Annotated in this window: 185 protein-coding genes, 2 tRNA genes and 1 pseudogene (1 of these 188 running past the window's edge); 77 read left to right on the top strand and 111 right to left on the bottom strand. The window is 34.3% G+C overall.

Features of this window, described 5'->3' with window-relative positions; translation table 11 throughout:
* Positions 1 to 286, top strand: partial view of an Lrp/AsnC ligand binding domain-containing protein gene (locus tag ACP7AQ_RS08410; RefSeq protein ID WP_426062846.1) — the 3' portion only. 185 nt of this gene lie to the left of the window's left edge; 286 of the gene's 471 nt are visible here — the last part of the coding sequence; its start codon lies off the left edge, out of view; it ends in the stop codon at positions 284 to 286.
* 93 nt (positions 287 to 379) lie between these two features.
* Here ACP7AQ_RS08410 and ACP7AQ_RS08415 read toward each other — a convergent pair whose 3' ends face one another.
* The 5 genes from ACP7AQ_RS08415 to ACP7AQ_RS08435 all read right to left on the bottom strand — a co-directional run bounded on the left by ACP7AQ_RS08415 (position 380) and on the right by ACP7AQ_RS08435 (position 6,304).
* Positions 380 to 1,066: a zinc metallopeptidase gene (locus ACP7AQ_RS08415; protein ID WP_426095125.1), complete on the bottom strand. Its 687-nt coding sequence runs from the start codon at positions 1,064 to 1,066 to the stop codon at positions 380 to 382.
* A gap of 94 nt (positions 1,067 to 1,160) precedes the next feature.
* On the bottom strand, positions 1,161 to 1,757 hold the full coding sequence (locus tag ACP7AQ_RS08420) for a hypothetical protein (protein WP_426095126.1): 597 nt from the start codon (positions 1,755 to 1,757) through the stop codon (positions 1,161 to 1,163).
* Entirely contained in the window at positions 1,747 to 2,217 is a 471-nt protein-coding gene (locus ACP7AQ_RS08425; protein WP_426095127.1) for an RNA polymerase sigma factor, read from the bottom strand. Before ACP7AQ_RS08425 ends, ACP7AQ_RS08420 begins: the two co-directional genes overlap by 11 nt.
* Before the next feature lie 2 nt (positions 2,218 to 2,219).
* Positions 2,220 to 3,068, bottom strand: coding sequence for an alpha/beta fold hydrolase (locus tag ACP7AQ_RS08430; RefSeq protein ID WP_426095128.1), 849 nt, complete (start codon positions 3,066 to 3,068; stop codon positions 2,220 to 2,222).
* Positions 3,069 to 3,247: 179 nt separating this feature from the next.
* Positions 3,248 to 6,304, bottom strand: coding sequence for a leucine--tRNA ligase (locus ACP7AQ_RS08435; RefSeq protein WP_426095129.1), 3,057 nt, complete (start codon positions 6,302 to 6,304; stop codon positions 3,248 to 3,250).
* A 270-nt stretch (positions 6,305 to 6,574) separates the two neighbouring features.
* Here ACP7AQ_RS08435 and ACP7AQ_RS08440 point away from each other — a divergent pair, with 270 nt between their 5' ends.
* The 4 genes from ACP7AQ_RS08440 to truB all read left to right on the top strand — a co-directional run bounded on the left by ACP7AQ_RS08440 (position 6,575) and on the right by truB (position 9,317).
* Positions 6,575 to 7,450: a cell division protein FtsX gene (locus ACP7AQ_RS08440; RefSeq protein ID WP_426095130.1), complete on the top strand. Its 876-nt coding sequence runs from the start codon at positions 6,575 to 6,577 to the stop codon at positions 7,448 to 7,450.
* A gap of 73 nt (positions 7,451 to 7,523) precedes the next feature.
* Positions 7,524 to 7,766 (top strand): DUF3098 domain-containing protein, encoded by a 243-nt coding sequence (locus tag ACP7AQ_RS08445; RefSeq protein ID WP_426062839.1) that lies wholly within the window; start codon positions 7,524 to 7,526, stop codon positions 7,764 to 7,766.
* Positions 7,767 to 8,588 carry an undecaprenyl-diphosphate phosphatase gene (locus ACP7AQ_RS08450; protein WP_426095131.1) on the top strand — a complete coding sequence of 274 codons (822 nt, stop codon included), beginning with the start codon at positions 7,767 to 7,769 and terminating at the stop codon, positions 8,586 to 8,588.
* Between the two features lie 6 nt (positions 8,589 to 8,594).
* On the top strand, positions 8,595 to 9,317 hold the full coding sequence (gene truB, locus ACP7AQ_RS08455) for a tRNA pseudouridine(55) synthase TruB (protein ID WP_426095132.1): 723 nt from the start codon (positions 8,595 to 8,597) through the stop codon (positions 9,315 to 9,317).
* A gap of 350 nt (positions 9,318 to 9,667) precedes the next feature.
* Here the strand turns inward: truB and ACP7AQ_RS08460 are convergent, their stop codons facing one another.
* Positions 9,668 to 10,267: a thioredoxin family protein gene (locus ACP7AQ_RS08460; RefSeq protein WP_426095133.1), complete on the bottom strand. Its 600-nt coding sequence runs from the start codon at positions 10,265 to 10,267 to the stop codon at positions 9,668 to 9,670.
* Between the two features lie 105 nt (positions 10,268 to 10,372).
* Between ACP7AQ_RS08460 and ACP7AQ_RS08465 the strand changes: the two genes are divergently transcribed.
* The 3 genes from ACP7AQ_RS08465 (at position 10,373) to frr (ending at position 12,566) form a co-directional block, all read left to right on the top strand.
* Positions 10,373 to 11,152, top strand: a complete 780-nt coding sequence (locus ACP7AQ_RS08465; protein ID WP_426095134.1) for a patatin-like phospholipase family protein — start codon at positions 10,373 to 10,375, stop codon at positions 11,150 to 11,152.
* A gap of 68 nt (positions 11,153 to 11,220) precedes the next feature.
* Positions 11,221 to 11,928: a UMP kinase gene (gene pyrH / locus ACP7AQ_RS08470; RefSeq protein WP_426062834.1), complete on the top strand. Its 708-nt coding sequence runs from the start codon at positions 11,221 to 11,223 to the stop codon at positions 11,926 to 11,928.
* A gap of 74 nt (positions 11,929 to 12,002) precedes the next feature.
* Positions 12,003 to 12,566, top strand: coding sequence for a ribosome recycling factor (gene frr, locus ACP7AQ_RS08475; RefSeq protein WP_426095135.1), 564 nt, complete (start codon positions 12,003 to 12,005; stop codon positions 12,564 to 12,566).
* Between the two features lie 84 nt (positions 12,567 to 12,650).
* On the opposite strand, the gene ACP7AQ_RS08480 is transcribed toward frr, so the two are convergent.
* Both ACP7AQ_RS08480 and ACP7AQ_RS08485 read right to left on the bottom strand, forming a co-directional pair.
* Positions 12,651 to 12,980, bottom strand: a complete 330-nt coding sequence (locus tag ACP7AQ_RS08480) for a DMT family transporter (protein ID WP_091207029.1) — start codon at positions 12,978 to 12,980, stop codon at positions 12,651 to 12,653.
* Position 12,981: 1 nt separating this feature from the next.
* Complete coding sequence (locus tag ACP7AQ_RS08485; protein ID WP_426095136.1) at positions 12,982 to 15,252, bottom strand: cation:proton antiporter; 2,271 nt, start codon at positions 15,250 to 15,252, stop codon at positions 12,982 to 12,984.
* Positions 15,253 to 15,449: 197 nt separating this feature from the next.
* On the opposite strand from ACP7AQ_RS08485, the gene ACP7AQ_RS08490 reads away from it, so the two are divergent.
* The 4 genes from ACP7AQ_RS08490 (at position 15,450) to rpoN (ending at position 25,541) form a co-directional block, all read left to right on the top strand.
* A complete protein-coding gene (locus ACP7AQ_RS08490; RefSeq protein WP_426095137.1) occupies positions 15,450 to 17,867 on the top strand; it encodes an efflux RND transporter permease subunit in 2,418 nt (805 codons plus the stop codon).
* A 539-nt stretch (positions 17,868 to 18,406) separates the two neighbouring features.
* Positions 18,407 to 22,237 (top strand): T9SS type B sorting domain-containing protein, encoded by a 3,831-nt coding sequence (locus ACP7AQ_RS08495; protein WP_426095138.1) that lies wholly within the window; start codon positions 18,407 to 18,409, stop codon positions 22,235 to 22,237.
* 320 nt (positions 22,238 to 22,557) lie between these two features.
* Complete coding sequence (gene asnS / locus ACP7AQ_RS08500; RefSeq protein ID WP_426062829.1) at positions 22,558 to 23,994, top strand: asparagine--tRNA ligase; 1,437 nt, start codon at positions 22,558 to 22,560, stop codon at positions 23,992 to 23,994.
* Positions 23,995 to 24,074: 80 nt separating this feature from the next.
* A complete protein-coding gene (rpoN, locus tag ACP7AQ_RS08505) occupies positions 24,075 to 25,541 on the top strand; it encodes an RNA polymerase factor sigma-54 (protein ID WP_426095139.1) in 1,467 nt (488 codons plus the stop codon).
* Positions 25,542 to 25,750: 209 nt separating this feature from the next.
* Here the strand turns inward: rpoN and ACP7AQ_RS08510 are convergent, their stop codons facing one another.
* Entirely contained in the window at positions 25,751 to 25,894 is a 144-nt protein-coding gene (locus ACP7AQ_RS08510) for a hypothetical protein (RefSeq protein ID WP_426095140.1), read from the bottom strand.
* Positions 25,895 to 25,935: 41 nt separating this feature from the next.
* On the opposite strand from ACP7AQ_RS08510, the gene ACP7AQ_RS08515 reads away from it, so the two are divergent.
* Positions 25,936 to 26,523 carry a Uma2 family endonuclease gene (locus ACP7AQ_RS08515; RefSeq protein WP_426095141.1) on the top strand — a complete coding sequence of 196 codons (588 nt, stop codon included), beginning with the start codon at positions 25,936 to 25,938 and terminating at the stop codon, positions 26,521 to 26,523.
* 115 nt (positions 26,524 to 26,638) lie between these two features.
* Here ACP7AQ_RS08515 and ACP7AQ_RS08520 read toward each other — a convergent pair whose 3' ends face one another.
* Positions 26,639 to 27,229 carry a thymidine kinase gene (locus ACP7AQ_RS08520; RefSeq protein ID WP_039108599.1) on the bottom strand — a complete coding sequence of 197 codons (591 nt, stop codon included), beginning with the start codon at positions 27,227 to 27,229 and terminating at the stop codon, positions 26,639 to 26,641.
* Between the two features lie 248 nt (positions 27,230 to 27,477).
* Here ACP7AQ_RS08520 and ACP7AQ_RS08525 point away from each other — a divergent pair, with 248 nt between their 5' ends.
* The 7 genes from ACP7AQ_RS08525 (at position 27,478) to ACP7AQ_RS08555 (ending at position 34,346) form a co-directional block, all read left to right on the top strand.
* On the top strand, positions 27,478 to 28,557 hold the full coding sequence (locus tag ACP7AQ_RS08525) for a hypothetical protein (RefSeq protein WP_426095142.1): 1,080 nt from the start codon (positions 27,478 to 27,480) through the stop codon (positions 28,555 to 28,557).
* 76 nt (positions 28,558 to 28,633) lie between these two features.
* Positions 28,634 to 29,347, top strand: coding sequence for a 16S rRNA (cytidine(1402)-2'-O)-methyltransferase (gene rsmI / locus ACP7AQ_RS08530; protein ID WP_426095143.1), 714 nt, complete (start codon positions 28,634 to 28,636; stop codon positions 29,345 to 29,347).
* Between the two features lie 2 nt (positions 29,348 to 29,349).
* On the top strand, positions 29,350 to 30,402 hold the full coding sequence (locus ACP7AQ_RS08535; protein ID WP_426095144.1) for a flavin monoamine oxidase family protein: 1,053 nt from the start codon (positions 29,350 to 29,352) through the stop codon (positions 30,400 to 30,402).
* Positions 30,403 to 30,415: 13 nt separating this feature from the next.
* The gene (locus tag ACP7AQ_RS08540) at positions 30,416 to 30,760 is read left to right on the top strand and encodes a HopJ type III effector protein (RefSeq protein WP_426095145.1); all 345 of its coding nucleotides are present in this window, start codon (positions 30,416 to 30,418) and stop codon (positions 30,758 to 30,760) included.
* A gap of 116 nt (positions 30,761 to 30,876) precedes the next feature.
* On the top strand, positions 30,877 to 32,568 hold the full coding sequence (gene recJ / locus ACP7AQ_RS08545) for a single-stranded-DNA-specific exonuclease RecJ (protein ID WP_426095146.1): 1,692 nt from the start codon (positions 30,877 to 30,879) through the stop codon (positions 32,566 to 32,568).
* Positions 32,569 to 32,577: 9 nt separating this feature from the next.
* Positions 32,578 to 33,846, top strand: coding sequence for an MFS transporter (locus tag ACP7AQ_RS08550; RefSeq protein ID WP_426095147.1), 1,269 nt, complete (start codon positions 32,578 to 32,580; stop codon positions 33,844 to 33,846).
* 353 nt (positions 33,847 to 34,199) lie between these two features.
* A complete protein-coding gene (locus ACP7AQ_RS08555) occupies positions 34,200 to 34,346 on the top strand; it encodes a hypothetical protein (RefSeq protein ID WP_426095148.1) in 147 nt (48 codons plus the stop codon).
* Between the two features lie 56 nt (positions 34,347 to 34,402).
* Here ACP7AQ_RS08555 and ACP7AQ_RS08560 read toward each other — a convergent pair whose 3' ends face one another.
* From ACP7AQ_RS08560 to ACP7AQ_RS08580, 5 genes are all read right to left on the bottom strand, one after another.
* On the bottom strand, positions 34,403 to 35,134 hold the full coding sequence (locus ACP7AQ_RS08560; RefSeq protein ID WP_426095149.1) for a hypothetical protein: 732 nt from the start codon (positions 35,132 to 35,134) through the stop codon (positions 34,403 to 34,405).
* Positions 35,135 to 35,297: 163 nt separating this feature from the next.
* Positions 35,298 to 36,050, bottom strand: a complete 753-nt coding sequence (locus tag ACP7AQ_RS08565) for a UDP-2,3-diacylglucosamine diphosphatase (RefSeq protein ID WP_426095150.1) — start codon at positions 36,048 to 36,050, stop codon at positions 35,298 to 35,300.
* 4 nt (positions 36,051 to 36,054) lie between these two features.
* Positions 36,055 to 36,519 carry a 6-pyruvoyl trahydropterin synthase family protein gene (locus tag ACP7AQ_RS08570; RefSeq protein ID WP_426095151.1) on the bottom strand — a complete coding sequence of 155 codons (465 nt, stop codon included), beginning with the start codon at positions 36,517 to 36,519 and terminating at the stop codon, positions 36,055 to 36,057.
* 33 nt (positions 36,520 to 36,552) lie between these two features.
* Positions 36,553 to 36,726, bottom strand: coding sequence for a hypothetical protein (locus ACP7AQ_RS08575; protein WP_426095152.1), 174 nt, complete (start codon positions 36,724 to 36,726; stop codon positions 36,553 to 36,555).
* A gap of 6 nt (positions 36,727 to 36,732) precedes the next feature.
* Positions 36,733 to 37,500, bottom strand: coding sequence for an enoyl-CoA hydratase/isomerase family protein (locus ACP7AQ_RS08580; RefSeq protein WP_426095153.1), 768 nt, complete (start codon positions 37,498 to 37,500; stop codon positions 36,733 to 36,735).
* A gap of 125 nt (positions 37,501 to 37,625) precedes the next feature.
* Between ACP7AQ_RS08580 and ACP7AQ_RS08585 the strand changes: the two genes are divergently transcribed.
* Positions 37,626 to 37,702: transfer RNA gene (locus ACP7AQ_RS08585), tRNA-Ala, on the top strand.
* Positions 37,703 to 37,809: 107 nt separating this feature from the next.
* On the opposite strand, the gene ACP7AQ_RS08590 is transcribed toward ACP7AQ_RS08585, so the two are convergent.
* From ACP7AQ_RS08590 to ACP7AQ_RS08650, 13 genes are all read right to left on the bottom strand, one after another.
* Positions 37,810 to 38,493, bottom strand: coding sequence for a restriction endonuclease (locus ACP7AQ_RS08590; protein WP_426095154.1), 684 nt, complete (start codon positions 38,491 to 38,493; stop codon positions 37,810 to 37,812).
* Positions 38,494 to 38,581: 88 nt separating this feature from the next.
* The gene (locus tag ACP7AQ_RS08595; protein ID WP_426095155.1) at positions 38,582 to 39,226 is read right to left on the bottom strand and encodes a hypothetical protein; all 645 of its coding nucleotides are present in this window, start codon (positions 39,224 to 39,226) and stop codon (positions 38,582 to 38,584) included.
* Positions 39,223 to 40,071 (bottom strand): HNH endonuclease, encoded by an 849-nt coding sequence (locus ACP7AQ_RS08600; RefSeq protein ID WP_426095156.1) that lies wholly within the window; start codon positions 40,069 to 40,071, stop codon positions 39,223 to 39,225. The genes ACP7AQ_RS08595 and ACP7AQ_RS08600 overlap by 4 nt, the downstream gene beginning before the upstream one ends.
* 73 nt (positions 40,072 to 40,144) lie before the next feature.
* Positions 40,145 to 41,971 carry an ATP-dependent helicase gene (locus ACP7AQ_RS08605; protein WP_426095157.1) on the bottom strand — a complete coding sequence of 609 codons (1,827 nt, stop codon included), beginning with the start codon at positions 41,969 to 41,971 and terminating at the stop codon, positions 40,145 to 40,147.
* Complete coding sequence (locus tag ACP7AQ_RS08610; protein ID WP_426095158.1) at positions 41,958 to 43,709, bottom strand: AAA family ATPase; 1,752 nt, start codon at positions 43,707 to 43,709, stop codon at positions 41,958 to 41,960. The genes ACP7AQ_RS08605 and ACP7AQ_RS08610 overlap by 14 nt, the downstream gene beginning before the upstream one ends.
* Before the next feature lie 240 nt (positions 43,710 to 43,949).
* Positions 43,950 to 45,227, bottom strand: a complete 1,278-nt coding sequence (locus tag ACP7AQ_RS08615) for a tyrosine-type recombinase/integrase (RefSeq protein ID WP_426095159.1) — start codon at positions 45,225 to 45,227, stop codon at positions 43,950 to 43,952.
* A 32-nt stretch (positions 45,228 to 45,259) separates the two neighbouring features.
* A complete protein-coding gene (locus ACP7AQ_RS08620) occupies positions 45,260 to 45,613 on the bottom strand; it encodes a hypothetical protein (protein ID WP_426095160.1) in 354 nt (117 codons plus the stop codon).
* 74 nt (positions 45,614 to 45,687) lie between these two features.
* Entirely contained in the window at positions 45,688 to 46,584 is an 897-nt protein-coding gene (locus tag ACP7AQ_RS08625) for a hypothetical protein (protein ID WP_426095161.1), read from the bottom strand.
* 635 nt (positions 46,585 to 47,219) lie between these two features.
* A complete protein-coding gene (locus tag ACP7AQ_RS08630; RefSeq protein ID WP_426095162.1) occupies positions 47,220 to 47,465 on the bottom strand; it encodes a hypothetical protein in 246 nt (81 codons plus the stop codon).
* A gap of 211 nt (positions 47,466 to 47,676) precedes the next feature.
* The gene (locus ACP7AQ_RS08635; RefSeq protein WP_426095163.1) at positions 47,677 to 47,985 is read right to left on the bottom strand and encodes a hypothetical protein; all 309 of its coding nucleotides are present in this window, start codon (positions 47,983 to 47,985) and stop codon (positions 47,677 to 47,679) included.
* A gap of 21 nt (positions 47,986 to 48,006) precedes the next feature.
* Positions 48,007 to 48,819: a DUF5131 family protein gene (locus tag ACP7AQ_RS08640; protein ID WP_426095164.1), complete on the bottom strand. Its 813-nt coding sequence runs from the start codon at positions 48,817 to 48,819 to the stop codon at positions 48,007 to 48,009.
* A 120-nt stretch (positions 48,820 to 48,939) separates the two neighbouring features.
* Positions 48,940 to 49,257: a hypothetical protein gene (locus tag ACP7AQ_RS08645; RefSeq protein WP_426095165.1), complete on the bottom strand. Its 318-nt coding sequence runs from the start codon at positions 49,255 to 49,257 to the stop codon at positions 48,940 to 48,942.
* Positions 49,258 to 49,596: 339 nt separating this feature from the next.
* On the bottom strand, positions 49,597 to 50,325 hold the full coding sequence (locus ACP7AQ_RS08650; RefSeq protein ID WP_426095166.1) for a hypothetical protein: 729 nt from the start codon (positions 50,323 to 50,325) through the stop codon (positions 49,597 to 49,599).
* Between the two features lie 113 nt (positions 50,326 to 50,438).
* Here ACP7AQ_RS08650 and ACP7AQ_RS08655 point away from each other — a divergent pair, with 113 nt between their 5' ends.
* Positions 50,439 to 52,274 (top strand): WG repeat-containing protein, encoded by a 1,836-nt coding sequence (locus ACP7AQ_RS08655; RefSeq protein WP_426095167.1) that lies wholly within the window; start codon positions 50,439 to 50,441, stop codon positions 52,272 to 52,274.
* A gap of 21 nt (positions 52,275 to 52,295) precedes the next feature.
* On the opposite strand, the gene ACP7AQ_RS08660 is transcribed toward ACP7AQ_RS08655, so the two are convergent.
* Together ACP7AQ_RS08660 and ACP7AQ_RS08665 are read right to left on the bottom strand one after the other, a co-directional pair.
* Entirely contained in the window at positions 52,296 to 52,925 is a 630-nt protein-coding gene (locus ACP7AQ_RS08660) for a recombinase family protein (RefSeq protein ID WP_426095168.1), read from the bottom strand.
* A gap of 152 nt (positions 52,926 to 53,077) precedes the next feature.
* Positions 53,078 to 53,389, bottom strand: coding sequence for a hypothetical protein (locus ACP7AQ_RS08665; protein ID WP_426095169.1), 312 nt, complete (start codon positions 53,387 to 53,389; stop codon positions 53,078 to 53,080).
* Positions 53,390 to 53,502: 113 nt separating this feature from the next.
* Between ACP7AQ_RS08665 and ACP7AQ_RS08670 the strand changes: the two genes are divergently transcribed.
* The 3 genes from ACP7AQ_RS08670 to ACP7AQ_RS08680 all read left to right on the top strand — a co-directional run bounded on the left by ACP7AQ_RS08670 (position 53,503) and on the right by ACP7AQ_RS08680 (position 56,438).
* A complete protein-coding gene (locus ACP7AQ_RS08670) occupies positions 53,503 to 54,603 on the top strand; it encodes a DNA cytosine methyltransferase (protein WP_426095170.1) in 1,101 nt (366 codons plus the stop codon).
* 259 nt (positions 54,604 to 54,862) lie between these two features.
* On the top strand, positions 54,863 to 56,290 hold the full coding sequence (locus ACP7AQ_RS08675; protein ID WP_426095171.1) for a hypothetical protein: 1,428 nt from the start codon (positions 54,863 to 54,865) through the stop codon (positions 56,288 to 56,290).
* The gene (locus tag ACP7AQ_RS08680; RefSeq protein WP_426095172.1) at positions 56,283 to 56,438 is read left to right on the top strand and encodes a hypothetical protein; all 156 of its coding nucleotides are present in this window, start codon (positions 56,283 to 56,285) and stop codon (positions 56,436 to 56,438) included. Before ACP7AQ_RS08675 ends, ACP7AQ_RS08680 begins: the two co-directional genes overlap by 8 nt.
* Positions 56,439 to 56,467: 29 nt before the next feature.
* Here the strand turns inward: ACP7AQ_RS08680 and ACP7AQ_RS08685 are convergent, their stop codons facing one another.
* Positions 56,468 to 57,232, bottom strand: coding sequence for a hypothetical protein (locus ACP7AQ_RS08685; RefSeq protein WP_426095173.1), 765 nt, complete (start codon positions 57,230 to 57,232; stop codon positions 56,468 to 56,470).
* 890 nt (positions 57,233 to 58,122) lie between these two features.
* On the opposite strand from ACP7AQ_RS08685, the gene ACP7AQ_RS08690 reads away from it, so the two are divergent.
* Positions 58,123 to 58,542: a very short patch repair endonuclease gene (locus tag ACP7AQ_RS08690; protein ID WP_426095174.1), complete on the top strand. Its 420-nt coding sequence runs from the start codon at positions 58,123 to 58,125 to the stop codon at positions 58,540 to 58,542.
* 20 nt (positions 58,543 to 58,562) lie between these two features.
* Here the strand turns inward: ACP7AQ_RS08690 and ACP7AQ_RS08695 are convergent, their stop codons facing one another.
* The 5 genes from ACP7AQ_RS08695 to ACP7AQ_RS08715 all read right to left on the bottom strand — a co-directional run bounded on the left by ACP7AQ_RS08695 (position 58,563) and on the right by ACP7AQ_RS08715 (position 61,813).
* On the bottom strand, positions 58,563 to 58,826 hold the full coding sequence (locus ACP7AQ_RS08695) for a helix-turn-helix domain-containing protein (protein WP_426095175.1): 264 nt from the start codon (positions 58,824 to 58,826) through the stop codon (positions 58,563 to 58,565).
* Between the two features lie 3 nt (positions 58,827 to 58,829).
* Positions 58,830 to 59,072, bottom strand: a complete 243-nt coding sequence (locus tag ACP7AQ_RS08700; protein WP_426095176.1) for a hypothetical protein — start codon at positions 59,070 to 59,072, stop codon at positions 58,830 to 58,832.
* A gap of 36 nt (positions 59,073 to 59,108) precedes the next feature.
* On the bottom strand, positions 59,109 to 59,513 hold the full coding sequence (locus ACP7AQ_RS08705) for a hypothetical protein (protein ID WP_426095177.1): 405 nt from the start codon (positions 59,511 to 59,513) through the stop codon (positions 59,109 to 59,111).
* A 240-nt stretch (positions 59,514 to 59,753) separates the two neighbouring features.
* A complete protein-coding gene (locus tag ACP7AQ_RS08710; RefSeq protein WP_426095178.1) occupies positions 59,754 to 60,725 on the bottom strand; it encodes a HaeIII family restriction endonuclease in 972 nt (323 codons plus the stop codon).
* Entirely contained in the window at positions 60,725 to 61,813 is a 1,089-nt protein-coding gene (locus tag ACP7AQ_RS08715; RefSeq protein ID WP_426095179.1) for a DNA cytosine methyltransferase, read from the bottom strand. The genes ACP7AQ_RS08710 and ACP7AQ_RS08715 overlap by 1 nt, the downstream gene beginning before the upstream one ends.
* Before the next feature lie 253 nt (positions 61,814 to 62,066).
* On the opposite strand from ACP7AQ_RS08715, the gene ACP7AQ_RS08720 reads away from it, so the two are divergent.
* The 3 genes from ACP7AQ_RS08720 to ACP7AQ_RS08730 are packed head-to-tail and all read left to right on the top strand — an operon-like array spanning position 62,067 to position 64,959.
* On the top strand, positions 62,067 to 63,317 hold the full coding sequence (locus ACP7AQ_RS08720; RefSeq protein ID WP_426095180.1) for a hypothetical protein: 1,251 nt from the start codon (positions 62,067 to 62,069) through the stop codon (positions 63,315 to 63,317).
* Entirely contained in the window at positions 63,317 to 64,498 is a 1,182-nt protein-coding gene (locus ACP7AQ_RS08725; RefSeq protein WP_426095181.1) for a hypothetical protein, read from the top strand. The genes ACP7AQ_RS08720 and ACP7AQ_RS08725 overlap by 1 nt, the downstream gene beginning before the upstream one ends.
* Positions 64,499 to 64,539: 41 nt before the next feature.
* Positions 64,540 to 64,959 carry a GIY-YIG nuclease family protein gene (locus ACP7AQ_RS08730; RefSeq protein ID WP_426095182.1) on the top strand — a complete coding sequence of 140 codons (420 nt, stop codon included), beginning with the start codon at positions 64,540 to 64,542 and terminating at the stop codon, positions 64,957 to 64,959.
* 133 nt (positions 64,960 to 65,092) lie between these two features.
* Here ACP7AQ_RS08730 and mtgA read toward each other — a convergent pair whose 3' ends face one another.
* Positions 65,093 to 65,839, bottom strand: coding sequence for a monofunctional biosynthetic peptidoglycan transglycosylase (mtgA, locus tag ACP7AQ_RS08735; RefSeq protein ID WP_426095183.1), 747 nt, complete (start codon positions 65,837 to 65,839; stop codon positions 65,093 to 65,095).
* A complete protein-coding gene (locus ACP7AQ_RS08740) occupies positions 65,839 to 66,951 on the bottom strand; it encodes an NAD(P)/FAD-dependent oxidoreductase (protein WP_426095184.1) in 1,113 nt (370 codons plus the stop codon). Before ACP7AQ_RS08740 ends, mtgA begins: the two co-directional genes overlap by 1 nt.
* Positions 66,952 to 67,186: 235 nt before the next feature.
* Between ACP7AQ_RS08740 and ACP7AQ_RS08745 the strand changes: the two genes are divergently transcribed.
* Positions 67,187 to 69,088, top strand: a complete 1,902-nt coding sequence (locus ACP7AQ_RS08745) for an alpha/beta fold hydrolase (RefSeq protein ID WP_426095185.1) — start codon at positions 67,187 to 67,189, stop codon at positions 69,086 to 69,088.
* A 61-nt stretch (positions 69,089 to 69,149) separates the two neighbouring features.
* On the opposite strand, the gene accC is transcribed toward ACP7AQ_RS08745, so the two are convergent.
* The 6 genes from accC to pdxA form a co-directional block, all read right to left on the bottom strand.
* Positions 69,150 to 70,496, bottom strand: coding sequence for an acetyl-CoA carboxylase biotin carboxylase subunit (gene accC / locus ACP7AQ_RS08750; protein ID WP_426062805.1), 1,347 nt, complete (start codon positions 70,494 to 70,496; stop codon positions 69,150 to 69,152).
* Between the two features lie 84 nt (positions 70,497 to 70,580).
* Positions 70,581 to 71,060: an acetyl-CoA carboxylase biotin carboxyl carrier protein gene (accB, locus tag ACP7AQ_RS08755; protein ID WP_426095186.1), complete on the bottom strand. Its 480-nt coding sequence runs from the start codon at positions 71,058 to 71,060 to the stop codon at positions 70,581 to 70,583.
* Positions 71,061 to 71,083: 23 nt separating this feature from the next.
* On the bottom strand, positions 71,084 to 72,082 hold the full coding sequence (locus ACP7AQ_RS08760) for a beta-ketoacyl-ACP synthase III (protein WP_426095187.1): 999 nt from the start codon (positions 72,080 to 72,082) through the stop codon (positions 71,084 to 71,086).
* A 170-nt stretch (positions 72,083 to 72,252) separates the two neighbouring features.
* Entirely contained in the window at positions 72,253 to 72,447 is a 195-nt protein-coding gene (gene rpmF / locus ACP7AQ_RS08765; protein WP_007137315.1) for a 50S ribosomal protein L32, read from the bottom strand.
* Positions 72,448 to 72,456: 9 nt separating this feature from the next.
* Positions 72,457 to 72,999, bottom strand: coding sequence for a YceD family protein (locus ACP7AQ_RS08770; protein WP_426095188.1), 543 nt, complete (start codon positions 72,997 to 72,999; stop codon positions 72,457 to 72,459).
* An 85-nt stretch (positions 73,000 to 73,084) separates the two neighbouring features.
* Complete coding sequence (gene pdxA / locus ACP7AQ_RS08775) at positions 73,085 to 74,134, bottom strand: 4-hydroxythreonine-4-phosphate dehydrogenase PdxA (RefSeq protein WP_426095189.1); 1,050 nt, start codon at positions 74,132 to 74,134, stop codon at positions 73,085 to 73,087.
* Positions 74,135 to 74,192: 58 nt separating this feature from the next.
* Between pdxA and ACP7AQ_RS08780 the strand changes: the two genes are divergently transcribed.
* Positions 74,193 to 74,780 carry a riboflavin synthase gene (locus ACP7AQ_RS08780; RefSeq protein WP_426095190.1) on the top strand — a complete coding sequence of 196 codons (588 nt, stop codon included), beginning with the start codon at positions 74,193 to 74,195 and terminating at the stop codon, positions 74,778 to 74,780.
* A 33-nt stretch (positions 74,781 to 74,813) separates the two neighbouring features.
* Here the strand turns inward: ACP7AQ_RS08780 and ACP7AQ_RS08785 are convergent, their stop codons facing one another.
* From ACP7AQ_RS08785 to mce, 3 genes are all read right to left on the bottom strand, one after another.
* Positions 74,814 to 75,041: a hypothetical protein gene (locus ACP7AQ_RS08785; RefSeq protein WP_426095191.1), complete on the bottom strand. Its 228-nt coding sequence runs from the start codon at positions 75,039 to 75,041 to the stop codon at positions 74,814 to 74,816.
* A 195-nt stretch (positions 75,042 to 75,236) separates the two neighbouring features.
* A tRNA-Ile gene (locus ACP7AQ_RS08790) sits at positions 75,237 to 75,310 on the bottom strand.
* A gap of 142 nt (positions 75,311 to 75,452) precedes the next feature.
* A complete protein-coding gene (gene mce / locus ACP7AQ_RS08795) occupies positions 75,453 to 75,854 on the bottom strand; it encodes a methylmalonyl-CoA epimerase (RefSeq protein WP_426095271.1) in 402 nt (133 codons plus the stop codon).
* Between the two features lie 209 nt (positions 75,855 to 76,063).
* Here mce and ACP7AQ_RS08800 point away from each other — a divergent pair, with 209 nt between their 5' ends.
* Positions 76,064 to 77,716: an Ig-like domain-containing protein gene (locus tag ACP7AQ_RS08800; RefSeq protein ID WP_426095192.1), complete on the top strand. Its 1,653-nt coding sequence runs from the start codon at positions 76,064 to 76,066 to the stop codon at positions 77,714 to 77,716.
* 3 nt (positions 77,717 to 77,719) lie between these two features.
* On the opposite strand, the gene ACP7AQ_RS08805 is transcribed toward ACP7AQ_RS08800, so the two are convergent.
* Entirely contained in the window at positions 77,720 to 78,490 is a 771-nt protein-coding gene (locus ACP7AQ_RS08805) for a nitrilase family protein (protein WP_426095193.1), read from the bottom strand.
* Between the two features lie 73 nt (positions 78,491 to 78,563).
* Here ACP7AQ_RS08805 and ACP7AQ_RS08810 point away from each other — a divergent pair, with 73 nt between their 5' ends.
* On the top strand, positions 78,564 to 79,127 hold the full coding sequence (locus tag ACP7AQ_RS08810; protein ID WP_426095194.1) for a hypothetical protein: 564 nt from the start codon (positions 78,564 to 78,566) through the stop codon (positions 79,125 to 79,127).
* Between the two features lie 117 nt (positions 79,128 to 79,244).
* On the opposite strand, the gene ACP7AQ_RS08815 is transcribed toward ACP7AQ_RS08810, so the two are convergent.
* From ACP7AQ_RS08815 to ACP7AQ_RS08830, 4 genes are all read right to left on the bottom strand, one after another.
* Complete coding sequence (locus tag ACP7AQ_RS08815) at positions 79,245 to 79,991, bottom strand: succinate dehydrogenase/fumarate reductase iron-sulfur subunit (protein ID WP_426062795.1); 747 nt, start codon at positions 79,989 to 79,991, stop codon at positions 79,245 to 79,247.
* 88 nt (positions 79,992 to 80,079) lie between these two features.
* Positions 80,080 to 82,080 (bottom strand): fumarate reductase/succinate dehydrogenase flavoprotein subunit, encoded by a 2,001-nt coding sequence (locus tag ACP7AQ_RS08820; protein WP_426095195.1) that lies wholly within the window; start codon positions 82,078 to 82,080, stop codon positions 80,080 to 80,082.
* Positions 82,081 to 82,093: 13 nt separating this feature from the next.
* A complete protein-coding gene (locus ACP7AQ_RS08825; RefSeq protein ID WP_426095196.1) occupies positions 82,094 to 82,759 on the bottom strand; it encodes a succinate dehydrogenase cytochrome b subunit in 666 nt (221 codons plus the stop codon).
* A gap of 464 nt (positions 82,760 to 83,223) precedes the next feature.
* The gene (locus ACP7AQ_RS08830; RefSeq protein WP_426095197.1) at positions 83,224 to 84,705 is read right to left on the bottom strand and encodes a helix-turn-helix domain-containing protein; all 1,482 of its coding nucleotides are present in this window, start codon (positions 84,703 to 84,705) and stop codon (positions 83,224 to 83,226) included.
* A gap of 160 nt (positions 84,706 to 84,865) precedes the next feature.
* Between ACP7AQ_RS08830 and aceB the strand changes: the two genes are divergently transcribed.
* Positions 84,866 to 86,467 (top strand): malate synthase A, encoded by a 1,602-nt coding sequence (aceB, locus tag ACP7AQ_RS08835; protein ID WP_426095198.1) that lies wholly within the window; start codon positions 84,866 to 84,868, stop codon positions 86,465 to 86,467.
* A gap of 68 nt (positions 86,468 to 86,535) precedes the next feature.
* Positions 86,536 to 87,816, top strand: a complete 1,281-nt coding sequence (aceA, locus tag ACP7AQ_RS08840) for an isocitrate lyase (protein ID WP_426062790.1) — start codon at positions 86,536 to 86,538, stop codon at positions 87,814 to 87,816.
* Between the two features lie 73 nt (positions 87,817 to 87,889).
* Here the strand turns inward: aceA and ACP7AQ_RS08845 are convergent, their stop codons facing one another.
* Positions 87,890 to 90,727, bottom strand: a complete 2,838-nt coding sequence (locus ACP7AQ_RS08845; protein ID WP_426095199.1) for a glycosyl hydrolase — start codon at positions 90,725 to 90,727, stop codon at positions 87,890 to 87,892.
* Positions 90,728 to 90,942: 215 nt separating this feature from the next.
* Between ACP7AQ_RS08845 and ACP7AQ_RS08850 the strand changes: the two genes are divergently transcribed.
* From ACP7AQ_RS08850 to ACP7AQ_RS08860, 3 genes are all read left to right on the top strand, one after another.
* The gene (locus ACP7AQ_RS08850) at positions 90,943 to 92,235 is read left to right on the top strand and encodes an aminopeptidase P family protein (RefSeq protein ID WP_426095200.1); all 1,293 of its coding nucleotides are present in this window, start codon (positions 90,943 to 90,945) and stop codon (positions 92,233 to 92,235) included.
* A 396-nt stretch (positions 92,236 to 92,631) separates the two neighbouring features.
* Entirely contained in the window at positions 92,632 to 93,432 is an 801-nt protein-coding gene (locus ACP7AQ_RS08855) for a TIGR00266 family protein (protein ID WP_426095201.1), read from the top strand.
* A 462-nt stretch (positions 93,433 to 93,894) separates the two neighbouring features.
* Positions 93,895 to 94,677 (top strand): alpha/beta fold hydrolase, encoded by a 783-nt coding sequence (locus tag ACP7AQ_RS08860; protein WP_426095202.1) that lies wholly within the window; start codon positions 93,895 to 93,897, stop codon positions 94,675 to 94,677.
* Here the strand turns inward: ACP7AQ_RS08860 and ACP7AQ_RS08865 are convergent.
* The 5 genes from ACP7AQ_RS08865 to ACP7AQ_RS08885 form a co-directional block, all read right to left on the bottom strand.
* Positions 94,674 to 95,345 (bottom strand): ATP-binding cassette domain-containing protein, encoded by a 672-nt coding sequence (locus ACP7AQ_RS08865; RefSeq protein ID WP_426095203.1) that lies wholly within the window; start codon positions 95,343 to 95,345, stop codon positions 94,674 to 94,676. The genes ACP7AQ_RS08860 and ACP7AQ_RS08865 overlap by 4 nt on opposite strands.
* Positions 95,346 to 95,647: 302 nt before the next feature.
* Entirely contained in the window at positions 95,648 to 98,413 is a 2,766-nt protein-coding gene (locus tag ACP7AQ_RS08870; RefSeq protein WP_426095204.1) for a PD-(D/E)XK nuclease family protein, read from the bottom strand.
* A 64-nt stretch (positions 98,414 to 98,477) separates the two neighbouring features.
* Positions 98,478 to 99,911: an OmpA family protein gene (locus ACP7AQ_RS08875; RefSeq protein ID WP_426095205.1), complete on the bottom strand. Its 1,434-nt coding sequence runs from the start codon at positions 99,909 to 99,911 to the stop codon at positions 98,478 to 98,480.
* A 112-nt stretch (positions 99,912 to 100,023) separates the two neighbouring features.
* Complete coding sequence (kbl, locus tag ACP7AQ_RS08880) at positions 100,024 to 101,217, bottom strand: glycine C-acetyltransferase (RefSeq protein WP_426095206.1); 1,194 nt, start codon at positions 101,215 to 101,217, stop codon at positions 100,024 to 100,026.
* Positions 101,218 to 101,265: 48 nt separating this feature from the next.
* On the bottom strand, positions 101,266 to 105,000 hold the full coding sequence (locus tag ACP7AQ_RS08885) for a UvrD-helicase domain-containing protein (RefSeq protein WP_426095272.1): 3,735 nt from the start codon (positions 104,998 to 105,000) through the stop codon (positions 101,266 to 101,268).
* Positions 105,001 to 105,253: 253 nt separating this feature from the next.
* On the opposite strand from ACP7AQ_RS08885, the gene rbfA reads away from it, so the two are divergent.
* Together rbfA and ACP7AQ_RS08895 are read left to right on the top strand one after the other, a co-directional pair.
* Positions 105,254 to 105,646, top strand: a complete 393-nt coding sequence (gene rbfA / locus ACP7AQ_RS08890; RefSeq protein WP_035669309.1) for a 30S ribosome-binding factor RbfA — start codon at positions 105,254 to 105,256, stop codon at positions 105,644 to 105,646.
* 3 nt (positions 105,647 to 105,649) lie between these two features.
* Positions 105,650 to 106,849: an ABC transporter permease gene (locus ACP7AQ_RS08895; RefSeq protein WP_426095207.1), complete on the top strand. Its 1,200-nt coding sequence runs from the start codon at positions 105,650 to 105,652 to the stop codon at positions 106,847 to 106,849.
* 89 nt (positions 106,850 to 106,938) lie between these two features.
* On the opposite strand, the gene dusB is transcribed toward ACP7AQ_RS08895, so the two are convergent.
* The 3 genes from dusB to ACP7AQ_RS08910 are packed head-to-tail and all read right to left on the bottom strand — an operon-like array spanning position 106,939 to position 109,996.
* The gene (gene dusB / locus ACP7AQ_RS08900; protein ID WP_426095208.1) at positions 106,939 to 107,931 is read right to left on the bottom strand and encodes a tRNA dihydrouridine synthase DusB; all 993 of its coding nucleotides are present in this window, start codon (positions 107,929 to 107,931) and stop codon (positions 106,939 to 106,941) included.
* 39 nt (positions 107,932 to 107,970) lie between these two features.
* Positions 107,971 to 108,738 carry a TIGR03915 family putative DNA repair protein gene (locus ACP7AQ_RS08905; protein ID WP_426095209.1) on the bottom strand — a complete coding sequence of 256 codons (768 nt, stop codon included), beginning with the start codon at positions 108,736 to 108,738 and terminating at the stop codon, positions 107,971 to 107,973.
* Positions 108,716 to 109,996, bottom strand: coding sequence for a putative DNA modification/repair radical SAM protein (locus ACP7AQ_RS08910; protein ID WP_426095210.1), 1,281 nt, complete (start codon positions 109,994 to 109,996; stop codon positions 108,716 to 108,718). The genes ACP7AQ_RS08905 and ACP7AQ_RS08910 overlap by 23 nt, the downstream gene beginning before the upstream one ends.
* Positions 109,997 to 110,239: 243 nt before the next feature.
* Between ACP7AQ_RS08910 and lepA the strand changes: the two genes are divergently transcribed.
* Positions 110,240 to 112,036 carry a translation elongation factor 4 gene (gene lepA, locus ACP7AQ_RS08915; protein WP_417959202.1) on the top strand — a complete coding sequence of 599 codons (1,797 nt, stop codon included), beginning with the start codon at positions 110,240 to 110,242 and terminating at the stop codon, positions 112,034 to 112,036.
* A gap of 101 nt (positions 112,037 to 112,137) precedes the next feature.
* On the opposite strand, the gene ACP7AQ_RS08920 is transcribed toward lepA, so the two are convergent.
* Positions 112,138 to 113,070, bottom strand: coding sequence for a 1-phosphofructokinase family hexose kinase (locus ACP7AQ_RS08920; protein ID WP_426095211.1), 933 nt, complete (start codon positions 113,068 to 113,070; stop codon positions 112,138 to 112,140).
* 106 nt (positions 113,071 to 113,176) lie between these two features.
* Here ACP7AQ_RS08920 and thiL point away from each other — a divergent pair, with 106 nt between their 5' ends.
* Entirely contained in the window at positions 113,177 to 114,223 is a 1,047-nt protein-coding gene (gene thiL, locus ACP7AQ_RS08925; protein WP_426095212.1) for a thiamine-phosphate kinase, read from the top strand.
* A gap of 61 nt (positions 114,224 to 114,284) precedes the next feature.
* On the opposite strand, the gene ACP7AQ_RS08930 is transcribed toward thiL, so the two are convergent.
* The 4 genes from ACP7AQ_RS08930 to ACP7AQ_RS08945 form a co-directional block, all read right to left on the bottom strand.
* The gene (locus ACP7AQ_RS08930; protein WP_426095213.1) at positions 114,285 to 114,980 is read right to left on the bottom strand and encodes a response regulator; all 696 of its coding nucleotides are present in this window, start codon (positions 114,978 to 114,980) and stop codon (positions 114,285 to 114,287) included.
* Positions 114,981 to 115,007: 27 nt separating this feature from the next.
* Complete coding sequence (locus tag ACP7AQ_RS08935) at positions 115,008 to 117,029, bottom strand: tetratricopeptide repeat-containing sensor histidine kinase (RefSeq protein ID WP_426095214.1); 2,022 nt, start codon at positions 117,027 to 117,029, stop codon at positions 115,008 to 115,010.
* A 103-nt stretch (positions 117,030 to 117,132) separates the two neighbouring features.
* Entirely contained in the window at positions 117,133 to 117,321 is a 189-nt protein-coding gene (locus ACP7AQ_RS08940; protein WP_426090707.1) for a hypothetical protein, read from the bottom strand.
* A 176-nt stretch (positions 117,322 to 117,497) separates the two neighbouring features.
* Positions 117,498 to 118,310, bottom strand: coding sequence for a LytR/AlgR family response regulator transcription factor (locus ACP7AQ_RS08945; RefSeq protein WP_426095215.1), 813 nt, complete (start codon positions 118,308 to 118,310; stop codon positions 117,498 to 117,500).
* A 483-nt stretch (positions 118,311 to 118,793) separates the two neighbouring features.
* Between ACP7AQ_RS08945 and ACP7AQ_RS08950 the strand changes: the two genes are divergently transcribed.
* Complete coding sequence (locus ACP7AQ_RS08950) at positions 118,794 to 119,321, top strand: DUF3575 domain-containing protein (protein ID WP_426062772.1); 528 nt, start codon at positions 118,794 to 118,796, stop codon at positions 119,319 to 119,321.
* Between the two features lie 52 nt (positions 119,322 to 119,373).
* Here the strand turns inward: ACP7AQ_RS08950 and ACP7AQ_RS08955 are convergent, their stop codons facing one another.
* On the bottom strand, positions 119,374 to 120,915 hold the full coding sequence (locus ACP7AQ_RS08955; RefSeq protein WP_426062771.1) for a glycine--tRNA ligase: 1,542 nt from the start codon (positions 120,913 to 120,915) through the stop codon (positions 119,374 to 119,376).
* 97 nt (positions 120,916 to 121,012) lie between these two features.
* Between ACP7AQ_RS08955 and ACP7AQ_RS08960 the strand changes: the two genes are divergently transcribed.
* Together ACP7AQ_RS08960 and ACP7AQ_RS08965 are read left to right on the top strand one after the other, a co-directional pair.
* Positions 121,013 to 121,696 (top strand): ComF family protein, encoded by a 684-nt coding sequence (locus ACP7AQ_RS08960; protein WP_426095216.1) that lies wholly within the window; start codon positions 121,013 to 121,015, stop codon positions 121,694 to 121,696.
* Positions 121,697 to 122,102: 406 nt separating this feature from the next.
* Positions 122,103 to 122,711, top strand: coding sequence for a superoxide dismutase (locus ACP7AQ_RS08965; protein ID WP_426095217.1), 609 nt, complete (start codon positions 122,103 to 122,105; stop codon positions 122,709 to 122,711).
* Between the two features lie 298 nt (positions 122,712 to 123,009).
* Here ACP7AQ_RS08965 and ACP7AQ_RS08970 read toward each other — a convergent pair whose 3' ends face one another.
* From ACP7AQ_RS08970 to purN, 4 genes are all read right to left on the bottom strand, one after another.
* Positions 123,010 to 124,908: an amidophosphoribosyltransferase gene (locus ACP7AQ_RS08970; RefSeq protein WP_426095218.1), complete on the bottom strand. Its 1,899-nt coding sequence runs from the start codon at positions 124,906 to 124,908 to the stop codon at positions 123,010 to 123,012.
* Positions 124,909 to 125,037: 129 nt separating this feature from the next.
* Positions 125,038 to 125,961: a PfkB family carbohydrate kinase gene (locus ACP7AQ_RS08975; protein WP_426095219.1), complete on the bottom strand. Its 924-nt coding sequence runs from the start codon at positions 125,959 to 125,961 to the stop codon at positions 125,038 to 125,040.
* A 95-nt stretch (positions 125,962 to 126,056) separates the two neighbouring features.
* Positions 126,057 to 126,536 carry a ribonuclease HI gene (rnhA, locus tag ACP7AQ_RS08980; protein WP_426095220.1) on the bottom strand — a complete coding sequence of 160 codons (480 nt, stop codon included), beginning with the start codon at positions 126,534 to 126,536 and terminating at the stop codon, positions 126,057 to 126,059.
* 7 nt (positions 126,537 to 126,543) lie between these two features.
* The gene (gene purN / locus ACP7AQ_RS08985) at positions 126,544 to 127,113 is read right to left on the bottom strand and encodes a phosphoribosylglycinamide formyltransferase (protein WP_426095221.1); all 570 of its coding nucleotides are present in this window, start codon (positions 127,111 to 127,113) and stop codon (positions 126,544 to 126,546) included.
* A 176-nt stretch (positions 127,114 to 127,289) separates the two neighbouring features.
* On the opposite strand from purN, the gene ACP7AQ_RS08990 reads away from it, so the two are divergent.
* From ACP7AQ_RS08990 to ACP7AQ_RS09015, 6 genes are all read left to right on the top strand, one after another.
* Positions 127,290 to 127,526: an acyl carrier protein gene (locus ACP7AQ_RS08990; protein ID WP_007137004.1), complete on the top strand. Its 237-nt coding sequence runs from the start codon at positions 127,290 to 127,292 to the stop codon at positions 127,524 to 127,526.
* A gap of 181 nt (positions 127,527 to 127,707) precedes the next feature.
* Positions 127,708 to 128,961 (top strand): beta-ketoacyl-ACP synthase II, encoded by a 1,254-nt coding sequence (gene fabF / locus ACP7AQ_RS08995; protein WP_426095222.1) that lies wholly within the window; start codon positions 127,708 to 127,710, stop codon positions 128,959 to 128,961.
* Positions 128,962 to 128,967: 6 nt separating this feature from the next.
* Positions 128,968 to 129,708, top strand: coding sequence for a ribonuclease III family protein (locus ACP7AQ_RS09000; RefSeq protein WP_426095223.1), 741 nt, complete (start codon positions 128,968 to 128,970; stop codon positions 129,706 to 129,708).
* A 114-nt stretch (positions 129,709 to 129,822) separates the two neighbouring features.
* Positions 129,823 to 130,311, top strand: coding sequence for an IPExxxVDY family protein (locus ACP7AQ_RS09005; RefSeq protein WP_426062762.1), 489 nt, complete (start codon positions 129,823 to 129,825; stop codon positions 130,309 to 130,311).
* 5 nt (positions 130,312 to 130,316) lie between these two features.
* Positions 130,317 to 131,747: a pyruvate kinase gene (gene pyk / locus ACP7AQ_RS09010; RefSeq protein ID WP_426062761.1), complete on the top strand. Its 1,431-nt coding sequence runs from the start codon at positions 130,317 to 130,319 to the stop codon at positions 131,745 to 131,747.
* A gap of 173 nt (positions 131,748 to 131,920) precedes the next feature.
* Positions 131,921 to 132,694, top strand: a complete 774-nt coding sequence (locus tag ACP7AQ_RS09015) for a Bax inhibitor-1/YccA family protein (protein ID WP_426062760.1) — start codon at positions 131,921 to 131,923, stop codon at positions 132,692 to 132,694.
* 55 nt (positions 132,695 to 132,749) lie between these two features.
* On the opposite strand, the gene ACP7AQ_RS09020 is transcribed toward ACP7AQ_RS09015, so the two are convergent.
* The 3 genes from ACP7AQ_RS09020 to ACP7AQ_RS09030 all read right to left on the bottom strand — a co-directional run bounded on the left by ACP7AQ_RS09020 (position 132,750) and on the right by ACP7AQ_RS09030 (position 136,576).
* Entirely contained in the window at positions 132,750 to 133,265 is a 516-nt protein-coding gene (locus ACP7AQ_RS09020; RefSeq protein ID WP_426095224.1) for a PAS domain-containing protein, read from the bottom strand.
* Between the two features lie 94 nt (positions 133,266 to 133,359).
* A complete protein-coding gene (dinB, locus tag ACP7AQ_RS09025; protein WP_426095225.1) occupies positions 133,360 to 134,442 on the bottom strand; it encodes a DNA polymerase IV in 1,083 nt (360 codons plus the stop codon).
* A gap of 46 nt (positions 134,443 to 134,488) precedes the next feature.
* Entirely contained in the window at positions 134,489 to 136,576 is a 2,088-nt protein-coding gene (locus tag ACP7AQ_RS09030; protein WP_426095226.1) for a recombinase, read from the bottom strand.
* A gap of 309 nt (positions 136,577 to 136,885) precedes the next feature.
* Here ACP7AQ_RS09030 and ACP7AQ_RS09035 point away from each other — a divergent pair, with 309 nt between their 5' ends.
* On the top strand, positions 136,886 to 137,353 hold the full coding sequence (locus ACP7AQ_RS09035) for a CYTH domain-containing protein (protein WP_426095227.1): 468 nt from the start codon (positions 136,886 to 136,888) through the stop codon (positions 137,351 to 137,353).
* Here the strand turns inward: ACP7AQ_RS09035 and ACP7AQ_RS09040 are convergent, their stop codons facing one another.
* The 12 genes from ACP7AQ_RS09040 to uvrC form a co-directional block, all read right to left on the bottom strand.
* Complete coding sequence (locus ACP7AQ_RS09040) at positions 137,354 to 137,830, bottom strand: septal ring lytic transglycosylase RlpA family protein (RefSeq protein WP_426095228.1); 477 nt, start codon at positions 137,828 to 137,830, stop codon at positions 137,354 to 137,356. It lies immediately after the preceding gene.
* A gap of 84 nt (positions 137,831 to 137,914) precedes the next feature.
* Entirely contained in the window at positions 137,915 to 138,337 is a 423-nt protein-coding gene (locus ACP7AQ_RS09045) for a hypothetical protein (RefSeq protein ID WP_426062754.1), read from the bottom strand.
* Positions 138,338 to 138,485: 148 nt separating this feature from the next.
* Positions 138,486 to 139,523: a fasciclin domain-containing protein gene (locus tag ACP7AQ_RS09050; RefSeq protein WP_426095229.1), complete on the bottom strand. Its 1,038-nt coding sequence runs from the start codon at positions 139,521 to 139,523 to the stop codon at positions 138,486 to 138,488.
* 62 nt (positions 139,524 to 139,585) lie between these two features.
* On the bottom strand, positions 139,586 to 142,942 hold the full coding sequence (locus ACP7AQ_RS09055) for a carboxypeptidase regulatory-like domain-containing protein (RefSeq protein ID WP_426095230.1): 3,357 nt from the start codon (positions 142,940 to 142,942) through the stop codon (positions 139,586 to 139,588).
* A gap of 387 nt (positions 142,943 to 143,329) precedes the next feature.
* Positions 143,330 to 144,982, bottom strand: a complete 1,653-nt coding sequence (gene pgi, locus ACP7AQ_RS09060; protein ID WP_426095231.1) for a glucose-6-phosphate isomerase — start codon at positions 144,980 to 144,982, stop codon at positions 143,330 to 143,332.
* 185 nt (positions 144,983 to 145,167) lie between these two features.
* A complete protein-coding gene (locus ACP7AQ_RS09065) occupies positions 145,168 to 146,382 on the bottom strand; it encodes a peptidoglycan DD-metalloendopeptidase family protein (RefSeq protein WP_426095232.1) in 1,215 nt (404 codons plus the stop codon).
* A 20-nt stretch (positions 146,383 to 146,402) separates the two neighbouring features.
* Positions 146,403 to 147,338 carry a tryptophan 2,3-dioxygenase family protein gene (locus ACP7AQ_RS09070; RefSeq protein ID WP_426095233.1) on the bottom strand — a complete coding sequence of 312 codons (936 nt, stop codon included), beginning with the start codon at positions 147,336 to 147,338 and terminating at the stop codon, positions 146,403 to 146,405.
* Positions 147,338 to 148,108 (bottom strand): DUF3108 domain-containing protein, encoded by a 771-nt coding sequence (locus ACP7AQ_RS09075; protein WP_426095234.1) that lies wholly within the window; start codon positions 148,106 to 148,108, stop codon positions 147,338 to 147,340. Before ACP7AQ_RS09075 ends, ACP7AQ_RS09070 begins: the two co-directional genes overlap by 1 nt.
* Before the next feature lie 292 nt (positions 148,109 to 148,400).
* Positions 148,401 to 149,561: a 4-hydroxyphenylpyruvate dioxygenase gene (gene hppD / locus ACP7AQ_RS09080; RefSeq protein ID WP_426095235.1), complete on the bottom strand. Its 1,161-nt coding sequence runs from the start codon at positions 149,559 to 149,561 to the stop codon at positions 148,401 to 148,403.
* 206 nt (positions 149,562 to 149,767) lie between these two features.
* Positions 149,768 to 150,925 (bottom strand): homogentisate 1,2-dioxygenase, encoded by a 1,158-nt coding sequence (locus tag ACP7AQ_RS09085; RefSeq protein WP_426090683.1) that lies wholly within the window; start codon positions 150,923 to 150,925, stop codon positions 149,768 to 149,770.
* Positions 150,926 to 151,109: 184 nt separating this feature from the next.
* Positions 151,110 to 153,308 carry a patatin-like phospholipase family protein gene (locus ACP7AQ_RS09090; protein ID WP_426095236.1) on the bottom strand — a complete coding sequence of 733 codons (2,199 nt, stop codon included), beginning with the start codon at positions 153,306 to 153,308 and terminating at the stop codon, positions 151,110 to 151,112.
* A gap of 36 nt (positions 153,309 to 153,344) precedes the next feature.
* Complete coding sequence (gene uvrC / locus ACP7AQ_RS09095; RefSeq protein ID WP_426062333.1) at positions 153,345 to 155,147, bottom strand: excinuclease ABC subunit UvrC; 1,803 nt, start codon at positions 155,145 to 155,147, stop codon at positions 153,345 to 153,347.
* Positions 155,148 to 155,277: 130 nt separating this feature from the next.
* Between uvrC and ACP7AQ_RS09100 the strand changes: the two genes are divergently transcribed.
* From ACP7AQ_RS09100 to ACP7AQ_RS09110, 3 genes are read left to right on the top strand one after another with little or no spacing between them, the layout of a single operon-like run.
* Complete coding sequence (locus ACP7AQ_RS09100; protein WP_426095273.1) at positions 155,278 to 156,258, top strand: succinylglutamate desuccinylase/aspartoacylase family protein; 981 nt, start codon at positions 155,278 to 155,280, stop codon at positions 156,256 to 156,258.
* 10 nt (positions 156,259 to 156,268) lie between these two features.
* Positions 156,269 to 156,832, top strand: a complete 564-nt coding sequence (locus ACP7AQ_RS09105) for a 5-formyltetrahydrofolate cyclo-ligase (RefSeq protein WP_426095237.1) — start codon at positions 156,269 to 156,271, stop codon at positions 156,830 to 156,832.
* A gap of 42 nt (positions 156,833 to 156,874) precedes the next feature.
* On the top strand, positions 156,875 to 157,072 hold the full coding sequence (locus ACP7AQ_RS09110) for a hypothetical protein (RefSeq protein WP_091203470.1): 198 nt from the start codon (positions 156,875 to 156,877) through the stop codon (positions 157,070 to 157,072).
* Positions 157,073 to 157,136: 64 nt separating this feature from the next.
* On the opposite strand, the gene ACP7AQ_RS09115 is transcribed toward ACP7AQ_RS09110, so the two are convergent.
* The 9 genes from ACP7AQ_RS09115 to gdhA all read right to left on the bottom strand — a co-directional run bounded on the left by ACP7AQ_RS09115 (position 157,137) and on the right by gdhA (position 168,622).
* Positions 157,137 to 157,736, bottom strand: coding sequence for a lipoprotein signal peptidase (locus ACP7AQ_RS09115; protein WP_426095238.1), 600 nt, complete (start codon positions 157,734 to 157,736; stop codon positions 157,137 to 157,139).
* Positions 157,737 to 157,821: 85 nt separating this feature from the next.
* Positions 157,822 to 158,202 carry a TraR/DksA family transcriptional regulator gene (locus ACP7AQ_RS09120; protein WP_426062336.1) on the bottom strand — a complete coding sequence of 127 codons (381 nt, stop codon included), beginning with the start codon at positions 158,200 to 158,202 and terminating at the stop codon, positions 157,822 to 157,824.
* Positions 158,203 to 158,209: 7 nt separating this feature from the next.
* Complete coding sequence (ileS, locus tag ACP7AQ_RS09125) at positions 158,210 to 161,668, bottom strand: isoleucine--tRNA ligase (RefSeq protein ID WP_426095239.1); 3,459 nt, start codon at positions 161,666 to 161,668, stop codon at positions 158,210 to 158,212.
* Positions 161,669 to 161,904: 236 nt separating this feature from the next.
* The gene (locus ACP7AQ_RS09130) at positions 161,905 to 162,942 is read right to left on the bottom strand and encodes an alpha/beta hydrolase (protein WP_426095240.1); all 1,038 of its coding nucleotides are present in this window, start codon (positions 162,940 to 162,942) and stop codon (positions 161,905 to 161,907) included.
* A gap of 355 nt (positions 162,943 to 163,297) precedes the next feature.
* Positions 163,298 to 163,501, bottom strand: a complete 204-nt coding sequence (locus ACP7AQ_RS09135) for a helix-turn-helix transcriptional regulator (protein ID WP_426095241.1) — start codon at positions 163,499 to 163,501, stop codon at positions 163,298 to 163,300.
* Positions 163,491 to 163,952 (bottom strand): hypothetical protein, encoded by a 462-nt coding sequence (locus tag ACP7AQ_RS09140; RefSeq protein WP_426095242.1) that lies wholly within the window; start codon positions 163,950 to 163,952, stop codon positions 163,491 to 163,493. The genes ACP7AQ_RS09135 and ACP7AQ_RS09140 overlap by 11 nt, the downstream gene beginning before the upstream one ends.
* Positions 163,953 to 164,062: 110 nt before the next feature.
* Positions 164,063 to 164,776 (bottom strand): DNA repair protein RecO, encoded by a 714-nt coding sequence (gene recO / locus ACP7AQ_RS09145; RefSeq protein WP_426095243.1) that lies wholly within the window; start codon positions 164,774 to 164,776, stop codon positions 164,063 to 164,065.
* 90 nt (positions 164,777 to 164,866) lie between these two features.
* Positions 164,867 to 167,155 (bottom strand): T9SS type A sorting domain-containing protein, encoded by a 2,289-nt coding sequence (locus ACP7AQ_RS09150; RefSeq protein WP_426095244.1) that lies wholly within the window; start codon positions 167,153 to 167,155, stop codon positions 164,867 to 164,869.
* 123 nt (positions 167,156 to 167,278) lie between these two features.
* Complete coding sequence (gdhA, locus tag ACP7AQ_RS09155) at positions 167,279 to 168,622, bottom strand: NADP-specific glutamate dehydrogenase (RefSeq protein ID WP_426062343.1); 1,344 nt, start codon at positions 168,620 to 168,622, stop codon at positions 167,279 to 167,281.
* 278 nt (positions 168,623 to 168,900) lie between these two features.
* Here gdhA and ACP7AQ_RS09160 point away from each other — a divergent pair, with 278 nt between their 5' ends.
* Positions 168,901 to 169,704: a THC0290_0291 family protein gene (locus ACP7AQ_RS09160; RefSeq protein ID WP_426090674.1), complete on the top strand. Its 804-nt coding sequence runs from the start codon at positions 168,901 to 168,903 to the stop codon at positions 169,702 to 169,704.
* Positions 169,705 to 169,783: 79 nt separating this feature from the next.
* Here ACP7AQ_RS09160 and ACP7AQ_RS09165 read toward each other — a convergent pair whose 3' ends face one another.
* Positions 169,784 to 170,929, bottom strand: coding sequence for a cystathionine gamma-synthase (locus tag ACP7AQ_RS09165; RefSeq protein WP_426095245.1), 1,146 nt, complete (start codon positions 170,927 to 170,929; stop codon positions 169,784 to 169,786).
* Positions 170,930 to 171,030: 101 nt separating this feature from the next.
* Here ACP7AQ_RS09165 and ACP7AQ_RS09170 point away from each other — a divergent pair, with 101 nt between their 5' ends.
* From ACP7AQ_RS09170 to ACP7AQ_RS09180, 3 genes and pseudogenes are all read left to right on the top strand, one after another.
* Positions 171,031 to 171,333, top strand: a complete 303-nt coding sequence (locus tag ACP7AQ_RS09170) for a hypothetical protein (protein WP_426095246.1) — start codon at positions 171,031 to 171,033, stop codon at positions 171,331 to 171,333.
* Positions 171,334 to 171,360: 27 nt separating this feature from the next.
* A pseudogene (locus ACP7AQ_RS09175) lies at positions 171,361 to 171,438 on the top strand (DUF3298 and DUF4163 domain-containing protein); the annotation flags it as partial.
* 21 nt (positions 171,439 to 171,459) lie between these two features.
* The gene (locus ACP7AQ_RS09180) at positions 171,460 to 171,774 is read left to right on the top strand and encodes an RsiV family protein (RefSeq protein WP_426095247.1); all 315 of its coding nucleotides are present in this window, start codon (positions 171,460 to 171,462) and stop codon (positions 171,772 to 171,774) included.
* A 165-nt stretch (positions 171,775 to 171,939) separates the two neighbouring features.
* Here the strand turns inward: ACP7AQ_RS09180 and ACP7AQ_RS09185 are convergent, their stop codons facing one another.
* Positions 171,940 to 172,395 carry a DinB family protein gene (locus ACP7AQ_RS09185; RefSeq protein WP_426090671.1) on the bottom strand — a complete coding sequence of 152 codons (456 nt, stop codon included), beginning with the start codon at positions 172,393 to 172,395 and terminating at the stop codon, positions 171,940 to 171,942.
* A 75-nt stretch (positions 172,396 to 172,470) separates the two neighbouring features.
* Between ACP7AQ_RS09185 and ACP7AQ_RS09190 the strand changes: the two genes are divergently transcribed.
* The 5 genes from ACP7AQ_RS09190 to nadD all read left to right on the top strand — a co-directional run bounded on the left by ACP7AQ_RS09190 (position 172,471) and on the right by nadD (position 176,058).
* Complete coding sequence (locus ACP7AQ_RS09190) at positions 172,471 to 172,821, top strand: arsenate reductase family protein (protein WP_426062348.1); 351 nt, start codon at positions 172,471 to 172,473, stop codon at positions 172,819 to 172,821.
* Positions 172,821 to 173,708, top strand: coding sequence for a DMT family transporter (locus ACP7AQ_RS09195; RefSeq protein WP_426095248.1), 888 nt, complete (start codon positions 172,821 to 172,823; stop codon positions 173,706 to 173,708). The genes ACP7AQ_RS09190 and ACP7AQ_RS09195 overlap by 1 nt, the downstream gene beginning before the upstream one ends.
* 184 nt (positions 173,709 to 173,892) lie before the next feature.
* Positions 173,893 to 174,753 (top strand): YicC/YloC family endoribonuclease, encoded by an 861-nt coding sequence (locus ACP7AQ_RS09200; protein WP_426095249.1) that lies wholly within the window; start codon positions 173,893 to 173,895, stop codon positions 174,751 to 174,753.
* Positions 174,754 to 174,781: 28 nt separating this feature from the next.
* The gene (gene gmk, locus ACP7AQ_RS09205; protein WP_426095250.1) at positions 174,782 to 175,357 is read left to right on the top strand and encodes a guanylate kinase; all 576 of its coding nucleotides are present in this window, start codon (positions 174,782 to 174,784) and stop codon (positions 175,355 to 175,357) included.
* 77 nt (positions 175,358 to 175,434) lie between these two features.
* Complete coding sequence (gene nadD / locus ACP7AQ_RS09210; RefSeq protein ID WP_426095251.1) at positions 175,435 to 176,058, top strand: nicotinate (nicotinamide) nucleotide adenylyltransferase; 624 nt, start codon at positions 175,435 to 175,437, stop codon at positions 176,056 to 176,058.
* 195 nt (positions 176,059 to 176,253) lie between these two features.
* On the opposite strand, the gene ACP7AQ_RS09215 is transcribed toward nadD, so the two are convergent.
* The gene (locus tag ACP7AQ_RS09215) at positions 176,254 to 177,150 is read right to left on the bottom strand and encodes a LysR family transcriptional regulator (protein WP_426095252.1); all 897 of its coding nucleotides are present in this window, start codon (positions 177,148 to 177,150) and stop codon (positions 176,254 to 176,256) included.
* Positions 177,151 to 177,236: 86 nt separating this feature from the next.
* Here ACP7AQ_RS09215 and ACP7AQ_RS09220 point away from each other — a divergent pair, with 86 nt between their 5' ends.
* The 4 genes from ACP7AQ_RS09220 (at position 177,237) to ACP7AQ_RS09235 (ending at position 180,728) form a co-directional block, all read left to right on the top strand.
* Positions 177,237 to 178,001, top strand: a complete 765-nt coding sequence (locus ACP7AQ_RS09220; protein WP_426095253.1) for a type 1 glutamine amidotransferase domain-containing protein — start codon at positions 177,237 to 177,239, stop codon at positions 177,999 to 178,001.
* Between the two features lie 4 nt (positions 178,002 to 178,005).
* Positions 178,006 to 179,169 carry an iron-containing alcohol dehydrogenase gene (locus tag ACP7AQ_RS09225; RefSeq protein ID WP_426095254.1) on the top strand — a complete coding sequence of 388 codons (1,164 nt, stop codon included), beginning with the start codon at positions 178,006 to 178,008 and terminating at the stop codon, positions 179,167 to 179,169.
* Between the two features lie 307 nt (positions 179,170 to 179,476).
* On the top strand, positions 179,477 to 180,472 hold the full coding sequence (locus ACP7AQ_RS09230; protein ID WP_426090663.1) for an NAD(P)H-dependent glycerol-3-phosphate dehydrogenase: 996 nt from the start codon (positions 179,477 to 179,479) through the stop codon (positions 180,470 to 180,472).
* Positions 180,473 to 180,509: 37 nt separating this feature from the next.
* Positions 180,510 to 180,728, top strand: coding sequence for a hypothetical protein (locus ACP7AQ_RS09235; protein ID WP_426095255.1), 219 nt, complete (start codon positions 180,510 to 180,512; stop codon positions 180,726 to 180,728).
* 224 nt (positions 180,729 to 180,952) lie between these two features.
* On the opposite strand, the gene ACP7AQ_RS09240 is transcribed toward ACP7AQ_RS09235, so the two are convergent.
* From ACP7AQ_RS09240 to ACP7AQ_RS09250, 3 genes are all read right to left on the bottom strand, one after another.
* A complete protein-coding gene (locus tag ACP7AQ_RS09240; RefSeq protein WP_426062738.1) occupies positions 180,953 to 181,360 on the bottom strand; it encodes a hypothetical protein in 408 nt (135 codons plus the stop codon).
* Positions 181,361 to 181,578: 218 nt separating this feature from the next.
* The gene (pheS, locus tag ACP7AQ_RS09245) at positions 181,579 to 182,598 is read right to left on the bottom strand and encodes a phenylalanine--tRNA ligase subunit alpha (RefSeq protein ID WP_426095256.1); all 1,020 of its coding nucleotides are present in this window, start codon (positions 182,596 to 182,598) and stop codon (positions 181,579 to 181,581) included.
* 101 nt (positions 182,599 to 182,699) lie between these two features.
* Positions 182,700 to 183,056 carry a hypothetical protein gene (locus ACP7AQ_RS09250; protein ID WP_426062360.1) on the bottom strand — a complete coding sequence of 119 codons (357 nt, stop codon included), beginning with the start codon at positions 183,054 to 183,056 and terminating at the stop codon, positions 182,700 to 182,702.
* 134 nt (positions 183,057 to 183,190) lie between these two features.
* On the opposite strand from ACP7AQ_RS09250, the gene ACP7AQ_RS09255 reads away from it, so the two are divergent.
* Positions 183,191 to 183,694 (top strand): CvpA family protein, encoded by a 504-nt coding sequence (locus ACP7AQ_RS09255; RefSeq protein ID WP_426062361.1) that lies wholly within the window; start codon positions 183,191 to 183,193, stop codon positions 183,692 to 183,694.
* 69 nt (positions 183,695 to 183,763) lie between these two features.
* On the opposite strand, the gene ACP7AQ_RS09260 is transcribed toward ACP7AQ_RS09255, so the two are convergent.
* Positions 183,764 to 184,108: a helix-turn-helix transcriptional regulator gene (locus ACP7AQ_RS09260; RefSeq protein WP_426095257.1), complete on the bottom strand. Its 345-nt coding sequence runs from the start codon at positions 184,106 to 184,108 to the stop codon at positions 183,764 to 183,766.
* A gap of 154 nt (positions 184,109 to 184,262) precedes the next feature.
* Between ACP7AQ_RS09260 and ACP7AQ_RS09265 the strand changes: the two genes are divergently transcribed.
* The 3 genes from ACP7AQ_RS09265 to ACP7AQ_RS09275 all read left to right on the top strand — a co-directional run bounded on the left by ACP7AQ_RS09265 (position 184,263) and on the right by ACP7AQ_RS09275 (position 185,952).
* Positions 184,263 to 184,643 carry a hypothetical protein gene (locus ACP7AQ_RS09265; protein ID WP_426095258.1) on the top strand — a complete coding sequence of 127 codons (381 nt, stop codon included), beginning with the start codon at positions 184,263 to 184,265 and terminating at the stop codon, positions 184,641 to 184,643.
* Between the two features lie 60 nt (positions 184,644 to 184,703).
* A complete protein-coding gene (locus ACP7AQ_RS09270; protein WP_426095274.1) occupies positions 184,704 to 184,913 on the top strand; it encodes a bacteriocin fulvocin C-related protein in 210 nt (69 codons plus the stop codon).
* Between the two features lie 187 nt (positions 184,914 to 185,100).
* Positions 185,101 to 185,952, top strand: coding sequence for a TlpA family protein disulfide reductase (locus ACP7AQ_RS09275; RefSeq protein WP_426095259.1), 852 nt, complete (start codon positions 185,101 to 185,103; stop codon positions 185,950 to 185,952).
* Positions 185,953 to 186,032: 80 nt separating this feature from the next.
* On the opposite strand, the gene ACP7AQ_RS09280 is transcribed toward ACP7AQ_RS09275, so the two are convergent.
* The 8 genes from ACP7AQ_RS09280 to ACP7AQ_RS09315 all read right to left on the bottom strand — a co-directional run bounded on the left by ACP7AQ_RS09280 (position 186,033) and on the right by ACP7AQ_RS09315 (position 195,249).
* On the bottom strand, positions 186,033 to 186,776 hold the full coding sequence (locus tag ACP7AQ_RS09280; RefSeq protein WP_426095260.1) for a tetratricopeptide repeat protein: 744 nt from the start codon (positions 186,774 to 186,776) through the stop codon (positions 186,033 to 186,035).
* A 72-nt stretch (positions 186,777 to 186,848) separates the two neighbouring features.
* On the bottom strand, positions 186,849 to 188,594 hold the full coding sequence (locus tag ACP7AQ_RS09285; protein WP_426095261.1) for a BatD family protein: 1,746 nt from the start codon (positions 188,592 to 188,594) through the stop codon (positions 186,849 to 186,851).
* A 20-nt stretch (positions 188,595 to 188,614) separates the two neighbouring features.
* The gene (locus ACP7AQ_RS09290) at positions 188,615 to 189,382 is read right to left on the bottom strand and encodes a tetratricopeptide repeat protein (protein WP_426095262.1); all 768 of its coding nucleotides are present in this window, start codon (positions 189,380 to 189,382) and stop codon (positions 188,615 to 188,617) included.
* 47 nt (positions 189,383 to 189,429) lie between these two features.
* On the bottom strand, positions 189,430 to 190,461 hold the full coding sequence (locus ACP7AQ_RS09295; RefSeq protein WP_426095263.1) for a VWA domain-containing protein: 1,032 nt from the start codon (positions 190,459 to 190,461) through the stop codon (positions 189,430 to 189,432).
* Between the two features lie 128 nt (positions 190,462 to 190,589).
* Positions 190,590 to 191,591, bottom strand: a complete 1,002-nt coding sequence (locus ACP7AQ_RS09300) for a vWA domain-containing protein (protein WP_426095264.1) — start codon at positions 191,589 to 191,591, stop codon at positions 190,590 to 190,592.
* Entirely contained in the window at positions 191,591 to 193,222 is a 1,632-nt protein-coding gene (locus ACP7AQ_RS09305; RefSeq protein WP_426095265.1) for a hypothetical protein, read from the bottom strand. Before ACP7AQ_RS09305 ends, ACP7AQ_RS09300 begins: the two co-directional genes overlap by 1 nt.
* A gap of 56 nt (positions 193,223 to 193,278) precedes the next feature.
* Positions 193,279 to 194,142, bottom strand: coding sequence for a DUF58 domain-containing protein (locus tag ACP7AQ_RS09310; RefSeq protein WP_091203440.1), 864 nt, complete (start codon positions 194,140 to 194,142; stop codon positions 193,279 to 193,281).
* Between the two features lie 102 nt (positions 194,143 to 194,244).
* Positions 194,245 to 195,249, bottom strand: coding sequence for an AAA family ATPase (locus ACP7AQ_RS09315; protein ID WP_131908066.1), 1,005 nt, complete (start codon positions 195,247 to 195,249; stop codon positions 194,245 to 194,247).
* 212 nt (positions 195,250 to 195,461) lie between these two features.
* Between ACP7AQ_RS09315 and ACP7AQ_RS09320 the strand changes: the two genes are divergently transcribed.
* The 4 genes from ACP7AQ_RS09320 to ACP7AQ_RS09335 are packed head-to-tail and all read left to right on the top strand — an operon-like array spanning position 195,462 to position 198,770.
* On the top strand, positions 195,462 to 196,334 hold the full coding sequence (locus ACP7AQ_RS09320; protein ID WP_426062366.1) for an aldo/keto reductase: 873 nt from the start codon (positions 195,462 to 195,464) through the stop codon (positions 196,332 to 196,334).
* A 47-nt stretch (positions 196,335 to 196,381) separates the two neighbouring features.
* The gene (locus tag ACP7AQ_RS09325; RefSeq protein WP_426095266.1) at positions 196,382 to 197,134 is read left to right on the top strand and encodes an SDR family NAD(P)-dependent oxidoreductase; all 753 of its coding nucleotides are present in this window, start codon (positions 196,382 to 196,384) and stop codon (positions 197,132 to 197,134) included.
* A gap of 53 nt (positions 197,135 to 197,187) precedes the next feature.
* Positions 197,188 to 197,577: a four helix bundle protein gene (locus ACP7AQ_RS09330; RefSeq protein WP_426062368.1), complete on the top strand. Its 390-nt coding sequence runs from the start codon at positions 197,188 to 197,190 to the stop codon at positions 197,575 to 197,577.
* Between the two features lie 53 nt (positions 197,578 to 197,630).
* The gene (locus ACP7AQ_RS09335; protein ID WP_426095267.1) at positions 197,631 to 198,770 is read left to right on the top strand and encodes an ATP-binding protein; all 1,140 of its coding nucleotides are present in this window, start codon (positions 197,631 to 197,633) and stop codon (positions 198,768 to 198,770) included.
* A gap of 19 nt (positions 198,771 to 198,789) precedes the next feature.
* Here ACP7AQ_RS09335 and ACP7AQ_RS09340 read toward each other — a convergent pair whose 3' ends face one another.
* Positions 198,790 to 199,566, bottom strand: coding sequence for an alpha/beta fold hydrolase (locus tag ACP7AQ_RS09340; protein WP_426095268.1), 777 nt, complete (start codon positions 199,564 to 199,566; stop codon positions 198,790 to 198,792).
* Positions 199,567 to 199,933: 367 nt separating this feature from the next.
* Between ACP7AQ_RS09340 and ACP7AQ_RS09345 the strand changes: the two genes are divergently transcribed.
* A complete protein-coding gene (locus ACP7AQ_RS09345) occupies positions 199,934 to 200,659 on the top strand; it encodes a metallophosphoesterase family protein (RefSeq protein WP_426062371.1) in 726 nt (241 codons plus the stop codon).
* Positions 200,660 to 201,061 lie beyond the last annotated feature (402 nt).

The raw sequence follows: 201,061 nt of genomic DNA on the forward strand, positions 1-201,061 counted from the left end.
CGTAAACAATAAAATTCTGGGTTACAATACGATGGCTTTTGTTGGAATTTATTTGGACAAAGCAGCCCGAAATCCAGAAGCGGTGCGTGAATTAAAGAAAATCCCTGAAGTATTAGAATGCCATTACACCACAGGAAACTGGTCGATTCTGATAAAAATTATTTGTCGGGACAACGAACATTTAATGCATTTACTCAACACCAAAATCCAAGCGATAGAAGGTGTTTCCAGAACAGAAACCTTTATTTCCCTAAATCAGCAAATCGACAGGCAGATTCAATTATAGTTCCGTTTAATCGAATACCTGTTGCGTTGCTTATTGAACAAAAAAAACGTCTTGTTTTTGAACAAGACGTTTTTTTATTTTTAAACGAAGAATCTAATTTCTTCTTCCACCCATATAAATCGAAACATAATACAACAAGGTTGCAATAGATCCTAAAGCAGCCACAACATACGTTCTTGCAGCCCATTTCAAGGAATCTTTAGCGCCAGCATGTTCTTGTGGTGTCAACATTCTTTTGTTTTCTAACCAAGCCAATGCTCGATTGCTTGCGTCATATTCTACCGGTAAAGTAACTATGGAGAACAACGTCGTCGCTGCAAAAATAATAATGCCTACCAATAGTAACTGTGGAAAAGTTTTCATCATCAAGATTCCTCCAAGCAAAATCCATTGCATGTAAGTGGAAGCCACATTCACTACCGGCACTAACTTAGAACGCATCGTCAACCATTGATATCCCACAGCATGTTGCACGGCGTGACCACATTCGTGAGCCGCCACAGCCGCCGCGGCCGCATTTCGTTGGTTGTAAACCGCTTCACTCAAATTCACTGTTTTATCTGCTGGATTGTAATGGTCCGTCAAACGACCCGGCGTAGAGATAACTCTTACATCGCGAATCCCATTATCGGCAAGCATTTTTTCGGCAATTTCAACGCCTGACATTCCGTTTTGTAATTGTAATTTAGAATAATGTTCAAATTTGCTTTTTAGTCTTGAACTAACTAACCAGCTGAAAAGCATAATAGCTCCGGCAAGAATCAAATAACCCATTCCCATATTTTTGTTTTTTATTTAAATGTTTAAAATAAAACATCAAATTTTGAACCATTTTTTTACAATGTCAAAATGGCACAAGAAAACAGCAATAACATTATTCATTAACACTCAACTGCTTATGCACAGCTTCAAATTTAGCGATCAAACCGTTGACTTTAGCCTGCTCTTTTTTGATTTCTTTTGGTCTTAAATAAAACCAAGTAAACCCAATCCATTCCAACATTACTACATAAGTAAAAATTCCCCAAAATATTGTCATACGGGATGTGTATTCATACATGTACAAACATAACCCGGATCCAAGCAGTATAAAATACAAACTCAACATGGTAGATTGCAAAAAATGCTGTTTTGTTTTAATCGAAATTAATTTTTGCAGGTATTCACTATTACTTTGAGTACGATCAACTGTTTTATAAAATCCAACTAATTTATTGTAGACGAACAAATACATCAGCATTGCGGAAATAGTCAAAATAATTCCGATTTTGGTTGAAATAAACTCAGGCTGATAAAAATACCAGATAAAAATAATAAATGCACTTGTCGCGATTAGTAAAACATTTGTTATAACTAATTTTCTAAGGCTTACTCTCTTGAAATATTTCAGTTTAGAAAGCAATTCCTCAATATTTGGCGGGCTTACGGCCTGTTGTTTCCATAAATCTTTAAAGTCTATATTATTGTCCATTTTCTTTAAACTTTTGAGTTAATTTTTCTTTTATTCTATGAATTTTTACTCTTGTATTGGCTTCTGAGAGTCCGACGATATTGGCAATTTCAGCTTGTTTTACATCTTCCAGTTCGAGTGAAATAATAATGCGATCGATTTCTGGCAATTCGGCAACGCATTTATACAAAAATAGAATTTGAGGATCAAGCGAATAGTCCCTTTCTTCGGCAATATAAATCGGCAGTTCTGACTTGGGAAATCGTTTTTCTTTGTCAATCTGCCTCAAGCAATTGTTGGATGCAATTCGGAAAATCCAAGTTCCGACACCCGATTCATTTCTAAATGTGTCAAGTTTTTGCCAAACAATAATAAACGTTTCCTGCGCCATATCCTGTGCAATGTCATAATCATTTACGTAACCCATGCACAATCGAAAAACTTTTTGCCAATAGGATTTGTATAGTTGTTCAAACTCCATTATTATGCTTTTATAAAGTTGTTTAGTTGTGCTAAATACCATTCTTTATCATCATACATAATAAAGTGTAAACCTTTGTTCGAATATTGAAAACTAGCCGTTTTTAAGTTTTTGTATTGTGCTTCTATAGGCCCTTTGTAATTTGAAAAACCAAATTCCAATAATATCAAAGCAGGACATTTTATTGCCGTAATTTTATCTCTCAAATCCGTATTGGAAAAATCACAATACATTTTGCCAAAAATTTTTCGGTCTGATTTCATGTTCCAACTAATTGCTTCCTCTTGTTTTGAGGCATCTGCCAAAAGCATGGCCATATTTCTTTTTTGCATTTGATAAAATTCATCTTCAGACATAGTCGTTATTTGATTAACCATTGAAGAACAGTCGTTATTTTCTAGCGATTTAAAAGATGGATTTCTAAAAGCGGCCAAACAAGGAAGCGCATCAACGACTACAATTTTGCTTATTAATTCAGGATAATCTGAAGCAATAGCCAACGCAAGCCCTCCGCCCATACTGTGACCAACTATAATTGGTTTTTCTATTTTGTTTGCTTTAATGTAGTTCACGATTTCTGTTTCCCAATTTATAAACGAAGCATCTGGTTGTGGTTTAATCCCAGCAAAACCCGCCATTGTAAATGTGTAACACGTAAACTCTTTTTCGAAATTAGATTTTGTTTCATTCCAGACATCTCCAGAACTGGCAAATCCGGGCAGGAAGATTATAGATTGTTTTCCCTTTCCTGTTTTGCTTATTTCAAACGGATACGATTTTATTTGTCCGAATACATTTAAATATAATGCTGAAAACAATAGAACTATAACCAAGAAGGAATACTTTTTCATTTTTAATAGATTTAAGTTGTTAAATGACCCAATTTTTCTTTTAGATACAGAATCTATTAAAATGTTACAAAAAGTTAAAAATAACACTTAATATATTATTTATTAGTTGTTTGAAAAACAAAAAAAATCCCGATTCTAAATGTTAGAATTGGGATTTTTTTATATAATAACACTATTTTTTACCCCACCAAATTGATGATTTTCCCCGGAACGATAATCACCTTGTTTGGCAATCTTCCTTCTAATTGCTTGATGGTTCTTTCGTCTTTCATTACGATTTCCTCGATTTGTTCTTTGGTTAAATCCAAAGGTAAAACCATCGTGAAACGCATTTTCCCATTGAAAGAAACTGGATATTCCTTTTCGCTCTCAACTAAATATTTAGCTTCAAAAACAGGAAAGGCAACCGTTGCAATAGATTCTGTATTTCCTAACAGCAACCATAATTCTTCGGCGATGTGCGGCGCATACGGTGAAATGACGATTGCTAATGGTTCCAGAATAGCACGTGAATGACAGTTTTGAGTGGATAATTCATTCACACAAATCATAAACTGAGAAACCGATGTATTAAAAGAGAATCCTTCAATATCTTCCGCCACTTTCTTAATAGTTTTGTGCAATGATTTTAAGTTCTCTTTAGTTGGTTTTTCATTGGTAACAATCAAACCATTATCATCAAAATACAAACGACACAGTTTTTTCAAGAAACCAAAAACGCCCGAAATTCCTGCCGTGTTCCAAGGTTTTGCTTGTTCCAAAGGTCCTAAGAACATTTCATACAAACGCAACGTATCGGCACCGTATTCATTACAAATATCATCCGGCGTCACCACATTGTATTTGGATTTCGACATTTTTTCGATTTCGCGACCTACAATGTATTTTCCGTTGTCGTCAGTGATAAAAATTGCATTAATATATTCTTCTCTTGATTTTTTAAATTTTTCAACATCTAATTCGTCAGAAGAATTAACTAAAGAAACATCAACGTGAATAGGATTAATATGTTCAATTATGTAAGTTACTTCTTCATTAATAACATTATATTTTTCAAACAAAAGAGCATCTAATAAACTTTGATTTTCTGCACTATTAATTTTAAATTCTTGATCGAAACCAGTCTGCTTAGAAATAAAATTTTTAGTCCAAAATACTATTTCATTATAATTTTCAACATTATATTTTCCTTCATCTGTCTTACTTCTTTTCGAACAAAATATTGAAGCCTTGTAAACAAACGCACTCATCCCCAAAATCATTCCCTGATTAATCAGTTTTTTGAATGGTTCTTCGGTTGGTGCGAAACCTTTGTCTTTTAGGAATTTGTTCCAAAAACGAGAATACAATAAATGTCCGGTGGCGTGTTCGCTACCGCCAATGTATAAATCGACGTTTTCCCAATACGCCAATGCGTCTTCGCTTGCAAACTCCTTTTCATTGTGTGCATCCATATATCGCATCCAATACCAGGAACTTCCTGCCCAACCTGGCATCGTGTTTAATTCCAAAGGGAAAATGGCTACATCATCAACTAACTGATTACTAACCACTGAACACTGAACACTGTCCCAAGCCCAAACCAAAGCGTTTCCTAAAGGCGGTTGTCCATCTTCAGTTGGTAAATATTTCTCTACTTCCGGCAAGATGATTGGCAGATGTTTTGCGTCAATCATTTGTGGCAAGCCATTCACATAATATACTGGAAACGGTTCGCCCCAATACCGCTGGCGAGAGAAAACCGCATCACGCAAACGGTAATTGATTTTTCCTTTTCCTTGGTTTAGTTTTTCTAATTCTTCTATGGCTTTTTTAGTCGCTTCTTTGTACGTCAGTCCGTTTAGGAAATCCGAATTGGCGATAATTACATTGTCTTTCGAACCGTATGCAACCTCAGAAATATCCACATTTGCAAAAATGTTTTTGATTTCTGTCATCCCATTTTGACCCTTGAAGAAATTCGCAAACGCATAATCTCTTTCATCGCCACAAGGGACGGCCATAACCGCGCCTGTTCCATAACCTGCCAAAACATAATCTCCAATCCAAACCGGAATGGATTCTTTGGTAAACGGATGTTCCGCATACGCTCCGGTGAATACTCCCGAAATAGTTTTTACATCAGCCATACGTTCTCTTTCGGAACGTTTTGATGTTTTTTCTATATAAGCATCCACTTCCGCTTTTTGTTCTGCTGTTGTAATTTGAGAAACCAATTCATGTTCTGGAGCCAAGGTCATAAACGTTACTCCAAAAATGGTATCGGGTCTTGTAGTAAACACATCGATATATCGCTGCTCGCTTTCAACTTTTGACTTTTGACTTTCGACTTGAAAAGAAACAGTCGCCCCAACTGATTTCCCAATCCAGTTTCTCTGGCTTTCTTTGATGCTTTCACTCCAATCAATATCATTTAATCCTTGCAACAAACGTTCTGCATAAGCCGAAATTCGCATGCTCCATTGGGTCATTTTCTTACGGACAACCGTAAAACCGCCACGCTCTGAAACACCATTTACGATTTCGTCATTTGCCAAAACAGTTCCTAATCCCGGACACCAATTCACTTCAGTCTCGGCTAAATAAGTCAACCTATATTGCAACAAAATTCTCTCCTGCTGTTCTTTTGCGAAAGCGTTCCATTCATTTGCTGAAAAAGCTTCAATATTTTCATCGCAAACCGCATTGATATTCGCATTTCCTTCTGTTGAAAAAATGGAAACCAAAGTCGAAATATCTTCGGCTTTGTCGCTGTTTTTGTTGTACCAAGAATTGAATAATTGGATGAAAATCCATTGCGTATGCTTGTAATAATCAGGATTTGAAGTGCGGACTTCTCTACTCCAATCGAAAGAGAATCCAATTTTGTCCAATTGCTTTCTATATCCAGCAATTTTATTTCCTTCCTTGTCCGTTCCTCCGTCAATATTGACCGAAGTCGTATCCTCGGGACGCTGCCCAGTTTGAATCGCATACTGTTCCGCAGGCAATCCAAAACTATCGTAACCCATTGGGTGCAACACATTAAAACCTTGGTGTCTTTTGTACCTTGAATACACGTCAGAAGCGATATATCCCAACGGATGTCCTACGTGCAATCCCGCTCCAGATGGATAAGGAAACATGTCGAGTACGTAATATTTAGGTTTTTCTGAGTTATTTTCGGCTTTGAACGTTTCGTTTTCTAACCAATATTTCTGCCATTTGGCTTCTATTTCGTTTGGATTGTATTTCATTCCCTTTTTTTATTGTTTTTTTAATGGAGTCATGCTGTCGCGCTCTCAAGTCATTCCTCTTTTTTATTGTTTTTTAATGGAGTCATGCTGTCGCGCACTCAAGTCCTCTTTATAAAAGTTGCAAAAGAACAAAGCCTCACAGGGCTTTCTCACGATGACTATTTTTAGGTAGCAAATTTACATTTTATGCACGAAAATCGAAACTTTGAGCGTTATTAACTTCGAATAAAGAAATTCTTTATTATTTTTACCCAATAATTTCATTAAACTATGAGTTCTTCCTTTGATAATTTTCAAAAACGCCGTTTAATTTCCTCTTATTTTTCAGTAGTGCTAAGTGTATTCTTGGTTTTATTTCTATTGGGAATATTGGGACTTTTTATAATAAATTCTAAAAAATTAGCCAACGATTTCAAAGAAAATATCGCTATGACGGTTTTTTTCAAGAATGAAGCCAATGACAGTATTGTAAAAGCTTTTGGAACCCAAATAAAAGCAAGTCCATTCGTAAAATCATACACTTATGTCACCAAAGAAGCGGCCGCTAAAGAACATACCGATATTATTGGTGAGGATTTTATGGAATTTCTAGGTGAAAATCCACTGCAAAACTCCTACGACATTCATTTAAAAGGAGATTATGTAATTAAGGACAGTATCACAAAAATTGAAGCTGGCTTGCGCAAAAACGCAATGATTTCGGATATTGTGTATGACAAACAATTAGTGAATTTAGTGAACGACAATATTAAAAAAGTCAGTATGTGGATTTTAGTAATCAGCGTATTCTTAGCTTTTATTGCCGTATTGTTAATCAATAGTTCATTGCGTTTGTCCATTCATTCCAACCGATTTATCATTAAAACCATGCAAATGGTAGGCGCAACAAAAGCTTTTATCAGAAAACCTTTTGTGATGCGAAGCATAAAACTGGGAATGATTGGAGCAGTTTTGGCCGTTCTGGCGTTAATAGGAGTTTTGATTTATGTTGAAACCAGTTTTCCAAATCTTGGGATTTTGGAAGACAAAGCTATGATTGGCTTGGTATTATTGGCCGTTTTAGGAATTGGCGTTTTAATAACATGGTTAAGCACTTATTTTGCAACACAACGTTTCTTGAACTTGAGAACTGACGATCTTTATTAATTTTAGATTGAAGATTAAAAAAAACAGCATTATCATTCAGCATTCTTAGTTGCTGAAATAAAATTTAGCACATATGGAAAACAATGAACAGCAACCAGAATTTCTTTTTGACAAAATAAATTACAAAATCTTATTAATTGGTATTGGAGTAATTGCCCTGGGATTCATTCTAATGTCAGGCGGCGGAAGCGAGGATCCTAATGTCTTTAGCGAAGATATCTTCAATTTTAGAAGAATTCGATTAGCACCAACAACTGTTTTAATCGGTTTCGGAATTACTATTTATGCCATTCTTAAGAATCCCAAAAAAGCATAAATGAATACATTACAAGCATTTTTAATTGCTGTTATCGAAGGATTAACCGAATATCTTCCCGTTTCCTCGACCGCTCACATGATTTTTATGAGTTCTTATTTTGGAATTCAAGAAGATGATTTCGTAAAGCTTTTTCAGGTTTCTATCCAATTTGGAGCCATTTTGGCGGTCGTCGCTTTGTATTGGAAGAAATTTTTCGATTTCTCTTCAAAAAGTGTTGCAATCAGATTTTATCTCAAACTTATTTATGCCGTAATTCCAGCGTTAGTGTTAGGGAAATTATTCGATGATAAAATTGAAGCCATTCTGGGAGACCCTATTCCCATTGCGATTGTATTAATTTTGGGCGGCGTAATTTTACTTTTTATCGACAGTCGTTTTCAAAGTCCAACTGTTATTAGAGAAGAAGATATTACAGTAAAGAAAGCTGTAATCATTGGTTTTTGGCAATGTTTAGCAATGATGCCGGGGACAAGTCGATCTGCTGCTTCAATCATTGGAGGAATGCAACAAGGATTAACGCGTCATGCCGCAGCGGAATTCTCTTTTTTCTTGGCAGTTCCTACCATGATGGCCGTTACTTGTTATTCTGTATTTTTGAAAACCTATGAGTCTTCGCAAATGAAAGGCTATGAATTGATTTTAAAATCAAACGAAAACATACAATTGTTCTTGATAGGAAACGTAGTTGCTTTTATCGTTGCTATTCTAGCGATTAAATTTTTCATAGAAATTATCAAAAAATACGGTTTTAAACCTTGGGGTTGGTACCGAATAATCGTAGGAATCTTTTTATTGTTCTACTTTTCATACTTTAAATAAATTCCTTTGAAAACAGCCGAAGATTTCCAAGACGGACAAATTTTACTGATTGATAAACCCTTGAATTGGACTTCATTTCAGGCGGTGAATAAATTAAAATGGGCTTTAATAACCAAACTGAATCTGCCAAAAAAATTCAAGATTGGTCACGCCGGAACTTTAGATCCGTTGGCAACGGGATTGTTGTTAGTTTGTACCGGAAAATTTACTAAAAGAATTACCGAACTTCAGGGTCAAGCCAAAGAATATACCGGAACTTTTTATATAGGAGCCACAACGCCTTCGTATGATTTAGAAACGGAAATCGACCAAACTTTCCCAACGGAACATATTGACGAAAATTTAATTCATGAAACCGTCAAACAATTTCTGGGCGAAATCGATCAAAAACCCCCTATTTATTCTGCTATAAAAAAAGATGGTGTTCGCTTATACGAACATGCCAGAGCAGGAGAAACCATTGAAATCGCCACTAGAAAGACAACTATTCACGAATTTGAAATCACCAGAATTGCACTTCCAGAAATCGATTTTAGGGTCGTTTGCAGCAAAGGAACCTACATTCGTTCCCTAGCTTTTGATTTTGGAAAGGAGATGAATTCCGGTTCGCATTTAACCGCTTTGCGTAGAACAAAAATTGGAGATTACGACGTAAATAAAGCGATGGATTTGACTTTATTCGAACAAAATCTAATCTCTGAATTGCATTCAACAAGCAAAAACACATGACAAATACATAATTATATTTGCGATGTGTTTTTTCTAAAATTAAAAGTAATTTTAATTCATGATTTTTTGTCTACTTTTTTATGAGATGTTTTAATAATGACTTACGTCCTTACCTCCAAATAACAAATAGGACAAATAATCATAAATTCGATTGAATAGCTTCTTCATAACGATGTTTTTTTAAATTGTTAAACAATGTTTAAACACCAATAAAAAGTAAAGTAATGTACAATAGAGTTGGTTCAAGCGGTTAATTTACGCTTTTTATTTGATAATAAATAAATAAAACGATAAAAAATATATCTAACTATTTGAAATATAGAGATTTATGAATAAAAGTAATTGTTCGCTTAAAGATTCATCATCAAGTTGATCAATTCATTTTGAGTGGAAATTCCTTTATCATGCAAATACCAAAGTTGTAAATTGGTTTTAAGAGTTTCGTCAATAACTCCGAATTCTTTTCTGTAATCTGTTACTAAATCAGCTGCGGCTTGTGGTCGAGGCCCCCAATTTCCAAGCACACTTCCAGTTTCTTTATCGACAAGAATCAAAATAGGAATCGCTTTCTTTTTATTGGTTAAAAACAACTTCATCAATTCTTCATTTTCATCACGCAATACAATTCTCAAGTCAATTTTACCGGATTCAATTGCCATTTTATTGATAATTGGCAACAATTGCGCGGCATCACCGCACCAACCTTCAGAAATTACTAACCAAATGTATTCACGCGGTAAAGACTTTAATTTCAGACTGATTTGTTCGGTAATTTTAATCGTTTTATCCAAACGATTCATGCGCGTTTCATTCAGTTCACTGTAATGCGTTAAATCTTCCGATTGTTCGTCCCCAGTTGATTTTTTTTCAAATAGTAAATCTGAAATAAGTTTTCTGTATTCTAAATATGAATGGCTATTAAACAATGCTTTGGCTATTGGAATTTTCATAATGAATTATTTGTTTTCACAAAGTTACCATAAAATTGGAGCATAAATATGATATCTGTCACTTTCAATTCCACAAAAAGAGTAATTTTATAACAAATAGTTATAATGGATTTAAAAACAAAATCTATAGGATTAGTACTTTCCGGTGGCGGATCTAAAGGTTTGGCGCATGCTGGTGTCATTAAATTTTTGGAAGAAGAAAACATCAAACCCTCTCAAATCGCAGGAACGAGTGCCGGATCGATTGTTGGCGCGTTATATGCTTGGGGAAAAACACCCGAAGAAATTTTGGAGTTTTTTAAATCCATTTACCTTTTTCACTGGAAACACCTCACGTTTAAGAAAGCGGGATTAATTGATTCAGAATCCTTCCGAAGTTATTTTCACAGTATCTTTAAAGACGCCGTATTAAGTGATTTGAATATTCCAGTTCAGATTACAGCCACCGACATGATTCGGGGAAAATTGAAAATATTTTCTCCCAATACAAAAATCGTTGATGCCATTTTAGCATCTTCAGCGTTTCCCGGGATTTTGTCTCCTTATCAAATAGATGGCAATATCTATAGTGATGGCGGGATATTGAATCATTTTCCAACCGATATTTTACAAGGACAATGCGACACTGTGATAGGTGTTTATGTAAGTCCGATTCAGAAAATTGAAGCCAAAGATTTGCGTTCCATTAAGGCAGTGACCACTCGGGCTTTTGATATTCTTTCGGCAAATTCAAATATGCATAAATTTAATATTTGCGATTGGGTTATAGAACCTAAGGATTTATGCCTGTACAGTACATTTGAAACCAGCAAAGTAAAGATGAATGCCGTTTTCAACATTGGCTATGAAGCCGCAAAAAAATCGCATGAAAAACTTAATTTATAAAATTTAAGCAACACTTTTTTTAAAAATCATAATATGTCTATATTTGCACCAATCAACTCAACACACACATGAAATACAAAAGAATTCTTCTGAAACTAAGTGGCGAAGCTTTAATGGGCGACTTGCAATATGGAATTGACCCAAAAAGACTCGCTGAGTACGCTGACGAAATCAAGCAAATTCATGATAAAGGAGTAGAAATAGCCATTGTAATAGGTGGTGGAAATATTTTTAGAGGAGTTGCAGGAGCAAGCGCAGGAATGGACAGAGTACAAGGTGACTATATGGGAATGCTGGCAACGGTGATTAACGGAATGGCATTACAAGGAGCACTGGAAGAAAAGGGCATGAAAACCCGTTTGCAAACGGCGTTAAAAATGGAATCCATAGCAGAACCATATATCAAAAGAAGAGCGGACCGTCACCTTGAAAAAGGAAGAATTGTAATTTTTGGAGCCGGAACTGGGAATCCATATTTTACAACCGATACCGCAGCGGTTTTACGTGGTATTGAAATCAATGCCAATGTGATTCTAAAAGGAACTCGTGTGGATGGGGTGTATGACTGTGATCCGGAAAAAAACGCATCTGCCATCAAATTCGATTTCATTTCCTTTGACGATGTCCTTAAAAAAGGATTGAATGTGATGGATACGACAGCATTTACGCTAAGTCAGGAAAATAAATTACCAATCGTAGTTTTCGATATGAATAAAGTAGGAAACTTATTGAAAATCTGCGAAGGAGAAAATATAGGAACTGTAGTAAACATATAGTATTCAGTCACAGTTTAGAGTCGCAGAGGCGGCTAAAACTGAAAACTGAGACTGAAAACTGAAAACTAAAATTTATGACTGAAGAAATTGAATTTATATTAGATAGTACCAAAGAATCCATGACGGGTTCTATTGCGCATTTAGAAAAAGAATTTTTGAATATTCGTGCTGGAAAAGCTTCTCCGGCCATGCTTGGAAGTGTTTATGTAGATTATTACGGATCGGCAACGCCACTTTCGCAGGTATCAAAAATTAGTGTTCCTGATGCCAGAACCATTACGTTGCAACCTTTTGAAAAAAACATGTTGCACGTAATTGAAAAAGCAATTATGGTAGCTAATATTGGTTTTAATCCAATGAATAACGGTGATGTAATTATCATCAGCGTTCCCGCATTGACCGAAGAAAGAAGACGCGATCTCGCTAAACAAGCCAAAGTTGAAGCTGAAGACGCTAAAGTAGGTATTAGAAATGCTCGTAAAGATGCTAACACCGAGATCAAAAAATTAGAAAAAGAAGGAACCTCCGAAGACATTTGCAAAACTGCCGAAGATGAAGTGCAAAACTTAACCAACTCTTTCATCCGTAAAATAGACGAACTTTTAGTGGTGAAAGAAGCAGAAATCATGAAGGTGTAATTCCCTTTTCAATTATATTAAAAATGCGTCGTGTTAGTTGAACACGACGCATTTTCTATTTAAAAAAATATTGAAAATTTCCTTTTAATGACTCGAAACGAATTTCAAACCAATAATAGAACTGATTAAAGTGGTGATGAAAAATATTCTCCAAAAATCAGCTGGTTCTTTAAAAACAAAAATTCCAACTAAAACCGTTCCCACTGCTCCAATTCCGGTCCAAACCGCGTATGCCGTTCCTATAGGCAGTGTTTGTGTTGCTTTATAAAGCAAGACCATACTTATTGTCAAACAAACCAAAAATCCGCCCAACCATAATGTTGCTGTCATTCCGGTATTTTCTTTGGCTTTGCCCAAACAAGTGGCAAAACCAACTTCAAATAAACCACCGATAATTAATAAAATCCAATTCATGTTATTGTTTTAAAATTAACACAGAAGGAACACCGCTCAACCAAATACTTCGGGAATCTACGAGTTCTTTCCAACTTTCGAGACTAATTAGCATTAAATCCTGCTGCGCCAAAAATTCCTCTTTAATTATTTTATCGGTTATCAAACCAATGTTGTTTGGATATTTTTGTTCCAAAGAATCAATAGCGCTGTTCATTACAAAATTAGTCGTAAGATGTCCATTTACATCCAAAATAACAATTTTTGAGTTGTTGTTGAACACTAATTTTTGAATATAATCAATCACAAAAGAATCTTCAGGACTGAAAATAGGGATAAAAACATGATTGACTTGCTGCAGATCTTTGTCTATCAAAATTCCGATTGGCATTTTGGTTTTAGAAATAATCTGTCTCGTTCTTTCATCAAAAGGCGAATTTTCGAACAACCCTTCTTTCCCTGTAAACTTATCAATCAAACGATCCGGATTAATGATACGTGTGGTAAAACCAATTACTTTCCCAAGAATTGTACCTTCAAATATTGATTTTCCCAAGCCTATTAACAACAAATCATAATCGCCTTGATTGGCTATATCAGCAATCTCGGTTTCTATGTCCATCGTTGCTTTAAAAATAGTGGTAATATCCTGTTTCAATAGTTGGGATTCTTCAACAATTGGATAAAAACTATTTTTTTCTTTGTCTTCCAAGTTAAAAGTATGCACCTCATCACTCAAAGACAAATGCATCACGGTAATACTGGAGCTGTTTTTCTGTTTTTTTATAAAACTATTCGCCAGTCGCAACAAGGATTTACCCTTTTCATTGTTGCCAAACGAAATTAAAATTCGGTATTTATTATGGTTTGTTTGTTCAATAACTTCAACACCATCTTTCGTTTTGAAGATATAATTGATTAAATCCAAAGCCGGCCCCGTCATAAAAGTAGTGACCAATGCCATGATGACCATCATGGTAAACACTTCGGGTGTCAAAACTTTAAGTTCCAACCCGATGTTTAAAACAATCAATTCCATTAAACCTCTGGTATTCATCAAGGCGCCAATCGTCAAACTGTCACGCCAACTCTGCCCAACAAATTTGGCTGCCAAAGCACTTCCTACAAACTTGCCCACTACGGCCACTAAAATAATAAAACCAGTAACTTTCCATAAATACGGATCATTAAGTAGACCAATTTCTGTTTTTAAACCCGTGAATACAAAAAACAAAGGGAGTAAAAGGATCAACGACACATCCTCCACTTTTTCTATGAATATTGTTCTTAATTTTGGGACATCCGGCATAATTGCACCCGCCATAAATGCACCAAACAACGCATGAATACCAATAACCTCCGTTGCATAAGACGAAAGAATCAATACTAGAAAAAAGATTGCCACAACCGGTTTTACAATACTGTCTTTAGAACCATATAAATCTCCAATTCGTTTCAAAAATGGTTTTACAATGTAAATCATCGCAACAACATAAAGTACTGCCAGCATAATAATGTACAACGAACTCACGAAAGTCCCTGCTTTTACAATCGCAATCACTACCGCCAAAATACACCAAGCAGTAATATCATCGGCAGCGGCACATGTAATCACTATAGAACCTAATTTAGTTTTATGAATACCTCTTTCCTGAACGATTCTGGCTAACACGGGGAAAGCCGTAATACTCAACGCAATTCCCATAAACAAACTAAAAGCTAAAAACGTAACTCCCTCAGGAGCAAACCGATTGTAAACAAAATAAGCCAGACCGATCCCGAGTGCAAAAGGGATTACTATACTGGCGTGACTGATTACTACCGCTTCATTGGCTTTGTTCTTCAGCACTTTCAAATCAAGTTCCATTCCTATAACAAACATAAAAAAAATTAATCCTATCTGACTCAAAAACTTTAAATTTCCTAATGATTCAACAGGAAATAAAGCTACTGAAAATTCAGGAAAATACAATCCCAATAAGGATGGTCCTAGAACAATTCCCGCAATAATTTCCCCAATTACTGATGGCTGTCCTATCTTCTTAAAAATCCAGCCAAAAACTCGGGAAACAAGTATGATTGTTATTATTTGAGCCAAGAGAATAGCCAAAGGATCTTGAAAATTATGTTGCATAGCAGCTAAAAAATCATTCCAAGAACCATTGCCACTCTCTGGTGAAACTATTGTTTCTGTTGCCTCTAAGTTTTTCCCTTTTGTTATAATCCAGTACATTAATGCAATAAAACCGCCCGTAACACTCAAATAAAATATTGTATTTTTATAATTCTTCATAAACTTTTTTTTGTCATTACCAACATCCCCAAATAACGAAGATGAGAATTCAAATGTATCATTTATATCTTAAAAATTTATTTAATTACAAATAAAAAAAAGAACCTAAAATTAGACTTTAAACCTATAAAAAGTTTACGCTGAAACAAATGATTTATATCGGTTTTAACTACCTTTACAGCCGTTAAACAGGAAATATGGTCAAGTGGTTTAGTTTGGGATTTTGGGAATTGATAGCCCGAATTGTCCTTAGAAATAGGATTTTAATGTTGTCCATTATTGTTGCGATAACGGCGCTTTTAGCACTACAATGGAAGAATATTCACTTCGCTTTTACCGAAGCCAATTTATTACCGGATGACAATATTGTAAATATTGAGTACAATGCCTTTTTAAATAAATTTGGGGAAGAAGGAAATCTAGTCATCATCGGGGTAAAAGACAACGCCATATATACCCCAAAAGCCTTTGCTTCCTGGAGTAAAATGATGAATACGTTAAAAGGCGACAAAGCGGTTGATTTAGTTATTTCGTTAAATGACTTAAAGAAATTACAAAAAAATGATTCGCTGGCAACCTTTGAACTGGTTCCTTTTGTGGACCAAAGCAAAACTCTTGACCCGGCATATCTTCAAAAAATTAAAAAAGAGCTTTTCAATGATTTGCCTTTTTACGAAGGATTACTTTTTAACAAAAGATCGGGAAGCATTCGCTCCGCCGTTTACTTGGATAAGAATATTGTAAACACGGCGGCCCGAAAAGATTTTATTCTGGATAAATTAGTTCCCGCAGTCGAAAAATTCGAAAAAGAAACCGGAATTGATATTCGTGTTTCAGGAATGCCTTACATCCGAACGCTGAATGCAAAAACCGTTACTGATGAGATCAGCATCTTTATTGGAGCCTCTTTATTAATCACCTCATTGCTTTTCTTTTTCTTTTTTAGAAGTTTTAGGGCAACGCTAATATCAATGATTATTGTTATTATTGGCGTGATGTGGTCTTTTGGATTTTTAGGATTATTAAACTACGAAATTACGGTTTTAACGGCTTTAGTTCCTTCATTAATCATTGTTATCGGAATTCCGAATTGTATTTTCCTGACCAATAAATACCATCAGGAATACAAAATTCACCACAATAAAGCCAAAGCATTACAGCGTGTTACGACCAAAGTAGGAATGGCAACCTTGATGACAAACCTTACCACAGCAATTGGTTTTGCTACGTTTGTCGCTTCAAATAATCAATTGTTATTGGAATTTGGGGTCGTGACTTCCATCAATATTATGGCACTTTTCTTTTTGTGTATCATTGTCATCCCTATTTTTCACAGTTATATTCCGGCTCCAAAAGAGCGCCACATCAAGCATTTAGACCGTAATTATGTGAAGGTTTTCATGGATTGGATTCTGAGAAACGTAAAATACAATCGCTTTTCAATTTATGTTGTTTCTATTATTCTATTAGTAATTAGTATTGTAGGAATTTATGAAATGCGCATTTCAGGCAGTTTGATTGAAGACATGCCTAAAAAAGAAGCTTTTTTTGAAGACATTGTTTTCTTTGAGAAAGAATTTGACGGAGTGATGCCGCTTGAAATCATGATTGACACCAAACGAAAAAAAGGAGTCATGAACTTGTCTACGCTAAGGCGAATGGAAGAACTGGAGGAAACCATTGATGAAATACCGGAATTGTCAAAACCCATTTCGATTGTCAACCTGATTAAATATTCCAAACAAGCGTATTACAACGGAAATCCGGAATATTATGAATTGCCTACTTCGCAAGAACAGTCGTTTATTTTGTCGTATGCCAAAAATGCCACAAAAAACTCAAAAGACAATCTGATGAAAAGTTATGTTGATTCGACAGGACAATTTGCTCGAATCACGACTTTTATGCGCGACGAAAACGGCGATAATATTGCCAAAATTGAAGCTGAAATTCGTAAAGAAGCAGCTAAAATTTTCCCTGCTGATCAGTACAAAGTCACCATCACCGGAAAAGCACTGGTTTTCCAGAAAGGAACCGGTTACCTGCTGGATAATTTACTTTCGTCGCTGGCTTTCGCCTTTTTCCTGACCGCTCTTTTGATTGGTTTTATGTTCCGTTCGTTCAAAATGGTATTGGTTTCTATCATCCCAAATTTATTACCATTAATGCTAACAGCAGGAATTATGGGCTTTTTAGACATTCCGCTGAAACCGTCTACGATATTGGTTTTCGGAATTGCATTTGGTCTTTCGGTGGATGACACCGTGAGATTTCTGTCCCAATACCGCGAAGAATTAAAGAAAAACAACTGGAAAATCCGAAAATCTGTTTACGCCACATTTACGGATGCCGGCTTAAGCATGTTCTATACTTCTATCGTGTTGTTCTTCGGGTTTTCGGTGTTTATGTTGTCAAGTTTTGGAGGTACAATTGCACTTGGCGGATTGATCTCATTAACATTATTGTTTGGGATGCTGTCAAATTTAATGTTGCTGCCGGCATTGGTTCTGACCTTGAATAAAACGCTTGCCAATGAACAGGATTTTATCGAACCCAAAATAGACATCATTGAACCAAGTGATGCCGAAATTGACGATTTAGAAAAAAATAAATAATCGTTGCGAGAAACATCGTAATCAGGAGCTAATTCCCGCTATTCGTTACAATTTTTTTCAATCCTGTCAGGGTTTTGAACCCTGACAGGATTTGGAAAAGATTTCATTTCTCTATTTTATCTCGAAAGATTACAAAACGGCGAAGGAAATTCATCCGAATGTTTCTAAAAAATCCTAAAAAACTCCATATGCTTAGCCCCGATAGTAGCGGCATCCTTTTACTTTTTCCTTTAAAAAGTAAAAGATATAGCGAATAGCGGGAAATAGCTCCTGATTGACTTAATTATATTTTAAAATTGAACTGGTCAATACTTTAAGTATTCATGGAACAACTTTACTCTATAATTCCTTACCAGGAAAAATGCTAAGAAGTAAAATAGTAACGTCAACACTTTTAACATGAAAAAAACTAATTTTAAAATTAATACCTGATGTCTATATTTCAGCATTATTGCAAATTAATACAGCAAATATTCTTATAAATTTTATGCTAACTCTTAAATTAAATGTACTTTTATTTACTATTCTAGGTTCATGGTATGAATAAATTTTTTACATTTTTGATATTCTCGTTATCTCTATCAACATATGGTCAGGGCGAGGCTAATATTTGGTATTTTGGTGAACGTGCAGGATTGGACTTTAACAACGGCACCCCAGTTGCATTAACTAATGGAAAATTAAACACTTACGAAGGTTGCGCAACAATATCTAACAGTGCTGGTCAATTGTTATTTTATACTGATGGTGTATCTGTTTATAATAAAAATCATCTTTTGATGGAAAATGGAATCGATCTAAGGGGCAATAATACCACCACACAATCTGCTACAATAGTAAAAAAGCCTAACTCTTTAACGATTTATTATATTTTTACTTGTGCTGCACAAGGGAGTGACGAAGGACTGAAGTATTCTGAAGTAGATTTATCTTTCAATGGTGGTTTAGGAGCGGTTACTTCCAATAAAAATATTTTATTATTTACGCCAACTACTGAAAAATTAACAGCAACTTTAAATAGAACGGGAGAGGGAGTATGGGTCATTACTCATGGATCTGGAAATAATAATTTCTACTCATTCTTTGTGGATAACTCAGGTGTAAATTCCATCCCAGTTATTAGCAGTGCTGGTGTAGAAGTAGCAGGAGATCAAGATTCCATTGGTAGCATGAAAGTTTCTCAAACAGGAGATAAATTAATTTGTGCTAATAATTCAAGTTTAACCGAACTATTTAATTTTAATAACGAAACTGGTGTCGTAAGTAATCCACGATTGATTACGGATAAACCAACTACTTATGGTGTAGAATTTTCACAATCTGGAAAAATTGCATATTTAACAACCGGTAGTAACGTTCCTGAGAAATATGAACTGAATCAATATGATTTAACAGCTACTAATATCCCCGTTTCTGAAATCAATTTACTAACTATAATCCATAGGGAATCTAACCCACTTGCCTTGCAGTTAGCTCCTGACGGGAAAATCTATGTAGCCCGTGACCTCGTCCCTTATTTAAGCGCCATTACTAATCCTAATGTTTTGGGTATTGGGTGTAATCTTCAATTAAAAGCTGTTGACTTAAACGGTAGACTCTCGTATGCTGGTCTTCCTCAATTTACACCATCTAATCTTCAAGTCACCATAAAAACGCAAAATAACTGTTTGGGCGAAATGACTTCTTTTTCATTAGATAGCAATCGAGAAATTATTGCTGCGCAATGGGATTTTGGTGATAGCAATTCCTCCACTAATCTCAATCCTAATCATTTTTATTCGTCAATAGGAAATTACACAGTTTCCGTAAAAGCAACATCAAATACAGGTGTAACAACAGAAACTAAAAACATTGTTATTTACGAAGTTCCTACAGCCTTTCAACCACAAAATATCTCAATATGTGATAACAATAATGATGGTTTTCGTACTTTTGATTTGACATCTCAAAATACTGCAATACTTAACGGTCAAGATCCCACTTTGAATAAGGTTGACTTTTATGTTAACGCTGCTGACTACAATGATAATTTAGCGATTAATAGCCCAACCACATATACAAACACAACAGCCTACTTGCCACAAACGATAATTGCTTTAGTAACAAACAAAGCTAATCCGTCTTGTAAAAGCAGTACTTCATTTTCAATTTCTGTTAATGAAAGTCCTATTCCAGAAATTTACACTTCTATATCAAACTATTTAGTTTGCGATAATACGAGTATTGGCAATGATACCGATGGACATGTTTTATTTGATTTAACTCAAAAATCTTCAACAATTTTAAAGGGACAGTCAGCGACTCAGTTTTTACTTACCTATTACAAAGACATCGCTTTGACACAAAATATTGCAGCGCCATCAGCTTACGCGAATACCAACGCAACTGAAACTATTTATGTAAAAATGTATAATAAAGATAATCCAATTTGTTTTGCAACAACATCATTCAAAATACAAGTGAGTGCGTTACCTACTATCAATCAAAATGTTGATTTAAAACAATGTGACGATGATATTAATGGATTTACTATTTTTAATTTAGAGGAAGCAATCCCAAAAATAACAGCTAATGCTACAAACGAAAGCATCACTTTTTATACCACTCAAATTGATGCACAAAATAATCGTAACCCAATAACTAATCCCATTAGTTATAGCAATCAAATAATAAGTAACGACATTGTTTATACGCGAATTACAAACTCCAATGGCTGTTTTAAAATTGCTACAATACACTTAATAATTTCTACAACGCAAATTCCGATTAATTTCGTTAGAAATTTTATAGTTTGCGATGATGCCGTTTTGGGCACCTATACAGACGGTATTTCTAGTTTTGATTTTAGTAGTATAAACAATGAAATAAAAGCTATTTTTCCTGTAGGACAACAACTAGACATTACCTACTATCGCAATCTTAATGATGCTTTAACAGAAAAAAATACAATTTTAGATATTGTAAATTATAGAAATATAGGGTATCCAAATTCACAAAAAATTTATGTTCGTATTGACAGTAAACTTAACAATGATTGTTTGGGTTTAGGTTCTCCTATTCAGTTAACTGTTGAACCGATACCGGTTATGCAACCTATTAAGGAAATACAATGTGATGACAACCACGACGGATTATTTGCTTTTGACACCTCTACAATTCAAACACGATTATTGAATGGTTCAACTAACGTCACTTTGAAATACTTTGATGAAAATAATAATTCTTTATCAAGTCCGCTGCCTAATCCTTTTGTAACTCGTTCACAAATACTAAAAGTAGAGGCAACCAATACTGCAATGACTGCTTGTTCCTATGAAACAACATTAGAATTCGTGGTTTCTGATTTACCAGAAGCCTCTCCTATTCCGTCCAATTTATTAATTGTTTGTGATGATGAAATCGATCCTACTAAGCAAAACGGAAAATATGCTTTTGACACTTCAACCTTTCACAATACCATCTTAGGAGGTCAAACCGGAATAATAGTCAAGTATTATGATGCTAATAACAATTTACTTTCAAGTCCATTGCCCAACCCGTTTGTAACCATTTCACAAAATATTCGAGTGGAGGTAATTAATCCAAATAATGCTAACTGTAAAGCAACAATGTCAATACCATTCGTAGTTCATCTATTACCACCAATAACCTTGAATGGTGAGGAACGACTTTGCAGTAATATTAGTAATTTTACCAAAGTAATCAATGCAGCCCTTGTTGATGAATTATTAATAGATAATTATAAATATGAGTGGACTTATAACGGAAATCTAACTAGTGGCGAAACAGAATACACTTTAACAATTGACAAAACGGGAACCTATACCGTGAAAGCAACTACTGATGGGGGATGTTCTAGAACTAGAGTAATTATAGTTTCTGCATCTAATATTGCTAAAATAGAAAACATAAAAATTGAAGATCTTACTTCTATTAATAGTATTCAGGTTTCCGCAACTGGTACAGGTGACTATGTATATGCGTTGGATGACGAAAATAGCCACTATCAATCAGAAAATCTTTTTACTAATGTTAGTGCAGGAATCCATACAGTTTATGTAAAAGACTTGAATGGGTGTGGTATTACCTTAAAAGAAGTAGCAATACTTGGAATACCGAATTTCTTTACTCCAAATCAAGATGGGTTTAATGATTATTGGAATATAAAAGGGGTCAACAATGCCTTTAATGCTAAAATAATTATTAATGTTTTTGATCGATATGGTAAATTAATAAGCAAGTTAAATCCTTTAAATCATGGTTGGGATGGAAACTTTAACGGGCGACCTTTGCCTTCTGACGACTATTGGTATACCATAGCACTAGAGGATGGTAGAATTTTGAAAGGACATTTTACCTTGAAAAGATAAAACAAAAAGCACAATAGGCTAAAATTAAACATTAATTTCCATTACCTTTAATAAGTCCAACTTTTAATTAATTAGAGATTCCTCAATTCCAATACTCTCTAGCCCTTGATTACTCCACTGTGCTCTTATTACATCGGAGTTCAGTGAACTGCGTTAGCAGAGACATCCTTTTACTTTTTTTCTTTAAAAAAGTAAAAGATATAGCGAATAGCGGGAAATAGCTCCTCATTCCCAAATTTTACGCAAGGACTTTTCAAACAAATCATTTATATTTGCAGTTCAGTCACAAGACACTATTTAATATCAATTATATACATAAAATGAGACATACAAAAGTTAAAGACTTACTAAACAGCACAAAAACGCTTCACGAAGTAAATGCAAAAGGATGGGTGAGAACTTTTAGAAACAATCAATTTATTGCTTTAAACGATGGCTCAACCATTGACAATATACAATGTGTTGTCGATTTTGAGAATACGCCAGATGAAACGTTGAAGCGAATTACGACTGGAGCAGCCATATCAGTTACGGGAACTTTGGTGGAAAGTAAAGGTGCTGGACAAAAATTTGAAATTCAGGTGGTTAAACTGGAAATACTTGGAGACTCGGATGCCGAGAAATTCCCGATACAACCTAAAAATAAACCGAGCTTGGATTTCTTGCGTGAAAATGCACATTTAAGAGTGCGTACCAATATGTTTGGAGCCATAATGAGAGTGCGGTCGGTATTATCGTATGCGGTGCACAGTTATTTTCAAGAGAAAGGTTTTGTATATGTGAATACGCCAATCATTACGGGATCAGATGCTGAAGGTGCCGGTGAAATGTTTAAAGTTACCGCTTTGCCATTTGACGCAACACCAAGAACTGAAGACGGGAAAGTAGATTACAAGGAAGATTTCTTTGGAAAAGAAACGAACTTAACGGTTTCGGGACAGTTAGAAGGAGAAACTTTTGCAATGGCTTTGGGACAGATTTACACTTTTGGACCAACATTCAGAGCTGAAAACTCTAATACTTCGCGTCACCTTGCGGAATTTTGGATGATTGAGCCAGAAGTGGCGTTCAATGATTTGAATGACAACATGGATTTGGCCGAAGATTTTATTCAGCATGTAATCAAATACACTTTGGAAAAATGTCCTGAGGATTTGAAATTTTTAGAAGGAAGATTATTGGATGAAGAAAAATCGAAACCAGTTGCGGAGAGAAGCGAAATGCCGCTTTTGGAAAAATTAAACTTTGTTTTGGAAAACAATTTCAAACGTGTTTCATACACCGAAGCAATTGACATTTTAAGAGAATGTACGCCTAATAAAAAGAAGAAATTCAACTATATCATCAATGAATGGGGAGCGGATTTACAATCAGAGCACGAGCGTTATTTGGTGGAAAAACACTTTAAATGTCCGGTAATCTTATTTGATTACCCAGCAAATATCAAAGCATTTTATATGCGTTTAAACGAAGACGGAAAGACGGTTCGTGCGATGGATATCCTTTTCCCTGGAATTGGAGAAATCGTGGGCGGCTCTCAAAGAGAAGAACGTTTTGATGTTTTGGTTGAAAAAATGAAAGCCTTAGGAATCGATGAAGAAGAATTGTGGTGGTACCTTGATACAAGACGATTCGGTTCAGCAGTTCACTCTGGTTTTGGACTTGGATTTGAAAGATTGGTGTTATTTGTAACAGGAATGACAAATATTCGTGACGTAATTCCTTTTCCAAGAACACCAATGAATGCGGAATTTTAATTAAAAGTTGATTTGTGCATTTGGTTTTTTGTGGATTTGATTCCAAATAACCAAATAACCGAATAACCAAATAAACTAATATGCTAAAGCAATTTCTAAATTTAAAATTATCACAGAAATTATCTCCTCAACAAATTCAGTTGATGAAGTTAATTCAATTGCCTACGCAAGCTTTCGAACAGCGTTTATTGGAAGAAATGAACGAAAATCCAGCATTGGAAGCCGGAAAAGAAGAAGATGAGTTCGAGAAAGACGAGTTCGAAAATGAAGATTATGACGATTATGATGACTCGGAATCGGATAGAATTGAAGCCGAAGACATCAATATTGATGAATATTTGAGCAACGACGAAACTCCGGACTATAAAACACAGGCCAACAATTATAGTGATGACGATGAAGATCGCGAAACACCTTTTGCTGCGCCAGTGAGTTTTCATCAGGATTTAATCAATCAATTAAACACTTTTATCCTGAACGATGAAGAGCGTGAAATTGCAGAATTTCTCGTAGGAAGTATCGATGATATGGGTTATATCCGTCGCAGCGTTCCTGATATGGTGGACGATATGGCGTTTACGCAAGGCATTTACACCGATGAAAAAATGGTGGAAAAAATGTTACAGGTAATTCATGAATTAGAACCGTCCGGTGTAGGAGCGCGGGATTTGCAGGAATGTTTGTTGTTACAATTGAAACACAAAACACCAACGGAATACATAGAATTAGCCACTGATATAATCGAAAATCAGTTTGATGCGTTTACCAAAAAACATTACGACAAGTTATTACAAAAATACAATGTTTCGAACGAGCAACTGAAAAAAGCCATTCACGAAATAGAAAAACTAAATCCAAAACCAGGCGGATCCTTTACCGGTAACAATAAAGTAACGGAAAATGTGGTTCCTGATTTTGCGATCCGAATTGTGGACGGCGAACTGGAACTAACCTTAAATGGACGTAATGCACCTTCGCTGCACGTTTCAAAGGATTATCAGGAAATGATGCAAACATACAAGGATTCCCGAGATAAATCAGCACAGCAAAAAGATGCGGTTCAGTTCATCAAACAAAAACTGGATTCGGCTAAATGGTTTATCGACGCGATTCGCCAACGCCAAGAGACGCTTTTTGTAACCATGAACGCGATTATGCATTATCAGCAGGAATATTTTCTGGAGGGTGATGAAACCAAGTTGAAACCGATGATTCTAAAAGACATTGCGGACATGGTGGGTCTGGATATTTCGACGATTTCACGTGTGGCCAACAGCAAATATGTTGAAACGCCTTACGGTACGAAACTGATTAAGGAATTTTTCTCAGAGTCAATGAAAAATGACCAAGGTGAGGATGTTTCTACACTGGAAATTAAAAAAATTCTTCAGAATACGATTGAGGAAGAAGACAAGAAAAAACCACTTCCAGATGATCAATTAGCTGAAATTCTGAAAGATAAAGGCTATCCAATCGCAAGAAGAACAATTGCAAAATACAGAGAACAACTTGATATTCCGGTGGCGAGAATGAGGAAGAAGATCTAAATAATTACGAATTTGGAATTGCGAATTACAATCCAGAATTATAGGCTCTTATTCTTTATTTTTTTTAAATCTTGCAAGAAAAACAATATTTTTTTAAATTTAAAACCATTTCAGAATTTTGAAATCTGAAAGGGTTTTTTATTTTCAATACTTTTATATTTCAATCCATTCTCGGCTTTCTCTCCTTTGGAGAGGGTTGGGGAGAGGATTTACTTCTCCTGATCTTTCCGCATCGTGTGATAATACGCGGCACGGCTCAACGGTTCGTATTCTTCTGTTTCGCCTAACATGACGAGTTTATCATTTTCTGTTTTAGAAGAATTGTAATTCGACGGATTTTCAATACAAGACAAAATAGTATGTTTTTTTAGTAACTTTGTAAAAAAGAAGTTTTATGATAACGGATATCAATCAATTAGATTTAAATAAAACCTATTCCTATGCTGATTACCTAACTTGGCAATTCCAGGACAAACTAGAATTAATTAGAGGAAAGATATTTAAGATGAGTCCCGCACCAAGTACAGCGCATCAAAGAATTTCCGGAAAATTGCATGGTCGTCTTTTTAATTTTTTCGAACCGCACGTCTGTAATCTTTTTGCGGCTCCATTTGACGTACGATTGATAGACAAAAAAAAGTCAACGTTAGACCAAGAAATTTATACGGTGATACAGCCTGATTTGTGTGTCATCAGTAATGATTCGAAAATAGACGAACGAGGCGCTATTGGTGCCCCCGATTTGGTTATAGAAATTCTATCGCCCGGTAATTCGAATAAAGAAATGAAGTATAAATTTGATTTATATGAAGAAGCAGGAGTTCTCGAATATTGGATCGTAAACCCAGCAGATAAAACGGTTTTTATATATGTTTTAAAAGAAAATCAGTTCATAGGAATGCATCCACTAATTGAGGAAGACACCATTCAAAGCAAATTATTTCCAGAATTAGACTTTAAATTAGAATACATCTTCAACTGAAAAAAGACAAATCCTTTCGGAATTCTAAACTTTGAAAGGGTTTTATATTTTCAATACTTTTATATTTCAATCCATTCATGGCTCCCTCTCCTTTGTATAGGGTTGAGGAGAAGATTTACTTCTCCTGATCTTTGCGCATCGCGTGATAATACGCGGCACGGCTCAACGGTTCGTATTCTTCTGTTTCGCCCAGCATAACGAGTTTATCATTGTCGGTTTTACGGAAGCTGTAATTCGCGAGATTTCCGGTGCGGGTACATACGGCATGCACTTTGGTCACATATTCGGCAGTTGCCATTAAGGCGGGCATGGGACCAAAAGGATTTCCCTTGAAATCCATATCCAATCCAGCAACAATTACTCGGATTCCCTGATTAGCCAAGTCGTTACAAATTTTGACAATTTCGTCATCGAAAAATTGCGCTTCATCAATGCCTACCACATCACAACCCTGCGCCAAAATAGCGATATTTGCGGCGGCTGGAACAGGTGTAGAACGAATTTCATTGGCGTCATGCGAAACTACCATATCGTCATGATAGCGTGTATCAATTTCAGGTTTGAAAATTTCGACTTTTTGCTTGGCAAATTGCGCTCTTTTTAAACGACGGATTAATTCTTCGGTTTTACCCGAAAACATGGAGCCACAAATGACTTCAATCCAACCAAATTGTTCTTTATGATTTACTGTATTTTCGAGAAACATTTTGTATTTTTCTGACTTAAAAAATGAATAGTTTTTATTACTTTGTAATAAACAAATCGACTTAAAATTTTTATACTTTTACGTCGTTTCAAAAGTATAAAATTTATATCAAATCGGAGATTTGCAAGCACTTATTTAAAAAAATAAAAATCTCCCGAGCAAAGATTCGCTTTTCTGAATACGGTACAAAAAGTAATACAAAAAAGCATCAAAAAAGACCCGCCTAACACCCTGTAATTTTAACAATTATGAAAAAAAAATTGGAAGCCGATTTAATTAGCATTGCACACAGAATATTACAATTAAAAAATAAATCTGACATCAATCAATTATATCTGGAAACACGGAAGTTATACGAAAAACTTTCTGTCTTACGATTTGTAGACGAACATTTCAGTGAGGCGAAACCAACTATTGGTCTTACTGAAATCAGTAAAGAAATAGAATCTATTTTTGATACAACCGAGTCAGTTCAACCAGCAGCAGAGCCTTTTACAGAAGAAATTGTTGTAGAAAAAACAGCCGAAACGACTTTGGAACAAACAGAAGAAACAACTCTTTCTGTTGAACAAGAACCAGTTACAATAGAGGAGGAAAGCCCTATCGAAGAGGAAGAAACGGTAACGGAAGAAGTAACTTTGGAAGAAACAGTTGTTGATGATACCATTGCTGAGAAAACTATCAAAACACCGCTGGAACCAAGCGAAGAAATACTTGATGAGAGAGACAGAGTAGAAGAAACATTTGCAGAAAAAGAAATAGTTACAGCTACGGAAGTCGAAATAGCGGATGAAATATCGGAATCGGAAGCACCATTTAAACCTACTTTTAAATTATCACAAGACAAAGAAGTAGAAATTAAGTCGGAATTGCCTAAGAAAGCTGAGGCGGTTCAAATCTCTTTTGAAGATTTATTAGGAGGCAATTACCATGACACGCTTTTTGTAAAAAAACAACAAATAGAAAATATTCCAACTGCAATAGTTATTGAAACTCCAAAAGAAGTAGTAGAACCTACAGAGCCACTATTAGAAAATGATTCATCAGAATCTGCCGAAAAAACGGAACCAAAAACAGTTTCGTTGAACGAAAAATTAGCCAAGGGAATTAATATCGATTTGAACGACCGTTTAGCATTTATAAAACACCTTTTCGGCAACAGCAGCGAGGATTACAACCGCGTTTTAAGTCAACTTATCACGTTTGATACATTCTATGAAACCCGAGATTTTGTTCAGGAAATGGTCAAGCCCGATTACAACAACTGGGACGGAAAACAAGATTATGAAGATCGATTCATGGATATTATAGAGAAGAAATTCTTGTAAATTTAGTTGCACTTTTCTGAATATTCCTTTCAACAAATACAGATTTAACCTAAAATTTGTATTTAATTACTTATCTATGTCAAAATTATATATTGTTCCTACTCCAATCGGCAATCTCGAAGACATGACTTTTCGTTCGATTCGAATTCTTAAGGAAGTTGATTTGATTCTAGCCGAAGACACGCGTACGAGCGGAAAATTGTTAAAGCATTTTGAAATCGGCACGCACATGTACAGCCACCACATGCACAACGAGCACAAAACCATCGAAAATTTAATATCGAGATTGAAAGCCGGAGAAAATATCGCTTTAATATCCGATGCGGGAACGCCTGCGATTTCGGATCCTGGTTTTTTATTAACTCGCGCTTGTGTTGAAAATGGCGTTGAAGTAGAATGTTTGCCAGGCGCAACAGCCTTTGTTCCGGCATTAGTCAACAGCGGTCTACCCAATGACAAATTTATTTTTGAAGGTTTTTTACCCGACAAAAAAGGGAAACAAACCCGTTATTTAGCATTAGCAGAAGAAACCAGAACGATGATTTTATATGTTTCTCCACATAAATTACTAAAAACTTTAGCAGAATTCATCACTTATTTTGGAGAAGACCGTGCGATTTGTGTTTGTAGAGAATTATCAAAATTGCACGAAGAAAATGTTCGAGGAACAGTACGAGAAGTTTTGACTCATTTTGAAAAAATAGCTCCAAGGGGAGAAATTGTTGTGGTTGTAGGTGGAAAACCAATAACAAAAGAACCTAAAAAATCAAAATTCTCAGCTGAAGAATAATCATGGAAAAGGAAAAAGTTATTCTAATTGGTGCAGGACTTTGTGGACTTTACACCGCTTTTTTACTCCAAAAAAAAAGAATTGAAGTCTTGATATTAGAAGCCAATATCCTAATTGGAGGTCGCATAAAAACCATATCCGGCACAACAGGCGTCACGATGGAAATGGGTGCGACTTGGTTTGGAAACCAACACAGCCATCTTTTAGAAGTACTCCACACTTTAGATCTCCCCTATTTTAGACAATATACCCAGGGCATTTCTTTATTTGAAACGATGTCTTTTGTACCACCACAAAAATTTGAAATCTCAGATTCTGAAGAACCTTCTTTTCGGATTGAGGGCGGAACAGCAACGATAATAAAGAAATTAGTATCTGAAATTGGAATACAACATATTAAAACACAAACCAAAATAGTCTCAATAAAAGAGGAAAAAAATCAATTAATCTTAACGAATTCAAGCGGGAATAGTTATTTAGCTAATAAAGTGATTAGTACCATTCCACCGAATTTGTTAGTGAATTCGGTTGTTTTTGAACCTAGATTGCCAGAGAATTTTACACAACTAGCCAAGAAAACACATACTTGGATGGGCGAATCCATTAAATTCGCTGTGGAATATAAAACTCCTTTTTGGAAACAGAATCACTATTCCGGAACTTTATTCAGCCAAGCCAGCATAATTCAGGAAATGTACGACCACAGCACCGCTGATAATTCTGGTTTCGCATTGAAAGGATTCCTGAACGCTGGAACCGCAGTCCTATCTTTGAAAGAACGCAAAGAAAAAGTAATTGCGCAATTGACTACTTTTTTTGGGCCAGAAGCCAACGAATATGTCGCCTATTATGAGAACGTTTGGCGGGAAGAACCCTTAACGTTTCAACCTTACGAGCAATTGGTATTGGCACACCAAAACAACGGACATTCTTTATTTAAAATCCCATTACTAAACGGAAAATTATATGTTTCCGGTGCAGAAACAGCTACTAAAAATCCAGGTTATATGGATGGAGCTATTTTTGCCGCGAAAACAATTGCTTCTCAATTCTAACAATTAAATCAATATGACTATAGCCGCTTTTTTAGAAAAATTAACAGAAACTCCTGAAGCCATCAACTTTTTAGAAACCATTGCGGTTATTGAAGCAAATTACGATTTTACGCCTACAGCATTTGAGAACGGACTGCAACACAATGCCGCAGGAGACAATTCAGGATCCTGTAAATTGTTTGCTTTCGCCGAAATTCAAAACCTATCTGAAGCAGCTACATTAGCTTGTTTTGGAGCATATTACTGCGAAGATGTTTTAAAAAATCCAAACGGGACAGATCATCAGAATATTCGTAATTTCACGAAAACTGGTTGGGATGGAATTGCATTTTACGGAAGTGCTTTAGTATTAAAATAAAATAGTTAAACCGCTAATTCATAAATTAAAAAGACAAAACTAATTAATGAATTAGCGGTTATTCTTTTTAAAAGTTTCTAAAATCCTAATTTCAAAATCTAAAATCCCAAATTAATATGCGTTGGACCCTCAAACAAAAACCTTCTGAAGATACTGTAAAACAGTTGGCGAAAGCTTTGAATGTCGAAGATTTTGTCGCCACTTTATTAGTGCAACGCGGTATTGAAACATTTGAGGATGCCAGACGATTTTTTCGTCCGAGTTTAGATGATTTGCATGATCCGTACTTGATGAAAGATATGGAAAAAGCAGTCGCCCGAATCGAAAAAGCGATTGAAAATGACGAAAATATTCTTGTTTTTGGCGATTATGATGTCGATGGCACCACAGCAGTTTCACTCGTTTCTTCCTATTTAAAAACCTATTATGCAAACGTGGCAACTTACATTCCGGATCGTTATGATGAAGGGTACGGAATTTCTTTCAAGGGAATTGACTTTGCTGATGACAATGGATTTTCACTTATTATTGCTTTGGATTGCGGTATAAAATCTATCGATCATGTGGCTTATGCAAAAGCGCGAAATATCGATTTTATCATTTGTGACCACCACAGACCGGGAGAGTTTTTACCCGAAGCCATTGCCGTTCTCGACCCAAAAAGAGACGATTGTACTTATCCGTATGATGAATTGTGCGGTTGCGGAATAGGTTTCAAATTAATTCAGGCTTTGGGCCAAAACCGAAATGAAACTATCGATGATTTGATTCCGTATCTGGATTTAGTTTCGGCTGCGATTGCCGCTGATATCGTCCCGATGACTGGCGAAAATCGGGTCTTGGCTCATTTTGGATTGCAAGTTATTAACACTGATCCAAGACCCGGAATCAAAGCCATCATCCATCAAATAAAAAAACAAACTTTAGATATTACCGATGTTGTTTTTATCATCGCACCCCGAATAAATGCCGCCGGACGCATCAAACATGGCAATCATGCGGTAGAATTGTTAACCGAATTTGATTTTGAACAAGCCCAACAATTTGCTTCTGAAATTGAAGCCTATAATTCGGAGCGGAAAGATTTAGACAAATTAATTACCAAAGAAGCGTTACAACAAATTGAAGAAAACAATGAAAAAAAACGTTTTACCTCCGTAGTTTTTCAAGAAGATTGGCATAAAGGCGTGATCGGAATTGTCGCTTCCCGACTAATTGAAACCTATTATCGTCCGACACTTGTTTTTACCAAAAGTGGTGATAAATACGCGGCTTCGGCACGTTCCGTAAAAGGATTTGATGTCTATAATGCACTCGAAGCGTGTACCGAGCATTTGGAACAATTTGGCGGTCACATGTATGCCGCTGGAATGACTTTAAAAGAAGAAAACTATAAAACCTTCAAAGATGCTTTCGAGAAAGAAGTTGAAAGAACCATTCATCCTGATATGTTGACGCCCGAAATTGCAATTGATGCGGAGATCGATTTTGCAGATATTACTCCAAAATTAATACGAATACTGAAACAATTTGAACCGTACGGACCACAAAATATGACTCCTATTTTCTTGACCAAGAATATCAAAGACACCGGTTATGGAAAACCGCTTGGTCAGGATGAAGAACATTTAAAACTTTTTGTCAAACAAAATAACTCTGAAGGTCTTGCTGCAATTGGTTTTAATTTGGGAAATAAAATTGAACTGACTACTCATCAAAAACCTTTTCAAGCCGTGTATTGCATAGATGAAAACGAATGGAAAGGCAAAATAAGTTTGCAATTGCGATTGCGAGATATTAAAGAATGATTCTTTGTTATGAAAAAAAAAGATCCTTATTCGGCGCTGCGTTATAAAGAATTCAATATTTTTTTGTTATTGCGTTTTGCCATGGTTTTTGGCTGGTCGATGCAGTTTATCGTCATTGAATGGGAAGTTTACAGTTTGACCAAAAATCCGTTGTCGTTAGGAATCATTGGATTAATGGAAGTCATTCCAGCCATTTCTATGGCTTTATTTGCCGGACACATCGTCGATCAAAAGGAGAAAAAAGGATTGCTTTTCAAATGCATTTTAGGATTTTCAATTATTAGTTTGGGCTTGTTTTTATTTACTTGGCCACCCTTTATAAAAGACTTTTCTACCCAAACTATTTTATATTCCATTTATTTTTTTGTGTTTTTAGGCGGATTGGTTCGTGCTTTTCTTGGCCCGACGATATTTTCTCTTTTGGCATTGATTGTTCCTAAAAAAGAATATCCGAACGCTGCCACTTGGAGCAGTTCTGTTTGGCAAATAAGTTCGGTTTTAGGTCCAGCCATGGCCGGTTTTTCGATCAATTGGATTGGTGTTCATTGGTCCATGTCAATTGTTTTAGGATGTTCACTACTTGCTTTAATGGCTTTGACCCAAATTGCAACAAAACCTATTTTGAATCCAAAAATTGGTGAACCCATTATCGAGAGTTTGAAAGAAGGCGTGAAATTTGTTTTTAATAATAAGACGATTTTAGGCGCTTTATCGCTCGATATGATTGCCGTACTTTTTGGTGGAGCCGTTGCGCTGTTACCCATTTTTGCACAGGATATTTTGAAAGTGGGTCCGCAGGGATTTGGTGTTTTGCGAGCCGCTCCGGCAGTTGGCGCTTTCTTGATGCTGATTATTTCTGCGTATATTCCTTTTACAAAAAATGCGGGAATGAAACTGCTGTCGGCAATTTTTGCATTTGGAATTTGTATTATTGTTTTTGGACTTTCGTCTATTTTTTGGTTGTCCGTTGCAGCTTTATTTTTAAGCGGCGTTTTCGACGGGATTTCGGTGGTGATACGCCAAACTATTTTGCAATTGAAAACTCCAGATCACATGAGAGGCCGAGTTGCAGCCGTCAATTCTATATTTGTGGGATCCTCTAATGAATTGGGTGCTTTTGAAAGCGGATTAACCGCAAAGCTGATGGGAACTGTTAGCGCAGTGGTCTTTGGCGGAAGCATGACACTGATCACCGTATTAATTACCGGAGCTGTATCCCCTACTTTTAGAAAACTGGACTTGCAAAAAGATATTGAGGAACATGAAAAGAGCGAATAATAATTAAATCTTTATAACTTACTATCGATAATCATTCGGTAAAATAATCTCAAGATTTCTTACCGGCTTTTTTATGTCTTTTTTATGTTTTATTATTTAGAACAAATATAAATAATACTTACATTTGTTTCAAAATGATAACACATGCAAGAAATAAAACAAATATATCATAACAATTTAGGCACGGCTTTTTACTGGAGAAAGGATAATGGCCTTATATTGAACAAAGTTCAACTGGTTTTTCGAGAAATGGGATTTTATTTTACCCATCAGGAATTGCAACTATTTAAACGCTGTATTGAGGACAGCTACAATCAAAATAAATGCTGCGACGATTGTGAACTGAAAAACAAATGCCACAAATTTTACTGAAAACGCCATGTTCTCAAATTGATTTGGCCGTTTCCATGGAAGAATTAAATGCCGTAAAAGACTTAGTGGAAGGGACTTTGTTTAAAATAAATCTGGATGAATATTTGCATGGTGCGGGAATGAATTAGGGATTGGAGTTTTTTTTAGACATACACGAAGTGGATACTTACTAAAGATGAAAAAATTAACCTTGTCCATTTACTGAAAAAGCATAAACTTTTCCAGTAGACAGATTTATTTTCATGTTAAAATATGAATCTCCTCCATCATGCACTTTTATAATCTTGGTCTGCCACCTATCAAAACTATAATTACTGTTTTTTGCTACACAATTAACCCATACTTCTTTCTCGTTATTCTCATTCATAATTGAAATACATTGTTTGAAATATTCATTTTGGTCAGAATGCCGATAAAAATATTTAGATTTTTTAATTTGATTCTGAATTAATAAAATTATTTTTTCTAAATCCTCAATATTTAAATCAGCGCTATTGCCTTTTTTAAATATATTTTCAAAATTTTTATTATACGTAAAAAAAGAAAAATCTTTATAATTTTTTAATTCACTACCAGAGTTTTTTGAGGTTAGATTCCCTTTTAATTTAATTTTAAACTGGTCATCTAAAAATTCAATATAACCATTTTTTAAAATCGCCTTTTTTATTTGTTTATCACGTAGAAAATAAATGGTGTCTTTTTTAATAGAATATTTGTCAGCATAAATATGTGGTTCTGCTATGGTCGCATTAACAGGAATGAATGACAAAACATAACTGCTATCTCTTAACATAACTAGCTTTGTAATATAACCTAATGCATCATTCTCAATATTTTCTGCAATAATTATTTTGTCTTCTGGATGATTACATCCTAAGCATAAGACAATTAAAAACATTGTTATTTTTCTATTCATATTGTTTAGATTGCCAATTACTCATTTAAACGTCTAACAAGAACATCTAAATCAAATATATACAAAAAGAAGACGCTAATGGATAACCACTAGCATATTTGTAAGTTTTTTTACACAGTCGAAACAAAAAAGGAAGGAATGGAAAAGAACCAATTAAAATTTATTAATACTTTTTAATCTCAAAATTTTCACCATCAAAAACACCATAGGTAAAATACGTAATCCAATCGCCTAGATTCACATATTCAGCATTTTCACCCACAGTAACTTTCATTGGCAAATGACGATGCCCAAAAATAAGGTAATTGTAGTGTTTGGTTTCCAGTTTTCTTTTGGAATAGAGAATCAGCCATTCATTGTCTTCGCCAAGAAAGGTCACATCTTCATCGCCAGAAATCAGTTTGTTTTTCACCGAAAGGTATTGCGCCAGTTTCACGCCAATATCCGGATGAAGCCATCTAAAAAGCCATTTAAAAAACGGATTTGTAAATATCTTTTTCATGCGTTTGTATCCTAAATCGCCGGGACCTTTTCCGTCACCGTGGCCAATTAGGAATGTTTTATCTCCAAAAGTATATTCTTGATTGACATGAAACACAGGAATATTAAGTTCTTTCTGGAAATAATCTTCCATCCACAAATCATGATTTCCCACAAAGAAATAAATAGGAATACCTGAGTCTCGGATTTCGGCGAGTTTGCCTAAAATACGAATAAACCCTTTTGGGATTACGGTTTTGTATTCGAACCAAAAATCAAATAAATCACCCAGTAGAAAAATAGCTTCCGCGTCGTCTTTTACCTCGTCGAGCCACGCTACGAATTTTTGTTCTCTAGGAAGACTTAATTCCGGTGTTGGTGCACCAAAATGCTGATCGGAGGCAAAATATATTTTTTTGTTATTGGGTAATTGCATGGAGTTACAGAATGGATTTCATATTATCGCTGGCAAACCATTCGGCGAAAGAAGAATCAGTTTCTTGTAATTTTAAGGAAAAAAGAGAGATTCCCTCCGGTAATCGGCTGATGATTCTTTGAGAAAAATCAACGACCATATTTTCGCTTGTTGGTTGGTACTCTACCAAAATAACGTGGTGTCCGCGGGTCATTAATTCGTTTGCCAATTCGATATGCGGCGTTGTTCCGTTAAAAACTGTCGCATGGTCAAATTGATCAACAATTTCTTCTTTCACAATATTCTTTAAATCTGTGAAGTCAATCACCATTCCAAATTTCACATTGAAACGATCTGTTATTGGAGTTCCAATTACCGTTACTGACAATTTATAACTATGTCCGTGAACATTTTTACATTTCCCGTCGTAGCCGTACAAGGCGTGTCCAGTTTCGAAACTAAATTGTTTTGTAATTCTGATATTGCTCATCGAAGTTTAATTTTGATGCAAATTTAATAATAATTATAGGTCTTTGTCTCTTTTTTTTGCACTGGTGTACATCCAGTAAGCCAAAGCAAGTAAAACAACAAAAGGAATAAAGGATCCAATAACAATCCCTATTTGATAATTGCTGTCTGTTGCATTTTTTAGTTTTTCTTCAATGTTTACTCGTTGAACAAGCATCAGAATTTTCATAACGAACTATTTTTTAAATTGTAATAATGCTTTTTTGGTAAAATCAGATAACACCAATCTTCCAGAAATAGCGGCTCTCTCTAACAAAAGTGTTTTCCATTCTTGGGCACCATCCCACAACACTTTTTTCATTTCGGCTAATGCTTCAGGATTATAACTGGATAATTTAGCGCTAAAATTAGCTATTGCGGCATCCAACGCTTCGATGGTTTCAAAAGTATTAGCATACAATCCTTTGGCTACGGCCCAATCAGCAGTTTTCCATTCGTGAGCTGCCAGCGTCATTTCGGCCATTGCCGTTTTTCCGATTTTCTTCGAAACGACAGGTTCTATTACAAAGGGACCAATTCCGATAGCCAATTCTGATAATTTTATTGATGCATTTTTTGTAGCCAATGCATAATCACAAGCGGAAGCAATTCCTACGCCGCCACCAACTGCTTTTCCGTGAATGCGCCCCACGATAAGCTTGGAACACAAACGCATTGCATTGATTAAATGGGCAAATCCAGAAAAGAACTCGGTTCCTTCTGATTCATTGGAAACAGCCAAAAGTTCATCAAATGAAGCACCCGCACAGAAAGCACCTGAGCCTTCACTTTGTATAACTATCACCGAAACAGTAGGATCGGCACTTAAATTATTGAATTCAGTGGTGAGTCGGTCTAACAATTCTCTGGGAAAAGAATTACTTGAAGGATGACCAAATGTAACGGTTGCAATTTTATTGTCAATAGTTGTGAAGAGTGAGCCTGTTGGGTTTTCTGATGCCATAGCGGGGATTTTGATGTAAAGTTAAAAAAAGTAAAGCAGGATTTGACTTTTTTTAAAATAGAATGGATTTGTATTTTGAAATTTGCTTTTTGGAAAATTTATATGTTATATTTGCCGTATAATTTGGGGGATTAGCTCATTTGGCTAGAGTGCTTGCCTGGCAGGCAAGAGGTGACGAGTTCGAATCTCGTATTCTCCACCAGTAAAATCAAGCCTTACAGCAATGTGAGGCTTTTTTATTTTATCTAAGTGCTCTTTTAGAGTGTACTTTTAGTAAATTTTGAGTTTAATAGAGCCCTCTCAATACTTTTATAAATTATCATCAGTGAAATTAATTTTTTGTTGATTTGGGTCGTCAAATGTTATTTCATGGTTCTCTTGAACTATACTAAACTCATATCCTTTTATTGTGTTTTTCCATTCAAAATCACAAATACAATCCCAACTTTCACCCAATTTTGCCATACCTTTTGCTCCACAAGATTGACAAATTATGTGAAGCGTTTTACAACTCCTACAATTACCTCCAATCCACCAATGTGCTTTCTCATCAATGACTACGGCTCCATCAGAATCCATTACAACACAATCTTTTTCACAATCATGACACATTAACCATTTTCCGTCAACAATTAAATCAGTTGCTTCATCAATAGTCAATATTAGGAAATCCAATCCTTCATGATTAGCAAATAATTCAGCTGGCATCGTCCATTCATTATTTGTTACAATTACTGCCTTATCAGCCTTTACAGATTTTGCAAGTGCTAAAATTTCTTCAACATCTTTAACATCAAGTTTAGATTTTCTCAATTTGGCATCAATCAGAATTTTTATTGTATGGTTTCCTAAACTAAATTCCCACCAAACATCTACTTGCCTTGCTTGACCTGTGACTCTATCAGGAATTGTTATGTTTTTCTTTACAGTTCCCATTTCAGACATTTGCTCATATAAAACGCCTACCGCCTCTTGATATTCTTGCCATTTCATTATCCAAAATATTTTTTTTTTAAAATATGTTAAAATTCTCCAACAATGTGAAGTCTAATGTAGAATTACTGAAAAATGAATTTTCAAATTATTTTAAAACTTTCTCAATTATTTTTAAGTGTTTATTAATATATTTGTCATTTACAAAGCAATTTACAAATCCTATAATTGCATCTTTGAAATTTGATTTATTGTTGATGAAATTATCCGACTCATATTTGTCCCAAAACTCGATGTTATCTAAATCCACTATTTTGTATGAAATTGTGCTTTCACTTCTTAAATAAGTTCCAAAAAAATAGCAGTCAAAATATAGACTTATATTATCAAAAGTTATCCTCTTTAAATCTCTCAAAACTTCATTAAGGAAATTTTCAAAATCTAAAATTTCATCCAATTTATTCTCACGTCTTTGACTTTCAGCTTTACAAATACTTGTATTCCTACTATTATGAATAGAATTTGAACATACATATATAAAATCATCTTTTAAGTTAATGTGTTCAGTTGCTAGATAATTCTTGTTTTGAAAAGTTAGTTTTTGTAAAAAATTCAACTTCGGAAAATGCTTACTACGGATTTTTTCAAATTTTTCGACCGTGCCATTAATTCTATAATCATTTGACATATAGAATTCTTTCAAAACAATTTTCGTATTAGAACCAACTAATTCAGCTTCAAAAATTTTTGAATTAGCCCCTCCGCCAATTTCCTCACCAATCGATTTAATCATGTCATATTAATTTTTTGTCTAAGTTCTTTTATAGATAAAAAATATCCATCAAATTGCTTGTGTAACATTCTATGACAATTTGCACATACTAAAGCCAAATCTTTCAATTTAGTTTCCGTTACTCCCGATTGTGAAATTGGGGTTTTATGATGACACTCAATGAACTCTATGCCGAATTTTTGAATAAATGAAAAAGTACATATTTCACATTTTAACAATCCACTGTGCAAGGCTAACAGCTTTTTTTCTCTGACGATACTCCTATCTCTTTCTCTAGCAAAATGTGTTACTAATCTTAGTCTACCCTCAATTACTGAAATTTCAGTGTCCGAATTGTCGATTTCATTTTCTATATTCTCTGTAAATCGGGTTGCGGATATAAAATCCTTTGTGAAATAGGGAATAAATTTATTCCATAAATCTTGAAGTAAAATATCGTAATTTTCAACATTAGAAATATTTCCTATTTCGCAAGCATTACCTTGACTAATACCTTGAAAATTAACTTTTTTCCACAATGTAATTGAGACTGGAATAGCTGTTAATATCTCAGTTTTTGCTATCACTTTTACCTTACGTCCATATTTAAAATTTTCTCTGTTTTCTTCGATGAGAATATTATCAATAGGTGCAACTAAATGGGTAAAACACTTTTGCCCATTTATATTCTGATGTATAGCAATTATTTCTCCGATTTTAGGACTTAAAACATTCCCTTTATGATGATTCGGAAAATGCAAAGGAAATTCTTCCTCGCATTCTAGTTCCATATAAGCATTTCCTACCTCAGAATTGGTTACGTTTTTAGCCCAAATTATATCAAATGGCGTATAAAATCTGTTCATTTATTGTACTATAATTTTGATTGAAAATTCATGCTAAATAATAAAAAATTTTACTTTTTAATAAGCATTGAACTTAAATCAAAGGCTTTAAAAATCTTGAAATTGTTCGTGCTTTATAGTCTCCCCAAGGCATTAATCTGTTTTTTGGATATGTAACATATAAAAATCTTTTAGCTCTAGTAAAAGCCACATATGTATTGTTCTTTTCTTGTTGCAACTCTTCGCCTCCTTTGTTTACCGCCCTAAAATCTGGAAATGTCCCATCATCCATACCTATTAAAAAAACAATTTCGCTTTCTTGCCCTTTCATCGTATGCACAGTGCTTAAACAAACACCTAAATCTTTATTACTCGAATTATTTGTTAAGCCTAAAGCTATTGCGGATTTGAAACCATCTAACGAGGGTTTTAGATTTTGTTTTTTATATTGAATCAATTGGTTTGAAAAATCGTTCAATTCATCTAAAGTTAGCTTCTTCTCATCATCATCACCTATTACTTCAGTAAATAGTTTTTTTAATGCTTCAACCTTCAAATGAAGGTTCTCAATTGAAGTCTCAGTTACTATTTCCTTAATGTTTATGGAAATTGGAAATTTAGAAGTTTGAAGTTCATTAGAATTAAATACGTCATTTACTTTCAAAATGTCTTCTAGTTTCTTTTGATGAAGTTTATCAAGAGGATTAATTTTAACTCGAAAGTATAAATCAAAAATCTTCATTGAAGCCGAACTAAATTTAATTCCTATATTTCCAGATTTGAAGTAATAAGGTATATCTTCTTCTATAAGTAGTTTTTCAACATCTTTGAATACAAATTTATTTCTACCTAAAACAGAAATTTTATCGTATGTAATTTCACCCTCAATATCATTGTGGAATTTTAAATTAACTGATTTTTTGATTCCATTTATTACCAGTTTAGCTTCATCAATTTCTGTATCAGCAGGCTGAATTTGAAAAGCTCCTTTAATCACGTAGTTAATTGCTTCAACTTTTAGTTCCATTAAAACATTTGAAGCTTCAATCACAGATTTTGAGCAACGATAATTTTCATCAAGTGAAATTTTTTGAGCGTTGAAATCTGCCACAAAATCTTCTTGCATAAATGATGATGCAGAACCGTTAAAACCATAAATTGCTTGATTTGGGTCACCAACCATCATAACATTTTTAATCATGTTACCACATAATGACTTCAAAAGAAAATATTGAAGTTTATTTAAATCCTGACATTCATCAATACATACAAAAGAGTATGCTTTACGATATAAATTTGCAACTGACTCATTATTTGTGAAAAGTTCATAAACCAGCTTTATTATATCATCAAAATCGATAGCATTATTGGATTTTAACAAGTCTTGATATGTTTCGAATAAATACTGATATTCTATGTTCTCTCCACTTTCTGCTAATTCTTCTGCTGAAATAAGTTCTCGTTTTACCTCTGAAATAAATTGTAATGCATTATAAGTGTATTCGTTTTTTTTCTTTGCTTCTAAATTATCGTATATCTCTGTAAAAAAAGGAACAGATTTGATTGCTTGTTTAATTAATTCTAATCTATCAGAATCATCTTCAAAAATATGGGGCATTCTATTATACCCCAAAAGCTTAAATCTTAATTCAAGTATGGATTGACAAAAACTATGGAAAGTACCAACAAAGACTCTTTTGTTGATATTATCTGACGCACCTAGTCTATCTCTAATTTCAGCCGCAGCCTTATTAGTAAATGTAATTGCTAATATTTTACCATCTACAGTTTCAGATAAACGTTTTATCCTTTCGGTTAAAACTCTCGTTTTACCACTACCTGCACTCGCTAAAACTAAGTAAGCCCCTTCGTTTAAGCCTACGATATTCTTTTGATTTGGTGATAAATTAATTTGAGACATTGATTGTTGGGTTTATTATTAAATTAACTTTTTCAAACAACTCAGTTATTTTAGCAGGCAATTCTTTTTCAGACTTATACAACTCATATCCAATCAATGGAGCAAATTGTGTTTTTAATCTTATAACCAAGCCATAATAATTTTCATTAGGAATTTGGTCTAATTCACGTGTTTTTGCTTCTCTGTGTCTTTCATTGGCGCAATCAGAAAGAATTAAGCTATAGTATGCATTCTTTACTTCTTCCAAATACCCATTATCGCAAAGTTCTTTTTCGAAATCATTTCCTTGATTTAAAAAAACTACTTTATTCATATCATTAGCTTTAGATTTACTAATCTGAATGGTCACAGTTTCGTTTGCTTCGATTTCATTATCGCTAAAAATTAGATATGGTATATTAAACGCTTCGAAAAACCTTATAAAGGGTAAGTAATTACCCGAACCATTAACTCCGATAAAATCAACTCCCAATTCAATTGTTCCCTTATTGAAGTATCGTTTAATTGTTATTGGCAGAGCTTGTTCTTCAGTTTCTCCTTCAGATAGGATAACTAATTTTGAAAAAAATAATTCACCCCTAGTGTTTATAACCTGACGATGTATTTTTCTAATATCTTCGGAGGTGAAATCTGCTTCAATAAACTTTCCTATGGATATATTATTTAATGTTTTACAAATACTTCTTATTTCCTTTAATTTGGCACTTCCAGCAATATAGCTAGAATGAGTAGCTACAATTTTTTGCCCAACAATATTATTAATTTGGGAATATAGCTTTTTTTGAGCGTTTGGATGCAAATGTGATTCAGGCTCTTCAGTTGCAATTATAGGATAATAAGCGACTTGACTATCCTGAGCTAATTTCATGTTCTGCAAAATGAATGCCTTTAGAATTAACAAGGAAGACCAACTTCGAGTCCCCATTCCGTGGTATTCCATAGAAAATTGAGAATAATTAATGTTAATTCCTTTATTTAGGTCTCTCAACTTTTTTGTAAATGGTGTGATATTTACTGTATTGTTAGGATTATCCATTGCGGTATCCAATTCTTGCAATGTACTATGAAGATTTGTTAAGACATCACTCCTGCCAATTGTCTCTTCATTTAGCTCTTTTATAAGTTCCTCAATTAATGCTTTATCACCATCGTCATAGTTTATAGATGACAGGATTTTACCAAGAAATGAAGTTTTTGACTTCAGGTCCTCTAAGATATCTCTATTTGCGTCTAAGTAGAAAAATGGAATCTCGTCGAAATAAAAACTTAAAGAAGTTTCATAATTTTTTTGATACCAATATTCATCATTTTCATTTTTGAATTCAACCCATTCATCAATAACAAATTGCTTTTTTTTAAACGTTTTTCTGATTAGATTTTCGTCTATTACAGTTCTAAAAGCTAGTATCTGACTACCACTAGAATCAAAACTAATCCTATTCTCCGTAAAAACTGTAGCCCAACTATCTTCAAATTCAGCCTGTTGATTACCATCTATATCTACACTAATAAACAGTAAGTCAACAATTATTTTATTTCTATTAATAGCTTCGGAATAGAAAAAATCATCATCAGTAATTTGAAACGAATTAGACAATGCCAGTTGTATCGCTTTTAAAAGAGTTGTTTTCCCTGCATTATTTGTGCCTACAAGAACCGTTGTAGCTTCAAAATCAATTTCAATATTATCCAATCCTCTAAATCCGTGTACTCTTACTTGCTTTAGTAGTATTCCCATTTTTATAATTTTCAACTGGAGTTAGATTAAAATAAAATGCCTCAAAACTCAGCAAAATAGACATCCAAACTAGGTTAATAGTTGTTAAATTTAACAACTAACATTGTGCAAAATCTTGGTTTTTCTTTCAAAAAAACGAATTTATGAAAATTACTATTCAAAACACTTTATATCATGTAGTTTTTTCAAACGTTTCAGTTATTGATTCAAACTTTTTAAGTTATTATTTAAACATGAATATTAGTCATTAAAATACCCAAACCCCATTTTATTAATTTCCTTTACAACCTGAACCTTATCAATATAATTGTTTAACGTCACTTTTACAGACCTTTGATATCCCAAAGATTCAATAAAACCAGTCTGAGTATGCAATTTGGTTAAAAATGTTTTTCGCAAATGCTTAATGCTAAAATCGTCAGATAGTCCCGCTTTCTTTCTAAAAAAGGTAAACGAATGGCTTACCTGAGTCTTCAGAGTTTTTCTAGAAATATTATAATCATCAGCAATCAAATATTTATCAGCACCTAAATATTTCTTATACTCCAATCTATTCAGTAAGTTTTCTAACTCAATTGAGGTTGGAATCATTACTTTTTTAGGCTCTTTGGTATTATTCCAATTATGAGCTCTTTCAAATTTCAAATCTGTACCAACTAAATGTTGAATATTTCCATCATTATCTAGAACAATATCGGAGAACTTTAAAACCATCGTTTCCTCAATCCTCATGCCTGTATAGGCTACTAATTCAATTGCGTCTCTAGTATAAGGTCTGTACATGTTTTTTCTTCGTCCATTCGGATGTATTTCAATAGAGTTCTCACCTGATATCACTCCTAATAATTTTTTAAAATCATCATCCTTAATGCTAGTTGGGTTCATGCTTTCATACTTCAATTTTATTTTTCCGAAATAATTTTGAAGATTGAAGCCTTTATGGTTAATTAAAAAATTATTAAAATTCTTTAATGCCTTAGTGTTGTGATTATGGGTAGATGCCTTCTTGCAAGTCTCATCTAAATAATCATAGTATTTCCCAACTATAGCATCATTTAAATCATAAATTGTAAACTTATTGAGGTCAAACTTATTATCTTCTAGAAACTTACTAAATCTTACAATATACTGAACTGTCGTTGTTATATAGCCACTTGTACGGGGTCTTTGCTGATGCCTTGGAACATCAACATTTTCAAGCCAATCGGCAAACATCATGATATTGTCCTTAAGTAGTTCCATTTTTACTTCAACTTTAGGAGCCTTAGAAACGAAAAGAATTGGATTTGACAATTCATGTTTGAAATCAAGTAGTTCCTTAATCGCTTCATCATATTCCAATGCCTTCAAATCCCTCGTTTTGCGACTTCCATCTTGTCTAAATATTGCTTTGTACTTCTGTCTATCAAACGGGTGTTTACAGCCTTTATATGTATCTTGTGAAACCTCAATTAGTTTGTTGCATTTCTTACAGACCACATGCAAACCAGTAAATTTTTTATATTTCAATATTTTCATAGTTTATAATTTAGATTTAATGCGAGTGTAATTTATTTAAGTGACCCGCCAAATAATTTTGAGGATAATTTGCCTTTTGGGACATAGCCTGTTTTTTCTTTAATTGTATTTGTTGTACTCAAATCCAACATTTTATGTAGCTCACCTTTATTATATGCCTCATAATATTCAATCCAACTATCACCATGTTTTAGTTTTAATTCTTTTATCAAAGGCATATTATAAGCTAGTTCAAATTCAAATTCATTTACAAATTCTCCAGATGAATTTCTATATATCGGCAAATGGCTTTTTATACACCAAGTGCGAATACTTCTTTTATCTTTTCTATTTATCAGATTAGATAAATTACTGAGATACATTCTGTTTTTTAGTGTTGAGTGCATTTGTTACTTTGTATTTATTGCTATCTATAATCGTGTGCATTTTATCAAATTGGAACAGATTTTATTATTATTTTTTAGATATTAAGCTGTTTCTTTTCAAATTGTTTTAACGTTTCATAATTATCAAGTGTCACATCTCCAAACTTTATTTTTTTGATTTTAAGGTATTCATTTAAGTCGTAACAGTTAAGTTGAAATGAATCTGTAACTGCATCGTTTTTGTCTATTGTAAAAAGTTTTAATTGTGTCCCTAGTCCAGAATAACTCAAGTTAACTCCATGAATGTTTTCCAAAAGGTCTTCATTGTCAAACTCAAGAGTTTTTATTTCCCATATATTCTCATTGTAATAAAAGAATTTGTCCAATGCCTTTTTATCTACAGTATATAAGGCTTCAAATTCTGAATCATCTGAAATTAATTGTTTTGCAAATTCTAATTTTCTTTTGGTTAAGTATTCATGTACATTAAAATCTATATTGGTTGAAGTGGTTTCCACACCTTTTTCAACAGACTCTTTTTTAAGATTATCTTCTTGGTTAACTTCGATAATACCATCACTTTCATTTGATATCTGTTCAAAAAAATCGGTTTCTTTTTCAATGAATTCCATCTTTGGCACTTCAGAAAGAACTTCTTGGATAAAATTCCAGTTGATATTTATAATTCTTCTTTTTATCAACTCACCATTTTTATTTTTTTTAGAAAAGGTTATACAGTTGATATAATCTTTTTTTTCCAAATGTGGTATCGATTTCTCAATTTGAGTTATATCCAAAAATGTATGTTTGCTTATCCATTTGTTTGAATAGGTTATTTTTATATTGCTTTTATCGTAATGAATGAGTTTCCTTAGTACGGATTCATGCACCCTAGTTATGTGGTATTTTTTATCTTTTGACATTGGTGACATGGACCAATATAACACATCAGAATAGCTGGTTTTATTTCCTTTTGTTTCTTGTTTTTTCATTTTATATGAATTTATTTTTTTGTCATAGTTGTAGATTATTCCTCTTTTCTAATAATAATATCAATTACTTTTTAGTAGGGGATAAATTGTGTTTTTAATTTCATTTTGTCTTTTGGTTGAGATGAATTGTCTTTTATCAAGGATGTTTTGGTTGAAGTCATTACCGAATTATACCATTATTACTATACTATAATACTTTTATCTAAATTGAAAAAGAAAACCTAAATTGAAAATAGAAACCTATTCTCCTTTTTGAAAATTTGTAACTTATAAATTTTTCTATTTATTAAATTTCATATTTCAATAATTAGAAAAATTAAAAGAATAATCTCAACTAGAATAATTGTGAAGCAACTTGAATACCATTGTTAAATTATAGTTTTATAAAAGATAATATCAACTGATAATCTTCTAAACAAAACCAATTCAACTAAATTTATTTAGAAGGGTCTTTAGAAGAACAAAATCAACGAAAAACCCTTTTAAATAAGAACATTCTCAGCCTTGCGGAGCAGTTCACTCAATTCCTTTTACAGTTGTCCAATCCACTGAAAGAAAAGCTATAGACCCCAACTTTCCACCCCCACTTTCGCTGGTTCCATTCAAAATTTATTGGCAGTTAAATTCAATAAAGATTATATAACACTTTCATCCTTTAGCTTTTTTAAAGTATTATTAAAACCTTTTAGTGTGAATGACATTAAAATTGGAAAATCATTTATATCAATACCAACTGATTTCAGTGCTTCATGATAATTATCCATATTTTTAATGTTTAAACCAAAATTATTAAAATACCAGATATTAAATTCTGTTCTATTTTCTAGTTTTTTTAGATTTTCAATTGAATCTTCTACTTTTTTGAAAATTTCTTTTTTCATTTTTTTTATTTTTTAATGTTAATAATATTCACTAGAAACCTAGGCTCACATAAAATGAGCTGCTTAAATTTTAGTTTTTTATTTGATTTACTTCTTCCCAAACTTGGAAAGTCGTTTTGTTTTATTTAGAGAATCAAAGAGGATTCTCTATTTATTGCATATATGAAATTGATAATCAAGGTGGTTTAAAATCATATAAAATGTATTTTGACTATGCAACTACTTTAAATTTCATTTTAAATAAGTTTTCATAATCCCCGACAGTCATATCCATTATTAATGAATTAATTCCGTCATTTGTATTTATGTAAACTCTTATAGCCATACTTCCATCTTTGTTTTTATGATACATCCCCAGTTGTATTGGATAGGCAAAATGAGGTACGTTATCTAAGATGCCTTCATTGATTAAATCATCAATATTAAAAGTTCTATTAAAGTTAGCTTTGATTGAATTTTCATTAATCTTTCTTAGTTCTTCAACTGTTACTGATTTTAATTTTTTCGTTTTTGTTTTCATTTTTGTTTGTTTTTAAATTATTTATTTTTGTTTATTTATTGGAAATTCTCTAATCATTAAGTCATCTGGAATTACTTTAATCTTATCAATCTGTTTAAAAAAAAATGGGACTCCTTTAGTTTTACAATCATCTCTAATCAATCTGGCCCAGTCACAATCAAAAGGTCTTTTCCCGTGACCGCTTTCACCACCACTTATAACCCAATCAACTAAATCTAACAAGACTCTTTCTTTGCCCTCAACCTTAGCCATCATGTCTATTTTATCTAATTGAGGCTCGACAGAAAGAAACCTTAGACCATTAACTTTCGAAAGTTGAACAATCAATTTATCAGCAGTTTCTTGGTTCACTGGTGATGTTCCAAACATTACATTCTTTGGTGGATTTTTCTTCCAGCTTTCTGGAATGTATTTGTTAATGTTTGATGGCCTCTTACTGAGCAACAGGAACATTAGATTTGGCGAATTGGGAACCACTTCATTAAAAAACTTATCTCTCAATTGTCCCGTATTCCAAAATTCGCTCTCTGCTTCACTATATGAAATTCCTTTGTGGTCCACTAGTGGCATCGGTTTTTCAAAAATGTCCATCATTGAACCGACAAAAACTCTATGGATTTCCCCAGCAGCTTCTGCCTGTTTTTGATATTTCTCGATTTCGTTCCAAACATTCTGTATTAATCTTCTTGGTTTGTCGTTGCCCCAAACGTCTTTGCCGTATCGTTTAGCTAAAGCTGATGCATAACAGTTATCGCAGCCCGCATGCACTTTTGTACAACCCCACCATAAATTTGCTGTGTGATGAGTCCATTCTATTTTACTATTTTCAGCCATGTTTTTTATTTATTAATTAAGGCACAAGAAGTCGACTACCCAGTTGATGGGCAATAAAATCTTCCTATAAAATTTGTTGTTATATCTTTTCAGAATTGAAAAGACGATTCGATTAGTTTATTAAACTACTTGTTTTAATTCAACTCCATTTCTCCCCATTTGTATTTTTGAATTGTATCCATTTTTCAACAATTCATCAAATTGTGCTCTATTCAATCCTCCCGTTCCGCTTGTTAATATGTCATGATACATGTTTGACTCGGCATATAATGCATATATACTCTCACACTTTCCAGAATTTGATTTGGAAGTTTTTTTAAGTTTATCATATTCCTCACCAGTTAGGAATAAAAGCTTGCCATAGTTTCCGTTTAAACTTGGGATTACTACACTGATTAATTGGAAATCATTATCTGTTGTTTTTATTGAATTTTTCATAGTTACAAATTTTAAGTTTGGGCAGTTCTTTTCCTGTCCATGTTTGAATAGATTTTTTGTTTTAATTTTTTTTTGTGATTCTGCTTTCCAGATTAGGAAAGTGTTGTGTGATAACTCTAATATCTATCGATTACTAGAATTCTGGGCTTAAAAACCTAAGTAGTGTTATTGTAAATCATATACATCATTTTATTAGTTAGTACTAAAAGAAACTTTTCGATTACTGTTTGTAATACTGTTCCTTACTCAACGATGCAAAGATGCTTTGGGTCAATTCATGGGTCAAAATTGAAACTGACCCATTTTTAAATAAAAATCATAACATACTTATTAATAGAACTATAACTTTATATTTTCTTTCGCTAAAAAATTATCCAATGATTTATTTTCGGATTCAGAAGTGATTTTATAGGAATCAGAAAGCAGATGTCTTGCATTATCTAAGCTTATTCCCATAGTTAATGCCAAAAGCTTAAATTTTGATTTCTTTTCTATTTCTAAATTTTTAAAGATTTCAACTATATTTAATAATTTCAGAAGCTTATATCTTTCAGATACGTTTAGTTTGGGCAACCCTTTTAAATCTAGCTCTACTTCTTCTATTTCAATTCTCGAGCTATTTTGTAAATGGTCTTGGTTAAAATCACTCTCTAATTTATACTCAAAATATTTTAGTTTGGTTTCCAAATCATTTTTCATTTCTTCTAGAATACCAATTTTAAAATCTATTATTTGGCAAATTTTGATGAAAATTTTTCCTAATTCACAATTTATATTTTTATACTTTGATTCTGATAATTTAATACGGTAACTATGATAACTACTATTGAGATTTTGTATGAAATTTGAAATTTCATCTAAAAAAACTACAAGCAAGTTACTGTCGCTTTTTTGATTTAATTGGGTCGTCAATTTTTGACGATACTCATCTCTTATGACTTCAAATATATTTTTATTTATTTTAAATATATTTTCTCCATTCACAAGACATTCTTGCTTATTTTCATTAAATTTTATCTCAAGATTTCCGATTTGATTAATCAAATTTTGAATTTCAATTACATTCATTGTTAAGTTTAAATTATTGTTAAACATTCCCTTATGCAAATGTTTAAAAATATTACCTATTAAATTCAATAAATCTAATATATTTATTGAATTTAAATTCTAAAATTAGAATCATGCCAGACAATTTGAAATGCAATTTTGTTGCATCTATAAAACAAAATGAAGGATTAAAATATGGTTTGATAAACCAAAATGGTGATTGGGTTATTTCACCAATATATCAAATCCTATATAAATTAAATAGCAAAGATTATTATTGCTTTTCTGATAATTACAGAACTGGCATTATTGATTCAAATAATAACATAGTTATAAAACCTAATTTCGAGGAATTATCATTAATGGATGAAAATGTTTTAGTACGATTAGAAGAAAAATATGGCTTAATAAATTTTAAAAGTGAATATTTAATTGAGCCGATTTATGATTCAATATCAGAATTCAAACACAAAAATCATTTTTGTGTTGAGAAAGAAAACAAGTATGGAATACTAAATATTGGTTCTGAAATTATTATTCCACTTTCGTATGATATAATGGGGGATTTAGATGAAGAAGGATTCATTATAGTAGGATTAAAAAATAAATTTGGATGCATAAATATAAAAGGGGAATTATTAATTAATTTAAATTTTGATTCCATTGATGGATTTGACTCAAAAGGGTATGCAAAAGTCAAATTAGAAGAAAAAGTTGGGTACATTAATCGTAAAGGAGATTGGATAATTTATCCAATTTATGATATTGTTTTTCCTTTCAATCACTATGAGTTTTCATGTGTATGTATTGATTCAAAATGGGGAGTTATAAATCGACAAGGCAAATGGGCTATACAGCCTAAATTTTCCAATTGTACATTTCAAGACGGAAAAAGTTTTATTGTTTGTCTTAATGAAAAATATGGATTGATAAATTTTGAAGGAAATTGGATAATAGAACCAAAATTTGATTTTCTATATCATTTTGATATTAACGATTTAGCTATTGCAGAAATTAAACATAAATCTGGGGTTATTAATAAAAATGGAGAATGGATAATTGAACCTTTATACGATTCTGTTATTCCATTTGATGACTATCAAAAAGTTAGAACATTATTGCTGGACAAATGGGAAAATATTAATCTAAAAAACAATTTGATTGTAAAACCTATATTTAGTGAAAAACGTGATGTTTATCTTTTCAATAATTTAGCTAAGGTGTTGATTAATAATAAGATTGGAATTATAGATTTAAAAGGTGAAATGTTACTTGAGCCAGTTTTAAATTATATCGGTAATTTTAATAAAAACGGATATGTAATTGCACAATCGGAAAACTTAAAATGGGGAATTTTAAATACTAAAGGCATTTGGAATGTTGAACCTATATATGATAGATTGGAAGCAATAGATGATTTAAATTATTCAAGAGCTACACTAAAAAACAAATATGGTTGGATTGATATCGATGGTAATTGGATTATACAGCCAGTTTTTGATGCCGAAGTATTTCAAAATGATAGAAACAGTATTGTAAAAGAACTTATTGTAGATGTATTTTCAGAAGAGTTGGTAGGAGTTAGTTTTTTTGAGGAAATCTCAACTTCCGAAATAGACTCATTTAATAAAAATATTGAATCAGAGTTTATTGAAAATTTGGAGTACCTAATTCTTTATAATGATTCGATTGACGAAAGTATTAGTTATGGCATCGCAATGGTTAAAAAAAATAACGATTTCTTCCTTATATTTAAAGAACACAGAAAAAAATTAATTATTTTTTCTCTAAATCCCAAATTGGAAGAAAATCGCATAGATTCATTGTACTTTGATGAAGAAAATTGCTGTTTAATTATTAATACAACTACCAAAAAAATAAAAAATAGTGTTGATTTGAAATTTTACAACATTCCTTTTATGGAATCATTAGTTAATTTTTACGATAATTTAGAGATTTATTTTAATTAGCTTTATTTTTCTAAAGTACAATCAAATCATCTTTCTATTAACCATAACTTTTTTAACTTTAATAATTGTAGTACTGGATGCACCCGTGATTTCAGAAATTTCACGAATAGTCAGTCCTTTTTGTAATTTCTTTAGTACGGTTTGGTGACGTTCCAATAACTTCTCATCACTTTGTACGGCACCAGTCTTTCTACCGCTAAATTTTCCAAGTGCCTGTGCTATGCGAATTCCTTCCATAGAACGGGATTTTATTTGGTTCCGACTCATCTCACCGATGCTACCCATCACCGAAATAACTAAATTAGCCATTGGGTTTTCTTCACCATTATCCAAAAATGTCGAAAAACCTTCTTTAAGTGATTTCAGATTGATGTGATTTTTTTTAAAGACAGATATAGTATTTAAAATATCTAATAAATTTCTTCCCAGTCTATCTGTGGAATCTACAACCACCGTGCATCTTTCAGATTGGTTTGTTATAATATCGAACATTTTGACTGCTTCGGGTCTTTCCATAAATGGAATATTTCCTTGTATCCTTTCTACAAACAATCTTGAAGGGTCAAAACCTTCATGTGCTTTAAAGGACCCTATTTGCCTTGCAGAATTCTGAAAAATCGTTGACGTGCGAGAATAGAAGTAGTAAATCATATTATTGGGTATTTAGAGTTAATTTTGTTTTAGTTTTAGAGTCCAAATTATTTTAAAACATTATTGCTGGTTTTGCTTGGTTATATCTTAGATTTTTGCTTTAGAAAAGAACTATGGTCTAATTCTAAAACGGAGAAATCAAAAAAAAGGAATTACTTCCCTTCCACCCAATCGATAACTGGAACGAGCATATCACAATAGGCTCTTTCGAATGTTTTGACAGTTTCCCGTTTTTTATTAATAAACACAATTGTATAGTCATCGGCCCATCTTAGGCAAACTTTAACCCATCCTTGATGAGTAAGACCATTCACTTGAAAAGTTAAGCCACCTTGGTATTCTTCACTTTCTCCAATTGCTGCGAAATTTAATGCTCCCCAAGCCATCAGTGCTGAACGGTCCGCATATTGAATTTGTTCAAGTATTGTTTTAGCTATTTCCATTGTTTGTGTCGTTGTGCTCATATCTTAAATTGTTTGTACACCACGAGTGTACAAGGAAATTTGTTCCTGCGCCAGGTTTTATCAAATTATTTTCACTTTTTTTTAGCTCTGTATCCCCTTTAAACAGGGAGATAGTGGAAATAATTGGTTTTTCTCCAGTGCAAAAAATGTTCTTTTCCCCATGGCGTAATATTTATTATAAAACGATAAATATTATGAAAACGACCCAAAACAACAATGAAGGATTAAATGTCCTATCATTATTCGATGGCATCTCATGTGCCAAATTAGCTCTAAAAAAAGCTGGAATCAAAATCAATAAGTATTACAGTTCTGAAATCTGCCCAAATGCACTTGCTATTCAGAACTATCATTATAGTGGTGATACCAATCACATTCAATTAGGTGATGTACGTAAAATATATAGTTCCGACTTATGGGATGAAGTTGACCTAGTTATATTTGGTAGTCCATGCACAAATCTTTCTAGCATCAATCCTAGTGACAGAAGAGGTCTTAAAGGAACTGAATCAAGATTATTCTATGAAGCTTTAAAAATTCTGAGTGAAATTTATGTTTTTATGCCTTCTGGAAAAAAGCTTTATTTTTTAATGGAAAATGTAGCTAGCATGACTTCAAAAGACAGAGATATAATAACTAACGAACTTTCTCAAATATTTGGAAATATTCAGCTTGTTAAGATAAATTCGGCAGATGTGGCTCCAGCAAATAGAAGAAGACTTTACTGGACCAACATTCCAAATGTTGGAATTCCAGAACCAAAAGAAATTAAATACCATGACATTATAGTAAATGGCTATGTGGATAAAGAAAAAGCTAATGTTTTATTGGGTAGCAATATCACACTCACTAACGGAATTTTTAGATACTATAAAATGAATCTTGGCAACCTTATATATAAGGATAAAGAATTTGCAGACTTAACTACTGAACAAAAGTTATTGGAATATCCATTTATTCTAAACAAATCTGGTTATGTCGGGAAGTCTAGGTCAGCATTTGGTGAATATGATTTCCCAAATGGATGCTATCGTTTGCCTAGTATTCTGGAATGCGAAAGATTAATGACTATTCCAGATGGATATGTTGCCGATGTTCCAAATGTATCAAAAACCAATAAATTAAAAGCAATTGGATTGGCTATGACTGTTGATGTTGTGGCTGGATTATTAGAGAAATTAAAGGGGAATAATCTAATTCAATCAAATGTATAGATAAATTTTATTAAAAAACTAATAGCTATAACAAAATAATATATGTCGTATTAGTTGACTATCAAGTTGCTTGTTAGTATATTTAAAATAATCGATAGCAAACAAATATTAAAGTAATTTAAATTTTTAAAAGTATATAGATATCTATATATGTAGCTAGTAGATTACTTGGGTATCCAGAGGATAAATGGTAGGCATACCACCTCTGGTTTCTGCACCCAAAGCAGAAAAAATAACAAAGCAGAAATAAATATTAATCTTGAAAATTAACAAAAAGAACAATCAACAACTTGTTCACAAAAAAACAGCAACATCATACATTTCATTACCTAAAACTTTGGTTGATGATATTCAAAAATTAAATATTACAAAAACGGAAAAATCACATTCGTTTAAATTCGTTGGTATCCTACTTAGGGATTCATTTCAAGAATTCTGGGATGTTACAACACCAACACCTAAAACACAAACATATCTTACTAAAACATTTGATGATTATTATTTTAAATGGTTAAAGGTCTTAATCAATGAAAAGATAGTTGTAAGAAATGAATATTATTCAGCTGATAAGAATATCTGTTATAATTATTCAGTTTCACAAGAATATTTTAAAGATTTTAAAGTTTCTAAATCTTGTAATCTTTCAAATACACTATGTAATGAAAAAGAACATCAACCCTTATTAACAGTGGGATACAAGGATATTATTAAAAATATAACTGTATCAGATGGAATTCAGAACAGAAGGTTTATTGATGATATTACTACACTTAAAATTGATTATGACCGATTACAAAATATAGTTGATAAAAGAGTTTCCACACTATCTATATCGGAATTTAAAGTCAATGAGCAAATAAATCAATTGAGTGTTAGAATTTTTGCGCCAAATGGCAATTCATTTTTTATGAAAACAATTGATGCTATTGCCAAAGCTAAATTAAAAGGAATGAGCCTTATAAATGATAATGGAAGATTCCGTATTGCTGATGAAAACCAATTTATTCATAACAAAAAAGTGTCAATCAATTTAGCCTATACCGATTCAATCGAAAAAATGAGAATGGGTAGTTTTAGGGCAGCAAGAAACACAACAAATAATAGGCTAGATACCAACCTAACGAATATGTGTTCACTTCTAGTTGATGATATATGTGCCCAGAATAATTTGGTTCAGATTGACCTTAATAATTCACAATTTACAATACTATCACACATATTAAAAGACACCTTAAATACGCCAGATTACGACCGATTTAAAGCACTTTCTGTTTCGGGCAAACTATACGATTACATTGAGCTTGAACTAGGTTTAGAGACAAGAAAACAAGGTAAAAATGCAATGTTTGAAATTATGTTTAGTTCGAGAAAAAACAACACTTCTGGTAAGATAAAAATTAAAAATTTATTTAGTAGTGTTGTTAAATGGATTGATGATTTTAAAAAAGAAAATGGAGATAACACTTTCGCTATTATGCTTCAACTAAAAGAATCCAATATTTTTATTGATGGCATTTTACGACTCATTAAAACAAAAAAAATATTTTGCTTGACCAAACACGATTCATTAATAGTTAAAGAAAATGATATGGATATGGTATTAAAGATGGTTCAAGAATTTCTCAATAAAATTGACTTCGAATATAATTTATCAATCACCAAATCAGCCGATTTAAACAATGAATAATCTAATTAGCAACAGTATTGAAATAAAAAAAGGAGTAGACAATTGTACCAATATTTCATCATTTTATAATCCACCACAATTGAAACAAATGATTTCTTTGATTTCAATTTATAATGGGTATTCTTGGGCACTGGGCACTGGACACTAGCTCAAAACAGCAGTTAGTGGATGGATTTTTTATTTAAGTAAATTGCTGTTTTGTATTACTTTTGCAATTTCACATAATAAAACATCCGCAATACCAATACTTAATTGATAGGTGTTTATTACAATTTTTGTTTTTTCTTTATTCCAATGAATCCAATAAGGTTGGGTTTTCTTTTCTTTATCCGCATATATTTTTTCTGTGAAAGTAACATTGAAAATTTGTTCAATTTCATTATTTTGCTCAGATGCTTCAAAATATCCGACTCCCGATATAATTACAATTGGAAAACTTTGAAAGAAATCAGAAGTTAAGATATGTTTTTTTCTGAATGAAATTGATTCAGTACTAGCATTTGCTGTTACTTTACTTGGTGTTGAATTTACTTCTGTTATGAATGATTTTTCGTGGAAATTAATTAAGCTGTTTTGAGGATTATTATATATAAAGTTGATTAGCTTTTGATAATTCATCCACGTCTTACTTGTTCCCCAATTTTTCCTATTATCTTTTTTCAGAATTTGTCCTTTATATGGATATAAAGCTGAATATTTTTCAAAATTTCTTTCTATAATATTGTCAGAATTATATTCTTCAAGATTATTCCAATAATTAAAGTTATCTACAATTTCTATTTCATATTGCTCCGATTCTATTGATATAGCTGCTTCTTTTCCAATTATTAAAGTACTAGAATATGGATTTCCTGTTCCAATGTATTTGTATTCGTCAATTGAATTAGGAGTATTTTTTAAATCACTTAAAAAGTTTTTGAAGAGAGTCTTTTTATTTTCCAAAATTTATTTATGTTATTTGACATAGTAATTGTTTATGTTTTAGCTTGCCACTAACTTTGATGTATTTCTGAAAAAACATCCCAATTTACTCCCATCTGGATAGCTTGGTCTGACAAACTGCATCTTTATTTTTCTGCTAATTTATGCTATTATTTTTTACAGCAATTCAAATTGAATCTTATTTTTATGAATTTTAAATGTTATTTTAAAGCTTTGTGTCGATTGAAATATTACCTATCAAACATGTTAAATTCAGAGTTGAATAATGTTAACTAGAAAGTGGGACGGAGGAAGGGGCCTTCCCCCATCAAAAACAGGAATGAATTTTTAACATAAAAATTCTCGTTACCAGCTAGCTATGTACATAAATAGAACATCATTATACTAGCCCTTGATTATTCAAAAAAAATCGATTTATTGTTTTTTAAGACAAAATTCGAAAAAAATTTTTCCCAAAAAAAATGCGAAAAAAAATTGACTTCTCAACCTTTTACACGTACCATAAGGGACCACATCAGCCCGTTTCTGCTCCATTGATTCAAGTTGATTGCATTGCTAAAAGCTAGATATAATCTATACTGTGTGCAAGCCTCAGCCTAGTTCTAAAGAATTATTTATTTTTTCATGAGTGTTTGTGCTTTTGGAGCGATATTTATCATTAAACGAAGGATATGAAACTAAAGCTGACTGCTATACAAATGAGAATGTTACTCGATAAAATAGGTGTGCCTAAAGGTAAGGTGTTGACAACAACAGTTGGAATATTGGATAAAATTTATCAAAGCAAACAAAGTAATTTGCTGTACTAAATACCAAATTGGCAAATTTCTGAATATACATTCTTAATTTTATACCGACTACAATAAATTCTTTATTTCATTTCTTTTCAAATGGATAAGTTCTCAAAAGAAATAAGAAGCAAAATCATGCAAGCCATTAAGGGCAAGGACACAAAGGAAGAGATTCTTCTAGCTAAAACTTTGTGGCATCGAGGGCATCGCTATAGAAAAAATGACAAATCTGTTTTTGGCACACCAGACCTAACTTTCAAAAAGCCCAAAATTGCAATATTTGTTGATGGTGAGTTCTTTCATGGTTATAATTGGGAAGAAAGAAAAGATAAAATCCATTCTAATCGGGAATATTGGATTCTTAAAATTGAAAGGAATATAAAAAGAGATGCAGAAGTTAACCAATATCTTTTGGGTCATGGATGGAGAGTGGTTCGGTTTTGGAGTACATTCATTAAGAAAAATTTACAAGATTGCATCCAAATTATTGAACAGGAAATAAATGATTCTGACAGATGAGGTATTAAACTACCTCATCGCTAAATCACTTGGTTATCAACTAATGAAAAATTAAAATCTAAAAACAGTGAAAACTTAGCTAAGTAATCTATGCTAAAACTAAACTTACCGTTTTCTATTTTGGAAATTGTAGTTCGGTTTACGCCCATGATTTCTGCTAACTCATCTTGACTATAACCTCTTTTTTCTCTGATTCCACGAATATTCTGTCCCATTTTTAAGCGACAGTTATGAATGTAATTTTCAATTGAATCCTTTGCTAATTGAGAGTCTCTATTTACCATTTTTTACGCTTCCGTTATTTGTCTGGTAATGATTTCAATTGCTTCTTCTTTACTAACTGTATTGCCAAACTCTTGCAACGATTCATTATCTCTATAAACACCATTTCGGTCATTCCAACAAAGCCATTCTATTAAATCTAATCTTGACCAAGAATTTAATTCTGTTTCCAAAGCATCGTCTCTCAATTCCATCAGTTTATAGTATGGATGCTTTAGTTTTTCTTCTTCATTTATGAAAGTACTCATGATGATTGTATTTTGATTTTGTGGTTTTTGAATTCTTTATTCTGGGTTAACATATAAGGTTCCTAAGTGCTCTTTGCCATTTTTATCAACTTTTGTAAGATAAACATTGGTTTCAACTTCATTAATGCCATTTGTCAAATCTAAATTGATTTTTTGTTCATTGACACTAATCACTTTTCCATCTACTTGGGAATAGTCCGCTTTGTTTATGGTAACATAATGTCCAATTAAATCTTGAGTACTAACCTCAACTACTTCTAAATCATCTAAACGAACTGTATTTATTGGTGGAAAAGCTAAACCTGTGTTAAGTGCTTGAATGTCGGCTCTAGGTCCAGAGTCATCTTCAATCACTTCAAGGACCACATAAAATTGCTCTGGATTTTCTCCTTCTAGTGGAGTATGAAATTTTACTATTTGTCCTTGTTTATTTGGTTTCATATATTGATTTTTTTCTTCCTAAATCCTAAACAAATATAGGAAAATAATTAAACATGTGCAATATATTGAACATTTAATTAGTGATTTTAATGCAAAACATTAAAAGCTACATATCGCCCGTTTCTTCGTTTAAAACAAAACGACAGATAATCTTAACTACTGGAGGAGTGTTGGGCAAAATTTATCAAAATAATGAAGCAAATTTACTTAGTTTAACCAGCTTTAAATCATTAAAGAGATTTATGCTATAATCAATTGATTTGAAAAAAGGGAATGAGGTGCAGAAACTAAATTAATATCAAACTTTAAAGATGGCTCAATACGAGAACTTGCATTATGTATTCTAAAAGAGATTTGCCATCCTTCATTTAAAGTAACTAAAAGTGTTGTTTTAGAATTATCTTGGTAAACAACTTCAATTAGCCTATTTGGTAATTTCAACTTTTGAATTTTATATTTTGGCTTTATATTTTCAAAAGGTAGATTTAAAGTACCATGTAAATTATATGCCTGAATATCAACTTTATTCTTGCCTTTAATTACTTTATAAAAATCTTGTCTGCCAATCAGATATTGTAATAATTGTTCTGCTACAATTCCAGAATTTTCTTCATCCAAACGCAATAATTCTTTTTTAAAAGAATCTAGTATTGGGACATAAACCGAAATGTGATAATCTCCTAATGTGTCCCATTTTTGAGTTGCTTTACTAGCTGTTCGTAATCTAGCTAAATTATCAAAAATCGGATTAATTTCATTAAAATAATCAATTGAACATGGAATGCCTAACCATTCTTTACCAAAATCAATTTTATTAGACAAACGAGGATGCTTAACTGCTCTGTGATTATTTTTTGCAGATATCCCAATTTCCCACTTTTGTAATGACCTAATTGCTAAAACATCACGTACATCACCACTTTGACCTCTTTTGTCTGAAACAATTTCAAGTTGCAAAATATCATTCTCATTAATTCCGTTTGACAATCGTGGTTCAATGTCAAGAAGAAAATTAACAGCAAAACTAGCGACTAACCTATACTGACCTTGTTCTTTTTCATCAAAACTTAAAAAACATTTTTTAGCAGTTTTATATGGTTCATTGTCAACAACCGAAACAGTAGTTACAACTTTTAATCTTTCTAAAAATTCATTTAGTAAAGCATATTCAAATGCTTTACCGTTTATAGTTTGAGTTGAAATTTTTGCCATTATGCAGATATGCTATTTATGATTTCATTCATTTTTTCACGAACTACATTACCATCACTAATAATAGATGTTGATTTTAAAGTGATTTTTGTGGGTTTTACTTTGCTCAAATCTTTAAATATTTTTTGACCCAAAATTTTAGCCATATTTACAGGAACAGCATTTCCAATCATCTTATAACCCGCTACCACACTTTTATAATGGAAAACAAAATCATCAGGAAAAGTTTGGACTCTTGCACACTCACGAACACTTAATCTACGATATAAATTTTCTTTACCTCTTACAAACTCTCTTACATTTTGTTCTACAAGATTCATCTTTGGTGCTTGAGGATGAAGAGGAGCATGTCTTCCTCCTGCTTGTATAGTAAATGAAACTTCGTCCCAAGAACGAACTCTGTTTCTTGACATAAACATTGAAGAAAAACCTCCAATCATGTATTCGTGATTTTTTACTTTACATTTTTCACCATTGGTGTAATTACCCTCTTTAGCTGGTAAAACATTATTTTTTAAATCTCCAATTGCTTGTTCTAAAGTAAATTTATCTTTAGGAGTTATAGGTTTTGGAAATTGAAATTTTAAGCCTAAATCTTTTCTATAACCTATAAAAAAAACACGTTTTCTATCTTGTGGAATACCAAAATCAGAAACATTTAATAATTCAAATGATAAATTATATCCTATATCATCGAACATTTGTTTAATGTTTTCTAGAGCTTCTTTATGAGCAGGAACTAACATTCCTGAAACATTTTCTGCAAGAAAAAATTTAGGTTGCTTATCGGCAAGTATTCGCATAAATTCATAAAAAAGTTGTCCTCTTTTATCAGCAATACCTCTTTTAGAACCACCCTCTGACCAACTTTGACAGGGTGGACCTCCAATTATTCCATCGCAATCAGGAACTTCCTCGGAAGGAATATCAACAATGCTACGTTTATCTAAAATTGTATTTTTATGATTTTTTTCATATGTTTCCCATATTTCTTTATCGTATTCATTTGCCCATACAACATCAAAACCAGCCTTTTGGAATCCTAAATCAAGACCACCTGCACCTGCAAAAAAAGATACTATTTTCATCGTATTTAAACATTATAATTAAAAAATCAAAATTACTATTTTTACTAACAAAATAATAACTTAAAAAAATAAAAAGCTAAAATTCTGAAAATAATATCTGGATTTTGCATCATCCCTTTTCAGAAAATAAGACATTCAAAAAACAGCATTTAACAAGAATATAAAAATCATATTTTTTGTAATATTTTTTATCTTAATTACTTTAAGTAATAAAATTTAATTAAGTTTATATCTTAAAATTTAGTAATAGGAAATGGATAAGAAAACTGAAGGGGCGTGGTTGATAAACCATACAAAAAAATTATTTGATGTAAGGAATACTCAAGATTTTGAAGACATTGAAGAAGCGGGGAAATGTGGAATGTTCTTGTCTAGTTTGGCAGCTTCTCATAGTCAAAGCGAACTAAATAAAGAGAAGATAACAGCAATAGCTAAGGTTTCAAACCTTAAAAAAACTGAAATTGAATCAATTAAAGCTAAATTAGCTGAGGCACAACTTATAGACCTTGGGACTAATGGTTCTATTTCAGTATTGGGTATTACGACATCTACAGTTTTACAGCACACCACTGATATTTTTCAAAGCAGTAACCCCTCACGATACCAGCAAGCTGCGTTAGATTTGTCAGAAAACATTTCAGATTTACCTAAAAGTGGAATTATCCTTTCGGAATATATATCAGATACCTATCAATTAACAAGCACTGAAACTGCTGATTTATTTTCGCAATCTGAAGAAATTGGATTTGTTGATTTTGAAAAACTTGAGGATTCAACTAAATTTTATTTTAATGGTAACCTTTTTAGGCGAGGTGCAGCAACGAAAACTAATGCCGTTCTTAGTTCTTTAAGTGAAGATGAAATAAGAAAAGTTACAGAATTAGATGGAATCTTGCAAGTTAAAGGATGTGTTGACCTAGATTACGGCCAAACTATTTTAGGTATTCAATTATTATCCAAGTTGAATTCAATAGGAATGTATGACTTTAATGATGTAAGTAATCATAAAGAAACCAAAACAATTGTTACCAAGCCTTCTGCATTTGCAAAGTATGGCAATCCTTTTGAGGAAGATGCACTAGATTTAGCAAAAGCTTTTGTCGCTTCGTTATACTATGGTATGAATTTCAGTTCTGATGGACGAGGAAAAATTAATATGTTAAAACTTCTAATGCAAAAATTAGTCAATGGTCATGAAGTAGGTCCAGCAACAGCAATTGGACAAGATTATCAACTTTTAGAAATGAAACGAGTAATCCAATTAAGACAAAAACCTAATACAAACCTATTCTATATGACGCTTTTAAAAAGAGATATTGGAGAATTAGCAATGCAGGTTTTAGAGTTTGGAAATACAGATGAGCAGACATTAGTAGGTTCTATGCATTCTAGCAATGTGACTAATTATGTTGGTCCAGAACAAATTAGAACTTCAAACAGAAAGAAAGAAAATGAAAACTCAAAGAAATCGGTAGGTGACTTATTAAGAACATTTAGAAACTAATGGAAGACCAAAAAACAATTAACAAGGGAGAGCAGATGGAAGAGCTACTTAGAACCTATTTTTTAAATTTAGGATACTATGTTGTTAGGGGCGTGAAATATAGATATGAAGGATTAGATGTAACGGATGTTGACTTATATCTGTATGGTCGTTCATCAAGCCTAACAAGGGATAGAATTAACGTTGACATAAAAAACAAAAAATCACCACAAGCATTTGAAAGAATATTATGGGCAAATGGACTAAAAAAACTTTTAGGATTTAATTCCTGTATTGTTGCAACTACGGACCAAAAAGGGCTAACACATTCTTTTGGACAACTACATGACACACTTGTTTTAGATGGTGCTTTTCTTGGAAAACTAAGGAAACAAAGCTTACCTGAACGTCTCACGGAAGAAGATTTGCTACAAAAATTATCAAAATACAGAAGTTACAAAACTTATGACAATAAGGACTGGAAATTTCTTTATGAATCATCAAAATCAAGACTTTTAACTGAATTGGATTTTGCTGGGTTTAATGGCACTTTACTGCTTTTGCAATATTTTCTTGAAAAGGCATCTACTGATATTCAAAAAAGAGAAGATGCAACTAGAATGGTTTATTTAGTTTTATCTCATCTATTAATTATTATTGATTTCATTGTAAAAGATATTGCATTTTTAGAAATTTCAGACAAAGAAAAAAAACTGTCTGAGGGGTTCAATTTTGGAAATTTAGGTAGCGATGGGGTTGATAAAATATTATCAATAGCCATTCAAATATCTGGAAATAAATCTCAAAGTTCTATTGCAAAATCACTTGAAAACTCAGACACGGATATTCTTAAAGAGTTTTTTAGTAAAAATGAAATTGCAAAAAAATTATACAATTGGGCTAAAGAATTAGAAATAGCTGGATATAATCCAAATTTCATAAATCCAAATTCATTCGAACCAACTCTTAAAGGGTTGCTATCTGTTATTCTTGATTATTCTAAAATCGAACGAAGAAAGTTTTTCGAAGCTTACAATCATCCAATAGTTGTAGTGCCTACGATTGAAGTTTTAAAAACGGGAATAGACAAAGAAGGTAGCATTTCGAAAAAAACAATAATAACAAAGAAAATAATTCCTAATAAAGATAAGACATCAGGAACTTCAGATATTTTTTCAGATATTAAAGATAAAGATAATTAGCAAATAGTAAGTGTACTTATTAAGTGGATAAATGATAAAAAATGCTACATTTTGCAATTTTACATATTTATACTGTGCTGATTTTCAGATATAAAAATCAACACTGTCACTACTGGCAGGCAAGAGGTGATCGGTTCGAATCCGATATTCTCCACCAACAATACCAAGCCTTACAGCAATGTGAGGCTTTTTTTATTTTAAAGCCCATGTTTTATACTTATATTATTTTCTCTAAAACTTTGGATAAATACTACATAGGTTCTTGTGAAAATATTGAAAACAGACTTAATGACCATTTAAATAGTAGAAGCACTTATACAAAAGTGGCTAAAGATTGGATTCTAGTTTATTTTGAAAATTTTGATTCTCGGTCGTTAGCTGTACAAAGAGAAATGGAAATCAAAAAGAAGAAAAGCAGAAAATATATTGAATTTATAATATCAAAAAAATCATTTGAATAGAGTGTCCCGAAAGCTTTCGGGAAGGTGATCGGTTCGAATCCGATATTCTCCACAAAACAAAACCGTAAAATCTTTTAAGTAAGAGTTTACGGTTTTTTATTTTTAGAGATTGTATTTTCATACTTAATTCAAATTATTTTGGATATTCAATTTTTCCTACTTGACGCATCACGCGTACAATTTTTGCTTTTCGCCTGTTAATGTACGTGGAAGAACTAGTAGCCGAATATTTTCTTGGATTGGGCAAAATCGCTGCTATTCCTGCAGCCTGAATTAATGTTAAACTGGAAGCATCTTTTCGGTACCAATGTTCTGTGGCTGCTTGTGCTCCATAGACCCCATTCCCCATTTCGATACTATTCAAGTACACTTCCATGATGCGTTCTTTTCCCCAAATGATTTCAATCAGAACAGTAAAATACGCTTCAAGTCCTTTTCTCAAATAACTTCGGCCTTGCCAAAGAAATACATTTTTGGCTGTTTGTTGCGATATTGTGCTTCCACCTTTTATTCTTCGGCCACGTTCATTGCTTTTATACGCTTTTTGCATGGCCACAAAATCAAACCCATTGTGTTTTAGAAACGTTCCATCCTCACTGGCGATTACGGCTTTTTGAAGATTCATCGAGATATTTTCAATTGGTTCCCAGTCGTGGCTAAAGAATACTTCTTTTCCAGCAACCTTATTTTCAATTCCACGGATCACCATTAATGGGGTAAACGGAACGGGTACAAATTTAAAAAACACCACAAAAAACAAAGAGATTCCGACGAACCACAATACTATTTTGAGTAAAAAACGAGTTAGTTTGCTCATAAAAGAGGTTGGTTCTTTTTTAATGGGTTGTTTTGATTTCCTGGGCGTTATTTTTGTTGCCATTACACTAAATCTGCTAATTCTGTTCCAATTATACTTCCTATTGCCACTCCCATTCCACCCAATCGCACACCACAATAGACATTATCAGACAGTTGTGAAACGATAGGATTCTTACTATTGCCAATACCCATGATACCGCTCCAACGGTGTGCAATTTGGAAATCCTGATTCGGCAAAATTACTTCTTTTAATAATTGTTCCAATTTATTTTGGACAATTTCTGTTTGTCCAAATTCAGTTGTATTTTCCGTCTCAAAATCGAGGTTTCTGCCCCCGCCCAAAAGTATTCTATCGCCAATATTCCTGAAATAATAATACCCTCTATCCAAGTGAAAAGTCCCTTTTATATCTAAATTTTTAATCGGTTCTGTAATCAAAACTTGCGCTCTGGCAGGTTTAACCGCGCCATTTGTTAATGCATCAGCAAAACCATTTGTTGCAAATAGTATTTTTTGGGTACTAAAACTAAAATCACCAAGCGCAACTTCCATTTCATTTCCTTTGTCGAAATAGGAGGTAACAGTTTGTTGGTTTAGGATTAAGATATTTTTAGAAACCGCTTCTTTTAACAGCGCTTGCATCATATTTCCAGTATCTATTTGTGCTTCAAACGGATTGAAAACCAGATATTCCTGTATGCCACCAAACCCAAATCGATCAACTTCTTTGGCAAAAACATCTGCTCTAAATAGTGGTCTTAAAATTTCATTGATAAATGGTAATTTCCCAACACATTCACTGAAACAACTTTCGTCGTCTTTTAAAAACAACTCATATCCGCCATAGGGCTTAAAATCTATCGTGTCATCACCCAATCTTTTTCGCAACAAATGCAGGCCTTTCCATCGTTTTTGAACAAGATGAATGACTTCCTCTTCCGAGTGGGATTTTAAATCATCTATAATTTCTGAAAGACTTCCAAAACACGCAAAACCGGCATTTTTAGTACTCGCGCCTTGAGGCAACATTCCTTTATCTAATACTAAAATTTTGCTTTTTGGGAATCTTTCGCGCAAGCGTAATGCAGCATTCAAGCCCACAATCCCACTTCCTACAATCGTATAATCTACATCAGTAAACCAGTTTTTTAATTCCCAATAGCTCAAATCCATGTTCAAATTTTTTTATAAAAATAATAATTTTTTGGATTTATTCTGGATTTATTTCAGGAGCTAATCCCGCTATCCGTTACAATCTTTCTAGTCCTGAACTTGTTTCAGGATCCTGAAACAAGTTCAGGACTAGAAAGGATTTCCACTGCTATCGGGGCTAAAAAGCAAGTGTTAAAAACGAAAAAACATCAAATTAAATTGGCTAATTTTATCATTCGAAAAAACTATTTTTAAAATGAAAAAAGCACTGCTTATACCCTTATTAATGATGAGTTTAACTACTATGGCACAAAATATAATGACTCCAGAACTGCTTTGGAAACTAGGAAGAGTAGCTCCTTTAGGCATTTCCAAAGATGGAAAAAATGTAGTTTATAAAGTGACAACTCCTTCTGTTCAAGAAAATAAATCGGATACAAAATTCTACATTTTGCCCGTAAATGGTGGAAATCCAACCGAAGTAAAAGATACTAAAGACCTATTAAAAGACAAAAACAGTTCTCCTGACGGGAAATATATCGTTTACAATGAAGAAGTAAAAATCGAAAAAGTTCATGGAAAAGATTTTTATCCGGAACTGATAAAATCAGATGTTCAAATCTACGATGGGTTGAATTACCGTCATTGGGATACTTGGAACGAAGGCAAATTTAATCATGTTTTTTATAGAGAGAATAAAGATGGCGCCGTGGGAATTGACATTCTAAAAGGTGAAAATTTTGACAGTCCTCAAAAACCTTTTGGTGGCGATGAAGATTACATTTGGTCGCCAGACAGCAAAAGCATCTTTTATGTAAGCAAGAAAAAAGCAGGAACTGACTATGCTCTTTCTACCAACACCAATATCTTCGAATATAACTTAGAAACTGGAAAAACTATTAATAGGACTGAAGAAAACCTAGGATATGATACCGCTCCACAATTTTCTCCAACAGGAAATTTAACTTGGTTACAAATGAAACGAGACGGTTATGAGGCCGATAAAAACGATTTGATTGTTAGCTTTAAAGGAATAAAAATGAACCTCACAGCAAATTGGGACGGAACTGTAGACAATTTCATGTGGAGTGGTGACGGAAAAAAAATATTTTTTGTCGCGCCTGTAGATGGAACAAAACAGTTGTTTGAAGTTAATTTTCCGGGGATGATCAAAATAGCAATTACCGTTCGCCAAATCACTACGGGAGAATTTGATGTCAATGATCTGGTTGGTTTTTCCGGCGGTACCATTATCGTGACGAGAACCGACATGAATCATGCTGCGGAAATATTTTCTTATAATCTGAAGAAAAACACATGGAAACAACTGTCCAATGTCAATACAACAACCTATGCTTCTTTGGCGCTAAGCAAAACCGAAAGAAGGTATGTAACGACAACCGATGGCAAAAAAATGTTAGTTTGGGTGATTCTTCCTCCTAATTTTGATGCTTCTAAAAAATACCCAACGCTTCTATATTGTCAAGGCGGACCACAATCTCCGTTGACACAATTTTATTCGTACCGATGGAATTTACAGTTGATGGCCGCAAATGGTTATATTGTTGTGGCTCCAAACCGTCGCGGCATGCAAGGCCATGGCGTAGCATGGAATGAGCAAATCAGCAAAGACTGGGGCGGACAGGTAATGGATGATTACCTATCAGCGATTGATGACGTGTCTAAGGAAAAATATGTTGACGCAAATCGTTTGGGATGCGTTGGTGCCAGTTACGGTGGGTATTCTGTTTTTTATTTGGCTGGAATTCACAACAACCGATTCAAAACTTTCATTGCCCACGACGGCGTTTATAATACCCAAAGCATGTTTGGAACCACCGAAGAAGTATTCTTTAGCAATTGGGATTTTGGCGGTGCTTATTGGGAAAAAGACAATGCCATAGCTCAAAAAACTTACACGACATTTAACCCAATGACCAGTGTAGAAAAATGGAATAAACCTATTTTAATTATTCAAGGCGGAAAAGATTTTCGTGTACCAATAGGTCAAGGTCAAGAAGCTTTTCAAGCAGCACAAATGCGCGGAATAAAAAGCAGATTCCTGTATTTCCCAGAAGAAAACCATTGGGTGCTGAAACCACAGAATGCTCAGGTTTGGCAAGGAGAATTTTTTAAATGGCTGAAAGAAACTTTGTAGATTAAGTAAAAACAAAAAAACCTTGCATCCCTGCAAGGTTTTTACTTAAATGTAGTATTTTTTATTCGGGATCGTTCATTTTGAAAGTATCCATAAATGCAGTGGTATAATCTCCGGAAATATAACGAGGATCATCCATTAACTGTCTGTGGAAAGGAATAGTAGTTTTTATACCTTCGATAACAAACTCATCTAAAGCTCTTCTCATTTTACTGATTGCTTCCTCGCGAGATTGAGCTGTAGTAATAAGTTTTGCAATCATTGAATCATAATTTGGCGGAATAGTGTACCCTGAATATACATGAGTATCTAAACGAACTCCATGTCCACCTGGCATATGCAATGTTGTTATTTTTCCTGGAGACGGACGGAAATCATTATAAGGATCTTCCGCATTGATACGGCATTCAATAGCATGCAATTGAGGCAAATAATTTTTTCCTGAAATAGCAACCCCTGCGGCTACAAGAATTTGTTCACGAATTAAATCATAATCAATAACTTGTTCTGTAATAGGATGCTCTACTTGGATACGAGTATTCATTTCCATAAAGTAGAAATTACGGTTTTTATCAACCAAAAATTCTACAGTTCCAGCACCTTCATATTTAATGTATTCAGCTGCTTTTACAGCTGCTTCACCCATTTTAGTACGCAATTCATCTGTCATAAATGGTGAAGGCGTTTCTTCTGTCAATTTTTGATGACGTCTTTGTACGGAGCAGTCTCTTTCAGAAAGATGACACGCTTTTCCATAAGAATCGCCTATAACTTGAATTTCAATATGACGAGGCTCTTCAATTAATTTCTCCAAATACATTCCGTCATTCCCAAAAGCAGCTGCGGATTCCTGACGTGCACCTTCCCATGCTTTTAACAATTCCTCTTCTTTCCAAACGGCACGCATCCCTTTTCCACCACCACCAGCAGTTGCTTTCAGCATTACTGGATAACCAAAATCTCTTGATAATTGTAAGGCTTGATCATACGACTCTAAAATACCTACTGAACCAGGAACGCAAGGAACTCCTGCTTCAATCATAGTTGATTTTGCGGAGGCTTTGTCTCCCATTCTATCAATCATCTCTGGAGATGCTCCAATAAATTTGATCCCATGTTCCTGACAAATTTTTGAAAATTTAGAATTTTCAGAAAGGAATCCGTATCCTGGATGTATTGCATCTGCGTTTGTAATTTCGGCAGCGGCAATAATATTTGACATTTTTAAATAGGATAAGTTGCTTGGAGGAGGCCCTATACAAACCGCTTCGTCAGCAAACTTTACATGAAGACTTTCGGCATCAGCAGTAGAATAAACAGCTACTGTTTTGATCCCCATTTCCTTACATGTTCTAATTACGCGTAACGCAATTTCCCCTCTATTTGCAATTAATATTTTTTTAAACATCTTATTTTAAATTTAAAATTTAAAATTCCAATAGTCAAAATTCAATTTGGAATTGGAATTTTGACTATCGGAATCTCAAAAATATTATGACGGATCTACTAAGAATAAAGGTTGGTCAAATTCAACTGGTGACATATCATCAACCAGTATTTTTACAATTTTACCAGAAACTTCAGATTCAATTTCATTAAATAATTTCATGGCTTCGATTACACAAAGAACGTCACCTTGAGCAATTGTTTTTCCTACTTCAACAAACATTGGTTTATCCGGAGACGGTTTTCTATAAAAGGTTCCGATGATTGGTGATTTTATAGTAATGTAGTGAGAATTTTCTATTACTGGAACTTCGGGTGCAGCTGCCACCGGCGCAATTTGCTGTGGCGCTACCACTTGTTGAAGAGCTGCTTGAGCAGGCATTTGTTGAACATACGTGGTTTCTGTTACATTCCCTTCTAAAGTTGTTCTGATAGTGATTTTCACATCATCCATCTCTAACTTAACTTCTGCAACTCCTGAATTTGCTACAAACTTGATTAGATTTTGAATTTCTTTTAAATCCATAATTATTTGTTTTTAGTTTAAATTTATTTTTTATCGTATGCCCATTTTAGATAAATAGATCCCCATGTGAATCCACCTCCAAAAGCGGCCAAAATTATCGTGTCTCCTTTTTTCAATAAATGTTCGAAATCGCTGAGTACTAATGGTAAAGTTGCAGATGTGGTATTTCCGTATTTTTCGATGTTCATTAAAACCTTAGAATCTTCTAAATTCATTCTGTTGGCAGTAGCATCAATAATACGTTTGTTGGCCTGATGAGGAACCAACCAATCTACATCTTCATTCGTCAAATTATTTCTTTTCAAAATTAATTCGCTTGAATCTGCCATATTGGTCACCGCATATTTAAACACTGTTTTACCGTCTTGGATAATATTGTGTTTGTTATCTTTTACTGTTTCAAAAGAAGTTGGGTGAAGCGATCCACCGGCGTCGATTTTCAAAAAGTCTCTGCCTATTCCGTCACTGCGTAAGTACTCGTCTTGCAATCCTAAACCTTCATAATTGGGCTCAAATAAAACTGCACCCGCACCATCACCAAAAATTATACAGGTTGACCTGTCAGTGTAATCAACAATAGAAGACATTTTATCAGCTCCAATCAATAGTACTTTTTTATATCTTCCTGATTCTACATAAGCAGCGGCAGTTGACATTCCAAATAAGAAACTGGAACATGCAGCCTGTAAATCATAAGAAAAAGCATTTGTTGCTCCAATTTGAGTGGCAACGTATACTCCTGTTGAAGCTACCGGCATATCCGGTGTTGCGGTTGCCATTATCAATAAATCTATTTCCAAGGGATCTATATTCGCTTTAGCTAATAAATCTTGCGCGGCTTTTATAGCCAAAAAAGAAGTTCCTTTGTCTACATCTTTAAGGATTCTTCTTTCTTTTATTCCTGTACGAGAGGTGATCCACTCGTCATTGGTATCAACCATAGCTTCGAGCGCTTTGTTCGTTAGTACAAAGTCTGGAACGTAGGCTCCAACAGCGGTTATTGCGGCTGTGATTGTATTCATCGTATGCGTTTATTTCTTGTCAAATGTTCCCATTTGAAATTTTTTAAAAGACCTGAAAATTACAAAAAAAATTCCATTCTCTTTGATTTGGAACTTCTTATTTAATTAAATTATAGACAACAAAAAAACTCTCACGATGTGAGAGTTCGAATATCATTTACAAAAATGTATTAAGCAACAGCTACAGACTTATCTATAACAACTTGCCCTCTGTAATACATTTTACCTTCATGCCAATACGCTCTGTGATATAAATGTGCTTCTCCAGTGATAGGACAAGTAGCGATTTGTGCTACAGTAGCTTTGTAATGTGTTCTTCTTTTATCTCTTCTTGTTTTGGAGATTTTTCTCTTAGGATGCGCCATTTTACTATATTATTTATCCGTTAATAGTTGCTTTAATTTGTCCCATCGCGGGTCAATATTTTCTTCTTCTTTATTTTCTACTTTTTCTTCCTTGATTGTAAGTTCATTGAGCTTAGTCAAAGCTTCTGTTTTTAAGCTTCCGTCTTTTATACCGGGATGAACCCGTCTTAGAGGGACTGATAACACAATCATTTCATAGATATATTGTGCAATATCTATCTCAAATTCCCCATGAGGTAAAATCAATAATTCCTCATTGTCATTATTATATTCTTCACCAAAACGAACTACTAATTTCATCTTACCTTTTATTGGCAGATCGAAATCTTCACTGGTAAGATCACAAGGTACATTTACGGTACCTTTATGCTTAAAATTCAACTCTAACAGCGTACTTTTTTTCTCTAAAACTACATTTACTTTGATATTTGAATCTTGATATTCGTTATAATCAAAGATTTCAAAGAACGCATTACTGATTTGATACTCAAAATGATGTTTCCCTAGCTTTAATCCTATAAAAGGAATTAAATATTCTTTTGTGTTCTTCATTTCAACAACAATTTGCCCCTAAACTTCGGGAGTGCAAAGATATAAAATTATTGCAAATCTAATAATGTTATTCACTTTTTTTTGTTCACAACTGCTTTTCTTTTGTTTTCAATGGTTTTGCACTGATTTCGGCATATTGATTTCTTGAATGGTAAATATCTATCGCCAGATATACCGCCTCTTTGAACGAGTTGAAATCCGCTATCCCTTTGCCCGCTATATCGTAAGCGGTACCATGGTCAGGTGAGGTTCTAATTTTATTTAAACCCGCAGTGTAATTTACTCCTTTACCAAAAGATAATGTTTTAAAAGGAATCAATCCCTGATCGTGATAGATAGCGATAACCGCATCATAATTATCGTATTGGTTATTACCAAAAAAGCCATCTGCTGGAAAAGGCCCAAAAACCATAGTTCCTTTATCAAATATCTTTTTTAAAGCCGGTTTTAGTATCAAATCATCCTCTGTACCAATAACACCACCGTCGCCACAATGCGGATTTAACCCCAGCACCGCAATTTTAGGCTTATTAATACTGAAATCCTGAATCAAAGACTGTTTGACTGTTTCAATTTTTTTCTTAATCAATTCTTCCGTAAGATGAGAAGCCACTTCGCTTAAAGGAATATGATCCGTCATTAACCCTACTCTCAAATTATCCTGAACCATCAACATAAGTGCATTTCCCTCTAATTCTTGGTCTAAATAATCCGTATGTCCTGGAAACTTAAATCCCTCAGATTGAATATTGTATTTATTTATTGGCGCAGTTACTAGCAAATCGACAAGTCCGTCCTTTAAAGCTTTGGTTGCAGCAACAAAGGATTTTATTGCATATTCTCCCGCTTTTGGATCACTTACACCCGGACTCAAATCAACTCCTTCCCGCCAAACATTCAAGACATTAATTTTTCCAGGAACAATTTGATCCAGTTTATCAATACCGTGCAGCAAGGAAGTTGATTGAAAACTTTTTTTTACAAAGGACAACAACTTCACATTCGCAAAGATAACAGGAGTACACAATTCTAACATTCGAGCATCCTCGAATGTTTTTAAAACAACCTCGCTTCCAATACCGTTTAAATCTCCAATAGAAATTCCTACGATTATATTTTCTGCTTTTTTCATCATGACATACCGTTATTTATTGCTAATTTTGAAGTGCAAATTTAGTAAAATAAAACAAGAAATGTTTACAGGAATTATAGAAACCCTTGGCACCATCCAAGAAATAAAAAAAGAGAACACTAACGTGCATATCACAATGAATTCATCAATTACCAGCGAACTTCAAATAGATCAAAGTGTCGCTCATAACGGGATATGTCTCACTGTTGTTGCTATAGAAGACAGCTCCTACACCGTAACTGCCATAGCAGAAACGATAAAAAAAACAAATTTATCGGATTGGAAAGTTGGCGACAGTGTTAATCTGGAAAGAGCAATGAAATTAGGTGACAGACTTGATGGCCATATCGTTCAAGGTCATGTGGATCAAACAGGAATTTGCATCATTGCTGAAGCAACTGACGGAAGCTGGCTGTACACATTTGAATACGATGAAAGCCTAAACAACATTACTATCGAAAAAGGGTCAATTACAGTTAATGGAGTAAGCTTGACAGTGGTAAACTCAGCGAAAAATCAGTTTAGTGTAGCGATTATCCCTTACACGCATGAACATACTAATTTCAAAAATTTTGATGTTGGCACAAAAATTAACCTTGAATTTGATGTAATTGGAAAATATGTTTCCCGATTGTATGCCAACAAATAATCAAGTCTATTCTTTAAAACAAAAAACTCCAATTCAAATTGGAGTTTTTTGTTTTAATTTAAAGCTGTAAATGATGTAAATTCCAAGCAACAAAGCAATCAACATCAGTATTAAAATATTTTCATCAATAGGTAATCCAGGAGGCGGAGGTGGCCTTCTTCTTCCAAATGGAGAAGGCGGCGCTTGATTGGCTGCAAAAGCATTAGAAATGCCTATTACAAAAATCATTAAGGAAAAAAAAACGATTTTAAAAAACTTCATAAATTTTGCAAAATAAAAGAGAAATTATTCTTACTGATTAATTTTCAGTAAGATAGAATTTTCTGTAAAATAAACACATAGTTCTAACAAAAACAACATTACTCTTAATAAAAGCATCTTTTTTGATAAAAAAAGCGCTTAAGCCTACTGTAAATAAAAAAATCTTTCAAAAATTTGAAAGATTTTTCTTTAATGTGGTCCCACCTGGGCTCGAACCAGGGACCACCTGATTATGAGTCAGGTGCTCTAACCAGCTGAGCTATAGGACCGGTTTAGAGTGTGCAATATTACCACTATTTTTCATTTGCTCCAAATATTTTGGACTTAGATTTTAAGATAGTTCAATTATTAACTTATTTTCCACAGAAACCAACTGACTACTAACATACTACCTTGATGTCTATATTTAAATTATTTTATTTCCTGACACAATTCAATTAAGACACCATTGGTGCTTTTAGGATGCAAAAATGCAATTAACTTATTATCAGCACCTTTTTTTGGAGTCTCATTCAAAACTATAAATCCTTCTTTTTTCAAACGTGCTATTTCTGAAACAATATCCTCAACATCAAAAGCAATATGATGAATTCCTTCCCCTTTTTTTTCTAAAAACTTAGCAATAGGACTTTCTGGGTTAGTTGCCGCCAAAAGCTCAATTTTATTTGGTCCATTCATAAAAAAAGAGGTAGTGACTCCTTCCGTTTCTACATCTTCAAATTTGTATGCCGGAGCGCCAAAGAGTTTTTCGAAAATTACATTAGAAACTTCTAAATCCTTAACCGCGATCCCAATATGTTCTATTTTTCTCATCATTTATACTATTAATTCAACCTTGGTTTCAAATTCATAAAGCACACAAACTGCAATAAAATTTGTTTGACGTAAAATTAAACATTAAAAAGAAAAAACAACTGCCCTGATAAAAGATAAGTTGCATTAAATCCCTCATAATAATTCGATAAAAATATTAATCGCACGAATTATAATTGTTATTTTGTAAATTCTAATTTAGAATTGATATGTTAAAAAACAATTTAAAATACGCTCTATTCGTATTGCTTTTTATTGCTGCAGGTTGCGCCAAAAGAGGTTCTATCACTGGCGGATTGAAGGATACCATAGCCCCTGTTTTGAAAATGAGTTTCCCAAAGAACTTCAGTACTAACTTCGAAGGAAATGAAATCAAGTTGGTATTTGATGAAAATATTAAACTGAAAAACCTGAATAAACAGTTGATTATTTCACCACCTATGAAAAATGAGCCGCTAATTTTACCAACAACGGCAAGTAAAACGATTTCGATCACGATAAAAGACACGCTTCAACCTAATACAACGTACAGCTTTAATTTTGGACAAAGTATTGCTGACAACAATGAAGGAAATCCTTTGAATCAATTCCAATATGTATTTTCAACTGGTGACTATATTGACTCTTTGAGCCTTGGCGGATCAGTAAAAAGCGCTTATGATAAAGAAGTCGAACCGTTCGTTTCCGTAATGCTTTACGAGGTGAATGATAGCTTCAAAGACTCTATTATTTATACCCAAAATCCAAGATACGTTACCAACACTTTGGACAGTTTGACAACATTTCGTTTAAACAACTTAAAATCTGGAAAATACCTTCTCGTAGCCATGAAAGACTATAACAGCAACAATAAATACAATCCAAAAACAGACAAAATTGGGTTTAACAAAGGCTTTATTACTATTCCAAATGATACGCTTTACGAATTAGAGTTGTTTAGAGAAACCCTTCCTTTTAAAACTTTAAAACCAAGTCAAGCATCCGGAAACCGATTGCTCATGGGATTTGAAGGCAAAATAAATTCTGCCGCTGCAAGACCAAAAATAATTTTAAAAAACAACAACGATATTCTGTCATCTGTCATTACTAAATTTCCAAAAAAGGATTCCCTTCAAATCTGGTATAAACCTATTAAAGCTGATTCGCTAAATTTGGCTGTCGCCAAAGATCAGTACGCAACCAATTTCACTTTTAAAATAAAAGACCAAAAAAAGGACACGCTGAGTATTTCAGCCATACAAACAAACGATTTGAAATTTCGAGACCGGTTTACTTTAGAAAGCAAAACTCCGTTAATCAATTTCCAAAATTCAAAAATAAATCTGACCAATAATGCAAAAACAGAAGTGCCTTTTACTACTGAATACGATGAATTTAATCAAAAATTGTATTTTGATTTTAAAAAAGAACCATCAGAAAGTTACACTTTTAAAATTTTACCTGGGGCGTTAACTGACTTTTTTGAACAAACAAACGACACTTTAACGTATAAATTAAACACTAAAAGCACTGCTGATTATGGGAATCTTAGCGTGCTGTTGCAAAATGTAAAACAATTCCCCGTCATTGTTGAGCTCACGAATGCAAAAGGGGATGTTTTAGCTACTGAATACACCCAAGAAAACACCACAATAAACTTTAACTTGATTGACCCCGAGCTGTACACCCTGCGAATTATTTATGACACCAATAGAAATAACGAATGGGATTCCGGTAATTACCTTGAAAAACGCCAAGCCGAAGAGGTGTTCTATTTTTCCAAAGAAATTCCTGTTCGGGCAAATTGGGATGTAAACCAGGCATTTGATTTAAGCCTTCCGTACATCCCGGAACCTAAAAAGAAAACCGACAAGAAGAATTAAAAACTATCTGTTTTCTATTTCAAAAAAATCTCTGTCGTTTAAAAAACCTAATTTTAGTCGGGTTTCCAACATTTTTTGCTTATCTAATTCTACCGGAAATAAACCTTCCGTCTCTAATGGAATTTGAATATAATTTCCAAGAAAATCGATTGCTTGTGAATGGCCAATGTATTCATAGCCATTTGCGTCAGTACCGATTCTGTTGACTCCAATCGCATAACTCATGTTTTCTATCGCTCGTGCTTTCAATAAAGCATCCCAAGCATTAGTTCTTATTTTTGGCCAACTCGCCACATAAATCAATACGTCATAGTCCTCTGAATTTCTTGAAAAAGCAGGAAAACGTAAATCATAACAAATCAACGGACAAATTTTCCATCCTAAGTAGTCCACAATTATCTTTTGGTCGCCACTTGTGTAGACTTTGCCTTCGCCAGCCAAAGTAAACAAATGCCTTTTATCATAAAACTGAATTTCTCCGGAAGGAAACACAAATACTAATCTATTGTAAAAATTCCCGTTTTCTTCTATAACTAAACTTCCAGTAATAGCAGAGTTTCTGGCTTTCGCCAAAACTGTCAGCCAAGTTATCGTTTCGCCTTGCATAGATTCAGCGACATGTTCAGGATTCATCGTAAAACCGCTGCTAAACATTTCCGGCAATACAATTAAATCAACTGCTAAAGTGATTTCATTGATTTTTGCCTCGAAATAATTTCGGTTGGCTTTTGGGTTTTCCCAAATTAAAGGAGCTTGAATCAGGATGACTTTCATTTTTTTATTTTTTATAAAAATAAGAAATATCACAACACCATAAGTTCATTATATTAGCAAAAAAAAGAACTTTATGAAAAAGATACTTCTTGTATATGCACTGTTGTGCTCTTTTTTGATTTACGGCCAGGAAAAATCAGGCGCGAAACAATTTTGGGAAAACCTGCAAAAACAATGCGGCAAATCATTTATAGGAGAAGTCAAAGAAGGCGCTGCTGATGATACTTTTCGAGAAAAAAAACTGGTAATGCATGTTCGTAATTGCGACAAAAACACGATTCGGATTCCGTTTTTTGTCGGAGACGACAAATCAAGAACTTGGGTATTGACGTACAAAAATGACCGTATTCAATTGAAACATGACCATCGTCACGAAGATGGTTCAGAAGATAAGGTGACACAATACGGTGGGACAACCACAAATTCCGGATCACCGATGCTTCAGTTTTTTCCGGCAGATCAAGAAACCGGTAATCTAATTCCAAACGCTGCCGCAAATGTCTGGTGGATTACTTTAGACGAAACTTCTTTTACGTACAACCTAAAACGCATTGGATCAGACCGATTGTTTACTGTGAAATTTGATTTGACAAAAACGATAGCATCACCGCCGGCTCCTTGGGGATGGAAAGACTAAAAACTTTAAAACAGACCATTTTTAAATAAAAAAAACGCATTCAATTTTAACATTGAATGCGTTTTAAATTATTATCTAATCTTTCGACCGTAAACTTTGGATATTAAGACCAAGTGATTACCCTTTCAAACTTGCAGATAAATATTCTCTATTCATTCTTGCAATATTTTCAAGAGAAATTCCTTTTGGACATTCCACTTCACAAGCTCCAGTATTGGTACAGTTACCAAATCCTTCTGCATCCATTTGGCTTACCATGTTCAACACACGGTCAGTAGCTTCCACTTTTCCTTGCGGTAATAAGGCAAACTGAGACACTTTCGCAGCAACAAATAACATAGCTGAGGAGTTTTTACAACTCGCCACACAAGCTCCACAACCAATACATGTTGCTGCATCAAAAGCTCTGTCCGCATCATGCTTAGGAATAGGAATTGTATTGGCGTCAATAGTGTTTCCAGATGTGTTCACAGAAATAAAACCACCAGATTGCTGGATTCTGTCAAATGCGCCTCTGTCAACCACTAAATCTTTTATTACTGGGAATGCTTTTGCTCTAAACGGTTCGATAAAAATAGTATCTCCATCTTTAAATTTACGCATGTGCAATTGACACGTTGTAACCAAACGGTCCGGTCCATGCGCTTCACCATTGATGTATAATGAACACATTCCGCAAATTCCTTCGCGACAATCATGGTCAAAAGCAACAGTATCCTCTCCTTTAACGATTAATTCATCATTCAAAATGTCAAGCATTTCAAGAAAAGACATATCTGGTTCAATTCCATCAATTGGATATTCAACTATTTTTCCTTCTGAGGCGGCATTTTTCTGACGCCATATTTTTAATGTGAGTTTCATATTTTAAGTTTGAAAGTCATAAAGCCGAAAGTCGAAAGTCGATTGACATGGAGCCGTTTGACTTTAAGACGTTAGACATTAGACTAAATTATTTATAACTTCTTTGAACTAGTTTAACATTTTCGAACTTCAACTCTTCTTTATGCAATATTGCATCGCTCGGTTTACCTTTGTATTCCCATGCTGCAACATATGCAAAGTTTTCGTCGTCACGTTGTGCTTCTCCTTCCGGTGTTTGATATTCTTCACGGAAGTGACCTCCACAAGATTCATTTCTATGTAGGGCATCTTTGGCAAACAACTCACCTAATTCAAGGAAATCAGCAATACGAAGTGCTTTAGCCAACTCCGGGTTAAAACTGTCCGCTGTTCCAGGAATTTTTACCTCTTTATAAAATTCTTCTCTAATTGCTGCAATTTCACTTTGTGCTTCAGTTAAACCTTCAGCATTACGCGCCATTCCAACTTTATCCCACATGATTTTTCCTAATTTCTTATGGAAATAATCCGCTGGTTTAGAACCTCCGTTATTCATTAAAGCCTCAATCTGGTGCTTAACATTATTCTCCGCTTGTTCAAATTCTGGAGAATCAGTAGAGATTGTACCCATTTTAATATCCGGTGCTAAATAATCTCCAATAGTGTAAGGAAGAACAAAATATCCATCTGCCAAACCTTGCATCAGTGCAGAAGCTCCCAATCTGTTCGCTCCGTGGTCTGAAAAGTTAGATTCTCCAATAGAGAAACAACCAGGGATTGTAGTTTGTAAGTTATAATCAACCCAAGTTCCTCCCATCGTGTAATGCACGGCTGGATAAATCATCATAGGAGTTGAATATGGATTCTCATCCACAATTTTCTCATACATCTGGAACAAGTTACCGTATTTATTAGCCACAACTTCTGTTCCTAATTTAATAACCAATGCGTTATCATTTTCGTCTAAATGCTTTAATCTTGCTTGATCCACTCCGTATCTTTCAATTGCAGCAGCAAAATCAAGATAAACAGCTTCTCCTGTTTTGTTAACACCATAACCAGCATCACATCTTTCTTTAGCCGCACGAGAAGCAATATCTCTAGGTACTAAATTTCCAAAAGCAGGATATCTTCTTTCTAAATAATAATCTCTATCGGCTTCTGCAATTTGGGTTGGTTTCAATTTTCCATCTCTAATCGCTTTTGCATCTTCTAATTTCGCAGGAACCCAAATACGGCCATCATTACGCAAGGATTCTGACATTAGCGTCAATTTTGCCTGATGATCTCCAGAAACCGGAATACAAGTTGGGTGAATTTGCGTGTAACAAGGATTGGCAAAATATGCTCCTCTTTTGTGAATTTTCCAAGCTGCAGTTACGTTACTTCCCATCGCATTAGTTGAAAGAAAAAATACGTTCCCGTAACCTCCGGAAGCAATAACTACGGCGTGAGCAGAGTGTCTTTCGATTTCTCCTGTAACCAAGTTGCGCGCTATAATTCCTCTTGCTTTACCGTTTACGATTACTAAATCCAGCATTTCGTGACGGTTGTGCATTTTTATTTTTCCACGACCTATTTGGCGATTCATTGCTGAATACGCCCCTAATAATAATTGTTGTCCTGTTTGTCCTTTGGCATAAAAAGTTCTAGAAACTAATGTACCTCCAAAAGAACGGTTGTCAAGTAATCCGCCATATTCACGGGCAAAAGGTACACCTTGAGCAACACACTGGTCAATAATATTGGTAGATACCTCAGCAAGACGGTGAACGTTTGCTTCACGAGCGCGATAATCGCCTCCTTTTACAGTATCATAAAACAAACGGAACGTTGAATCTCCATCTCCTTGATAATTTTTTGCAGCGTTAATTCCCCCTTGTGCAGCAATCGAGTGCGCACGACGCGGTGAATCTTGAAAACAAAATGCTTTTACGTTATATCCTAACTCTGCCAACGTTGCAGCAGCCGAACCTCCAGCTAAACCTGTACCAACAACAATAATGTCTAAATTACGTTTGTTAGCAGGGTTTACTAAATTAATATGATCTTTATAATTTGTCCATTTGTCCGAAATTGAACCTTCTGGAATTTTTGAATCTAATGCCATTTATAATTGAATATTAATGATTGAAATAATGAAATAATGCAATGAAAATAAATCCAAAAGGAACTACAATTGCAAAAGCGTAACCTAATGTATGCAACGATTTTGAATATTTATTATTAAAACCTACAGATTGGAACGAAGAATTAAAACCGTGCCACAAGTGTAGCGATAACAAAAGAAACGAAACGCAATAAATTGCCGTTCGAACACCACTTTCAAATTTATGCGTCAACTCAGCATAATATCTGGTTTCGTCAAGCGGATTAACCTCTACATATTTATATACCATTTCAGGAACCCAGAAATCGTAAAAATGTAGTCCCAAGAAAGCTAAAACAACTGCCCCCGAAATAATCATATTTCTGGAAGCCCAAGAAGAGTTAGCCGCCCCGTTATTCTTTGCATAAGAAATTGGTCTTGCACTGTTATTTTTAATTTCCAAAACGATACCCATTATAAAGTGGAAAACTACACCAAGAATAAGAATTGGTTGAAACACAAACTGAACCAATGGATTATTTCCCATAAAATGAGAAATAGAGTTAAAAGTATCAGGACTAAAAACCGAGGTACTGTTTATAAAAAAATGTTGTGCTAAAAATAAAATTAAGAAAAGTCCAGAAAGCGCCATAGCGACTTTTTTTGCTATCGATGACTTTAATAATGCAGATTTTGCCATAGGAATTTGAGTGAATTAATTTAAAAATCATACAAAAATAGAGCAATTAGTGATGAACTACAACCTTTTCGCTATAATTTATAATGATTTTAAAGTGTTAATCCCTACAACTCTACAATTCGCTAACAATCAATACTTAAGACGCTATAAACATGTGGTTTAGTTAAACAAAAGTGAATAATTATGAAATTAAACCAATCTGCGGAATAACAATAATACTTAGAAAATCCTGCTAAATTTATAATATCGATAATTTTGGTCATAATTAAATTTCAAATTCCTAAAAGTTTAATAAACACTATTTTTACAGTCTTAAATAAATTGTCATCAAACTCCTAAATTTTACTTTTTTAAGCAAAAATTTTATGATTAAAATAGGAATTTACACTATTTTTTTTATCCGTTAAACGAAGAAAATTTACAGTTGAACTTTCGCTGCTTTTCTCTTAAAAGATATTATTTACTTAACTGAATTTTGTCATGTATTGCTGCACGATTAAATCCGTATTTTCATGGCGCATTTTTTGCTCCAATTGAATTGGCGGCGAAGCTCTTTCCAAACAATTCTTAACCGCACAGGTTTCACAGGTAACCCCAACAATCTGTTTCTTAAGAGAATCATTTTCGATAAACTTAAATTTTTTCTTCATTCCCGGCGTAATCAATATACCTACCGAAATACTGCGAATACAATCTACCTTAAACGGATCCGGTGTTGCGGACGAAAAAACAAGATATTCATTTTTACTGTTTTCATAACTGGAGATTTGTGCATCAAAAAAGTGGTTTTTATTTTGCTTCAAAGACTCCTCAATTGTGCGTATAGAAACCCATCTTCGACAGTAATGCTCATTCATTTCATTCGCATGCGGTTCCTGCTGATTCGTGATGTGTAATTCTTTCTTTATCTGATAGGTGTCCGTTCCTATTTGATGAGACAGTCGTAGAAAAAAGAGGTTTTTCAGCTGAAAATCTTTTGGTAAAATGTTAGTCAACCTTTGATAAAACGATTCCGGAGAAACATTAAACCCGCTCATCAAAGCAATCATTTCATGTGGTTTCGGATTTGTTTTTGACAGAAATAAATTCAGTTCGTCTATCAGTTTTTGTCTCGGAATAAGCAATGCTCCCGCAAAGTATGAAGCATAAAAATTATTCAGAACTTGGTCAAAATTATCAAATTTAATCCAACTGAACGTATATAACCTATCGGTAATCTCAAGATAATTATAGGCTATTTCTTTGGCTAAAATAAATGCTTTTTGAGGTTCGTCAATATCTAATGAAAGTAACAATGTCTTGCTTTTTGGCACAAAAATCGATCTCAAATCCCCCAATTGTTCTTGTTCCGAAAAAACGAGCTCTTTTATCGTGTAGCCATATTCTTCAATTAATATCGCAGTGAGTTCTTCGATCGAAATTTTGGTGTCAATATTTACATGAAACGCTTTGGAAAACTGCAAAACCTTTTGCTCTAAATCTTCAAAATAATTCGTGTGCGCTTCTTGATACGAGCGCAACGAAGCCAAAAAGAAACTCTCTCTGGTCAAATTATAGTGTTGCGCAATCTCAATAATTGTACTTATGAACGCATTGACTTTTGCAGGAGCGTTCGCAATAATATCAATAAGGTCATTTTCCTGAATCCCAAAAATCTCCAAAGGAATCTCTTTTAAAATGCCCGATTTTAGGATTTCTCCAATGGGCGCCAAATTATTATCCAGTTTTAATGAAACCATATTGTCATAAGAAACATCCAATTTTTCAGACAGCAGAATGATTTTATCCGTTTTGGGATACTTTTTACCTTTTTCAATTTCGTTCAAATACGATTTTGAAAGCTCCGTTATTTTTGCCAACCCAAATAAAGACAGATTCTTATTCGTACGTGCCTGCTTGAGTTTTAATCCAAAAATCAACTTGATATAATCCTTTTCTATATTCATATCTCAAAGATATGCTAAAAAATATTTAAGCCAAAAAAATATTTTTACTTTTTAGCGTACGTTCGCTTGTTTAGTAAAAAACTTTTTGTATCATTGCACTGTTAAACAATCACAAATTATCAACAAACATTCATTATTGTTAAATTAAATACGTTTTAAAATGGATTTTAAAGAAGTATATTCGAAAAATTTGTTAAATTTTTCAGAAGAAACCACCGAGCATTACCCGGAAATCTTAACTGACGAAGCCATGACTTTTTTGTCTCTACTTCATGAAAATTTTAATGAAAAAAGACTCCTGCTTTTAGAGGAACGAAAAAAGCAACAAGTTTTATTTGATCAAGGTGCATTGCCCACTTTTCCTTCTGAAACAAATAGCATTCGAGAAAGTACTTGGGAAGCAGCACAAACACCAGAGGATTTATTAGACCGAAGAGTCGAAATAACCGGACCAGTAGATCGAAAAATGGTGATCAACGCATTGAATTCGGGAGCAAAAACCTTCATGGCTGATTTTGAAGACAGCACTTCACCAACTTGGAGCAATTTAATGACGGGTCAACAAAACCTGAAAGACGCCGTAAATAAAACTATTTCTCTTGAAGATATTATAAAACATAAAAAATACAGCCTGAACGACAAAACTGCCGTACTGCTTGTTCGTCCAAGAGGTTTGCATTTACCGGAGAAAAATATTTTGATTGACGGAGAACAAGCTTCTGGTTCATTAGTTGACTTTGGTTTGTATGCTTTTCATAATCACAAGCAACTTATTGAAGATGGAACGGCACCGTATTTTTATATTCCAAAATTAGAACATTATCTGGAAGCGAGATGGTGGAATGAAGTTTTCGAATTCACGCAAGAATATTTGGGCGTAAAAAACGGAACATTCAAAGCAACAGTTTTAATCGAGACGATAACTGCCAGTTTTCAATTAGACGAAATCATTTTTGAACTGAAAGATCATATCGTAGGTCTTAATTGCGGGCGATGGGATTATATTTTTTCGTACATCAAAAAACTAAGAAAAAACCCGGCTTTCATCGTTCCAAACCGAGATCAAGTGACCATGACTGCACCATTTATGAGTGCGTATTCACAATTAGTTATTCAAAGATGCCACAAACGAAACATTCATGCAATAGGTGGAATGGCCGCTCAAATTCCGATAAAAAATAATGAAGAAGCCAACAAAACAGCTTTCGACAAAGTAATTGCCGACAAGGAACGTGAGGTTAAAAATGGACATGATGGAACTTGGGTCGCGCACCCCGATTTGGTTTCGCTGGCCTTGACCGTATTCGATAAATACATGCCGACCAAAAATCAGATTCATGTAAAAAGAGAAGACGTACACGTTGCCGAAAGCGATTTACTCGAAACTCCAAAAGGAACTATTACCGAAGAAGGCGTTCGAAAAAATATCAGTATTTCGGTTTTATATATCGCTTCATGGCTTAACGGTCAGGGCGCCGCGGCGTTGCACAATTTAATGGAAGATGCCGCTACTGCTGAGATTTCGAGATCACAATTGTGGCAATGGCTTCAAAACGGAGTGGTTTTAGACAATCAAAAAGTGTTAAATGAAAAATATTATCACCGATTAGCCATGGAAGAATTTGAAAAAATCAGAAAGCTAGTTGGATATGAAAATCATGAAAAACAAAAATACAGACTAGCAGAACAATTATTAGACATTCTGGTCGGGAACGACAATTTTATCGAATTTTTGACGATTCCTGGATACAAATACATTTAAAAAATCAATTGCAATAAAATCAATATCAGTAAAAAATTATTAAAGACCATTAAACCTTTATAAATACTATGAAAACTACAGAAACAAGAATTCAAGAATTAGTTACCGACTGGATTACGAACCCAAGATGGAATGGTATTGAGCGACCGTACACCGCTGAAGAAGTGGTGAAATTGCAAGGTTCTTATCAAATAGAACATAGCGTTGCCAGAATTGGAGCTAATAATTTATGGAACAAACTAAACGCTCAGGATTTTGTAGCCGGACTTGGCGCGCTTACCGGAAACCAAGCCATTCAAGAAGTAGAAGCAGGATTGGATGCTATTTATTTGAGCGGATGGCAGGTTGCTGCTGATGCAAATGTAGCTGGTGAAATGTATCCTGACCAATCTTTATATCCTGCTAACAGTGTTCCATTGGTAGTAAAACGTATCAATAATGCACTTTTGAGAGCAGACCAAATACAAGTAGTAAACGGAACTGCTGACAAAAAAGAATATCTGGTTCCTATTGTAGCAGATGCAGAGGCTGGTTTCGGAGGAAACCTGAATGCTTTCGAATTAATGAAAGCGATGATTGAAGCGGGAGCAGCCGGGGTTCACTTTGAAGATCAATTGAGCTCTGCAAAAAAATGCGGACATTTAGGCGGAAAAGTATTGGTTCCTACTCAAGAAGCCATCAATAAATTGATTGCTGCTCGTCTAGCTGCTGACGTAATGGGAACACCAACAATTGTGGTTGCCCGCACAGATGCGGATGCAGCTAACTTATTGACTAGCGATATTGACCCACGAGATGCAAAATTCATCACGGGTGAAAAAACTGGAGAAGGTTTTTTCTATGTAAATTGTGGTGTGGAGCAAGGAATTGACAGAGGATTGAGTTATGCACCTTACGCTGATTTAATTTGGATGGAAACCAGCAACCCGGATCTTGATTACGCAAGAAAATTTGCTGAAGGAATTCACGCAAAATTTCCAGGAAAAATGTTAGCGTATAACTGTTCGCCTTCTTTCAATTGGGCTGCAAAATTATCAGTTGCTGAAATGGAAACATTCAGAGAAGATCTTGCGGCAATGGGATACAAATTCCAATTCATCACTTTAGCTGGATTCCATGCATTAAATACCAGCATGTTCGAATTGTCTAAAGCATATAAAGAAAGAGGAATGGCCGGCTATTCTGAATTGCAGGAGAGAGAATTTGCTTTGCAAAAACACGGTTTCAAAGCTGTAAAACACCAAGGTTTTGTAGGGACATCTTATTTTGACGCGGTACAAAATACTGTGACAATTGGAAAATCTTCTACAACTGCAATGAAAGACTCTACTGAAGCTGCTCAGTTTTAAACAAAGTAACAACCATAAAAAAACACGATTTCAAATGAAATCGTGTTTTTTGTTTTTAAAATAAAATGACTGTTTATTTCGATTCAATAATTTCAAGATCAGTAACCACCTTTTCTTTTCCTTTTTGAATACTTATTTTATTCACTGAAACTGGAAAGTAATAGTTGCCATTTTTGGCTGCTTCCAATTTTAGTTTTTTGTCCTTATTTTTCCAATTTTCAGCGGTTGCCTTCGTTATAGAAAGATCATAAACGTATTTGTTTAATCCTTTTAAAGCTTTCACTTTCTGAGAATAAACGACTTCTTTCAAACTGTTTTCAATTTGCAGCAGCACCTCTGCATCTCCATTCGAATAAAACCAAATCTCCGCTTTTGGCTCCGCAGCTTTAGCCCAAGAACTCCAGCTATTTCCCCATTCTTTTGCTTTTTTTATCTTTTTAAGTTCAAAAATATAAAGATTTTCCGCTACAACTTTATCATTCAATTGTTGCACTTGATCCAAATTGACTTTATACACCGAACGACCGTGAGTTCCTACCACTAAATCTTTTGCTTTCTTTTGAATTACTAGATCGTGAACCGCCACGTTTGGAATTCCGTTAGAAAAATCATCCCAAGATGTTCCTTTGTTTAATGAAACATACAAGCCGTTATCCGTTCCCACATATAAAACATTCTCGTTGACATTGTCCTCCACGATTACATTCACTGGACTTGCAGGCAAATTATTGGCTATATTTTTCCACGTTTGACCAAAATCATCTGACATGTAAACATAACTTGTAAAATCATCATTCCGATATCCGTTTAAAGTCGCATACACTCTTTCTTTCTTATGTGCCGAAGCCACGACTCTCGAAACCCAGCGGTTTTGGGGCAAATTTCCCGAAATCTTGTTCCATGTCGCCCCGCCGTCTTTCGAAACATGAATCAATCCATCGTCACTTCCCGTGTATAATAAACCGAACTGCAATGGGCTTTCACTGATCACAGCGATTGTTCCAAAAGCGACATTTCCTTCTTTTGCTCCTTGCGTCAAATCAGAAGAAATAGCGGTCCAAGTTTCCCCTTGATTCATCGAACGATGCAAGAAATTAGATCCCATGTATAAAATATCCTGATTGTGTGAAGATAATAAAATAGGCGTTTGCCAATTGAATCGAAATGGTTTTTCGTCTTTTTTTGGCTTTGGCGAAATATACTCTCGCTTGTTGCTTGCACGATCAATTCTGTAATAATTTCCAAATTGAAACCCTGTAAAAACAATATTTGGATTTCTTTTGTCGATTTGAGTTTGCATTCCGTCTCCTCCCATCAAATTTTCGTAAGGATATTTTCCGGTTTGGTACCATTCTGAGGAATATTTGTAAGTGCTTGGTCCAACCCAAACCCCGTTATCCTGCATCCCGCCATAAATATTATACGGTTCTTGCTCATCTACATTTACTGAATAAAACTGACTTACTGAGTGCGAATTACTTTTTATCCAGTGCGCTCCATCATCATACGAAATATTCAAACCACCATCATTTCCATTGATTAAATGCCCTGATTTATTCGGGTTCACCCAAACTACGTGATGATCTGAGTGAACATTATTTTCGCTAATGGATGTAAATGTTTTTCCGCCATCATTTGATTTTATAATGGGCACACCCGATAAATAAATTTTATTGACATCATTGGGATCAACAGAAATAACACTGAAATAATACCCGTACGAATAAAAGAAATCATCGATAAAATCCTGATGGGTCTTCGTCCAGCTTTTTCCTCCGTTACTTGATTTGTATATTTCGGCTCCAATAACTTCTGTTTCTGCTAAACTATTTATCGCGGCCAGAACCACTTTTGCTGCTTCGCTAGGTTGCAAATACCCGTTTTGAACCCAATGTTTGATGTTTTCTGCTCTGTATTTTTCGGTTAAACCGTAATTCTTTAAAATAGAATTCAAACTTTTATTTGGCAATTTCAAAAATTCGTCTCCCGGCATCGAAAATGCAACCGGTAACGAATTACTTTTTTTGGATTGTAACGGTCTTTTGAATTGATTATCCAAAATGGCATACACGTTTTCATCATCATACACCGCTAAACCAATACGACCAACGCCTTCACCGACAGGAAATCCGCTTTCAGCATTCGTGAAAAGCTTCCATGTCAATCCCGCATCTTCACTTTTGTAAATTCCCGAAGTAGCGCCGCTTCCTATAAAATCCCATGCCTTTCTGTCTTTACTCCAAGAAGCCGCATATTGAACCTTGAAATTTTTTGGCGAAACAGCCACATCAATAATTCCCGTTTCATCATCGATATAAAGAGTTTTACTCCATGTTTTTCCGCCATTTGTGGTTTTATAAATCCCTCTTTCTTCATTTTTTGAATACAAATGACCCACTGCACCCACAACAACTTCATCTGGCTTTGATGGATTGATCAGGATTCGACTGATATGGTGGCTGTCGTGCAATCCCATATTTAGCCAAGTCTTTCCTTTGTCTTCCGATTTCAAAATTCCAATTCCCGCATAAGAGGATCGAGACGAATTAACTTCGCCAGTTCCTACCCAAATCGTTCCTCGTTTCCAGTCTATCGCAATATCACCCACATTTTGCGTAGGTGCGGCATCCATAACTGGCGAAAAACTCATTCCATTATTATTAGTGTACCAAAGTCCGCCTGAAGCATAGCCCACATAAAACTCGGTTGGACTTTCCGGATTTACATCCACATCCACCACTCTGCCGCTCATCACCGTTGGACCCACATTTTCGAAAGCAACATTTTGAAAAAGAGATTGTTTTTCCATTATTTTTTTGGCTTCCAATGCTTGCTGAATCGCTTCGGCAGAAACTTGTCCCCAAGAGACACTTTGTACAATAAGAGCCGAAAAGAGTACTATTTTTTTCATGTAAATTGATTTGAGTTGGAAAATTAATCATAAAAATAGTTATCTGAAAATTTTATAGTGTAATTAACATCCGTTTCTCTCAAAGTTAGTATTTTTGATTATTCAAGATATTAAACGCTGTGTAATGAAATAAGTAAAGCCAGAAATGGTATCAGAACCAATACTAGCGCTCCAAGAATTACGCTTATCCCATAAAAAACAATAAAAATCAACAAATGAAATACCATCAAATTGACCGAGATTTATTTATAAAAAACAGAGCAAAATTCATGGCTCAGATGAAGCCAAACAGCGTCGCTGTTTTCAATTCTAATGATATATATCCTGTTTCGGCAGATAGTACGTTGCCATTTGCACAACACCGCGACATCTTTTATCTGAGCGGAGTCGATCAGGAAGAAAGCATTTTATTGCTTTTCCCGGATGCGCCTTACGAGCACCAAAGAGAAATAGTGTTCTTGAAAGAAACCAGTGAGCACATTGCCATTTGGGAAGGTGAAAAACTGACTAAAGAGCGTGCTTTTGAAGTAACAGGCATCAGAACTGTGTATTGGTTGCAGGAATTTGAAAAAGTCTTATTTGAGATGATGACGCACGCTGACACGATTTACATTAACACCAACGAGCATTACCGCGCTACAGTAGAAACTGAAACTCGCGAAGCCCGTTTTGTAAAATGGTGGAAAGAGAAATATCCGGCACATGCTAATGCAAAAAGTAATCCTATATTGCAACGTCTTCGCTCCGTAAAAGAGACCGAAGAATTGGATTTAATCCAAAAAGCCTGTACTATTACGGAACTCGGTTTTAGAAGATTATTGCCTTTCGTGAAACCAAACGTGACCGAATACGAAATCGAAGCCGAGCTAATTCACGAATTCATTCGCAACCGTTCCAGAGGTTTTGCCTATACGCCAATTATCGCTTCCGGAAATAATGCCAACGTGTTGCACTACATCGAAAACAACCAACAATGTAAAGCCGGCGATTTAATTTTACTGGATGTTGCTGCTGAATATGCCAATTATTCCAGTGATATGTCGCGCACCATCCCGGTTTCAGGGAAGTACACCCATAGACAAAAAGAAGTATATAACGCTGTTTTACGTGTAAAAAACGAAGCGACTAAAATGCTGACAACAGGCACACTTTGGAAACAATATCATATCGAAGTTGGGAAATTAATGACTAGCGAATTGCTAGGTTTGGGTCTTATTGACAAAGCCGACGTGCAAAACGAAAAGCCGGAATGGCCCGCTTACAAAAAATATTTCATGCACGGAACATCGCACCACATGGGATTGGACACGCACGATTACGGAATCCTAACCGAGCCCATGCAAGCCAATATGGTTTTTACCGTTGAGCCCGGAATTTACATTCCTGCCGAGGGTTTCGGAATCCGTCTGGAGGACAATATTATCGTTCAGGAAAGTGGCGAACCATTCAACATGATGCGCAACATCCCAATTGAGGTAGACGAAATCGAAGAATTAATGAACAGTTAATTCTTTAAAAACGTATGAGGAAATCGGTTTACAGCAATGTGAACCGATTTTTTTTTGGGCGCAACCCAGCCTCCGTAAACTCCGGCTGCGTCGGGCTATTCGCTATAAGTCCTCGTCTTGTCAAAAAAGACGAGACTGTGGGCTTTCCGCTGCTATCCCTTGCGCGCTACAACGATGAAATTTGTAATTCCAAAACAGCAATTCCAAAATCCATCTTAAAGCTGTAACTTTATAATCACCCTTCCGACTTATTTAAAACAGCAACTATTTTTTAAAACATATTCAATATGTAATTTGAACCATTAAGAAGTTAAGAAAAATTAAGCTCTAATTCTTAATGAAACTTAATTCCTTAATGGTAAAAAATTTTAAATATAAACTTAAAACACAGAAATCATGCAAGCACACGAAATAGACTACCACATTTACGGCGAGGAAATGCAATATGTAGAAATAGAATTGGATCCACAGGAAATCGTAATTGCCGAAGCGGGAAGTTTTATGATGATGGATAATAATATCCAAATGGAAACTATTTTTGGAGACGGTTCCGGACAAGAAAGCGGATTGTTCGGCAAACTTTTAAGCGCCGGAAAAAGAGTATTGACCGGCGAAAGTCTTTTCATGACGGCGTTCATCAATCAAAACAGCACCAAAAGCAAAGTTTCCTTTGCCTCACCGTATCCCGGAAAAATTATCCCAATTGACTTAACTCAATTCGGAGGTAAATTCATTTGCCAGAAAGATGCCTTTCTCTGCGCTGCCAAAGGCGTTTCTGTTGGAATTGAATTTTCTAAAAAACTCGGTCGTGGATTGTTTGGTGGCGAAGGTTTCATCATGCAAAAAATAGAAGGCGATGGTCTGGCATTTGTACATACCGGCGGAACATTGGCCAAAAAAGAATTAGCCGCAGGCGAAATCCTAAAAGTCGACACCGGTTGCATCGTAGGTTTCACCAAAGATGTTGATTACGATATTGAGTTTATTGGCGGCATCAAGAACTCTATTTTTGGTGGCGAAGGTTTGTTTTACGCCACATTACGCGGTCCGGGAACCGTTTATGTACAATCCTTGCCTTTCAGCCGACTTGCGGACAGAATCATAGCATCCGCACCAAGAGCTGGCGGAAACAGCCGCGACGAAGGCAGTTTATTAGGCGGATTAGGAAGTTTACTTGATGGAGATAGAAGATTTTAAATTTCACCATTACGTTGATAAACTGCGACTTTAATTAATACCTACAAGGTTCAAAAAACCTTGCAGGAAATACAACAACGGCTTTCAGAAATGGGAGCCTTTTTTTTAACCATATAAGTCATTTAAGCCCGAAAGATGTATTGTCGCAATTATTAAAAGAGTTTTTATCACCGATTTTAAAGTTACTGATAAAATAATCTGTGCTGATCTGTGAAATCTGTGGCAAAGAAATTTAGAGTTTTAATATAATTCAGCATTAAATCTTAGCGAAAACTTATTAGTAAGACTCAAATAACTTAGAAGGTTGAAAAACCCTTTTTCTTTAATTATTCTTTTCAAAGGTTTTTTCAATTTTACTTTTGTACTTTTTAATATAATTGACTACAACAATTCTAAAACTTATATGCCTTACATGGTTTAAAAAAATTAAAGTCCTAATTTTGCAGTCTCTAAAAACTAAAAGTGAAACAAATTCTCTTTAAAAACACCAACATCTCCTATTCCGATACCGGGAAAGGAACCGCTATTGTCTTACTTCATGGTTTCTTGGAAAACAAAGGCATGTGGGATTTTTATATTCCGGAGTTTGCTAAAAAAAACCGCGTCATCACGATTGATTTATTGGGACATGGCGCAACGGAATGTTTGAGTTACGTACAAACGATGGAAGATAATGCCGATGCAGTTCATGCTGTTTTATCGGATTTGCGTATCCGAAAGGCCGTTTTTGTCGGACATTCTATGGGCGGTTATGTCGCTTTGGCTTTCGCCGAATTGTATCCCGACATGATAAAAGGATTGGTTTTATTAAACTCGACCGCACGAGCCGACAGCACCGAACGAAAAACAAATCGGGATCGGGCTATTAAAGCGGTAAAAAAATCTTTTATAAATTTTGTTTCGCTTTCCATCGCAAATTTATTTAGTGAATCTAACAGAGAACGACTTTCATCAGAAATAGAAAGCGTAAAAAAAGAAGCTTTAAAAACACCGTTACAAGGAATCGTTGCGTCTCTTGAAGGAATGAAAATAAGACAAGATCGGGAAGTGTTGTTGCATCTTACACCCTATCCAAAACTATTGATTCTCGGCGAAAAAGATCCTGTTTTAAATTACGAAGAAACCAAAAAGCAAATCGAAAGTACGATTGTCAAATTGGTGACTTTTCCCGACGGACACATGAGCCACATTGAGAACCAAGATCAATTATTGACCGTATTGTTGGCTTTTTTCAAAAGCATTTAAATCATTCCTGATTTCAAATACCCTTTTTCAACCAATTCACTTTTGTCTTTTAAATGGTGTATTTTCCCTTCTTTCATCAACGCTAGTTTTGTGGAGACTTTAATCACATCTTCATAATTATGATCCGTGATAATAATTCCTTTTACACTAGACATTGCAGTGATTAATTCATTTATCTTTTCAATCATTATGGGCGACAAACCATTGTAAGGCTCATCTAATAAAACAAATTTTGACGCGTTATTCAGGATTAATTTAATCTCTAAATACCGTAATTCTCCACCTGACAAATGCTTTATTTTTTTATTTAACATTGATTGGATCATTTCGTCGACATAAAAATCTTGTAATTTATCTTTGGAAATAGACAATTGAATCGTCTTTTTTATCGAAAATGAACTTGGAATAAAATTATCCTGAGGCAAATAACTGATTTGATTTAACAAATCGCTGGTTTTTGATTTCACAACGCCATCCACCCGAATAAATTTAAAATCAGCGGCTACAATTCCGAAAATGATTTTTAACAAGGTCGATTTTCCGGAACCATTTCGTCCTAAAACACCAATAATATCGGTCGTTTCGCATTTTAAATACACATCAGAAACTATGATTTTTCCATCATATTGTTTTTGAACGCTGTCCACTTCTAAAACACTCTTTATCATACGAATTTGAGTATTACATTAATGACTAAAATTAACACCATTGAAAAAACAAAATTCATTAGAAAACCATAAATGAATAGATGTAATTTAGATATGCCGTTGTTGTAATAAAACAGGTATTCATTTTTAGCATTCACTTCTTTTATCAAAATACTGATACAGAAACCATAAATAATAAGCGCGTATTTAAAGGTTTCAAATCCTCCAAAAATCCATGCCAATGCACTTATTGACACGTTTATCGTCAAAGTACTTTTGTAAAACTCAATGATGTTGGCTAATTTTCTGATTGTGAATTCTATTTAAATTATTTTCTCTTCGAAAGGAATGTTCACATCTAAAATTTCGCTTAATAAAAGAACCATTTGTTCTAAATAATTACTCAAAATTTCTTCATTTATAATTGAATTTATCTCTTTGTCTTCTTTAAAATTGAACGGCAGAAAACCAGCTTTTAAATTCTTAAAAGAGATAATTCCGGCTTCAATTGGCTTTCCTTTTGCTTCGTGCTCATACATGAAAGCATACGCGAGCACCTGAATGATTTTATCGCTTTTAATATCTTCGGTTAATCCTTTCCAGAATTTCAACGTGACGCTTGCTTTTTCTACTTTTCCGGTTTTATAATCGATAATTCGAATAATTCCGTTGCGCTCTTCTATTCGATCTACATTTCCCTTTATCAATACCGGAAAAGGCAAATTAGGATGATTTAAAGTTCTTCCAAAAGTTTTTTCCAAAGCAATTATTTTTATTGCATCACCGTTTTTAATGCTTTCTAATTCTACTTTTAAGAAATTAGAAATATTTCGTTTTGCTACTTCAAACGCCAACAAATTTCGACCTTTTTTGATTTCGCCTTCTTTGTAAACCAATTTGAATTGTTTCAAAACCTCAGCGTCTATTTGTTTGAAACAATTTAAAATATCACTTTCCGAAATGAATTTACCAACGAATGGCTCGTATAAAACCTTCAACGTTTCGTGGATAATGGTTCCTAGCGTATTCAGGGCAATATTTTCCTCGACTTCTTCGACTTCGCTGATGCGCAAAATCTTCTGGAAATAAAACTGAATCGGATTCCGAATATAACTCGTCAATGCAGATGGAGAAAAACCTTTTTCAGCAATTTCTTTCAATCGCAGCATTACACGTTCCGATTTTGGAATGACCATCGGTTGATAGGCTGTTTCGGGTAAAACTGCATTGTAAATTTCGTGTGATAAAGTATGATTTTTTTGCTTTTCGACTTCCAGTTGCGTAATGAATCGGCTTTTTTCACCAGCATCCAAACCTTCACTTTCGGTGTTATACAGTAAATAAATGTTCTTTGCTCTTTGTAGTAAATGATAAAAGTGATACGTGTAAATCGCATCTTTTTCTTTGAATGTGGGCAATCCTAATTCGCGTTTCACATCATACGGAATAAACGAATTTTGCGATTTCCCCGCCGGAAATTTGCCTTCATTCATCGAGGTGACGATAACAGTGTCAAAATCCAAAACACGACTTTCTAACACTCCCATGATCTGCAAACCATTTAACGGTTCGCCTTCAAAAGAAACTTCGGCTAAATCGATCACTTGTTTATATATTGCATAAAGCGTTTCTATTTTATCAATATGCAGGTGCTTCGAATAATAATTAATTAGTTTATTGATGACTTTGAAGATAGCGAAAACAAAAGCTTTCGTAATTTTTTCTTCCTCGTTATCGTTACTTAAATTTTCTTTTATCGTTTGCAATAATTTAGAAATCGTCTGTAATACCGGAATCGAAACATTTTCCCATTTTTGGAACAACAACAGAAACAATTCGCTTGGAACTACATTCAATTCCATCAATTTATGATGGGTGATAAATGTGTAATTGTTTTGATTAATGATCTTAACCAGTATATTTGTATTTGCATAAGGCTCCACCAATGGATGCGTCAATATATCCAAAACATCTTTGTAATACAACACATAACTTTTTGCATTTCTTGATAACGCATTCGTGTGCATTTTGAATAATTTGGCAATTAAAATTTGGGCTGGATTGTTTTTGCTTGAATACCCCATTGTAATATTCAAAGCGCCAACACTTGACGGTAACGAATATAAAAGCGGTATTAAAAGATTTTCTTCACCAAGTACTATCGCCACTTTATCTAATTTCCCTTCCGGATTTCCATTGATGACGTTTTCGATAATACTTCCCGCGATTTTGGCTTGGCCAATTGATTTTGGTGTACCAATAACCTGAATGTTTTTAATCTGCGAAAAATCATTTACAATCCACTCAAACGGATGCAATTTATAATGTTTCCAACTCTCCTTAAAACGTCGCACAAACAATCCTGCATCGTGGTACGGATCATTGAGAAAGGTTTGGTCTACATCCCAATATATTTTGGCCTGATCAGAAGCGATAAGATGTTGGATTATTTTTTCTTCGGCTGCATTCAACGCATTAAAACCAGCAAATAGAAACTGTTTGTCTTGTACGGTATTTGAAAAATGATTTAAGTTATTTACTGCCTCGCGATAAATCAAGCCTTGATACCCAATTCCTTTATTCAGTAAATGAGTGTACAGAGATTGATAGTAATTGGGTAGTAATTTCCAAAAATCAATATATTTCTCTAATAATACCGTTTTGTTTTCAACTTCAATTCCCCATTTTTTTATATCTTCAATATCTTTCAGATACGAAAGAACATGCGACGGTTCTAATAAATAACGGTCAATTTCATTGAAGTCCTGTAATAATGTTTTGGCCCAATTGGCAAATAACTCAAAGGATTGTTGATTTGCTTTATCAGTGATAGATAAGTAGACTTCGTAAAATTCAAATAATAACTCTATTGGATCTACTGCTCGGATTCCAGCTATATTTTGAACAAAATCTTCGATACTTATAATTTCTGGAGAAAATATATTTATTTTGACTTGATTTTTTAACGCTTCAATCAGGAATATTTTAGCTCTTTTGTTTGGTAAAACTACAATTATACTGGAAAGATTGTCTGAATGATTTTCAATTAAAATCGAAGCTATTTTGTCAAGAAAGGAAGTATTTGTCATTTTATAAAAATAAAAAAAACGCCCCGATAAATCGAGGCGTTTTCCATAAATATTTTATAAAAATTTATTCTTTTATTACAGAAATTTCAGTTCTTCTGTTCATTGCTTTTCCTTTTGCAGTTTTATTAGTTGCAATTGGTTTAGTCTCACCAAAACCTGTATGCTGTAATCTATCAGCATTAATTCCATTTTCAATCAAATAATTTTCAACCGCGTGAGCTCTATTCATAGATAAAGTTTGATTCAGCTCATTACTTCCATCACTATCAGTATGCCCTTCAATTAAGAATCTTGAATAAGGATATTCTTTTAAGATTGCAGTGATTGATTGTAAAATTGTATAACTTTGATTTTTGAAAGTAGATTTTCCAGAATCAAATAAAATTGTTCTACTATACTCATTTAATTTCATTATCACTTCTTCTGAAACTTCTGGACAACCTTGATTAGCAACAGTACCTCTAACATCGATACATTTATCATCTTTATCTAGAACACCATCTCCGTCAGTGTCTGGCCATGGACATCCAGCATTTTCTTTAGGACCCGCAACAGTAGGACATTTGTCATCTTTGTCAGCAATTCCATCACCGTCAGCATCAGGACAGCCGTTTAATGCAGCTAAACCAGAAACAGTAGGACATGCATCATTTTTATCAGCAATTCCATCTCCATCAGTATCAGGACATCCGTTTAATGCAGCTAAACCAAAATCATTTGGACATTCGTCAGCACTATCTTGAATTCCGTCTCCATCAGTATCAGGACAACCGTTGAATTCTTTTAAACCAGCAACTTCAGGACAAGCATCATCTTTGTCATAAATTCCGTCACCATCAGTATCTTTACCACCAAATTTGAAGATAAGACCTGCTGAATGTTGGAAGTGTGATGGAGCATCTGGAACACCAGCTGCATCTTCTCTATCTCCAAAAGATTTTTTATACCTTGTTGCAAGTTCTAAACCTACATTATCAGTAAACCAAAATGTCAAACCAGCGCCTGGGTTTAAAGTTCCGTAGCTACTATCACCAAAGAAAGTATATCCTCCACCAATAGATAAAGAGGGATCAATTACTTTAGAACTAATTAAGTTCATAAAACTATATTTGATAGTTGCATCAACACCATAGTACATCAAATCTCCAGGATCAGATACTTTATATCCACGAGAATCGCTTCCAATAGTTCCAGGTGCAAATTTTACGTAGCTATCAATTTTATTCACAGATCCAGATAAACCGAAAGAAAAATTTTCACCAACGAATCTAGATACACTAAGGTACGATACTGAAGGAAGAATATTCCAATTGTCTTTAACAGCAAATGGTTGAGAAAAATGGCGATCTAGCCAATTATGTCCTCCACCAGCACTAGTTCTAGTGTCAACGGCATTAACTCCAAAAGAGATAGCCCAAGGATTGTTACTGTCTTGTGCGTGAGAGCTTAAACCCATCACCATCATCACAGCAACTAAAATTTTGTTAAGATGTTTCATACTTAATTTTTTTAATTACAATTTAGTTAATTACATACAAAAGTAGTACGTAAATTTTAAACTACAAAATGAATTGTTAAAAAAAACCTACAATCATTTCTAAAAGTGGGAATTATACAACATTTAACATTCTTCCAACCTCAATAAATGCGTTAATTGCTTTATCCAAATGCGCTATTGTGTGGGCTGCAGACAGTTGTACTCTAATTCTTGCTTTATCCTTAGGGACAACAGGAAAAAAGAAACCTACAACAAAAATACCTCTTTTTAACAGCTCATTTGACATCGTCTGGGACAATTTTGCATCATAAAGCATTACCGGAACAATTGCTGAATCACCTTCAACAATATCAAAACCTGCTTTTTTCATTCCCTTTTTGAAATAATTAGTATTCCATTCCAATTGATCCCGTAAAACAGTATCTCTCTCTAATATTTCAAAAACTTTTATAGATGCTCCAACAATAGCAGGCGCCAAAGAATTAGAAAACAAATACGGTCTGGATCGCTGACGCAATATTTCGATAATTTCTTTTTTTGCAGTCGTGTAACCTCCCATGGCTCCTCCAAGCGCTTTTCCTAATGTTCCTGTAATGATGTCGACTCTTCCCATTACACCTTTTGCCTCGAGCGTTCCTTTTCCAGTTGCTCCAATAAATCCGGCAGCATGGCATTCGTCTACCATAACCATCGCGTCATATTTATCGGCCAAATCACAAATTTTATCCAACGGAGCTACAACACCATCCATAGAGAAAACGCCATCGGTAACAATTAATTTAAAACGAGTTCCAACTTCAGTAGCTTTGATTAATTGTTGTTCCAAATCTTCCATATTGCTATTTTCATAACGATATCTAGCAGCTTTACACAAACGAACACCGTCTATAATGGAAGCGTGATTTAAACTATCTGAAATTATAGCATCATTTTCTCCTAATAAAGGTTCGAAAACTCCACCATTAGCATCAAAAGCTGCAGCATAAAGAATAGTATTTTCGGTTCCGTAAAATTCAGAAATCTTTTTCTCCAATGTTTTGTGAATATCCTGAGTTCCGCAGATAAAACGAACCGATGACATTCCGAAGCCATGAGTATCCAAAGCGTCTTTAGCAGCCTGAATCACTTCTGGGTGCGATGATAATCCAAGATAATTATTGGAACAAAAATTTAAAACAGTTTCTCCTGTAGAAATAGTGATTTCTGCTCCTTGAGGTGAAGTTATAATTCTTTCTTTTTTGAAAATTCCGTTATCTTCAATGGTTTGTAATTCTGCTTGAAGATGTTCTTTTATTTTTCCGTACATTTTTGCTGTTTGTTAAAGTTCAATTTTGGGAATAATTCATTATTTCGGTTACAAATTTACTACATCGATTTCTTTTCCGATGTAAATTAGTGCTTTTTTTGTCACTTTAAAACCCATTAGCTCAATTGCTGTTTGATAATTTTCCAATTGCTGTTGGTATTTCACATTGTGTATTCCCGTTTTATAATCCAGCAGCAACACTTCTTTGTTTTTTGTTAAAACCATACGATCCGGCTTGATGGTTTTACCTTGTTTTTGAATAATAGTTTGTTCATTCAAAACTTCATTCCCTTCGGCAAAACAAATTTCTAATTCACTGTGATTAACAATTTCCCGAATTGTTTTCAAAACTATTTCTTTTTGACCAAAAGTTATCAATCCGTTTTCAATAGACTTTGTAATTGCCAATTCAATATCGTTTTTCGTTTTCACAAAAGATAAAATTTCGTGAATTACATTTCCATATTCAATGGCTTCCTGTTGATGAGTTCCCCACATTAATGCCTCTCGCTGCGCAATTTTTATATTCTTTGGATTTAGAATTTCAGACACGAGAGGAATCGTTTTTGAAGAATCGACGTGTTGTTTTGCTACAGACAACTTCGTCGCATTTCCAAATTCATATTCCAATTTATCTTTAACAAATTCACTTTTGCTTTCCAAATAATTAATGAAAAAGCTGCACATATTATTCTTTGGGATTTCACCTTTATTGGATAAATTCATATTCGAAATTACATACAACTGCTCTTCAGCTCTTGTCAAAGCCACATACAAAACATTGACATTATCCAATAATTCTTCCTGTTTCTTTTGATTGTAAACCTCCGCAGCTTCCTCGCCAAATCCTTCTACCGCACTGCTGTTGTCAATTAAAACCTTTGGCAATCCGAAATCCTGTTCTTCCGCATTCAGCCATAATTTATCTTTTGGCTTTCTGTTGTAATCCTCCTCGGCAAAAGGAAAAATCACGACTGGAAATTCCAATCCTTTCGATTTATGAATCGTCATAATCCGAACGGCATTAGTCCCTTCCGGCGAAGGAATACTAAATTTCTCCGCGTTTTTATCCCAGAAATTCAAGAAATCAGCGATTCCTGCTTGGTTTCGAATATCTCGTTCTAAAACAATGTCTAGAAAATATTGAACGTAAGCATTCCCCTCCCCAACCCTCCCCGAAGGGAAGGGAGACGAAACGGGAGCAATAGTTTCTAGATAGGTTTCTTGACTCACTAGCTCCTTTTTTATTTCTTCCAAAACATCTGAAATACTCTTTACAACTTGCTCATTTGTAAATCGAATGACTTTATACCCTAATTTTTTTAAAGTGTTTGTTCTATTTTTATCAAATTGAATTTGCTCTTTAGTAAAATGGTATTCGCCATCTACTTCAACAACGAGTTTTTTTGACAAACAGACAAAATCAACAATAAAATCATCAATGAGATGTTGCTGCCTGAATTTATAATTTTCTAATGATTTAGATTTAAGATCCATCCAAAGAATTTTTTCAGCATGTGTTTGTTCTTTCCTCATTGCTTTAGCCTTATCGATTGAAAGGTGAGAATAATTTCCGCCCGTCATGTATCCAAATTTATTTGATTCAACAAGACGGGCTTTATCCATCTGATCAACTACTACGTCACCCTTTACTTTGGAGAGGACTGGGGAGAGGAACTTTGCTATTATAGTTTCAACTGCTTCATACAATGATTTTTTTCGAATGTTTTCAAAAGACAATTCCACATCAAAACTCATCAACCACTTTTCGAAATCAGTTTCCTGAAATAATGCCATTCCTTGAGCAATAAAATCATGAATTGGTAATTTATCCTGACTGTTTTGAGCTAAATATTGAAGAAAATTTGCTTTAGATTCCAAATCAGAACTGTTTTTAAGGTACTTTAATAAATGAATAATCAACCGAACTTCGGTGGCATTTTGAATCATCAAGGTTTCCGATGACAAAAGTGGAATTCCTTGCTCGGTCAGATAATTCGCAATCGCAATTCCTTGGCTTCGTTTCCGTGTCAGAATCACAATATCTTTGTATTGAAAGCCTTGTTGTAGTACTTTTTGAATCGTATTTAATGTTGCTAAAACATACAAATCAGTTTTATCTAGAGCTTCTTCATCTTCTTCCGAAGTTTCTATTTTTGGAATGAACGAAATATTTACGTAACCACCGGTTTTATCGTTGGTTTTTTGATGGCTGTGATTTTCGTATAAATCTTTATAATCCAAATGTTCAAATTCATTGGACAACAGTTTAAAAAAATCATTATTGAATTCGATTATCTTGGAATAAGAGCGGTAATTTTTGTCTAAATGTTCGAGTCTTTTATCTGGATTATTGAACGGATTTTGGTCTTTACTCAATTCAATAAACTGTTCCGCTTTTCCACCGCGCCATCTGTAAATGGATTGTTTTGGATCGCCCACGATCATCAAAGTTCCTTTTACGCCATAATCATCTTGGCCTGAAAGCGCATTATCGATTAACGGAATTAAATTTTGCCATTGCATTTCGGAAGTGTCCTGAAATTCATCAATAAAAAAATGACGGTAACGCTCGCCCAATCGTTCGTATATAAAAGGAGCCGGTTGATTTTGAATTTCGCGATGGATAATCGCATTAAATTCTGAAATGGAAAGCACATTTTGTTCCTCCTGAATTTTAGCCAATTCATTACTGACGGTATTTAGTAATGACAAAGGCGTAATGTTTTTGAGAAATGCTTTATAAAAATTTATCTTTTCAAAAGCTGAATAAACTTTAGTAAGAATCTGCAAAAATTCAGGAATCAACTTCTCAATAATCGCTCGATCTTTGGCTGTTTTATTTATTACTATATCATCAAACTCGTGAAAAGTTTTATTCTTAGGATTGAATTTCCCTTGCTGAATACTATTGATATGATTTGGAAAAGTGCCTCTGGAAAAAGATTTTACATCAATCCCGTTTTTATCAATTAAAGTCAAGGCTTCTTCTGCAAAAACAATGGTTTGCTTTTCTAAATCTTTGCAGGCTTGAGTTAATTTGACTTTAATTTCGACAAACTCAGCGATGGATTTATCTTGAAAATGGGTGATTTCGTTTCGATTATTTTCGTTTAAAACCAAGCGACCGGTTTCGAGAATTTCACGGGAAATGTCCCACGACTTATCATCATCGGTTTTTTCCATCGTGAAATCTATTAACAATTTTGTTAATGTTTCATCTTCTCCGGCTTGCGCGATGATGGCATCAACGGCTTCAATTAATAAATTTTCAGTATCCAAAGTGACTTCAAAAGTCATTGGTAAATTTAGATCGTGCGCAAAAGCCCGAATGACTTTATGCGTAAATTTATCAATGGTCGAAATATCAAAAGCGGCATAATTATGAATAATGTGCTTGATAATTTGCTGTGATTTGGTTTTGATTTGGATAATAGAAAGTCCTATTGGTTCCTCACTCCATTCTTCAGGATTATTTTCTTTCCGTTTTCCGTTCACCAAATCCTGCATTAAGTCCTGCGCTTTACCGCTGGGTTCATCTTTGGCAAATTCGGATAAACTACCTACGATTCGGCTTTTCATTTCGTGTACCGCTTTGTTGGTAAACGTAATGGCGAGAATATTGCGGTAGGCATCATTTTTGGGCGCGACAAGGATAATTTTCAGGTATTCTTTAACAAGCGCATACGTTTTTCCGGAACCGGCCGATGCGTCGTATATAGAGAATGAAGGTCTACTTTCACCAGCCCTACCCTCAGGAGAGGGAGCCGAAACTGGATTTATTTTATGTTCCAAATTGACGTTTTTTATACATTACGATTTTAGATTTCTGATTTCGAATTATCGTTCTAATTTCCCAAATCCCCTAGCCCTGATGGAAACGGCATCCTTTTCATAAGGTGCATTTTTTCATCACCTTAAGAAAAGATACAGTGAACAGCAGGAAATAGCTCCTAAAAATACAAGTATTAACAAGTTACTTTTAAAATTTGTCCCTAAACTTCGGGATAAAACTTAAAAGTAGTATTTTTGCAGCATGGAAACAAATAGACAGAAAAAAATAGGTGGGGTTATCCAAAAAGATTTGGTTGATATTCTGCAAGGTGAAGTGAGAAAAAACGGAGTGGCAAATTTAGTCATTTCGGTATCCAAGGTTACGGTTACTACAGATTTATCAGTGGCTACGGTTCATTTAAGTGTTTTCCCTCAAGACAAAGCCAAAGAAATTTTAGAGGCGGTTAAGTCCAATGCTAAAAACATTAAGCATGATTTATCGCAACGCGTACGTTTACAATTGAGAAAAGTTCCCAATTTGGTTTTCTTTATTGATGACTCTTTGGATTACATTGAAAAGATTGATAATGCCTTAGCGAATAGAGATAATCCTATAGAAAATAGAGATCTTTTGGACAAACGCAGATTTCAATAAAATTTGAATTTCCCCCTTTACATAGCCAAACGCTACATTCTTAGCAATAGTAAAAATAATGCTATCAATATCATCAATCGGATTGCCAGCATGGGAATCATTGTTGGTGCCATGGCTTTGTTTGTGGTTTTATCTGTTTTTAGTGGGTTGAAAGTTTTTAGTCTTTCGTTTACAAATGACATTGATCCCGATCTGAAAATAAGCAGTACTTTAGGAAAATCCTTTTTGATATCTCCAAATCAGGAAAGCCAAATCAATAAAATTGATGGATTGTCTTCGTATACTAAAATAATTGAAGAACGTGTTTTATTCACTTTTGACGGAAAACAAGAAGTTACGTACTTAAAAGGTGTTGATTCTAATTTTAGCAAAGTAAATGCTATTGAAAAGAAACTTTTTAACGGACAATGGCTTAAACCAGATACGTATCAGGTGGTAGTTGGTTACGGAATTGCCGAGAAATTCTCGATGGGATTATTGGATTTTAATCGTCAATTGGAAGTTTTAGTTCCAAGACCTGGAAAAGGCGCTATTGAAAATCCGGAACAAGCTTTTAATAAAACGGATTTAATTCCTGTTGGGATTTATGCCATCAGCGAAGATTTAGATTCGAAATATGTTTTTGCCGATTTAGGTTTAGCGCAAGAATTATTGGAATACAAAACCAATCAGGTTTCGGGGATTGAAATCAAGACGAAAATCGATGCTGACGAAAGTGTAATTACAGACCAACTTAGAACTATTTTCAACAATAAAATCACCGTAAAAAACAGGGCGCAACTCAACGAATCGCTTTATAAAATGTTGAATACCGAGAATATTGCCGTGTATTTGATCTTTACGTTGGTGATTGTTGTGGCGCTATTCAACTTGATTGGAGCGTTAATTATGATGATTTTGGACAAAAAAGGAAACCTAAAAACCCTTTTTAATCTAGGAACCGAAATCAAAGATTTGCGAAAAATATTTCTGCTTCAAGGCACATTACTAAGTGTTTTTGGTGGAATTATTGGCTTGTCTTTAGGAATTATCATTGTTTTACTACAAGAGTATTTTCAACTAATTATGATTACTCCTACGCTGGCGTATCCCGTTGTCTTCTCGCTTGAAAATGTACTGATTGTTATGGGAACAATTGTTACGCTAGGCTTTATTGCTTCGCTGATTGCGAGTAGCCGCGTGAGTAAAAAGTTGTTGGAATAAGATTTCCGCTTTAAAATAAAACACGAATTCCACCAATTTACACGAATCAATTTGTGCAACTTAGTGGGATTCGTGTTTAAAGTCATCAGCTAAACAACCTCATAACCCGCATACGTTTCTTCAATTTCACTCAAAGCGGCAAACAACTCTTCCGGTCGGTCTAGGGTTACCAATTGTTGCTTGTGCGTTTTAAAAGAATGAATTCCTTTGAAATAATTGGTGTAATGAGGACGCGTTTCAACAATTCCTAGTCGCTCCCCTTTCCATTCCATGGCCCAATTGAGGTGATTTCGCACTGCTTCGACTCGATCAATAACGGTGGGTTTAGCTAAATGTTCTCCTGTTTTGAAATAATGTTTGATTTCTTCAAAAATCCAAGGATAACCAATCGCAGCACGACCAATCATGATTCCGTCAATACCGTATTCATTTTTATATTGTAATGCTTTTTCAGGAGAGTCAATGTCGCCATTACCAAAAATAGGCATCGTTATTCTAGGATTATTTTTTACTCGCGCAATGTGCGACCAGTCGGAATGGCCTTTGTACATTTGGGCACGAGTTCTGGCGTGTATGCTCAAAGCGGCAACACCAATATCTTGCAGACGCTCTGCAACCTCATCAATATTAATAGAATTATCGTCCCAACCCAAACGCGTTTTTACAGTAACTGGCAAATGAGTACTGTTAATAACAGCCTTAGTCAGACGAATCATCAAATCGACATCTTTGAGAACTCCGGCTCCGGCACCTTTACAAACGACTTTTTTGACAGGGCAACCAAAATTAATATCAATTATATCGGGATTTACAGTAGACACAATCTTTGAGGACATCGCCATGGCTTCCTCATCACCACCAAAAATCTGGATTCCAACTGGACGTTCGTAATCAAAAATATCTAATTTCATTCGGCTTTTGATCGCGTCACGAATCAATCCTTCAGAAGAAATAAATTCCGAATACATCATATCGGCACCATGCATTTTACACAATCTACGAAACGGCGGATCGCTCACATCTTCCATAGGTGCAAGAAGTAGCGGGAAATCTGGTAATTCTATGTTGCCAATTTTTATCAAGGGAATTTTTTTTGCAAAAATACGGAAATGTTTGTAAGTCTAAAACATTTTCTTTTCGGTTAGGTATTTCCAATATCGTTTTGGAACATGCTGTATGTGAAGCTTGGTGTTTTTTCGTTCTTTTATATTGGTATGATCAAAATACTCCCACCACAGTTTTTGATAATTAATTTCTGTGTCCGAAAAAACTTGATTGTTTTTATCATCTAATGATTTAATATCTAAATCCATCATCACAACTTCGGCATCTTTTAAATCGTAATATACACCATATTTACGTCGTAAATCATAAATAATCCATTTCTGATCTTGGTAACGATTTTTAAAATGTCTGATGATCAAGGTCAACACATCAAAATCGGGATCAATTTTCGCAAAGTAGATACCGTCTTTCAATTGTTCGAATCTAATGAATGCTTCCATTCGGTGCTTTTCACGCCCCACATTTTTGGTTAGTTGAGAAATTTGCAATACACTTTCATTTGCAAAATCCTTCATAATATTTATGGTAGGATTTTGAACCGCATAATTTATCACATCAAAAATCACATCTTCAACACCAATTTTTTCAGACAGAAAGGCGTAAATGATACAGCGAACACCATCACTCCCAATTTGCGCGTTAAGCTTTTTAATAACCCGATCGGATTTAGAAATATCGGTACTGATTTCTATTTTTTCAACAAATAAGTTGTGCTGTAAATCGTCTTTTTTACTGATTTTTGGGTTTAAATATTTGAATTCATAGATTTCAAAAACGGCAGTTACTAAACCCTCAAAAGTATTATCGTAGGAAAGTTGTGTCATTGAGTAATGATAATTGATTATCAAACGGTTTCTCAAATTTTGATTTCATATCACTGAGAATAATTTCCTTTAAATTCAGGGCATTCAAAAATTTTAAATGGGTATTTTCGTTGCTTACGGATATGAAATATTTTGCTCGGTTTATCGATACACCAATTTTTTTTAGATGTTCCATGGTTAGATTTTGGAATCGTCTGGCATGAACAATTTTGTGTGCCGATTTTACTCCGATTCCAGGAACACGAAGAATCATTTCTAGCTGCGCATTTTGAATAATTACTGGAAATTGCGTGATGTTCCGGAGAGCCCATCCCATTTTAGGATCGACTTCTAAATCGAGAAATGGATTGTTTTTTTCAAGAATTTCATTGGCTTTAAAGCCATAAAAACGCATCAGCCAATCGGCTTGATACAATCTGTTTTCACGGACCAAAGGAACTTGAGCACCAATGGCTGGCAATCGTGCGTCATTGGAAACTGGAACATAACCAGAATAATAGACTCGTTTTAGGTTAAAATTATTGTAAAAATGATCGGCAACCTGAATGATTTGAAAATCGTTTTCTTGCGTTGCCCCAACAATTACTTGTGTGCTTTGTCCAGCTGGTGCAAATTTTGGTGTGCTTTTGAATTTTTTCTTTTCTTCTTTGTATTGAATGAGTTCATTTTTTACAAAACGCATCGGCTTAATCATGTCCTGATGATTTTTATCTGGCGCCAACAATTTCAATCCAGATTCAGTAGGAATTTCTAAATTCATACTCAACCTATCTGCGTATAATCCGGCTTCACGCATTATTTCATCAGAAGCTCCAGGAATACTTTTCAGGTGGATATAGCCATTAAAATTGTGTTCCAGCCTTAATTTTTTGGCTACTCGAACCAAACGCTCCATCGTGTAATCGGCATTTTTGAAAATTCCTGAACTTAAAAAAAGACCTTCAATATAATTTCTTCGGTAAAAATTGATGGTTAAATCAACCACTTCTTCTACGGTAAAAGCGGCGCGCTGAATGTCATTACTTTTTCGAGTGACACAATAAGCACAATCGTAAATACAAAAATTAGTCAATAGAATTTTGAGCAATGAAACACATCGTCCATCTTCGGTGTAAGTATGACAAATTCCAGAAGCCGACGAATCGCCAAGTCCTTTATTGGTGTTTTTTCGATTCCCGCCACTTGAGGAACACGACACATCATATTTTGCTGCGTCTGCCAGAATTTCTAATTTTTCTTTGATTTTATCGTAATCCACAGTACCTTTTTCTTTCTTTTATTTAAACAAAAGTACAGCTAATAATAATTGTAAAACAGCTATTTAACATTTTTGTATTCTTGTAAAAACCTTCTTTTGGACGGTAAAATATTTAAAGAAATTATGAAAAGTTTACTTTATATTTGCAAACTTAAAGTAGGGCTTAGAAGGGCCTGGACAGATATATAAAAGAAGATGATATGTTAGGCATTTCATATTTTCAAAAAATAATATTATTAAGATATGAAACACATACGTAATTTTTGCATTATTGCACATATTGATCACGGAAAAAGTACACTTGCTGACCGATTATTAGGTGCTACACAAACCGTTACTGCTCGTGAGGAAAAGGCGCAATTACTCGATAACATGGACTTGGAGCGTGAACGTGGGATTACTATAAAAAGTCACGCGATTCAGATGGAATACACCTATAAAGGGCAAGAATACATCCTGAATTTGATTGACACTCCGGGACACGTAGATTTTTCGTATGAAGTTTCTCGTTCGATTGCAGCTTGTGAAGGCGCACTTTTGATTGTAGATGCAGCGCAAAGTATTCAGGCACAAACCATTTCGAATTTATATTTGGCTTTGGAAAACGACTTGGAAATTATTCCGGTTTTGAATAAAGTGGATTTACCAAGTGCTAATCCGGAGGAAGTAAGTGACGATATTATTGATTTACTTGGCTGTAAATTGGAGGATATTATTCACGCTTCAGGTAAAACTGGTTTTGGTGTAGAAAATATTTTGGCTGCTATCATCGAAAAAATTCCGCCACCATCAGGAAGTGTTGACGAGCCGTTACAAGCATTAATTTTTGACTCGCATTACAATCCATTTCGAGGAATCGAAGTTATTTTTCGTGTAAAAAACGGACAGATTAAAAAAGGTCAGAAGATTAAATTCATGGCTACGGGCAATGAATATTTTGCGGATGAGATAGGTACTTTAAAATTAAACCAAGTTCCAAAACAAGTCATTTCAGCAGGCGATGTCGGATATTTAATTTCTGGAATTAAAGAAGCAAAAGAAGTAAAAGTAGGAGATACGTTGACGGATGCGAAAACGCCAACAACAAATATAATAAAGGGTTTTGAAGATGTGAAACCAATGGTTTTTGCGGGTATATATCCTGTGGATACCGAAGATTATGAAGAGTTGAGAAACTCTATGGAAAAACTACAGTTGAATGATGCTTCGTTGGTGTTTTTACCGGAAAGTTCTGCAGCTTTGGGATTTGGTTTCCGTTGTGGATTCTTAGGAATGTTGCACATGGAAATTATCCAAGAGCGTTTGGAGAGAGAGTTTAACATGACTGTAATTACTACCGTTCCCAACGTTTCGTATTTGGCTTACACCAAAAAAGATCCTACAACGCCGCTTATCGTAAACAACCCTTCGGACTTGCCGGAGCCTTCTCGTTTAGACCATGTTGAAGAGCCTTTTATTAAGGCAACTATCATTACCAAATCCGATTACGTCGGAAATGTAATGAGTTTATGTATCGAAAAGCGTGGGTTGATTACCAATCAGACGTATTTGACTACGGAACGTGTAGAGTTGACTTTTGACATGCCTTTGGCAGAGATTGTATTTGACTTTTACGACCGTTTGAAAACCGTTTCTAAAGGATATGCCTCGTTTGATTATACTCCAATTGGGATGCGAACTAGTAATTTGGTTAAAGTGGACATTTTGTTGAACGCTACGATTGTTGATGCTTTATCATCGTTGATGCATGCCGACAATGCATATCACATTGGTAAAAAAATGTGTGAAAAACTGAAAGAATTAATCCCACGCCAGCAATTTGATATTCCTGTTCAAGCGGCGATTGGGGTAAAAGTGATTTCTCGTGAGACGATAAAAGCGTTACGTAAAGACGTTACCGCCAAATGTTATGGTGGTGATATTTCCCGTAAACGTAAATTATTGGAAAAACAGAAAAAAGGTAAAAAACGAATGAGACTCGTTGGAAATGTTGAAATTCCACAAGAAGCGTTTATGGCTGTTTTGAAGTTGAATGATTAAAAATTATTGTAAATTCTGACTCGAGCAAAGCGAACTGGCGAGGTAATTTAAAACTATAGATGAAACCTGACGATGTAAAAATTATCAGGTTTTTTTTGTTTTTATTTACCCTTCAACCAATCAAATAATCGTTTAGCATCTTCATATTTAAACAATTGAGTTCCTTCATTCATTGTTGCTGCCGAGCCGCAAGCCACTCCCCAACGGATAACTTCTTTAAGATTTTTATTTTGCGAAAGTGCCCAAACTATCCCACCCACCATACTGTCGCCGGCACCTACTGTACTTTTTTTGGCAACATTGGGAGCAGGAACAAACTCACAAGAGTCTTTTGTAACCAAAACGGCGCCTTGTGGACCAAGGGAAACGACAACAATTTCGGCGCCACCATTTGTAATGATTTGCTTGGCAGCTTCGTTTACTTCCTCCAGTTCCAATCGCTCCACGCCTATTAATTTTGCGAGTTCACCAACATTAGGTTTAATCATATAAACACCAACTTCTAATGCTTTTTTTAATGCTTCGCCTGAGGTATCGATAATTAACTTTGCATTTGATTTTTTGGCAATTTCTGCAATTTTTGAATAAAAATCAGTAGACAAACCTTGATTCAAACTACCGCTGGCTACTAAGAATTTTGGGTTTAAAGTTGATATCGTTTCCAATACTCTATTGCTTTCTTCTTCGGAAATTCTTCCGCCCGTAAACCCAAATCGGTATTGAGAATTAGTATTATCATCCACGGCAACAAAACTTTCTCTGGTCCAACTTTTAACGGTAACAGCCTCATAAGCAATTGATTCCTTGTCAACCAACTCTTCAAGCATTTTACCTGTTGGCCCGCCAGAAGTAAATACCGCTAACGAGGTTCCTCCTAAACGGGAAATCGCCTTAGACACATTGATTCCGCCGCCACCAGCATCAAAGAGTGGTTCATCACAGCGTATTTTTTGTTCCGGTTTTAAGCCTTTAAAGTGAGTACTTTTGTCCAAAGCAGGATTAACTGTTATCGTAACTATATCAAATGACTTCATTTTTTATGATTTAATTACTCTAAAGGTCGAATAAAATTCATAAAAATTGGTACAAATCAAGGCGAATATTTCTTCGTATATTTGCAACCTCAAAACAATTAAAATAATGATTGAAGATAAAAACCCACAACGTACTAGCATAGCTCAATTAGGAGAATTTGGATTGATAGACCATTTGACAAAAAACTTTGAAATTAATCAGCCTTCTACTCTAAAGGGAATTGGGGATGACGCAGCCGTTTTGGATTTCAAAGACAAAAAGGTGGTTATCTCTACCGATTTACTCATTGAAGGTGTGCATTTTGATTTGGCTTACATGCCGTTAAAACATTTAGGCTATAAAGCAGTTGTGGTAAATGTTTCGGACATATGCGCGATGAATGCCAAGCCAACTCAAATTACGGTTTCTGTAGCCGTTTCCAATCGTTTTCCTTTAGAAGCTCTAGACGAATTGTTTGCAGGAATTACGCATGCAGCTCGTGAATATAATGTAGATGTTATAGGCGGCGATACGACTTCATCTCAAAAAGGATTAATTATCAGCATAACTGCTATTGGTGAAGCCGACGAAAATGAAATCGTATATAGAAACGGCGCGAAACAAACTGATTTATTAGTAGTTACCGGAGATATTGGAGCTGCTTACATGGGACTGCAAGTTTTAGAAAGAGAAAAGCAAGTTTTTAAGGTGAACCCAAATTCACAACCAGATTTAGATGCGTATACGTATTTAATCGAACGTCAATTGAAGCCGGAAGCCAGAAAAGATGTCCGTACTTTATTGCATGCTTTAGAAATAAAACCAACTTCAATGATTGACATCTCGGATGGATTGTCATCGGAAATTATGCATTTATGCAAACAGTCCAAAGTGGGTTGTAATCTATATGAGGACAAATTACCAATAGATCCTCAATTTATTTCTGTTTGTGAAGAATTCAATATCGACAGTACAACCGTTGCGATAAACGGTGGGGAAGATTATGAATTGCTTTTCACTATTGCTATGGAGGATTTTGAAAAAATCAAAGGCAATCCAAATTTCACTATCATTGGTCACATGACACAGGAAAGTGAAGGGATTCATTTAGTTACTCGTGCCAACACCAAAATTGCGTTAAAAGCACGTGGCTGGGATGCTTTGAGTGAATAAAGTATACATTAGAACAACAAAAAACGACACCTAATAAGTGTCGTTTTTTTGTAAAAGAAATTTAAAAAAGCAATCCTTTATTTTTAGCTTCTCGAATTAAGTCAATGTCACTGCCGTCTTCAATTTTTAATAATTCTTTTAGTTTTAATTTTCTTTGTTCTATTGCACCCAAAGAAATTGGAATATATTGAGGAATAGTATTCAACTTAGTACCTTTTGATATATGAAACAAAATTTGTTTATCAAATTGATCGATTTCGATTGCATCTTCCTCCGATTGGGCTAACATTTTTAGAACGGATTGACTGTAATACTTTTCATCCTTTATAACTTTGTCAAAAGCAAAAAGCAATTCGTCAAATGTTAAATCATTTTTTATAGCCAGTGCACTTGGGTTTATCGTATTGATAATTGTTTTAATCTTCAGCAATTCCGTATACATGGTTAGCAAAATGATTTTGCAGTTTGGCATATATTCAGATAATAACTTCGCTAAATCCTCCCCAGAATAAATATTTTTTTCTTCAAAAGGAGGCATGCTAATATCCAAAAAAGCGATGTCAAATGCGGGAATATCTGGATTTGTAATAATCTGGTATGCTGATTGACAATCTTTAGCTTGAGTAATAAAAAACTCAAATTCATCCGGATTATATCTGGTAATTGCATTTTTGTAACCTTCAATAATGAACGGATGGTCGTCAACTATTAAAATTTTATTCTTCGTTGTTAATGTATCAACTAAATTAATCGCCATTTTTTGTGTAAATTGTAGGTTTATTTTCTATTGTATTGGGGCTGTAACGGTTATAATCGTTCCTTTACCTTTTGCCGATTTAATGTCAAAAACTCCATCGCATTCCTTGGCTCGAAAAAGTATGTTTTGCAGGCCAATTCCTTTTTTGGCTGTTTTCACATTAAAACCAATGCCATCATCGGTGATTTTTAAAATCAAGTAATCCGCTTCTTTTTTCAGTTCTATTTTAATGGTATTTGCATTGGCATATTTATTAATATTTTGGAGTGCTTCCTGCAAAATACGATATAAATTAATTTTTACCGGGTTACTCACCAATTCCCATTTTATCGCAGAATCAATATTAGAAATGAGTTTTGATTTATAAGTCTTTTTTTGGTCTTCAAATAAATTATCAATTATCGCGACGAAGTTATTAATTAATTCTGATTTTTCTCTATTAAGATCATGGGAAATCTCACGAATATCCTGCTCAATATTTTTTAATTCTGTTAAATAGTTGTTTCTTTTTTCAATAGCAGTCTCATCAACAACTTTATTTAAACTATCTAAGTTAATTCGTACTCCAAACATTCTGCCCAAAACTCCATCATGCAATTCTTGCGCCACTCTTTTTTTCTCCTTAATCCTATTTATTTCGATTGTGTTTTGTTGTGAAATCATTAAATTATAAATCTCTTCATTGGCAATCTGCTGTTGTTGCTTGAATAACAATTCTCTGTTTTTTGCTTTTTGTGTTCTAATGACAAATGAAAACAAACCAATCATCGCTAATCCGCTAAAAATATATACTAAATTTCTATTTTGTTGAACTAAGTCCGTATTTTCGCTTTTGATTTCCTCTGTTTCAAACTCTATACGGGAGAATTTATTCCCTATTTTACGGTCTGATCTTTGGAGTTTTTCATTGACAAGAATGTATTCTCTGGCATATATCGCCGCGTTTTGTGGTTCTGTTACAGATAATTGCTTTAACGAGTTTAAAATATCACGATAATTATTAGTCTCTTGTGATAACTTAAGCGCTTGTTTGGCATACTTACTTGCATTTACACTATCATTCTCAGACATAAAATATACTGATAAATTAATTTTACTTGCAATAACTCCAACTGTAAACTGCAAACTATCCCTGATTTTTAATGACTTAAAAAACAACTCTGGCAATTCATTTTTCTCATTCAGTTTAAATTTGGTATAAGCTAAATTATCTAACAGCATGGCATACAGTGAGGGTTTGTCTTTAAATACATTCTCTTCTTCTAATCCTTTTTGAAAAAAAGATTTTGCTTTCTTAAAGTCTTTTTTATTTTGATAAACTAATCCAATATTATTATAAGAAGTAGCCTTTGGCTGAAAAACTGATGGAATTATTTCATCAATACTCGCCAAGGCTTTGTTATGGTATGTCATTGCATTATCAAAATCATCTAATTCGTTATAGATTAATCCCAATAAATTATAAGCATGATACAACACTTCACTTTGATCTGTATCATTTATAATTTTTAAAACTTTAGAAGCGGCTTTTTCAGATCCCAAAAAATCACTTACGTTATATTGAAGATTGGCTTTATTCAGAATCGTTCTTGCTTGATTGGTTTTGTCTTCTAGTTCGAGATACATTTTCTCGGCTTTGTCATAAAATAAAAAAGAACTATCCGATACCGCTTGAGAATAATAATAATCCCCTAAGTAGGTATAGCCCTTTGCAAGACTAAACAAATCCTTTTTTTCTTCAGATTTTTTGAGTATTACAAACACTGCTTTTTTATACTCTTCAAATTTGTCTAAGTTGTAATACCGGTTAGCGATTTTAAATAAATTCACACGGTGTAGCGAGTCATTTTCTTGGTCAGCAATAATTATTGATGCTTTTTGTACGTATTGCTCTCGCAACTGAGTAGGCAAGTCAAAATCATTAGCAAAAGTTAAATAAGAAGTAAGGCTGTCTTGTGAGCGCACATTTACAGCTGACGCTCTTTTCTTTTGGTTACAACCCAAAAAAAAGAATGTTAAAACAATTACTATATAGGAAGTTAATTTCAATAGGAGATTCTTATTTCATCAAAAATAACAAAATAAAATTAGTACCATAAAAAAAGGCTGTCAAATTTCTTTGATAGCCTTTTAAACTTATAGGAGAAGTTTACTAATCTACTTTTTTATTCCCAGCGCTTGTTGATCCGCTTCCAGCAAGCTCCAATCTCACATTTTCGATTTTAAAAACCTCTGCTTTATTGTCTTTTTTTGTTACTGAAGTGATTTTTTCATTTGAAGTAAAAGAAGTTAATACCATTACTAAAGAGAATAATCCGATTGTTAAAATTGCTTTTTTCATAATTTGGGTTTTTTATGTTGTTGTTTTGATTTATCTTATTTAGAAGCACAATTAATCTGTGATTCTTCTGTAAAACTACACAGACAACTTAATTTTTTCCTACAAAAAAAGACGTTTATGGTAGAATGCATCCGTTTGGTGGTAGATGAATATCAAATTTGAGTGCATGGCTGATTTTATATTTCTAAATAATTTCCGTTAGCAAACTCGGAGATAATGAGATCGACATTGATCTTGTATGATTTAGAAAAAGGAAGTTTTTCAGGACTATTTTTAATATAACAGAGAGAATTTCCACTATGAATTCTGGAAATATAATTACGGTTTACAATGTAACTATTATGAATTCTAATAAATGGATACGACAATGCTCGTTCAAAATGTTTCAATGTTTTAAAAGCAGTAATCATTTCTCCATTGTTGAGATAGATATCTGTTGAATTATTATCCGCCCGCAGATAACAAATGTCTTTTGCATCAATATAACGATAATCTCCATAAGACTTAATACACAATGTCAACGATTGTCCATGACTTATCGTTTCGGGTTGTGGGAGGAATGTTGGTTTTTCATCAAAAGTTATAGGTTCATTCAAATCTACTTCACTTTCAACTTTTGACTTATTTAATTTTAATATCAATTTTACCAGATCAATTCTTAGCAGTGGGTTTACGAAATAATCGAAAACCTCACATTTTATAGCATCAAAGGCTAAATCTTTATTGCTGGATGTAACAATAATTTTTGGGATAACTTTTAAATACCTGTGCAGTTCATTGATAAGTGCCAAAGACAAATTACTGGCTTTATTATTAGGATCAATTTCGAGAAAAACTATTAGAGGAATATGTTCTAAAATAAGATTTAGTCCATCAGTGTAATTATTTGCGGACGCCACAAAAGTAAGCTCTGAAAAACTATCAGCAATGCCTTTTGTTTTTAGAACACCTTCTTGATTGTCGTCAATAATAATGTACGAGTAATTCATCAATGGCTTTTCCTGAAATTATGAGGCATTAAATCTGATATTCAAAGCAAAACATACTTCAGATCATTAAATTACTATCGTGGTTTAGGGAAACTAATTATACGAAAGCATGAAAAATCAAATAAAAGAATCTTATTCAACATTTTAAAAATAATCATTTAACCTTTTTTCCTCATAAGTTGTTAATATGTTTTAAACAAATGTTAACACATTAAGATGAAGTGCAAATATATCCGATAAAAAGCGTTGTTTTTTATTTTCTAACCAGTTAAAATAAATTTCATTTAGTAAACCATACCTAAAAAACATCTCGTTATTATCACAAAAAATTTCCAATAGAAAAGCTGGGACTTATTTTATTACTGACATAAAAATTAACGGTATCGATTGATTATTACTCTGTGCAAATTAGCCAGCAAAAAATTAAACGTAAAAAATACTTTTTTTACAAATTTATCTTACTTTTATAAAAAAACCAACATTATGAAAAAACTATTTGTATTAATTTGCCTAACTTCTTCTCTATTTGGTTTTAGCCAAGAAAAAGAAACAGTCGATTTTAAAAGAAATGAATTAAAAGGAAATGCACTTTTATTGGTGATAGGCGCCGGAGAATTCACTTACGAACGATTACTTAGCGAAGAATCCGGAGTTGGAGTATCATTATTTTTCAATTATGATGATCAATTTTACACCAAATTTAGCCTAACTCCCTTCTATCGTTTTTATTTCAGTAAAAAACCGGCGGCTGGTTTTTTTGTGGAAGGTTTTGGGATGCTGAATTCTTATGATAGCTATGTTTATAACAATAATTCATACGATCCATACAATTCAAACATCGAAAACAGAACCGATTTTGCACTTGGTTTTGGTCTGGGTTCTAAATGGATTACCAAAAAAGGATTTCTTTTTGAAATAAATGCAGGTGTTGGTAGAAACTTATTTAATAGCAGCGATACTGATAATGAAATAGTAGGACGAGGCGGAATAACATTAGGTTACAGATTTTAAACAAAAAAGCTTCTCAATCGAGAAGCTTTTTTTTAATATTAATCGCAACTAATTACATTTTCATCAACCAGTTTTTCATTGAAACTTCATTTTCAATAATTGATTTTAAGTCTTTAATAGCCACACGATCTTGTTTCATTGTATCTCTGTGACGAATCGTTACCGTTTGATCTTCTATTGTTTGATGATCTACTGTAATACAAAACGGTGTTCCAAGCGCATCTTGTCTTCTGTAACGTCTTCCTACGGCATCTTTTTCATCATACGCCACATTAAAATCCCAACGTAAATCGTCAATGATTTTATGCGCGATTTCTGGTAATCCGTCTTTTTTAACCAATGGCAAAATTGCCGCTTTAGTTGGAGCCAGAACCGAAGGTAATTTCAAAACAATTCTTGTGGAGCCATCTTTTAGCGTTTCTTCCTTCAATGAAGTCGCGAAAACTGCCAAGAACATCCTGTCTAATCCTACTGAAGTTTCTACTACATAAGGAACATAATTCTGATTCAATTCAGCATCAAAATATTGTAATTTTCTGCCGGAAAACTGTTCGTGTGCTTTCAGATCAAAATCGGTACGAGAGTGAATTCCTTCCAATTCTTTGAATCCAAAAGGGAAATTAAACTCAATATCAGCAGCTGCATTCGCATAATGCGCCAATTTCTCGTGATCGTGAAAACGGTAATTTTCTTTTCCTAAACCAAGGGACAAATGCCAACTAAGTCTAGCCGCTTTCCAATGTTCGTACCATTTCATTTCATCGCCTGGACGCACAAAAAATTGCATTTCCATTTGTTCAAACTCACGCATACGGAAAATAAATTGTCTTGCAACGATTTCATTTCTAAATGCTTTTCCGGTTTGTGCTATTCCAAAAGGAACTTTCATTCGACCTGATTTTTGAACATTCAGGAAGTTCACAAAAATACCCTGAGCCGTTTCCGGACGTAAATACAAATCCATCGCTGAATCAGCTGAAGCTCCAAGTTTTGTTCCAAACATCAAGTTGAATTGACGCACTTCGGTCCAATTTCTGGAACCTGATTCCGGACAAGCAATTTCTAATTCTTCAATTAATGCTTTTACATCTTCCAAATCTTCGTTTCCTAAAGAACGCGCCATTCTTTCCAGAATTTCTCTTTCTTTGGCTTTGTACTCCATGACACGGGCATTTGTCGTAACAAATTCCTGTTCGTTAAAAGCATCTCCAAAACGAGCACGTGCTTTTTCGATTTCTTTGATTGCTTTCTGATTTAGCTTTTCGGCATAATCTTCAATCAAAACATCGGCTCTATATCTTCTTTTTGAATCTTTGTTATCAATCAATGGATCGTTAAAAGCATCTACGTGACCTGATGCTTTCCAAGTAGTTGGGTGCATCAATATTGCCGCGTCAAGACCTACAATGTTATCGTTCATTTGAACCATTGCTTTCCACCAATATTCGCGTATGTTCTTTTTTAATTCTACTCCGTTTTGTGCATAATCATAGACCGCACTTAAACCATCGTATATTTCGCTTGACGGAAAAATAAATCCGTATTCTTTTGCGTGCGAAATTACATTCTTAAATAAATCTTCTTGTTTTGCCATAATAATGCAAAAATATAAAAAGTGAACTTAAAAAAAAGAAAATTGTTAAAGATTGAAGCATTGATTTGTCTATTTTTATAAATAAATCCCTGATTACATGTTTGAAAGCATTATAAATCTCTTTTTTCCAAAAGTCTGTTCCGGTTGCAGCTCCTTTTTATTATCCAATGAAAATGTAATTTGTACGGTTTGCAGACACGATATTCCACTGACAAATCATCATTTAAATTCCAAGAATGATGCTTTCAAAAAATTTTACGGACGAATTCCTGTAATCCATACTTCGGCATTATTTTATTTTCATAAAAAAGGAATTGTACAAGAACTTATCCATAATTTAAAATACAAAGGACACGAGGAAATTGGGGCAATTCTTGGCGAATGGTACGCCGAAGATCTAAAGAACATTGACTCACTACAATCTGTTGATGAAATTATTCCTGTTCCATTACACCGAAAAAAGTTAAAAGAAAGAGGATACAATCAGGTAACTGCTTTTGGAAAAGCACTTTCTTCTGGTTTAAATATCGATTATAATGATTCGCTGCTGATCCGCAATGTGTACTCAAAAACGCAATCCAAGAAAAACTTATTAGGAAGAACAGAAGGAATCGAAACCATTTTTGATGTTTCTTTTACTGGAAAAGACCACAACAAACATTTCCTTTTAATTGATGATGTAATCACAACAGGCGCAACACTGGAAGCTTGTTCCAGAGCTTTGCTGAAAATTCCCGGCGCAAAAATCAGTATTGTTTGTATGGCCATGGCGCAATCTTAATTTAGAAATTTTAGTTCTAAAACGTACAGTAAAAACAGAATGGCAATTTAAAACACAGCCGTTTTTTAGCCCTGATTACTTCACCAAACTTTTATTCTCATGTGAGTTCAATGAACTTCGTTTAAAGTGGAAATCCTTTTTACGCGCCTTTGCAACAGATAAAAAGATTACTTCATTATACTTTTATTTTAATTGGTGTTCAGTGAATTTCATTTGCGGCGGAAAGCAGGACACGAGCGGAGCGAATTGACGAGGTAAATAGCTCCTCAAAATAAGTCTGTTACAATCCCAAAGAGCACACTATCAATTAATTTAATGAAATTATAACGAAATAGAATTTCCGTTTCCAAAGTTTAATGTTTAAATTTGAATAAATATATTTATAAATCACTTAAATAATCATATTATGGCTTTTGAATTACCACAATTACCTTATGCGTATGACGCATTAGAACCTTACATTGATGCGCGCACGATGGAAATTCATCACACGAAACATCACAACGCTTACATCACCAACGTTAATGCTGCCATTGCAGGGACGGATATGGAAGGTAAGACGATTGAAAATATCTTAATTAATCTTGATATGAAAAACATGCCAGTTCGTAACAATGGCGGCGGTTTTTACAATCATAATTTGTTCTGGACTGTGATGACACCAAACGGTGGCGGACTTCCAACTGGAGATTTATTAGCTGCGATTGAAGCGACTTTTGGATCTTTTGAAGAATTTAAAGCATCGTTCAGCAAAGCTGGAACAACTCAATTTGGTTCTGGATGGGCATGGCTTTGCGTGCATAAAGGTGGAAAAGTAGAAGTTTGTGGAACTCCAAACCAAGACAATCCATTAATGCCTGGTGTAGGTTGTGGAGGAACTCCAATTTTAGGAATGGATGTTTGGGAACACGCATACTATTTGCATTATCAAAACAGAAGACCCGATTATATTGAAGCTTTTTTCAATGTAATCAACTGGACGGAAGTAGCAAGAAGATTCGCTTTAGATAAATAAAAAGAGATTCCAGATGAAAGAATAAAGACTTCAAAAATTACTGTTGTCTTTTTTCTTGTTTCTTAAAACAAAAATCACCGATTTCAAGATTTGAAATCGGTGATTTTTTTTCATATCATTTCCTGACTTTACTCCAATAAAAAAGGTGGAATCTCTTCCACCCTTTTTGCCCCAAATCTACCATAAACTTAACCTACTAATATTATGGTGATTCAAATTTATACTAGTTCTTCGTTGCCACCAAATAAATTAGATGAACAACTTAGAAAACCGATTAAAACCTTATGGACCCCCAAAATTAATACGCTCTGGCGTCTTTTCCTTCATAAAAATTCATGAATGCTCGGTTTACCACTCGGTTTCCTCCAGGTGTTGGATAGTCTCCTGTAAAATACCAATCTCCTAAATTTTTTGGACAAGCAATATGTAAATCTTCTACGGTTTGAAAAATAATTTTCACTTCGGCTTTTATCTCCGGAGAACTTAACATTTGTGCGATTTTATCTGAAATCTCTTGAGGTTGAAAAGGTTCGTAAATTGCCGTTACGTAATTTATAATTTCAATGTCCTTGAAGTTTTCCTGCGCTTTACATTTCACATATACTTCATCCACGATATGATACAAATTTCTTTCCTTAAGCAGTTCTAAAGCAGCTTTAAACGCTACCAAACCTTCCAGTTTAGCCATATCAATTCCGTAGCAATCCGGATAGCGAATTTGTGGCGCCGATGACACTATAACAATTCGCTTTGGATTCAAACGATCCATCATTTTGATGATACTCATTTTCAAGGTGGTTCCCCGAACAATACTATCATCAATAATAACCAGATTATCTGTTGGTTTTATAACGCCATACGTCACATCATATACGTGCGCTACTAAATCGTCACGGCTGCTATCTTCTGTAATAAAGGTCCTTAGTTTAGCATCTTTAATCGCTACTTTTTCAGTACGTATTTTTACCGCAAGTAATTCTTGCAACGATTCCTTCGTTAATGTATTTCGGTTTTGAAGAATGTAATTATTCTTTCTTTGATTCAAGAAATCCTGCGCTGCCTCCACTAATCCGTAGAATGAAGTTTCAGCTGTATTTGGAATATATGAGAAAACCGTATTGTCTGTATCTTGATCAATCGAGTTTAAAACAGCCGGAAGAATTAATCTTCCCAGTGTTTTTCTTTCCTGATATATTTCAGCATCACTTCCTCTGGAAAAATAGATTCGTTCAAAAGAACAGGCTTTTTTAACCGTTGGCGGAAGAATTTCCTGCATAGAAACTGTCCCGTTTTTCTTGATGATCAATGCGTTTCCTGATTCAATTTCCTGCACTTTTTCGAAAGGCACATTAAAAACAGTCTGGATTACCGGTCTTTCTGAAGCCACAACTACTATTTCATCATCCTGATAAAAATAAGCGGGACGAATTCCTGCCGGATCTCTAAATACGAACGAATCTCCATGTCCCAGAAGTCCAGCCATCGCATAACCGCCATCTAAGTTTTTAGAAGCTCGGGTTAAAATCTTGGCAACATCCAGCTTTTCAGCAATTACTGGTGAAGCTTCTCTTTTTGTTAAGCCATTATTTTTACATTCTTGATACAAATCAGTTACCTCGTCATCCAGAAAGTGACCAATTTTTTCCATTACAGTAACTGTATCAGCCATTTCTTTTGGATGCTGACCCAATTCCACTAAACTTTGAAAAAGCTCTTTAACATTCGTCATATTAAAGTTTCCAGCCAAAATCAAGTTTCTGTGCATCCAGTTATTCTGACGTAAAAAAGGATGAACACTTTCAATGCTGTTTTTTCCAAAAGTTCCATAACGAACATGTCCCAAAAACAATTCTCCTAAATAAGGGATTTTCTGTTTTTGAAGCGCAACATCATCCGCGTATTCCGGATGAGAAGCCATTTCCTCATTAATTCTGTCATTAATCTGTGCAAAAACATCCTGAATCGGTTGTGCATGATTAGAACGAACACGACTAATGTAACGCTCTCCTGGTTCCACGTCTAATTTTATACTTGCAAAACCAGCACCATCTTGTCCGCGATTGTGCTGCTTTTCCATCAAAAGATACATCTTTTGAATTCCGTAAAAAGCCGTTCCGTATTTTTCTTTGTAAAATTCAAGCGGTTTGAGTAGTCTAATTAAGGCTATACCACACTCGTGTTTTAAAGCATCGCTCATTGTAAGTTTGTTTGTGTTGTTGTGTTATTCTAAAAATAAATTGAACTGATTTAAAAAAAAGATAAATCAGATGTAATTCCCTGCTAATTTTATTTAACAAAAAAACCCCGTTTCCGAGGTTTCATAATATTATAATTCTATATCAAATTGTGTCAGTGATTTGAATTGTTGCAGTCTGGAAACTACTTCGGTTTTATCTAAATCAACCATTCTTTCGGTTCCAAATTTCTCCACACAAAAGGAAGCCAAATTTGACCCCTGAATAATTGCGTTTTTCATGTTTTCGAATGAAATATTTTCACTCTGCGTTAAATATCCTGCAAACCCTCCCGCAAAAGTATCTCCTGCTCCAGTTGGATCAAAAACCTCTTCAAGCGGTAAAGCCGGCGCGAAAAAAACTTCTTTATTATGAAAGATAAGTGCTCCGTGTTCTCCTTTTTTAATTACTACATATTTAGGTCCCATCATATGGATTTTTGCAGCCGCTTTCACTAAAGAATATTCTCCGGAAAGTTGTCTTGCTTCCTCATCATTGATGGTGATTACATCTACACGTTTTATTACATCCAATAATTCAGGCAAAGCACAATCCATCCAAAAATTCATAGTATCCAATACTGTCAATTTAGGTTGTGTTTCCATTTGGTCCAAAACACTGCTTTGTACCAATGGATGTAAATTTCCTAACATTACTATATCAGCGTTTTTATAATCTTGCGGTACTTTTGGTTGAAAATCAGCCAAAACGTTTAGTTGTGTATCCAGCGTATCTCTTGAATTCAAGTCATTATGATAACGACCACTCCAAAAGAAAGTTTTCCCTCCTTTTACAATTTCAAGACCAGATATGTCAATATTTCTAGAAGTCAATAAATCTAAATATTCTTGCGGAAAATCATCTCCAACTACAGAAACTATAGCGGATTGTACATTAAAAAAGGAAGCCGATAAACCAATATAAGTTGCCGCACCACCTAAAATTTTGTCCGTTTTTCCAAATGGAGTTTCAATTGCGTCGAAAGCTACTGTTCCAACAATCAATAATTTATTCATTATATACGTTTCGAATTAAGGCGCAAAGATAGTCTATAAGTTATAAAGTTGCAAAGAGTGTCAATTGTAAAGTTTTGCCAATTTACATTCTTATATCACAACAGCTTTGCCTCCTCTTTTTCATAAAAAGCATCTACAGAAAGTTGTTTTTGCAATGAAGCCATAACAGCTAATTCATCGCACCTTTCGTTTTGGACATGGTTGTTATGTCCTTTGATCCATTTAAAATCCACTTTGTGTTTTCTATAAACAATTAAAAAACGTTTCCACAAGTCAGTATTTTTCCGGTCTGCAAAGCCTTTTTTTTCCCAGCCTAAAACCCATTTTTTTTGTACTGAATCAACCACATATTTGGAATCAGAAACTACCAATACTCTTGTATTTGGGTTTTTTAATTTTTCGAGACCTACAATAACGCCCAGCAACTCCATCCTATTATTAGTAGTGCGACGAAAGCCTTCATAGAATTCTTTTTTATACGGTTTTCCTACCCATTCCATCACGACACCATAACCGCCGTTTCCGGGATTTCCTTTGGCAGCGCCGTCCGTGTATATGTGTACCTCGTGTTCCATTTATCAATTAGGATTTTAGATTTAGGATTTCCTCAATTACCGTTGGGAAATGTTTTTGTTCCAAATCATGAATTTTATGAGCCACTTCCTCCGGAGTTTCATCACCTGCTAAAACAACATTTTGTTGAAAAATAATATTTCCTTCATCATAATTTTCATTAACAAAATGAATGGTAATTCCGGTTTCATTTTCTTTATTGGCAACTATTGCCTTATGAATATGCATCCCATACATTCCTGTACCGCCATATTTTGGCAACAAAGCAGGATGAATATTTATGATCTTATCCCGATAGGCAGCTATGATATTTGCGGGGAATTTCAATAGAAATCCTGCTAAAACAATCAAATCCGGTTGGATTTCATTTACCATATGTAGTACTTCGCCTTCAAAAAGCTGTTCTTTTGAGAAAACATTTGTTTGTATTTCATAGGTTTTTGCTCTTTCAAGCACTCCTGCATTTCGATTATTTGTGAAGACTGCCACAACATTTCCCGTTTTTGTTTTTTCAAAATACTTTATGATATTTTCAGCATTAGTACCCGATCCAGAAGCAAAAACCACAATTTTTTTCATAACCTTACCTGTTTTAATTGCACAAAAAAAGGCATAAAAATCGAAAATAAATAACATTGCGACAGCTTTGTTAAAATAAATTTCATAAATTAGATGTCACATTTATTAACTAAATAGTTGTTTTAAAATAAAGTTTTTTATTTTTGCCAACAAATTAAATTCTAAAATTAAAGATTATGTCAGACATTGCATCAAGAGTAAAAGCGATTATCGTAGACAAATTAGGTGTTGACGAAAACGAAGTTGTAACAGAAGCAAGCTTCACTAATGATTTAGGAGCTGACTCATTAGACACTGTTGAGCTTATTATGGAATTCGAAAAAGAATTTGACATTCAAATTCCAGACGATCAAGCAGAGAACATCGCTACTGTAGGTCAAGCAATCTCTTATATCGAGGAAGCTAAAAAATAATAAAAGACACACCCGTTTGCATTCTTGTAAACGGGTGTTATTATTATTTTTAAAATTAAATTCGAGATTGAATTTCAATCACAAATATATTTACTGTAACACCCATGGCTCTTTTGTAATAGTAATACAGTAAAGAAAGCATGGGTTTTATTTGTTTAAAGATAACAAAAATAAAGAATTTATGGTATTAAGACGAGTTGTTGTAACAGGTTTAGGCGCTCTTACACCTATTGGAAATAACATTGAAGACTATTGGAACGGGCTTATTAACGGCGTTAGTGGCGCTGCTCCAATTACCTATTTTGATGCTTCAAAATTTAAGACGCAATTTGCCTGCGAATTGAAAAATTTTAATGCTGAAGATTTTTTAGACAGAAAAGAAGCCCGAAAAATGGACCGCTACGCACAATATGCCATGGTTTCATCAGATGAAGCGGTACTTGATGCAGGTTTTAATTTCGAAAAATTAGACAAAGACAGAGTTGGTGTTATATGGGGTTCCGGAATTGGCGGCTTGGAAACGTTTCAAATTGAAATGTTGAATTTTGCAGCCGGAGATGGCACACCAAAATTTAATCCTTTCTTTATTCCAAAAATGATTTCGGATATTGCCGGTGGTCATATTTCTATAAAATACGGTTTCAGAGGTCCAAATTTCACTACTGTTTCAGCTTGCGCTTCTTCTACAAATGCTATAATCGACGCTTTTAACTATATTAGATTAGGACATGCTGATGCTATGATAACCGGTGGCTCTGAAGCTGCGGTGACAATAGCCGGAATGGGAGGTTTTAATGCTATGCATGCTTTATCAACCAGAAACGACGATCCTAAAACTGCTTCAAGACCAATGGATAAAGATCGAGATGGTTTTATTTTAGGTGAAGGAGCTGGTGCGTTGGTGTTAGAAGAATATGAACATGCCGTTGCCCGTGGAGCAAAAATTTATTGCGAAATCGGCGGTGGCGGAATGTCAGCTGATGCGTATCACATTACTGCACCGCATCCTGAAGGATTAGGCGCTAAAAATGTAATGCTAAACTGCTTGAGAGATGCTGGTTTGCAAGCAACTGATGTTGATGGTGTGAATATGCACGGAACTTCAACACCACTTGGCGATATGGCAGAATCTAAAGCAATATTGCATGTTTTTGGTGAACATGCGTACACGATGAATTTAAATTCGACTAAATCCATGACAGGTCATTTACTTGGAGCAGCCGGAGCAGTTGAAACAATTTCTTCGATTCTTTCATTAAAATATGGAATAGTACCACCTACAATCAACCATTTTACGGATGATGAAAACATAGATTCTAAACTGAACTTTACATTTAACACAGCTCAGAAAAGAGACATGAAAGTTGTAATGAGTAATACTTTCGGTTTTGGAGGCCACAATGCTTGTGTATTAGTTAAAAAATTAGAAATCTAATTATATATGCGTATAATCAGAAAAATATTTTCAAAATCCCGTTCTCCAGAAGACGGGATTTTTTTTGATTCTATTCAGAAAATTTTAGGATTTGCCCCGTTAAATCTTGATTTTTATAAAAAAGCGTTTACTCATCGCTCCTCTAATCGTTTAGATGTTTTAGGAAATCCAATCAATTATGAACGATTAGAATTTTTGGGAGATGCCATGTTAAGTTCCGTTATTGCTGCTCATTTATTCAGCAAAGCACCCGCAGGCGACGAGGGTTATTTGACCAAAATGCGTTCTAAAATTGTAAGCAGAGAACACTTGAACGAATTAGGTAAAGACCTGAATTTAGTCCAATATATAGAAAGCAAAGTGCCACTTCAGCATTTTGGAGAAAACATCCATGGTAATATTTTTGAATCGTTGGTTGGAGCCATATACCTAGACCGAGGATATGTGTATTGCGAAAAATTCATTCAAAAGAGAGTTGTAGTTCCCTATGTTGACATTGCAAGACTCGAGGGAAAAGTAATCAGCTATAAAAGTCTGGTTATCGAATGGTGTCAAAAAGAAAAAAAAATATTTCATTATGATATTTTTGAGGACAATGCAATTGACGGACAACGTCTGTTTGGTGTAAAACTCAGCATTGACGATAAGGTAATTGCAAAAGCAAGAGCAACCTCTAAAAAGAAAGCAGAAGAAAAAGCATCTCAACGCGCTTATTTTGCATTTCAAGAAAAAATGGATAGAAAATAATCTTAACATTCATAAAACTACATCGTTTTCGTTCATAAATTAACAAAAACATCCCGTTTTGAGGCTTTCATACTTCATTAGAAATACTATATTTACATCTTATTTCCTCATGAAATGGCTATTCACAAACTTGATCTTGGCGAATTTGACAAAATAGATTACTATCTTATTGCGATTCATACTTCCTTAGAAGACTATCGGTTGGCATTTTTTATTAATCAAAAATTGCCTGTAAACCTAAGTAAAAGTGAGAATGAAATTCAAATCAATATAAAAGAAGGAGAGACTAATTTTTCCAGATTTTATTACATTGATAAAGAAAGTACCATTACCTGGAATTTGATTCAAAATAAAAACGAGGTTATCCAATATAAAAAAGGAAACACTCCAAATCTATTTTCAGATGTAACAATGGAAGTGGCTACGAAAGTCTTTTTACTTCCTGAATTCAAAAAAGTAGATTATTTTTTGAAAATTGAAAATAATGACGATACCATGAACGTATCCAATATACAACTCCTATTAAATACCATAGACAGCATATCAACTGTTTATATTGTAGATACAAATAAAATCAAATCTAAAAACAATTTAATTTTTTAATATCAATGCTTACAAACAAAAAAACTAAAATTGTAGCCACACTTGGGCCTGCATGTAGTACAAGAGAAATCATAAAAGACATGATTGACGCAGGCGTAAATGTGTTCCGAGTAAATTTTTCACATGCTGATTATGAAGATGTAAAAGAAAAAATAAATCTGATACGGGGATTAAATGAAGAGTTTGGGTACACCACAGCGATTCTAGGAGATTTACAAGGCCCAAAACTTCGTGTAGGAGTTATGGAAGAAGGTGTAGTAGTGCGTGACGGTGATCTAATTACATTTACCACCGCCGAAGATATACTTGGAACTGCAAAGAAAGTGTTCATGAAATACCAAAACTTTCCAAATGATGTAAATCCAGGGGAAAGAATTTTGCTTGATGATGGGAAGCTTATTTTTGAAATTGTGGAGACTGATAAGAAATCAGAAGTCATTGCACGAGTAATTCAAGGCGGTGAATTGAAATCTAAAAAAGGAGTTAATTTACCGAATACAAAAATATCGCTTCCCGCAATGACCGAGAAAGATATTGCTGATGCTATTTTTGCAATTGGACAAAATGTAGACTGGATTGCATTATCATTTGTAAAAACACCACAAGACTTACAAGACTTGCAGGATTTAATCGCAAAACATTCAGATTATAAAATTCCAATTATTGCAAAAATAGAAATGCCGGAAGCGTTAGAAAATATCGACAAGATTGTTGCCTATTGCGATGGATTGATGGTTGCCCGAGGAGATTTAGGAGTAGAACTTCCGGCACATGAAGTTCCGCTTGTTCAAAAAGAATTGATTCGTAAAGCTAAAACAGCTCGTATTCCAGTTATCGTTGCTACACAGATGATGGAAACTATGATTACCAGCCTTACACCAACGCGTGCCGAGGTGAATGATGTTGCAAACTCAGTTATGGATGGTGCAGATGCAGTAATGCTTTCTGGAGAAACAGCAACTGGTAATTATCCGGTTCAGGTAATTCAAAAAATGACTCAAATCATTGAAGCAGTAGAAGATTCTCCGCTGATTCAGGTTCCACAAAATACACCACAGATAAAAACAAAACGTTTTATCACTAAAACAATTTGTCATCACGCAGCAAGCATGGCAAATGTAATCAAAGCAAAAGCAATTTGTACATTGACAAATAGTGGTTATACGGCTTTTCAAATATCAGCTTGGAGACCAAATGCACATATTTTAGTATTTACATCCAATAAAAGAATTCTTACTCAACTTAATTTATTATGGGGCGTAAAATCTTTTATGTACACCAAAGATGTAAGTACCGATGATACCGTAACTGACATCAACGAAATTGTAAAACAAAAAGGTTTTGTACAAAAAGGAGATTTCCTTATCAATTTAGCAGCAATGCCTATCAAAGATAAAGGAATGGTCAATACCTTGAGAGTTTCTGAAATAGAATAGTTTAAAACTGTTTAAATACCTTCCGTGTTGTCTCGTTTTAAAACGAAATAAGACGGATTTTTTTTATGCAATATTCCACGTACAATGATTTTAGTTTACAAAAATTTAAGAGTAATTACACCTTCTTATGCAAAATAAAATTTATATTTGAACAACAAATAACCCTAAAAATTATGAGTTTAAATTCTAAAAATCCATTTTTAAACAATAAAACTTTTTCGTCAACTGCAGTTTCAAAAAGAGATGAGACACATCATGCAACGATCATAGATTATAATGAGGAAATGACTTTGTCTGGCACTATTAATAAAAGTTTAATCTTATTTTTACTTCTTACCGCATCTGCAACCGTAATCTGGTGGCTGACTTTTAACGGAATGAACCCATTGGTTGCCGCTATTGGTGGAGCTGTCGTTGGATTAATTTTAGTACTTATCGCTGCTTTCAAACCACAATATTCCCCTTATCTAGCTCCAGGATATGCGCTGTTTGAGGGATTATTTATCGGTGGAATTTCGGCAATATTTGAAGTCAGATATCCTGGAATTGTAGTTCAGGCGGTTGGAGCAACTTTTGTAACTTTTATGGTTTGTCTGGGTTTGTATAAATATAAAATTGTAAAAGTAACGGAGCAATTTAAATCAGTTGTCGTGGCAGCTACGTTAGCTATTGCCACTTACTATCTTATATCTTGGGTTTTCTCCATGTTTACCAGTTTTGTTCCCGTTCATTATGGAAACTCCCTGATGAGCATTGGCATCAGCGTTTTTGTGATTATCATCGCAGCTCTAAATTTATTCTTAGATTTTGACCGCATTGAAAAAGGAGTTGAACAAAAAATGCCAAAATACATGGAATGGTATGGCGCCATGGGATTAATGATTACATTAGTTTGGTTGTATATTGAGTTTTTAAGATTACTATCTAAATTGAACAGTAAAAACTAACCTATATATTTATATAAAAAGAGAAAACCTTTCCAGACTGGAAAGGTTTTCTCTTTTATGCAGCTTTCTCAAAAGCGATATAATGACTCAATTCGCCTTTGATGTTGAAAACAGGATATCCTTTTATCAGACAAGCATAAACTTCTCCGTTCTTTTTATAATTCATTACAACTTTCTCAAAAGGTTGCTGATCTAATATTGCTAATCGGATTTCATTTGAAGTAATGTGATTGGTTGCTTCACCCTGAAACATCTTTGGGCTTTTACCCAATACTTCCTGTTCTAAATAGCCATTCATTTTAACGATGTTGTGTGAAGCAAAAACAATGCTTAATCTTGCATCAGTGACAACTACAACTTCATCTCTGAGACTGCTTTTTAAATCCCAGTTATTCTGAACCCATTTATTTTTGGAAGCAATTGAATTTAATTTATTTAAATCCAAAAAAAAGCTCTTTACTTCAGTCAAAAATTCATTGTGAAAATCCCAACAGAAAATTGGAGCTGTCTTTACGTTTAAACCATTGTGATACACCGCAATAGCATCTTCATATTCTTTAAAATTACTCATGATTTATCGATTTAAAGAGACAAATGTAAATTTATTTGTAACGATAAAACAGCAATTATCTAACTTTAACCATTGTTGAACATGCTTTAAACACCTAAAAATCAAATTTTAACTGCACTACAACAAACTTTTTCTCCTCTGTATTTAAATTAGTTAATGAAATGCCAAGCAATCGAACAGAATCTTTCATACGTTCCTGAAATAACAAATCCTTAACGATTTCGAGAATTAATGCTTTATCAGCAATAAAATACGGCAAGGTTTTACTGCGGGTTTGCTGAGTAAAGTCGCTATACTTGATTTTTAAAGTGACTGTTTTGCCAGCGACATCGTATTTTTTTAGCCTTTTTTCCAACGCTGCAGCAATACTTTCCAATTTCTCCATCATGAAAATTTCAGAAGAAAGATTAACATCAAAAGTATGTTCCGCAGCAACTGATTTTGCAGTGCGATTGGATTTTACTTCACTATTGTGAATCCCCCGAACCACATGATAATAATAAGCACCTGATTTTCCGAAATGTTTTTCCAAAAATTCCAAAGATTTATTCTTTAACTCTACTCCGGTAAAAATTCCAAGTTGGTACATTTTTTCAGTGGTAACTTTCCCTACACCATGAAATTTCCGAATGGGCAACGCTTCTAAAAATGAAATTACATCATCCGGATTAACCGTTTTTTGTCCATTTGGTTTATTGTAGTCACTAGCAATTTTGGCTACAAACTTATTGATGGATATTCCAGCCGAAGCAGTCAAACCCACTTCCTTAAAAATACGTTGTCTTATTTCCGCTGCCAATAATGTAGCGCTTGGATTTCCTTTTTTGTTAACAGTAACATCTAAATACGCTTCGTCAAGTGATAATGGCTCAACTAAATCTGTATAATCGTGAAAGATTTTTTGAATTTTATTCGAAATTTCCTTGTAACGGTCAAATCGGGGTTTAACGAAAATGAGTTCCGGACAATTTTTCTTAGCCAAAACTCCGCTAATTGCACTTCGGACTCCAAATTTTCTAGCCTCATAACTTGCCGCTGCTACAACTCCTCGGCTGTCAGAACCCCCAACGGCAATAGGCTTACCTCTCAGAAACGGATTATCCATCTGCTCCACCGAGGCATAAAAAGCGTCCATATCGACGTGTATAATTTTTCTATTTAGAATTAACTCCTGCATCTTAATTGCATTGCACAACCGTTATTATTATCAAATTACTGACACACTAAGAATTTTTCCGGTCCTCGACGTGCAAATAATTTTCGACTACAACTGATTTAGCTTTCTTTTCTGTCGGAAAAAAGAAACTGACAGGATTTGATTTGAAATGATTCCAGATGGAGACGGTAACAAATCGTAATTCATATAAAGAGATTGCTCTGGAACGAAAGGCTAGTCCCAGTGAAAGACTGAAACTTACGATAAAGTTAATCGCTCCAATAACACCAATTCCAAAAATACCCCAAAACAACATAGAGTTGCTTACTTGATAATTTGCTCCATAGAGACCTAAGGCAAGATTACCACTTACAAAAGTGATGTGTCTAATATCAAGATTCAATCCTAAAAACAATCCTACCGAAGCCGTACTTCCCATAAAAATACCAAACCAAAAATTAGAAATAATTCCAGCTCCTCTTTTTTCATACAGTTCGGCTAATTTCAAAGTTTTAGCTTTTCCTAAATTTCTTTTCAAGAAAGGATGCTCTGTAATCCTGAAATAAACTTGATTGTGTTTGTCTCTGTTAGCAACACTCCCTGAAATAATCCCAGATAAAAACAGAAAGAATCCTGCTATCGCCGCATGAAAAACAGCTGGGGAATGAATTGGACTAATGTCGATCAGTAAACTTTCCCATTTAGTAGCCGCAATATTGTAGTGTGCTGTATAATCTATAAGCCAAATTCCGAGTAATGAAACAGGAAAAGCCATGATAACATTCCCTACAAATGCGATAAACTGAGAACGAAATACGCGTGCAAAAAGAATAGCGAAAGCGGTATACTTTTCAGAATCTTTTCCTTTTTTTATCACGCCTTCCTCCAATGCTTTTATTAAAGCCGAAGCTGTCATCGCTGGTTGTTTAGTCGCCAAAGTAAAACCGAGAAGATAAATGGCAATAAAACCAAATGCATAATTCATACTATACAAAAACGCATGCCCAAAAAAGCTCGTATCAGCTTTAGAGAGCAGCACTTTGATAACACATAAAATCCCTACAATGAAACCTCCACCCAATGCTGTTTTGAACATTTTATAATATTCTTTTCGGCTTTCTGTAATATAATGTTCTCCTGTTTTTGCCGTGTGTTGTGTGATTTCATACGAAATCAATTGTGTGCTTTCTCCAATAAATTTTCGAACATTATTTTTATAACAATTGAATTTTATCAATCGCAACGCCAATATAATTCCATTGTATTTTTTGTCTTTTTCTTTACCGACAATCAATAACGAAATCAAAAATTTCAAGCGTTCTAATTGCTGTCTAATTTTTAATAAATTTTGGTTCACTCGAAGTGAAATTCCATATTTTGAACTGTTATGAAATGCTCTATCTACAAATTCTACGCATTGTTTATGCAAAACCAGCAGCTGTGCATACGATAAATCATCCGGCGCGATATAATGACTATCTGAACTTCTAATCCGCTCTTCAATTAGGAATAATTCCTTTTCAAAAGCTGAAAAAGGACTTTCAAGATCATCATATTCCGGTACCATTTTAATTACATCAGTTTCCATCGCACGACCACTGATCCGCTGTGTAATTAAATGCATGGAAACTAATAATTCCGATAAAACTGAGTTTGGTTCTGTACTGTCGTAAATGGATTTAAACCTCAGAAGATTATATAATTCTTCCAACTGACTTAATGGAATTTTGTTGATCCAAATCCCGTCATTCGCTAAATAAAAAACCTGATTAAGAATATATTCTAAAGTATCTTTTTGGGGTTGATACGGCAATAATTTCGCGAAAATCCTTTTTTTTACTTCAAAAATAAAATCTACATCCTGAAGAATTGCCGCATCAGCAAGAATTTTATTGAACTTTTTATCTTTTAAAATTTCTTTAAGATAAGTAAAAAACTGTTCTCGACACGAATAATTTTCTTTCAAAAATAAAATGATTTCTTGTAAATCTACCCTTTGCACATTTTTGATTTTTACAGGTCGAATCAACCGAATCAACTCTATTAAAGGCTCCAAACTATCATTTGTTTCACGCCAAGACTGCGCTTCGCTAAAAAACTCCGTTAAAAGCCCAGCAATAGTTGGCTTTGGTTTTGCTTTGAAAAATGCCTTCATCGTATTAGTTCAATTTTTGTAAAAATACAAATCAGAAAACAAACTACTGTTACTTATTCATAAAATTACGGCTTATAAGACAGACTCAGGAATCAAAATTTATTAAAGTAAATATTTTGATACCTTTGAATTACGATGCCATACAACTATACGTTAAATTTTAAATTAAAAAGCACTCTTTTGAAAGTTAAAAACAGAGCAATCCAAGAAGTCCTTTTTTTAAATACTAAAAATTGAACTAAAAAGTCAGAAGCAAGAGAAGAGATAAAACAAAAAAATTAGCAGACGCTATTTATAAAAAATACTAAAATGATTGAAATAGAAAGAAAATTTAAAGTAAAAGATGATTCATTCAAAACGGAAGCTTTTGCAAAAAACCACATCGCACAAGGCTATTTAAATTCAAATCCAGCGCGTTCGGTTCGCGTTCGCATAAAAGGCGACAAAGGATTTCTGACGATCAAAGGAGCGTCAAATGATACAGGATTATCCCGATTTGAGTGGGAAAAAGAAATTCCGGTACCAGAAGCTCAAATGCTATTGCTTTTATGTGAAAAAGGTGTGATTGAGAAAACCCGTTTTGAAATAAAAAAGGGCCATCATGTTTTTGAAGTAGATGAATTTTATGGAGACAATGAAGGATTGATCGTGGCAGAAATTGAGCTTAACTCTGAAACGTTGACCTTTGAAAAACCAGATTGGTTGGGTACTGAACTAACCGGCGACATTCGGTATTACAATGCTTACTTAAGCAATAATCCTTTCAAAAGCTGGTAATTATTTAGTCATTACTTCTATCGTGACTAACATTCCTCCGCTACCTTTATTGGAAGTAATATCCATATACGCTCGTTTTGAAAGGTCAATTTCTCTGGACTTTACAAAAGGGCCTCTATCAGTAATCTCGACGATTACCCATTTGCCATTTTTTTCATTGGTAATTCTTACTTTTGTTCCAAAAGGGAGTTTTTTGTGTGCCGCCGTATATTTATTATTATCAAATTTTCTTCCACTTGTAGTTTTTCTTCCGTTAAACTTATCGGCATAATATGATGCATGTGCCTCTCTTTTAAAAGGTTTAAAAACGCTTAATGCATTATTTAAAGAATCAATTTTCTTGTCTTGACTTTCTAATACTAGTTTACTCTTTTTGATTGAGTCTTTTTGGATTAACGTTTTCTGTCTGATTGTACTTTGACTACTTAGTATGCTTATAAATGTCAGTAAAAAAAATAAAGTAATTGATTTTTTCATAAATATTTTCTGTTAATTTAGTCTAGTAAAACAAAAACCATACCTAGATAAAAAAAGCCCTATTTCTAGAGCTTTATTCGGTTTTTATAACCACATATTCCATGGTATTCTACTCAAAATAAGTAATAAACCTAGACCGTAAAAAATAGAAAAAGTTTTAAATTTAGATTCGCTTGTCATTAACTTTTTATGCTTGGACCAACCAATTGTAATAAGAACAATCGCAATGATATTGATCAATGGATGTTCTAAAGACGTTAGGCGTAATGCTTTGTCAGCCATTTGTCCAAATGAAGCTAAACCTAATGGTGACACAAAGTATAAAATGATACCAACTAATAATTGAATGTGAATCGCTATTAAAGCAAACAATGCAATTTTTCGATCTTTTGAAGTGAAATCTTTTTTAGAAGACATCCCGATAAAGGAGTTAACCACAGCAACCACTAATACTAAAAGTGCTAAATAAGCCCAACCTGAATGAAATTTTTGAATTAAATCGTACATAAATACTGTTTTTGTTTTAACAAATATAAGAAAAAAAGGCATAAAAAAACCACGTTTCACTAACCGTTAAAGTGGATTAAAAATTAATCTTTAAAAAAAAACTGCCCAAAATAAATTTTGGGCAGTTTAAAAAATTTTGAGTACAATATTATAAAAATGGTTGTAATACTTTATCTATTACTTGAATTACACCATTAGTACCTTGAATATTTATTGTTTTAATTGTACCATTACTTGTTCCTACAATATCTTTTATTTTTACTGTACCCAATAAAATTGTAAATTTATTTGGAGTAAACAAAGTTGTAACCGAAACATCCGCTGTTGCAGTAGAAGAAGTAAATGAAGTAGCTAAACTTGCCGTTTTATTACCATTTTCTAAATGATATCTTAAAATATTTGTTACTTGAGCATTTGATTTACCAACTAAATAACCTCCAGTTGCTGTAGCCGCAGTAAACGCATCATTATTTGGTGCATAAACCGTTACCGGCGCAACTGCAGTAGCGGCATTTAAAACAGTTAATACTGACGCTTGCGGGGTACTTGTAACCACCCCTAGCAAAGAAGATAAACTTGGATTTGAAACAATTTGATTAACAATTGTTGGCAATTTCAATACTCCATCAATAGCATAAACAATTCCGTTGCTTGCTTCAGTACCCGCAGTGGTAATTTTAGCACCTCCATTTGAAGCACCAGCGTTTAAAACAACATCATTACCTACCTTACTTATAAATAAATTCAAGTTAGCTCCTGAAGTTGCGGTAGCTGTTGATTTATAAAATGCAAAGGTCTTAAAAGTACCACCTGCTACTAAGTCTGCAGATCTAGTTCCAATTCCAATTACATGGTTTTGTAAAACTAGCTTTAAGTTAGCAATTGCTGTATTATCAGCTGGAGCAACCATAGCATTGATACTAGCACTTGTAATACCCGCAGCAGTAAAAACAGCATTGGTTGGAGCAAAAACAGTGTATGATCCCGGACTACTCAAAGTTACGTCTAAACCTGTTTTTTTCAATGCGTCAACTAAAATACTAAAATTTGCTGGATCTGCTTTTGCTATCGCTACTATAGAACTCAGAGGAGTTACCTCTTTAGGTTCATCATTAGTGCAAGAAAATGTCACAAGAGCGACAATTAGAATTGTTACAAAAGACAGAATTTGATTTTTTATTTTCATGATTTTTTATTTTTTATTTTATAAACTTTTTTTACGCTGTTTTTTAATTTTTTTTATTTTTTTTAATTTCCGAAAGTATATCTCAGGGTAAATTGAGCTTGCCAAACATCAGAAATAGATGCGTTTTTTTGGAAAGTATCCTTTGTTAAAAATCTTCTACCTTGGTTATCTGTTTGCAAAGCTAATGTATATCCTGGGATATAATTGTTTGTAGCACTTGCTGCTTGAGAAACCGCTAATATCGCTCCATTTGAAACCGTAGATCTTTGCGAAACTCCCCAGTTACGACTTACTAAGTTAGTAAAGTTTAAAATATCAGCTCTAAATTGAAAACTATTCTTTTTACCTGCAATTTTAATAAAAAAGTCTTGCGTTACTGACAAGTCGACTCTGTGTAGCATAGGCAATACGTTCTCGTTTCTGTCAACGTATTGACCTCTTTTAGTAGACAAATATGGGTCTTGATCAATAAATTTATCAAAAGCCTCTTCTTGCTGAGCAACAGTATACAACACTATTGATGATCCACCTAGATTTTGAGATATCGGAACAAAACGAAGATCACTTGCTTTATTAGGTACAAATAATAAATCATTTCCATTTATACGATCTCCATTTACATCACCACCATATAAATAAGTAAATGAACTAGATTGCTCACCAATGTACCCTAAGTTAATAGAAGTTGCAGCTCCAGCTTTACCCCCATATTCAATTTTATAACCAAAAATACCTACCATTCTGTGTGGAGTATTGTTATTCGACAATCCTAAAACCTGATCATTGTTTCCGTTAATTGAACGCACTCCATTCCAGCTTCCTGATGCTGTAGACCCTGGAGAAAGCAAATCATTGGCTTGAGAATGCGTGTAAGCAAACGAACCCCATAAACCTTTTCGGTAAGGATACTCTAATTTCACTGTAGAAGAATAAAAATATCCTTTATCGGTATTTGTTAATACAATTGCGTTTGTAACATTATTATTAATACGAATACCGTTATCATTTCCTGCAAACAAAGGTCTTTGATCAGGACCATTAAGTGTTCCTACTGGATTTTCAAAATTTGCATTATTATAAGCTGTTTCATTAATATTTTTACTAAAGATTCCCTCAACAGTTCCTATAAAACCAAAAGGTAATTTTTGATCCAAGGCAATTGTAGTTTTCCAAACTTGAGGAAATTTATATTTTTTATCGGTAAAAGCCAAATCAAGTGTTGAAGGTAAAGTTGGAGTTGAAGGCGTAAAATATTGACTAGGATTTGCAGTAAAACCATAACCTCCTGGGCCAACATTATCATCACTTGCATCAACAACACCAGTAAGAACTCCGTTGTTACCGATTGCATTTGATAAAAACACAAGTGGCGGCCTTCCTGAAAATATTCCAGAACCTCCTCTAACTATTGTTTTAGCATCTCCTGTGACATCTAAATTGAAACCAACTCTTGGCTCAAATAAATATTGAGAATTTGGCATGTCTCCAGTATTAAATTTCTGCCCATTTGCAAAACTTAAATTAGTAACAACAGGGTTTTCAAGTGCTGTATCTACAAACGAAACTCTAGATCCTCTTAAACCAATAGTAACTTTCAACTGATCGTTAACTTTAAAATCATCTTGAAAATAAAGGTCAATTTTATCAGATTTCAAAATCTGTAATGGTTCATTACCTCCAGGTAAAGCGGAATATCTAAATTGAGTTCTAACTGGTAAATTAGTAACCGACGGCGCTCCATTCAACGCAACTGTTTCATTTGCAGCACTGTAAAACTCATCCAATGAATTAAAGATAAAAACTCCGTTGGAACCCGAGAAAAATAAATTACTCGAATTAAAATGTTCATAATTAGCTCCAAATAACAACGTATGTTTACCTATTGTTTTGGTTAGATTATTTGTAAAATGTAATGTTGAATAACTAAGTTTGTTTCCTTGAGTAAAAGGATCTAGACCAACTGAAATAAAATTTAAATTACCTACCGAGTATCCGGCAGCAGGAAGCGCATTTGGCTGTCCGTTTTTAATATCAATTGTAGGAAACAAACCACCACCTTGCAAACCTCTATCTTCAATTTGTTTATCATAACCTCCTATGAAATTATTACTCCAAGATTCAGACAATTTACTATCTAATTGTACAACGATAGACCTAGTGTTATCAAGAATAGTGTAGCCACTATTTTTGAATGACATTGAATTTACATTTGTTCTTCTGTTACCAAATCCTAACGAATTTGAATTAGATGTTAATTCATCAGAAGATGAATCATGATGAACGTAACGAACAGAAAATTTATTATTATCATTTATGTTCCAATCAATTTTAGCAAGAAACTTTTTAGAAACTCTTTCTGAATTATAATTTTCCCACGGTCCAGTTGTATAATTGAATTTGTCTTTCATAAAAGTAGAAAGATCTTGCATTTGTTGAAATGTAGGAGCAGATATTTGTGCTCCTGATTGCGGAGAACCTGTGGAAGTCCAAGTTGTGGCTGGACTCGTATTATCAACCGTTTCAAAGTTTCCAAAGAAAAACAATTTATCTTTGATGATTGGCGCACCAATTCTCGCACCCAATATTTTCTCTTCAAACGTAGCTGGTACAATTCTGATTTGTCCGGCTTTAGTTCCAACAAATTCTTTTTTATTACTTCTAGTTGAAGCATAAACAGAACCTTCAATTTCATTACTACCGCTTCTAGTAACACCATTAATTCCGGTACCTGTAAAACCAGATTGACGAACGTCAAATGGCGCTATACTTACCTGTAATTGTTCAATTGCATCTAATGAAATTGCAGTAGATCCAGTTCTTCCTCCCGCTTGAGCATCGCTTCCAAGTCCAAAACCATTATTAAAAACCGATCCGTCAATTGTAAAATTATTTAATCTTGAATCCTGTCCTCCAAAGGAACCTCCACCACCAGCATTCGCGTTGTACTTCGTAATTGAATTTATTGATCTAGACCCTGTAACAGGGATAGCCGTAAGTTCTCTGTTGGAAAATTGTTGCGATGCACCGGTTTTTCCTTTATTGAAAGCCCCGTTTGATTTCGTTGAAATTACAACTACTTCTTTTAATGCATTTGATTCTTCTGCAACAACAATGTTAACAGTTAAATTACTTCCTAAAGGAGCATTAATTTCCGTAATTTCCGTTGTTTTGTAACCAACGTACGTTACTTTAACTGTATATGGCCCTCCTGGTCTAAGTCCTTGGACTGCATACCCTCCATTACTATCTGTAGTAGAAAAGTATTTAGTTCCAGTTGGCTTGTGAACAACCTCAACTGAAGCTCCCGGAAGAGTTTCTCCAGTGTTAGATTTAACAGTACCAGACATAGCAGAATTAGTAACTTGCGAATGACCTACAACTGATAAAAAAATAATCAAAATAAAAATAATTCTTTTCATTTTTGCTTTTTTGTTTAGTTTATTAATTTCCAGCAAAAATATGACATTTTTATATTAAAAAGTTAACACAACGTTAAGAATAGCATCTTTTTCAACGGGAATTTTTTCTTAAAATGATTTATACATGTTTTTTGTTAAAAACATATAATATCAATCATCTTATTGATTTTTTATTAATTTTTTGATAAAAAAAATTAATATGATAATTTAAAGCAAATGATATATATTTTAAAAAAAACTACTATAATAGAGCTACTTATCCATAAAAAAGCCCTGATTTAATTAAAATCAGGGCTTTTGAATCTTATAAAATCCTAAAAAATAGAGCCAAAAAGCAAAATTGCGTGAAAATTTATAAAACCATAAAAACAATTTGCATTTGCAAAACTACTTATTAACAAGAAAATAATTCAATAAAAAGGCTGTAGAACTATCATGACCTTTAACTGTTTTCGTATTAATTTCATCTAAAATAGAATTTGCCAATTGTTTTCCTAACTCAACTCCCCATTGATCAAAACTAAAAATATTCCAAATAATTCCTTGTACAAAAATCTTGTGCTCATACAAAGCAATCAAAGAACCTAAAGTTTTTGGAGATAATTTCTGAATTAAAATAGTGTTGGTAGGCTTATTTCCAGTAAAAACTTTAAACGGCAAAAGAAATTTAGCCTTGTCATCTGAAATTCCTTGTTTATCAAATTCTGCCTGAACTTGTGCTTCGGTTTTTCCGTGCATTAACGCTTCCGTTTGTGCAAAAAAGTTAGACATAAGTTTATTATGATGATTATCGTCTCCATACAAAGGAGTTACAAAACCGATAAAATCTGCAGGAATTAATTTTGTCCCTTGATGAATTAATTGAAAAAAAGCATGTTGTGCATTCGTTCCTGGTTCGCCCCAAATAATAGTTCCGGTTTGGTAGTTGACAGTTTTCCCATCACGCCCCACGCTTTTACCATTACTTTCCATCGTTCCTTGTTGCAAATAAGGGGCTAATTTCTGTAAGTACTGTGTGTATGGAATTAAAACTTCACTTTCGGCACCAAAAAAATTATTGTACCAAATGCTTAATAATGCTAAAGTAACTGGCATATTTTGATCAAAATTAGCAGTTCTGAAATGCTCGTCCATTTCATTAGCTCCTTGTAGCAATTCATCAAAATTATCGTATCCTACGGCTAAACTTATCGTAAGTCCAACGGCACTCCATAAAGAAAACCTTCCTCCAACCCAATCCCACATAGGAAATACATTGTCTGGGTTTATCCCAAACTCAGTTACTTTTTGCATATTGGTAGAAACCGCAACAAAATGTTTAGCAATATCTTCCTCAGTTGTCCCGAAATCTCGGGATAAAAACCACTTTCTGATGGTCTCAGAATTAGTCAATGTTTCCTGTGTAGTAAATGTTTTAGAAACAATCACGAAAAGGGTAGTTTCCGGATTTAGTTTTTTTATAATCTCATTAACATGATCACCATCAACATTTGAAACAAAATGAACATTAAGATGATTTTTGTAAAATTGCAATGCTTCAACTGCCATAGCAGGCCCTAAATCTGAACCTCCAATACCTATGTTAACGACATCCGTGAAAGGTTTTCCTGTGTAACCCGTTCTTACACCCGAAGTAACTTCATTTGTAAATTCTTTTATTTTATTTTTTACTTCATATATTTCCGGAATTACATTGTTTCCATCAACATTTATAACTGCTGATTCTTGCGCTCGCAATGCGGTATGAAGCACTGCTCTATTTTCGGTTTGATTGATTATCGCACCATCAAAATATTCTGCAATAGCGCTTTTAAGTCCAACTTCGTCTGCCAATTCTAATAACAACTGAAGTGTTTCTTGATTAATAATATTCTTTGAATAATCAATTAAAAAATCATTCCATTTCAAATTGAATTTTTCAGTTCTAGTTGCGTCCAAATGAAATAATTCTTGCATTGAAGCTTTTTGCATTTCGTTGTAATGCATTTCAAGTTTCTTCCAAGCATTTGTTTCTGTTGGGTTTATCGTATTTAAAGCCATTAATTAGGTGTTTTGTAGTATTATTTAAATTTGGCAAAAATACTGAAATTAGTTTTAACGGTAAATTAGTTTTCAACTATATCACAATTTAGCGCGAAAAACACTAAATAGTGACCATCTATAATTACCAGAAGCATTTCAGTTTTTAAGCTAAATATATTTTTAAAGAGGTATGTATTGTTAAATTATAAATTAGCAACACTGTCTAATTGAAATTTTAAAGGTGTTATTTGTTCCAGAAAACGACTTTTGTTAATCCCGCCCATGGGTTCGCCAGTAGGCAGTTTAAGCCTTAGCGCATCAACTTGCTTACCATTTTTCCAAAATCGATAACACACATGTGGACCTGTTGCCAAACCAGTACTTCCTACCAAACCAATGACCTGTCCTTGATTAACACGCTGTCCGCGTCTGACTAATATTTTTGACATGTGCAGGTATTGTGTAGAATAGGTTCCGTTGTGTTTTACTTTTACAAAATTCCCGTTTCCGGCCGTAAAACCACTTTGCTCTACAACACCTCCTGCCGTAACTGTGATAGGAGTTCCGCGTGGTGCCGCATAATCCGTTCCTTTGTGTGCCTTCCAGCGGTGTTGTACCGGATGAAAACGACTTGTGGAAAATCGAGAGGATATTCTGCTGAATTTTATTGGAGATTTAAGAAAGAAATTTTTCAGTGTTTTCCCTTGTTCATCGTAATAATCTATTTTATTCGAATTCTGAGCAAAAGGAAATGCATAAATAATTTTTCCTTTGTATTCAAAAAACGAAGCTTCCAGTTCTTCCACTCCATCATAAACAGTATCATTAATAAACCGTTCAGTAAAAGTTATCGCAAAACGATCGCCTTTTTTTAGCTTCATAAAATCAATGGAATAAGCGTATATTTTGGTTATTTTACTAGCTAACGCCCCTTCGATCTTGGCATTGCCTAAAGTTTCTGACAATGATTCTTTCAAAACGCCACCAATAGTGCGTCGCTTTATGGTAATTGGTTTTGTTTTTTTGTAAACAGCGACCGCTGTATCGCGAAAGTCAACTACATAATAACTTAAATTATCAGGTTGGTAGATAAAAACCTGTAATTCATGCTTTTTGTTTTTTGACCGAAGGACTGTAAAGGGTTTATTTATCCTAATGCTTCGCACATCAAAGCTATCCCTGACTTTAGCGATAATATCATATACTTCTCGCTCTCCAATATTTTGCTCTTCTAACAAGGTCCCAAAAGTATCTCCTTTTTTTATAGTGTCGTGAACGACATTAAAATCAGCATATACGAACCCAAACTCACTTTTTTTAGGAATAAGTTTTACTACTTTTTCCTCCTTTATTTCCTCCGTTTTATTACATGATACTAAAGAAAATATTGCTATTATAACTATAAATATTTGTTTCAAACCTTGTTTTTTAATTCAACCTACATTTCTACTCCCCAATTTTCTAATTCATGGCTACTCCATAATTCCGGGAAGAAAATTCTTCTCTGGTATTTTGGATGCATGTATTTTTTCCAGTCACTTCCACCAGTAGCTTCTCCATCTCCTTTTCCACTTTGATCAATGTATTTTATTGCTGTATTTAAATGTTGCATTACCCAAGTAATATTCACCGTGTGATCATAATGACGCATCGCTTGAACTAATTCGGGATTTTTTTGATCCAATTCCGGCAATTGTTTAAATTTTTGCCAAATGTTTATGGTATTGTATTCCTCCATGTGAGCCAGGAATTCCTTCTTATATTTTTTTTCAAATTCCTGCAGTAAAAATGATTTTTTTCCAGTGTGATAATCTTTACCGGCGGCTTGCCAATACAAATGCTCCAGTGCAAACTCATAAGAGGTATTTCTGTCAATTGTATCTTTATAACGGTGGTCAATAAGATTTATTAGGTCAGTCGAAGAAAATTCTATTAGGCGATATTGCGCACTCTGAAAACCACTCGCAGGTGTGAGTGTATTTCTAAATTTCATGTACTGTTCCACTTCCATTCCGTCTCCCATAATGCTGAAAGAGGTGGTTAACATATCAAAATAACGACTGATTCGCATTAATCTTTCGGTAAAAAAAACCGTATTAATAGCCTCACAATAAGAAATTTGCCTCATTTCCCACAGTGTCATTTTGAATATCAATTCATTAACCTGATGGTACATGATAAAAACCATTTCGTCAGGTAGCGTGGTTCTTTGAATTTGAAGATTCAATAAAGCATCCGTTTGGATATAATCCCAATATGTAATTGGTTTTGACCACAATAACCCTTCGAGTTGCGTCTCCGTTTTTTGATTTATTGCTTCATATTTATGCTCAATTTCTTTTAAAATAGCTTCTGAATTGCCGTTATTGCTCATTATTGTTTTGTTTTAAAAGGTTTTTTCAAACCTCTATAAGCATCTATATCTGCTTTAATTGAACCAACTGCCAAACTAGCTTTTATTCTCAATGGCACTTTATTGTCATCATCCGAGATCCAAACCGTAAGACTTTCTTGCTCTTTAAAAACACGTCCTGATTGTACCAAGGGTCGGAAAATCATTGCCGGAACAACGCCAAATTTAGTGGTAATATCTTCCCTTCCAATAAACTTTAGCTTGAATTTAGTACTTTCATCATCAAAAAACATGTCAATTGCCACTGATTCCCCAATTTTTAACTTATCAATATTAGGATGATTCCTTAGGTAATAAAATGTTGAAAGAATATCTTGTGTATTTTTTGGAACGTAAAGCGTTTTTTCGGTTTTGTGTTTGTAATCTTTTACGACAACTTTATTGACGGACTGATTGAAAAAACCTTCTTGATTTTTAGTGTAGCCTCCTTCATCAATTTTTCGAACAAAGCGGTATGGATTTCTCGTTTCCTTATCAATGTAGCTTTCGTATAAATCATCTACTTTAAAGAAAAACCGAGACATTCCTGTGGTATAACCTTTCCCAACGACATGAAAAGTTTTTTTATTATTTATCGTTGCATCTTTTACTTCTAATGTTGCATATCCAGCATTCACTATTCCATAATGTATTCTGAATTTAAAAAATTCCCCCACGTCGTAAGCATCTTCCTGAGGAGAATCAAAGCTTACTGTTATAATCAATACAAAGAATAAGATTAGTTTTTTCATTACTTAATTTGTCAATTTATTGACTGCACGATCAAATTTTGTTCCAAATATATCAAAACAAAAAAACTCAGTCAAAAAATGACTGAGTTTTTATGCTATTAACTAACCAAAAAACTATAAACTATGAAATTTATATGAAATTAGGAAGGAAACCACCCCTTCCCTTTTTGCGAGTGCAAAGGTAGCTAACAAATTCAGTTATATTTGTTAAAAATAAAGTTTAACACAACATTTACAAAAAAACATGCTACTCATCGGTTTTTTTTTCACTATATATAAAAATAATCGGTTTTTATAACGTTCCTCGCAATTGTTGTTCTCGCTCAATTGATTCAAATAGCGCTTTAAAGTTCCCTGCACCAAAACCTTTGGCACCCATTCTTTGAATGATCTCAAAAAACAAGGTTGGTCTGTCTTGCACCGGTTTTGTGAAAATTTGCAATAAATATCCTTCTTCATCGGCATCGACCATAATAGCTAGTTTCTCGATTTCATTCAAATCTTCTTTCATCATTTTCATGTGATCACCCAATCGCTCCGGAACGGCCTCGTAATAGGCATGCGGTGGAGCGGATAAAAATTCGATTCCTCTCGCTTTCAATTGAGATACCGTTTTGATAATATCATCCGTTGCAATAGCGATATGTTGAATTCCAGGTCCACCGTAAAAATCTAAATATTCTTCGATTTGCGATTTTTTCTTTCCTTCAGCAGGTTCGTTGATTGGAAATTTGATTCTTCCGTTTCCGTTTGACATTACCTTACTCATCAACGCGGAATATTCAGTATTGATTTGTTTGTCATCAAAAGAAAGAAAATTCACAAATCCCATTACGTCTTCATAGAACTTTACCCATGTATTCATTTCGTTCCAACCCACATTTCCTACCATGTGGTCTATATATTTTAATCCGGTTGGCTCTGGATTGTAATCGGATTTCCATTCCTTATATCCAGGTAGGAAAACACCATTATAATTTTTTCGTTCTACAAAAATATGAACCGTTTCCCCGTACGTGTAAATTCCGGAACGTACTACTTCTCCAAATTCGTCTTTCTCGACTGTTGGTTCCATAAAAGCGCGCGCACCACGTTTCATTGTTTCCTCATATGCGCTTGTGGCATCTTCGACCCAAAGCGCAGCCACTTTTACTCCGTCACCATGTTTTCTCAAATGTTCGTGTATTGGAGAATCTTGTGTTAATGGCGTGGTTAATACAATGCGGATCTTATCTTGTTTCAGCACATACGATGTTCTGTCTCGTACTCCGGTTTCTAATCCTGCATACGCCAATGACTGGTAACCAAAAGCGGTTTTATAATAATGTGCAGATTGTTTTGCGTTTCCTACGTAGAATTCTACATAATCGGTTCCTAATAATGGAAGGAAATCTTGCGCTCCTTCGAATATTTTTTCTAGTCCGTACTCTACTGATTTAAGTTCTTTGCTCATTGTGATTTATTTTTTGATTCGGTATTGCTAGTTTTGGAACGCGGATGACGCGGATAAAACAGATGTACACGGATTTATTAATTTAAAATTATGTTGTTGTTTACTCTAAAGCCCTAGCCCTGATGGTCGAATTGCTCTCGCAATTACCTTTTTCTGGCTTCTTTAGCCAGGAAAAGATATAGCGTACAGCAGGAAATAGCTCCTAATTACTCTACCCAAGATTTATAATATTGGCCGTCGTCCAATCCCATCGCTTCTTCGGTGACCATTAAAGGGCGGAAGGTATCCACCATAACCGCTAATTCGTGGGTTTCTGTATGACCAATGCTGCGCTCCATAGCACCTGGCGCCGGTCCGTGAGGAATTCCTTTTGGATGTAATGTGATATGACCTTGTTCTATATTGTTGCGACTCATGAAATCCCCATCTACGTAATATAAAACCTCATCACTATCAATATTACTGTGATTGTAAGGCGCCGGAATGGCTTTTGGATGGTAATCGTACAATCGTGGAACGAACGAACAAACGACAAAAGTTGAAGTTTCGAAAGTTTGATGAACTGGTGGTGGCTGGTGTACCCGACCTGTAATGGGTTCAAAATTGTGAATACTGAATCCGTATGGAAAATTATAACCGTCCCAACCTACGACATCAAAGGGATGCGTGGCATAAACGACTTCATGCATCATTCCTTCTTTCTTGATTTTGATTAGAAAATCACCTTTTTCATCGTGCGTTTCTAACTCGTTTGGCAAAATGAAGTCGCGTTCGCAAAATGGCGAATGTTCTAGATGTTGACCTGATTCGTTTTTATAGCGTTTTGGCGTGTAAAAAGGCGCATATGATTCGACGTAAAACAACCTGTTTTCCGAAGTTTCAAAATCAATTTGATAAATCATTCCACGAGGAATAATCAAGTAATCTCCATATTCGAAAGGAATATTTCCCATCATGGTGCGCAATTTTCCTTTGCCTTTATGAATGAAAATCATTTCATCGGCATCGGCATTTTTATAGAAATAACTGCGTAATGATTGTCTGGGTGCGGCTAATCCAATGATACAATCTTTATTGACCAACATGGCTTTGCGGCTGTCCAGAAAATCGTCCTCGGGCTTTAACTCAAAACCTTTTAAAAGTAATGATTTGATGTTTTTTCCAATGGCAATTTTTGGTTCCACCGAATAAGAATTGAGAATTTCCTTGACTTGCGTAGGCCTGTGAACATGATACAATAAGGACGAATTACCGTGAAATCCTTCTGTGCCAAAGAGTTGTTCGTAATACAAACCACCATTTGGTTTTTCGAATTGTGTATGTCTTTTTTGAGGAAAAATCCCTAATTTGTGGTATAAAGGCATGATTTTTTTGTTTAAAAGTGTAACAAATTAAAGTTGAGAGTACTTTATAATGTGCTATGATAAATCAAAAAAAGAGCAGTTACTCAGGATTTCTCTTAATAAGAAATTGAAGATACTCTAATAAACCTAGCCATTTTGTTTTCATTATAACAAATATCGGAATTATTATTGAAATAAATTATAATTAAAACAAAAACCCAATACTGAACCAGGTAAATCCCTTGGGCTGTTCCGGGGACCAAGAATATTTTATTTCTATGGGTCCAATGACTGTTTCCAAACCATATCCGACGGCATAACCAGAATATTTTGGAATTGAAATCCAATCCACCGTTTCAAAAATCCGATCACCAATATTAGCAAAATTTGCCGAAAAATTGATGTGGTTCTTTTTGTAGAACTCATAATCTACCGTTCCCGTTGATTTTATGTAACTATTGGCAGCCAAGCTCAAATAATCGTAACCATATAAATATTTGAAATTATTAAGCGGATTATAACCATAACCCCCCAAAATAAAATTAAAAAAAGCAACGCTTTGCTGACCAAAAGAAAATCCAGCATCCGTTTGTAATTTTATTGTCGCGTTTTTAAATAAAGTTGCTGCCACCCCAAAATCACCCTTGGCGATTGAGTATGGTTTAAAATCGCCCGTATAATTCGAAGAAAGCAAATACGATTGAATATCACCTGTGAAATACCATCCTTTTTTGGGGAAATATTTATTATCAAAAGAATCGTATTTCATGTACCCAAAAAGACTTAAATAATTACTGTTGTCAATTATTGGATCTACATTGGCGAGTGTTTCAGATTTTATTTTTAAAAATTTCAATTCTACTCCGCCACCAATTAAAAATTTTTGAACAAATAACGATTGAAAATAAGCTTGATTTGTAAAATCAGTAAAATCAATATTAATGGAATTTATATCCGGATTATTAAATGTTGCACTACTGATTTCTTTAGCCACATTTCTATTGAATTGGTTGTAATGGGATTTGAAACCAAAACTTAAATTAAATCCATTTTCAATGTAATAATCTAAATTATACCTGAAATTATCTCCTAAAATAATATCCAATGACGCAATATCATTTTTAAAAAGTGTTTTTTTACGAGTCAAATTTACTAACACCCCACTTTTGAATAAATTATCATAATGCAACCCGAATTTCAAATAAGTTTTTGTCGGATTTTCTCTCAAACTAATATTTAGGTCAACATCTTCCTTGTTTGCTTCCAAGGAATACGATATGGCACTGAAATTTTTTGTGGCATTAATATTATTAATTCCCTTTAATAAATCATTGTAACACGTTTTTGTCCCCGGCTTAAATCGTAATTTCCCAATGACATACTCTTTCGTGTAATTATCTAATTCATTGCTGTTTATTGCTCTAATTTGTATGCTGTCGGAACGTAATTCTAACTTTGGTTTCCGGTACGGGTTAGACTCATCGACAATGTTTTTTATTTGTTCGTAAACCGCAAAGGTAGCTTCTTCGCCTTTTCTTATAATTTCGTTTCCTTTGTCAAATGAAATCACTCCATATTGTGTAACATCCGGTTTAATGTAGATATCCGTGTTGGTTACATTTTTCCTCATTCGCTCGATAGACTGAAGATTCGTGATTTGCACCAAAATTTTAGTGGCATCTCTGAGTTGTGTTCGGTCGTATAAATCATTTTGAACATCGACCCCAATAATGATATCAGCACCTAATTTTCGTACCTCTTCAATGGGATAATTATTAACAACTCCACCATCTACCAGAATTTTTCCATCAATTTCAACAGGGGAAAATAAAGAGGGAAACGCGGAGCTTGCAATCATGGCCTGCGCCAAATTTCCTTTGTTTAACAGGACTTCTTCACCGGTTTCAATATTAGTACCAATACATAAAAAAGGAATCGGAAGTTGATTGAAATCCCTTATGTGTCTTACGTTTCTCGTAATTGTGCTCAATAAATTATAATTATACATTCCTTTAGACAAGGCTTCCGGAATTCCAATTTTCATTTTATTAAACGGCAGAACTAACGCATACAATTCATCATTTCTTCTTTCGTAAAAATTTTTAGAAGATCTGGGAATAAAATCGTTGATTAGTTCATTGAAATTTGTCGCCTGAAAAATAGAATCAATCTGATTAGCATTGTATCCCGAAGCATAAAGTCCCCCAATAACAGCTCCCATACTGGTTCCGCCAATGTAATCAATCTTGACTCCGGCTTCTTCCAATACTTTCAAAACTCCAATATGAGCAAATCCTTTTGCACCACCACCACTCAAAACCAAACCTATTTTAGGTCGTTTTTGCTCTTGCGAAAACACAGCCAAACTGGCAAAAACAATGAATAATAGTGCGATTTTCTTCATAAGCAGCCATTTGTTCCGTGATAGAATGGGCGAATATTAATTTTCCTTTGTTGCCTTGTAAAATTCGGTAATTTTTTTGGCTTTCGATATACCTATAACGTCCGAAATTTCTTTTTCTGTCGCTAATTTCAATCTTTTAACACTTTTAAAATGCTGAATCAAAGTCAACATGGTTTTTTCTCCAATGCCGGGAATGGATTCTATTGAAGAATTCAGCGCTGCTTTACTCCTTTTGTCCCGGTGGTGCGTAATCCCAAAACGGTGCGCTTCGTTTCGCAATTGCTGGATTATTTTGAGTGTTTCTGATTTTTTATCTAAATATAACGGAATAGAATCTCCCGGGTAAAACAACTCTTCCAGTCTTTTGGCAATACCAATAATGGCTATTTTTCCGCGTAATCCCAGCTCATCGATACTTTTCAATGCCGAAGACAATTGTCCTTTTCCACCGTCAATAATTATTAAATTCGGTAACGGTTGGTTTTCATCCAGCAATCGTTTGTATCTTCTGTACACTACTTCGGTCATAGAGGCAAAATCATCAGGTCCTTCAACCGTTTTTATATTAAAATGACGGTAATCCTTCTTACTTGGTTTTCCATCTTTAAAAACCACACAAGCCGACACGGGATTCGTTCCCTGAATATTTGAGTTATCAAAACATTCAATGTGTCTTGGCTCTACCGGCAATCGCAAATCTTTTTGCATTTGCGCCATAATCCTTTTAGTATGGCGATCCGGATCTACAATTTGCAGTTGCTTGAGTTGTTCAATGCGGTAAAACTTAGCATTTCGAATGGATAAATCCAGAATTTGCTTTTTGTCTCCCAATTGTGGAACGGTGATCTTTATATTTTCACCTAAATCAACGTGAAACGGAACGATGACTTCTCTGGATAATAAATGAAAACGCTCCCGTAGCTCGACAATCGCCAATTCTAATAATTCTTCATCGGGTTCATCCAATTTCTTTTTAATTTCCATCGTATGCGAACGAATAATTGAACCATGTGAAATTTGAAGGAAATTCACATAAGCCGCGCTTTCATCCGAAACTATTGAAAACACATCGATATTAGTGATTTTTGGATTTATAATCGTGGACCGAGATTGGTAATTCTCCAGAACTTCGATTTTCTCTTTTATTTTTTGAGCTTCTTCAAAATGCATATCCGCAGCTAGATTCGTCATGACCCGCTTGAAATCCTTCATGCTTTCTTTGAAATTTCCTTTCAGGATTTCGCGAATAGCATCCACCTGCTTTTGATAATTTTCTAAAGTTTCTAATCCTTCGCAAGGCCCCATACAATTACCAATATGATATTCGAGGCACACCTTGAATTTCCCGCTTTCGATATTGCTTTTACTCAAATCATAATTGCAAGTTCTAAGCGGATACAACTCTTTAATCAATTCTAAAATAGTACTTACGGTTTTGAAACTGGTATACGGACCAAAATATTCCGACCCATCTTTTACCATTCTTCGAGTTGCAAAAATGCGCGAAAAAGGTTCTTTCTTGATGCACAACCACGGATAACTTTTATCATCCCGCAGTAACACATTGTAACGCGGCTGCAAGGTTTTTATCAGATTATTTTCCAATAAAAGGGCATCGGTTTCCGTAGGAACTACAATGTGTTTTATCGTGACAATTTTCTTTACTAGCACATTAGTTTTAGCCGTATCATGAATTTTATTGAAATAGGACGCAACTCTTTTTTTTAAATTTTTGGCCTTGCCCACATATAGAATCTTTCCTTCTTTATCGTAATATTGATATACGCCAGGATTATCAGGTAAGGTTTGAATTTGTAAGGCTAAAGTTGTTGGATTCATGTAACAAAGTTAATCTCAAAAATCCCGAAATACAAATCAATACTCTTGAAATCGTTCTGGCAAAATTTTTATCAGAATTTTAGTTTCTAATTCGTTATAATCCTTATTTTTATCGTTTGAAGAACTTATGATGAAAATCAATACCACACCTATCGTTCTTTTTGGCGAAAGCATTATTCCGGGCGAAAACAAAACCATCAATGTCGAAATTGCCAGACTGCACACCACTACAAAATTGAACATCCCTATAATAGTATGTCGCTCCAAGTTTGAAGGTCCCGTAGTGCTTTTCTCGGCAGGAATTCATGGCGACGAAATCAATGGCGTCGAAATCGTAAGACAGCTCATTCACAAAAAAATCAACAAGCCAAAAAAAGGTACAATCATTTGTATTCCAGTCATAAACGTATATGGATTTGTTAATAAATCCAGAGAATTTCCAGACGGTCGAGATTTAAACCGCGTGTTTCCGGGAAGCAAAACGGGTTCATTAGCCAGCCGATTTGCATTTCATATTTTAGCCGAAATCATGCCTCTGGTTGAATATGCCGTCGATTTCCATGCCGGTGGAGCCAGCCGTTTCAACGCACCACAAATTAGAATAACGCATAACAATCAGGAATTAAAAATTCTGGCCGATGTCTTTAATGCGCCGTTCACCCTATATTCCAGAAACATAATGGGGTCTTTTAGGAGTTCTAGCGAACGAATGGATGTCAAAATGTTGCTTTTTGAAGGCGGAAAGTCATTAGATATCAATAATGCTATCGCCGAAGAAGGCATAAACGGAGCGAAACGTCTGCTTTCGCACCTTGATATGCTAGACCCAAAACATACTGTAGTCCATCAGAAATTCAACACCATCTATATTGAAAAATCAGGCTGGATACGAGCCAAATGCTCCGGATTATTACATGATTATGACACTGTAGGGAAATTTGTTAAAAAAGGAACTATTCTTGCAACCATAACTGATCCGTTCGGGAAGTTTGAGCGAAAAGTAAAAGCGACAAACGACGGTTACATTATAAATGCCAATCATTCCCCAATTGTGTATGAAGGCGATGCCATTTATCATTTGTCAAATGCTTTTGGAGAAGAAGGCGAATAAAATTACTATAATGGACAAAACTGCGTTGCGAAAAAAATACAAAGCCTTACGGAATTCCCTTTCAGAGAATGAAATCGAGGAAAAGAGTTTGGCTTTAGCCAATAAAATACTGACACTTCCTCTTTGGGAGCAAACCTACTTTCATATTTTTCTACCTATTACAGAACAAAAAGAGATAAATACCGAATTTATTCTTCACGTATTATGTGGAAAAGACAAGGAAATTATTATCTCCAAAGCTGATTTTGCCACCCTAAAGATGACGCATTTCCTATTGACTGACAATACTAAAATCAAGAAAAACGACTACAACATTCCAGAACCTGTTGATGGCATTGAAATTCCTTCGACTAAAATCGATGTGGTTTTTGTTCCGCTTTTGGCTTTCGACGAAAAAGGAAATCGTGTGGGTTATGGAAAGGGATTTTATGATGCCTTTTTATCAGAATGTAAACCGGATGCAATCAAAATTGGACTTTCTTTCTTCGAACCCGAAGAACAAATTACCGATGTTTTTGAAGGTGACATACGACTGGATTATTGTGTGACGCCAAATTCAATTCACTCGTTTTAATTTTAATCCGTACTTTCGCATCATATATAATTCAATTAAGTTATGAGAACATTCAAAAATTCAAGATTTGCCGTAAGCGTTATGGTTATTTTATTCGCCGTTTCATTTTCAAACTGCAGCATTCAAACCGGAACCAGCAGATCAACCTATAAAGCTAAAAGACTTCCTCCAGGTCAAGCTAAAAAAATATACGGCGGAAAAAGCGCCAAACGTTATGCACCCGGACACAACAAAAACTAATAAAGTAAAAAGACCTGTTCAAATCATGAACAGGTCTTTTTGTATGTGGTAAAAAACGTTGAATCTAATCGTGATGAAATGCTTTTTTATTGAAAAAAATCAAGATTCCAACTCCAGTAGAAATCGCCATATCTGCAATGTTGAAAATTGCATTGAAAAAAGTAAATTCTTTTCCGCCCCAAATTGGTAACCAACTTGGTAAATTTCCATGCCAAAAAGGAAAGTAAAACATATCTACTACTTTTCCGTGAAACCAAGTTCCATAAGGTTCATCTGAGAACAAAGTGGCTAATTGTTGTTGACTGTCGTCAAAAATAACGCCGTAAAAAACAGAATCAATGATGTTCCCGAAGGCACCTGCTAAAATCAACGAAATGGCTACAATTAAATAATTAGAACTGTGTTTTCTTTCTACAGAATCCCATAGCCAATAACCAATTCCAGCAACAGCAACCAACCTAAAAAGTGTCAGGAATAATTTTCCGTACGTACCCGGAATTTCAGTACCCCAAGCCATTCCTTCATTTTCGATAAAAAGAATTTTGAACCATTTGAATACTTCAACTTCTTCACCTAGAATAAAATTAGTTTTAATATATATTTTGGAAACTTGATCGACAAGTAATAAAATAAAAATAAGGAGATACGCTTTTCGTAATGACATTTTATAAATTTTAATGGCGCAAAAATAACAATTTAATCAAAAAAAACGCTCCCAATGGAGCGTTAAATCTTGTTTAACAACAGGTTTATCGTTGCAAGTTCTTTGCTTCGATACTCATTGTTGCGTGAGGAACGATTTTTAATCTTTCTTTCCCTATTAATTTGCCTGTAACTTTACACAGTCCGTATGTTTTATTTTCTACACGGAAGAGTGCGTTTTTCAAATCACGAATAAACTTTTCCTGACGAATAGCCAGTTGAGAATTTGCTTCTTTAGACATGCTTTCACTTCCTTCTTCGAATGCTTTGAATGTTGGAGACGTATCGTCAGTACCGTTATTCAAATCATTCATGTAAGCGCTTTTTATTAAATCTAAATCTGATTGTGCTTTTTGAATTTTGTTCAAGATTATCTGTTTGAACTCAGCCAAATCCGCGTCTGAGTATCTTGTTGCTTCTTCTACCATCTTTATATTATTTTGAAATTAATAGCATTGTTTTTATATTGTCAAATTCGATTTCTGTACCGTTTTCTATTTCATCCACAAAAACCAAATCGCTTGTTAATGTTTCTGATTTTATATACGCTTCATTTTTTAAAATCGCCTCTTCTAAAATTCCATTTCGTTTCAATTGAACTTTGATTTTATCAGTAACTTCAAATCCCGAATCTTTACGGATATTCTGGATTCTGTTTACTAATTCTCTGGCAATTCCTTCTTGTTTTAATGCTGGTGAAATTGTAATATCCAGCGCAACCGTTATTCCGTTTGAATTGGCCACCAACCAACCCTCAATATCTTGTGATGTTATTTCTACCTCTTCTAAAGTTAAAATTACGTTTTTTCCTGCAATAGTAATACTCAAACTTCCTTCCTTGTCTAATTGAGAAATTTGATCTTTTGAAAATCCTTGTATTTCCTTAGAAATCAAGCCCATATCTTTTCCAAAACGAGGTCCGAGCGTCTTAAAATTAGGCTTAATTTGTTTCACCAAAACACCAGATGCATCATCTAAAAGTACGATTTCTTTCACGTTTACCTCTGCTTTTATGAGGTCAGAAACGGCCTCTATTTCAGCTCTTTGATTGTCGTCAAGTACTGGAATCATTACCTTTCGCAACGGCTGGCGTACCTTTATCATTTCCTTTTTTCGGAGTGATAACACCAATGATGAAATAGTCTGCGCCTTCTGCATTTTGCTCTCTAACATTTTATTAACATAGTTTTCAACCGAAATTGGAAACTCCGCCAAATGTACACTGTCGTACTTTTCTGACTGTGTTGCTAAGGTTAAATCTCTGTAAAGTTTGTCCATAAAGAATGGAGCGATTGGCGCGCCCAATTTACTTATGGTTAACAAACACGTATATAAAGTTTGATATGCAGCGATTTTGTCTTGCGCATATTCCCCTTTCCAGAAGCGTCTTCTACACAAACGAACGTACCAGTTACTCAAGTTTTCCTGTACAAATTCTGAGATTGCACGAGCTGCTTTCGTTGGTTCATAATCCGCATAAAAACCGTCCACTTCTTTGATCAAAGTATTCAATTCTGATATGATCCATTGGTCAATTTCCGGTCTTTCGTTTACCGGAATTTCTGCTTCTTCAAATTTGAAACCATCAATATTGGCATACAAACTAAAGAATGAATAGGTGTTGTATAAAGTTCCAAAAAATTTACGGCGAACCTCAGCGATTCCTTCTAAGTCAAATTTCAGGTTGTCCCAAGGATTTGCATTCGATATCATGTACCAACGCGTCGCATCCGGACCGTATTCTTTTAATGTTTCGAAAGGATCAGCGGCATTCCCTAAACGCTTGGACATTTTTTGTCCGTTTTTGTCTAAAACCAATCCATTTGAAACTACATTTTTATAGGCTACTTTATCAAAAACTAATGTTGCTATGGCGTGCAAAGTATAAAACCAACCACGAGTCTGATCCACTCCTTCGGCGATAAAATCAGCAGGAAAATCTTTATTTTCGTCAATTTTATCTTTATTTTCAAAAGGATAATGCCATTGCGCATAAGGCATAGCTCCAGAATCAAACCAAACATCAATTAAATCAGCTTCACGCGTCATTGCTTTTCCAGAAGCAGAAACTAATGTAATTTCATCAACTACATTTTTATGCAAATCAACTAAATCATAATTTTCTTCCGTCATATTTCCAATTTGAAAACCTTTAAAAGGATTTTCTTTTTGGAAACCTGCAGCGATAGATTTTTCAATTTCGTTGTATAACTCTTCAACAGAACCAATTAAGATTTCCTCTTGTTTGTCTTCGGTTCTCCAAATTGGCAATGGAATTCCCCAGAATCTTGAACGCGATAAATTCCAATCGTTGGCATTTTTCAACCAATTTCCAAAACGTCCTTCTCCTGTCGCTTTTGGCTTCCAGTTGATAGTTTCGTTCAAGTCAAACATTCTGTCTTTAACTTCAGAGATTTTTATAAACCAAGAATCCAAAGGATAATACAAAATAGGCTTGTCTGTTCTCCAACAATGTGGGTAACTATGGACATATTTTTCTACTTTGAACGCTCTGTTTTCTTCTTTCAATCGAATCGCGATTTCAACATCTACGGAACGTTCTGGCGCTTCACCTTCGTTATAATATTCGTTTTTCACATATTTACCGGCATATTCGCCCACATGTGAAGTGAATTTTCCTTGTAAATCTACTAACGGAACCGGAGTTCCATTTTCGTCCAGAACTAACATTGGAGGGATTTCTGGTGTAGCTTCTTTAGCTACTTTTGCATCATCAGCACCAAAAGTTGGAGAGGTATGCACGATTCCCGTCCCATCTTCGGTAGTCACGAAATCCCCTGAAATTACTCTAAAAGCATTTTCAGCATTCTGATACGGAAGCACTAATGGCATTAATTGTTCGTAACGAATGTCAACTAAATCAGCTCCTTTGCATTCCGCCAAAACCTGATATGGAATTTTTTTGTCGCCTTCATTAAAGTTTTCAAAATCAGCAGGATTAGTACTTTCAAAAAAGCCTTTTCCGAATTGTTTTGCCACTAAATTCTTGGCTAAAATCAATGTAGCCGGACGAAACGTATATTGATTGAATGTTTTTACTAAAGCGTATTCGATTTTTGAACCTACAGTCAAAGCCGTATTACTCGGCAATGTCCAAGGAGTTGTTGTCCAAGCAAGAATAAAGATTTCGTGTAAATCCAAAGCTTCTAACTTATAATGCAGTAAATTATTAGAACTGATATAATCGTAAAACTTAGAGAATAACAATTCTTTATGCGCGTCAATTACTTTAAATTGTGCCACAACAGTCGTATCCGTAACATCACGGTAACTTCCTGGTTGGTTCACTTCATGCGATGATAATCCTGTTCCTGCTTTTGGAGAATACGGCTGAATAGTGTAGCCTTTGTACATCAAATCCTTGTTGTAAATTTGTTTCAAAATCCACCAAACCGTTTCCATATATTTAGATTTGTAGGTCACATACGGATCTTCCATATCTACCCAATAACCCATTTTTTCGGTCAGATCATTCCATACATCCGTGTAACGCATTACGGTTTTTTTACACGCTTCGTTGTATTCTTCGATGGAAATGGTTTTTCCAATATCTTCTTTGGTAATTCCTAATTCTTTTTCGGTACCTAATTCCACAGGCAAACCATGGGTATCCCAGCCGGCTTTACGCTTTACTTGAAACCCTTTTTGAGTCTTATATCTGCAAAAAATATCTTTAATAGCACGCGCCATCACGTGGTGAATTCCAGGTAATCCATTTGCCGAAGGCGGACCTTCAAAAAACACAAATGGTGGGTTCCCTTCACGAGTGGTTACACTTTTCTCAAATATATTTTCTTTCTTCCAAAAATCAAGTACTTCTGATGCTACAGTTGGTAAGTCAAGTCCTTTGTATTCAGTAAATTTTGTGCTCATTTTATCCTTTTCTATATCAAAGTGCGAAAGTAATAAATAGTTATGAGTTATAAGTAAAGAGTGAAGAGTTTTTGCATTATCGAGGACGTTAGGATCCTTTTATGGAGTACAAATGGAATAAAAATTTATATGTCAGTTTTGTCTAGTTCTGAGAAAAAAATAAAAAAGCATCCAGATTGACAGATCAAGGATGCTTTTTTTAAAAATATATTGATTTACACGTACAAAATCAAGCTTTATTTCAATGCTTTTTTTATTTCTGAAGCTGCCTGCAATAACGCTGATTTAGTTCCGGGAACGGTGCTAATTGGATTTAACAATCCCCAGTCGTGAATCATGCCATTATACCGTGTTGCAGTAACTTTTACTCCTGCTTCGTCTAACTTACGCGCATACGCTTCTCCTTCATCTCTTAAAATATCATTTTGTGCTGTTTGTACCAATGCTGGTGGCAATCCTTTTAATTGATTAGTTGTTGCCTGCAAGGGTGAGGCATAAATTTCCTTACGTTGTTTTAGATCACTTGTATAATTATCCCACATCCAAATCATTGAATTTTTAGTCAGGAATCGATCTTTTGCAAATAAGTTATAGGATTCTGTTTCAAAATTAGCATCGGTAATTGGCCAAAATAAAACCTGTAATTTAATAGTTGGTCCTTTTTTATCTTTAGCCATTAACGCGACAACCGCCGCCATGTTTCCGCCAGCGCTGTTTCCCGAAACTGCAAGTCTTTTACCTTCTACTCCAATTTCTTTTCCATTTTCAGCCACCCATTTCGTAGCATTATAAGCTTGATTGATCGCAACTGGATAATGAGCTTCTGGAGATGGCGTATAATTAACAAAAACCGCTGCAGCACCAGATTCAACCACTAAATCTCTAATCATACGTTGGTGAGTAGGAAAATCTCCGAGCACCCAGCCTCCTCCGTGAAAGAACATAAAAACAGGTAATGTGCCTTTTGCATTTGCGGGTTTGACTATGTTCAGCACAATGTTTTGTCCATCCACTACAATCGTTTTGTCTGTAACAACTACGCCAGAGATGTCAACTTTTACTGACGACTGCAAGGCGGTCAGCGCTGCCCGGCCTTCTTTTGGTGGCAATTGTTCTGCTGGTTTACCCGGTGCAGAATTAAGGACTTTCAAAAATTCTCTGACATTGCTATCAATGTTAGGATCTTTTGAAGCGTCTTTTGTTTGTGCAACTACTTCACCAGAAAAAGCAATCGCTAACAACAATGTTCCGAATTTTTTTAGTTTTGATTTCATGTTGTGAGTTTTAAATTTAATAAAAGAACAGTATTCCGTAAATGAATTCTATCGAAATTAGGGCTTCTTGTTGTACTAAATTATATTATGACTTTTGATGTTTTAAAACTTGATTACTCCTTTACTGAAGGATAGTAAAAATAAGTTGCATAGTAATCAAAATTATGATTATCAGTAGGTTGTGATATAAAAATGAATAATTATATCAAATATACTAAATAATTATTTGACAATTTTAAAATTTATAAGTTCTTTAATAGCATTTTTAATGATACGCTAAATCAGAAAAAATATCAGTAAATTATTGATTATTTTAAATACGCAGAATTTCTTATCTCCTTACAGTTATTACCTATTATTTTTCATCGCCTTCTAACTCGAAGAAATCATTAACTGATTTTTCAAATAACTTTGACAGTTTTAGCGCCAGAAGTGTTGATGGCACATACCGATTGGTTTCAATGGAATTTATAGTTTGCCTCGAAACACCTATTTTCTCTGCCAATTCTTCTTGCGTAATATTTAAAATGGCGCGTTCAACTTTTAGTCTATTCTTCATTATACGCTTTTTTTAACTTCCTGAAAGTTAGAATCTGAATAGTTAGCAAAAGTGCTAAAACAGCAACATCTTTACTTCCATTCATTTTTGGCGTATATGAGTTGTTAAAATAAAGAGCATAGTTAACAAAAGGCATTATTAAATAAAGTAGCACTGCTCCCATAACTGCATAATTATACGATTGCAGACGGATTTTTATCATTAACTCATCTTCCATTTTCTCTTTTGAAATTGAAATCATAAGTAATCCTAAAACAGCAAAAGTCCAAGCAATTCTCTCAAATAAATCACGGTGTTGAAGCTCCCCTAAATAGCTGGAGATAATGGGAACTGAAATGATTGAAATAATAAACAAAACTAAACCAACAATTTTAAATTTATTGGGCAACTGGTAACCTATAAATTTATTGATTTTCTCGATATCTCCTTCTTGTTTTACTTTTGGTTTCATAAAGATAATTAGATAAAGCTTGCTTTACTTAAAGAACAACAAACTTGATTAAAAGACAAATATACTTTACTTTTAAATGCAAAATTATATTTTAATAGAAAAAATAATCTTTAAGAGAAAACTTCTCTTAAAACATCTAAAGATTTTGGTTTTTTGAATCCGTCCAAATGAAAACTGAAGTAATCAATCAGTATTCGCAATACGATTTGTCTTTCGATGACATGAAATGTTTTTTGATTGCTATCGAATTTTAAATCAATCAGTTTTTTAAATAAAGTACTTTCATGCTCCGTAAGTGAACTGATGGCGCTAAAAGGCGTAAAAATACCTTCGTTCATTTCGAAAAAAGGCATATCCATGTCCGAAGTATCAGGATAAAAGCCTAAATATTTTGTAGTTTCCAATAATAAAATCAAATGAAAATTAGCAATTTCATCGTGATTGTCCAACCAATGCAAAGCCGCTTCGAGAAAGGCAAAAAGCGGCTCGTTTTCTTCCTCTTCATGAATCGAATGGTGCAGCATTTCAGAAATGAACATTACAATCGTACTTTTATAAATATCTGAATATATTGAATGAAAAGGCGAGGCAATTTTTATTTCCTTGAAATTTTCTAAAGTGCCTTTGTTTTTATGAACCGCCTCAATCTCAAGAATTGTCAAGGGTTGAAAATATGCAATTTTCTGATTGGATTTTCTAGAAGAAAAAGCATCCCGAACAAAATACGATTTTAACCCATGAGACAAAGTGAAGCATTTCACAATCAAGCTTTTTTCTTGAAATTTTAAAGACGAAATAACGATGGCTTTGGTTTTTACTAACAAGTTTATAGTATTAGATTATTAGACTTCTTAGATTATTAGATTTTAGAGAACTGACCACTATTCTCATACTTAGTGACTGATCACTGAACACTATCTAATTATCATTACTTTTTTAACTTTCGTTTCCACCCCGTCTTGCGCCGAAATAAAAATCATATACACTCCAGAAGCGACTTTGTATTTACCGAAAGCTGTTGTGTCCCATTCCATTGTTCCACCTTCGGAAGTAGCTTCATGCACTAAATTTCCTTCAATATCGGTGATTTTAATAGTAGCTTTATCCAGTAATCCGGCAATTTTGATGGTTCCTTGGTATTCTGGTCGCACTGGATTTGGATACACGTATGCATTACTTAAATCATCATTGGCAGCAGTCGAAACTCCTTTGAAAGAAACTAATCCTTTGGCAGTAGCGATAAAAACTTCGCCTGTAGCATTGTTTATATCGATATCATTTATAATGTTACTGGGCAACGGTGAATTGTCTATTGTAAAATGATACTTGGTTTCCTGTCCGTTTGGCGATACTAAAAACAAGCCTGAATCCGCAGTGCCAATCCATTTATTGTTCGCCCCATCTACGGCAATATCGGTAATAAACTGTTCATACAACAACTCTTGCGCCAGGTTATCCTCTAAAATTATTATTGGATTCGCTGTCATTTGGTCCTCTGATTGAAAACTACTTACGTTTGGCAAAACCCGCAAACCTTTTGTCGTTCCTATCCACAATTGGTTTCTGGTGTCTACCGCAACCACTCTTACATTTGAAATTGGCAAATTCCCGGTATCAGGTCCTGTTGTTATTTTTTTAAATTTATTGTTACTTTCATTAAACCCAACAACACCATCTTCACTAGTAGAAAGCCATTTGGTGCCATTTTTATCGATGGCAATTGTACCAAAATTATTATCTATCGGTGAAGCCAAAATCGCATCCATAGCATAACTTTGCCACTGCCCATTTGGTTTTAGTACTTTTAATCCATTTTTTATTCGGCTGGTGGTAACCCAAAGATTCCCGGATTTGTCAAATGCCGTTCCATTAACCCTGATATCAATGTAATTAGGACCTACAAATGTCAAAGACTCTAAGCCACTATTGGTTTGATTGTACAAAATTTTTGGTACGTCATTCTCTATTTTTAATAATCCCGAAAAAAAAGAACTTGCATATACTTCATTTTCATTGCTGGGATTAATTGTAACTCTGGTTATTGATTTCGCCCCAAAAACTTTTTCATAAGGAATATTTAACCATCCAGCGGCACTGAATTTACTGATACCGTAACTGTTTAATGGATACGGATTGTAATCGCCGGAATAATCGCCGTAAACTGTCCAAAGCACATTCGGTGTGGCCTGAAGCGCGAATATATTGTTTCTGGAAGGACCTGTAGGCGTTATATTTTCAAAAGTTGCAGCCGAAGAAAGCGAAGTGGTAATAAATCCGTTTTCTTTTGTTCCAATAAAAACAACACCTCCAATTATAGTAGCGCAGGTAAATCCGAGATTGCTTTCCGGGATTTGGTTGGTATTTATTTGGCGCACCAAAACCATTTGATTGTTGTAAATATAGATACTATTCAAAGTTGTCAGTATCAAATAATCTGTTGTTGCTCGCATATCTACTGCACGCTGGGGAAGCTGAGTAAATCCAGTAAAAGAATTTGATGTGGTAGAAAATTTTTGAACATTCCCAAAAGAATCAACAGCATACAAATCGGTGTCAAAAGTTGTTATTCCGGACCAATTTCCGGTTGTAATTGTTGCCCATTGCTTGAAATCGATTAAATTTTCATTAAATATAGCGGCTCTTTTTATTCCATTATTGGTAGCGGCATAAATAAACCCATTGAATAATGCAGTTTGATTCACAATGATTTCAGCTCCATTATCACCAATAAAATAAGTATCGCCAAATTGCATGGTGGTCAAATTAAATTGGACAATTCCAAAATCACAGGAAACATAAGTAACACCTTCAAATTCCATGAAGTGATTGATTTTTTTTATGTTTGCCGGAAGCTGTTTATTGACAATATCGACCACATTCAGAATATTTCCATCGGCTTCATTAATAACAATTATGAGTCCGTTTTCATAACCTACTATTGTTTTATTGAATGTTGCGCTGTGGTAAACCGATGAAATAGTCTGTCCGGAAAGTCCATCAATAGTATTGGTCGTTTTGATTAAATTTGTTGTGGTATTCTTAGAAAATAATGCATTTTCTGATGCGGCAAAAACAGCGGTTGCAGATTCCGAAACATCTTTAATTTCATTGTAGGAGAAATAGCCCTGCCATGACAAATTACTTTGGGCAAAACCCATTTGTACAAAAAGCAGAAGCAAAAAATATAAAACGCTCTTTTTCATTATTTGTATGACTATTGGTTTACAAATATAGAACAAACGAAAGTCTTAGCATTTTGTTACATAAAAAAATGCCTTCGACCAATAACATGGAAGAAGGCATTTTAAATTATAATAAAACCTTATTTACACCACCCCTTGAGCTAGCATAGCATCCGCTACTTTTACAAATCCGGCAATGTTTGCTCCTTTTACGTAATTCACATATCCTTCGCTGTCTGTACCATATTGTTTACATTGATTGTGTATTCCAACCATGATTTCTTTTAACCTTGAATCTACTTCTTCGCTTGTCCAGTTCAAACGAATAGAGTTTTGAGTCATTTCTAATCCCGATGCCGCTACACCACCTGCATTTGCTGCTTTACCTGGTGCAAAAAGTACTTTGGCTTTCAAGAATTGTTTGATGGCCTCTAATGTACACGGCATATTTGCCGCTTCAGTTACACAAATAACACCGTTTGCAATTAATTTTTTAGCATCTTCTTCGTTCAACTCATTTTGAGTTGCACAAGGAATCGCTATATCTACTTTTACTTCCCATACGCTTTTTCCTCTGTGGAAAACAGCTTTTGGATATTTCTCTAAATACGCTTCGGCTCTATTATCACCTCTTGCTCTCAATTCAAGCATGAAATCAATTTTATCACCAGAAATTCCTTCTTCATCATAAATGTAACCATCAGGACCAGAAATTGTAACTACTTTTCCGCCAAGGTCATTTACTTTTAAAGCAACTCCCCAAGCGACATTTCCAAAGCCAGAAATTGAAACAGTCTTACCGCTAATATTTTGACCAATAGTTCTCAACATTTGTTCCGCAAAATACACTACTCCATAACCCGTAGCTTCCGGTCTGATTAAAGAACCGCCGTAAGCTAATCCTTTCCCCGTTAATACTCCGGTAAATTCGTTTCTGATTCTTTTGTATTGACCAAATAAATACCCAATTTCTCTGGCTCCAACTCCAATATCTCCTGCAGGTACATCCAATTGTGGCCCGATGTGTCTGCACAATTCAGTCATGAAAGACTGGCAAAAACGCATTACTTCACCATCAGACTTTCCTTGTGGATCAAAATCAGATCCTCCTTTTCCACCGCCCATTGGCAAAGTGGTTAAACTATTTTTGAATACTTGTTCGAATGCTAAAAACTTAAGTACTGATAAATTCACGGTATGATGAAAACGTATTCCACCTTTGTAAGGTCCAATTGCTGAATTCATTTGAATTCTGAAACCTCTGTTTACCTGAATTTCCCCTAGATCGTCTACCCATGGAACACGAAATATAATTGACCGTTCTGGTTCAGTTATTCTAAGGAGCAAATTTTTTCCGTCGTATTTTTTTTGCTCTGCAATAAATGGAATTACAGTTTCTGCAAATTCCCTAACAGCTTGAATAAATTCAGGTTCATTTGGATTCTTGGCTTCAACTTGAGCCATAAAATCATTTATTTTTAGTAACATAGATTATAAATAATTAATTAAGAAAACGATTTCGTTATAATTTACAAAGATACATTTTATAAAAATATTCGGACTCTGTTTTTTCAATTTATCAATAGAATTATCTTTTTATTAAGCATTCTTAACCAATTGTATTTAAGATCTCCACTTTTACAGCTAATAACTACCACTTTCGTAAGTAAATAAGAATTTGTCTACTTATTTTTAATTGTGAATTTATGTACATAAATGAATGATGTTTTTTATATATTTGTCGGGATTTGAAAATTTTGCCCCTAATGATCAAACAAATAATACCGCTTTTACTAATTTTTGTAGGATTCTCTACTAATCTAAATGCTCAGTTCGGTGGGTTTTCGCATGAAGTGGGAATTATTGCCGGTCCACTAGCTTTTCAATCGGATTATGGAGAACGACATGATTTTTCCACAAACGCCGGAAACACTGGAATTGGTATTGGAATTATTCACTATTTAAACTTTTCTTACAAAGCAGATTGTAATTGTTATACTCCTGAAACGTATTTTAATGACCACTTTAAATTAAGATCTGAACTATCTTATAATAAAACTGAATTGCAACATTTTGGACAATATGTTGAAGGAAAACCGTCGTTAGGAAAAGAGCAATTGAAAGCAATGACTGGGAGTACCGCGGTTACTAATCTTGGTATGCAACTGGAATTTTTCCCATGGAGTATTCGTGATTTTACAGCAAGAACAGGCAGCATTGGCCCATTTGTTAGCGTTGGCGGACAATTTAGTTATTACAATGCTGAAGTTTCATCCGCTTTAGGTCCGTTAGGAACTCCTTTGACAACGTTTCCAAAATATTTAACACCAACCGACGGCCGTCCTTATGGATTTTCTTCGGAGAGCGGTACCGTTTGGTCCGTTGTTTCCAGTGTGGGAACTCGTTATAAATTAGCGCCCTTATCGGACTTAATGGTTGATTTAAGATTCCAATATTTCTTCTCGAATTGGGTAGATGGTTTAAATCCTAATCCGGAAATTTATAAAGAAAATAAAGCAAACGACTGGTTGGTTTGGTTTAATGTGGGATATATTTATTACTTACAATAGCATTTAAAATACTCCTTATAAAAAACGAAAGCTCCAATTCTAAATTTTGAATTGGAGCTTTTGTTTAAAAGATATTCTGTTACGCTAATGCTTGTTTTAAATCTTCAATTAAATCTTCAGCATCTTCAACTCCTACGCTTAATCGAACCAAATCATCCGTAATTCCAACTTCCTTACGCTTGTCTTCCGGGATGGAAGCATGCGTCATTAAAGCCGGATGATTCGCCAAGGATTCCACTCCGCCCAAAGATTCTGCTAACGTGAAAACTTTTAATTTCTCCAGAAAGTCTATTGCATCTTCTTTTTTGCCTGAAACAAAAGTAAATGACACCATTCCTCCAAAACCACTCATTTGCTTTTTGGCAATTTCATGATACGGATGGCTTGGCAATCCCGGGTAATAAACAGTTTTTACTTTTGGATGATTGTTTAAAAACGCTACCACTTTTCCTCCATTTTCACAATGTCTTTCCACGCGCAAATGCAAGGTTTTAATTCCTCTAAGAACCAAGAAACTATCCATAGGTCCCAAAGTTGCTCCGGTCGCAAATTGTTGAAAATGCAATTGTTCCCCTAGCGCTTCATCTTTTACAATCAAAGCCCCGGCAATAACATCAGAATGGCCTCCCAAATATTTAGTTGCTGAATGCATTACAATATCAGCTCCTAAGTCTAATGGTTTTTGCAAATAAGGCGTTGCAAAAGTATTATCAACCGCAAAAAGGATTTTCTTTTCCTTTGTGATTTTCGCAATTTCCTGAATATCGGCTAATTTCATCAAAGGATTCGTTGGTGTTTCTACCCAAACCAATTTCGTGTTTTCGTTGATTAATGACTTGAATTTCTCGATGTCATTCATATCTACAAAATGAAATTTAATACCGGAATCTTTATAAATACGGGTAAACATTCTGTAGGTTCCACCATATAAATCGTCCATCGCTATAATTTCATCCCCTGATTTAAAAGAACGCAACACACAATCCGTTGCTGCCAATCCTGACGAAAAAGCCAATCCTCGCGTTCCATTTTCAATACTTGCCAATGCATTTTCAAGCGCGCTTCGGGTAGGATTAGCAGCTCTGCTGTATTCATAATCCGGATTTATAGGCTGCCCCGGACTGGTTTGTACAAAAGTTGATGTTTGATATACTGGAGGCATAACTGCTCCTGTGCTTGGGTCATGGTGTTGTCCACCGTGAATGACTTTAGTATTGAATTTCATAAGTTGAATTTTTAATGCAAAATTGTTTCGCAAATTTACCCTTTAATTTATTTTAACCAAGCTACAAGATAATACCTTTGTCTTTAATTAACAATTTTGAGATGAAACACTTTATTATTTACACTTTACTACTTTTTTCAGCAGTGCAATGTTCTAAAGAATTGATTTTTGAAACGGAATCTTTTCAGAAAAAAACCACAATGCCCTGCAAAGAAAATTGTCCTTCTATCAGTGTAAAAATTCCCGTTGCAAATGCCGTCCCAGTAGTAGCGGACAGCATCAATAAAAAAGTGTTTTCGGTAATGAAAGAGATTATTTATTTTGGCGAAAAGCCATACACTGCATCTGATTATAATGGTTTATTGGCTTCATTTATTGACTCCTACGAGAAACTCCAAAATTAATTTCCCAATGACAAATTTGGCTGGGAAGCTGACATTGAAGGAAACGTAAAATACCAATCAGATGCAGTATTAAATATTGAAATCAAACACTACACCTACACCGGTGGCGCTCATGGATACCAAGGTTTGCGTTCCCTACTTTTTGACCCAAATACCGGAAAAACCATTTCGAATGAGGAATTGTTTCATAATAAACTGGATTTTAAGGCTTTCGCCGAAAAAAAATTCAGAGCCAAATATAAAATCCCAGCTATCAAATCTATCAATGCAACCGGTTTAATGTTTGAGAAAGAAAAGTTTCAACTGCCCGAAAATATTTTTTATACGGATAAAGGATTGCTACTTTATTACAATTCCTACGAAGCAGCATCGTACGATGACGGACCAAAAGAATTATTATTGCCGTACACTGAAGTGAATGATTATTTGGCTGTTAAATAATAAATGGTCTTTAAAAAATCAAACATTTTTTAAAGACCATTTCGTGTTTTTTTTAACGATTTGCTAGCCCCGATAGAAGCGGATATCCTTTTACTTTTTTCTTTAAAAAGTAAAAGATATGAGCGAATAGCGGGATTAAGCTCCCAATATTCATAAGTATAAATCCTAAATAAACTTTCTGATACTCATCATATTCCCCAGGTGAAGTCCTTCGTGAACAACATTAAAGACCAATGCATCTTCAACACTTTGTAAGGTAAAACCAGTTGAAGTAGGATATTCATTATAGTTTTTGAAAGCCTTATTATTAAAATCAGCTTTAGTCTGATCAATTGTTGCAAACAATAACGATTTAATTTTATCTACTTCGACCTGTGTTACTATATGTTCCGGCTTGGTTCCCTTTTTGTATTTCTCGACCAAATCATCAGAAACCAACATAGGCAAACCAGAAAGCTTATACACTAATAATTGTTGCGACACGATAATATGGCCAATATTCCAAATTATATTGTTGCTGAATCCTTCCGGAATCGTATTGAGTTGCTCTAAAGTATAGTCCGTTAGAAATTTTGAAACCATATTTCTGGTCGTAATGTTGACCTCAAGTGTTTGATTCATTTTTTTATTTTTTGATAAAAATAATCATTTTCCGTGTCAAATGATTTTTCTTTGCACAAATAAATCGCTTTTTACATGGACAAAATATATTATCTCGCCTCTTGCGACACTTGCAGAAAAATCATAAAATCACTACCTAAAGAACATGATTTTAAATTTCACGACATCAAACAAGATCCGATTACTATTGCCGAATTAGAGCAAATGCGGGACCTTGCCGGAAGTTACGAAGCACTTTTCAGCAAAAAAGCACAGTTGTACAAATCGATGGATTTAAAAAATAAATCGTTGACCGAAGACGATTATAAAAAATACATATTGGAACATTACACGTTTTTGAGTCGTCCCGTTTTTATCATCAAAGACAAAATTTACATTGGCAATACACAACAAAATATGTTACAGGTAATGAAAGCGTTGGTATAATGTCCAAAAGAAATCTTGCCATAATTGGCGCCACAATTGTTTCCATAATTTATGGCGTTACATTTACCATCGCCAAAGATGTCATGCCTTTGTACATTGATGCATATGGCTTTATCCTATTGCGAGTAGGTGGTTCCGTGCTATTATTTTGGCTGATTTGGCTTTTTATGCCAAAGGAGAAAATTGCTCTCAGTGATTTCCCCCGAATTATTGCTGCGGCTTTCTTTGGCGTGGCGTTTAATATGCTTACTTTTTTTAAAGGATTAAGCCTTACTTCTCCCATAAGTGCGGCCGTAATTATGGTTTCGACACCTATGATTGTGTTGACGCTTTCGGCCATTATTATGAAGGAGCGCATGCAAAAACGAATGGTTTTTGGAATTATTCTTGGATTAATCGGAACTGCATTTCTAATTTTGTACGGGAAATCCATTGGCAGCGCCACAAACGCAGGTTTGGGAAATTTTTTGGTTTTGGTCAACGCCATTTCTTATGGATTTTACCTGATTATCGTCAAGAAATTAATGGATAAATACAATGCTTTTACATTTGTAAAATGGATTTATTTGTTCGGATTTATTATGGTTTTACCTTTTGGTTGGAGCCAATTTCAAACTGTGAATTGGGCCTTGGTTCCAATGGATATTTGCTGGAAAATAGGATTTGTGGTTGTTTTTTCGACCTTTTTGACGTATCTGCTGAATTTGCTATCGATGAAAGAATTAAAACCAACCACAGTTGCTGTTTTTATTTATTTACAACCGCTATTCGCAACTATTTTTGCGATAAGCTTGGGCAAAGACGAATTGAGTTTGGTGAAAATTGGCTCCGCAGTTTTAATATTTGTCGGCGTTTATTTGGTGACGCAGAAGAAGAGTGTTCAATAATCAGCTAGTAGTTTTCAGTTCCTAAATCGCAGGTTCCTGTCTTTTCCAATGTTCGTTAGGTTATTTATATCAACTCAAAAAATAAAATCTGATTACTAAACATTTACTTATACCGAGTCACCGAATACTAAAAACGGACCACTGGCCACTTTTTTATTATCTTTGACCTCTTTTAGAAAATTATATGATACAATCAATGACGGGTTTTGGGAAAGCGACTTTGCAATTACCAACCAAAAAAATCACGGTAGAAGTAAAATCTTTAAACAGTAAAGGTTTGGATTTGAATGTGAGAATGCCTTCGCTGTACCGCGAAATGGAATTGGGTTTACGCAACCAAATTGCACTCAAGCTGGAACGAGGAAAAGTAGATTTTTCTATTTTTATCGAAAGTACCGCGGAACAAACCTCAACAAAAGTGAATGTGCCGATTGTAAAAGCCTACATCAACCAATTGAGAGAAGTGTATGCTGATGCTGATGAAACGGAACTAATGAAAATGGCGGTTCGCATGCCAGATACCATGAAAATAGAACGTGATGAAATCGATGAAAACGACTGGGTACAAATCCAAACCGTTGTCGAAGAAGCCTTGCAAAACATCTTGAATTTTAGAAGAGATGAAGGAATGTCTTTAGAAAAAGAATTTCAGTTGCGAATTGGCAATATTCGTCAGTACATGACGGAAGCATTGGCACTAGATCCAGAACGCGTTCAGGCTATAAAAGACCGTCTGCAAACTGCAATCGCAGAACTTAAAGTGAATGTAGATGAAAATCGTTTTGAGCAGGAATTGATTTATTATTTAGAGAAATTAGACATTACCGAAGAAAAAGTACGTTTGACAAATCATTTGGATTATTTCCTGGAAACCATAAACGGAACGGAGGCCAACGGTAGGAAATTAGGTTTCATCACCCAAGAAATGGGACGTGAAATAAATACTATGGGTTCTAAATCCAATCACGCACAAATGCAAAAATTAGTCGTTCAGATGAAAGACGAATTGGAAAAAATCAAGGAACAAGTATTAAACGTTCTATAAATAAATACTGAAATAAATTCAGCATAAAATGAGCACAGGAGGAAAATTAATCGTTTTTTCGGCACCTTCGGGATCTGGAAAAACTACCATAGTCAGGCATTTATTAAGCAAAGAAGATTTGAATCTTGAATTTTCAATTTCGGTAGCGTCTCGCGAACCAAGAGGCGAAGAAGTAAATGGAAAAGACTATTATTTCATGTCTACGGAAGAATTTAAAAAACATATCAAAAACGAAGACTTCTTGGAATGGGAAGAAGTGTACCGCGATAATTTCTACGGAACTTTAAAAAGCGAAGTGAACCGTATTTGGGCCAAAGACAAAAATGTGATTTTTGATATTGATGTAGCTGGCGGATTGCGTATTAAGCATAAATTTCCTGAAGAAACTTTAGCAGTTTTCGTGAAACCACCAAGCGTGGATGAACTAAAAAGAAGACTAAAAGAACGTTCTACCGAAAGTGATGATAAAATCAATATGCGTATCGCCAAAGCTTCTGTAGAATTAGCAACAGCGCCACAATTTGATGTGATTATAAAAAACTACGATTTAGATATTGCTTTGGAAGAAGCGTATCAATTGGTAAAGAATTTTATAAAGGATTAAAAGATTGAAAAATTATAGAATTGAAAAATGCAAAATAATTTCCAACCTTTAAATTATTTAATTTTTAAATTAAATTAATGAAAATAGGTCTGTATTTCGGAACGTTTAATCCCATTCATGTTGGGCATCTCATCATTGCCAATCACATGGCGGAGCACTCCGGTTTAGACCAAATCTGGATGGTGGTTACCCCACACAATCCTTTGAAGAAAAAAAGTACGTTGCTCGATGATTACCATCGTTTGCAAATGGTGCATCTTGCCACCGAGGATTTTCCAAAAATAAAACCTTCGGATATTGAGTTTAAATTGACACAACCCAATTATACTGTCAATACTTTAGTTCATTTAGAAGAAAAATATCCCAATTACAAGTTCTCGTTAATCATGGGAGAAGACAATCTCAGGTCTTTCCCTAAATGGAAAAACTACGAAGCAATTTTGGAGCATCACGAAATTTATGTTTATCCAAGGCTTGAAGCCCAAGGCTCTGCTGACGAAGCAATTTCAACCAATCCAGAAGATTTAGATTTAAAAATTTTCCAAAAATACGGGACGAAAATTCACATGATTGACGCTCCGGTTGTAGAAATATCGTCGACATTCATTAGGAATAATATCAAAAAAGGGAAAAATGTGCAACCGCTACTGCCTGCAAAAGTTTGGGAATATATTGATCATAATAATTTTTACAAGAAGTAAATCAATAAAATAATTATCCTAAAATAGCTAAAAAAATTAAACCCATAGGCACATAATAAAATCATCTAAGCAGATTAGTTTAAAACATAATTTTCACACATAGGTATGCAAACGATATAAAAGCTACGCTTTTCTTGCATTTATAACAAAATTCTTAGTTTCTACGTGGTAGAATAGCCTTTGTAAGAACCATTATTACCCCAAAACCCTTTTTAATTCGTTTTGAATATTTCGAAAAATAGTAGTCAAATTTTCATTTTTACCGGATAATACAAATACTTCCGTACTTGGCATTTGCTTGCTGTTCCATAACAGTTGGATTTTATTTTCTGCTAACAATCTTTTCGCGTTTATATCCCAAACTACTCCTATTCCAGTATTTTTCGAAATGATTTCCAGCATTTCATATTCGGACGGAATGATATAATTGGGAATCATCGAAGGTCTTTTTTTGTTGAAAACATGCAACCAGAACAACTTGATATGCGGAATCTGTGCATTGTGACTGAACCATTTTTGGTCGTTCAACCAATATTCAGTGGCCGCGAAATCCTTTATTTTGATGTTGGATTTTAATTCGGAAGCATCAATGTTATTGGAACCAACAATTACTTGTTTGATTTCGCCAACCTTTTTCTGAATTGTGTCAAACGTGTCATATTGCTTGGTTACAATTGCAAAATCTAGTTTTTTAGAATCGACCAATTCAAAAAGCGTATCGTCTTCATGAAAGCTGAAATCAATAAAATCAAATCTTGAAACCAAGGCACTTCCCAAACTACTCATTAAATGCTTTGAGATTCCAATTGAAATTAACCGATTGGCATTTATTGCTTTGGCACGAAAACCATTCTCGACATTTTCCAGTCGGTCCAGTGCTTCAATTATTAAATTATTGAGTAACTTAGCGTATTCCGTTGGTTCCACGCCTTTAGACTTCCGATTAAAAAGTTTATAACCTACATGTGCCTCCAACATTGATATTTGCTGACTTACAGCCGGTTGACTAATAAATAGTTCTTTGGCAGCCAAAGAAAAATTTGCATTTTTATACACGGATTTAAACGTTCGGTACCATTCTAGATTAACCATGATATAAATATATTTATCACAAACATAATTTAAATTATTTTTACTAATAACATATTCGCCTTAAATTTGCATAAAGGAAATCCGAAATGAAAAAGATTGCATTATTTGCCATTTTAGTATTAACCGTTAGTTGTATTTCAGCAACTGCACAAAATAAAAAAGGTATGAAAAAAGTATTATTTGTTGTTACCAGTCACGATAAATTGGGTAACACGGGAGAAAAAACAGGATTTTGGACAGAAGAATTTGCTGCACCTTATTATGAATTATTAGATAAAGGTGTCCATATTGATATTGCTACACCGTTAGGAGGGCAACCACCAATTGATCCAAAAAGTGAAGATCCATCAGCCGCAACTGAAGATACTAAAAGATTTGATGCTGATACTGAATTATTGGCAAAACTGAAAAACACGCACAAATTAGCCGATGTTAAAGAATCTGATTATGATGCGGTTTTCTATCCTGGAGGTCATGGTCCGTTATGGGATTTAGCCGAAGACAAAAATTCAATTGCTTTGATTGAATCTTTTTACAGCAATAAAAAACCGGTAGCTTTTGTATGCCATTCACCAGGAGCGTTAAAAAACGTAAAAGTAAATGGCGAATATTTAGTAAAAGGCAAAAAAGTAACAGGATTTTCAAATACAGAGGAGGAAGCGGTTGGATTGACAAATGTAGTTCCGTTTTTATTGGAAGACGCATTACAAACAAATGGAGCAACTTATTCAAAATCCGGCGACTGGCAACCTTATGCCGTAGAAGATGGTTTATTGATTACAGGTCAGAACCCAGCTTCGTCTAAATTAGTAGCTGAAAAATTATTAAATCAATTGAATATTAAAAAATAAAAGTATGTTAAATTTCGAATTATACAATCCTACCAATTTAATTTTTGGGAAAGGACAAATTGAAAAACTTTCCGCATTAGTGCCAGAAGGAGCAAAAATCCTTCTCGCGTATGGTGGTGGAAGTATTTTCAAAAATGGAATTTATGATCAAGTAATCGAGAACCTAAAAGGTTTTGATATTGTGGAATTTGCCGGAATAGAAGCAAATCCGCATTTTGAAACTTTGATGAAAGCAGTTGCCATTATCAAAGAACAAAACATCAGTTTTATTCTTGCTGTAGGAGGAGGATCTGTAATTGACGGAGTGAAGTTTATTTCGGCTGCGGCTCACTTTAATGGAAATCCAATAGATATTCTTCAAAAAAGAATAATGACTACTGATTTGACTACGATTGTCCCTTTTGGAACAATTCTAACTCTACCCGCTACAGGAAGCGAAATGAATTCCGGCGGAGTAATAACTATTGAATCCACCCAAGAAAAATTATCTTTTGGCGGTAGTGCGTTGTTTCCAAAATTCTCTATCTGCGACCCAACCGTAATTGAATCTTTGCCAAAAAGACAATTGGAAAACGGAGTTGTTGATGCGTACACTCATGTTTTGGAACAATATTTAACCTACCCGCATGAAGGTTATCTTCAGGATAGAATCGCCGAAAGTATTTTGCAAACCTTAATCCAAGTTGGTCCAGAAGTAGTTGAGAATCCTAAAGATTATGCTTTAGCTTCTAACTTTATGTGGAGTTGCACAATGGCGTTAAATGGATTGATCCAAAAAGGAGTTCCTTCAGATTGGGCGACTCACATGATTGGACATGAATTAACAGCTTTGTACGGAATCGATCACGCAAGAACATTGGCGGTTGTGGGTCCAAATTTATACCGAGTGATGTTTGAAACTAAAAAAGGAAAATTGGCACAATATGGAAAACGTATTTTCAATTTGACTGGAACAGAGGATGAAATCGCAAACGAAGCCATTAACAAAACAGTTGAATTTTTCCACACTATGGGAATGGAAACTAAATTATCAGATTACACCAAAGACTTTGATAAAACGGCAGATTTTATTGTGGATCGTTTTAAAGAAAGAGGTTGGTTAGGACTGGGCGAAAAACAAAACATTACTTTAGAAAAAGTAAAATCTATTGTTGAAATGAGTTATTAATTCAAATAGCTAAATACCGATTATCGTTGTTTAAAAAAAAGGCGTTCTCATTTATGGGAACGCCTTTTAAAATTCTAAAATATAACTAACTAATTCAATCCGTGTTTTTTGTTAATTTTTTAAACAATACATATTTACAACGAACCACCCGCGTTTATATTGTATACAAAATCAAAAATAATTATTTTAAATTTAAAAAATTAAGACAATTACATCATAATACCCGACAAACAGTGTGTTTCTTGGAATAATTTAATTTGCTTAATTAATGGTTTTTTAAGTACTTTTGATTAAATTCAATAGAACAATGGCTGAAAATATAAAATTCGCAGTAATAGGCGGTGGAAGTTGGGCGACAGCGATAGCAAAAATGTTATGTGTGAATCTTACCGAAATTTCATGGTACATGCGTAACGAAGCTGCTATAGAGCACATTAAAACCTACAAGCACAATCCAAATTATTTAAGTTCGGTTGAATTTGACATCAAAAAACTGAAACTAACCAGCGATATAAACGAAGCTGTAGCATACGCAGATTATATTATTTTTGCCATTCCATCCGCTTTTTTGGATGGTGAGTTAGCAAAACTAACCGTTTCTCTAAAAGATAAAATCATTTTCTCCGCGATTAAAGGGATTGTTCCCGAAACAAGCCTGATTGTAGGCGAACATTTCCATGTCAAATACGACATTCCATATTACAATATCGGTGTAATTACCGGTCCTTGTCACGCGGAAGAAGTTGCCATGGAGCGTCTTTCCTATCTTACGATAGCGTGTGGCGATCCTATAAAAGCTAAAGTCGTAGCTAAAAATTTATCTGGAAATTACATCAAAACTAAAATTACAGACGATATTATAGGCACAGAATACGCAGCGATGCTAAAGAACATTTACGCTATTGCAGCAGGTATGGCGCATGGTTTAGGGTATGGAGATAATTTCCAGTCGGTTTTGATGAGTAATGGGATTCGTGAGATGAAAAAATTCATCAAGAAAGTCCACAAAATGAAACGTAACATCAATGATTCAGCTTATTTAGGCGATTTATTGGTGACCGGTTATTCTGTATTCTCCAGAAACAGAATGTTTGGGAATATGATTGGTAAAGGCTACACCGTAAAATCAGCAATGATGGAAATGAGTATGGTTGCCGAAGGATATTATGCCGCAAAAAGCGCGTATAAACTCAATCAGGCGTATGGTGCCAAAACACCAATTATAGATGCCGTTTACAGTATTTTATACGAAGGTCAGGATGCTAAAACCGTATTCAAAAAATTAACAGATAAACTGGATTAATTCAACTAGAGATAAACAATCAAAATAGAATCACTTCATGAGCGAAAGATGGAAATATCAGATTAAAACTGGCGGGATTTGGGGTGTATTTATGACGGTTTTTAATGTTTTGTTTGACATCAAAGAAATTCCTTTTTCGGAACAGGCTGCTACCGCTAATTTTTATTTTCGAGCAGTTGCTTATATCCTTTTTGGAATATTTGTTTTAGGGTATTTCACTTGGAAATCCAAAGTTAAACAACAAGCCGCTAAATAATTTTTATGGATAAAAGATGGAGATTCCAGATTAAAAATGGGTTGATTTGGGGATTGATTATGTCCTCTTGCATAGCCGTTTTTGACGTATTCGAAATGTGTTTTGAAGATGCCTTTTTGTCCAAAAAAACTCTACTGTGAACACTTTATTTCATTTTAGCCGGGATATTTGTAGTATGTTATTTTAGTTGGAAGAAAAAAATAAGAATAGAAAATACTACTGATCTATCTCACGATAACTCCGTCAACAAATAAAATAGGTACTTCTTCAACCTCTGTTTCATTGATGGAATTGGCTTTGAAAACAAATTTTTTATCGTGTAATTTCCCATCCATGAAAAACGTGAGCATGAACTCATTGTTGAGTGCCAAAACACTTTTTTCAATCATTTCAACTTTCACAACAGAAACCTCGGGAATTTCAGCAAAAGCGTGACGCAAAAGCGATGTTTTTTTCATTTCACCGTCAATGGTACCAAAAGCTTTAGAAACTACCATGACACTTTCAATTAGGAAATCGCTGTCATTGACTAAATAAGCGTACCATACTTTTTCCATAAAATCGTCACTCCATTCTTGGACTGCCGCAAAAAATACGTTCTCTACTTCGGGGATGATGATGTCTTTTTTCATGTCATTTGGCAGAACGAAGCAACTCTTCATTCATTATTAATTATTGTTTCGTATTCAAACTATATATGCTATGAACCTAAAATCCCTAGCCCAGATAGCAGTGGAAATCCTTTTTTAGGCTTTTGGCCTTAAAAAAGATTGTAACGAATAGCTGGAAATAGCTCCTAAAAACGGAAAAGCCAAAAATCGTTATGAGCTTGTTTTGTATCTAACAATGCCTAAATACTTGCTTTGAATTGCTCTAAGAATCGAATGTCATTTTCGTAAAACATTCGAATATCACCAATTTGATACAACAACATGGCGATTCTTTCGATTCCCATTCCAAAGGCAAAACCAGTAAATTCTTCAGGATTAATGTTACAGTTTTTCAATACGTTAGGATCTACCATTCCACAACCACCAATTTCTAACCAACCGGTTCCTTTGGTAATTCTATAGTCGGTTTCAGTTTTTAAACCCCAATAAATATCGATTTCAGCACTTGGTTCGGTAAACGGAAAATAAGACGGACGCAAACGGATTTTTGATTTTCCAAACATCTCTTTGGTAAAATACAAAAGAGTTTGCTTTAAGTCGGCAAAAGAAACATCCTTGTCAATGTACAGTCCTTCCACTTGGTGAAAAATACAGTGCGAACGCGACGAAACAGCTTCATTACGAAAAACCCTTCCCGGAGAAATGGTACGAATCGGCGGTTTGTTATTTTCCATATAACGCACTTGCACGGATGAAGTGTGCGTACGTAGCAAAATATCAGGATTCGTTTGTATGAAAAACGTGTCTTGCATGTCACGTGCCGGATGGTATTCCGGAAGGTTTAACGCGGTGAAATTATGCCAATCGTCCTCAATTTCCGGACCTTCGGAAACATTGAAACCTATGGTAGAAAAAATGTCGATAATTTGGTTTTTTACCAATGAAATAGGGTGACGAGAGCCAATATTAACTGGTTCAGCTGAGCGGGTCAAATCCCCGTAAAAACCTTTACTTTCCTCTTTGCTTTCCAAAGCTTCTTGTATTGATTTTACTTTTTCTTCGGCAGAAGTTTTAAGCAGGTTAATTACTTGTCCGAATTCCTTTTTTTGATCGTTTGGAACATTTTTGAATTCGGCAAAAAGCGCTTTCAAAAGTCCTTTACTTCCTAAAAATTTGATGCGGAACGTTTCTAATTCTGCTGTGTTTTGCGTTGAAAAGGCTTGTGCTTCGCCAATATATTCTTTTATCTTATCTATCATTTTCCTTCCGTAATTGAGAGTGCAAATTTAAGAAAAAGTTTTTAGTTTTCAGTCTCCGTTTTCATTAGATTCGTTCTGAAAAGGGAGACTGAGACTGTAAACTACGAAATTACTTCCCGTTCCAGGAAATAATTCACAATGGCTTCTTTCATCAAAACCGATTGTTCTCCTGCTTTAAGTGGTGGCAATTCCTCTTTAACTTTGTAATGAGGCCATCCTTCTTCATCAAAAAATTCGAATTCATAAAAACCATACGGCTCTAATAAACGGCAAATCGCGATGTGCATCAGGTTTAATTTCTCGTCTTTTTTAAATTCTTTATGTACTTTCCCAAGTTCCTGCACCCCAATTAAATAAATAATGGCGTCTAAATCCAAGTCCTCTCCTTGAGAAAATTGATTGGAAAGTATATTAACTAGCTGTTCCCAGCGTTCTTTAAGTTGTGTGTCTCTTGCCATTTTTTTGAATTATGAATTATGAGTTATGAAACTATAGCTCCTAAAATTATTTTGGCAAAGATAAGAACTTGAAAATTGGCAATGGTAAAGAACAATTCTTTTATATTTGCCTTTCTATTTACTAATGAATTATTATGGGATTTTTGGATATCATTTTGGGTGTACTGCTTGCTTTTGCTTTTTATAAAGGACTACAAAACGGACTTTTTGTTGAACTAGCCTCTTTAGTTTCGCTTTTGGCGGGAATTTATATTGCTGTCAAATTTTCCTCCTACATGAGGGATATTTTAGTGGGCTTTGTCAAATGGAATCCCAATACAATCCAAATAGTGGCTTTTGTCCTTACTTTTATGATTGTGGTTGTTGTTGTCTCTATAATAGGGAAGTTCATGACTGGAATAGCAGATTTTGCTTTTTTAGGTTGGTTGAATAAATTGGGCGGTGGTTTTTTTAGAGTGCTGAAAACAATTTTGATTATTAGTATCGTCTTTGCAGTTTTCGAAAAAATAAATTACAATCATATTTTAGCCAAAAAAGAAACTTTGGACAATTCTCTTTTTTACAATCCAATCCAAAAAATAGCGGGTTACATGTATCCTTCACTAAAGGAATGGTATAGTAGTTTGAAGAAAAAGTAAGTAGGTTGCGGTGCTCAGTTGCGGTTTGCATTCTCAAACTACAATACCGTTATGAGAGGGAAATCTATTTTATCTATCCTTTAAATCAATAATGACTTGTTTTAATTCTTTTATACTTTCTTCGTATTGTTCAATTAGCTTTTCAGAAAGTTGATTAACAACCTCAGCATAACCAACTCCATTGTTTGTGCCAATATTTCCAATTATTACTTTTTCACTTCTAACCAATTCCTCTGGAGTTATCTCAAAAACCTCGCAAATTTTATCAATGTGACTTGCCCAAGAGTGACTCTCTCCGCTTTCCATTCTGGCATAGGCGGACTGGGATAGATGTAAATAGTCTGCTACTTGTTCCTGAGACATACTTTTGCTTTTACGCAATTGTTTGAGTTTATTACCTATAGAAATATTCATTTTTTAACTTTTTTAGTACATAAATGTAAGAAAGTAAATTACAATATGTAAGTTTAGGGTAACAATACCCTATTACCTCATAATGATTCATTCAATTTTCTTATAGATTTGTCTTACAAAAAAAATTATTTTTTAATCAAAAATTACTATTTTTATGAAAAAAATCAAAATTTCCGTACTAATGTTATTAGTGTTAACATTATTCACAGGTATCTTCCTTGCATGTACCAAAGAAAGTGATTCGCAGGAATCTACTATTAATGCGAATTTAAGAGAGTCGTTTCTAAAAAACAAAGATTATTCCTCTATTAAAAATGATTTCAACTTATTAGACAAAAAAGGTAAAATTGAATTGTGGAATGAGAAATTAAACCAACTTTTAAGTCAAGAATTACCTACAGAAAGTAAAAATCTTATTAAAAAATTAATTATAGAATTAAATAAAGAACAAGTTGACCCTAAAATCATGAGTGAAATAGCTGTGAGTTTAGCGAAAAGTATTCCTGCTGAAGACTTTTACAAAATGTTTACCTAATTAAATGATTATAAATATGAAGGTGAATTTAAAGGAAATACAATAGTCCCTAAAGAAATAATTACAGATTTGTATTCAATGAATTATGATTATAAAGCTAACGAAATTGGCGCTGAAATAAATAAAACAACAGTAACAAGAGCTTGTAATTGTAACTGGACTTGTGATTCGTATGCTGGTGGATCTAATGCAAACTGTACATCTACGACATCAGGGTGCGGGTTTTTATGGGCATTTTCATGCGAAAGAAGGGTTGGCCCAGTTTTATAATAGTCTACATCAACAGAAAAGACTTTAGGCAAACCGTAAAAGTTAAATTTAATGGTAAAAAAATTGTAATTTTACTATTAAATTTAACTTTTAAAATTTTGAAGGTTTAATTATAATTTATCAATTACGTACTACTTAATTATTAATTTAAAATTAATCTAAGAGACTAAACAAGAATTATTATTTTATGAAATCATATAAAAAAAACATAATAACAGCATTATGTTTAATTGCAAGTTATGTCTTATTTGGCACAATAACTTATGGCGACCATTCCTTGATGTTATTGCTATTTTTAACGACAAGTTTTTTTATATGCATCAAAATATTTCAGACAAATACCTTAAATGAAGCTTTGAAGTTGGTTCTTATTCTGATATCGCCAATGATGCTTATTTTCCTCATGCTTTTTTTTATTTACAATCAATATTCCCGAACAATATTATACTTGGTATTTTTACCAATTAGTAGTGTTTTGGCTTATACTTATTTTAAGTTTAAAAATAAGGTGATTATATTTTTAGCGATAGGACTTTTCGGAATTGTAGGATATGTGTTATTCCAAAATGTATTGATTTTAGTGGAAAATCAAAATGCCGAAGTGAATAGTCGATATCCGCTAGTACATTTTACTGATGAAAATAATACAACTGTAAATTTTAAGAAAGACAAAATAATTGTACTTGATTTTTGGACGACCTCGTGTGCCATTTGTTTTACTAAATTCCCTGATTTAGAGTACACTTTTCTAAAATATAAAAAAAATTCTAATGTTATTTTATATGCTGTTAATGTCCCTTTAAAGCAAGATGATTTCACTAAAACAACCAAAATATTAAATAATCTTGGATACACTTTCCCGAAAATCTATGCAACATCTGCCAAACAGATTGAAGATAGTTTAAAAATCAATAGCTTTCCTCACTTGATCATTTTAAAAGATGGTCGCATACGATATAATGGTATTTTCGAAAGCGATAGAAAAGTCGCCTTCTACAATATTGAAAGTGTAATTAATAAACTTTTGATTGAAAAATAGATTGGAACAAAGAACTACAAAAAAGTAAAAAGTAAAGTTTTGCAAATATAAATTCACAAAATTTATTTGGAGAGTTACAACTACTTCACTACCCTAATCGCACTACTTTCTATCCAGCCTGTGGTTCCATCCGTAAGTTGTATTTTTTTCCATTTTCCAATAGTTTCAAATACATAGACTTTGGTTCCTTCGTGAAGGGCAAATAACGGTTTTCCGCCATCTCTGGGTTCTGGTTTTACATTAGTCTTTTCAGCAAAAACTATGGCCGGTTTTTCAGTGTCAAAATGACTTTTCTCCATAATTGCAGCGGATAACGTGATAAGCATCATAAAAATTACCACAAACATTCCAAAGAAAAAAATCCGTTTAGAAAGCGTTTTTTGAGAAAAATAGTACCCGATAAAAAACAATAAAAAAAATGTCGCCAGTCCTACAGAAACCCATCCCCAAGTGTTATAGTGGTAAATTCCCGTGAAATCGCGAAGTAATTTTCCAAAACCTACTTTTGGAATTACTTTAATCTCATCAATAGTCCTTTTTTGAGCGAACTTCAGATTGTTTATGCTTTCCTTATCATTTGGATTCAGTACTAATGCTTTTTCATAATTGTAAATTGAAGGCGCTATCTGATTCAATTTATAATACGCATTTCCTAAATTAAAATACAATTCTGAGGATTGCTTATTGTCTTTTAAAATACCTTCATAGGCCGCCACAGCTTCGGTGTACTTTCCTTTTTCATAGTACGTATTCCCTTTTTCAAAGCCGTTTTGGGCAAAGAAAACCTGAGTTGAAAGTAAGAGTATGTATAGTATGTTTTTCATCTTTATGTTTTTTTGCCGCAAAGGCACAAAGGCGCAAAGTTTATTTACTCAAAATTAATTGTAATACTTTTGCTAAGCAATCTGTTTTTCTAATTCAGATATTATAAATACCGCTTTATCAAAATCCTGTTGTATTGTAACACTTGACGAAGGTGCATAACGAGCCACTTCACAATTTTCAGTAAGCGCAATAAAATCATTTACCGCTTCTGGTTTTGCATTTCGGGACAACAATAATTCCTGAATGTTATCCTTGCTCATTTCTGAAGTTTCAATGTGTAATTTCGCTTTTAGGAAATTATGCATCGCTTTTTCCAGCGCAATGTAAAACAGTTCTTTGTTGTTAATTTGTTTCTTCGCTTCTGATAAATATTTCTTGGCCAATTTGTTATTCATTCGGATTCTGTTTCCGGAAATATCACCATCCATGGCTTCTTTCTTCTTTTTGAATAACACAATTATTGGTACCAGTAAAAAAGGAAGCAATAACAATCCAATAAACAAATTCGATCCAAAGAAATCCTCTTTGTCAATGGTAACAAGATTGGTTTTTGACTTGATCGTTTTAAATTCCTCTACAGCTGCAATTTTATTCTTATTACCACCTGTTGCAGTAGAATCAGCCGGTGTAGGACCATCCAAAACATTAATCATAATCTGCGGAGAACGCAACGTTTTATAGCTTCCGGAGCTCAAATCAAAATAAGAAAACTGCATTGGTTTGACCGGATAATTCCCCCTGTATTGTGGAATTATTGCATAACTGTCTGACGATTTTCCAGCCATTCCAGAAAGTGGCGTGCTGATGTCTTCGCTGTGAACGGCATCGTACATTTCCAGTGCATTAGGCACTACGGGTTTTGGCAAACTAAATAGTTTTAAATTTCCTTTTCCGGTTACACTTACAACCAAATCCAAGCTTTCTCCATGTTTCAAATTAGTCTTTGATGGTGTGACTTTAAAATCAAAATCTCCAACTGCACCGCTAAAATCATCTGGTTTTCCTGACTCGGGTAATGGCTTAACGTTGATGATTTTGGCACCAGCCGAAACTCGCTTTGTGGTTTCCGTGAGCATCATTCGACCAAACATATCCCTGCGGTTTGTTGGTAATTGCACATCTACCGATAATGATAATGGCTCAATTTTAAGTCTGCCCGATTTTTGTGGATATAGCACCACTTTCTTGAGTACAATAAACCTGAAATTCTGGCCCTTGAAAATTCCTTCTTCGGCAGCAAGTTGTTTGATTTCAATATTTTGACTCCAAAAATCATTGTATTTAGGTTTACTTGATTCCCCTAGATTTGAAATTCCAATGTTAGCGAAATACAACTTGTAAACAACCGTAATGGGTTCGTTTATGTATGGATTTGTTTTAGAAACATCAGCAACCAGATACAGGTTTTCATCGCCAGATATTTGCGAGTCGTTAGGGTCTCTGGGCTGTTCCGTAGCAGCGGTCACAATGATTTTTACAGGTGCAGTTTTATAGATTTGACCGTTGTACTCAATAGCCGCCGGCTTGATTATGAATGTTCCTTTTTGATTGGGTACCAAAAAATAAGAGTACGCTTTTTCAAAAGAGCTTCTCCCGTTTACCCATGACTGACTCACCTGCTGACTTGGTCCGGCTATAATTTGAAAACCATCAAAAGACGGCTGCACAAAATTATCGCCATCTACATTCATCATAAAATCAATACGCAGTCTTTCATTCAATCCCAGCGTAGTTTTGCTTACTCTGGCCTCAAACTGGACCTGAGCGCTAAGTGTGCTGCACACCAATAAAACAATCGCTGCTAAGTATTTTTTCATTTTCAAACTCTCTAATTGAATTACCAATCCTTTTCCGTTTTAACTGGTTTTCCTTTTACTTTTTGGGCATTCACTTTGTCCTGAACTTTCTTTTCCTCTTTGTTTACGGCGTCCAATAGATTTTCCAGACGTTCCTTTGAGATTCCTCCTGGCGCAGGTTTTGGTTCTCCTTTATCGTTGGGTTTCGGATCTTTGTTTTGTTTGTCCTGATCGCCTTTATCGTCTTTTTTATCTTTGTCTTTGTCGTCTTTTTTGTCTTTTTCGCCGTCTTTCTTTTCGTCCTTTTTATCGTCTTTCTTATCCTGATCTTTTTTCTCGTCTTTTTTCTTATCGTCTTTTGGTGGATTGTCTTTCAGCATTTTTTTTGCCAAAGCATAATTATAACGGGTTTCCTCATCAGTCGGATCATTACGCAATGCGTTTTTATACGCTTCTACAGCTTGTGTATAATCTTTTTCAATCATGAACACATTTCCAAGATTATGAAAAGCACGGTGTTTCTGAGGTCTTGTTTTTGAATTTTTTAACGCTTTAGAATACGCAAACTTGGCTTCGGAGGATTGTTTTTGCTTGTAAATACTGTTTCCAAGATTAAAAGGCGCAGCGGCTTTGTTAGGAAATTTTGAATCTGAAATTCGGTAATTGGCTTCAGCTTCCACGAATTTATTGTCCGCATAATCTTGGTTTGCTTGGGGCAAAATTCGATCTTTTTGTTGCGCATGCAATCCGGCTGTACCCGAAAAAGCAACGATTAAAAAGGCAATTATGATAATTTTAAATCTTTTCATTTATTGTATCTATATATCCAGAAGGCTTTGAAACCTTTTAGAAATAATTATTTACTCTCGTTAAATAAATTCAATTTTTTAACCCAACTTGTTTTTCTTTCCAACAGGAAAACGTCCACAAATAACAGCAAAAAAGCAAAACCTAAGAACCATTGAAATTGTGATTGAAAATCCGCCATTTCGGTCGCTTCAAATTCGGTTTTTTGAATATTATCTAATGCATTCTTTACATATTCAAGCACTTCTTTGGTATTATTGCCATTTACATAACCTCCTTTTGTGGCTTTAGCAATGGCTGTCAAACTTTCTGGAACCAATTTCGTTATAACCACTTCGTTGTTATTGTCTTTCTTGAAACCTTCAATAATTCCATTTCTTTTCAATGGAATTGTACCTCCTTTTTCAGTTCCAACACCAATTGTAATAATTTTAATTCCCAACTTATTGGCTTCTTCGGCGGCTTCCTCTGCACCTTCATTATGGTCTTCACCATCCGAAATCATGATCAATAGCTTACTCGTTTTTTTATCGTCAAAATAGGTTGACGATAATTTGATTGCTTCGTTGAACGATGTTCCTACGGAGGAAACCATATCAGTATTCATGCTTTGCAAAAACATTTTTGCAACGCTGTAATCAGTAGTGATGGGCAATACCGGGAAAGCGCTTCCAGCGTACGCCACAATTCCTATTCTGTCGCCTCCTAACTGGTTGATGATTTGCGAAACAATCTGCTTGCTTTTGTCCAATCGGTTTGGGGCTATGTCTTCAGCTAGCATACTTTTGGAGACATCCACTGCAAAAACAATGTCGATTCCTTCTCTCTTAACGGTTTCCATTTTGGTACCAATTTTTGGATTTACCAAACCGAGAATTAAACCCAGCAATGCTAAAATCAGTACTGACACTTTCAAAACGGGTTTAAAAACTGAACTTTCAGGACTCAGCTTTTTCACCATTTCTAAATCTCCAAACTCGCGTTGTTTTTTTCTTTTCCAATATAAATTGAACAGAAAAATCAACACCACCAAAGGCAGTATTAAGAGGAGATATAAATATTTTTTTTCGTCTAATTCCATTTTTAATTTTAGATTTATGAATTTCGATCTTAGATTTTTACTCTAAATCAAAATTCTAAACTTGGTCATTCCAGTTCCAATATTCCAGTTCTTACTCCCTTTCCTTCGGGAGCGCTGGAGTGGGGATTTTATATAAAGCTTCTAAAAACAGTATTCCTTAACCCTACTTCCAGCAATAATAAAAAACCGGCAAACCAAATAAAAGGTCTGAATTTTTCATCATAATCATAGAATTTTAATTCTTCGATTTCAGTAGTTTCCAGCTTATTTATTGTTGCATAAATTTCGGCTAATTTACTATTGCTCGTTGCTCTAAAATATTTTCCACCAGTATGATTAGCAATTTTTTTCATCATTTGCTCATCAATCTCCACTTTCATCATTTGGAAAAGAAATTTTCCGTTTGGTGCAATAGCATACGGAAACATGGCCATTCCGTTTGTTCCTATTCCTATTGTATATACTTTTATTCCGTATTCTTTTGCAATATCCGAAGCAGTATCTGGTTCAATAAACCCTGCATTATTCACCCCGTCAGTCATCAGGATAACCACTTTGCTCTTTGCCTGACTGTCTTTCAATCTGTTGACAGCGGTTGCCAATCCCATTCCTATTCCAGTTCCGTCTACTAAAACATTATCGTATTTTATACTTCTGATCGCATCAAGTATAACTGCTTTATCACTGGTTACCGGCGCTTTTGTATACGCTTCAGAGGCATAAACAACTAGTCCAATCCTGTCATTTGGTCGTTCTTCAACAAAATCTGCAGCTATTCTTTTCAGTGCTTGCATTCGGTCTGGCTTCAAATCTTTGGCAAGCATACTTCCGGAAACGTCTATTGCCATTACAATATCAATTCCTTTCGTCGTTTTAGTTTTATTACTTACATCGACCGTTCTTGGGCGTGCCATGGCTACAATCAAAGAACATAAAGCCAAAACCCGAAGCACATTTAACATCGGTTTTAACTTTGTCAAATACGATTTATTCCCTTTAAATCCTTCTAACGAACTTATTTTTAATGTGGCGGATTGATGGTTCTTTTTTCGCATAAACCAGAAAATTACAACTGGAATCAGCAGAAACAACCAAAAAAATTCCGCGTTTAAAAAAGTTATTTTCTCCATTATTTACTCGCTTGTTTTAATTCGACAGCATTCAAAACGCGTTCTGATATTGCACTGCCATACTTGTCTCCCTCTTCATGAAAAAGTAAAATCTGTTGCAATCCGCCTTCTTGACTGAACAATATTGCTTCATAATACATTTTCGCAGTGGTCTTACTGTCGCTATCAACTTGTGAGAAGGTTCCGTACGCTTTTAATCCTTTGATTCCCTCTTTAGTTTCAAAATCTTCCTGTTTTACAATCATGTTTTGAGCACCTTGCGCTTCGAGTGATTGCAAAGCTCCATCCATAGATTTAGCCAAATCGATTTGCGTCTCCTGTTTAAATTTTAAAGTAGAAACCATCACATAAAAACGGTCCAAAACACTTCCATACGCAAAGGATTGCATTTCTTTAATCAAAGCCATTCCATTTTTAGGAAGTGTTTTAGTCAAATCCACTCTCTTGAGCACTTTTGGTGTTTCTATGATAATTCCCGGATTTCCATACTCGCTTTTTACCCATTCGCCTTCCAATAATTCTTTGGTGGGATGACCAATAATGTTGTCTTTTACATAGTCAAACCCTTTGGTAACGATGAAAAAAGTAGTGGTCGCTGCCAACAAAAAAACAACCGAAGCCACCGCAGTCACGATGCGTTTGTTCTTTTGTTTGCGCAATTGAATTTGGATTTGTTTTTGTCTTTGCGCTTCATTCAACAGCATATCTTCCTCAACTGGTACTTCCACAGGAATCGAATTGTCTAATGTCAGAATTGCTTTTTGAATTTTATTTCGGTCTTCTGTGATTTCAAAATCCAATGGTTTTGATTTGGCGAATTTCACTAAATCGGCTTGTTTCAAAACACGCTCCAGATTTTCGATTATTTCCTGAGAAAGCGTCATTTTCTTTTTGACAGAAGCTGCCCTAAGTCCTTGAATCAATTCCGAAGTTGTGCTTTCCATAGCCGGAATTTCTATCGCTTCTTCAATATAATTTCTGGCAATATCCGTCAATTCACTATAATAGGCTTTAACTTCTCCTTTTTGCCAAAGTTCTTTTTTCTCTAACGTATCCAGCAAACTGGTCGCTTTCTCGATTGGCGTCTTGAAAATTTCTTCCTGTAATTTCTTTTCTTGACGCTTTTTAATAAACCAATAAATAAATGCTCCAATACCCACATTCAATGCAGCAATCAGTAGGTATTTCCACCAGTCTCCAATCGGGTTATCCGCTGGAGCAATATCTTTAATGTCGAACATTTTTTGTTTCAAAGTATCTACCTGAACATTTGCCACTTCAACCAAAAGTGAATCCGTCATAAACGGTTTGCTGTTGATAAAAATCTTGATACTTGGAACTACATATCTACCAGAATCAAATTGGGTTAAACCGTATTTTTTGATTAATTCATAACGACCGTCCATTTTGACAGTGTCAATAGGATACGACTGAATTACCTCTAAAGCGCCAAAGTTTTTCAATTTCGGGAAAATTACTTTAGAAGAAATATCAACAGTAGTTTTTATGGATAGTTTAAATTCCGCGCCAATTTTATTTTTAATCGTGTCAATACTTGTGACTACTTGCTTTTGTTGTGCAAAAACAGCCGTAGAAAGCAGCAATAATAGTAGGTAAAGTCTAATTTTCATTTTTTATCTAGTTAACCCTGTCAGGGTTTAAAACTCTGGTAGGGCTAGGTTTCGTTTTATCTCGATTTAAAATAGCTCAACAATTTCGTCACATAACTTTCGTCAACCCTTGTGTTTACAACACCTGAACCTGATTTACTGAATGTCTCTTTAAAATAGTTTACTTTGTCGCGGTACTGTTTCTCATAATTCATTCGAACTGCTTTCGAACCGGTATTTATCAATTCTATTGCTCCGGTTTCGGCATCAAGCATGGAAACCATCCCCAAATCCGGCATTTTTTCTTCTCGAATGTCGTACACGCGAATCCCCGTTATATCGTGTTTTTTAGAGGCTATTTTTAATGTTTGCTCGTAATCTTCCGACATGAAATCAGAAATTACAAACACAATCGCTTTCTTTTTTTGGGTTCCCGATAAAAATTTTAAGGCTTGCGCAATATCTGTTTTACGGCTTTTCGGCTGAAACTCTATCAATTCCCGAATGATTCTCAATACGTGTGATCTTCCCTTTTTTGGCGGGATGTACAATTCAATTTCATCTGAAAACAAAATCAAACCTATTTTATCATTGTTTTGGGTCGCCGAAAAGGCCATCGTTGCGGCAATCTCCGTAACAATATCTTTTTTGAATTGATTTTTCGAACCAAAACTTTCTGAACCCGAAATATCAACCATTAACATCATGGTCAACTCGCGTTCTTCCTCAAAAACTTTTACGTGTGCTTCATTGTAGCGTGCGGTTACATTCCAATCAATGGCACGAATATCATCTCCGTACTGGTATTGACGCACTTCGCTAAACGTCATTCCACGCCCTTTGAAAGACGTATGATACTCTCCCGAAAAAATGTGATCGCTCAATCTTCGGGTTTTAATTTCTATTTTTCGTACTTTTTTTAAGAGGTCTTTTGTTTCCATTTTTTTCTTGCCACAAAGGCGCAAAGGCAAAAAGTTTTATTTAATTCATAAGTCATTAATGCGTTCTAAGTGAAAACTGATCACTGAAAACTGCCAACTGATTTATGGTACTTCTACTTCGTTTACAATTTTGTTAATGATGTCTACTGAAGTAATATTTTCGGCTTCCGCTTCGTAAGTAACTCCAATTCTATGACGCAACACATCGTGAACTACCGCACGAACATCTTCAGGAATTACATAGCCGCGACGTTTAATAAAGGCGTAACATTTTGCGGCCGTCGCCAAATTGATACTTCCACGCGGTGACGCTCCAAAACTGATTAATGGTTTTAAATCAGCCAATTTATATTTCTCTGGATAACGCGTGGCAAAAATGATATCAAGTATGTATTTTTCTATTTTTTCATCCATATAAACCTCACGAACAGCTTCTTGAGCACGTAAAATTTGTTCTACCGAAACCACTGCATTTACTTTTTCGTAACTTCCTTTCAAATTCTGGCGAATCACTAAACGCTCATCTTCCATTTTTGGGTAATCGATCACCGTTTTTAGCATGAAACGATCGACCTGCGCTTCAGGTAATTGGTAAGTACCTTCTTGTTCAATTGGATTTTGAGTTGCCAAAACCAAGAATGGTCGGTCTAGTTTAAAAGTGGTATCGCCTATAGTAACTTGCTTTTCCTGCATCGCTTCCAATAATGCCGATTGCACTTTGGCAGGAGCACGATTAATCTCATCGGCAAGGACAAAATTAGCGAAAATTGGTCCTTTTTTTATCGAAAATTCATTAGCCTTAATGTTGTAAATCATTGTTCCTACAACATCGGCTGGCAATAAATCTGGCGTAAACTGTATTCTGCTGAAAGATCCCTGAACGGCTTGTGAAAGAGTATTTATTGCTAAAGTTTTTGCTAATCCGGGAACTCCTTCTAATAAAATATGGCCCTGACCCAAAAGTCCAATTAATAAACGCTCCACCATGTGCTTTTGACCCACAATAACCTTGTTCATTTCCATCGTGAGAAGGTCTATAAATGCACTCTCTCTTTCAATTTTTTCGTTAATTGCTCTGATATCTAAAGTCGATGTATTTTCTTCCATTTTATTATTTTTAAAACCTTGAATTTAATGCCTTCGTTTTGAAGGTGCAAATTGAATTTTTTTTTAGAAGTAAGATGTTAATAAATGGTTAAAACTTCGACAAAAACTCTAATTTTAAGGACGAATTATGATACAATTTTTATATTTTTAAGAACTTTGAAAAATATACTTTGAAATAGTAGAATTATGAATATCATTAAAAAATAAAAACCATGAATAAAACAAAATTATCCCCTGTTGTAGCGGGTGTCATGAATTGGGGAATTTGGGATAAAAATCTCAACACCAAAGAAATGGAAAACATGATTAATGTATGTTTGGAGAACAAAATTACTACTTTTGATCATGCCGATATATATGGGGATTACACGACCGAAGCTGATTTTGGAAAAGCATTTGCTTCGGGTAAAATTGCCAGAGAAAAAATGCAATTAATATCAAAATGCGGCATCCAAATGGTAACGGAAAACCGTAATAATACCATAAAACATTACGAATATTCAAAAGAGTACATTATCTGGTCTGTTGAAAATTCCTTGAAAAATCTACAAACGGATTATCTGGATGTTCTTTTATTACACAGACCAAGTCCTTTGATGCAGGCTGATGAAATTGCCGAAGCGGTTTTAAAACTAAAATCAGATGGTAAAATTAATGATTTTGGACTTTCTAATTTCACGGCTACACAAACCGAATTGATTCGACAAAAAACAGAAGTTTTGTACAATCAAGTCCAATTTTCGGCAACAAATTTTGAGCCTATGGTCGATGGAAGTTTTGATTACATGCAAGCCAACAAAATTCGTCCTATGTCCTGGAATCCGCTGGGATCTGTTTTTAGAAAAGATATTCCACAAACCAGACGGTTGAAAAAATTACTGGCGACTTTAGTTTCAAAATACCATTTGGGTTCGGACTCCATTTTACTTTCTTGGATTTTAAAACATCCGGCACAAGTAATTCCAATTGCGGGAACGGTGAATGTGGCCCGAATTCAATCGCTGATGAAAGCTGTTGAATTAGAATTAGACCAAGAGGATTGGTTTGCTATTTGGGCAGAAAGCATGGGAAATAATGTAGCCTAAATTAGTGTTCCTTTCAGAAACTTTAGAATATAAAATATAAAAAAATCATGACTAAAACAGCCTTAGTGACTGGAGCTACCAGCGGAATTGGTAAAGCAACAGCGCAAATATTAGCTAAAAATAACTATAAAATTATTCTTTGCGGACGCCGCGAAGACCGATTAGATGATCTTAAAAAAGAACTTTCGGAATTTACAGAAGTGCATACTTTATCCTTTGATGTTCGGGATAAAAAAGCGGTTTTTGAAAACATCAATTCCATACCGGCAGCCTTTGCTACAATCGATGTTTTAATTAACAATGCCGGAAATGCGCATGGTTTAGATCCTATTCAAAACGGGGATTTAGACGATTGGGACGCCATGATTGACATCAATGTCAAAGGGCTTTTATATGTTTCGAAAGCCATAATTCCGCAAATGATTGAACGAAAATCAGGTCATATTATCAACATTGGATCCATCGCCGGAAAAGAAGTATATCCAAACGGTAACGTTTATTGCGCCTCCAAACATGCCGTTGACGCCTTAAACCAAGCCATGCGAATGGATTTAAATCCTTACGGAATTCGCGTTGGTGCCATTAATCCCGGTGCGGTAGAAACTGAATTTAGCGAAGTGCGTTTCAAGGGTGATTCAGACAGAGCCGCCAATGTTTACAAAGGTTTTGAACCATTACATCCAGAAGATATCGCTGATATTATTCACTTTGTAGTTTCCAGACCGTATCATGTAAATATTGCCGATTTGATGGTGTTGCCAACAGCGCAAGCCGCAGCGACTATTTTAAAAAGAGATTAATTTTCACCATTAATTATTATTTATTTTTATTATTCCTTATAAAATACTGAAATATGTCGAATTACAATTCTTTTGAGGAAATGGCAATTTATCAATTAGCTAGAGAACAAAGCAATCATGTTTGGCATTTAATTCAAAACACCACTCTTGGTCAAGATTATAAATTGAAAGATCAAATCAATGGTTCTTCAGGATCAGTTATGGATAATATTGCGGAGGGTTTTGGCCGAGGAGGAAACAAAGAATTTATTACTTTTCTGAGTTATTCAAGAGGTTCATGCTGTGAAACAAAAGCACAACTGCAAAGAACCTTCGACAGAAAACATATCAACGAAGAAAATTATTTGGAGTTAACTTTGAAATCTCAAAATATAATCGACCAAATTTCAAAATTCATGAATTTTTTAAAAAGTTCTGATAGAAAAGGTTCAAAATATGACTAATAACTGTGACTTAAAAACAATAAAAAATAGAAATAAATAATAATTAATTGCAAATGATCAACAAACGCATTCTTATCAAGAACCTGCTCGCTCACAATGATGAGAGTAGTTTTTATGACAAAAAGCGTCAGTTGAATTTGCATACACGAGAAGGCAAAGCCAAGTTCCTTAAACACATTTGCGCACTGTCCAATTCAAATCCTGCGAACAATTCCTATATTGTTGTGGGTGTCGAAGATCAAGACAATATTATTGTGGGCGATGATTTTTTTGACGACAGCAGGATTCAGAATTTAGTGAATGCTTATCTGGAAAATCCTCCGAAAATTCAGTACGAAAACGTACCTTTTCCAAATTTACCAAAAGATAAAGTTATCGGACTGGTAACGGTCAAGCCAAAAAGCAAAACTTCCCATTTCAAAAAAGGAATTTACACAATTCCTGCCAACAGTGTTTTTATCCGAAGAGGAAGTAACACAATGCCGATTGAAGGCGAAATTGAAAAAAATTACCAAAACACAGAAACCGTAATCGGTATAGAAAACAACTCTCGAAATAGCATCGAAAACACACTTGATGGCGTGATTGATTTCATGAATTTTCGCCACAAGGATATGGCGCCAAAATATAAAGTGTTTAAAGAATTATTTGTTATTTGCTGGGCAGGTATTGCAAAAAAATCGCGTGACAAAACCTATTTATCGCGTGTCGATATTGAATTGATAAACGAACAAATCAAGGTTTTTTATTCGGCTCAGGATGTGGTCGAAATTACTTTTGATGATGATACTTTTACCATTATCGAATATGTTCCTTTAGGTTTGAACGACAAAACCAGCTATTATCCTTTAGAAAAACAGACCATTCATTTTCATGATAATGGCTATTACAAAATTGAAAGAGAGATTCTTTTTCAGCCGCCAGAATTCAACAAGAAAATGCTTTTTCACATTTACAATACCAATATTGCTTTGCTAAAAAAACTCCAGAAAGGACTTTCGTTAACCGAAAGAGAGCATAAAGATTTAGAAAACCTGCCTTCCACCTTCATGATTTGTTACCTGAACGGTTTTGAAGAAGCCAAACAAAAACTGATTGATGCAAAAGTACTTTTGAAACCTTTTAATCAGGTGTATTTATCGTTTAAAGAAGCGTTGCGGATTTTGAGAAAGATGAAATATGATGTGCAGTAAATGCCCTATTTTAGATATATCATTCGTTAAGAAATCCCATTACATACATATTAATTTCTCTTTTTTGTTTTTTACTCCCTCTATCATTCATGTCATTGTGAATGGTATTGGCGAGTTTAATGATTTTTATTCCAAACTTTTCCTGCTCTGCAATAGTAGGCAAAACTTCTTCATCTGCAGGCTGGTCGCTCGAACGAAGCGAGTAGATTTTAGGCTGAGAAGTTCTTGGTAATTCCATTCTGCGGTTGTCTAACGAAATTATTTTATTAACCAAATCTGGATACTTCTGGACAAACAAAACTGTCATATCACCTCCGTTTGAATGTCCAATTAAATTTACATGTTTGAAGTCTAATTCTGGTTTTATTTTTTTCAATTCGTTTAAAACAAAGAGAATGTTCTCTGCTCCCCTTTCCCAATTTGATCGTCGTACAACTCGAGGTATCCCTGTCAAAGGCAACAAATCATCCGTTGGTAATTCATGCTGAATACTGACTACATAATAGCCTTTAGACGCTAATTTTTTCGTTAAATATGAATACGATTTATTCGCGCCGGGTTTATTTTCTCCATAACCATGACTTACAATTACCAATTGTTGATTTCTAATTTTATCTTTTACAATCGAATTATAAAACGCGACCGGAATTAATCTGTTTCTGGAACTGTCCAACCAGTTGGCACTATCTGACTTGACTTCATATTCCTGATTATTGACTTTAGCATTTGTTACGTTTTTATTGGACATACAACTTAACAAAAGCAAACAAACGAGTATTTGTAGGTATGTTTTCATATAAATTTCGAGCGCATATCTAATTGCACTAATAGTTTTGACACAAATTTATTGATTTATAATTCTATATAAAAGCCAACAATTCTTTTAAAAATTGACAAATCATTTTGGCCAACAGTAACGATAATGCAAGTAATGTACTCATTTGAAAAAAGTTTAATTATTTGTAAAACTAATCTGAAAAACTAAATAAAACAATCACCTAAAACCGTGATATTTCAATTTTATTTTAAAATACAAATTCTTTAATTTTTTTAAAATAAATAAACCAAAAAAGCTTCGTTCATCACTCTTTTACTTAATTTTATAACTTGAAAAATAGTATTCATTTTCTGCTATTTTTGTATTAATAAAAGAAAAAAAGTCCATGAGAACACTTGTTATAGGCGATATCCACGGTGGTTTGCGAGCATTGCACCAAATTATGGAAAGAGCTAACGTTACTAAAAAAGACACCCTTGTTTTTCTGGGAGATTACGTTGATGGCTGGAGTCAATCTCCTCAGGTACTTGATTTTATCATTGATTTAAAAACCAAACAAAACTGCATTTGCATCCGCGGAAACCATGATGATTTATTGCTGGAATGGCTTGACGAAAGCAAAGACAATCTCTTGTGGTACAAACACGGCGGGGAAGCAACGGTATTGGCCTACGAATCCGTTAATGAAGAAACAAAGCAAAAGCACATTGAATTCCTAAAATCGCTGGAAAATTTTTATCTGGATGAGCAACGTCGTCTGTTTGTTCATGCTGGTTTTACTAATATGAATGGTGTTGACTTCGAATATTTCCCGGGACTTTTCTATTGGGACAGAACCTTGTGGGAAACTGCATTGGCATTAGACACAAAAATGAAAGTGGAGCACCCGTTTTATCCAAAACGTTTTACTTTGTACGAAGAAATCTACATCGGTCACACGCCCGTCACCCGAATAGGTGAAACGACTCCCGTTCAAAAAGCAAATGTTTGGAACGTAGATACCGGAGCGGCTTTCAAAGGACCATTGAGCATTATGGATGTTGATACCAAACAATTCTGGCAAAGCGAACCTTTGGACCAATTGTATTTTGACGAGAAAGGAAGAAATTAAATGTCCTATTTTCTTTAACCTGTGTTAAAAAGTGATCTATTACTGTTACATTAACACCTGTACAAGCTTTAAAAAATAAAAAAAGATTGTCTAAGTCAAATATTTTTGTCTGGGCACTTTGGATTTTATTATTGCTGTAGAAAAGATTTTATTTTTTTTCGATGTGTACGACGGGTTAGATTACATCACAAAGATTGTTGTGTTTTTTTTAATAAGTTTCCAAGGAATTTGAAATAAAAAAAGGCAATTTGAAATATTCAAATTGCCTTTTTTAGTTTATTATTGTCCGGTCCTGAAATAACGATACACAAAAAGTATCCTAATGGAAAAACATGAAGAAACACGCTATGTGAAGCGAACTCAAAAAGATTACTCGATGTCTTTTAAATTACAAATTGTTAA

The sequence above is a fragment of the Flavobacterium sp. DSR2-3-3 genome (assembly GCF_049896585.1).
Taxonomy (GTDB): Bacteria; Bacteroidota; Bacteroidia; order Flavobacteriales; family Flavobacteriaceae; genus Flavobacterium.

Bases quoted from the DNA above. Each gene is read 5' to 3' on its own strand.
- ACP7AQ_RS08815 (WP_426062795.1), bottom strand. From the start codon at position 79,991: ATGAAACTCACATTAAAAATATGGCGTCAGAAAAATGCCGCCTCAGAA.
- ACP7AQ_RS08780 (WP_426095190.1), top strand. From the start codon at position 74,193: ATGTTTACAGGAATTATAGAAACCCTTGGCACCATCCAAGAAATAAAA.
- ACP7AQ_RS08970 (WP_426095218.1), bottom strand. From the start codon at position 124,908: ATGAGCGATGCTTTAAAACACGAGTGTGGTATAGCCTTAATTAGACTA.
- ACP7AQ_RS09050 (WP_426095229.1), bottom strand. From the start codon at position 139,523: ATGAAAATAAAAAATCAAATTCTGTCTTTTGTAACAATTCTAATTGTC.
- ACP7AQ_RS09295 (WP_426095263.1), bottom strand. From the start codon at position 190,461: ATGGAATTAGACGAAAAAAAATATTTATATCTCCTCTTAATACTGCCT.
- ACP7AQ_RS08680 (WP_426095172.1), top strand. From the start codon at position 56,283: ATGAATAATCTAATTAGCAACAGTATTGAAATAAAAAAAGGAGTAGAC.
- ACP7AQ_RS08875 (WP_426095205.1), bottom strand. From the start codon at position 99,911: ATGAAACATCTTAACAAAATTTTAGTTGCTGTGATGATGGTGATGGGT.
- ACP7AQ_RS08460 (WP_426095133.1), bottom strand. From the start codon at position 10,267: ATGAAAATTCCAATAGCCAAAGCATTGTTTAATAGCCATTCATATTTA.
- ACP7AQ_RS08830 (WP_426095197.1), bottom strand. From the start codon at position 84,705: ATGAATATAGAAAAGGATTATATCAAGTTGATTTTTGGATTAAAACTC.
- ACP7AQ_RS08555 (WP_426095148.1), top strand. From the start codon at position 34,200: ATGCCACAAATTTTACTGAAAACGCCATGTTCTCAAATTGATTTGGCC.
- ACP7AQ_RS08570 (WP_426095151.1), bottom strand. From the start codon at position 36,519: ATGAGCAATATCAGAATTACAAAACAATTTAGTTTCGAAACTGGACAC.
- ACP7AQ_RS09035 (WP_426095227.1), top strand. From the start codon at position 136,886: ATGATTGAAATAGAAAGAAAATTTAAAGTAAAAGATGATTCATTCAAA.
- ACP7AQ_RS09105 (WP_426095237.1), top strand. From the start codon at position 156,269: ATGGACAAAACTGCGTTGCGAAAAAAATACAAAGCCTTACGGAATTCC.
- ACP7AQ_RS08485 (WP_426095136.1), bottom strand. From the start codon at position 15,252: ATGAAGAATTATAAAAATACAATATTTTATTTGAGTGTTACGGGCGGT.
- ACP7AQ_RS08495 (WP_426095138.1), top strand. From the start codon at position 18,407: ATGAATAAATTTTTTACATTTTTGATATTCTCGTTATCTCTATCAACA.
- ACP7AQ_RS08630 (WP_426095162.1), bottom strand. From the start codon at position 47,465: ATGAAAAAAGAAATTTTCAAAAAAGTAGAAGATTCAATTGAAAATCTA.
- ACP7AQ_RS08960 (WP_426095216.1), top strand. From the start codon at position 121,013: ATGTTTGAAAGCATTATAAATCTCTTTTTTCCAAAAGTCTGTTCCGGT.
- ACP7AQ_RS08945 (WP_426095215.1), bottom strand. From the start codon at position 118,310: ATGAATTACTCGTACATTATTATTGACGACAATCAAGAAGGTGTTCTA.
- ACP7AQ_RS08560 (WP_426095149.1), bottom strand. From the start codon at position 35,134: ATGAATAGAAAAATAACAATGTTTTTAATTGTCTTATGCTTAGGATGT.
- ACP7AQ_RS08635 (WP_426095163.1), bottom strand. From the start codon at position 47,985: ATGAAAACAAAAACGAAAAAATTAAAATCAGTAACAGTTGAAGAACTA.
- mtgA (WP_426095183.1), bottom strand. From the start codon at position 65,839: ATGGCAACAAAAATAACGCCCAGGAAATCAAAACAACCCATTAAAAAA.
- ACP7AQ_RS08525 (WP_426095142.1), top strand. From the start codon at position 27,478: ATGAAAAAAAAATTGGAAGCCGATTTAATTAGCATTGCACACAGAATA.
- ACP7AQ_RS09005 (WP_426062762.1), top strand. From the start codon at position 129,823: ATGGCTATTCACAAACTTGATCTTGGCGAATTTGACAAAATAGATTAC.
- ACP7AQ_RS08520 (WP_039108599.1), bottom strand. From the start codon at position 27,229: ATGTTTCTCGAAAATACAGTAAATCATAAAGAACAATTTGGTTGGATT.
- ACP7AQ_RS09305 (WP_426095265.1), bottom strand. From the start codon at position 193,222: ATGAAAATTAGACTTTACCTACTATTATTGCTGCTTTCTACGGCTGTT.
- ACP7AQ_RS09290 (WP_426095262.1), bottom strand. From the start codon at position 189,382: ATGAAAAGATTTAAAATTATCATAATTGCCTTTTTAATCGTTGCTTTT.
- rsmI (WP_426095143.1), top strand. From the start codon at position 28,634: ATGTCAAAATTATATATTGTTCCTACTCCAATCGGCAATCTCGAAGAC.
- nadD (WP_426095251.1), top strand. From the start codon at position 175,435: ATGAAAATAGGTCTGTATTTCGGAACGTTTAATCCCATTCATGTTGGG.
- rnhA (WP_426095220.1), bottom strand. From the start codon at position 126,536: ATGGAACACGAGGTACACATATACACGGACGGCGCTGCCAAAGGAAAT.
- ACP7AQ_RS08810 (WP_426095194.1), top strand. From the start codon at position 78,564: ATGAAAAAGATACTTCTTGTATATGCACTGTTGTGCTCTTTTTTGATT.
- ACP7AQ_RS08595 (WP_426095155.1), bottom strand. From the start codon at position 39,226: ATGATTAAATCGATTGGTGAGGAAATTGGCGGAGGGGCTAATTCAAAA.
- ACP7AQ_RS08805 (WP_426095193.1), bottom strand. From the start codon at position 78,490: ATGAAAGTCATCCTGATTCAAGCTCCTTTAATTTGGGAAAACCCAAAA.
- ACP7AQ_RS08415 (WP_426095125.1), bottom strand. From the start codon at position 1,066: ATGGGAATGGGTTATTTGATTCTTGCCGGAGCTATTATGCTTTTCAGC.
- ACP7AQ_RS09200 (WP_426095249.1), top strand. From the start codon at position 173,893: ATGATACAATCAATGACGGGTTTTGGGAAAGCGACTTTGCAATTACCA.
- pheS (WP_426095256.1), bottom strand. From the start codon at position 182,598: ATGATAGATAAGATAAAAGAATATATTGGCGAAGCACAAGCCTTTTCA.
- fabF (WP_426095222.1), top strand. From the start codon at position 127,708: ATGGTATTAAGACGAGTTGTTGTAACAGGTTTAGGCGCTCTTACACCT.
- thiL (WP_426095212.1), top strand. From the start codon at position 113,177: ATGATTGAAGATAAAAACCCACAACGTACTAGCATAGCTCAATTAGGA.
- ACP7AQ_RS08930 (WP_426095213.1), bottom strand. From the start codon at position 114,980: ATGGCGATTAATTTAGTTGATACATTAACAACGAAGAATAAAATTTTA.
- ACP7AQ_RS09090 (WP_426095236.1), bottom strand. From the start codon at position 153,308: ATGAAGAAAATCGCACTATTATTCATTGTTTTTGCCAGTTTGGCTGTG.
- ACP7AQ_RS08590 (WP_426095154.1), bottom strand. From the start codon at position 38,493: ATGAAATGGCAAGAATATCAAGAGGCGGTAGGCGTTTTATATGAGCAA.
- accC (WP_426062805.1), bottom strand. From the start codon at position 70,496: ATGTTTAAAAAAATATTAATTGCAAATAGAGGGGAAATTGCGTTACGC.
- ACP7AQ_RS09265 (WP_426095258.1), top strand. From the start codon at position 184,263: ATGAAAAAAATCAAAATTTCCGTACTAATGTTATTAGTGTTAACATTA.
- ACP7AQ_RS08725 (WP_426095181.1), top strand. From the start codon at position 63,317: ATGGAAGACCAAAAAACAATTAACAAGGGAGAGCAGATGGAAGAGCTA.
- ACP7AQ_RS08975 (WP_426095219.1), bottom strand. From the start codon at position 125,961: ATGAATAAATTATTGATTGTTGGAACAGTAGCTTTCGACGCAATTGAA.
- ACP7AQ_RS08730 (WP_426095182.1), top strand. From the start codon at position 64,540: ATGCTACATTTTGCAATTTTACATATTTATACTGTGCTGATTTTCAGA.
- ACP7AQ_RS09015 (WP_426062760.1), top strand. From the start codon at position 131,921: ATGAGTTTAAATTCTAAAAATCCATTTTTAAACAATAAAACTTTTTCG.
- ACP7AQ_RS09230 (WP_426090663.1), top strand. From the start codon at position 179,477: ATGGCTGAAAATATAAAATTCGCAGTAATAGGCGGTGGAAGTTGGGCG.
- ACP7AQ_RS09070 (WP_426095233.1), bottom strand. From the start codon at position 147,338: ATGAGCAATAACGGCAATTCAGAAGCTATTTTAAAAGAAATTGAGCAT.
- ACP7AQ_RS09320 (WP_426062366.1), top strand. From the start codon at position 195,462: ATGAATAAAACAAAATTATCCCCTGTTGTAGCGGGTGTCATGAATTGG.
- ACP7AQ_RS08465 (WP_426095134.1), top strand. From the start codon at position 10,373: ATGGATTTAAAAACAAAATCTATAGGATTAGTACTTTCCGGTGGCGGA.
- ACP7AQ_RS09315 (WP_131908066.1), bottom strand. From the start codon at position 195,249: ATGGAAGAAAATACATCGACTTTAGATATCAGAGCAATTAACGAAAAA.
- rpoN (WP_426095139.1), top strand. From the start codon at position 24,075: ATGCTAAAGCAATTTCTAAATTTAAAATTATCACAGAAATTATCTCCT.
- ACP7AQ_RS08625 (WP_426095161.1), bottom strand. From the start codon at position 46,584: ATGAAAAAACAAGAAACAAAAGGAAATAAAACCAGCTATTCTGATGTG.
- ACP7AQ_RS08855 (WP_426095201.1), top strand. From the start codon at position 92,632: ATGCAAGCACACGAAATAGACTACCACATTTACGGCGAGGAAATGCAA.
- pdxA (WP_426095189.1), bottom strand. From the start codon at position 74,134: ATGATGAAAAAAGCAGAAAATATAATCGTAGGAATTTCTATTGGAGAT.
- ACP7AQ_RS09150 (WP_426095244.1), bottom strand. From the start codon at position 167,155: ATGAAAAAGAGCGTTTTATATTTTTTGCTTCTGCTTTTTGTACAAATG.
- ACP7AQ_RS08820 (WP_426095195.1), bottom strand. From the start codon at position 82,080: ATGGCATTAGATTCAAAAATTCCAGAAGGTTCAATTTCGGACAAATGG.
- dinB (WP_426095225.1), bottom strand. From the start codon at position 134,442: ATGCAGGAGTTAATTCTAAATAGAAAAATTATACACGTCGATATGGAC.
- gmk (WP_426095250.1), top strand. From the start codon at position 174,782: ATGAGCACAGGAGGAAAATTAATCGTTTTTTCGGCACCTTCGGGATCT.
- ACP7AQ_RS09135 (WP_426095241.1), bottom strand. From the start codon at position 163,501: ATGAAGAATAGACTAAAAGTTGAACGCGCCATTTTAAATATTACGCAA.
- rpmF (WP_007137315.1), bottom strand. From the start codon at position 72,447: ATGGCGCATCCTAAGAGAAAAATCTCCAAAACAAGAAGAGATAAAAGA.
- ACP7AQ_RS09340 (WP_426095268.1), bottom strand. From the start codon at position 199,566: ATGAAAACATACCTACAAATACTCGTTTGTTTGCTTTTGTTAAGTTGT.
- ACP7AQ_RS09055 (WP_426095230.1), bottom strand. From the start codon at position 142,942: ATGAAAAGAATTATTTTTATTTTGATTATTTTTTTATCAGTTGTAGGT.
- ACP7AQ_RS09040 (WP_426095228.1), bottom strand. From the start codon at position 137,830: ATGAAAAAATCAATTACTTTATTTTTTTTACTGACATTTATAAGCATA.
- ACP7AQ_RS09275 (WP_426095259.1), top strand. From the start codon at position 185,101: ATGAAATCATATAAAAAAAACATAATAACAGCATTATGTTTAATTGCA.
- ACP7AQ_RS09330 (WP_426062368.1), top strand. From the start codon at position 197,188: ATGTCGAATTACAATTCTTTTGAGGAAATGGCAATTTATCAATTAGCT.
- pgi (WP_426095231.1), bottom strand. From the start codon at position 144,982: ATGGCTTTAAATACGATAAACCCAACAGAAACAAATGCTTGGAAGAAA.
- pyk (WP_426062761.1), top strand. From the start codon at position 130,317: ATGCTTACAAACAAAAAAACTAAAATTGTAGCCACACTTGGGCCTGCA.
- ACP7AQ_RS08715 (WP_426095179.1), bottom strand. From the start codon at position 61,813: ATGAAAATAGTATCTTTTTTTGCAGGTGCAGGTGGTCTTGATTTAGGA.
- ACP7AQ_RS09075 (WP_426095234.1), bottom strand. From the start codon at position 148,108: ATGAAAAAACTAATCTTATTCTTTGTATTGATTATAACAGTAAGCTTT.
- ACP7AQ_RS08955 (WP_426062771.1), bottom strand. From the start codon at position 120,915: ATGGCAAAACAAGAAGATTTATTTAAGAATGTAATTTCGCACGCAAAA.
- hppD (WP_426095235.1), bottom strand. From the start codon at position 149,561: ATGAGCAAAGAACTTAAATCAGTAGAGTACGGACTAGAAAAAATATTC.
- ACP7AQ_RS08865 (WP_426095203.1), bottom strand. From the start codon at position 95,345: ATGATAAAGAGTGTTTTAGAAGTGGACAGCGTTCAAAAACAATATGAT.
- ACP7AQ_RS08620 (WP_426095160.1), bottom strand. From the start codon at position 45,613: ATGCACTCAACACTAAAAAACAGAATGTATCTCAGTAATTTATCTAAT.
- ACP7AQ_RS08655 (WP_426095167.1), top strand. From the start codon at position 50,439: ATGCCAGACAATTTGAAATGCAATTTTGTTGCATCTATAAAACAAAAT.
- ACP7AQ_RS08430 (WP_426095128.1), bottom strand. From the start codon at position 3,068: ATGAAAAAGTATTCCTTCTTGGTTATAGTTCTATTGTTTTCAGCATTA.
- ACP7AQ_RS08705 (WP_426095177.1), bottom strand. From the start codon at position 59,513: ATGAAACCAAATAAACAAGGACAAATAGTAAAATTTCATACTCCACTA.
- ACP7AQ_RS09280 (WP_426095260.1), bottom strand. From the start codon at position 186,776: ATGAAAAACATACTATACATACTCTTACTTTCAACTCAGGTTTTCTTT.
- ACP7AQ_RS08540 (WP_426095145.1), top strand. From the start codon at position 30,416: ATGACTATAGCCGCTTTTTTAGAAAAATTAACAGAAACTCCTGAAGCC.
- ACP7AQ_RS08515 (WP_426095141.1), top strand. From the start codon at position 25,936: ATGATAACGGATATCAATCAATTAGATTTAAATAAAACCTATTCCTAT.
- ACP7AQ_RS08920 (WP_426095211.1), bottom strand. From the start codon at position 113,070: ATGAAGTCATTTGATATAGTTACGATAACAGTTAATCCTGCTTTGGAC.
- ACP7AQ_RS08690 (WP_426095174.1), top strand. From the start codon at position 58,123: ATGGATAAGTTCTCAAAAGAAATAAGAAGCAAAATCATGCAAGCCATT.
- ACP7AQ_RS08850 (WP_426095200.1), top strand. From the start codon at position 90,943: ATGAAATACCATCAAATTGACCGAGATTTATTTATAAAAAACAGAGCA.
- ACP7AQ_RS08785 (WP_426095191.1), bottom strand. From the start codon at position 75,041: ATGAAGTTTTTTAAAATCGTTTTTTTTTCCTTAATGATTTTTGTAATA.
- ACP7AQ_RS09140 (WP_426095242.1), bottom strand. From the start codon at position 163,952: ATGAAACCAAAAGTAAAACAAGAAGGAGATATCGAGAAAATCAATAAA.
- ACP7AQ_RS08605 (WP_426095157.1), bottom strand. From the start codon at position 41,971: ATGTCTCAAATTAATTTATCACCAAATCAAAAGAATATCGTAGGCTTA.
- ACP7AQ_RS08490 (WP_426095137.1), top strand. From the start codon at position 15,450: ATGGTCAAGTGGTTTAGTTTGGGATTTTGGGAATTGATAGCCCGAATT.
- ACP7AQ_RS08610 (WP_426095158.1), bottom strand. From the start codon at position 43,709: ATGGGAATACTACTAAAGCAAGTAAGAGTACACGGATTTAGAGGATTG.
- ACP7AQ_RS09260 (WP_426095257.1), bottom strand. From the start codon at position 184,108: ATGAATATTTCTATAGGTAATAAACTCAAACAATTGCGTAAAAGCAAA.
- kbl (WP_426095206.1), bottom strand. From the start codon at position 101,217: ATGTACGGAAAAATAAAAGAACATCTTCAAGCAGAATTACAAACCATT.
- pyrH (WP_426062834.1), top strand. From the start codon at position 11,221: ATGAAATACAAAAGAATTCTTCTGAAACTAAGTGGCGAAGCTTTAATG.
- ACP7AQ_RS08565 (WP_426095150.1), bottom strand. From the start codon at position 36,050: ATGCAATTACCCAATAACAAAAAAATATATTTTGCCTCCGATCAGCAT.
- ACP7AQ_RS09335 (WP_426095267.1), top strand. From the start codon at position 197,631: ATGATCAACAAACGCATTCTTATCAAGAACCTGCTCGCTCACAATGAT.
- ACP7AQ_RS09300 (WP_426095264.1), bottom strand. From the start codon at position 191,591: ATGGAGAAAATAACTTTTTTAAACGCGGAATTTTTTTGGTTGTTTCTG.
- ACP7AQ_RS09215 (WP_426095252.1), bottom strand. From the start codon at position 177,150: ATGGTTAATCTAGAATGGTACCGAACGTTTAAATCCGTGTATAAAAAT.
- ACP7AQ_RS09195 (WP_426095248.1), top strand. From the start codon at position 172,821: ATGTCCAAAAGAAATCTTGCCATAATTGGCGCCACAATTGTTTCCATA.
- rbfA (WP_035669309.1), top strand. From the start codon at position 105,254: ATGGAAACAAATAGACAGAAAAAAATAGGTGGGGTTATCCAAAAAGAT.
- ACP7AQ_RS08550 (WP_426095147.1), top strand. From the start codon at position 32,578: ATGAAAAAAAAAGATCCTTATTCGGCGCTGCGTTATAAAGAATTCAAT.
- ACP7AQ_RS08645 (WP_426095165.1), bottom strand. From the start codon at position 49,257: ATGAAAAATTCAATAAAAACAACAGATAATGATTTCCAATTAATCAGT.
- ACP7AQ_RS08445 (WP_426062839.1), top strand. From the start codon at position 7,524: ATGGAAAACAATGAACAGCAACCAGAATTTCTTTTTGACAAAATAAAT.
- ileS (WP_426095239.1), bottom strand. From the start codon at position 161,668: ATGAGCACAAAATTTACTGAATACAAAGGACTTGACTTACCAACTGTA.
- ACP7AQ_RS08825 (WP_426095196.1), bottom strand. From the start codon at position 82,759: ATGGCAAAATCTGCATTATTAAAGTCATCGATAGCAAAAAAAGTCGCT.
- ACP7AQ_RS08615 (WP_426095159.1), bottom strand. From the start codon at position 45,227: ATGAAAATATTGAAATATAAAAAATTTACTGGTTTGCATGTGGTCTGT.
- ACP7AQ_RS09170 (WP_426095246.1), top strand. From the start codon at position 171,031: ATGAAACACTTTATTATTTACACTTTACTACTTTTTTCAGCAGTGCAA.
- ACP7AQ_RS09045 (WP_426062754.1), bottom strand. From the start codon at position 138,337: ATGTACGATTTAATTCAAAAATTTCATTCAGGTTGGGCTTATTTAGCA.
- ACP7AQ_RS08720 (WP_426095180.1), top strand. From the start codon at position 62,067: ATGGATAAGAAAACTGAAGGGGCGTGGTTGATAAACCATACAAAAAAA.
- ACP7AQ_RS08425 (WP_426095127.1), bottom strand. From the start codon at position 2,217: ATGGAGTTTGAACAACTATACAAATCCTATTGGCAAAAAGTTTTTCGA.
- ACP7AQ_RS08845 (WP_426095199.1), bottom strand. From the start codon at position 90,727: ATGAAAAAAATAGTACTCTTTTCGGCTCTTATTGTACAAAGTGTCTCT.
- ACP7AQ_RS08640 (WP_426095164.1), bottom strand. From the start codon at position 48,819: ATGGCTGAAAATAGTAAAATAGAATGGACTCATCACACAGCAAATTTA.
- ACP7AQ_RS09020 (WP_426095224.1), bottom strand. From the start codon at position 133,265: ATGAGTAATTTTAAAGAATATGAAGATGCTATTGCGGTGTATCACAAT.
- uvrC (WP_426062333.1), bottom strand. From the start codon at position 155,147: ATGAATCCAACAACTTTAGCCTTACAAATTCAAACCTTACCTGATAAT.
- ACP7AQ_RS09100 (WP_426095273.1), top strand. From the start codon at position 155,278: ATGAAAATCAATACCACACCTATCGTTCTTTTTGGCGAAAGCATTATT.
- gdhA (WP_426062343.1), bottom strand. From the start codon at position 168,622: ATGTTACTAAAAATAAATGATTTTATGGCTCAAGTTGAAGCCAAGAAT.
- ACP7AQ_RS08950 (WP_426062772.1), top strand. From the start codon at position 118,794: ATGAAAAAACTATTTGTATTAATTTGCCTAACTTCTTCTCTATTTGGT.
- ACP7AQ_RS08905 (WP_426095209.1), bottom strand. From the start codon at position 108,738: ATGACACAACTTTCCTACGATAATACTTTTGAGGGTTTAGTAACTGCC.
- ACP7AQ_RS09325 (WP_426095266.1), top strand. From the start codon at position 196,382: ATGACTAAAACAGCCTTAGTGACTGGAGCTACCAGCGGAATTGGTAAA.
- ACP7AQ_RS09235 (WP_426095255.1), top strand. From the start codon at position 180,510: ATGAGCGAAAGATGGAAATATCAGATTAAAACTGGCGGGATTTGGGGT.
- lepA (WP_417959202.1), top strand. From the start codon at position 110,240: ATGAAACACATACGTAATTTTTGCATTATTGCACATATTGATCACGGA.
- accB (WP_426095186.1), bottom strand. From the start codon at position 71,060: ATGGATTTAAAAGAAATTCAAAATCTAATCAAGTTTGTAGCAAATTCA.
- ACP7AQ_RS09120 (WP_426062336.1), bottom strand. From the start codon at position 158,202: ATGGTAGAAGAAGCAACAAGATACTCAGACGCGGATTTGGCTGAGTTC.
- ACP7AQ_RS08420 (WP_426095126.1), bottom strand. From the start codon at position 1,757: ATGGACAATAATATAGACTTTAAAGATTTATGGAAACAACAGGCCGTA.
- ACP7AQ_RS08440 (WP_426095130.1), top strand. From the start codon at position 6,575: ATGAGTTCTTCCTTTGATAATTTTCAAAAACGCCGTTTAATTTCCTCT.
- ACP7AQ_RS08990 (WP_007137004.1), top strand. From the start codon at position 127,290: ATGTCAGACATTGCATCAAGAGTAAAAGCGATTATCGTAGACAAATTA.
- ACP7AQ_RS08435 (WP_426095129.1), bottom strand. From the start codon at position 6,304: ATGAAATACAATCCAAACGAAATAGAAGCCAAATGGCAGAAATATTGG.
- ACP7AQ_RS08710 (WP_426095178.1), bottom strand. From the start codon at position 60,725: ATGGCAAAAATTTCAACTCAAACTATAAACGGTAAAGCATTTGAATAT.
- ACP7AQ_RS08740 (WP_426095184.1), bottom strand. From the start codon at position 66,951: ATGGATTTGAGCTATTGGGAATTAAAAAACTGGTTTACTGATGTAGAT.
- ACP7AQ_RS09220 (WP_426095253.1), top strand. From the start codon at position 177,237: ATGAAAAAGATTGCATTATTTGCCATTTTAGTATTAACCGTTAGTTGT.
- ACP7AQ_RS08600 (WP_426095156.1), bottom strand. From the start codon at position 40,071: ATGAACAGATTTTATACGCCATTTGATATAATTTGGGCTAAAAACGTA.
- ACP7AQ_RS09085 (WP_426090683.1), bottom strand. From the start codon at position 150,925: ATGCCTTTATACCACAAATTAGGGATTTTTCCTCAAAAAAGACATACA.
- frr (WP_426095135.1), top strand. From the start codon at position 12,003: ATGACTGAAGAAATTGAATTTATATTAGATAGTACCAAAGAATCCATG.
- asnS (WP_426062829.1), top strand. From the start codon at position 22,558: ATGAGACATACAAAAGTTAAAGACTTACTAAACAGCACAAAAACGCTT.
- ACP7AQ_RS09285 (WP_426095261.1), bottom strand. From the start codon at position 188,594: ATGAAAAAATACTTAGCAGCGATTGTTTTATTGGTGTGCAGCACACTT.
- ACP7AQ_RS09030 (WP_426095226.1), bottom strand. From the start codon at position 136,576: ATGAAGGCATTTTTCAAAGCAAAACCAAAGCCAACTATTGCTGGGCTT.
- ACP7AQ_RS08745 (WP_426095185.1), top strand. From the start codon at position 67,187: ATGAAAAAAGCACTGCTTATACCCTTATTAATGATGAGTTTAACTACT.
- ACP7AQ_RS08760 (WP_426095187.1), bottom strand. From the start codon at position 72,082: ATGAATACAATCACAGCCGCAATAACCGCTGTTGGAGCCTACGTTCCA.
- ACP7AQ_RS08575 (WP_426095152.1), bottom strand. From the start codon at position 36,726: ATGAAAATTCTGATGCTTGTTCAACGAGTAAACATTGAAGAAAAACTA.
- ACP7AQ_RS08660 (WP_426095168.1), bottom strand. From the start codon at position 52,925: ATGATTTACTACTTCTATTCTCGCACGTCAACGATTTTTCAGAATTCT.
- ACP7AQ_RS08665 (WP_426095169.1), bottom strand. From the start codon at position 53,389: ATGAGCACAACGACACAAACAATGGAAATAGCTAAAACAATACTTGAA.
- ACP7AQ_RS09115 (WP_426095238.1), bottom strand. From the start codon at position 157,736: ATGTCATTACGAAAAGCGTATCTCCTTATTTTTATTTTATTACTTGTC.
- purN (WP_426095221.1), bottom strand. From the start codon at position 127,113: ATGAAAAAAATTGTGGTTTTTGCTTCTGGATCGGGTACTAATGCTGAA.
- ACP7AQ_RS09185 (WP_426090671.1), bottom strand. From the start codon at position 172,395: ATGAATCAAACACTTGAGGTCAACATTACGACCAGAAATATGGTTTCA.
- ACP7AQ_RS08480 (WP_091207029.1), bottom strand. From the start codon at position 12,980: ATGAATTGGATTTTATTAATTATCGGTGGTTTATTTGAAGTTGGTTTT.
- ACP7AQ_RS08580 (WP_426095153.1), bottom strand. From the start codon at position 37,500: ATGGCATCAGAAAACCCAACAGGCTCACTCTTCACAACTATTGACAAT.
- ACP7AQ_RS09160 (WP_426090674.1), top strand. From the start codon at position 168,901: ATGATCAAACAAATAATACCGCTTTTACTAATTTTTGTAGGATTCTCT.
- ACP7AQ_RS09190 (WP_426062348.1), top strand. From the start codon at position 172,471: ATGGACAAAATATATTATCTCGCCTCTTGCGACACTTGCAGAAAAATC.
- ACP7AQ_RS08770 (WP_426095188.1), bottom strand. From the start codon at position 72,999: ATGAAGAACACAAAAGAATATTTAATTCCTTTTATAGGATTAAAGCTA.
- ACP7AQ_RS09240 (WP_426062738.1), bottom strand. From the start codon at position 181,360: ATGAAAAAAGACATCATCATCCCCGAAGTAGAGAACGTATTTTTTGCG.
- ACP7AQ_RS08700 (WP_426095176.1), bottom strand. From the start codon at position 59,072: ATGAGTACTTTCATAAATGAAGAAGAAAAACTAAAGCATCCATACTAT.
- ACP7AQ_RS09000 (WP_426095223.1), top strand. From the start codon at position 128,968: ATGCGTATAATCAGAAAAATATTTTCAAAATCCCGTTCTCCAGAAGAC.
- ACP7AQ_RS09110 (WP_091203470.1), top strand. From the start codon at position 156,875: ATGAGAACATTCAAAAATTCAAGATTTGCCGTAAGCGTTATGGTTATT.
- ACP7AQ_RS08535 (WP_426095144.1), top strand. From the start codon at position 29,350: ATGGAAAAGGAAAAAGTTATTCTAATTGGTGCAGGACTTTGTGGACTT.
- mce (WP_426095271.1), bottom strand. From the start codon at position 75,854: ATGAGAAAAATAGAACATATTGGGATCGCGGTTAAGGATTTAGAAGTT.
- ACP7AQ_RS08870 (WP_426095204.1), bottom strand. From the start codon at position 98,413: ATGACAAATACTTCCTTTCTTGACAAAATAGCTTCGATTTTAATTGAA.
- ACP7AQ_RS08800 (WP_426095192.1), top strand. From the start codon at position 76,064: ATGTTAAAAAACAATTTAAAATACGCTCTATTCGTATTGCTTTTTATT.
- ACP7AQ_RS09250 (WP_426062360.1), bottom strand. From the start codon at position 183,056: ATGGCAAGAGACACACAACTTAAAGAACGCTGGGAACAGCTAGTTAAT.
- ACP7AQ_RS09165 (WP_426095245.1), bottom strand. From the start codon at position 170,929: ATGAAATTCAATACTAAAGTCATTCACGGTGGACAACACCATGACCCA.
- aceA (WP_426062790.1), top strand. From the start codon at position 86,536: ATGAAAACTACAGAAACAAGAATTCAAGAATTAGTTACCGACTGGATT.
- recJ (WP_426095146.1), top strand. From the start codon at position 30,877: ATGCGTTGGACCCTCAAACAAAAACCTTCTGAAGATACTGTAAAACAG.
- ACP7AQ_RS08650 (WP_426095166.1), bottom strand. From the start codon at position 50,325: ATGAATGTAATTGAAATTCAAAATTTGATTAATCAAATCGGAAATCTT.
- ACP7AQ_RS08965 (WP_426095217.1), top strand. From the start codon at position 122,103: ATGGCTTTTGAATTACCACAATTACCTTATGCGTATGACGCATTAGAA.
- ACP7AQ_RS09310 (WP_091203440.1), bottom strand. From the start codon at position 194,142: ATGGAAACAAAAGACCTCTTAAAAAAAGTACGAAAAATAGAAATTAAA.
- aceB (WP_426095198.1), top strand. From the start codon at position 84,866: ATGGATTTTAAAGAAGTATATTCGAAAAATTTGTTAAATTTTTCAGAA.
- ACP7AQ_RS09345 (WP_426062371.1), top strand. From the start codon at position 199,934: ATGAGAACACTTGTTATAGGCGATATCCACGGTGGTTTGCGAGCATTG.
- ACP7AQ_RS08450 (WP_426095131.1), top strand. From the start codon at position 7,767: ATGAATACATTACAAGCATTTTTAATTGCTGTTATCGAAGGATTAACC.
- ACP7AQ_RS08940 (WP_426090707.1), bottom strand. From the start codon at position 117,321: ATGAAAAAAGCAATTTTAACAATCGGATTATTCTCTTTAGTAATGGTA.
- ACP7AQ_RS09255 (WP_426062361.1), top strand. From the start codon at position 183,191: ATGGGATTTTTGGATATCATTTTGGGTGTACTGCTTGCTTTTGCTTTT.
- ACP7AQ_RS09130 (WP_426095240.1), bottom strand. From the start codon at position 162,942: ATGAAATCAAAACTAAAAAAATTCGGAACATTGTTGTTAGCGATTGCT.
- ACP7AQ_RS09225 (WP_426095254.1), top strand. From the start codon at position 178,006: ATGTTAAATTTCGAATTATACAATCCTACCAATTTAATTTTTGGGAAA.
- ACP7AQ_RS08695 (WP_426095175.1), bottom strand. From the start codon at position 58,826: ATGGTAAATAGAGACTCTCAATTAGCAAAGGATTCAATTGAAAATTAC.